General features: G+C 41.9%; 222 protein-coding genes and 1 tRNA gene (2 of these 223 running past the window's edge). 101 read left to right on the plus strand and 122 right to left on the minus strand.

From position 1 onward, the window contains the following. Positions 1-40, minus strand: partial view of a carbohydrate-binding family 9-like protein gene (locus Q3A68_RS08810; RefSeq protein ID WP_302900699.1) — the beginning only. 623 nt of this gene lie to the left of the window's left edge; only the first 40 of its 663 coding nucleotides appear in the window; it begins with the start codon at positions 38-40; the stop codon falls past the left edge of the window. 146 nt (positions 41-186) lie between these two features. Between Q3A68_RS08810 and Q3A68_RS08815 the strand changes: the two genes are divergently transcribed. From Q3A68_RS08815 to Q3A68_RS08825, 3 genes are all read left to right on the plus strand, one after another. Beyond that, positions 187-2013, plus strand: a complete 1827-nt coding sequence (locus tag Q3A68_RS08815) for a glycoside hydrolase family 35 protein (RefSeq protein WP_302900700.1) — start codon at positions 187-189, stop codon at positions 2011-2013. A gap of 32 nt (positions 2014-2045) precedes the next feature. After that, positions 2046-3389, plus strand: coding sequence for a Gfo/Idh/MocA family protein (locus Q3A68_RS08820; RefSeq protein WP_302900701.1), 1344 nt, complete (start codon positions 2046-2048; stop codon positions 3387-3389). A gap of 500 nt (positions 3390-3889) precedes the next feature. Further along, positions 3890-4114: a CDGSH iron-sulfur domain-containing protein gene (locus tag Q3A68_RS08825; protein ID WP_302900702.1), complete on the plus strand. Its 225-nt coding sequence runs from the start codon at positions 3890-3892 to the stop codon at positions 4112-4114. Positions 4115-4193: 79 nt separating this feature from the next. Here Q3A68_RS08825 and Q3A68_RS08830 read toward each other — a convergent pair whose 3' ends face one another. Together Q3A68_RS08830 and Q3A68_RS08835 are read right to left on the minus strand one after the other, a co-directional pair. After that, on the minus strand, positions 4194-5912 hold the full coding sequence (locus tag Q3A68_RS08830) for a GMC oxidoreductase (RefSeq protein WP_302900703.1): 1719 nt from the start codon (positions 5910-5912) through the stop codon (positions 4194-4196). 49 nt (positions 5913-5961) lie between these two features. Continuing rightward, positions 5962-6186 carry a VF530 family protein gene (locus Q3A68_RS08835; RefSeq protein ID WP_302900704.1) on the minus strand — a complete coding sequence of 75 codons (225 nt, stop codon included), beginning with the start codon at positions 6184-6186 and terminating at the stop codon, positions 5962-5964. Positions 6187-6322: 136 nt separating this feature from the next. Between Q3A68_RS08835 and Q3A68_RS08840 the strand changes: the two genes are divergently transcribed. The 5 genes from Q3A68_RS08840 (at position 6323) to Q3A68_RS08860 (ending at position 8471) form a co-directional block, all read left to right on the plus strand. Further along, positions 6323-6673: an ArsR/SmtB family transcription factor gene (locus tag Q3A68_RS08840; RefSeq protein ID WP_302900705.1), complete on the plus strand. Its 351-nt coding sequence runs from the start codon at positions 6323-6325 to the stop codon at positions 6671-6673. Then, positions 6670-7098, plus strand: coding sequence for an SRPBCC family protein (locus Q3A68_RS08845; RefSeq protein ID WP_302900706.1), 429 nt, complete (start codon positions 6670-6672; stop codon positions 7096-7098). The genes Q3A68_RS08840 and Q3A68_RS08845 overlap by 4 nt, the downstream gene beginning before the upstream one ends. Before the next feature lie 32 nt (positions 7099-7130). Then, entirely contained in the window at positions 7131-7571 is a 441-nt protein-coding gene (locus Q3A68_RS08850) for an SRPBCC family protein (RefSeq protein WP_302900707.1), read from the plus strand. Next, a complete protein-coding gene (locus Q3A68_RS08855; protein WP_302900708.1) occupies positions 7568-7975 on the plus strand; it encodes a VOC family protein in 408 nt (135 codons plus the stop codon). The genes Q3A68_RS08850 and Q3A68_RS08855 overlap by 4 nt, the downstream gene beginning before the upstream one ends. Positions 7976-8072: 97 nt before the next feature. After that, on the plus strand, positions 8073-8471 hold the full coding sequence (locus Q3A68_RS08860; protein WP_302900709.1) for a VOC family protein: 399 nt from the start codon (positions 8073-8075) through the stop codon (positions 8469-8471). On the opposite strand, the gene Q3A68_RS08865 is transcribed toward Q3A68_RS08860, so the two are convergent. Together Q3A68_RS08865 and Q3A68_RS08870 are read right to left on the minus strand one after the other, a co-directional pair. Then, on the minus strand, positions 8472-9233 hold the full coding sequence (locus Q3A68_RS08865; RefSeq protein WP_302900710.1) for a C40 family peptidase: 762 nt from the start codon (positions 9231-9233) through the stop codon (positions 8472-8474). Between the two features lie 121 nt (positions 9234-9354). Continuing rightward, the gene (locus Q3A68_RS08870) at positions 9355-9708 is read right to left on the minus strand and encodes a 4Fe-4S dicluster domain-containing protein (RefSeq protein WP_302900711.1); all 354 of its coding nucleotides are present in this window, start codon (positions 9706-9708) and stop codon (positions 9355-9357) included. A gap of 101 nt (positions 9709-9809) precedes the next feature. Here Q3A68_RS08870 and Q3A68_RS08875 point away from each other — a divergent pair, with 101 nt between their 5' ends. From Q3A68_RS08875 to dnaJ, 6 genes are all read left to right on the plus strand, one after another. Then, positions 9810-10835, plus strand: coding sequence for an acyl-CoA reductase (locus Q3A68_RS08875; RefSeq protein ID WP_302900712.1), 1026 nt, complete (start codon positions 9810-9812; stop codon positions 10833-10835). Positions 10836-10921: 86 nt separating this feature from the next. Further along, positions 10922-11125: a fructose-6-phosphate aldolase gene (locus tag Q3A68_RS08880; RefSeq protein ID WP_302900713.1), complete on the plus strand. Its 204-nt coding sequence runs from the start codon at positions 10922-10924 to the stop codon at positions 11123-11125. A gap of 1 nt (position 11126) precedes the next feature. Beyond that, complete coding sequence (locus Q3A68_RS08885) at positions 11127-11810, plus strand: cell division ATP-binding protein FtsE (protein ID WP_302900714.1); 684 nt, start codon at positions 11127-11129, stop codon at positions 11808-11810. An 18-nt stretch (positions 11811-11828) separates the two neighbouring features. After that, positions 11829-12083: a hypothetical protein gene (locus Q3A68_RS08890; RefSeq protein WP_302900715.1), complete on the plus strand. Its 255-nt coding sequence runs from the start codon at positions 11829-11831 to the stop codon at positions 12081-12083. A 340-nt stretch (positions 12084-12423) separates the two neighbouring features. Continuing rightward, complete coding sequence (locus Q3A68_RS08895; RefSeq protein ID WP_302900716.1) at positions 12424-12966, plus strand: nucleotide exchange factor GrpE; 543 nt, start codon at positions 12424-12426, stop codon at positions 12964-12966. Between the two features lie 93 nt (positions 12967-13059). Continuing rightward, complete coding sequence (gene dnaJ, locus Q3A68_RS08900; protein ID WP_302900717.1) at positions 13060-14220, plus strand: molecular chaperone DnaJ; 1161 nt, start codon at positions 13060-13062, stop codon at positions 14218-14220. A gap of 152 nt (positions 14221-14372) precedes the next feature. On the opposite strand, the gene Q3A68_RS08905 is transcribed toward dnaJ, so the two are convergent. Next, complete coding sequence (locus Q3A68_RS08905) at positions 14373-15371, minus strand: nucleoside hydrolase (protein WP_302900718.1); 999 nt, start codon at positions 15369-15371, stop codon at positions 14373-14375. A 126-nt stretch (positions 15372-15497) separates the two neighbouring features. Between Q3A68_RS08905 and Q3A68_RS08910 the strand changes: the two genes are divergently transcribed. The 4 genes from Q3A68_RS08910 (at position 15498) to Q3A68_RS08925 (ending at position 20719) form a co-directional block, all read left to right on the plus strand. Further along, positions 15498-16406, plus strand: coding sequence for an ABC transporter ATP-binding protein (locus Q3A68_RS08910; RefSeq protein ID WP_302900719.1), 909 nt, complete (start codon positions 15498-15500; stop codon positions 16404-16406). Between the two features lie 2 nt (positions 16407-16408). Continuing rightward, complete coding sequence (locus Q3A68_RS08915; RefSeq protein ID WP_302900720.1) at positions 16409-17641, plus strand: ABC transporter permease; 1233 nt, start codon at positions 16409-16411, stop codon at positions 17639-17641. 71 nt (positions 17642-17712) lie between these two features. Then, positions 17713-18627, plus strand: a complete 915-nt coding sequence (locus Q3A68_RS08920; RefSeq protein ID WP_302900721.1) for a Ppx/GppA phosphatase family protein — start codon at positions 17713-17715, stop codon at positions 18625-18627. A 94-nt stretch (positions 18628-18721) separates the two neighbouring features. Further along, on the plus strand, positions 18722-20719 hold the full coding sequence (locus Q3A68_RS08925; RefSeq protein WP_302900722.1) for a M1 family metallopeptidase: 1998 nt from the start codon (positions 18722-18724) through the stop codon (positions 20717-20719). A 91-nt stretch (positions 20720-20810) separates the two neighbouring features. Here Q3A68_RS08925 and Q3A68_RS08930 read toward each other — a convergent pair whose 3' ends face one another. From Q3A68_RS08930 to Q3A68_RS08970, 9 genes are all read right to left on the minus strand, one after another. After that, on the minus strand, positions 20811-21347 hold the full coding sequence (locus Q3A68_RS08930; protein ID WP_302900723.1) for a DUF4337 domain-containing protein: 537 nt from the start codon (positions 21345-21347) through the stop codon (positions 20811-20813). A gap of 52 nt (positions 21348-21399) precedes the next feature. After that, positions 21400-21969 carry a Maf family nucleotide pyrophosphatase gene (locus Q3A68_RS08935; RefSeq protein ID WP_302900724.1) on the minus strand — a complete coding sequence of 190 codons (570 nt, stop codon included), beginning with the start codon at positions 21967-21969 and terminating at the stop codon, positions 21400-21402. 33 nt (positions 21970-22002) lie between these two features. Next, positions 22003-22524, minus strand: a complete 522-nt coding sequence (locus tag Q3A68_RS08940; RefSeq protein ID WP_302900725.1) for a KdsC family phosphatase — start codon at positions 22522-22524, stop codon at positions 22003-22005. Positions 22525-22598: 74 nt separating this feature from the next. After that, the gene (iscX, locus tag Q3A68_RS08945) at positions 22599-22841 is read right to left on the minus strand and encodes a Fe-S cluster assembly protein IscX (RefSeq protein WP_302900726.1); all 243 of its coding nucleotides are present in this window, start codon (positions 22839-22841) and stop codon (positions 22599-22601) included. Positions 22842-22939: 98 nt separating this feature from the next. After that, positions 22940-23272, minus strand: coding sequence for a 2Fe-2S iron-sulfur cluster-binding protein (locus Q3A68_RS08950; RefSeq protein ID WP_302900727.1), 333 nt, complete (start codon positions 23270-23272; stop codon positions 22940-22942). A gap of 32 nt (positions 23273-23304) precedes the next feature. Further along, positions 23305-24075, minus strand: coding sequence for a Rossmann-like and DUF2520 domain-containing protein (locus Q3A68_RS08955; RefSeq protein WP_302900728.1), 771 nt, complete (start codon positions 24073-24075; stop codon positions 23305-23307). Positions 24076-24084: 9 nt separating this feature from the next. Then, the gene (locus Q3A68_RS08960; protein ID WP_302900729.1) at positions 24085-24807 is read right to left on the minus strand and encodes a phytanoyl-CoA dioxygenase family protein; all 723 of its coding nucleotides are present in this window, start codon (positions 24805-24807) and stop codon (positions 24085-24087) included. A 3-nt stretch (positions 24808-24810) separates the two neighbouring features. Then, positions 24811-27285: a cytochrome c biogenesis protein CcsA gene (gene ccsA, locus Q3A68_RS08965; protein WP_302900730.1), complete on the minus strand. Its 2475-nt coding sequence runs from the start codon at positions 27283-27285 to the stop codon at positions 24811-24813. Between the two features lie 9 nt (positions 27286-27294). After that, complete coding sequence (locus Q3A68_RS08970; protein WP_302900731.1) at positions 27295-27705, minus strand: cytochrome c maturation protein CcmE domain-containing protein; 411 nt, start codon at positions 27703-27705, stop codon at positions 27295-27297. Between the two features lie 172 nt (positions 27706-27877). Between Q3A68_RS08970 and Q3A68_RS08975 the strand changes: the two genes are divergently transcribed. Then, positions 27878-28330: a hypothetical protein gene (locus Q3A68_RS08975; protein ID WP_302900732.1), complete on the plus strand. Its 453-nt coding sequence runs from the start codon at positions 27878-27880 to the stop codon at positions 28328-28330. 83 nt (positions 28331-28413) lie between these two features. On the opposite strand, the gene Q3A68_RS08980 is transcribed toward Q3A68_RS08975, so the two are convergent. The 9 genes from Q3A68_RS08980 to Q3A68_RS09020 form a co-directional block, all read right to left on the minus strand. Next, positions 28414-29865, minus strand: coding sequence for a Glu/Leu/Phe/Val family dehydrogenase (locus Q3A68_RS08980; protein WP_302900733.1), 1452 nt, complete (start codon positions 29863-29865; stop codon positions 28414-28416). Between the two features lie 141 nt (positions 29866-30006). Next, complete coding sequence (locus Q3A68_RS08985; protein WP_302900734.1) at positions 30007-30216, minus strand: CcmD family protein; 210 nt, start codon at positions 30214-30216, stop codon at positions 30007-30009. 69 nt (positions 30217-30285) lie between these two features. After that, on the minus strand, positions 30286-30960 hold the full coding sequence (gene ccsA, locus Q3A68_RS08990) for a cytochrome c biogenesis protein CcsA (RefSeq protein WP_302900735.1): 675 nt from the start codon (positions 30958-30960) through the stop codon (positions 30286-30288). Positions 30961-31030: 70 nt separating this feature from the next. After that, the gene (locus Q3A68_RS08995; protein ID WP_302900736.1) at positions 31031-32224 is read right to left on the minus strand and encodes a carboxypeptidase-like regulatory domain-containing protein; all 1194 of its coding nucleotides are present in this window, start codon (positions 32222-32224) and stop codon (positions 31031-31033) included. 107 nt (positions 32225-32331) lie between these two features. Next, positions 32332-33705: a di-heme oxidoreductase family protein gene (locus Q3A68_RS09000; RefSeq protein ID WP_302900737.1), complete on the minus strand. Its 1374-nt coding sequence runs from the start codon at positions 33703-33705 to the stop codon at positions 32332-32334. Between the two features lie 13 nt (positions 33706-33718). Next, positions 33719-34804 carry an imelysin family protein gene (locus Q3A68_RS09005; protein WP_302900738.1) on the minus strand — a complete coding sequence of 362 codons (1086 nt, stop codon included), beginning with the start codon at positions 34802-34804 and terminating at the stop codon, positions 33719-33721. 8 nt (positions 34805-34812) lie between these two features. After that, a complete protein-coding gene (locus Q3A68_RS09010) occupies positions 34813-35238 on the minus strand; it encodes a QcrA and Rieske domain-containing protein (RefSeq protein WP_302900739.1) in 426 nt (141 codons plus the stop codon). Positions 35239-35243: 5 nt separating this feature from the next. Next, positions 35244-36467 carry a hypothetical protein gene (locus Q3A68_RS09015; protein WP_302900740.1) on the minus strand — a complete coding sequence of 408 codons (1224 nt, stop codon included), beginning with the start codon at positions 36465-36467 and terminating at the stop codon, positions 35244-35246. 160 nt (positions 36468-36627) lie between these two features. Beyond that, complete coding sequence (locus Q3A68_RS09020; protein ID WP_302900741.1) at positions 36628-37311, minus strand: heme exporter protein CcmB; 684 nt, start codon at positions 37309-37311, stop codon at positions 36628-36630. A gap of 125 nt (positions 37312-37436) precedes the next feature. Here Q3A68_RS09020 and Q3A68_RS09025 point away from each other — a divergent pair, with 125 nt between their 5' ends. After that, positions 37437-37919, plus strand: coding sequence for a methylated-DNA--[protein]-cysteine S-methyltransferase (locus tag Q3A68_RS09025; RefSeq protein ID WP_302900742.1), 483 nt, complete (start codon positions 37437-37439; stop codon positions 37917-37919). Positions 37920-37922: 3 nt separating this feature from the next. Here Q3A68_RS09025 and Q3A68_RS09030 read toward each other — a convergent pair whose 3' ends face one another. From Q3A68_RS09030 to Q3A68_RS09050, 5 genes are read right to left on the minus strand one after another with little or no spacing between them, the layout of a single operon-like run. Next, positions 37923-38753, minus strand: coding sequence for a CheR family methyltransferase (locus Q3A68_RS09030; protein WP_302900743.1), 831 nt, complete (start codon positions 38751-38753; stop codon positions 37923-37925). 44 nt (positions 38754-38797) lie between these two features. Then, entirely contained in the window at positions 38798-39232 is a 435-nt protein-coding gene (locus tag Q3A68_RS09035; RefSeq protein WP_302900744.1) for a hypothetical protein, read from the minus strand. A gap of 3 nt (positions 39233-39235) precedes the next feature. Then, positions 39236-39568 (minus strand): gliding motility protein GldC, encoded by a 333-nt coding sequence (gldC, locus tag Q3A68_RS09040; RefSeq protein WP_302900745.1) that lies wholly within the window; start codon positions 39566-39568, stop codon positions 39236-39238. A gap of 4 nt (positions 39569-39572) precedes the next feature. Further along, positions 39573-39839, minus strand: a complete 267-nt coding sequence (locus Q3A68_RS09045; protein ID WP_302900746.1) for a hypothetical protein — start codon at positions 39837-39839, stop codon at positions 39573-39575. 3 nt (positions 39840-39842) lie between these two features. Further along, positions 39843-41189, minus strand: a complete 1347-nt coding sequence (locus Q3A68_RS09050) for a DEAD/DEAH box helicase (RefSeq protein ID WP_302900747.1) — start codon at positions 41187-41189, stop codon at positions 39843-39845. A gap of 121 nt (positions 41190-41310) precedes the next feature. Here Q3A68_RS09050 and Q3A68_RS09055 point away from each other — a divergent pair, with 121 nt between their 5' ends. Continuing rightward, complete coding sequence (locus Q3A68_RS09055) at positions 41311-42648, plus strand: dihydroorotase (RefSeq protein WP_302900748.1); 1338 nt, start codon at positions 41311-41313, stop codon at positions 42646-42648. 33 nt (positions 42649-42681) lie between these two features. Here the strand turns inward: Q3A68_RS09055 and Q3A68_RS09060 are convergent, their stop codons facing one another. The 4 genes from Q3A68_RS09060 to Q3A68_RS09075 form a co-directional block, all read right to left on the minus strand. Next, positions 42682-43152: a GyrI-like domain-containing protein gene (locus Q3A68_RS09060; protein WP_302900749.1), complete on the minus strand. Its 471-nt coding sequence runs from the start codon at positions 43150-43152 to the stop codon at positions 42682-42684. Positions 43153-43221: 69 nt separating this feature from the next. Then, positions 43222-43656, minus strand: coding sequence for an SRPBCC family protein (locus tag Q3A68_RS09065; protein ID WP_302900750.1), 435 nt, complete (start codon positions 43654-43656; stop codon positions 43222-43224). Positions 43657-43660: 4 nt separating this feature from the next. Next, positions 43661-44116 (minus strand): EVE domain-containing protein, encoded by a 456-nt coding sequence (locus tag Q3A68_RS09070; protein WP_302900751.1) that lies wholly within the window; start codon positions 44114-44116, stop codon positions 43661-43663. Positions 44117-44174: 58 nt separating this feature from the next. Then, complete coding sequence (locus Q3A68_RS09075; protein WP_302900752.1) at positions 44175-45125, minus strand: helix-turn-helix transcriptional regulator; 951 nt, start codon at positions 45123-45125, stop codon at positions 44175-44177. Between the two features lie 54 nt (positions 45126-45179). Between Q3A68_RS09075 and Q3A68_RS09080 the strand changes: the two genes are divergently transcribed. From Q3A68_RS09080 to Q3A68_RS09100, 5 genes are all read left to right on the plus strand, one after another. Beyond that, the gene (locus Q3A68_RS09080) at positions 45180-45728 is read left to right on the plus strand and encodes an STM3941 family protein (RefSeq protein WP_302900753.1); all 549 of its coding nucleotides are present in this window, start codon (positions 45180-45182) and stop codon (positions 45726-45728) included. Positions 45729-45739: 11 nt separating this feature from the next. Further along, entirely contained in the window at positions 45740-45997 is a 258-nt protein-coding gene (locus Q3A68_RS09085) for a putative signal transducing protein (RefSeq protein ID WP_302900754.1), read from the plus strand. Between the two features lie 17 nt (positions 45998-46014). Beyond that, positions 46015-46431 carry a YciI family protein gene (locus Q3A68_RS09090; protein ID WP_302900755.1) on the plus strand — a complete coding sequence of 139 codons (417 nt, stop codon included), beginning with the start codon at positions 46015-46017 and terminating at the stop codon, positions 46429-46431. A 44-nt stretch (positions 46432-46475) separates the two neighbouring features. Continuing rightward, entirely contained in the window at positions 46476-47483 is a 1008-nt protein-coding gene (locus Q3A68_RS09095; RefSeq protein ID WP_302900756.1) for a glycosylasparaginase, read from the plus strand. A 75-nt stretch (positions 47484-47558) separates the two neighbouring features. Next, the gene (locus tag Q3A68_RS09100) at positions 47559-48305 is read left to right on the plus strand and encodes a copper homeostasis protein CutC (protein WP_302900757.1); all 747 of its coding nucleotides are present in this window, start codon (positions 47559-47561) and stop codon (positions 48303-48305) included. A 51-nt stretch (positions 48306-48356) separates the two neighbouring features. Here Q3A68_RS09100 and Q3A68_RS09105 read toward each other — a convergent pair whose 3' ends face one another. Further along, positions 48357-51218: a hypothetical protein gene (locus tag Q3A68_RS09105; protein ID WP_302900758.1), complete on the minus strand. Its 2862-nt coding sequence runs from the start codon at positions 51216-51218 to the stop codon at positions 48357-48359. A 167-nt stretch (positions 51219-51385) separates the two neighbouring features. Between Q3A68_RS09105 and hscA the strand changes: the two genes are divergently transcribed. Together hscA and Q3A68_RS09115 are read left to right on the plus strand one after the other, a co-directional pair. Beyond that, the gene (hscA, locus tag Q3A68_RS09110; RefSeq protein ID WP_302900759.1) at positions 51386-53242 is read left to right on the plus strand and encodes a Fe-S protein assembly chaperone HscA; all 1857 of its coding nucleotides are present in this window, start codon (positions 51386-51388) and stop codon (positions 53240-53242) included. Between the two features lie 50 nt (positions 53243-53292). After that, a complete protein-coding gene (locus Q3A68_RS09115) occupies positions 53293-54006 on the plus strand; it encodes a hypothetical protein (RefSeq protein ID WP_302900760.1) in 714 nt (237 codons plus the stop codon). Positions 54007-54035: 29 nt separating this feature from the next. On the opposite strand, the gene Q3A68_RS09120 is transcribed toward Q3A68_RS09115, so the two are convergent. Continuing rightward, positions 54036-54323, minus strand: coding sequence for a hypothetical protein (locus Q3A68_RS09120; RefSeq protein ID WP_302900761.1), 288 nt, complete (start codon positions 54321-54323; stop codon positions 54036-54038). 96 nt (positions 54324-54419) lie between these two features. On the opposite strand from Q3A68_RS09120, the gene Q3A68_RS09125 reads away from it, so the two are divergent. Next, positions 54420-55571, plus strand: coding sequence for a tetratricopeptide repeat protein (locus tag Q3A68_RS09125; RefSeq protein ID WP_302900762.1), 1152 nt, complete (start codon positions 54420-54422; stop codon positions 55569-55571). On the opposite strand, the gene Q3A68_RS09130 is transcribed toward Q3A68_RS09125, so the two are convergent. Both Q3A68_RS09130 and Q3A68_RS09135 read right to left on the minus strand, forming a co-directional pair. Beyond that, complete coding sequence (locus tag Q3A68_RS09130) at positions 55540-56157, minus strand: riboflavin synthase (RefSeq protein ID WP_302900763.1); 618 nt, start codon at positions 56155-56157, stop codon at positions 55540-55542. The genes Q3A68_RS09125 and Q3A68_RS09130 overlap by 32 nt on opposite strands. A gap of 57 nt (positions 56158-56214) precedes the next feature. After that, positions 56215-56712 carry an SRPBCC family protein gene (locus Q3A68_RS09135; RefSeq protein ID WP_302900764.1) on the minus strand — a complete coding sequence of 166 codons (498 nt, stop codon included), beginning with the start codon at positions 56710-56712 and terminating at the stop codon, positions 56215-56217. Positions 56713-56792: 80 nt separating this feature from the next. Here Q3A68_RS09135 and Q3A68_RS09140 point away from each other — a divergent pair, with 80 nt between their 5' ends. The 4 genes from Q3A68_RS09140 to Q3A68_RS09155 all read left to right on the plus strand — a co-directional run bounded on the left by Q3A68_RS09140 (position 56793) and on the right by Q3A68_RS09155 (position 58982). Beyond that, on the plus strand, positions 56793-57254 hold the full coding sequence (locus Q3A68_RS09140) for an NUDIX hydrolase (protein WP_302900765.1): 462 nt from the start codon (positions 56793-56795) through the stop codon (positions 57252-57254). 67 nt (positions 57255-57321) lie between these two features. Then, a complete protein-coding gene (locus Q3A68_RS09145) occupies positions 57322-57654 on the plus strand; it encodes an ArsR/SmtB family transcription factor (RefSeq protein ID WP_302900766.1) in 333 nt (110 codons plus the stop codon). Further along, a complete protein-coding gene (locus tag Q3A68_RS09150) occupies positions 57644-58108 on the plus strand; it encodes an SRPBCC family protein (protein ID WP_302900767.1) in 465 nt (154 codons plus the stop codon). The genes Q3A68_RS09145 and Q3A68_RS09150 overlap by 11 nt, the downstream gene beginning before the upstream one ends. A gap of 10 nt (positions 58109-58118) precedes the next feature. Next, positions 58119-58982, plus strand: a complete 864-nt coding sequence (locus tag Q3A68_RS09155) for an alpha/beta fold hydrolase (RefSeq protein ID WP_302900768.1) — start codon at positions 58119-58121, stop codon at positions 58980-58982. Positions 58983-59033: 51 nt separating this feature from the next. Here the strand turns inward: Q3A68_RS09155 and accC are convergent, their stop codons facing one another. Then, positions 59034-60518: an acetyl-CoA carboxylase biotin carboxylase subunit gene (gene accC, locus Q3A68_RS09160; RefSeq protein ID WP_302900769.1), complete on the minus strand. Its 1485-nt coding sequence runs from the start codon at positions 60516-60518 to the stop codon at positions 59034-59036. Between the two features lie 40 nt (positions 60519-60558). Further along, entirely contained in the window at positions 60559-61173 is a 615-nt protein-coding gene (locus tag Q3A68_RS09165) for a YdcF family protein (RefSeq protein ID WP_302900770.1), read from the minus strand. A gap of 228 nt (positions 61174-61401) precedes the next feature. On the opposite strand from Q3A68_RS09165, the gene Q3A68_RS09170 reads away from it, so the two are divergent. Further along, positions 61402-62583 carry a DUF5009 domain-containing protein gene (locus Q3A68_RS09170; RefSeq protein ID WP_302900771.1) on the plus strand — a complete coding sequence of 394 codons (1182 nt, stop codon included), beginning with the start codon at positions 61402-61404 and terminating at the stop codon, positions 62581-62583. 248 nt (positions 62584-62831) lie between these two features. On the opposite strand, the gene Q3A68_RS09175 is transcribed toward Q3A68_RS09170, so the two are convergent. From Q3A68_RS09175 to Q3A68_RS09185, 3 genes are all read right to left on the minus strand, one after another. Next, positions 62832-63344, minus strand: a complete 513-nt coding sequence (locus tag Q3A68_RS09175) for a GNAT family N-acetyltransferase (RefSeq protein WP_302900772.1) — start codon at positions 63342-63344, stop codon at positions 62832-62834. Between the two features lie 106 nt (positions 63345-63450). Beyond that, entirely contained in the window at positions 63451-63936 is a 486-nt protein-coding gene (locus Q3A68_RS09180) for a c-type cytochrome (RefSeq protein WP_302900773.1), read from the minus strand. A 69-nt stretch (positions 63937-64005) separates the two neighbouring features. Further along, positions 64006-64860, minus strand: coding sequence for an SDR family oxidoreductase (locus tag Q3A68_RS09185; protein WP_302900774.1), 855 nt, complete (start codon positions 64858-64860; stop codon positions 64006-64008). A gap of 137 nt (positions 64861-64997) precedes the next feature. Here Q3A68_RS09185 and Q3A68_RS09190 point away from each other — a divergent pair, with 137 nt between their 5' ends. The 3 genes from Q3A68_RS09190 to Q3A68_RS09200 all read left to right on the plus strand — a co-directional run bounded on the left by Q3A68_RS09190 (position 64998) and on the right by Q3A68_RS09200 (position 68482). Continuing rightward, positions 64998-65360, plus strand: a complete 363-nt coding sequence (locus tag Q3A68_RS09190; protein WP_302900775.1) for a BlaI/MecI/CopY family transcriptional regulator — start codon at positions 64998-65000, stop codon at positions 65358-65360. A gap of 5 nt (positions 65361-65365) precedes the next feature. After that, positions 65366-67240 (plus strand): M56 family metallopeptidase, encoded by a 1875-nt coding sequence (locus Q3A68_RS09195; protein WP_302900776.1) that lies wholly within the window; start codon positions 65366-65368, stop codon positions 67238-67240. 168 nt (positions 67241-67408) lie between these two features. Continuing rightward, complete coding sequence (locus Q3A68_RS09200) at positions 67409-68482, plus strand: PepSY-associated TM helix domain-containing protein (RefSeq protein ID WP_302900777.1); 1074 nt, start codon at positions 67409-67411, stop codon at positions 68480-68482. A 13-nt stretch (positions 68483-68495) separates the two neighbouring features. Here the strand turns inward: Q3A68_RS09200 and Q3A68_RS09205 are convergent, their stop codons facing one another. Beyond that, the gene (locus Q3A68_RS09205) at positions 68496-69581 is read right to left on the minus strand and encodes a DNA topoisomerase IB (protein ID WP_302900778.1); all 1086 of its coding nucleotides are present in this window, start codon (positions 69579-69581) and stop codon (positions 68496-68498) included. 78 nt (positions 69582-69659) lie between these two features. Here Q3A68_RS09205 and Q3A68_RS09210 point away from each other — a divergent pair, with 78 nt between their 5' ends. Together Q3A68_RS09210 and Q3A68_RS09215 are read left to right on the plus strand one after the other, a co-directional pair. Next, complete coding sequence (locus tag Q3A68_RS09210) at positions 69660-70097, plus strand: GNAT family N-acetyltransferase (RefSeq protein WP_302900779.1); 438 nt, start codon at positions 69660-69662, stop codon at positions 70095-70097. A 158-nt stretch (positions 70098-70255) separates the two neighbouring features. Beyond that, entirely contained in the window at positions 70256-71281 is a 1026-nt protein-coding gene (locus Q3A68_RS09215; protein WP_302900780.1) for an aldo/keto reductase, read from the plus strand. Positions 71282-71367: 86 nt separating this feature from the next. Here the strand turns inward: Q3A68_RS09215 and Q3A68_RS09220 are convergent, their stop codons facing one another. Then, positions 71368-72381 carry a threonine aldolase family protein gene (locus Q3A68_RS09220; RefSeq protein WP_302900781.1) on the minus strand — a complete coding sequence of 338 codons (1014 nt, stop codon included), beginning with the start codon at positions 72379-72381 and terminating at the stop codon, positions 71368-71370. A 41-nt stretch (positions 72382-72422) separates the two neighbouring features. Between Q3A68_RS09220 and Q3A68_RS09225 the strand changes: the two genes are divergently transcribed. Genes Q3A68_RS09225 through Q3A68_RS09235 form a run of 3 tightly spaced genes read left to right on the plus strand, consistent with a single transcriptional unit; the run spans position 72423 to position 74221 of the window. After that, positions 72423-73052: a hypothetical protein gene (locus tag Q3A68_RS09225; RefSeq protein ID WP_302900782.1), complete on the plus strand. Its 630-nt coding sequence runs from the start codon at positions 72423-72425 to the stop codon at positions 73050-73052. A 17-nt stretch (positions 73053-73069) separates the two neighbouring features. Further along, positions 73070-73777, plus strand: coding sequence for a hypothetical protein (locus Q3A68_RS09230; protein WP_302900783.1), 708 nt, complete (start codon positions 73070-73072; stop codon positions 73775-73777). A 45-nt stretch (positions 73778-73822) separates the two neighbouring features. Further along, positions 73823-74221 (plus strand): hypothetical protein, encoded by a 399-nt coding sequence (locus Q3A68_RS09235; RefSeq protein WP_302900784.1) that lies wholly within the window; start codon positions 73823-73825, stop codon positions 74219-74221. 65 nt (positions 74222-74286) lie between these two features. Here the strand turns inward: Q3A68_RS09235 and Q3A68_RS09240 are convergent, their stop codons facing one another. Continuing rightward, positions 74287-75489: a glycosyltransferase family 87 protein gene (locus Q3A68_RS09240; RefSeq protein ID WP_302900785.1), complete on the minus strand. Its 1203-nt coding sequence runs from the start codon at positions 75487-75489 to the stop codon at positions 74287-74289. Between the two features lie 108 nt (positions 75490-75597). Next, positions 75598-76812 (minus strand): BaiN/RdsA family NAD(P)/FAD-dependent oxidoreductase, encoded by a 1215-nt coding sequence (locus tag Q3A68_RS09245; RefSeq protein WP_302900786.1) that lies wholly within the window; start codon positions 76810-76812, stop codon positions 75598-75600. Here Q3A68_RS09245 and Q3A68_RS09250 point away from each other — a divergent pair. The 3 genes from Q3A68_RS09250 to Q3A68_RS09260 are packed head-to-tail and all read left to right on the plus strand — an operon-like array spanning position 76811 to position 78876. Continuing rightward, positions 76811-77434, plus strand: coding sequence for an NADH-quinone oxidoreductase subunit A (locus Q3A68_RS09250; RefSeq protein ID WP_302900787.1), 624 nt, complete (start codon positions 76811-76813; stop codon positions 77432-77434). The genes Q3A68_RS09245 and Q3A68_RS09250 overlap by 2 nt on opposite strands. Next, positions 77424-77933 carry an NADH-quinone oxidoreductase subunit B gene (locus Q3A68_RS09255; protein WP_302900788.1) on the plus strand — a complete coding sequence of 170 codons (510 nt, stop codon included), beginning with the start codon at positions 77424-77426 and terminating at the stop codon, positions 77931-77933. Before Q3A68_RS09250 ends, Q3A68_RS09255 begins: the two co-directional genes overlap by 11 nt. Positions 77934-77976: 43 nt before the next feature. Then, entirely contained in the window at positions 77977-78876 is a 900-nt protein-coding gene (locus Q3A68_RS09260; RefSeq protein ID WP_302900789.1) for an alpha/beta hydrolase, read from the plus strand. A 9-nt stretch (positions 78877-78885) separates the two neighbouring features. Here the strand turns inward: Q3A68_RS09260 and Q3A68_RS09265 are convergent, their stop codons facing one another. The 3 genes from Q3A68_RS09265 to Q3A68_RS09275 all read right to left on the minus strand — a co-directional run bounded on the left by Q3A68_RS09265 (position 78886) and on the right by Q3A68_RS09275 (position 81032). Then, complete coding sequence (locus tag Q3A68_RS09265) at positions 78886-79509, minus strand: hypothetical protein (protein WP_302900790.1); 624 nt, start codon at positions 79507-79509, stop codon at positions 78886-78888. Between the two features lie 280 nt (positions 79510-79789). Further along, on the minus strand, positions 79790-80341 hold the full coding sequence (locus tag Q3A68_RS09270) for a fasciclin domain-containing protein (protein ID WP_302900791.1): 552 nt from the start codon (positions 80339-80341) through the stop codon (positions 79790-79792). 253 nt (positions 80342-80594) lie between these two features. Next, complete coding sequence (locus Q3A68_RS09275) at positions 80595-81032, minus strand: hypothetical protein (protein WP_302900792.1); 438 nt, start codon at positions 81030-81032, stop codon at positions 80595-80597. Between the two features lie 127 nt (positions 81033-81159). On the opposite strand from Q3A68_RS09275, the gene Q3A68_RS09280 reads away from it, so the two are divergent. The 5 genes from Q3A68_RS09280 to purE all read left to right on the plus strand — a co-directional run bounded on the left by Q3A68_RS09280 (position 81160) and on the right by purE (position 84552). Continuing rightward, a complete protein-coding gene (locus Q3A68_RS09280) occupies positions 81160-81714 on the plus strand; it encodes a hypothetical protein (RefSeq protein ID WP_302900793.1) in 555 nt (184 codons plus the stop codon). An 88-nt stretch (positions 81715-81802) separates the two neighbouring features. Next, entirely contained in the window at positions 81803-82216 is a 414-nt protein-coding gene (locus Q3A68_RS09285) for a hypothetical protein (protein ID WP_302900794.1), read from the plus strand. 35 nt (positions 82217-82251) lie between these two features. After that, positions 82252-83391, plus strand: coding sequence for a 5-(carboxyamino)imidazole ribonucleotide synthase (locus Q3A68_RS09290; RefSeq protein WP_302900795.1), 1140 nt, complete (start codon positions 82252-82254; stop codon positions 83389-83391). 14 nt (positions 83392-83405) lie between these two features. Next, on the plus strand, positions 83406-84065 hold the full coding sequence (locus tag Q3A68_RS09295; RefSeq protein ID WP_302900796.1) for a hypothetical protein: 660 nt from the start codon (positions 83406-83408) through the stop codon (positions 84063-84065). Further along, positions 84058-84552 (plus strand): 5-(carboxyamino)imidazole ribonucleotide mutase, encoded by a 495-nt coding sequence (gene purE, locus Q3A68_RS09300; RefSeq protein ID WP_302900797.1) that lies wholly within the window; start codon positions 84058-84060, stop codon positions 84550-84552. Before Q3A68_RS09295 ends, purE begins: the two co-directional genes overlap by 8 nt. Before the next feature lie 88 nt (positions 84553-84640). On the opposite strand, the gene Q3A68_RS09305 is transcribed toward purE, so the two are convergent. Then, the gene (locus Q3A68_RS09305; RefSeq protein ID WP_302900798.1) at positions 84641-85204 is read right to left on the minus strand and encodes a YqgE/AlgH family protein; all 564 of its coding nucleotides are present in this window, start codon (positions 85202-85204) and stop codon (positions 84641-84643) included. A gap of 112 nt (positions 85205-85316) precedes the next feature. On the opposite strand from Q3A68_RS09305, the gene pdxH reads away from it, so the two are divergent. The 3 genes from pdxH (at position 85317) to Q3A68_RS09320 (ending at position 87707) form a co-directional block, all read left to right on the plus strand. After that, positions 85317-85964: a pyridoxamine 5'-phosphate oxidase gene (gene pdxH / locus Q3A68_RS09310; protein WP_302900799.1), complete on the plus strand. Its 648-nt coding sequence runs from the start codon at positions 85317-85319 to the stop codon at positions 85962-85964. Further along, complete coding sequence (locus Q3A68_RS09315) at positions 85961-86458, plus strand: NADH-quinone oxidoreductase subunit C (RefSeq protein ID WP_302900800.1); 498 nt, start codon at positions 85961-85963, stop codon at positions 86456-86458. Before pdxH ends, Q3A68_RS09315 begins: the two co-directional genes overlap by 4 nt. 85 nt (positions 86459-86543) lie before the next feature. Next, the gene (locus tag Q3A68_RS09320) at positions 86544-87707 is read left to right on the plus strand and encodes an NADH-quinone oxidoreductase subunit D (RefSeq protein WP_302900920.1); all 1164 of its coding nucleotides are present in this window, start codon (positions 86544-86546) and stop codon (positions 87705-87707) included. Between the two features lie 95 nt (positions 87708-87802). Here the strand turns inward: Q3A68_RS09320 and Q3A68_RS09325 are convergent, their stop codons facing one another. Both Q3A68_RS09325 and Q3A68_RS09330 read right to left on the minus strand, forming a co-directional pair. Then, the gene (locus tag Q3A68_RS09325; RefSeq protein ID WP_302900801.1) at positions 87803-88888 is read right to left on the minus strand and encodes a S1 family peptidase; all 1086 of its coding nucleotides are present in this window, start codon (positions 88886-88888) and stop codon (positions 87803-87805) included. Positions 88889-88900: 12 nt separating this feature from the next. Further along, positions 88901-89470 (minus strand): RNA polymerase sigma factor, encoded by a 570-nt coding sequence (locus tag Q3A68_RS09330; RefSeq protein ID WP_302900802.1) that lies wholly within the window; start codon positions 89468-89470, stop codon positions 88901-88903. 135 nt (positions 89471-89605) lie between these two features. Here Q3A68_RS09330 and Q3A68_RS09335 point away from each other — a divergent pair, with 135 nt between their 5' ends. From Q3A68_RS09335 to Q3A68_RS09350, 4 genes are all read left to right on the plus strand, one after another. Then, positions 89606-89800, plus strand: a complete 195-nt coding sequence (locus tag Q3A68_RS09335; RefSeq protein WP_302900803.1) for a hypothetical protein — start codon at positions 89606-89608, stop codon at positions 89798-89800. 128 nt (positions 89801-89928) lie between these two features. Then, on the plus strand, positions 89929-90135 hold the full coding sequence (locus tag Q3A68_RS09340) for a hypothetical protein (protein WP_302900804.1): 207 nt from the start codon (positions 89929-89931) through the stop codon (positions 90133-90135). Positions 90136-90313: 178 nt separating this feature from the next. Then, positions 90314-90514: a hypothetical protein gene (locus Q3A68_RS09345; protein ID WP_302900805.1), complete on the plus strand. Its 201-nt coding sequence runs from the start codon at positions 90314-90316 to the stop codon at positions 90512-90514. A gap of 82 nt (positions 90515-90596) precedes the next feature. After that, the gene (locus Q3A68_RS09350; RefSeq protein WP_302900806.1) at positions 90597-90899 is read left to right on the plus strand and encodes a hypothetical protein; all 303 of its coding nucleotides are present in this window, start codon (positions 90597-90599) and stop codon (positions 90897-90899) included. 57 nt (positions 90900-90956) lie between these two features. Here Q3A68_RS09350 and Q3A68_RS09355 read toward each other — a convergent pair whose 3' ends face one another. Continuing rightward, on the minus strand, positions 90957-91121 hold the full coding sequence (locus tag Q3A68_RS09355; RefSeq protein WP_302900807.1) for a phosphatidate cytidylyltransferase: 165 nt from the start codon (positions 91119-91121) through the stop codon (positions 90957-90959). Positions 91122-91272: 151 nt separating this feature from the next. Here Q3A68_RS09355 and Q3A68_RS09360 point away from each other — a divergent pair, with 151 nt between their 5' ends. From Q3A68_RS09360 to Q3A68_RS09380, 5 genes are all read left to right on the plus strand, one after another. After that, on the plus strand, positions 91273-92772 hold the full coding sequence (locus tag Q3A68_RS09360; protein WP_302900808.1) for an ATP-binding cassette domain-containing protein: 1500 nt from the start codon (positions 91273-91275) through the stop codon (positions 92770-92772). 115 nt (positions 92773-92887) lie between these two features. Beyond that, positions 92888-94012: a CofH family radical SAM protein gene (locus Q3A68_RS09365; RefSeq protein WP_302900809.1), complete on the plus strand. Its 1125-nt coding sequence runs from the start codon at positions 92888-92890 to the stop codon at positions 94010-94012. 434 nt (positions 94013-94446) lie between these two features. Then, complete coding sequence (scpB, locus tag Q3A68_RS09370) at positions 94447-95007, plus strand: SMC-Scp complex subunit ScpB (protein ID WP_302900810.1); 561 nt, start codon at positions 94447-94449, stop codon at positions 95005-95007. Positions 95008-95142: 135 nt separating this feature from the next. After that, on the plus strand, positions 95143-95343 hold the full coding sequence (locus Q3A68_RS09375) for a hypothetical protein (protein WP_302900811.1): 201 nt from the start codon (positions 95143-95145) through the stop codon (positions 95341-95343). A gap of 88 nt (positions 95344-95431) precedes the next feature. Next, positions 95432-96553: a GNAT family N-acetyltransferase gene (locus Q3A68_RS09380; protein WP_302900812.1), complete on the plus strand. Its 1122-nt coding sequence runs from the start codon at positions 95432-95434 to the stop codon at positions 96551-96553. Positions 96554-96583: 30 nt separating this feature from the next. Here Q3A68_RS09380 and Q3A68_RS09385 read toward each other — a convergent pair whose 3' ends face one another. The 3 genes from Q3A68_RS09385 to Q3A68_RS09395 form a co-directional block, all read right to left on the minus strand. Continuing rightward, positions 96584-96925 (minus strand): helix-turn-helix domain-containing protein, encoded by a 342-nt coding sequence (locus Q3A68_RS09385; protein WP_302900813.1) that lies wholly within the window; start codon positions 96923-96925, stop codon positions 96584-96586. Positions 96926-97000: 75 nt separating this feature from the next. Next, on the minus strand, positions 97001-98359 hold the full coding sequence (locus Q3A68_RS09390; RefSeq protein ID WP_302900814.1) for a UDP-N-acetylmuramate--L-alanine ligase: 1359 nt from the start codon (positions 98357-98359) through the stop codon (positions 97001-97003). Between the two features lie 101 nt (positions 98360-98460). Further along, positions 98461-99309 (minus strand): universal stress protein, encoded by an 849-nt coding sequence (locus Q3A68_RS09395; RefSeq protein ID WP_302900815.1) that lies wholly within the window; start codon positions 99307-99309, stop codon positions 98461-98463. Between the two features lie 248 nt (positions 99310-99557). Between Q3A68_RS09395 and Q3A68_RS09400 the strand changes: the two genes are divergently transcribed. Both Q3A68_RS09400 and Q3A68_RS09405 read left to right on the plus strand, forming a co-directional pair. Continuing rightward, on the plus strand, positions 99558-99965 hold the full coding sequence (locus Q3A68_RS09400; RefSeq protein ID WP_302900816.1) for an Rrf2 family transcriptional regulator: 408 nt from the start codon (positions 99558-99560) through the stop codon (positions 99963-99965). A 54-nt stretch (positions 99966-100019) separates the two neighbouring features. Further along, positions 100020-100664: an NAD(P)-dependent oxidoreductase gene (locus Q3A68_RS09405; protein WP_302900817.1), complete on the plus strand. Its 645-nt coding sequence runs from the start codon at positions 100020-100022 to the stop codon at positions 100662-100664. 43 nt (positions 100665-100707) lie between these two features. On the opposite strand, the gene prmA is transcribed toward Q3A68_RS09405, so the two are convergent. The 6 genes from prmA to Q3A68_RS09435 form a co-directional block, all read right to left on the minus strand. After that, complete coding sequence (gene prmA, locus Q3A68_RS09410) at positions 100708-101544, minus strand: 50S ribosomal protein L11 methyltransferase (protein WP_302900818.1); 837 nt, start codon at positions 101542-101544, stop codon at positions 100708-100710. 39 nt (positions 101545-101583) lie between these two features. Beyond that, positions 101584-102051, minus strand: a complete 468-nt coding sequence (locus Q3A68_RS09415; protein WP_302900819.1) for a hypothetical protein — start codon at positions 102049-102051, stop codon at positions 101584-101586. A gap of 81 nt (positions 102052-102132) precedes the next feature. Further along, a complete protein-coding gene (gene tpiA / locus Q3A68_RS09420; protein ID WP_302900820.1) occupies positions 102133-102897 on the minus strand; it encodes a triose-phosphate isomerase in 765 nt (254 codons plus the stop codon). 39 nt (positions 102898-102936) lie between these two features. Further along, positions 102937-104127 carry a GlmU family protein gene (locus tag Q3A68_RS09425; RefSeq protein WP_302900821.1) on the minus strand — a complete coding sequence of 397 codons (1191 nt, stop codon included), beginning with the start codon at positions 104125-104127 and terminating at the stop codon, positions 102937-102939. A gap of 68 nt (positions 104128-104195) precedes the next feature. Further along, on the minus strand, positions 104196-104444 hold the full coding sequence (locus Q3A68_RS09430) for a type B 50S ribosomal protein L31 (protein ID WP_302900822.1): 249 nt from the start codon (positions 104442-104444) through the stop codon (positions 104196-104198). 383 nt (positions 104445-104827) lie between these two features. Then, the gene (locus Q3A68_RS09435) at positions 104828-107278 is read right to left on the minus strand and encodes a TonB-dependent receptor (RefSeq protein WP_302900823.1); all 2451 of its coding nucleotides are present in this window, start codon (positions 107276-107278) and stop codon (positions 104828-104830) included. A 231-nt stretch (positions 107279-107509) separates the two neighbouring features. Here Q3A68_RS09435 and Q3A68_RS09440 point away from each other — a divergent pair, with 231 nt between their 5' ends. Both Q3A68_RS09440 and Q3A68_RS09445 read left to right on the plus strand, forming a co-directional pair. Then, positions 107510-108640 (plus strand): sensor histidine kinase, encoded by a 1131-nt coding sequence (locus Q3A68_RS09440; protein WP_302900824.1) that lies wholly within the window; start codon positions 107510-107512, stop codon positions 108638-108640. Next, positions 108641-109378: a LytR/AlgR family response regulator transcription factor gene (locus tag Q3A68_RS09445; protein ID WP_302900825.1), complete on the plus strand. Its 738-nt coding sequence runs from the start codon at positions 108641-108643 to the stop codon at positions 109376-109378. Here Q3A68_RS09445 and Q3A68_RS09450 read toward each other — a convergent pair whose 3' ends face one another. From Q3A68_RS09450 to Q3A68_RS09465, 4 genes are all read right to left on the minus strand, one after another. Continuing rightward, the gene (locus Q3A68_RS09450; RefSeq protein WP_302900826.1) at positions 109379-109870 is read right to left on the minus strand and encodes an isoprenylcysteine carboxyl methyltransferase family protein; all 492 of its coding nucleotides are present in this window, start codon (positions 109868-109870) and stop codon (positions 109379-109381) included. Between the two features lie 5 nt (positions 109871-109875). Continuing rightward, positions 109876-110934: a type III polyketide synthase gene (locus Q3A68_RS09455; protein ID WP_302900827.1), complete on the minus strand. Its 1059-nt coding sequence runs from the start codon at positions 110932-110934 to the stop codon at positions 109876-109878. A gap of 183 nt (positions 110935-111117) precedes the next feature. After that, the gene (locus Q3A68_RS09460) at positions 111118-112239 is read right to left on the minus strand and encodes an acyltransferase family protein (RefSeq protein ID WP_302900828.1); all 1122 of its coding nucleotides are present in this window, start codon (positions 112237-112239) and stop codon (positions 111118-111120) included. 174 nt (positions 112240-112413) lie between these two features. Beyond that, entirely contained in the window at positions 112414-112692 is a 279-nt protein-coding gene (locus Q3A68_RS09465) for a hypothetical protein (RefSeq protein WP_302900829.1), read from the minus strand. Between the two features lie 613 nt (positions 112693-113305). Between Q3A68_RS09465 and Q3A68_RS09470 the strand changes: the two genes are divergently transcribed. After that, positions 113306-113560 carry a hypothetical protein gene (locus Q3A68_RS09470; protein ID WP_302900830.1) on the plus strand — a complete coding sequence of 85 codons (255 nt, stop codon included), beginning with the start codon at positions 113306-113308 and terminating at the stop codon, positions 113558-113560. On the opposite strand, the gene Q3A68_RS09475 is transcribed toward Q3A68_RS09470, so the two are convergent. Further along, a complete protein-coding gene (locus tag Q3A68_RS09475; protein WP_302900831.1) occupies positions 113561-113881 on the minus strand; it encodes a hypothetical protein in 321 nt (106 codons plus the stop codon). A 150-nt stretch (positions 113882-114031) separates the two neighbouring features. Here Q3A68_RS09475 and Q3A68_RS09480 point away from each other — a divergent pair, with 150 nt between their 5' ends. Continuing rightward, positions 114032-114424, plus strand: coding sequence for a response regulator (locus tag Q3A68_RS09480; protein ID WP_302900832.1), 393 nt, complete (start codon positions 114032-114034; stop codon positions 114422-114424). Positions 114425-114513: 89 nt separating this feature from the next. Here Q3A68_RS09480 and Q3A68_RS09485 read toward each other — a convergent pair whose 3' ends face one another. The 4 genes from Q3A68_RS09485 to Q3A68_RS09500 all read right to left on the minus strand — a co-directional run bounded on the left by Q3A68_RS09485 (position 114514) and on the right by Q3A68_RS09500 (position 119294). After that, entirely contained in the window at positions 114514-115743 is a 1230-nt protein-coding gene (locus Q3A68_RS09485) for a DUF6786 family protein (RefSeq protein ID WP_302900833.1), read from the minus strand. Between the two features lie 5 nt (positions 115744-115748). Further along, positions 115749-116912 carry a glycoside hydrolase family 172 protein gene (locus Q3A68_RS09490; RefSeq protein ID WP_302900834.1) on the minus strand — a complete coding sequence of 388 codons (1164 nt, stop codon included), beginning with the start codon at positions 116910-116912 and terminating at the stop codon, positions 115749-115751. A gap of 13 nt (positions 116913-116925) precedes the next feature. Further along, positions 116926-117777, minus strand: a complete 852-nt coding sequence (locus Q3A68_RS09495) for a fumarylacetoacetate hydrolase family protein (protein ID WP_302900835.1) — start codon at positions 117775-117777, stop codon at positions 116926-116928. 86 nt (positions 117778-117863) lie between these two features. Further along, positions 117864-119294: a glucoamylase family protein gene (locus Q3A68_RS09500; RefSeq protein WP_302900836.1), complete on the minus strand. Its 1431-nt coding sequence runs from the start codon at positions 119292-119294 to the stop codon at positions 117864-117866. Between the two features lie 174 nt (positions 119295-119468). Between Q3A68_RS09500 and Q3A68_RS09505 the strand changes: the two genes are divergently transcribed. From Q3A68_RS09505 to Q3A68_RS09515, 3 genes are read left to right on the plus strand one after another with little or no spacing between them, the layout of a single operon-like run. Beyond that, positions 119469-120812 carry an ArnT family glycosyltransferase gene (locus tag Q3A68_RS09505; RefSeq protein ID WP_302900837.1) on the plus strand — a complete coding sequence of 448 codons (1344 nt, stop codon included), beginning with the start codon at positions 119469-119471 and terminating at the stop codon, positions 120810-120812. 54 nt (positions 120813-120866) lie between these two features. Continuing rightward, entirely contained in the window at positions 120867-121331 is a 465-nt protein-coding gene (locus tag Q3A68_RS09510; protein ID WP_302900838.1) for a hypothetical protein, read from the plus strand. Between the two features lie 20 nt (positions 121332-121351). Further along, on the plus strand, positions 121352-122527 hold the full coding sequence (locus Q3A68_RS09515) for a metallophosphoesterase (RefSeq protein ID WP_302900839.1): 1176 nt from the start codon (positions 121352-121354) through the stop codon (positions 122525-122527). A 4-nt stretch (positions 122528-122531) separates the two neighbouring features. On the opposite strand, the gene Q3A68_RS09520 is transcribed toward Q3A68_RS09515, so the two are convergent. The 11 genes from Q3A68_RS09520 to Q3A68_RS09570 all read right to left on the minus strand — a co-directional run bounded on the left by Q3A68_RS09520 (position 122532) and on the right by Q3A68_RS09570 (position 138097). Next, on the minus strand, positions 122532-123089 hold the full coding sequence (locus Q3A68_RS09520; protein ID WP_302900840.1) for a class I SAM-dependent methyltransferase: 558 nt from the start codon (positions 123087-123089) through the stop codon (positions 122532-122534). Between the two features lie 93 nt (positions 123090-123182). Continuing rightward, positions 123183-124361 (minus strand): immunoglobulin domain-containing protein, encoded by a 1179-nt coding sequence (locus Q3A68_RS09525; protein WP_302900841.1) that lies wholly within the window; start codon positions 124359-124361, stop codon positions 123183-123185. 62 nt (positions 124362-124423) lie between these two features. Next, positions 124424-125404: a PorP/SprF family type IX secretion system membrane protein gene (locus Q3A68_RS09530; RefSeq protein WP_302900842.1), complete on the minus strand. Its 981-nt coding sequence runs from the start codon at positions 125402-125404 to the stop codon at positions 124424-124426. After that, positions 125401-126297: a T9SS type B sorting domain-containing protein gene (locus Q3A68_RS09535; protein WP_302900843.1), complete on the minus strand. Its 897-nt coding sequence runs from the start codon at positions 126295-126297 to the stop codon at positions 125401-125403. The genes Q3A68_RS09530 and Q3A68_RS09535 overlap by 4 nt, the downstream gene beginning before the upstream one ends. Before the next feature lie 109 nt (positions 126298-126406). Further along, positions 126407-127102 carry a hypothetical protein gene (locus Q3A68_RS09540; RefSeq protein ID WP_302900844.1) on the minus strand — a complete coding sequence of 232 codons (696 nt, stop codon included), beginning with the start codon at positions 127100-127102 and terminating at the stop codon, positions 126407-126409. Between the two features lie 342 nt (positions 127103-127444). Continuing rightward, a complete protein-coding gene (locus tag Q3A68_RS09545; protein ID WP_302900845.1) occupies positions 127445-128317 on the minus strand; it encodes an inositol oxygenase family protein in 873 nt (290 codons plus the stop codon). A gap of 107 nt (positions 128318-128424) precedes the next feature. Continuing rightward, the gene (locus tag Q3A68_RS09550) at positions 128425-129972 is read right to left on the minus strand and encodes a glycoside hydrolase family 28 protein (RefSeq protein ID WP_302900846.1); all 1548 of its coding nucleotides are present in this window, start codon (positions 129970-129972) and stop codon (positions 128425-128427) included. Positions 129973-129982: 10 nt separating this feature from the next. Further along, complete coding sequence (locus tag Q3A68_RS09555) at positions 129983-131140, minus strand: acyltransferase family protein (protein WP_302900847.1); 1158 nt, start codon at positions 131138-131140, stop codon at positions 129983-129985. A gap of 9 nt (positions 131141-131149) precedes the next feature. After that, the gene (locus Q3A68_RS09560; RefSeq protein ID WP_302900848.1) at positions 131150-133375 is read right to left on the minus strand and encodes an alpha-N-acetylglucosaminidase; all 2226 of its coding nucleotides are present in this window, start codon (positions 133373-133375) and stop codon (positions 131150-131152) included. Between the two features lie 116 nt (positions 133376-133491). Further along, positions 133492-135084, minus strand: a complete 1593-nt coding sequence (locus tag Q3A68_RS09565) for a RagB/SusD family nutrient uptake outer membrane protein (protein WP_302900849.1) — start codon at positions 135082-135084, stop codon at positions 133492-133494. Between the two features lie 22 nt (positions 135085-135106). Beyond that, a complete protein-coding gene (locus Q3A68_RS09570) occupies positions 135107-138097 on the minus strand; it encodes a SusC/RagA family TonB-linked outer membrane protein (RefSeq protein ID WP_302900850.1) in 2991 nt (996 codons plus the stop codon). 314 nt (positions 138098-138411) lie between these two features. Here Q3A68_RS09570 and Q3A68_RS09575 point away from each other — a divergent pair, with 314 nt between their 5' ends. From Q3A68_RS09575 to Q3A68_RS09585, 3 genes are all read left to right on the plus strand, one after another. Then, positions 138412-139416, plus strand: coding sequence for a LacI family DNA-binding transcriptional regulator (locus Q3A68_RS09575; protein WP_302900851.1), 1005 nt, complete (start codon positions 138412-138414; stop codon positions 139414-139416). Between the two features lie 113 nt (positions 139417-139529). Beyond that, a complete protein-coding gene (locus Q3A68_RS09580; RefSeq protein ID WP_302900852.1) occupies positions 139530-140237 on the plus strand; it encodes an NUDIX hydrolase in 708 nt (235 codons plus the stop codon). Positions 140238-140338: 101 nt separating this feature from the next. Further along, complete coding sequence (locus Q3A68_RS09585) at positions 140339-140809, plus strand: hypothetical protein (RefSeq protein WP_302900853.1); 471 nt, start codon at positions 140339-140341, stop codon at positions 140807-140809. Positions 140810-140905: 96 nt separating this feature from the next. Here Q3A68_RS09585 and Q3A68_RS09590 read toward each other — a convergent pair whose 3' ends face one another. From Q3A68_RS09590 to Q3A68_RS09620, 7 genes are all read right to left on the minus strand, one after another. After that, on the minus strand, positions 140906-142726 hold the full coding sequence (locus Q3A68_RS09590; RefSeq protein WP_302900854.1) for a glycoside hydrolase family 35 protein: 1821 nt from the start codon (positions 142724-142726) through the stop codon (positions 140906-140908). Between the two features lie 54 nt (positions 142727-142780). After that, positions 142781-143941: a glycoside hydrolase family 43 protein gene (locus Q3A68_RS09595; protein ID WP_302900855.1), complete on the minus strand. Its 1161-nt coding sequence runs from the start codon at positions 143939-143941 to the stop codon at positions 142781-142783. Positions 143942-143964: 23 nt separating this feature from the next. Next, positions 143965-145296 carry a vanadium-dependent haloperoxidase gene (locus tag Q3A68_RS09600; protein ID WP_302900856.1) on the minus strand — a complete coding sequence of 444 codons (1332 nt, stop codon included), beginning with the start codon at positions 145294-145296 and terminating at the stop codon, positions 143965-143967. Between the two features lie 3 nt (positions 145297-145299). Further along, entirely contained in the window at positions 145300-148635 is a 3336-nt protein-coding gene (locus tag Q3A68_RS09605; protein ID WP_302900857.1) for a VCBS repeat-containing protein, read from the minus strand. A 101-nt stretch (positions 148636-148736) separates the two neighbouring features. After that, positions 148737-150596, minus strand: a complete 1860-nt coding sequence (locus Q3A68_RS09610; RefSeq protein ID WP_302900858.1) for a RagB/SusD family nutrient uptake outer membrane protein — start codon at positions 150594-150596, stop codon at positions 148737-148739. A 10-nt stretch (positions 150597-150606) separates the two neighbouring features. Then, entirely contained in the window at positions 150607-153939 is a 3333-nt protein-coding gene (locus Q3A68_RS09615) for a SusC/RagA family TonB-linked outer membrane protein (RefSeq protein WP_302900859.1), read from the minus strand. 472 nt (positions 153940-154411) lie between these two features. Then, positions 154412-158605: a hybrid sensor histidine kinase/response regulator transcription factor gene (locus tag Q3A68_RS09620; protein ID WP_302900860.1), complete on the minus strand. Its 4194-nt coding sequence runs from the start codon at positions 158603-158605 to the stop codon at positions 154412-154414. 321 nt (positions 158606-158926) lie between these two features. Between Q3A68_RS09620 and Q3A68_RS09625 the strand changes: the two genes are divergently transcribed. The 4 genes from Q3A68_RS09625 to Q3A68_RS09640 all read left to right on the plus strand — a co-directional run bounded on the left by Q3A68_RS09625 (position 158927) and on the right by Q3A68_RS09640 (position 160703). After that, positions 158927-159316, plus strand: a complete 390-nt coding sequence (locus tag Q3A68_RS09625; protein WP_302900861.1) for a VOC family protein — start codon at positions 158927-158929, stop codon at positions 159314-159316. A 16-nt stretch (positions 159317-159332) separates the two neighbouring features. Continuing rightward, positions 159333-159758, plus strand: a complete 426-nt coding sequence (locus Q3A68_RS09630) for a hypothetical protein (protein WP_302900862.1) — start codon at positions 159333-159335, stop codon at positions 159756-159758. A 115-nt stretch (positions 159759-159873) separates the two neighbouring features. After that, positions 159874-160326 (plus strand): helix-turn-helix domain-containing protein, encoded by a 453-nt coding sequence (locus Q3A68_RS09635; protein WP_302900863.1) that lies wholly within the window; start codon positions 159874-159876, stop codon positions 160324-160326. Positions 160327-160466: 140 nt separating this feature from the next. After that, entirely contained in the window at positions 160467-160703 is a 237-nt protein-coding gene (locus Q3A68_RS09640) for a hypothetical protein (protein WP_302900864.1), read from the plus strand. Positions 160704-161203: 500 nt separating this feature from the next. On the opposite strand, the gene Q3A68_RS09645 is transcribed toward Q3A68_RS09640, so the two are convergent. The 3 genes from Q3A68_RS09645 to Q3A68_RS09655 all read right to left on the minus strand — a co-directional run bounded on the left by Q3A68_RS09645 (position 161204) and on the right by Q3A68_RS09655 (position 163041). Then, positions 161204-161407 carry a YtxH domain-containing protein gene (locus Q3A68_RS09645; protein ID WP_302900865.1) on the minus strand — a complete coding sequence of 68 codons (204 nt, stop codon included), beginning with the start codon at positions 161405-161407 and terminating at the stop codon, positions 161204-161206. A gap of 179 nt (positions 161408-161586) precedes the next feature. Continuing rightward, positions 161587-162735: a glycoside hydrolase family 18 protein gene (locus Q3A68_RS09650; RefSeq protein ID WP_302900866.1), complete on the minus strand. Its 1149-nt coding sequence runs from the start codon at positions 162733-162735 to the stop codon at positions 161587-161589. Between the two features lie 232 nt (positions 162736-162967). Then, a tRNA-Arg gene (locus Q3A68_RS09655) sits at positions 162968-163041 on the minus strand. Between the two features lie 189 nt (positions 163042-163230). Here Q3A68_RS09655 and Q3A68_RS09660 point away from each other — a divergent pair. From Q3A68_RS09660 to Q3A68_RS09670, 3 genes are all read left to right on the plus strand, one after another. Continuing rightward, complete coding sequence (locus tag Q3A68_RS09660; RefSeq protein ID WP_302900867.1) at positions 163231-163764, plus strand: Crp/Fnr family transcriptional regulator; 534 nt, start codon at positions 163231-163233, stop codon at positions 163762-163764. A gap of 96 nt (positions 163765-163860) precedes the next feature. Continuing rightward, the gene (locus Q3A68_RS09665; RefSeq protein ID WP_302900868.1) at positions 163861-164346 is read left to right on the plus strand and encodes a DUF8737 domain-containing protein; all 486 of its coding nucleotides are present in this window, start codon (positions 163861-163863) and stop codon (positions 164344-164346) included. A gap of 281 nt (positions 164347-164627) precedes the next feature. Next, positions 164628-165488 carry an N-acetylglucosamine kinase gene (locus Q3A68_RS09670; protein ID WP_302900869.1) on the plus strand — a complete coding sequence of 287 codons (861 nt, stop codon included), beginning with the start codon at positions 164628-164630 and terminating at the stop codon, positions 165486-165488. An 83-nt stretch (positions 165489-165571) separates the two neighbouring features. Here Q3A68_RS09670 and Q3A68_RS09675 read toward each other — a convergent pair whose 3' ends face one another. Then, positions 165572-166282, minus strand: a complete 711-nt coding sequence (locus Q3A68_RS09675; protein WP_302900870.1) for an NUDIX hydrolase — start codon at positions 166280-166282, stop codon at positions 165572-165574. A 130-nt stretch (positions 166283-166412) separates the two neighbouring features. Between Q3A68_RS09675 and pfkA the strand changes: the two genes are divergently transcribed. Genes pfkA through gap form a run of 3 tightly spaced genes read left to right on the plus strand, consistent with a single transcriptional unit; the run spans position 166413 to position 169253 of the window. Then, positions 166413-167399: a 6-phosphofructokinase gene (pfkA, locus tag Q3A68_RS09680; protein WP_302900871.1), complete on the plus strand. Its 987-nt coding sequence runs from the start codon at positions 166413-166415 to the stop codon at positions 167397-167399. A 3-nt stretch (positions 167400-167402) separates the two neighbouring features. Then, on the plus strand, positions 167403-168251 hold the full coding sequence (locus tag Q3A68_RS09685; protein ID WP_302900872.1) for a hypothetical protein: 849 nt from the start codon (positions 167403-167405) through the stop codon (positions 168249-168251). A gap of 6 nt (positions 168252-168257) precedes the next feature. Then, positions 168258-169253, plus strand: coding sequence for a type I glyceraldehyde-3-phosphate dehydrogenase (gap, locus tag Q3A68_RS09690; RefSeq protein ID WP_302900873.1), 996 nt, complete (start codon positions 168258-168260; stop codon positions 169251-169253). A gap of 84 nt (positions 169254-169337) precedes the next feature. Here the strand turns inward: gap and Q3A68_RS09695 are convergent, their stop codons facing one another. Beyond that, entirely contained in the window at positions 169338-171749 is a 2412-nt protein-coding gene (locus Q3A68_RS09695; protein ID WP_302900874.1) for an ABC transporter permease, read from the minus strand. A gap of 215 nt (positions 171750-171964) precedes the next feature. Beyond that, positions 171965-173701 carry a glycoside hydrolase family 13 protein gene (locus tag Q3A68_RS09700; RefSeq protein ID WP_302900875.1) on the minus strand — a complete coding sequence of 579 codons (1737 nt, stop codon included), beginning with the start codon at positions 173699-173701 and terminating at the stop codon, positions 171965-171967. A gap of 185 nt (positions 173702-173886) precedes the next feature. Between Q3A68_RS09700 and Q3A68_RS09705 the strand changes: the two genes are divergently transcribed. Next, complete coding sequence (locus Q3A68_RS09705; RefSeq protein ID WP_302900876.1) at positions 173887-174243, plus strand: nuclear transport factor 2 family protein; 357 nt, start codon at positions 173887-173889, stop codon at positions 174241-174243. Between the two features lie 405 nt (positions 174244-174648). Here Q3A68_RS09705 and Q3A68_RS09710 read toward each other — a convergent pair whose 3' ends face one another. From Q3A68_RS09710 to Q3A68_RS09770, 13 genes are all read right to left on the minus strand, one after another. Next, positions 174649-175665 (minus strand): proline iminopeptidase-family hydrolase, encoded by a 1017-nt coding sequence (locus Q3A68_RS09710; RefSeq protein WP_302900877.1) that lies wholly within the window; start codon positions 175663-175665, stop codon positions 174649-174651. Positions 175666-175829: 164 nt separating this feature from the next. Continuing rightward, positions 175830-176021 carry a hypothetical protein gene (locus Q3A68_RS09715; RefSeq protein WP_302900878.1) on the minus strand — a complete coding sequence of 64 codons (192 nt, stop codon included), beginning with the start codon at positions 176019-176021 and terminating at the stop codon, positions 175830-175832. Positions 176022-176080: 59 nt separating this feature from the next. Further along, entirely contained in the window at positions 176081-178009 is a 1929-nt protein-coding gene (glgB, locus tag Q3A68_RS09720) for a 1,4-alpha-glucan branching protein GlgB (RefSeq protein WP_302900921.1), read from the minus strand. A 217-nt stretch (positions 178010-178226) separates the two neighbouring features. Then, the gene (locus Q3A68_RS09725) at positions 178227-179825 is read right to left on the minus strand and encodes a putative maltokinase (protein WP_302900879.1); all 1599 of its coding nucleotides are present in this window, start codon (positions 179823-179825) and stop codon (positions 178227-178229) included. A gap of 10 nt (positions 179826-179835) precedes the next feature. Then, positions 179836-181779: an alpha-1,4-glucan--maltose-1-phosphate maltosyltransferase gene (locus Q3A68_RS09730; RefSeq protein WP_302900880.1), complete on the minus strand. Its 1944-nt coding sequence runs from the start codon at positions 181777-181779 to the stop codon at positions 179836-179838. 116 nt (positions 181780-181895) lie between these two features. Beyond that, positions 181896-184352: a glycoside hydrolase family 31 protein gene (locus Q3A68_RS09735; protein WP_302900881.1), complete on the minus strand. Its 2457-nt coding sequence runs from the start codon at positions 184350-184352 to the stop codon at positions 181896-181898. 108 nt (positions 184353-184460) lie between these two features. Beyond that, positions 184461-185786 (minus strand): MFS transporter, encoded by a 1326-nt coding sequence (locus tag Q3A68_RS09740; protein ID WP_302900882.1) that lies wholly within the window; start codon positions 185784-185786, stop codon positions 184461-184463. A 52-nt stretch (positions 185787-185838) separates the two neighbouring features. Then, the gene (locus tag Q3A68_RS09745; RefSeq protein ID WP_302900883.1) at positions 185839-187572 is read right to left on the minus strand and encodes an alpha-amylase family protein; all 1734 of its coding nucleotides are present in this window, start codon (positions 187570-187572) and stop codon (positions 185839-185841) included. Beyond that, entirely contained in the window at positions 187562-189907 is a 2346-nt protein-coding gene (locus Q3A68_RS09750) for a glycoside hydrolase family 65 protein (protein WP_302900884.1), read from the minus strand. Before Q3A68_RS09750 ends, Q3A68_RS09745 begins: the two co-directional genes overlap by 11 nt. 43 nt (positions 189908-189950) lie before the next feature. Further along, positions 189951-190601 carry a beta-phosphoglucomutase gene (gene pgmB, locus Q3A68_RS09755; protein WP_302900885.1) on the minus strand — a complete coding sequence of 217 codons (651 nt, stop codon included), beginning with the start codon at positions 190599-190601 and terminating at the stop codon, positions 189951-189953. 52 nt (positions 190602-190653) lie between these two features. Beyond that, positions 190654-192516 (minus strand): glycoside hydrolase family 13 protein, encoded by a 1863-nt coding sequence (locus Q3A68_RS09760; protein WP_302900886.1) that lies wholly within the window; start codon positions 192514-192516, stop codon positions 190654-190656. 296 nt (positions 192517-192812) lie between these two features. Continuing rightward, positions 192813-193559, minus strand: coding sequence for an SDR family oxidoreductase (locus Q3A68_RS09765; protein ID WP_302900887.1), 747 nt, complete (start codon positions 193557-193559; stop codon positions 192813-192815). Between the two features lie 73 nt (positions 193560-193632). Then, complete coding sequence (locus Q3A68_RS09770) at positions 193633-194205, minus strand: Crp/Fnr family transcriptional regulator (protein WP_302900888.1); 573 nt, start codon at positions 194203-194205, stop codon at positions 193633-193635. 74 nt (positions 194206-194279) lie between these two features. Here Q3A68_RS09770 and Q3A68_RS09775 point away from each other — a divergent pair, with 74 nt between their 5' ends. After that, on the plus strand, positions 194280-194549 hold the full coding sequence (locus Q3A68_RS09775) for a VOC family protein (protein WP_302900889.1): 270 nt from the start codon (positions 194280-194282) through the stop codon (positions 194547-194549). Between the two features lie 138 nt (positions 194550-194687). Here the strand turns inward: Q3A68_RS09775 and Q3A68_RS09780 are convergent, their stop codons facing one another. Then, positions 194688-195668: a phytanoyl-CoA dioxygenase family protein gene (locus Q3A68_RS09780; protein WP_302900890.1), complete on the minus strand. Its 981-nt coding sequence runs from the start codon at positions 195666-195668 to the stop codon at positions 194688-194690. Positions 195669-195799: 131 nt separating this feature from the next. Between Q3A68_RS09780 and Q3A68_RS09785 the strand changes: the two genes are divergently transcribed. Both Q3A68_RS09785 and Q3A68_RS09790 read left to right on the plus strand, forming a co-directional pair. Further along, positions 195800-196651 carry a helix-turn-helix domain-containing protein gene (locus tag Q3A68_RS09785; RefSeq protein WP_302900891.1) on the plus strand — a complete coding sequence of 284 codons (852 nt, stop codon included), beginning with the start codon at positions 195800-195802 and terminating at the stop codon, positions 196649-196651. 88 nt (positions 196652-196739) lie between these two features. Then, a complete protein-coding gene (locus Q3A68_RS09790) occupies positions 196740-197342 on the plus strand; it encodes a hypothetical protein (protein ID WP_302900892.1) in 603 nt (200 codons plus the stop codon). 37 nt (positions 197343-197379) lie between these two features. Here the strand turns inward: Q3A68_RS09790 and Q3A68_RS09795 are convergent, their stop codons facing one another. Continuing rightward, a complete protein-coding gene (locus Q3A68_RS09795) occupies positions 197380-198087 on the minus strand; it encodes a DNA alkylation repair protein (RefSeq protein ID WP_302900893.1) in 708 nt (235 codons plus the stop codon). A gap of 115 nt (positions 198088-198202) precedes the next feature. On the opposite strand from Q3A68_RS09795, the gene Q3A68_RS09800 reads away from it, so the two are divergent. Both Q3A68_RS09800 and Q3A68_RS09805 read left to right on the plus strand, forming a co-directional pair. Next, positions 198203-200635, plus strand: coding sequence for a penicillin acylase family protein (locus Q3A68_RS09800; protein WP_302900894.1), 2433 nt, complete (start codon positions 198203-198205; stop codon positions 200633-200635). Between the two features lie 16 nt (positions 200636-200651). Beyond that, complete coding sequence (locus tag Q3A68_RS09805; protein WP_302900895.1) at positions 200652-201005, plus strand: hypothetical protein; 354 nt, start codon at positions 200652-200654, stop codon at positions 201003-201005. Between the two features lie 29 nt (positions 201006-201034). On the opposite strand, the gene Q3A68_RS09810 is transcribed toward Q3A68_RS09805, so the two are convergent. Together Q3A68_RS09810 and Q3A68_RS09815 are read right to left on the minus strand one after the other, a co-directional pair. Next, positions 201035-201712, minus strand: coding sequence for a lipid-binding SYLF domain-containing protein (locus Q3A68_RS09810; protein WP_302900896.1), 678 nt, complete (start codon positions 201710-201712; stop codon positions 201035-201037). A gap of 81 nt (positions 201713-201793) precedes the next feature. Next, a complete protein-coding gene (locus Q3A68_RS09815) occupies positions 201794-202273 on the minus strand; it encodes a DUF1203 domain-containing protein (RefSeq protein ID WP_302900897.1) in 480 nt (159 codons plus the stop codon). A gap of 163 nt (positions 202274-202436) precedes the next feature. On the opposite strand from Q3A68_RS09815, the gene Q3A68_RS09820 reads away from it, so the two are divergent. Further along, on the plus strand, positions 202437-203423 hold the full coding sequence (locus Q3A68_RS09820; protein ID WP_302900898.1) for a LuxE/PaaK family acyltransferase: 987 nt from the start codon (positions 202437-202439) through the stop codon (positions 203421-203423). A 98-nt stretch (positions 203424-203521) separates the two neighbouring features. Beyond that, positions 203522-204169, plus strand: a complete 648-nt coding sequence (locus tag Q3A68_RS09825) for a PH domain-containing protein (protein WP_302900899.1) — start codon at positions 203522-203524, stop codon at positions 204167-204169. A 3-nt stretch (positions 204170-204172) separates the two neighbouring features. Here Q3A68_RS09825 and Q3A68_RS09830 read toward each other — a convergent pair whose 3' ends face one another. Both Q3A68_RS09830 and tyrS read right to left on the minus strand, forming a co-directional pair. Continuing rightward, complete coding sequence (locus Q3A68_RS09830) at positions 204173-205636, minus strand: tetratricopeptide repeat protein (protein WP_302900900.1); 1464 nt, start codon at positions 205634-205636, stop codon at positions 204173-204175. A 142-nt stretch (positions 205637-205778) separates the two neighbouring features. After that, positions 205779-207062: a tyrosine--tRNA ligase gene (tyrS, locus tag Q3A68_RS09835; RefSeq protein ID WP_302900901.1), complete on the minus strand. Its 1284-nt coding sequence runs from the start codon at positions 207060-207062 to the stop codon at positions 205779-205781. Positions 207063-207203: 141 nt separating this feature from the next. Here tyrS and Q3A68_RS09840 point away from each other — a divergent pair, with 141 nt between their 5' ends. From Q3A68_RS09840 to Q3A68_RS09855, 4 genes are all read left to right on the plus strand, one after another. After that, positions 207204-207875 (plus strand): hypothetical protein, encoded by a 672-nt coding sequence (locus tag Q3A68_RS09840; protein WP_302900902.1) that lies wholly within the window; start codon positions 207204-207206, stop codon positions 207873-207875. A gap of 131 nt (positions 207876-208006) precedes the next feature. After that, positions 208007-209962 (plus strand): 30S ribosomal protein S1, encoded by a 1956-nt coding sequence (gene rpsA, locus Q3A68_RS09845; protein WP_302900903.1) that lies wholly within the window; start codon positions 208007-208009, stop codon positions 209960-209962. 88 nt (positions 209963-210050) lie between these two features. Next, complete coding sequence (locus Q3A68_RS09850; protein WP_302900904.1) at positions 210051-210356, plus strand: hypothetical protein; 306 nt, start codon at positions 210051-210053, stop codon at positions 210354-210356. A 30-nt stretch (positions 210357-210386) separates the two neighbouring features. Beyond that, positions 210387-210788, plus strand: a complete 402-nt coding sequence (locus Q3A68_RS09855) for an ACT domain-containing protein (protein ID WP_302900905.1) — start codon at positions 210387-210389, stop codon at positions 210786-210788. 16 nt (positions 210789-210804) lie between these two features. Here the strand turns inward: Q3A68_RS09855 and Q3A68_RS09860 are convergent, their stop codons facing one another. Next, positions 210805-212406 (minus strand): aminopeptidase P family protein, encoded by a 1602-nt coding sequence (locus tag Q3A68_RS09860; RefSeq protein ID WP_302900906.1) that lies wholly within the window; start codon positions 212404-212406, stop codon positions 210805-210807. 174 nt (positions 212407-212580) lie between these two features. Between Q3A68_RS09860 and pyrR the strand changes: the two genes are divergently transcribed. The 3 genes from pyrR to Q3A68_RS09875 are packed head-to-tail and all read left to right on the plus strand — an operon-like array spanning position 212581 to position 215578. After that, positions 212581-213132 carry a bifunctional pyr operon transcriptional regulator/uracil phosphoribosyltransferase PyrR gene (pyrR, locus tag Q3A68_RS09865; protein ID WP_302900907.1) on the plus strand — a complete coding sequence of 184 codons (552 nt, stop codon included), beginning with the start codon at positions 212581-212583 and terminating at the stop codon, positions 213130-213132. 40 nt (positions 213133-213172) lie between these two features. Beyond that, positions 213173-214096: an aspartate carbamoyltransferase catalytic subunit gene (locus tag Q3A68_RS09870; protein WP_302900908.1), complete on the plus strand. Its 924-nt coding sequence runs from the start codon at positions 213173-213175 to the stop codon at positions 214094-214096. A 54-nt stretch (positions 214097-214150) separates the two neighbouring features. After that, a complete protein-coding gene (locus Q3A68_RS09875; protein ID WP_302900909.1) occupies positions 214151-215578 on the plus strand; it encodes a serine hydrolase domain-containing protein in 1428 nt (475 codons plus the stop codon). 61 nt (positions 215579-215639) lie between these two features. On the opposite strand, the gene Q3A68_RS09880 is transcribed toward Q3A68_RS09875, so the two are convergent. Genes Q3A68_RS09880 through Q3A68_RS09890 form a run of 3 tightly spaced genes read right to left on the minus strand, consistent with a single transcriptional unit; the run spans position 215640 to position 221471 of the window. Then, positions 215640-216803 (minus strand): efflux RND transporter periplasmic adaptor subunit, encoded by a 1164-nt coding sequence (locus Q3A68_RS09880; protein WP_302900910.1) that lies wholly within the window; start codon positions 216801-216803, stop codon positions 215640-215642. Beyond that, positions 216784-220047: an efflux RND transporter permease subunit gene (locus Q3A68_RS09885; protein WP_302900911.1), complete on the minus strand. Its 3264-nt coding sequence runs from the start codon at positions 220045-220047 to the stop codon at positions 216784-216786. Before Q3A68_RS09885 ends, Q3A68_RS09880 begins: the two co-directional genes overlap by 20 nt. A gap of 20 nt (positions 220048-220067) precedes the next feature. Then, a complete protein-coding gene (locus tag Q3A68_RS09890) occupies positions 220068-221471 on the minus strand; it encodes a TolC family protein (protein ID WP_302900912.1) in 1404 nt (467 codons plus the stop codon). A gap of 91 nt (positions 221472-221562) precedes the next feature. Here Q3A68_RS09890 and Q3A68_RS09895 point away from each other — a divergent pair, with 91 nt between their 5' ends. Together Q3A68_RS09895 and Q3A68_RS09900 are read left to right on the plus strand one after the other, a co-directional pair. Beyond that, positions 221563-222564 carry a LysR family transcriptional regulator gene (locus tag Q3A68_RS09895; protein WP_302900913.1) on the plus strand — a complete coding sequence of 334 codons (1002 nt, stop codon included), beginning with the start codon at positions 221563-221565 and terminating at the stop codon, positions 222562-222564. Then, positions 222564-223778, plus strand: a complete 1215-nt coding sequence (locus tag Q3A68_RS09900; RefSeq protein ID WP_302900914.1) for a family 8 glycosyl hydrolase — start codon at positions 222564-222566, stop codon at positions 223776-223778. Before Q3A68_RS09895 ends, Q3A68_RS09900 begins: the two co-directional genes overlap by 1 nt. 40 nt (positions 223779-223818) lie before the next feature. Here the strand turns inward: Q3A68_RS09900 and Q3A68_RS09905 are convergent, their stop codons facing one another. The 4 genes from Q3A68_RS09905 to Q3A68_RS09920 all read right to left on the minus strand — a co-directional run. Further along, on the minus strand, positions 223819-225105 hold the full coding sequence (locus Q3A68_RS09905; protein WP_302900915.1) for a flavin monoamine oxidase family protein: 1287 nt from the start codon (positions 225103-225105) through the stop codon (positions 223819-223821). 103 nt (positions 225106-225208) lie between these two features. Next, entirely contained in the window at positions 225209-228001 is a 2793-nt protein-coding gene (locus tag Q3A68_RS09910; RefSeq protein WP_302900916.1) for a glycoside hydrolase family 2 protein, read from the minus strand. A gap of 100 nt (positions 228002-228101) precedes the next feature. After that, entirely contained in the window at positions 228102-229523 is a 1422-nt protein-coding gene (locus tag Q3A68_RS09915; protein ID WP_302900917.1) for an FG-GAP repeat domain-containing protein, read from the minus strand. A 294-nt stretch (positions 229524-229817) separates the two neighbouring features. Further along, positions 229818-230686: the 3' portion of an FG-GAP repeat domain-containing protein gene (locus tag Q3A68_RS09920; protein ID WP_302900918.1), read on the minus strand. 688 nt of this gene lie beyond the right edge of the window; only the last 869 of its 1557 coding nucleotides appear in the window; its start codon lies off the right edge, out of view; it ends in the stop codon at positions 229818-229820.

The following is a 230686-nucleotide window of genomic DNA, read 5'->3' on the forward strand; positions in this document are numbered from 1 at the left end:
CACCCGGCAGTCGTGTAATGTATAGACTATTTTCAACCATTGACTAAAACCGGGACAAAAATAACTTTGTAAAGTTATAAAATGTGTGCGCACACATAAATATATTTTCAATATTTTCGCTAGCGATAGTTCCGAACATTTAATAGGTCTGAACTGAACTTTTTTAAATTTATTTTATCCATCTCTATGAAAAAAATAAAAGGCTTATACCCGACCGTCCTTTTCATGCTTTTCTTATTGTTTACGGGCATTTCAGCATCGGCGCAGTCCCCGAAAAACACCTTTTCATTAAGTAAAACCGAATTTTTATTAAACGGGAAACCCTTTCAGATTATCAGTGGCGAAATGCACCCTGCCCGGATACCCAGAGTTTACTGGCGCAACCGCATCCAAATGGCCAGGGCAATGGGATGCAATACCATAGCAGCTTATGTGTTCTGGAACTATCACGAAAGCAAACCTGGCGTATTTGATTTTAAAACTGACAATCATGACATCGGTGAATTCATCAAAATTTGTCAGCAGGAAGGCATGTGGGTGATCCTTCGTCCCGGCCCTTATGTATGTGCCGAATGGGATTTTGGTGGTATACCGTCTTACTTGTTGAAGATCCCGGACATAAAAATCCGCTGCATGGATCCTCATTATATGGCCGCTGCCGAAAGGTATATGACGCATGTGGCCACCATTGCCAAGCCACTTCTGTGTACCAATGGCGGACCAATATTAATGGTGCAGGTTGAAAATGAATATGGCAGTTATGGCAATGACAAAACCTATATGGAAACTGTGCGCAAAATCTGGATCAATAACGGAATTAATGTACCGTTCTATACCGCCGATGGGCCAACAGCATTTATGCTGGAAGCCGGAAATGTGTATGGTGCAGTCATCGGCCTGGATAGCGGTAGCAGCGAAGCTGATTTTGATGAGGCCAAAAAACATAATCCCAATGTGCCGGCTTTTAGCAGCGAAACCTACCCGGGATGGTTAACTCACTGGGGCGAAAAATGGGCTAAGCCGGATACAGCAGATTTACTAAAAGAAGTTAAGTTCTTGTTAGACACCAAACGTTCTTTCAATCTGTATGTGGTTCACGGGGGCACAAACTTTGGCTTTACTGCCGGGGCAAACGCATTTACCGCCACCCAATTTCAACCGGATGTAACCAGCTATGATTATGATGCGCCGATTAATGAACAAGGACGACCGACGCCGAAGTATTTTGCTTTGCGCAGACTGATTTCAAAATATGTAAAATACAAAATACCAGAGGTGCCAAAGCCGGTAGAAACGATTGCTATTCCTGAGATAAAAATGCAGACTTACTCTACTGTTTGGGCAAATTTACCTATCCCGGTAAAATCGGCCCAGCCAAAGCCAATGGAGGCGTTGGATCAGTCATCAGGATATATTTTATACAAAACCAAGCTGATCGGCCACAAAAGTGGCAAACTGACCATCACCGAACCGCATGATTATGCCACCGTATTTCTGAATGGCAAATATGTGGGTAAGGTAGAACGCGACAGCGGCAAATGGAGTATCAATCTGCCTAAATCAGATGTAAAAGATCCTGTTCTGGAGATTTTTGTAGAGGCAATGGGCCATATCAACTTCGCACAGTATATGATCGACCGAAAAGGTATTACTGAACGGGTAACCTTAAACGGCATGACACTGATGGATTGGGATATTTACAAGCTGCCATTTGATAATCAATATATTTCAACTCTAAAACCGGCTTCTATTACCCCTGATAAGAACGGTGCATTTTTTAAAGGCAGCTTTACCCTGGATAAGACATCCGATACTTACATCGACCTGAGTAAATACAAGAAAGGTGCAATATGGGTAAATGGTCATAACCTGGGACGTTACTGGGATATTGGTCCGCAGAAAAGATTGTACTGCCCGGCCCCCTGGCTGAAGAAAGGAAAAAATGAAGTGCTGATATTCGACCTGCATCAAACCGAAGCAGCTTCCGTATCAGGCGAAAACACGTTAGAATAATCATTGAACAATTATTTACCAAACTATAAATTATGGATCGCAGAGATTTTATCAAACAAAGCGCATTAGCAACTGCCGGGCTAACCATACTTCCCGCAGGTTCACTTTTTGCTGACACTACCAAAGTACGATTAGGCTATATCGGCGTTGGGCTTCGAGGCAGGAATCATATCCAGGAAGGTTTACTAAGGGATGACGTCGAAATTGTTGCCATCTGTGATACACAGGAAAGCTCCTTACAATACTGCCGGGAGCAATTTAAAAAGGCAGGCAAAAAGTTACCTTCCGAATATACTGGGGGTTTGGATGCTTATAAAAAACTGCTGGACCGCAAAGATATCGATGCCGTGATCATCGCCACTCCCTGGCAGTTCCATCACTCACAGGCTATTGATGCTATGAAGGCCGGAAAATATGTTGGCTGCGAAGTAGTGGCAGGTTTATCTGTTGATGATCACTGGGACATTGTAAAAACCTCGGAACAGACCGGCGTACCTTATATGACCCTGGAGAATGTTTGCTACCGCCGCGATGTGCTGGCTGCATTAAATATGGTTCGCAAAGGATTATTTGGCGAAATCATCCACTTGCAGGGTGGTTATCAGCATAACCTGCGCGGGGTATTATTTAATGACGGCAAGCACTTTTATGGGCATGGCGTAGAGTACGGTCCGAATGCATTAAGCGAAGCTCAATGGCGCACACAGTTTAATATTGACCGCAATGCGGATATCTACCCTACCCACGGCGCCGGACCGCTAATGCATTACGCAAACATAAATTATGGTAACCGTTTTACCAATCTGGTTTCGTTCTCGTCAAAATCCAAAGGATTGAATACTTATATCGAAGAAACATCTCCTGGTCACCCAAATGCGAAGATCAATTTTAAAAACGGAGACGTTACTACCACGATGATCAATTGCGCAAATGGCGAAACCATTTTGCTGACCCATGACTGCCACTTACCCCGCCCTTATTCATTAGGATTCAGGGTGCAGGGTACCGAAGGCATCTGGATGGACCTCAATGAATCGGTTTATATCAATTATAAGAGCAAAGACGACGAATGGGATCCATCAAAGAAATGGTTTGAACAATACGACCACCCGCTTTGGGCAAAATATGCAGACAAAGCATCCGGCGCAGGTCACGGTGGGATGGATTATTTCGTATTCAACGCATTTGTAGAAGCAGTAAAAAGAAAAGGTCCTACTCCTATTGATGTATATGATTCGGTAACGATGAGCGTGATCACACCACTTTCTGAAAAATCGATAGCAACAGGCAATCAGCCTCAAGAATTCCCGGATTTTACCAAAGGAAAATGGAAAGACCGGAAATCGACTTTTGCATTGGACGATAGCGGGTTGTAGGTTATTCAAAAATCAAGAACTGTAGCCACTCCATAGGGTCAAATGTTGGTGAAAAAAATCATAGCGTAAATCAAGTGCCGTGGGTACGGAACAATATCGCATACCTACGGCATGCTAAATGGCTTGTCATTTATTATTTCCCAACATTTTGCACCGATGGTGCATTTATTCAATCAGTACCCACGTATAACCTTCAGCAGGGATTTTCAGCTTTAGTTTAACTTTGGAATTTTGATCCAATGTGTAAGTTTTCGGTGAATCTTTCTTCAGACTGATCTTTGTTACATGCTTTATACCTGTATAATAGAGCGGCAATTCGATTGTCCGCTCTTTTTCATGTTTAAGCGGATTATACAGCAAAGTCCAGCCGATAAAACCAGTATTACAAATAGCAGCTTTTCCATGATTTGATGTAGATATATATATTGATTTCAGCTCAAAATAAGAATTGATAATTTAATTTGAAGCGGATTGTTACTTTTGCGGCAAATAAAACCAACATGGCATCAACAAAACTTACCATAAACAGCAACGGATCAGTAAAAATTGACGGCGACTTTGAAATTGTTGACGCGCAAGGCAATCAATACGGCTTGCAGGGCCGCACTATCGTCTCTATCTGCCGCTGCGGATTATCCGCCAACAAGCCTTTCTGCGATGGTTCACACAAAGGCCATTTTGAGCACGACGCACAGGCATTTGATTTACCTCCGAAAAAGGTTTAGTTAAAGATTAGAGATTAGTTGATCAGAGATTAGATTTTCACCAAATGCAACTAATCTTTAATCTCTGATCAACTCATCTCTACCCAATATTCCCCTTCTTCAGTTCCTCCACAGCATGGTTAGCTGCACGGGCCGTTATGGCCATAAAGGTGAGCGAAGGATTTTGCGTACTTGTGGAAACCATACACGAGCCATCCGTAACAAACACATTCGGACAAGCATGCATCTGATTCCATTTATTCAATAAGGATGTTTTAGGATCTTTACCCATGCGCACTCCACCCATTTCGTGAATATCCAATCCCGGGGCCTGATTAGTGTCGTGTGTATGGATGTTTTTGCATCCGGCTATATTTAGCATTTCTGCCCCCTGTGCCATAAAATCCTTCATGCTTTTTAGATCGTTGTCATCATAAGCTACTGACGTTTTGAGTAATGGAATTCCCCAGGCGTCCTTCTCGTCCTTACTCAGGCTTACATGGTTGGTTTCTTTCGGAATGGTCTCGCCCTGCATTTGCATATATACTCCCCACGGACCAGCTTCCGATACTGCTTCTTTATAACCGCTGCCAATCTGCGGGCCGTCAGTTGAATGCCCCCATCCTGCACGCATTACCGAATAGAAGGTCATGTATCCGCGCAAAAAATCCATCTCCTGCTTATACACATTCCTAAAATTTGGCATCATAATGGCAGTTGGTCTGCGGCCATAATAGTAAGAATCAAGATAGCCATCCATTGAGGCTGTCAATGTTCCCCTGTAGTTATGAAAGGCAATAAATTTGCCCAACAAACCATTATCATTACCTAAACCATTGGGGAAACGCGATGAGGTCGAGTTCAACAGAACCAGGTTGGTATTCATGGTAGCCGCATTCACGAAGATGATCTTAGCATAATATTGGGTTGCTTCTTTGGTATGTGCATCAATCACACGCACGCCGGTTGCCTTGCCCTTCTTTTGATCATAAATAATAGAGTGCACAACTGAATCAGGCCTTAATGTCAGGTTACCTGTCTTTTCGGCCCAGGGAATTGTAGACGAATTCGAACTGAAATATCCGCCAAACGGACATCCTCTTTCGCATAAACTGCGCGCCTGGCATTGCCCGCGGCCTTGTTGTTGATGTATCTCATTGGGTTTGGTTAAATGTGCGCACCGGCCAATAATCACATTCCGGTCCTTATAATGAGCGTTAATTCGTTTGCTCATCACTTTTTCTACTTCGTTCATTTCCCATGCAGGCAGAAATTCGCCGTCGGGCAATGTTTCCAGTCCATCCTTGTTACCCGCTATCCCGGCGAAACGTTCGACATGACTATACCAGGGCGCAATATCTTGATAGCGGATAGGCCAATCCACGGCAAAACCATCACGCCCCGGCCCTTCAAAATCGTATTTGCTCCATCGCTGTGTTTGCCTTGCCCATAACAACGATTTACCACCCACCTGGTAACCCCGTATCCAATCAAAATGTTTATCCTGTACATAAGGGTGCTCCTTGTCCTTCACAAAAAAATGCTGACTTGTTTCGCTGAAAGCATAACATCTGGATACGATCGGATTTTCTTTAGTTACAGCCAGAGGCTCGTAAGTTCGGTGCGGAAAGTCCCAGGGATTTTTTGTTGCTGTCGGGTAATCCTTCAAGTGAACCACGTTCTTCCCACGTTCAAGAACCAGGGTTTTTAAACCATGATCGCAAAGCTCTTTAGCAGCCCATCCACCACTGATGCCCGAGCCTATTACAATAGCATCGAAGGTATTTTTTTCGATACCTTTTGAATTGATATTAGCCATAACTCCTTATAATTGGTGAGGACAATTTAGGCGTTTATAAAATAATATGCTAATCTAAGCGGCTGTTGATGTACAGCTCTTCTACCTTTTTGCGTGCCCAGGGAGTTTTACGAAGAAATTTTAAGCTGGAGCTGATGCTTGGGTTATCCAGGAAACAATTGATCCTGATACGGTAGCTCAATTCTGGCCAGCCATACTTGTCTACCAATGCATTTAGTATCATTTCCAGGGTTTTCCCGTGAAGGGGGTTATTTGCTTGCTGCTGATCACTCATAAATATTTTTTAAAATTATTGAATTCAAGCTGATCTTAGGGCACCATCACACCAATAAAATATTTAAATATTTTTTGCGTAACCAATCGGTTTCGCATATATTTGTAACCAATCGGTTACGAGTAGACAAATAATTATGAGACGAGATGTATTCCAGGCTATAGCAGACCCAACGCGGCGCGCTATCATCAATATGATCGCCAATCAACCCATGAATCTGAATGCGGTTGCCGAGCATTTTGATATCAGCCGGCCGGCTATTTCTAAACAAATTAAAATCTTAACCCAGTGCGGACTTGTTACTATAGAGCAACGGGGTCGCGAACGTTACTGCGAAGCAAAATTGCAGAAGTTAAATGAGGTTTCTGAATGGGTAGAGCAATACCGCACATTCTGGAATCAAAAACTCGATGCCCTGGAAGACTTCCTGGCAAAAGATATGCCTGACGAAACAAAAAACAAACCAATTAAACATAATAAACAATGAAAACTGAACCAGTTGTAATTGAGCGCACCTTAAACGCATCGGCGGACAGAGTTTGGAAAGCCCTAACTGACAAAGATCAGATGAAACAATGGTATTTGAATTTAGCAGAGTTTAAACCCGAGGTAGGATTTGAGTTTAGTTTTAAAGGAGGGCCTGAACAGCTTTTGCATCTATGTAAAATAACAAGGATGGAGTACGAAAGAGTATTACAATACACCTGGAGATTTGGGGGTTTCGAGGGAGACTCGTTGGTCACATTTGAATTGTTTCCGGAAGGGAGCAGTACAAAAGTCAGGCTTACCCACGAGGGGATTGAAACCTTCCCAGCTGATAAATTGGGTACAAAAGAAGAATTTGCTGAGGGCTGGGTGCATTTAGTGGAATCATCATTAAAAGGTTATTTAGAAAAACAGAAGCCGGAATAAAGAGATTTAACATTAATCAAACTGACAAATACATGAAAAACGAACCATTTGTTATTGAACGCATCCTAAACGCATCAGCAGACAGAGTCTGGAAAGCCATTACCGACAAAGATCAAATGAAAGAATGGTATTTTAATCTGGCCGAATTTGAACCGGAAGTAGGCTTTGAATTTACGTTTGAAGGCGGCAGCAAGGAGATGACCTACGTTCATTTATGTAAAATAACCAAGGTGGAACCAGGTAAGTTGCTGCAATACAGCTGGCGTTACCGTGATTACCCTGGCAATTCATTCGTAACATGGCAATTATTTCCCGAAGGTGATAAAACAAGATTGAAACTAACCCACAAAGGCTTAGAAACTTTCCCAACTGACAATAAAGACTTTGCAAGAAACAGTTTTGAAAAAGGCTGGACTTATATTATCGGCACTTCGATTGTTAACTATTTCGACAAACAAGCAGAAATATTATGAAAGTGATTGTAACAAGCATCCTGGTTGATGACCAGGATAAAGCACTAAAATTCTATACTGAAAAATTGGGGTTCGTTAAAAAAACTGAACTTCCCATGGGCGATGCAAAATGGCTGACTGTAATCTCTCCGGAAGGGAACATGGATGTTGAAATATTGCTGGAACCCAACTGGAACCCATCGATACAAATCGATGGTAAACCAGCCGCTGCAGAATACCAGAAAATATTGTTCAAAGCTAATATCCCAGCCACTGTTTTTGGAACCGACGACATCAGCAAAGAATATGAGCGGCTAAAAGCATTAGGGGTAAGATTCACTATGCGGCCAACACCTGCGGGAAAGGTTACAATAGCAGTATTTGACGATACCTGTGGAAATCTGATATCGATAGCGCAGCAATAAATGTCGTATCCAACCCCTTAATTTGCCGCGATTAAAACCTTAGGGATTGATTAAGTGTTTCTACTTTTACATTTTAAACCAATTAATCGACCCTTTTATGTTTATAGATAAAAAAGCATTTAGCAGTTTTTCGGTGAATGACATCGACAAGGCAAAAGAGTTCTATCAAGGCACTTTAGGCCTTAGTGCTAATACGGTAGAAATGGGCGGCGGTTTCAAAATGCTCGAATTGGATGTCACCGGTGGGACCAAGGTGATGATCTACCCAAAACCCAACCACATGCCTGCTACGTTTACTGTTTTAAATTTTCCGGTGGACAATCTTGAAAAAACTGTAGATGAATTAACTGCAAAAGGTGTAAAGTTTGAGCAATATGATATCGGCGATATGAAGACCGATAAAAAGGGTATTGTTCGCGGCGACGGTCGCGCACCAGATATTGCCTGGTTTACCGATCCGGCAGGCAATATTATTTCAGTTTTGAATAACCCGTGATCAATATAAGCGCTTTACGATACGCAGGTTGTGCGTGTAACGCTTTTGTTCTTCTGAATAAATACCCTGGCTATCTATCCGGTCTATCCTCACACGACCAGATGCATGAATGATCTGTTCATTATTCAGCATAATGCCTACGTGCGTAATTTTCCCATCAGCATTGTCAAAGAAGGCAAGATCTCCAAGCCTGGCCTCCGCCAAAAAGTCGACCGCTTTACCCTGCTCGGCCTGCATCCAGGCGTCTCTTTTCAGCTCATAACCACGTAGTTTGAATACTGCCTGTGTAAACCCTGAGCAATCTATACCGTAATGTGTACGTCCGCCCCATAAATAAGGCGTGTTGAGGAATGATTTTGCGACCATATCTAAAGTTGCAGTTTCACCAATCTCTCCTATTATTTCAAATTGCTCGTTATTGATCTGGCAGGTAGTGCCTTTCAGGAACACCAGTGAGCTGCCAATCGGTAAGTATAACACACTGTTATCAGGTTTTTTCCACGCTTGCGTTACGGCACGGTAAGTAATTGGGGCAGGGTTTTCTTTGAGGGTTTTATAGGCAATATGGCCCAGCATGGCAAATTGCAGGCGTCCGATCCAGCCTTCGTAATTGTCGTTGGTTGTAATAACCTTCACCCAACGTTCCGTCCACTCTAAAATTTCGAAAGTTTCGCCAAAAAGTACCTGGGAAACCATCTCGCTTTTATCGCTTGCTTCGGCTCTGAGGGGTATTACAGCTAAATTACAAATGCCATATTCCATTGTCAAAAATTAAGATTTAGGGTCAGGGAAATCTTACGCAACAATAGTTAAAATTTTCAGTAAAAAAATAGGGGAATGTATAAAATCACACATTCCCCTACCGTATTAACATTAAACAAATTTATTCGTTCATATGCAGCCATTCTTTTTTGGCCAAAAGCTCTTCTTTTGTTTCGCGAACATCTTCATCGTCCACGCAGCAGTCAACCGGGCATACAGCGGCACACTGTGGCTCGTCGTGAAAACCAACACATTCGGTGCACTTATCAGGCACAATGTAATATATATCATCAGACAATGCAGCCTGAGTTTCTTCAGCATTTAGTGTATTGCCATCGCCAAAATCAATCAATCCTTTCAAACCCGTACCGTCTGAGAATCTCCAGGCAGCGCCGGCATCATAAATTGCGTTGTTTGGGCATTCCGGTTCGCAAGCCCCACAGTTTATACACTCGTCGGTGATTTTAATCGCCATAGTTTCTTATATCTTATATTCTAAACTTACCTTTGCCTTGCTAAACAAGCACGCAAATATAACAAAAAAACAGTTTAGGGGTTTATGCCCCCACCATTTATATGTCAAAATTAAATAAAAACTACTTAATAGGTGTATTTTCTACGTTAGGCGCGAAATTAAGTTACCCGGACGAACAATTAAATTCTATAATAAAAGACGAATATCATTACAATGCCTGGTTTACTCCCAAGAGCGTAGAGCACGCGGTGAAATCCATAGGCAAGATGCTTAATAAGGAGGACCTGACCCAATGGCTTGATAAATACGATATTGACTACGAAAGACCGACTAAACAGGTTGGTTTGATCTTAGCCGGCAATATACCATTGGTGGGGTTTCATGATGTATTGTGTGTGCTGATCAGCGGCAATCACGCACTCATCAAAGCTTCGACACAAGATGCAAGACTGGTCAAATTTGTGTTGAATATGCTGGTGACGATAGCGCCTGAATTTCAATCGCGATACAGTTTTGTTGAACGATTGAAGAATTTTGATGCGGTGATTGCAACGGGCAGTAATAACACCTCCAGGTATTTTGAATTTTATTTCAGCAAGGTGCCGAACATTATCCGCAAAAACCGGAATAGTGTGGCCGTTTTGACCGGGAACGAAACAGCCGGGCAACTTTATAAATTGGGCCATGATATATTTGACTATTTCGGCTTAGGCTGCCGTAACGTATCCAAACTGCTGGTGCCTGAGGGTTATGATTTTACGCCATTTTTTGAAGCGATACAGCCACATGAAAATATTATCAACCACCATAAATACAACAATAATTACGATTATAACAAATCTATCTACCTGGTAAACAGAGACAAGCATCTGGACAATGGGTTTTTATTGGTGAAAGAAGATGAGCGCATGGTGTCGCCGCTGGCCGTGATATTTTATGAGCAATACAAAGACACTGCATCGGTTGAAGCCCTTCTTAAACGTGAAAGCGAAAATATTCAATGCATTGTCAGCACTGCCGATATCAAAGCGGCTAATCAGGTAGTCGGTTTCGGTGAAAGTCAGCAACCAGCTTTGTGGGATTATGCCGACGGCGCAGATACGATGGATTTCTTGACAAAGCTTTAAATAAACGATACCTTTGGTCGTAGGTCGATAGTCCATAGCTGTCGAAAAAACCGTTGACTATTGACCATGGTCTATTGACTAAAGAAATGTACATTATAAAAGTTAAAGGCGTTGCCAAAATACCCGATTATGTACAGCTTCGCGACGATCAGTTTACGCTGCTGGCTTATTTCAGGGTTGACAGGCCGGATAAGTCGCTGGATAAGGTGGGCTTAGGTAACAAGACAGATTATATCATGAATATTATTAAGGACCTGCCGTTTGGACAGATCTTAAAACTGGAACTATAAAATGATCGGAAACTCAATTATAAAGCTCAGTAACGTTGATATTTTTCAGCAAAAACACCTGGTACTTTCAAATGTGAATTTACATGTGGACAAAGGCGATTTCGTATGGCTTATTGGTCAGACAGGCTCCGGAAAAAGCAGCTTGCTCAAAGTTATTTATGGTGACTTGAATATTCCTGATGGCGAAGGTCATGCCTGTGGCTACGATCTGAGAAAACTAGCCTCAAAAGATGTTCCTTACCTACGCAGAAAACTGGGTATTGTATTCCAGGATTTTCAATTGCTGACCGATCGTTCTGTGGAAGACAATCTACGCTTTGTGATGCAGGCAACCGGCTGGAAGGACAAAAAACTGATTGCCGAACGTACACTGGATGTGCTGGAGAAAGTCGGTCTGCGCTCCAAACTTAAAAAAATGCCTCATGAGCTATCTGGCGGTGAGCAGCAGCGCGTGGTAATTGCCCGTGCCCTGATCAACGATCCGGAAATCATCCTTGCAGATGAGCCAACCGGTAACCTCGACCCGGATACATCTGAAGAAATTGTGTTGCTGTTAAAACAGATCAGCCAATCAGGTACTGCCATTCTGATAGCTACACATGACTATCACATCATACGCACTTTCCCTTCCCGTATCATTAAATGTGAGAATGGAAAAGTTCTGGAAGATGTTCAAATTGCATAATCAGTTTTTTATATCCGGATGAAACTGATAGAAATTGAAAACGCGTTCAAAATTTCTTATGGAGCCCCTTGCCCTATACTTTTGGCCGACGATCATCAGCTTCGCTTATTCTTTTATGGCGGTCCTTATAACAATGATCGAATAGAGGTGCGGTTCATTTCATCTCCCTTTTTCTCGTTTAGTCCTCCGAATGATGAGGCATTAAACGGGCATCCATATTATGAATTTGGCTTAGTTTCCTGCGGCTTTTTTGAGTTATTAGATTCTGATTAGTTTAGTAAGGTGGAGAGCTATGGCAGATTTCATCCTTATAACAATCCGAACTTTTATGATGGGTATCATCATTAGCTCATTACGTTTAAAGAACGTCTGTTTGAGTGTATCGCAAGAGAATATGAAGTTATAGTGCATAGAAATGAATCTTATAATGCAGCTGTGAGTGTTTTAAATGACATGTTTAACCATAAAATATAAAAAGACTGCCACTGCTTCTGCCACTGCAATTTTTAATGACAACATTTACCTCAAAAAACAAACAGTTCTGACACTCTGTCCTGAAATTACAAATGGCAGGAAAGTTGATTTGCAGAATTGAATCATGAATTTTAATGATATGCTAAAGAAGAAAAAGAACGAACACATAGAAGGTGAAGAGCATCTGAACGGGGTAATCGAGGAAGGAAATGCGACTGCCGAAACTGAGCCTACTCCCGAGGAATTGATCAAGCAGGAACTTTCGGTAGCCAACGACAGGTATCTGCGCCTATATGCCGAATTTGATAATTTTCGCCGTCGTACTGCCAAAGAACGGGAAGAAGCCAGAAAGTCAGAAGGCAAAGATCTAATTGTTGCCCTGTTACCTGTATTGGACGACTTTGATCGCGCCATCCGATCAATGGAGAACTTGACAGATGTTGCCGCCGTAAAAGAGGGCGTTGTACTGATACAGAATAAATTAAAAAACGTGCTTTCGCAAAAGGGATTGACAGAAATGCAGTCAATAGGCACCCCATTTGATCCGGAGATTCATGAAGCGATCACCAACATACCCGCTCCTTCAGATGATTTGAAGGGTAAAGTAGTTGATGAAATGGAAAAAGGCTATTATTTAAATGATAAAGTAGCCCGCTTCGCGAAAGTTATAGTTGGGAATTAATGATTGAATTAGTGAATTAGTGAATTAGCGATTTTGGAGTTCGCCTCTTTAAATCCTAATTCACTAATTCACTAATTCGCTAATTTAACATAGATGTCAAAAAGAGATTATTACGACGTTCTGGGTGTTGCTAAAGGTGCCGATGCTGAAGAGATCAAAAAGGCATACCGCAAAATGGCGATCAAATATCACCCTGATAAAAATCCGGGCGATAAGCAAGCCGAAGAAAACTTCAAAGAAGCGGCCGAAGCTTATGAGGTATTAAGCAACGCTGAAAAACGTCGCCGTTACGACCAGTTTGGCCATGCAGCGAATGCACAATCAGCCAATGGCGGAGGCTTTGGTGGCGGTGGCATGAATATGGAGGACATATTCAGCCAGTTTGGCGATATATTCGGTGGTGGAAGCCCGTTCGAAGGCTTTTTCGGAGGTGGTGGCAGACAAGGCGGTGGTCGCCGTGTGCAACGCGGCAGCAACCTGCGCATTAAAGTAAGATTGACGCTTGAAGAAATTGCCAACGGAGCTGAAAAGAAAATAAAAGTAAATAAACAGATCGTTTGTAAAACCTGTGAAGGAACCGGAGCTAAGGACCGTTCATCGGTACAAACCTGTAAAACCTGCGGTGGCCAGGGTGCTGTGCGCAGGGTAACTAACACCATTTTGGGTCAGATGCAAACGACCAGCACCTGTCCTACGTGTAACGGTGAGGGTACTACCATCACCTCGAAATGTACAGTTTGTCATGGTGACGGTGTTGTTCGCGGCGAAGAAACCATCAGCATCAACATACCTGCAGGTGTAAGCGAAGGTATGCAGCTGAGTATGGGCGGCAAAGGCAATGCAGCTCCACGTGGCGGCGTACCTGGCGATTTGATCATCCTGATAGAAGAAATACCGCACGAAACTTTAAAACGTGACGGCAACAACGTGATCTACGACCTGCATGTCAATTTTGTCGATGCAGCCTTAGGTACCAGCGTTGAAGTACCGACAATTGATGGTAAAGCGAAGATCAAGATCGATCCGGGAACTCAGGGTGGTAAAATATTGCGTCTGAAATCAAAGGGCGTTCCTGAAGTAAACTCCTACCATCGCGGCGACCAGTTGGTTCACATAAACATCTGGACACCAAAAGCATTAAGCCGTGAAGAGCGCGAATTGTTAGAAAAGCTACAGGATTCGCCGAACTTTAAGCCAAGTCCGGGTAAGAATGAAAAGAGTTTCTTTGAACGGATGAAGGAATATTTTGAATAAGTAGTCCGGAAGTCCGCGCAAGTCGGAAAATCCGAAAGAAATAGCAAAGCCCTGAATCACATTGGTTCCGGGCTTTTTGTTTATCCAGGGTGTCATGCAGAGGTTCTCAAAGCATGCTGGTAAGGGCCGTCTACACACGCACTTCGGGCGCCTCAGTGTGACACCACACCCGCCTTTTGTTTTTTAATGGGTTGATACTGTATCAACTCATTAATCAATTTTTCTACCTCTTTGTAATCCACCTTCTCCACCAGATAAGCTTGTCCATTGCCATTATCATCCCAGGTATTTTTTCCGTCGTCGGCAACGCTCATCCGGCCATGATGTAAATTGTAGTATGGTGAATAACCTTTTATGGCCACCAGCACAGCAGTTTCGTCCCAGCTTTTCCTACCCAGTGAGTCTTCTTTTGCCATCGGTATGGAGATGCGGAACACATCTTTTACAGGATCATTCTCGATAGCATCATTGTGTATCAACGGAACACCGACCAATACCTTCGCTCCTATCTCAAATCCACTTAAAATGATCTGCGTTGGCCAGTTGGTATATACGTCTTGCGAAGCCTTAGCATCCTTCATCACATTAAACTCATAGCCCGATGGGAATCGGCCTGCCATACAAACTAATAGCTTTACTTTATGGGCAACGAGTTCCTTGCCATTCAGTTTCGAGTATTCATCAGCACCCGTATTCAGCAAATTTGAAAGATTAGTCAGGAACCCCACGGTTACTATAGTCACACTATGATCCAGTTGTGAGGCCAATGCCTTTCTGTAAACCTGCACGGCATCAGGTACTTCATCATTGCTTTTTATTTTGTGCGGATATTTGGCTAATAAAGTATCGCTCCAGTGCTGCCAGTCACGCAAATCCAACCCATCTTTCGGGATGCCTATCGGAATATTAGGGCGCTTAAAATAGGTATTGAACACATTCATCACTCCTGCAACACCGTCATACCGGGTACTTGCTACCGTTGCCAGGATATGCGCCTCGTCCTTATCGGCTAATGCATGCAGTATAGCGATAGCACCGACATCATCGTAATCGGGCCCCATGTCGCTGTCAAAAATGACATTAACAGGCTTTTGCTGAGCGGAACAAACAGACGTTAAAAGAAGACACAGCAGTAAAAGTTTATATCTCATGTTCAGGCATTGGAGTATCAGCTAAATTATTACTTTTATCACAATTCCCCTGTTTTATCTTCGTGATAAATTAATACCGTAACAAAACCTACAGCGTTATATCTAATTACAAAAACTGATCCCTATATGCTAAGCATTCGACACATCGAAAAGCAATATGCGGGGCACAAAGCCCTCACCGATGTAAGTTTAGAAGTTGAAAGCGGCCAGATATTCGGTCTGCTTGGGCCAAACGGCGCCGGCAAAACTTCACTTATTCGTATTATTAATCAAATTACTGCACCAGACTCAGGCGAAATCTATTTTAACGGCGAAAAACTCAATCCGTCGCACATTGAGCGAATTGGCTATCTGCCCGAAGAGCGCGGCCTGTACAAAAAAATGGAAATCGGCGAACAGATGATCTACCTGGCCCGGCTGAAAGGCCTAACACGCGCTGAAGCTCAAAAACGGCTTAAATTCTGGTTTGAGAAACTGGGTATGGAAACCTGGTGGAAAAAGAAAATAGAGGAACTATCAAAAGGTATGCAGCAAAAAGCGCAATTCGTAGCCACTGTTCTACACGAGCCCGATCTGATTATCCTGGATGAACCTTTTAGCGGTTTCGACCCGGTAAATGCCGAATTGATCAAAGATGAGATACTTGAACTTAACAAAAAAGGCGCTACGATCTTATTCTCTACTCACCGTATGGAGTCCGTTGAGGAGCTTTGCGATGCTATCGCCCTTATTAATCTTTCGCGCAAAATACTGGATGGCAAAATGAAAGCGATCCGCAACTCGTATCGTAATGACACTTACCTGGTTGAATACAGCGGCGAAAAACTGAACTTCAACGGATCACAGCCATTCGAAGTGCTTGGCGAAAGCACCGATGACGACCGGTATATCGTTAAAATCAGTCCTAAAACTGGTAACACTGCTAACGAGATATTGCAATACTTGATCCCAAAAACCAGCATTCATATGCTGCAGGAAGTGATACCAAGCATGAATGAAATATTTATTGAACAAGTCAACAAAAAATCTGCCTGACCATGAATAAAATTCTATTAATTATACAGCGTGAGTACGTTACCAGGGTGAGGAAAAGATCGTTTATTATCGTAACACTGTTAGTCCCTACACTTTTAGCATCGTTGTTCGCGGTAATAGCTTACATCGCCAAAGACAAAGATCAAACCATGCATATGGTGAATGTGATTGACAATTCAGGTGATTTTATAAATAAGTTCCAGGACGGAAAATACATTAAATTCACCTATTCAAACCGGCCATTAGACGTTGAGAAAAAGAATTTAACTAACGACAATGACCTGATATTAAATATATCAAATAACAAAAAAGACAACGTAGAACTCTTTGCGAAAAAGAAAACCACCTTAACCTTATCAGATGACATACAGCGGCAAATGAATGACATAGCCGCCGGAGCCAGTTTGGTAAAAGCCGGAATTGATACCGCTAAACTGCACCAGGTAAAAAGTAACATCGTGATAAAAGCGAGTGAGTTGACCGCAACGGGAGAGCAAAATGCGAATTTAGGCCCTGCTTATGCGTTGAGTTTTACCGGCGCTATACTGATCTACATGTCTCTGTTTATTTATGGCGCACAAGTGATGCGTGGCGTAATAGAGGAAAAAACCAGCCGCATTGTTGAAGTAATCGTGTCTTCTGTAAAGCCATTCCAATTAATGGCCGGGAAGATCATCGGTGTAGGTTTAGTGGGATTAACTCAATTTGTTATATGGATAGGTTTATCCACTGCCATAAGTTATTACCTTGGGATTAAATCAAGTGGTGCCAGCGGACAGTTAATGACATTCATTCATAGTCTTGGCGCAAATGCCGGTTATGAATTAAGTTGTTTCATTTTTTACTGGATCTCTGGTTTCTTACTTTATAGCGCGCTTTTTGCCGCCGTTGGTTCGGCTGTTGATAGCGAAACCGAAACGCAGCAATTTATGTTCCCGATCACCTTGCCGTTGCTATTTACTTACATATTGTGTGTCAGCTATCTGTTTACCGTTCCTGATAGTCCGCTGGCGGTCTGGTTGTCTATTATTCCGTTCACAGCTCCAGTAGCCATGATGATGCGCTTGCCTTTTAGCCCGGCACCCTGGCAATTGGCTACATCTATGGTGCTGATGGTTGCAGGGTTCTTATTCACAACCTATGTTGCAGCACGAATTTACCGTGTAGGAATTTTGATGTATGGCAAGAAGACCAGCTTTAAGGAGCTAGCTAAATGGTTCTTCTATAAAGAGTAGTTTTATCAACATAAATGCATAAAGATCCCCTGAGTTGCCAAACAATTTAGGGGATTATTTATTTTAGAGGCATGGATAAACGCTTCGCTGTGATGGACCTTGGCACCAACACCTTTCACCTTCTGATTGCCGAGGGCGATATCGATAATTTTCGCGAAATAGTGCATGAACACATCGCCGTAAAACTGGGCGAGGGTGGTATTAATAAAGGCATGATACTTCCGGTGCCTTTTGAACGTGGCATAACCACCATGAAGCAATTTAGAGAACAAATAGCAAACAATAACACACAGAATATCAAAGCAATAGCTACATCTGCGTTACGTAATGCTTCGAATGGAAAGGAGTTTATTGAACGGGTTAAAACTGAAGCTGGAATTGATATCGAAATTGTAAACGGAGACCGCGAAGCATCTTTTATTTACTCAGGAGTGAAGGCAAGTGGACTGTTATCAGATCATAACTCTTTGATTATGGATATTGGCGGTGGCAGCGTAGAATTCATTATTGGGAATCAATCCGGACTCATCTGGAAGCAAAGTTTTGAGATAGGAGCAGCACGTTTAATGGAGCGCTTTCATCATACCGATCCTATACCATCGGTGTCTATTGAGGCATTGAATCTGTATCTCGATCATACTTTAACAGATCTGTTTAAAGCCGTCGAACAAATCCCTGTTCATGATCTGATCGGCTCGTCAGGTGCATTTGAGACCTTTGCTGAACTAATAGATAACTCATTTGACTTGAAGAAAACTAAAATCTATCATTTTGAAAATGGAGATCTGACCAGAATAACCGATCATATTGTACACTCCACACATGCCGAACGGGAAGCCAATAAAGCTATCATAGCTGTACGGGTGGATATGATTGTAGTGGCATCGCTCATTACCCGCTATATAATGCAAAAATTGAATCTTAACGAGGTAGCCCTTTGCACTTACTCTTTGAAAGAGGGGGTATTAGCGGAGATGATGGGTTAATGTTTCTGTTCCATAAAATCTAATGAAAATATAAGCCGCATTTTTTACTGGTGTATAGCATCCTTTGTATATTGCAGTCTCATAACTGAACTCCATGAAATTAAAGTTTATACCTTTTTGCCTTTCCTTATTGATCTCCGTTTCTGTTCTGGCACAAAAAAAACACCGGCCCGCAACTGTTGATACTTTAATATCCAATTATAATCCGGCCGATCTGTTTTCACCAGCATTTTATCCTGAAAGAGGGAATGAAAGACACAGCGCAAACGGTGACCCAGGACCAAAGTACTGGCAAAACCATGTAAACTATAAACTAAAAGCCAGTATTGATACCAATACCAAAGTATTGAGCGGAACCGAGGAAATCGACTATACTAATAATAGCCCGGATGCCCTGCAGTTTTTATGGCTTCAGCTGGATCAGAATACCTACAAAAAAACAGCACGATCAAACTTTCAGACCAATACCACGCCTGAGATAAACAATCATACCGAAGGCTACCAGATCGAATCAGTTTATATTGGAAATGGCAAGCAAACCCAAAAAGCAAATTTTATTATTTCGGATACGCGGATGCAGATCCGTTTGCCAAAAGCGTTGGCGCCAAATGGCACACACATCAAGCTATATATCAGATATCAATATACTATTCCGACTACATTTGGCAATAGAACTGATTACAATCAAACTAAGAACGGAAAGATATATGAAATAGCCCAATGGTTCCCGCGCATGTGTGTTTATGATGATAGCGAAGGATGGGATACCCTGCCATTTATGGGCGCAGGTGAGTTTTACCTGGAGTATGGTGATATCGATTACGAAGTAACTGTTCCGTGGGATATGATCGTGGCCGGTTCAGGTGAATTACTGAACCCAACTCAGGTGCTTACCCCTACCCAGATCAGCCGCTTGGCTGCTGCTCACAATAGTGACAAAACCATTATGATACGCGATGTTAACGAGGTAAACCTCCCTTCAACACGTCCGGTGCATAGTGGTCTGCTTACGTGGCATTTCAGGATGAATAATACCCGCGATGTAGCTTTCGGTGCGTCCAAAGCCTATGTTTGGGATGCTGCAAGGATTAACCTTCCAGGCGGTAAAAAATCGCTAGCAATGTCTGTTTATCCCGTTGAAAGCGCAGGTAATAACGCCTGGGGCAGGGCAACCGAATACCTGAAAAAATCAACAGAATATTTTTCTGAAAAATGGTTTCCGTACCCATATCCTGTGGCCGTCAATGAAGCCGGAACAGCAGGCGGTATGGAGTATCCGGGAATTGTATTTGATGGCATCACCGACACCGGCAAGGTGCTCTATTTTGTGACAGCACACGAGATCGGCCACAATTGGTTCCCGATGATTGTTGGGTCGAACGAACGCCGTTACGCCTTTATGGATGAAGGCTTTAATACTTTTATAGATATTTATGCGCATGAGGCCTTTAATAATGGTGAATTTGGCAAAAAAAGAGACGGTGAATATGCTCCAGGCGGCGGAAACCCTGCCGATGAGATCATTCCAACTATTCTCGATCCCGAAGCGCCAACAATCATGACCGCAGCAGATGCTGTTCCTGAGAAATACCGTCACCCTATTGAATATTTCAAACCGGCGCTAGGTTTAGTATTACTGCGCGAGCAGATATTGGGTAATGACCGCTTTGATTACGCTTTCAGAAATTATATTCACAAATGGGCCTTTAAACATCCGCAGCCTGACGACTTTTTCAGATCGATGGATAACGGAGGAGGTGAAGACTTATCATGGTTCTGGAAAGGCTGGTTCTACAATAATCTGCCTCTTGATTTAGAACTGGTTGGTGCCGAGTATGTAAAGAATGACCCAAAACAAGGCCTACAAGTTACTGTCATGAACCTGGAAGCTATGGCAATGCCATTTACAGTGGAAGTAACCATGAAGGACGGCAGCAGACAACGCATTCAGATCCCGGTTGAGGCCTGGTTACAGAATAAAATGATCACGTTTACTGTACCCACTACAAAGGAAGTAAATCGCGTGGTAGTTGATCCGGATAGTGCACTGCCTGATATTAACAGGGGAAATAACGGGTTTGTGTTTAGGTAGGATTGTCTGAACTATGATTTGAATGATTTGAATGATTCAAACGATTAATTATAGTGAGTCAAAAAACAGTTAAATCATCGTTTAGACAAAATCACAACAACCCAAGTATAAACTGCGCTATACCCGCCGCAAATAATATTAAACTTACATACCAAAGCGGCTTCTTCTTCGCTAAAAGTGATATAGCCGATATCGAAATAGCTATCTGGAAAAAAGTAACGGCCCTGGCGAGGGTCATATCTTTTTCCAGGTGCACTTTTGATTCCTTTTCAAGGTCAAGTGCTTTTTCCTGTATCTTCTCCTGATCTTTCTTCAGCTTCTCTTTTCTTGCCGCGTTTGATTGCGTACTATCAGCTGCAGCTTTAGAAAAATTGATTTTAGTTACGGCATCAGCAACTTCGGCTTTGATGCCTTTGGCGTTATAGTACGACCATTGATCTGACGCCTTTATCTGAGTGATCAGGGCTTCATTAGACTGATGACCCGCCATTAAGCTGCTTAATGCAGCAAAAGCGGCCATAAAAGCTGTAGATATGGCCACGTACATGGACCATTTATCATGGCTCTCATGTGCAGCTTCGTGAATATGTTCGTGCAGGTGTTCGGTGGGTACTTCCGGATCTTCCATTTTAACGGGGCTTATTAAACTCTGATAAAATTAATGACAAATCCGGAGTTTTCTATACCAATCTGATCAATTGCTGATATAATTTTTCTGTGGGCAGCCCTACCACGTTGGTATAGGAGCCATTGATTCTGTCAATACCGGTTAAGCCTATCCACTCCTGTATGCCATAGGCTCCGGCCTTATCCAAAGGCTCGTATTTTTCCACATAAAAGCTGATCTCATCAGCAGTCAGCTTACGGAAAAACACCTCGGATACATCGTGGAACAGGTTATATTGGTGCTTATAAAGAATACACACACCTGTGATTACCTGGTGCACTTTGCCGGATAGCATGGCCAGCATTTGCTTAGCATGTTCTTTAGACTCGGGTTTACCAAGTATATGCCCATCGATACTTACAATCGTATCGGCTGTAAGTACGATCTCGTCATTAATGGACTCGTCAAAGGCTTTGGCTTTCTTTTCGGCTATATAAACTGCTATTTCCTGTGGCGAAAGGTGCGCAGGATACGACTCATCCACATCCTTCAATACGATACGGAAATCAACATCCATCAACCGCAACAGTTCCTGCCTGCGCGGGGATTTAGAAGCTAAGATGATCTTTGGTAAACTTTTCAACGGTCAATCGTAATTCTAAAATCGTAATTCAAATCACCAGCTATAAGCTTCTTCGCTCATCCACTTGCCCTGTACTTTCAGTACCTTTTCTATTACATCACGTACAGCGCCTCTACCACCCGGATTAGGCGATACATACACACTAATAGCTTTTATTTCTTCGGCCGCATCAGCAGGGCAAACCGCCAAACCGGCCATTCTCATCACCTCCAGGTCGGGAATATCGTCTCCCATAAACAACACGCTTGCAGGCAGCACATGCTTGCTTTCAAGATATAGCCTGAAATTCTCCGATTTGGTATGAGCACCGATATACACATCTTTTACACCCAGACTATTTAAACGATGAATGGATATCTTCGACCTGCTGCCCGATATCGCGCAAACATTATAGCCGCACTTTACCGCCAGTTGAATGGCATAACCATCTTTAATATTGAACTGACGTGCCTGCTCGCCATTCTCCATCACATAAACGGAGCCATCGGTCAGCACACCGTCCACATCAAAAATGAACGTAGTAATATCTTTTAACTTATGTAAGAATGATTCCACCTGTTAGTTTGTCATTGGTCATTCGTCATTAGTCATTGGTGTTGCCAACTGCTAACTAATAACTGCAAACTGATTTACTGATTATCTCTCCACTCGTATACCCATGCAGACTGGATCTGCTCGAGGTGCCCTTCGTTCGATTCTTCGCGTTTACCAACAAAATTGGGCAGACTCAACACCCAGTCCAGCAGTTCGGTAAAGCGTATGCGGTATATTTTGGATTCATCAAAGTCATCGCCGAACTTTTCGTAAAGCTCAATAGCGATGTCTTCATAATCGTTCCAATTAATAGGTAAGGCAAATTTGTTGTCGCTCATCTTTTATGTTTTACGTTGTACGTGATACGTAATACGTTTTTATTTTTCTATTCAATTCAAAACACGTACAACGTTAAACGTAATACGCATAACCTTTCTCAGTGACCCAGGAAATTCGATTGATCCGGCAGGGTAACCTCGATATCACCATCCTGAACTACACATTGGCAGCCCAAGCGGGAATTGATGCGTGGGCTAACAGCGCGGTCAATAAAATCCTCTTCCTTATCTGATATTTCCTGGATATTATCCATTCCTTTGTTCACATAAATATGGCAGGTGCTGCATCCGCAAACGCCACCGCAGTTGTGCTGCAGTTCGATTCCGTTCTCGAGGCAAACATCCAATACTGACTCACCTTCGGCAATGGGCAACTCAACCGGTTCATGCCCTTTTTCCTCAAAGCTGATCTTAACTTTATAGATATTCATTTAGGGCAAAAGTAACAAAATTTAACTATGCCCTAACTCCGATTCTCCATTTTGATAATACCCTGACTTAACAGCTCATATATCGCCTGTAAATCAGGATTTTCCTGCAATTGCTCCAGATGCGAGGCCATTGTTTTCTCATCATTCCGCACTGCCGGACCGGTTTGTACACTAGCAGGAAAAAGTTCCTGTACTTTTTCTGCGGTTTCTAGAATCAAAGGTCGAAGCAAGTCGAACGGCAATTGCTTTTTTGTCAGTAACTGTTGTGAAACATAATACAGGTAATTCGGAAAGTTACAAGCAAAAACTGCAGCCAGGTGCAAAGTCTTGCGTTGATCGGAATTAACCCGGTAAACATTCTGTGAAACCGTATAAGCCAGTTCGTTAAGTAATGAGGTGATCGTTTCATCAGAACCCTCAATACAAAGCGGAACTGTAATAAAATTCAGTTCCCGGGTTTTACTAAAAGTTTGCAAAGGATAAAACACGCCAGCGTTCTGTGTATGCTTTTGTAGTGTTTGCAGACTTGTTGCCCCTGAAGTATGTACGATCAGCTTATTATATTTAGCCAATTCGGCAGCGATTGGTTCAATCGCATCATCTTTTACAGCAATCACAAACAGGTCAGTTGCCGGGTTAATCTGCTTTAAATCATCGATCGCCTCTGCCTTTACATGATAAGCCAGCAACGAAGCGTTCTGCATATCGCGGCTATACACCTGTACAATCGGGTGTCCGGCATTTTTAAAAGCCGTCGCCAGGTGTGTGGCTACATTTCCCGAACCAATGATGGTGATACGCATGGCTCAAATTTAATTGATAATGCTTAATTCCGACCAACTAATCTCGCCCGACAATTCAGCACGACTAAATTCAATATGCATTACCCGGCGTTTTTGTTCATTCACTGTCCGGTCGGATGCATGCATGAGTAACGGACGCATAATCATAACCCCGCCCCGTTTTACATTGCAGACGGCTTCATTTTCAATCGACCAATCGATGTTTTCGGGCCGATAGATACTTTTTAGATGTGAGCCCGGTAAGACTTTCAAGGCACCGTTATCCTCATTGGTATCATCTAAATGAATACGGATGGTAAAATTATCTTCTAAAATTTCTATGGGTGGCTGCACTGCAAATTGATTGTGCTTGCTTGTCCATGAGGTATAACCAGGCAAATCGACTTTCTTATCGACAGAAATTGTCAAATCCTGGTGCCAGGTTACAAACCAGTTAGATCGTTCAGGCTTATCGAAATAGATAGATTTAACTACGAAATAACCGCTGCCAAAGATATTTTCAATCAACTGTTCTAATTTGCCGTTGAAAATAATCGGTTTAACATCCGCAACTTCTTTTAGGAATTGCCTTATTGCAAACAGATCAGCATTTTTCCGAAATGTCTGGTTCGATTTATCCACTTGATCAATGATGCTGATGAGGTCTACGACCTCTTCATCTGTATAAATATTATCAATAACAGTAAATCCATTTGTGTAGACTTCCTGCTGATAATAACCGTAATCGATCATTGATTAAACCGTCTTCAATTCCTTATTCCTTCTGAAGATAGCCATCAAAAAGCCGATCACCATAATCACTGTACCCGACCAGAAGAAATTGATATACGGGAACCTTACAGCTTTCATAACGATATAAGGCCTCTTGTTTTCGGGCTGCTGGTAAACCATTATGGTTTCTTTTGCCGATTGAGGGTCGATTTTTGAGAAGCGCAGTTTCAGACCTGCATCATCTACCTTACGTGAGAAATCAAACACACTGCCGTTTTTTATCATGTATACAGGCTCGGCTGTATAAGTTTTCCCATGAGAGGTTATTTCCAGTATCGCGCCAACTGCGATATCCTTATTGGTTAACGGGATGTTTTCTACATGCGCCGTTTTGTCCAGACTTTTTAATACGATGTAACCCTCGCGGAAACGGATGGTATCACCTACGCTTATTTCATGGCTTATTGGTGCATCGTAGTTTTTATCGTCGTCCGCTTCACTGTGTGCTGCTGTATCAGTTTCCATGCCCGAGTTTAAAGGTGCCATGGTAACGTGCGTATAAAGGTCGTTCAGCAAGTAATGTTTAGTATCCGGTGATGAAACCAAACCCATTTTTGGATTGAACTGCGAATTAGGCTTTAGCAAAAATTCAGCTTTAACCTTGCCATTGGCATCCATCAGCTTATAATCAACCTTAAAGTAATGGTTAGGCATCGAAAGGGAATCGCCCATATAAGTCACCACATAATCGCCCATTTTAACCGGCTGATTTTTGATCAGCATAATGTTCTCCTTCGGGTCGTTACGTTTGGCAAACTCGGCGGAATATTGTTCGCCGGTATCATTAACAGAAACTACTTTGCGGGTTCCGGCAGCAATTACGGCTCCTACCAAAATCAATCCAAAACCGATATGCGCAACAGCGGATCCGGCTAGTTTGATCTTTCCTTTGATTGCATCCGACAATACCTTTCCGTTTGACAGCACGCTAAATATTGCACCCAGCATAATCAGCGAGAACACAATACGCAAGTTATAAATGCCGGTAACGTATACGATGAGCACAGTAATAAGCAGCGCGCATACAAAGTAAACTCCTGTGGTAATAAAGAAGCGGTTAGTCTCCGTCTTCTTATATTTCATGAACTGCGCAAAGCCCATCAACAGGGTGACTACCACACCAAAACCAGCCTGGAACACATTGTATAGCGTAACCGGGTTATTTGGCGGCGCAATGTTCGTTTTGAACATAGCGTTCCAAACTGGGATAGAAGTCACCACAACCAATTGCAGACATGACAGTGCCATAAACACCGCACCTACAAACATCCAGAACTCGCGCGAATAAGTCTCTTCTTCTTTTTTAGTGATAGGTAATTCCTTCCAGCGAATAACCAACAGCAAGATAGATACCGCAGCAAAAATTATTACATCTACTACTAAATGCCAGAACATCCCAAGATCCGTAAAAGCGTGCACCGAAGTATCACCCAAAATACCGCTTCTGGTTAAGAATGATGCATACAATACCAGCACAAAGCTGATTAGTACAAGAAAAGTAGCTGTAAAATAAGAATGTCCGGTATTTTTATAAACGATCATTACGTGAACCGCTCCTATCAAAGTTAGCCACGGAATAAGCGCCGCATTTTCAACCGGATCCCATGCCCAGAAACCATCAAAATTCAGCGAGTCATAAGCCCAGAACGAACCCATGATAATACCTGTCCCTAATACCATCACAGCAAACAGGGAATAGGAAATAGCAGGCTGAACCCACTCCTTATATCTCTTTTGCCACAAACCGGCAATCGCGTAAGCAAAAGGCACCACCATCGAGGCAAAACCCAGGAATAAAGTCGGCGGGTGGATCACCATCCAGTAATTTTGCAACAAGGGATTAAGGCCATTACCATCGGTAATATAACTAAGATAGTTTTGATAAAGATCAGGGCGTTGGGCAAATATTGGAGCCGACGACTTCAGGTCGATCGCATCGCGCAGCAAAATAAAAGGTGAACTGCCTATACGGGCGCCAAATATTTCGATACCGATCAGCATGGATGAGAGTAGCACCTGCGATAATGACACAACAGTCATTACAGGTTTTTCCCACGATTTTGCTCTCCAGATCAGGATGTTGCCTAATACCGCTTGCCAGAATCCCCATAACCAGAAACTCCCCTCCTGGCCTTCCCAATAGCTGGAAATAATATAGTAAACAGGCAGACTCTTCGACGAGTGCTCCCAGGCATAATGATACTCAAACAGGTGGGTATAAATAATATAGAAAAGGCAAACGCCGATACCTACTACCGAAAGCGTATTAATATAAAAACCGATACGGGCAATGCGCTTCCATGAGTTATCCAGCGGATCTTTATTTGTAGTCGCAAAATAATAGCTGATGGTTGATAACAGGGCTGCCCCGAATGCAAGAATAACAAAAAGCTGGCCCAGATGACCGGGTAAAAGGTGTTCGCCTTTAAAAGTATCCATTAAAAATGATTATATGTCGGCCTTTTTAGCGCTGGCCTCTGTAATTTCAACCTTGTCCTGAGTATATTTTGAAGGGCATTTCATCTGGATGTGTGATGCGTGGAATTCGTTGCCCCTCATTTCGCCCACTAATACAATTTGTTCAGAACGCTCAAAGTCCTGCGGTTTGGTGCCGGGGAAAACTACCTTGCATTCCTCACCCTTTTTGTCTTTCATGTAAAATGAAAAGTAGTTGGCGTCTTTTTTAGCGTCGTAATAAAGCTCTTTTTGTTTATCCAGGAAACCGATCACATGCAATTCACCACTGGTGTTTTTTGCATCGCTAAAAGAGCCGTAAGTGCTTGAGCTACCGTAAAAACCAATAATTATAGCAATGGCAATGGCGATGACCAATAAACCTATAATCGAACTTTTCTTCATTAGTGGATTTCCTTCTATTATTCAGGACTACAAAAATAAGAAACGTCTGTTGAATAATGATTATTGCAAGTCATTAATATTATTTAGAATCATTCTTAAAAAGTCGAGAGCACGAAGTCAGAAGTCAGAAAGATTAAAATGTTTAATTTAGCTGTGCCGTAAACTTTCAATTATGTCTTTAAAATATTCCCTTTTCATAATATTATGTGTCGCATACTTTAAAGTAAAAGCTCAAACTCTGTTAAATGCTGATTTAGTCCAAATAAAAAAAGAAGTCTATTCACAAAAAGGTGGAGCCGAAAAGGCTGTTGTTAGAAAAAATGGAGAAACAGGCAGCTATTATAAAAAAGTGACGTTCTACTATCCTACTCCGATGGAGGGAAATCCGTGTATATTTCGAACTACATTCTATTTAACATCTAAGAACAAATGCCTTAAATATGTTAATGAATATTGGGGAGACGAACTTCCTATTCAGAAAATAAATGAGCTTACCAAATTCTATCCAGATTTGAAGAAAATTAACAACTTGAAATGGATCGATAGTAAAAACAGGACAGAAATAAACCTCATTCAGGATAAGCAGATATCTGCTGCATATTCTTTGGAAATTAAATCCTTTTGAATATTTAGAACAAAAAGCCCATCTGCTTTGCAGATGGGCTGTAAATAAATTCCAATCTCATATTTCTGACTTCCAGCTTCAAATCACGGCCAAACACCCAGATTTTGGTACGATACAGCGATCTTGTTGATTGCGCCGACAAATGCTGAGGTACGCAAGGTATCGATCTTCGGTGTATTTACATAAGTCTCCCTGATCTCATGATATGAACGGATCATAGTATCTTCCAAACCAGAATTAACCAGCTCCAACTCTGATGCACCTTTTACTATGGTGGCGCGTTGTAATGGAGTGAGTGCAACACCGGTTAAGCCTTCAACCATATTCACCAGGTTGGTGTTGGCAGTTTCTTCAAAGCGACGGTTCATACGGCCGAATGCTACGTGCGACAAGTTCTTTAACCACTCGAAATAAGATACAGTTACACCACCCGCGTTACAATACATGTCGGGGATAATAATGCCGCCATTTTGATAGAAGATGGTCTCCGCTTCCGGAGATACCGGACCGTTTGCACCTTCAGCAATAATCTTAGCCTTTATGTTCTTTACGTTGGCAATCGTAATCTGGTTTTCTAAAGCAGCAGGCACCAGTATGTCGCATTCTTGTTCCAGTCCGTGGTGCGAATTCTTAAATTCTTTTTTGGCTCCTGCGTAACCCAATATAGATCCGGTCGCTTTGCGGTGCTGGAACACTGCTTCAATATCCAATCCATCGGAATTGTAAATAGCACCTTCAAATTCGCACAGACCGACAATTAGTGCACCGTACTCCTGAAGGAACTTTGCAGAATGGTAACCTACATTACCTAACCCCTGTACAATAACCCTTTTACCTGCGATACCCGGTGTTAAGCCCAGCTTTTTCATATCCTCGACTATATTCACGCATTCGCGCACGGCAAAAGCCACACCGCGACCGGTTGCTTCACGGCGCCCCTGGATACCCTGGAGGGCAATTGGTTTACCCGTAACACATCCCATGGCGTCTAACTGACCTGGGTTCATCGTGGCATAGGTATCAGCTATCCAGCTCATCTCGCGCTCACCTGAACCATAATCAGGTGCAGGTACGTCGATGCTTGGACCTATAAAATTCTTTTTGATCAACTCAACTGTATAACGACGAGTAATATTTTCCAGTTCCTGAACGGTGTAGTTTTTAGGGTTGATCTTGATACCACCTTTTGCACCCCCAAATGGCACGTTTACAATAGCACATTTGTAGGTCATCAGGGCAGCCAGCGCCATTACCTCATCTTCGTTTACCATTTCGCTGTAACGGATACCACCTTTGGTTGGTGATTGATGCTGAGAGTGCTCAACACGCCACGCATCAATCACTTCAAAACCATTGCCTTTGCGGATAGGAAAGCGAAAACGATAAACACTGTTACATGATTTTATCTGGTCAAGCAAGCCTTCGTTGTGTTTGGTAAACTGTGCTGCATGATCAAAGTTCTTACATACGTCGCCGAAGAAATTAGTTTCGTGAGTGGCGATCAGATTGTTATTTGCTGTAATTTGGAGTTCCATAATTATTATTTCCTCAAAAAAGTGCACAAATTTGGCACAAAAATTATCAATATTGCAAATACAAAATTCTTAGTGTCTTAACAACACCACAAAAGAGAACGCTTAAATCTATGTTTAAATAACATAGGTTTAGATTTTGAACTAATTTCCTTTTTCGATTTTTTTTAATCTTCTATCGATGGAGAACAGATAAATGGCCAAACCGATGAAAACAATGCAGATAACGCCAATCACGACGTAGATCTTACCCGAGCTGCGCATCGTATCGGCCATCTCAACATTTGATGGTTGTTGAGCATAGGTGAAGATATTGCAAAGGATCAGGCTGAGTAAAGCAAAAAATCTTTTCATTAAGGTAAATCAGTTTTAAAATAGCCTCACACAACCCTGTCTAAAGGAGAGAGTTAATTGAGGTAAATATCAATCTATACTATTTCTTTTATATTCAATTAAACGGATGCGGTAACGGATAGTTGCGATCCATATCGCCAATAAACTCCATCCCGCCATCGCCGGATAAAAAGCTATCCTCATCCCGTTATCCAGATCATATTTACCGAAAGCCGGATTGCCGCCATTTCCAGGGTGCAATGAATCAGTCATTCTTGGTAATACAAATATCAGCACTACCATGATAGGAAATGCAAAAATATTGTAGATAGCCGATATTTTACCACGCTTTTGTTCTTCGTCAATTGAATTACGCAATACCAGATAGGCGCAATACAAAAGGAATGCGATAGCCGCACTGTTTTGCTTGGGGTCTCCGCTCCAAAACTCACCCCAGGTGTATTTGGCCCACAACATTCCGCTAACCAAACCCAGTGCATAAAATAGCAACCCGGTGTTGACACACTCAACCGAAGCCAGATCATACTCCTCTTTCCCGGTATTGAGATACATAACGCTAAAAACAACCGAGATCACAAATACCGAAAGCATACCCATCCACATGGGTACATGGAAGTACAGGTTACGTATAGTTTCGTGTAGAATAGCCAGCCGTGGAACAGGTAAAAGAAGACCGGTGATGAGCGTTGAAAAGATCAACAAAACAGCCAGCGCTTTCCACCACGTTTGATAAATAAACTTCATATTGAATTGCGCAACAAATGTACGGTGTTAGGGTGAAAGCTGAAAGAATAAAGGTGAAAGGTTTTAATGTTCACTTATCTGTTTCTGGCGAGTAATCATAAGGTAGCAATTCAGCGAGTTTAGATTTTGACCAGGTGCCTTCATTTAGCGGCGCCCCGTTGAACACTACCCCATTCATATCAAATATGGCGTAAGGTTCAAATAATGTCAATACGCTGATTTCGTAGTTCGGCATATCTAATGGGCGATAAAGATCTTTGAAATCTTGTTCTTCGCGTCGTTTAGTATAGATCACGTACAGGCAATCAGTAAAGCTGATCACAAACAAGCCGGGCTTATCTGTCTTGGCAAATATCTGGTAGGACTCCAATGGAACAGGGCTTAATCGTTCGTGAAAATACTTCGACAAGTTTTCTTTCCCTACCCAATAATTAAACGAATCCCTGCTTGGGTGAATATCACGGAAATATTTAATTTTCTGGAGTATCAACCCTTCCTGCGGGCGCTCAGGGTTCAATTCGCGGTGAAGCCTTCTAATCATAAAGCCTTGCTGTGCAAGTGTGCCGGTGTATAACGATTTATAAAAATCGCGCGATGAACCGTAATAAGTTTCCTGGCGTTTTAGCTTCCATGCTTTCTTTTGCTCAGCACTTCCGGGCAGTTCTTCAAAAACCGCTTTTCCCTGCCATGATATTATGCCGGTGATACCATTATTTGAGAAGGTATCGATCAGGAATTTCACACGGTAGCCCAGAGCCTTATTATCCACTATAAAAAAATCGTCAGACCACCCCTCTAATGTATGCCTGCGCGAACTGTTGACCAGATTGACTACATGCGGGTTCTCTACAATGCAGCTTTTCGCATTTTCTGTTGTGCCGATAAATGCCTTTTTAAATTCCTCGTAATTCTTCTTCCAGTTGGCATTGGTTGTGATCACTACGCCACGCAACTGGTTTACTTTTGTGCCTAAAGGGATATCAATATTGATCGGTTCATTACCCACTAATATGGTTTTGCTAAAATCCTGGTAACCAATGGAAGAAGCAATCAGGTCATATTGCCCGGGCTTAACCCCTACCAATTTAAAAGAGCCGTCTTCTTCAGTTACTGTTCCATAAGATGAGTTGCTCAGAAAAACACTTACCTTACCGATACCCGTGTGGGATTCGGTGGTTACAACTTTACCCGAGATGGTAATGGTTTGTGAAAAGGCTATAAAAGGACAAAAAAGCAGTAGTAGAATAAGGCTCCTGAAGTGCATTTCGCAATAATTACCCTAATTAGTTTAATATGCTAATTAAGGCAATTATTATGAATTATTTATGAAAAGGGCCCTATTGTAACAGGATTTTAACCCGGCTCTAATATTTAAAGTGAGTTCAGGAACTTCAAAACGGCATTCCTGTCACTTTTTGACAGATGCGAAAAATAAGCCTTCGATGCTGCGGCTTCACCATCATGCCACATGATCGCTTCTACTATAGTACGCGCCCGTCCGTCGTGCAAATAGTAACCCGGATTGTTCACAACCTGGAATAGTCCCAATCCCCACAAAGGAGCTGTGCGCCATGACTGCCCATCTGCTTTAAAGTCCGGACGGTTGTCCGCTAAACCTACGCCCATGTTATGTACCAGCATATCAGTATAAGGATGAATTACCTGGTTTGATACTGCCGGGAAGGCCACATTCACTCCGGTGGTTAAGGTTTGTTTATGACAAGTGGCGCATTTAGCCAGTATAAATAGCTGCTCTCCTCGTTTAATTGTCGCATCACTTGTGTTGCGACGCGCAGGAACCGATAGCGTTTGCGCATAAAACTTCACCGCATTCAATGTAGTATCCGGCAATTCCGCGTCATCATGCAAATTATCGTATTGACTTTGTCCATAGCTGCTTTCCAAAGGAAGCACGCTGCTGGTTAATCCCATGTCCTGGTTAAAAGCTGTCGCTACCTGTGTGATGATGGACGCCGTATTGGCCTTCCAGCCAAAACGTCCCAGTTGCATTTTCTTTGTGGTAACATCATATACATAATTAGCTCTTCCGGCAATACCATCGCCGTTCGCATCGTTCGGATCAGCATTGGCTATAATCTCGCTTTCAGGAACAGCTTCGAGTAATCCCAACCCTATCATCGGAGGAGCTAAACGCGGTGAAAGCAAATAAGTTCCCGCAATCGGTGCATATAGGTTAGTCAATGTATAAGTTGGCGCTCTCAAGTCATAAGTTTCACCATCATCAAAAGAATAGGTCTGATAGGTATAATTGATATTAACTTTCGCTTCTGGCTGTAATCCGTACGCTGCTTTGTCCTGCACCTGTAAACCGTAACCAGGTACGGCAACCGGACCACCATTAACATCGGCGCCAGGTAAACTTATGCGCATCAGCAGTGATGACTGTGCATCGCCGGCTGTTGGTAAACCGATACCATCATTATGGTGACACGAAACGCAGGATGTATTATTGAAAATAGGCCCCAATCCGCTGTGTATTGGCGCTGGTGCCGTAACAAAGGACTGGCTGAATATTTTATCCCCCAGCTCATGCACGTATTCGTCATAAGAACTCAGCTTTGCAAATGAGTTTCCAAAAGCTTTTGACGTGGCATCAAATACAGTTGTGCTTCCACCAGAAAGCTGATTATCGTATTGATAGGCAGGAAATTGAGCCGATTTCTGGCATTTTACCAATGCAAATACTACCAACGTTAACAGACCTATTATTTGTATTTTTTTCACCGATATTGATTAATTAGTCTTTAATGTTTGTTTGTACAAAATTTTCCAAATCTCCCTCTAACGTTGCCTGAAGCGTTTTAATAGCATTCTGTACACTTTTTATCTGGTTTTGCTGCGTGTAAATCGCTTTCTCGTAAGTGGTGGTAATGGCACTGAATGAGGCAATAGCCGTATTAATCTGTGATTGTATCTTGAGATCGAGCGATGCATTTTTTGATGCAACCAATTCACGCAGGCTATGGCCAGCCGCTGCTCCCGGATACTGGCATTTATAAGCATTCAATACACCTGTAATATTGTTTTTGAAATCGGTTACTGAATTGTGAGAGAATTGTGATTCGTCTAGTGTCGAATCCTGTGCTGTAAGCGGTGTTTGCATCTTTTCATTGGCAACCTCGTTGCAGATATCAGCCATGGAACCAACCAGAGCAAGAAAGACTGCCTGACGACTAGTAAAAGTGACACTGCCTTTGCCTGCAGCAACCACTTGTGCTGTATAATTACCAGATGCCGGGTCCCAGCTATTACGCAATTGGGTTGTCGTATTCAAAAGACTCTCCCCTAACGATGCCAGGTACACTTTGTCGCGAGCAGAAACGTTAGCCGCCTTTTGTGTGCCGCCAACCCCAAAAATAACATACTCGATAGCGTGAAAACCTTTTAAAGTTGTGCCCAATTGGTCGATGTCTGCCACGGTCAAATTGCTATTGCTGGCAAGTACTGCATCGAGATCAGTTTTGTTTACCGGCCAGTCGTCCATAGTTGGATCGTAGTTAAAATCTTCTACCGGGCCGAATAGAAACCCTTCGCATGATTCCCACGCGGCGCGGGTATTTTTCCAGGCGACACGCACAGCCTCCAGGTTAGCATCAGTCGGACTGGCATTAAAAGTGGTGATGGCGCTGTTCATCACCTGCGCTTTGGCTTGTATATCCTGGTAATTTGGATTGGCCAGGTTAGCTGCAAAATCAGTCAGGACATGCTGTTCTAAAGTAGCCTGAGTGCTGGAATTATCGCCATTATTGCCTGTATTGTTTTTTTTGCAACCGGCAATAGCCAGCCCTATCACACTAAGTGTGATTAAAAATTTACTTCTCATAGTACATGTTAACTTAGATGGATGATGATTTGATCTGCTATAATTTCAGTCGGATATTTTTTTAATGAGCGCTCTGCAGGCCCCTGCGTAACCTGTCCCTGTTTATCAAAAGAGCTACCGTGCAGGTTGCACCTGAATCCGTTGCCTGTAGCAACTAATTGATTATCGGCATGCGTACATCTGAGTAGCAAAGCCGCATAAGAACCATCCTTTTCTTTTCGCAAGCCAATATTATAAAGCATGTCTTTGGGTTGTATAACCAGGAAATCGCTTTGCGCAAATAATGATACCGGTACTGATACCTTGTTATTACCTATTGTTGTTTTATAAACCGGCAATGTTGCACATGATGATAATGCACTTGCTGCTACCAAGCCTGCGCCTACTGCCAGGCACATGGTACACGATTGTTTAACAAAGCTTCTTCTATCCATAGCTTTTAAAATGAAAATGCGACTCCCAGATTAACCAGGTTATAATTTTGCTGATAAGGTTGTGCGACCGGATTAGGGTTGATGATCAGGTCGGGATTCTGACTACCAGTATGCGCAATACGTACATCGCCCTTAATAGCTACATTGCGTATAGGCAAATAACTTAAACCTGCTACTACATAGTTTTGATTCAGTGTACCATCTGTAACTCCGTTTAAAGGAATGCTGGCATTCATATTCAATTTCTCGTCACGTACAAAAACGATCAGTTGTTTATTTTTTGCCGAACCGCTTAAATGCATCAAGTCATAACCTACTTCAGCATAAGCGCCATATTCTGTTTTTGGTGTGTTGTTAGCATAAGCACGGTTAATCTTGTCTGCATCCGGTATAGAAATGACGGCCCCCAATACCTTCACCGAAAAACCATTGTTTACATATTGCAAATCTGCTTCACCCATAGCAACCGGTGTGCCCAAGACGCCGGAGTGCAACCCAAGGCTATCCGCCTTACGTTTGCTCACTCCTACCGTTCCGCCATAGTAACCGGAAACTTGGGCTTTGAAATCGCCCTGATAAAATTGCAGCGCTGCAGTAAGCGCCAGATTATTTCCAGTAGCATTACGGCCTTCAAAACGACCCTCGCGGATACCCGACCCATGCTCAAACATCTCCGAGCTGAGGCCGCTAACCAGTCCTACCGAGTAATTAACGGGAAGACTATTGAGACTTCCAAATAAACCCACACCCAGTTCTCTCCAGGTTGACGGGATAATGAAAGTTTCTACATAGTTACGCTCATTACCGTTGAAGGTGTTTGGCAAGTGATTTTCATTCAGTATACCAATCCGTGGTAAAAACAAACCAGCAACAATGTATTGATTGGCATTTAAATTAAATTTCAGATAAGCTTGCTCAACAGCGACTTCACCACCTGATTCGCCACCTGACACTTTAGCATCCTCTACCTCCAGTTCTGAAAAGAAAGAGATTTTATCTGTGAACTTATGTCCGGTAAAAAGCACGAAACGTTCCAGGTTAATATTTGCTGTTTGGGTCCTTGAATTGCGTTGATAAAAGGCATTGCCATATCCGCCAATAGTGGTGGAACTTTTGGATATATTATTATTTAACGAATCCTCTGAAGTGACGTTGGGTTTTTGCTGGGCAAATAATTTTGCAGAAAGAAGACTTAAAATTAAAAGTAATGTAAACGTATATTTTTTCATTAGTTCATTTGTTGTACGCTGCAAAAATGCACCTTATTTAGACTTAATCCAAATAAAGATTAAAATAATTCTAAATAGAGGAAATTGACTGGATTAAGTAGTTGATTATGTGAATGGTTGCGTAGATAGGCCCCCCCTATGACCAATGACTAAGAACCACTCAATCCCGCCACAAGTAAGGAAAGAGCAGCAATGAAGTAGCAATAACGATGACATTTATAGCGCCCAATACGCCCATATTACTATAGCTCAGGCTGCGGTCTAAGCCATCCATTGCATTTTTGCTCAGGTGGATTAATTGAAGGATAACCGGAATGATGATAGGAAAACTTAAAATGGCCATTAGCGTACCGTTATTCCCTGCTTTGGAGGCAATAGCGGATATCATGGTAAAGACAGTTGAAAAACTGATACTTCCAATCAATACGGATAAGAAATAAAAAAGAGGATCGCCAATGGTATTGGTAAAAAAAACCATATAAACCACCAATGCTAAAATGCTGAGCAGCGACATTAGCAGGATGTTATAAATGGTTTTGGAAAGAATAATGGCTTGCGGACTGGCGATGGTATAATAATAAAGCAGGCGGCTTTTGCTTTCCTGTATAAAACTTTTGGCAATGGCATTTACCGAAGCAAAAAGCATGATGATCCAGAATAATACATTCCAAACAATAGGATATCCCTGGCTGCCCTGAAAACCACCACTCAAATGAAATGATATATAGCAAACAAATACCGTCGACACCACATAAAGCAAAACCCCATTGAAGGCATATTTAGAGCGCCACTCCAGCAGTATTTCTTTTTTTATCAGATGAAGGGTCTGGTCGAACAGTTCCATTTTGTGCAAAGATAGATTTTGTAGTCGGAAAAGTCAGAAAGTCCGTAAGTCGGCAAGATTTTATGTTTACATACTTTCAGACTTGCCGACTTCCCGCCTTGCGGACTTAACACTATCTTTACCTTATGCCAATTACCTACTATAGCTCTCCTGTCGGGATGATCCGCATAACTGAAGATGAAGGCTATGTCACCTCTGTACACTTTATGGATGAGCCTGTTGAACCGGATGAACCTTCTGCACCGGCATTAAAAATGGCGGTAGAACAATTGGATGAATACTTCGCAGGTAAAAGAAAAGTGTTTGATTTTCCCTTTCGCCAGGCAGGCTCTGATTTTCAACAGGAGGTCTGGCAATGCCTGCTAACTATTGGCTACGGTAAAACCATCAGTTATTTGCAACAGTCGAAGTTAATGAAGAACCCATTGGCTATTCGTGCTATCGCATCCGCAAACGGAAAAAATCATATGGCTATTGTTGTGCCCTGTCATAGAGTGATAGGCTCAGATGGCGGCCTTACGGGATATGCGGGCGGCATGTGGCGAAAAAAATGGTTATTGGAGCATGAGGCGTGTGTAATGGGTTCGGGGCAGACCTCGTTGTTTTAATATTTATCCCCCGACCTTCTGATAAATATTCTCCTTCTGACTAACTACCTTGAATTTATTTTTGTACTCAGGAAACCTGATCGTCTCCTTACTTCCCAGGCACAAGAATCCATTGGGGCATAGACTTTTATAAAACAACCCTAATATTTTCTCCTGCAACGCTGCATCAAAGTAAATAAATACATTGCGGCAGCTTATGATCTGGAATTCATTAAATACATCGTTCGTTACCAGGTTATGGCTTGAGAAAAGGATATTTTGCTTCAATTCCTTTTTTATGCTGGCCACATCATTCATCACATTAAAGTAATCGGTCAATGATCCCGGGAGTTCGCACAACTTATAATTCTCTGCATAACTTTTTATTTTACGCATACTATAAACGCCTCTTTGCGCCTCTTCAATCATAGCCGTGTTGATGTCAGTTCCATAAATAAAAGGCTCGGAATTCAATTTGGATTGATTGAGCAATATGGACAGTGAATAAACTTCCTCTCCGGATGAACAGCCGGCGCTCCATACCCTAACAGCCTTGAATTGGGATAGATGGGGGACAACAAAGGTATTCAATGTCCTAAAAAAGGATGGATCGCGGAACATCTCGGTAACATTTACCGTCACTTCATTTAAAAACCAGCGAAAGAAATCTGCATTATTTGCTAGTGAGTCCTTCAGTTCTGTAAAACCGACTCTCTTTAAAGTAGTGATCCGCGACAGCCTGCGCCTAAGTGATGCCTTTGAGTAATTCGAAAAATCGAACCCGTGCTTTTCCTTTACAAGTTCAATGAGTTCGTGAAGTTCAGAATCTGTCAGTGCGCCTGGTAAAGTAGTCATAGCTCAAAATCCTGGTTACATAGATAACTTTACCGTTGCTTGTTTTATTGGCTGTCGCTCTGCGGTTGATCAGGCATTTTATACCTGGATTTATCGCCTAAAGCACCTGCCAACGATAATACAGGTCCCGCAACCAACAACCACCATCCCCATTTAAATTTGATCTTGCTTGCCAAAAACCGTGATACAGCATGGAAGGGTATAAAAGTAAACGAAGTATGAATCTTCAAAAGCGCTAGTATATAAAACAGGAACACCAATATAGCCGACAGCCATGCGGCCATACGTGCAACGCTGGCTTGCATAAATACCACTCCTATTATGCCCACCACGGCTATCAGCAATACGACGATTCCATAAGGTTTGTTGGCATCATACATATTCCACGTGGTTATGCCGAATGGCCTGAACAGCGGGCAATAAGTGGCTGCAATGAGCATAACAAAGCCGGCAAAAGCCAGGAATGATCTGAGCTTCATAGTTTATTTTTGAGAGATTTCCATTTTATCGGCAAAGTGGGCACAGTAATCGCGAAGGTCTTCAACGATATTCTTTTCGCCGGTAGCGCGCAAAAAGCTGTCGCCCATTGTTTGAAGCGTTTCGTAGAAAAAACGTTTCATTTCATCAACGGGCATGTCCTTAGTCCAAAGATCGATGCGAAGCGTATTTTTATAATTATGATCCCAAAGCGACAGCATAATCGATTTTACAGGAAGTGCTTCCTTGTTTTGAGCATCGGTTGATTCCCAGGTGATATTCTCAGGAACGTTGTTATCGTCAAGGTCTATGGTAAGTTTTATTTCAGCTTTCTTCATTTTGTTATTTAACCAGTAAAAATATAATAGTCGCCAAAGTTATAAAGCTTATCTCTACTATCCATAAACTTTTGGTTTTGGGGAAAAAATTACGGAGCATCAGGTCAAGAAATGACACTACAAAAGCAAAAAGCAGAAATATAAGGGTGATGGTGCCGCTCCAATGCTCGTATTTACTACCCGTTATTTTGGCGCCATAGATGAATACATATCCCGCCAGGAGCAAAAAAAAGGCGGTTGCAAAATTTAAAGGTGTTATTCTGAATTTCATGAATTAACGTTTCTTTCTGAATGGTTTCTTAGCCCGATCCTTAGCAGCTTTTGAGTTCGGATTAGCTTTTGCCTTGGCAGCATCGAATTTTTTGCGCTGATTAAGCGTCTTCTTTTCATGGAACGCGCCTTTAAACTCCGGATCCTCTTTTCGTTTTTGCTCGTCGATTTCCCGCGCTTGCTCCTGCCGCTCTTCAAATGCCGTTTGTTCAATAAACACATCCACAGGGACATCAAAAACGGGAATAGTTTGCCTGATCAGCTTTTCTATTTTATGGAGGTAATACTCCTCGGCCGGCGTACAAAAGGTAATGGCCTCGCCTAACTGTAAGGCTCTTCCTGTACGGCCAATACGGTGTACGTAATCCTCAGTCACAAACGGCACGTCAAAATTAATTACGTGGCTCACATCGTTCACATCAATTCCCCGCGCCGCCACGTCCGTTGATACCAATATCTTCACCTCGTCATTCTTGAAAGCATTCATGGAGTTGATGCGGGTATTCTGCCCTTTATTGGCATGCAATACCCTTACCTCCTGCTCGTTGTATTTTCTTATCAGGAATTTATAAACATCTTCGGCTACGGTGCGTGTTTTGCAAAATAGCATCAGCTTTTTGATCTCATCCGTATTATCCAGCAAATATTTCAGCAGGTTGATCTTGGTTTTAACATTGGGCACATAATACACCCGCTGCTCAACGGTCTGGGCCGGAGTAGCCTGCGGGGTAACTTCAATTACAGTCGGAAATTCCAAAAAATTTGCCGACAACTGATGTATCTTATCCGACATGGTTGCCGAGAAAAGCAGGTTCTGCCGTTTGCGTGGCACCACCTCCAGTATCCGGTTGATCTGCGGCATAAAACCCATATCCATCATCTTGTCGGCTTCGTCCAGCACCAGCACCTGCAATTGTTTCATCACCAGGTGGCCAGCCAGATAGATATCCATAAACCTACCGGGCGTAGCTACGATAATATCGACACCCTTGCTTACTTGTTCGATCTGTGTTTTAGGGCCAAGTCCGCCATAAAGCGTAACCACACGCAAATCGGTATATTTGGCATAGGCTTTTATATTCTCCTCTATTTGCATGGCCAACTCGCGCGTCGGAGCTACGATTAATGCTCTTGGGTTTTCACCCTGGGCGTATTTCAATCGCATGATGATGGGCAGAACATAAGCCGCTGTTTTCCCGGTGCCCGTTTGGGCAATGCCCATCACATCCTGTCCGTTCAGAATCGGCGGAATGGCTTTTTGCTGTATAGGCGTAGGCTCGGTATATCCTGCATCGTCAATAGCATTTAGTAATTGGCGATTAAATTTAAAATCCTCGAAAGTTGCGCCCATCCGGCAAAGATAAGTTTTAAGTCGGGAAGTCAGAAAGTCGGGAAGACAGGAAGATAAGCAATGCGTTTAAAAAGCTAACTTTGTAAAATCTAAAATCGTAATTCTAAAATCTAAAGTCAAAATGTCTTCTATCCTCATTAAATCAGCCACTATAGTCAACGAAAACAAACAATATGTTAGCGATCTTTTAGTAAAGGATGGATTAATTGAGCGGATAGACAAAAACATAGATGTCAATGCCGATCAGACTATTAACGCCGAAGGCTTGCATTTATTCCCAGGTTGTATCGACGACCAGGTGCACTTTCGTGAGCCGGGGTTAACGCATAAAGCGGATATTCATTCCGAATCAAGAGCAGCGGTAGCCGGAGGCATAACCAGTTTTATGGAAATGCCCAACACGGTGCCTAATACATTAACCCAGGAGTTACTTCAACAAAAATATGATATAGCTTCGCGCAACTCTCTGGCTAACTATTCATTCTTCATGGGTGCATCCAACGATAATATCGAGCAAGTGCTTAAAACGAATATCCAAAATGTGTGCGGCGTAAAAGTGTTCATGGGATCATCAACCGGGAACATGCTGGTGGATAATCCTACGACGCTGGAGAACATTTTCTCCAGTTCAGCTATGCTGGTGGCTGTGCACTGCGAGGACGAGGCAACCATCAAAGCTAACCTTTCTCATTATAAAGAATTGCTAGGCGATGATATCCCGGTAAGATTGCATCCTAAAATCCGCAGCGAAGAGGCTTGTTATTTATCCTCTTCGATGGCTGTTGAACTGGCGAGGAAACACAATACCCGCCTGCATATTCTGCATATCTCGACAGAAAAAGAAACGCATCTTTTCAGGAACGATATCCCTCTCAATGACAAACGCATCACTGCCGAGGCATGTGTGCATCATTTGTGGTTCAGCGATAAGGACTACGAAACAAAAGGCAACTTCATCAAATGGAACCCCGCAGTAAAAACTGAGGCCGATCGTGATGGTATTTTAAAGGCAGTATTGGATGGGAGAATAGATGTGATCGCAACCGACCATGCACCGCATACATTGGAAGAAAAATCACAGCCTTACCTACAAGCTCCTTCCGGGGGACCGTTAGTGCAACATGCCCTGCCGGCTATCTTGGAATTATATCATCATGGCAAGATCAGCCTGGAACAGGTTGCCGAAAAGATGGCACACAATGTGGCCATCTGTTTTCAGATCGATAAACGCGGTTATGTTCGCGAAGGGTATTGGGCCGACCTGGTATTGGTTGATTTGAATAACCCATGGAACGTCAACAAATCCAATATCTTATATAAATGTGGCTGGAGCCCGTTCGAGGGAAGCATCTTCCGCTCCAAAATAATGCATACGCTGGTATCAGGCAATTTAGCTTACAGCAACGGAAGTATTATTGAAGGTAAAACGGGTACTCGACTGAATTTTAATAGGATGTAACTAACAAATACTTGAAATAAAGAAATTTCTGCATCAAATAAATCCTACATATATCTCCGCTTTTGTAGCTCCAAAACTTTCTGCTCCGGCTTTATACAAATCATAATCTGCTATGTAGTTCCGCGCTGAACAATCCTGCCATATTTGTCGCCAGGCATTAGCCACGCATTCGGGAAATAGCCCTGATGGTTTATAAACACGATAGCTCCCCTTCGGTATTAATGCGGTAAAAAAACCTCCCGAATCATCCGGACTGGCAACGCAACAACCTAACACCGCTGTGTACCAACCCGTATGGTCGTTCTCATAATCGGTATACACGCAATAAATATCATCAGATAGCCGGGCAACAATTTGTCCGGCTATACTCTCACTCATAAATTTTGCCCACAGATTTCCTATGTCAGTCATAGCACGATCATCCTGGTTGGTAGTGCGTACAGCTACGCCAGCGACGAAGATTCCAGAGCTATTTATTTCCTCAAAAGGCAGGTTTTGGCTCATAACTAATCGTTATATCTAAATATAAATAATTTTTAATCAGATTTTTACAAAATCTATATCAATTAAAACTTAAACCTCACCGCTTTCCACCATCTCCTTCATTTTTCCAAAGACCCATTGCCAGTTTTGCTCAGAATGATTTTTAGCTTCTTCATTTTTAATATTTTCCTGGGTGATACTTAATGTGGTTTTACCACCTTGCTCTTTCAGATCATAGGTAATATCCTGGTAGTTTTCCGGCTTATCTTCGGTGCCAGACATCGTGCTCCAGTAATTATACTTTACAGACCTACCCGGATTAATATCCAGTACCTCACCTTTGTCACGATAGCTCTTGCCTTCCCACTCCCCTTCCCAGATAATGGGGCTGCCTTTTTTCCAGTCGGTTTTCACATTGGTGCCGAAGAAGTACTTTTTTACGATCTCCGGATTGGTCAGCGCCTCCCAAACTTTTGTTGCCGGCGCGTTAACATCAATAGATGTTGTCAAACTTAAGTTTCCCATGGTTTTATGAATTGGTTGTTAATGATTTATGTTGACTATCTAACATTCTCGAACGGATCAACTCGAAATCAGTTTTTCCTATCTCAAAAAAGCCGAAACGGAAGTGATATCCCCAGGCTCTTTTGTCTTTTATAAACTCCATTTGAGGAATCAGGGGAATAAATGGTGTTTCCCTGCAACGATAATACTGAACGTCTCTCCGGTAGGGAATAAAGTTTTCAGACATCTTATGCTGATAAACTTCGTTCCCACTTACTTGTCCTATCGCGGTAAAAGCCTGCAGCTTTTCATCGCCCTCATAGGTCACTTTAGGCGAATAGAATATTACCCAGTCATTTACATGGAGTTTTTTTAATGCGCCGGGCTTTCCATGATTAGCCTGCATAAATCCGCCGGCTACACCACGTTTGATATGATCTTTGGATACAACCGTTATCCAGTATCTTTCCTTGTTTTCCATGATACAAAGAAAGAACTGCAAAATGACAGCCCTATGTCAGCAGGGTTTTGGATATTGATCAGCTATTACGTTGCATGATCACTTCTGACAACTCTCTTATTTTCGTCTTTAGCTCGCAAGGGCTGACGATCTCTGCCATATCGCCATACATCATTATCCATCGCACAAAACCTTCGATAAAGCCAGTGAGGAAGGTCATTTCTACCATGCAGTCAACCTCTTTTTCAGATACGAAGCCGTTGTAATACTTCTGCTCATTCAGATATTGAACGATCTTCTTTTCGACCCTTATGGTTACTGCCTGTAAATTCTTTTCCTTTGCAGACTCCTGGATATATTCACTCAAATTGGGGTGTTGGGTTCTGAAACGCTCGCCTGTAAGCGATATATTCGAGATGCGATCGAGCCTGAAATCGCGGTAATCCTCACGCAGACGGCACCAGGCAATCAGGTGCCAGTAATTATCAAGGTAAAACACGCCAACCGGTTCAATACACCGTTCGCTTTTTTGCTGGTTATGTGCTGCAAAATAATGGATGGATAACACCTGCCGCTCGCCTATTCCCTTTAGGATGATCTGCAAAGGGTTCAGGTCCAGCTTGGAGCCGGGAGCCACACGCCTGCTTTTCAAAACCTCGATATGGCCATCGATATTTTCAAGAAAGTCTTTTTCAGCCATACGTAACACAGAACGTATCTTAAACATAGCAGACTTATAATTTTCGTCAGAAGATGGATCGGTCAGCTTCTCCATCAGTTTTTCAGCCGTAAGGAATGCGGTTGCCTCCTCGCGCGTAAACATTACCGGTGGTAAACGATAGCCATCCATAATGGAATAACCGATACCTGCTTCGCCAATCAGGGGTATCCCTGCTTCCTCCAAAGTCTTAATATCACGATAAACAGTGCGCAAACTGATATTGAAACGTTCAGCAATATCGCCGGCTTTAACAACACGGCGCGATTGCAGGTGGATCAGAATGGCAGATATACGGTCGATGCGGTTCATAATTATTCAAATTAACCAAAACAAATTCTCATTTTTGGAGGAGAAGTAAACTTTATGATTAAGGTCGATCAGATTGAAATACCACTGAGCAAAAATAAACTGGCCCTGCTATTAATCGGATCAACAGCCTTCGTTTTAGCGGGAATATGGTTTATAACGAATCCCAAAAGCTTAAGTACAGAATATAATCATAAAAGCCCAGAATTAGTTTTTGCCTTTGGGGTCGCGTCAATTCTGTTTTTTGGGTTATGTGCATTCTTGATTTTGAGGAAGATGTTTGATAATAAACCAGGGCTTATTATTAACGATTCGGGTATAAATGATAATTCAAGTGGCACTTCCGTTGGTTTCATTCCATGGAAAGATATTGAAGCTGTAAGAAAATCCGTAGTTGTCAATCAGAGTATGATCATGGTTGTAGTTAATAATCCTGAAGAATATATAAATAAGCAAACCCGCTTGATCACAAAAAAAGCGATGCAAATAAACTACAAGAGCTTTGGCTCTCCGATCTTTATTTCTGCTAATGGCCTTAAATGCGATTTCAATGAACTTTATGACAGCATCAACAGTAGGTTTCATACTCAAAATGCAAAGAAATAATTTGAATGCATATGCAAAAAGATGATGAAATAGTAACTTTTAGGACCTATTATAATATTATGGAAGCCGAGATCATCCGCGCCAAACTTGAAGCGAATGGTATACCGTCTTTGATATCAGATGAGAGCCTGGGCGTATTATACCCTGTTTATAACCAGGGTGGAGGCGGCATCAAACTGAAAGTGTTTGTAAAAGACCTAGAAAAAGCCGGGGAAATTTTGTCTGAAGAAAACCCTTTGTCCGACGAGGATATCAATACAGAATCATAAACCTTAAATCACTAATCATGAAAAAGATCTTTCTTTTAACAGTTCTTTTGTTTACTGGTGCAATTTCATTTGCTCAGGAAAAGGCAAAACCCCAATATCTTATGGTCGTTCGGTTTAAAACTAATTTTAAGCCGTCATCTAATGAAGAGATCCAGAATAATATCAAAAAATGGCAGGAGTATATGGGTAACCTGGCACAATCCGGCGATCTGGTAGCCGGCTACCGCCCTACTAATGAAGGCGCTACCATCTCAGGAAAAGAAAAATCAATCAAACCAATCCCTTATGTTGCTAATGATGACCTGGTCAGCTCAGTGTTGATCATTAAAGCTGACAATTTAGACGCTGCCAAAGCCATTGCCAATAAGTGTCCGGTCTTTGAATTAGGCGGAAGTGTAGAGGTAAGAGCGATGATGAATGTAGCCGGGCAGTAAGCACTGCACAGATAAAACTCATCCAAACTTTCTATATTAGCGACATGTTTAACCGTCGCAAATTTATCCAGTTATCGGCTGTGGGCGCTTCGCTTACAGCATTGTCCAAATCAGCAGTTGCTAAAACACTAATTTCTCCTCCCGCTTCAACGCCCCCCATCGTCATATCTACATGGGATTTTGGTATTCCAGCTAACAAAGAGGCCTGGAAGGTGCTCGAAAAAGGCGGAAGGGCGTTAGATGCTGTCGAAGCCGGTGTACGCGTTCCCGAAGCAGATATGAACAACCATACTGTTGGCCGGGCTGGTTATCCTGACCGCGATGGTCATGTTACACTGGATGCCTGTATTATGGACGAGTTCGGCAATTGCGGATCAGTAGCGGCTATTGAAAATATTGCTCATCCTATTTCAGTAGCGCGTTTGGTAATGGAAAAGACCCCTCATGTAATGCTGGTAGGCGACGGCGCCAGACAGTTTGCTTTAGAGCATGGTTTTAAACGTGAAAAGTTATTAACCGCTGAATCGGAAAAAGCGTGGAAAGAATGGTTGAAAACAGCCAAGTACAGCCCAGTGATGAATATTGAGAATAAACAGCACGCACCCGGCAATAAATACAACCATGACACTATTGGCATGCTTGCTATCGATGCTAAAGGAAATATATCCGGCGCCTGTACAACAAGTGGTATGGCATTCAAGCTTCATGGCCGTGTAGGCGATAGCCCAATCATCGGTGCCGGTCTTTATGTGGACAACGAAGTAGGCGGTGCTACCTCAACCGGTGTTGGCGAAGAAGTGATCCGCAATGTAGGCAGCTTTCTCGTTGTTGAACTAATGCGCCAGGGGTTGTCTCCGGAAGATGCTTGCAAGGAAGCGGTTAACCGTATCATCAAAAAGAAACCTGAAACCGCTAAAAATATTCAGGTAGGTTTCCTCGCCATCAACAAAAAAGGCGAATACGGCGCTTATGCAATTCAACAGGGCTTCTCTTTTGCAGTATGCAATGCAGATAAGCAGGATTTGCTGATCAAAGGGAAAAGCTTCTATTAGAACACGAATAAGTAGATTTTTTATAATATACTTGATTCATCCTTTTAAATCCATTAAATCCCAAAATCGTGTTATATGATCAATCTCGAAGTTTGTGCCAACACCCTCACCTCTGCCCTTTCGGCGCAGGAAGGCGGCGCTATACGTGTTGAGTTATGTGATAACCTGGGCGAGGGTGGCACCACTCCCTCCTACGGTCAGATCAAACTGGCACGCCAGTTACTGCATATTAAATTATATGTTTTGGTCCGTCCGCGTGAAGGTGATTTCCTATATACCGATACCGAATTTGAAATCATGAAAACCGATGTACAGAACTGCATCGACATAGGCTGCGATGGCGTTGTGATCGGTATTCTGAATCCGGATGGCAGTATCGATACCAAACGTTGCGCTGAGCTGGTAAAAATGGCGACAGACAAAGGTCTCGGTGTTACCTTCCACCGTGCATTTGATATGTGCAATGATATGGATAAGGCGCTTGAAGAGATCATCGCGATGGGTTGCGAGCGTATTCTTACCTCAGGCGGTAGAAGCACAGCCATTGAAGGTGCCCATATAATTGCTCATCTGATAGAAAAGGCAGCAGGTCGTATCATCATTATGCCGGGCAGCGGGGTAAGTGAAAGCACCGTTGCCGATCTTGTACATTACACAAAAGCTACAGAGATACACTCGTCGGCCAGAGGACCTGTAAAAAGCCAAATGCAATACCATAATGACCATATTATCCTAAGCCGTGAACATCTGGATGAATCCAGTATTTTGATGACGAATGCGAATAAGGTGCGGGAGATCATAAAGCTGGCAAATGGCATATAACTATTGAACTAGTGATTTATTGAATAAAAAAATCATTCAATAAATCACTCATTAAAAAAACGTCACAGGTAAGATCACCTCAAAACGATTACGCCCTGTATAGCCGAAGATGTCCGGGTCTAACAAATAGCTGTACCGGAAACCAAATGAAATAGATACCTGGTTGAACCATTGGGTATCAAAAAAGATAGCTGCGCCCGTCGAGCTGAAATTCTTAAACTTACTGCCATCAAGATAGGAATCCGAGGCCCGGGTATAGTCATAAAACAGATCGCCCCGTAAACGCAGTAGATAAATCGTATTGCCTATCCCGGCATCCGGGTAAGCTATTGGCAAATGATAATCGGCGCCGAGTTTGTCCATTTTATGCAGGTTTTCGGCAAAGTATCCTCTCGAGAACGGGAAGTTATTGGAAAAGCTGATGCCGTTATTACCGTCCTTCTGCTGGTATGCGGCATTGATCACAAGGTTGTGGTTTACAGATAATCCGGGAAAGAACAAATTAACATCTGCCAAAAACTGGTCGTTTGTAAAGCTGCTGATAGCTGATTTGTAGGAAAGGGTCAAACTCTGTCCCAAACGCGGGTAAATATTCTGCCTGGCCCGCTGAATATGGTTGCTGAAACTGACATAATTGCTCACATACAAATAGCGGCGCGAAGGTAAAATCGTGTTGTATGGCGCCTGAAAATTATTCTGGGTATAATACAGAGAACTACCCACATCCAGCCCGGTGATATTTTTACCCCGGCTAAAGTTTAACGGCACTTCAAGTCCGCCATGCAGATCGGTCTCGTTCCAGTAAACATTGCTACCTTTATACAGCCCACGGCGATCGATAGTATAATCCGCACCAGCTATCAGGTACGGAAATAATGCACCGTATACCGCATCAAATCCAAATTCCTTGTACTGTTCATCGCGGTTGTATGTAAATGCCAGTTGCGACTGGAAAGTATTCAACACATTCTCACCTACGATGGCTATTTGGTAATCAGGGTCGCTCAGGTTGGGGATAATACTGTGAAAATTAAACAGATGATAAGCTTTGGGATACTTAGTCACCGCTAGGGGTTCTGGTTTTATAGAATTTAACAGACCTGATGCCGGATTTTTCTCCAAGGCAGTAATGCCCATATCTGATAAACTGCCGGGAATAGCCGGCCCAACTTCTTCCCATTTTAAATCTTTTTTATCCAGCTCACTGAGCTGGTAACCTACAGCAGTAAACCCCACCCAAGCAAATTTCTTATCAGATGCTGCAGGCTGATAAATGCCAATATAGCCAGGCTGTTGATCATTTTCCAACTCAAACAGCTTGCCTGAATTGATGTGTAAGGCATACAAACGATCATTTATACCCGATGTGGCAGTGAAATAAACACCATCATTCTTAACATTAATAAATCCTATAGGCTGATACGAAAATGGCAGCAGGTAGCGCGTTTTTTCGGCAGTTATATCGATCAATGCGAGCGACATCTTGCCCTCCTGATTGCGGACAGCCGCTATAAGCTTATCCTTGCCATAATATTTTGGATAGGTATAAAATAGCTTCTCTGGGTTACCGAAGGCTTTGATGAATTTTCCATTTGCTGAATTGATAAGATGAATAGTACTTTTCCCTGATGGATTTACCTGTACAGCAACAATGGTTTTCCCGTCGGGGCTGAATGACGGCGAAAAATATTTGGTGCTGTGACTGATTCGCCTTTCCTTGCCGGTATTTACATCCAGCACCACCAACTCACTGAAATCACGGTAGGTCCACCGGATATCCGGGCGATAAGTAGCATACACTACTTTTCCATCATTATAAGCAAAGTAATTATCCAGCGAAATGCTCCGGACACTGATATTTTTTTCCGTATTCCCGCTTTTTATGACAAACACCGGCAAATGGTTATAGGTGCTCTTGATATAAATGAGCGTCGTATCATTTATATATGCCGGGTATTCCTCGTCGGCAACAAAATGTTGAGATTTTACAACAGAATTTGCAGACAATGGCTTTAAGTCGCTACTAAACTGTTTTTTGAAAAAATCAAAACCGTCCTGCCTGAACTGGCTAAAATCTTCGCCAGAATATTTTTTTACGGCCCTTTGCAATGGCGAAAAGCCTCCGCGATAAGCTGCCGCATTATGTGTTACATTTTTCCAGAAGGTGTCGCCATATTTCTCACGCCCATAGGCAACAAACATATAGCCAGTTGGGTACCAGTCAGGCGTATAGTCCAGATAGGAGCCATTGCGCAGTTTCATGTAGCTGTAATTCTTCCCACCGGCCCATATAGCACGGTAACCATTAAAAAAATAGGGCAATCGCCCCCTGCCCTGGTTGCTTACCAAAGTTTCGTTGAACACGGCGTCTCCCTCAAAAAACCAGTTGGGAACAGCCAGATCATTGGCCAATGCCTGCCCACCTTCACCAAAAAGGATGCGCATTACTTTTGACGCCCCCACATTAAAATTGTTGTACTGTTGCACATGCCTGAACTCATGTATCGCCAACTGCTTCGGCCAGGGCAAGCTGCCGATATCAAAGCTATTTTGTTCAGGTGTCAGGAAAAACTCACTACGGAAAGGCGCGAGCCCCACATAAGCATTAGCTATAGTCGTTTGATTTTGCTGTACTATACTGATTTGTTTTTGTTTATAACCGATAGTAGGCTGAATCGTACTGTTCATCTGCTGAACAATATTGGCCACCTCCATAGCTGCTGAATCCAGTCCCCGTGGATAAATCACCTTGGCTGATTTGGTGTTTACCTGGTTCCATTGAATCGATGGCGGATTCCCTCCGAATTGCTGAGCCCTTGTTATAGTTGCACTAACAGTCGCCAGTAGCAGCAAAAAGAAAAGCTTATATCTGGATTTAAGTGTAAAGCTACGGTGCCGGGGCGAAATGAACATTAAAGTGAATTAAGAATTTTGGCTGAACGTGAATTATCTTATACAGGCAATTCGCGAAAATAACGCAAAAGTGGTCAGCTTAGTTTATATCAAATTGAAAAATAGATATTCAAAAGACACACCGTTATCCAAAACTAGCTACATTTGCCGATTGTTATTGAACTACCATGGCTAAAATTTCCATCAACCTGGCAACAGGCTCTCTGCAAAAGGAAGATATTATTGTAGGTATCGACCTTGGTACCACCAACTCTCTTGTAGCATTTATCGATCCGGATAAAAACCCGAAAGTGATCAATGATACAGGTAAGGGCGTATTGGTGCCGTCGGTGGTGCATTTCGGTCCTGCAGATGAGATAACAGTTGGTAACGAAGCCAAAAATTATCTGATCACTGATCCGCAGAATACCGTTTTCTCAGTAAAAAGGTTATTGGGCCGCTCTTATCACGATATTGAAAACTATAAGGATTTCTTCTCCTATAAAGTAATAGATGACAACACAGAGAGCCTGGTAAAGATCAAGGTTGGCGACCGTTTCTATACCCCTATCGAACTTTCTGGTTTGATATTAAAAGAATTAAAGGAACGTGCCGAGCATGCCCTGAAAACCCCGGTTAACCGCGCTGTAATAACCGTACCCGCTTATTTTAATGATTCGCAACGTCAGGCTACCCGCGATGCGGGTAAACTGGCGGGACTGGATGTACTCCGCATCGTCAACGAGCCAACTGCTGCGAGTTTAGCCTATGGCATCGGTCTAAATCCTAAAGAAACAAAAACTATAGCGGTTTATGACCTCGGCGGCGGAACGTTTGATGTTTCGATATTGCAGATACAAAACGGCATTTTCGAAGTATTATCGACCAATGGAGATACCTTCCTGGGTGGCGATGATTTTGACCGGGCTATCGTAGATTACTGGGTTGAAAACAATAAGCTGAATAAAACTGATTTAGCCAATAACCGGGAACTAATACAGCAATTACGTCTTAAAGCCGAGGAAGCAAAAAAAGCATTTGCTCATCAAAGCATCTTCAATGAAAAAATCGGAGATATCTGGTGCACTATCGACCGAAATACCTTTGAGCAACTGATTCTGCCTAAAGTGCAACAAACCATCCAGTGCTGTCACAATGCTTTAAAGGATGCCGGCCTGGATATCGGCGATATCAATGAAGTAGTAATGGTAGGCGGTTCAACCCGCACGGCGTTGGTGAAGAAAATGGTATCCGATTTCTTCGCCAGACCGGTTCATGATGACCTGAACCCTGATGAAGTGGTTGCTTTAGGTGCGGCTATTCAGGCTGATATTTTAGCCGGCAACCGTAAAGATATTTTATTGTTAGACGTTACCCCGCTATCATTAGGGATTGAAACCATGGGCGGATTGATGGATGTGATCATCCCGCGTAACTCAAAAGTACCTACCAAAGCAGGGCGGCAATATACTACCTCAATTGACGGGCAGGTAAATATGAAGATCGCCGTTTACCAGGGCGAACGTGATCTGATCAAAGAAAACCGTAAACTGGCCGAGTTCGATCTGAAAGGAATTCCCGCGATGCCGGCCGGTCTGCCAAAAGTGGACATCAACTTTTTGCTGAACGCCGATGGCATTTTAAAAATACAGGCTATAGAGCTCCGGTCAGGTGTAAAACAGGAAGTGGAAGTGAAACCAACCTACGGCATTACCGATGACCAGGTGGAACAAATGCTATTGGACAGCATTACCCACGCCAAAGACGATGTGGCACAACGCATGCTAATCGAAGCCCGCACCGAAGGCGAACAAATGGTTTATACCGTAGAGCGTTTCCTGGATAAAAATGCCGATTATGTATCCATTGCCGAAATCGGCGAAACGCAAAAACTTGTTAACGAACTAAAAGATGCGCTTACCAGTGGCGATAAAGACCTTATCCTTAAAAAGGTTGACGCCCTGAACGAATATACACGACCATTTGCTGAACGCTTGATGGATCAGGCTATTAGCTCCGCCATGAAGGGTAAAAGCATTGAGTAATTGAAATAAAGATTTGGTTTGCTTATATTTGGGTGAACTAAATCTTTATCATGAAAAGTACATTTAAAGCCCCCCACATTCTTTCCATAAGTTTATTATTTGTTTTAAGTCTTCCATCTTTCGCACAACCACGCGGAATGACCATGAACCAGGTTTATAGTCAGTTGAATAAACAGTATATGAATCAGCGGTTCCAGATGCAAATGCAAATGCAAGCGATGATGACTGCGAATTGGAGAACATATGCAGGCAAGGGTGCTAATTACCAGGTTACATTTAAAGACAGTTCAGTAAAACAAGTTGTTTCATTTATGTATATAGACACAACTTCGCACAAAAATTTTTTATTGTTTGTAGATAAAAAATATCCAAAATCAGATAGCGCACACCGGTTTCAAAGGATTTATTCTGATCAAACATTATATATTTCTACCGTTATAAATAGTTCATCAGGCCAGGAATCATATGGTATGCCTAAGGATAGTTGCTGGATGTTTAAAGTGATCGATGGATCGTTGACAGTTTACGCCAAGAGTTTAAATTATCTCACCGAAAGAGGTGGCTTGCTCAATGAAATAAATTTTGAGCCTTCAGCTATTGTTGGTATTCAATTAAACGATGGCCCTATTGAAAAGTACAATAAGGACAACCTAATTAAAATGGTTGGGCAAAACACTGATGCACTGGAAGCAATCGAAAAGGGAAAATACTATAAAGCAATTAAGAAATATAACCACGATGCTGAAAGGAGCACCAAAAAATAAGTCCCCGTTCCCGGGGACTATCTTTTTCTTTACTTGTTGAGGGCTTCCTGCTCCTTCAATGCAGTAATGTTGTTCTGACTGTTAAACTGGTCGGTTTTCTGCGCAAAATCCTCCAAAATTCCAGCTATCGTATCCAGGTTATCAGATACACGCTGATGCATATCTGGCAGGTCTTTTTCCAGGCGCTTATCACCCAGGTCAATGTTATCCACTTCTATTTTGGTTAACTTTTGTATAATGGCCTGCTGACTGTTTTTCAGATCCTCCAATTCATGGACAATCTTTTCCATCAACTCAAACTTTCTAATCTTATCCATAACTTAAATCAATTGTTGTTTAGCTAATAACCGTAAAAACCTTCATTTTGTTTAATCTTCTTGCATTTTCAATTTTAAACTAATAATTTAGTTTATATGAAACCCTCTTTCTTACTCTTTATACTTATACTCGGAGCCAGACCATCCTTCGCCCAACAGAATAACAAATCCGGCGATGCCTTACTACTAGAATACTACCAGAACCAGCATTTCGCAGATGCTTTGGATTACCTGCGAAAAACTTATCCAGAACCTGTTACTGATAGTAAAATACTTTCCGGTTTGGCTTATACCTCGCAAATGGCGGGCAAACTGGGCGATGCAGAAGGTTATTACCTACGCATTTATCAAAAGGATTCAAGCAGCGTTTCTCTTCAGTACAATTTGGGCAACCTTTATTTACGGAGAGGCAACAACGGAAAGGCATTGATCTACTTTAAGCAGATATTGCTAAAAGACAGCACCAACTTCAATGTGTATAAGCAATTGGCGACTATATCATATAATACCGGCGATCTTAAAGCAGACAGCAGCTATCTGCAGAAAGCAAATCAGATTAACCCTATCGATCCGGATGTGGCAGCTGATCTGGCAACGATCTTTATCAATCAAAAGTCATATCCAAAAGCCGATACTATTGTTTCGAAAGCCCTTAACGCAGATACATCCAATCTACTATTGCTTCATCAGGAGGCAATTATCAGCTACCATATGGAGAAATTTCAACAGACCATTACGCTATGTCAGCAATTAATTGCCGGAGGATTTGTATCCGGCGATGTGATCAATATGCTGGGGATATCTTATTTTACGGTGAAACGATACAATAAATGCATTTCTGCATTTGAAATATTGGAGACTAACAAAACAGCGAGCGAAACTTCCTACTATTATACTGCCATGAGCTACAAGGCTCTGCATAATCAGGATACAGCAATTGTTTATTTAAATAAAGCGATCAAAAAGGCCATCTCATCAAATGTCGATTCTTATTACAGCGAAATGGGCGATTCATACGAGAAGATTCATAAACTAAACAAGGCGGTAAATGCCTATCAGAAAAGCTTGTTGTATGATAGCAAACCGATGATCATTTATTATGTATTAGCTAATCTATATGATTCGGAGCTGAAGAATAAAACCATTGCCGTAAAATATTACCGAAAATACGTTAAGACAAACCCTCCGCAAGTGCAAAGTGTTTACTTAACTTATGCTAAATCGCGTTTAAAGAAGTTGTCGCATTAGTATTCGTACCCATCAGCCGGGCTACATACTTACCAATAATGTCGAACTCGAGGTTAACTACCGAGCCGACGTTTACCTGCTGCAGGTTGGTATGCTCAAAAGTATAAGGGATGATAGCCACGGAAAAGCTGTTCTTTTTAGAGTTAACCACTGTAAGACTAATTCCATTTACACAGATGGAGCCTTTTTCTACGGTTACATTACCTACTGCCGGGTCATATTCAAAAGTATACTCCCAACTGCCGTGCATCTCTTTAAACTCAGTACAAATTGCGGTTTGATCCACGTGCCCCTGTACGATATGGCCATCTAACCGACCATTCATTTGCATGCAGCGTTCCAGGTTTATCAGGTCCCCAACCTTAAGGTGGCCAATATTTGATTTTTGAAGGGTTTCATCGATAGCCGTAACCGTATGCTTACCGTCAGACAAAGTAACCACAGTGAGACATACGCCATTATGCGCAACCGATTGGTCTATCTTTAACTCTGCTGCTATAGGTGATGACACCGTTATGTGCAGGTTACCCTGCTCCTGCCGCAGTTCGGTTACTTCTCCTAATGTTTCAATGATACCGGTAAACATATGTTGCTATATTTTCGACGACGAATTTACGACGCAATAAAAATTATATTGTCTGTTTTATTTAAAATTACTGCCTATGTCCAGGCGTTTATTACGCAGATCTATTCCGCCTTCTACTATCGATTTCAGGTTAGCCAAATAGAACGTCCACCCTACCTGGCATTGAACCAGCAAATTTTTAAGCGGATCGTTTTCCTGCGGAATGTTTTCCTGCGTCAGTTCCAAAATGGTAAGACCGTTCCTGCTCTCTAGAGAAATACTTACGATTGAGCCGCCACTGAAGGTAAACTTCAAAAAATCGATGCTGTTTACTTCCAGCACCTCACCTTTTTCAACCGTGCTGTCATCAAACCCATGCCAGTACCATTCATATACATCTTCTTTTGATATAGATTCATGCGGTTCGCGCAATCTGCCGGCTATTGCATAAAAATTGGCCTTGCGCAAAAACCAGCTCTCCAGTCCCTGGGGTGTTGTCCACGCCTGGTAAATGGTGCGTACATCTGTATTAAAATCTGCTTTGATTGTGAATCGGGTCCAGCTATTATCGGCCATAATCGTTTTTCGGTTTGATAGTGAACAAAAATAATAATTTAACTTTTGGCTTTTGTTAACTTGCTTTAAATCTATTTTCCATGGCTAAACAAAGTGCCGGGATATTGCTTTACCGCTTTATCAATAATCAGCTTCAGGTATTCCTGGTTCATCCTGGTGGACCATTTTATAAAAATAAAGACGATGGCAGTTGGTCAATCCCCAAAGGCGAATTTGCTGATGATGAAAATCCTTTAGATGCAGCCAAACGGGAATTTCTGGAAGAGACAGGTCAAATCATACATGGCAATTTTACAGCGCTTACACCGATTCGGCAAAAGGGCGGCAAAACCGTCCATGCATGGGCTATTGAAGGAGATGTAGATCATAAAACCATGGTGAGCAATACTTTTGAAATCGAATGGCCTCCCCGCTCGGGTAAAAAACAAACCTTTCCTGAAATTGATAAAGCAGCCTGGTTTGATACCGGATTAGCTAAAATAAAGATCAATGCTGCCCAAAGTGAGCTAATAAATGAATTAGCGTTGAAAATCAATCTGTAAATTTTTTCTAAAATAAAATTGCGCAAGTAAATACTTGCATTTATATTTACAATCAAATACTTGCACAATGATAGCGCGAAGAGATGTGTACCAGGCCATAGCCGACCCAACCCGAAGGGCAATTATCAATATGATTGCCGACCAGCCCCACAATGTAAATTCGATTGCGGAGAAATTTGATGTCAGCAGGCAGGCCATATCACTTCATGTGAAAATACTGATGGATTGCGGCTTGATCACTGTTCAACAACGCGGACGCGACCGGTTTTGCGAGGCGAAGCTGGATCAGCTAAGCGAAGTATCCGCATGGATTGACCAGTATCGCAAGCATTGGGAAAGCAAACTGGATGCTTTGGAAAAATACCTTGAAGTGCTTAAAAAAGAAAGATATGGAAAGTAACACAAATGATCGGGAGCTGATTATTACAAGAACATTAAATGCTCCGGTAGAACTGGTTTGGGAAGCATGGACCAAACCCGAACACATTGCCAACTGGTGGGGACCGGATGGATTTACTAACACGATCTCTAAAATGGACATTCGTTCTGGCGGCGAGTGGGATCTGGTGATGCATGGCCCCGATGGCACCGATTATAAAAACAAAAGCATATTCAGGGAAGTGATCCCGCTGAAAATGCTGGTATATGAGCATATTACCGGCCCGCATTTTGTTGCCACTATTATTTTTGAACAGCAAGACGAGCAGACACATTTAAAATGGCATATGCTTTTCGATACAAGGGAACAATTGATCCAGGTGGTAAAAACATTCAAGGCCGATGAAGGCTTAAAACAGAATGTCGAAAAGCTCGTCGTTTACCTAAAAGGAATGGGCATTCAAAACATATATTAAAGCGGGCTTTATGCACCGGTCAATCATCAAACACGTGCTGTTTGTATTTGTACTCAGTGTATCAGCTGTTACCTCAAAAGCCCAAAAAGCAAAACCTATGGAAAACTTAAAAGCATCCGGATATGCCCCGGTAAACGGCATCAACATGTATCACGAAATTCATGGCGAAGGAACTATACCTTTGGTGCTGCTCCATGGTGGCGGCGCAACCATTGAGGTGACATACGCCCAAATATTACCCATACTTTCAAAAAGCAATAAAGTAATAGCGGTTGAGCTGCAAGCTCATGGCCGCACAAGCGACCGGAATGCATCCGAATCATTCGAGCAGGATGCCGACGATGTAGCGGCCTTGCTAAAATATCTAAAAATAGATAAGGCCAACATCCTGGGTTTTAGCAATGGTGGTACTACCACCTTGCAGATCGCCATCAGGCACCCCGAAGTGGTGAATAAAATTATCGACGTTGCCGGTGCTTACCAGCGGGAAGGGTTTTTCCCCGGGTTTTTTGATGGTTTTGAAGGTGTTACTATTGATATGATGCCAACACCACTTAAAACGGCCTTTTTAAAGGTAACACCCGACAATGACAAATTGCTGAACATGTTTCACAAAGATGTGGAACGAATGAAAAACTTTAAAGACATCCCTGATGAGTCTATTCGCGGCATAAAAGTGCCGGCGCTTATCATTACAGGCAGCCAGGATGTAATGCCGGTAGAACACGCCGTAAAGTTATCGCACATGATTCCTGGAGCACAACTAGCGGTATTACCAGGCACACATGGTGCCTGCCTTGGCGAGGTAACTGCAAAGCCAGGCAAACAACCTGAGGCGACGGCGATATTGGTTCAGGAATTTTTGGATGAATAGTGCTCTGATTGGTATTTGCAGAGACGCAATGCATCGCGTCTCTAGGGTATATCATAGTTCCCGTCTGTTTTTTACCCAATCCGACACACCATTATTTATTGCCTGCGAAGACGTACTTCCAGTTTTCCTCCCCAGTAATTTCTCCATCACCACAGCAGCAATTAGCGCTTCATCTTCTGATCCAGCGTGCAACACCTCAGGAGTAAAATATTTCTTCACAAAATGGGTGTCAAAATTACCTGAGGTGAAAGCCTCGTGCTGCATCACAAACTTTCCGAAACCGAGCGTTGTGGTAATGCCGGTAATATCGTACTCATCAATAGCCCGGATCATCCGTTCAATAGCTTCCTGCCTGTCTTTACCGTAAGTTATCAATTTGGCGATCATCGGATCGTAATAGATCGGTATCTCCATTCCCTGCTCAAATCCATCATCAACACGTACGCCGGGACCTTTTGGCGTCACATAAGTCTGTAGTGTCCCGATATCCGGCAGGAAATTATTTTCAGGATCTTCGGCATATACGCGTAACTCTATAGCGTGTCCATTAATTTCCAGGTCCTCCTGTTTAAAACTGATCGGTAAGCCCTGGGCAATATTAATCTGTTCTTTTACCAGATCGACGCCGGTGATGAGTTCCGAAACCGGGTGCTCCACCTGCAGGCGGGTGTTCATCTCGAGGAAATAGAAATTAAGCTGGTCGTCCATAATGAACTCCACAGTACCAGCTCCGGTATAATTAACTGACCTTGCTACATCCACCGCGCAGCGCCCCATTTCCTCGCGTATTTCAGCCGTAAGTACTGATGAGGGCGCTTCCTCCACTACCTTCTGGTGACGGCGCTGCACCGAGCAGTCGCGCTCAAATAAATGAACGATATTACCATGTGTATCTCCTAAAATCTGTATCTCGATATGTCTCGGCGAGGATACATACCGCTCGATAAATACGGAGCCATCACCAAAGGCCGAAGTCGCTTCGGATACTGCCAGGTGCATTTGTTCCTCAAAATCTTCTACTTTGTCTACTATACGCATCCCCTTACCCCCACCGCCTGCTGCGGCTTTTATCAGTATAGGAAAACCCACTTCAACAGCCCGGCTTTTTGCTTCGGCAATATCAGAGATAGCCTCTTCAGTTCCCGGCACCATCGGGATGTTATATTTCAAAGCTGCTGCCTTGGCCGACAGCTTATTACCCATTACCTCCATCGCTTCGGGTGAGGGGCCGATCAGGATCAGACCTGCCTCTCTTACCATTCGTGCAAAAGCTGCATTTTCAGAAAGAAATCCATAGCCGGGATGTATTGCCTCTGCACCCGTTTTGCGGCAGGCATCGATAATCTTTTCGCCAACAAGGTAAGATTTACTGGAAGGCGCTTCACCTATGAAAACAGCCTCATCGGCATAGCGAACATGTAAGGCATTTCGGTCGGCAGCAGAATATACAGCCACCGTTTTTATTCCCATCTCGCGGGCCGAACGCATTACTCTTAACGCGATCTCGCCGCGATTGGCTACCAGGATTTTCTTCATCCTAACAAATGTATAAGATTTGTGCTGATTTAAAACAAGACTATTTGAGATGAGCCACGATCACACCTACCAGCTCTTTCAGGTAAACAGGCCATCCCGACAATACACCGGCATCCGGAACGAGAGACCCCAAAAAGCCAAATTTCTGATTACCCGTTATTGTCCCGCTTGGTTGTGCAATAACTTGTAATCCTTCTTTTTTGAAAATGTATTGTGCGCGTCGCATGTGCCAGGCTGAAGTGACAAGCAAATAAGGGGGCGGCAAATGTTTTTGCAGTAATAGCTTTCTTGAAAAGGCCGCGTTCTCGAAGGTGTTTCGCGATTCCTGTTCGTTCAATATGGCGCTATCCGGCAGGTTAAACTCTTTCAATACACTCTTCGCCCAGGCTGCTTCCCTGAAACTACTGGCTTGCAGATTACCGTTACCACTACTTATCAGGATGTGCGACGCTTTGTTTTGTTCTTTTAGCTGCAAACCTTGTAGAAAACGATCGGAATATCCATTAAACACCCCGTTACCATTCTTGTCCTCACCAGCAAATCCCCCCAAAACGATCACCGCGCTGTATTCTTTTCCTTTGACCAAAGTTTCAGGATACACATCCCAATTTTTTGCAAACAGATACAGCAACAACGGATTACTAAAAATGATCAATAAAGTGATGGCTGTTATAAAACATCTTTTCTTTCGGTTCGGTCGCTTGCTAAAGAGAGCCACCAGCAAAAAGACCATAATCCAATTGAGTGGAAATAATATAAAGAGCAGAACCTTTGATAATATGAAGTACATGACGATGGCAAATGTATTATTATCACCAAAATATTACAGTGAATACGATGCATTTTTATCATCTTTAATCGACCCTAAAACTATATTACGATTATGACCGAATCGATTGTCTTTAAAGAGGCCCCAAAGCGCCTGTTGTCTATTGATGCTGTAAGGGCATTAACCATGTTGTTGATGATATTTGTCAATGACCTGAGTGGCGTTAAAGGCATTCCCGAATGGATAGATCACGCCAAACGAACAGAAGATGCGATGGGTTTTGCCGATACCATTTTCCCTACGTTCCTGTTTATCGTCGGCTTATCTATCCCCCTGGCGCTGGACCGTAAATTACAAAAAGGGGACTCCTCCAAATCTGTCCTGTTTTCTATTATATCGCGATCGTTTGCATTAATTGTGATGGGCTTTTTCCATGTGAACCTGGAAGAATATGGCAAAGCATCTATTCTGTCTGAAGGTTTATGGGAAATACTGATAACCGTTGCTTTCTTTTTGATATGGCTTGATTACCCCGCTACCATTAACCATGTAAAAAAATACTTCCTGATAGGTGGAGGATGGCTCGTTTTACTTTTAATGGCGTTTCTGTATGTTGGCCGCGAAGGTAACAGCATGGAGCCACATTGGTGGGGTATCTTAGGGCTTATCGGTTGGGGATATTTGGTTTGCGCGCTGATCTATTTTTTCGCAAAGGGCAAAATGTCAATCCTTATCATTGCCTTTCTGATATTTGCAGCGATTAATATATTGGATCACGGTAAATGGCTGCGTATGCATTTGTGGGTAATTCACGATGGAGCTACCGAATTTTCCATCATGGCAGGTACTATTGTCTCATTGTGGTATGCCCGGATGGTGAAGAAAGGGTTCCATGCAGGTTTATGGCTATGGATGTTCGTAGCCGGATGCGCATCAATTGCCGTCGGATTCCTGGCGCGCCCTTATACTGATGGCATATCAAAAATCCGCGCTACTCCGGCATGGATACTGATCTGTATCGGCATATCCATTTTAGTTTTCGAGTTGATGATCTATTTGGTGGATTTTAAGGGCAAAAAAAACTGGTTTAAACTAATTTGGCCGGCAGGAACAGCTACGTTAACTTGTTATCTTATCCCCTATTTGCAAGTTGGTTTTTATAAATTGGTTGGTTTCCGTTATCCGCAAGCCCTTAATTACGGTTGGGGTGGTTTCTTCCGGTCGTGGGCGGTGGCTTTTATTGTGGTAATTATTGGTGGATTTTTGGAGAGGAAAAAATTGAAGTTAAAGGTATAATAATAACATCTTTAAACAAAAAAATCCCTGCCCGCACACAGACGGGCAAGGGATTTTTGTGATTGGGTAAAGAACATATCTATTATTAATCTTACCTATAACAGATCGCGTACTTCTACGTCATACTTGCATCTAAAGTTTTCCTTTCAGGTCCAAAAAACACTGTTTTTCATGTCATTAAGGCCACTTTTGCTTTAGTTAATTAACGTAAAAGTCTAAGATACAATGAATAAGTTGGCTTATTTTTTTTAATCTAAACTTAAAATTAGCTCCATGAATTTTAAGTCGAGCCAGCGCCCGAATTTAAAACCAACCTCTTTGAAGTGCGCCACCTCAATAAAGCCAAACGATTGATGCAGGTGATAGCTCACCTGATTCTCCCCATCTATTCCGGCTATCATGGCATGCAGTTTCATTTCACGAGCACGATCAATTAAAGGCCGTATAAGCAACTTGCTTAACCCTTTGCCGCGATGATTTATATGCACATAAACCGAATGCTCCACAGTATATCGGTAACATGGCCATGCCCTAAAATGAGCGAAAGTACCAAAGCCTGCTATTGTCCCATTTATTTCAGCAACAAAAACAGGGAAACCGTTACTGATCCTGTCATTATACCAAGTCAAGCGCATATCCAGCGTATGAGGCTCTTCGCTATAAACTGCGGTCGTATTAATAATAGCATGATTATAAATTTCCAGAATGCCCGGAAGGTCATCTACAGTAGCATCCCGAATAATAAATGATTGATCAGTCATGCAATAAAAATACAGCTAACAGCGATAAAAAAGAAAACGCTCCCGGAAAAGGAGCGTCTGTATTTTAGAAAAATCGTAAATCTAAATTGGTAAATCTGAAATCAAATTATTGTCCCGGAGGAGGCGGCGGAGGTGAACCGGCACCGCCCGGAGGAGGGCCGCCCGGACCACGTTGTCTTTCAGGGATTTTTATTTCGGGATGTGCTGTACCATGGTGGCAGGTATAACAGTTTACGCTGCTTTCCATCACCATGCCTAATGAATCTTTTTCCGCTTTGAAGAACTTCTTATTGAGTTTGGACGTCATTTTGAACATATGACGTGCTGTTTCCTTTTCAGGTTTTGCATCACTGGCAAAATCCATTTTATTAGTTTGCGCATTACGCACATGACAAAAATTACAATGGACACCTAATGACTCTGCCCACATATCCATTATATGGTCAAGATCTTTAAAGGGAATATTTTTGGGTAATACCTTCAGGTTTTGCAGTTTAGGCGGAGGACCCTGTTGCGGCATAGAGGCAGCTATGCCCAATGCCATTGCGCCAAACAGTCCGGCGGTAATGGCTAATTTTTTGCTGATTATCATAAGGTGTTGAATTTGGACTAATATATAAATACCTGACAAAAAAATGACAATGTAATAGAAAAAATACGTTTAAACAGTTGGTTTGTTTTTGGTGCCGGTTAATTTATCACTTATCTCCCATAAACGTTGTCGCGCAGCTACATCATCAGCCATTGGAGCAGGTTTATCGACCTTACATTTTTTAAAGTAAAGACCACTTTTTGATTCCAGTCTTAGTTCGGTAGCGAGGTAAATGGTAGTCTCAGCGCCTTTCTCAGGCGTTATCATAAATAGTTTTAAAAGACCTACAAATAGCTTTGCAAAACCTTTAACGCCATCCCAGATATGGGTATTCACCACACCGGGATGCAAAGCGTAGGATACAATGCCATCCTGCTTATACTTTTCGGCCAGCGATTTGGTGAAGTAGATATTGTAGAGTTTGCTTACCCCATAAGCTTTTAATGCCTTGTAAGGTATTACCTCCCATTTCAGGTCATCAAAATTGGGTTTTGCCGAGCGGTGCGCTTCGGAGCTCACATTGATAATTCTTGCTTGTCCCTTTTTTAGCAAAGGCATCAGGCTTTCGGTCAACAGGAAATGTCCTAAATGATTTACTGCAAAGGTCATCTCAAAACCGTCTTTAGTGAATTGCTTTTCCACAAAAGCACTTCCTGCATTATTGATCAGGATATTGATACCGAATAATTTGCCTGTCAGCTCTGCAGCTGCATTACGCACACTTTGCAGATCAGCCATATCGCATTCCACTACATAAATATTCTTATTGCCGCCTGCTGCAATTATCTCCTGTTTTACCTGCTCCCCTTTTGCGGTGTTACGTACCAGCATATAAATGGCATGACCTTTTTTAGCCAACTCCAATGCAGTTACCTTACCAATACCTGATGTAGCTCCGGTGATTACTGTGGTGATTGCAGCCATATTTCTTACATTTTACTGCAAGGTAATATACTACAACTATACTTTGCCCTATAAGAAGGGTTTAATTTGTTAAAAAATGTAAAATAATTTGGATAATTACGAAAAGTTCGTAGATTTACGAAACAATCGTAATTGATATGGAAAAATTAACCAAACAGGAAGAAGAAGCTATGCAGGCTGTATGGCAATGCGGCTCAGGATCAGTAAAGGATTTTCTTGATGCAATCCAGGAACCACAGCCCCCCTACACTACACTTGCATCTACCATAAAGAACCTGGAGCGTAAAGGTTTTGTTAAAAGCGAAAAAGTAGGTAATACCTATCGCTATGTTCCGGCTATTAAAGAAGAGGAATATAAAAAGCGTTTCATGAACGGCTTTGTGAGCGATTACTTCCAGAATTCATACAAGGACCTGGTCACCTTTTTCGCAAACGAGAAAAAGATCAGCGCCAGCGACCTGAAAGAGATCATCAACCTGATTGAAAACAATAAAAAATAACAGCCATGCCAGCATTATTTCTGTTTCTGTTTAAAGTAAATATGGCCCTGCTGCTGTTCTGCGGCGGCTATTATCTGGTGCTGCGTCACCTTACTTTTTATACCCTAAACCGGATATACCTAGTAACGGCCATTATTTTTTCGACCCTTTACCCGAAAATAAACCTGTCTGATTTTGTTCAGCGCCACCAGCAACTGACTGAACCGGTACCAACCGTCATACTTAATTGGGAAACCCCGGCTAAAAACCTGGTAAAACCGCTGTATCAGCCTGATTATTGGCAATGGGTCGAGGTGATCTTCTGGGCAGGAGTTGCTCTGTTTGCCGCGCGTATGGTGATGCAATTGTTTTCGCTGTTGCGGTTGTACCGCCGTTCGCAGCCCGGGCAGATCGACGAGCATAAAGTCCGTTTGCTGAAAGATGATATCGGTCCGTTCTCATTCTGGCGCAGCGTTTATGTCAATCCTACCAAACTATCTCCGGCTGAATTGAAAAATGTACTGCAGCACGAACAAATACACGTAAGCCAGTGGCACACACTCGATTTGCTGCTCGCCGAACTGAGCACTATTTTCTACTGGTTCAATCCGGGTGTATGGCTGATGAAAAAGGCTGTTCGCGAAAATCTTGAATTTATTACTGATCGAAAAATACTACAAAAGGGTGCAGACAGCAAGGAATACCAATACAGTTTGGTAAGCGTAAGTCTTGCTGCTATGCCCAACACTATTGTTAATCATTTTAATATCTCAACCATTAAAAAACGCATCATTATGATGAACGCAAAAAAATCATCGGGTTATAACATTACCCGGTATGTACTCCTTGTACCCGCAGTTGTTGTTTTACTGCTCACTTTCAGTCTGTCAAAAGCCGAAGTTACTAAACATACGTTTAAAACTATCGCCACGGCTATAAGCCATGTTGCTATTGTTGGTAACAGGGAAAATCCCATAAAAAAATCATCTACTACCATTAAAGCAACCAAGCCCGCTTTAGCCAAAGCTCTTGTTAAAAAAGCAAATATCAATGCTGACACTATTTATTCAGGCAAGGCAAAAAATGGCAGAAAATCATTCATGGTAATGTCCGATGCCAAAGCTGATTCCGTCAACTATGTGTTAAACGGTAAAAAATCAAGTAAAGAAGAAGTAAAGGCGATTGATCCAGAACGCATAAAAAGCGTTGAGCTGCTGAATGCAAAAACCGCAAAAGAATTTTATCCCGAACTGGATAACAACAGACAGGTAATGTTTGTAACCACCGAAGATTCAGAAGCCGGCAAAAAGTTGAAAGAAAAAATTGACAAAACTGTGGGCGATGGCACACTGGCTGGGGCCCATAACATGTCAATAAACGGCTCTCCGGATATAGCGACAGGTAGCTCTGTTGGTACCACAATGAGTTATACCGTTGCCAGATCTTCTGATAATGCAACAGAAGTTGAAGAAGAAACCAACAGCAGCAAAACTATAAATGCGGTAGTTGTAACAGGCGTTTCCCCAGCGGTAAAGGCCAAAACGATGACCGCTGTGAAAAATCACGTTTATGTTACTGCCAAACCAAGTACCGACGTTTTAATAACTTCAAACGATGCTCCTAATGTTGTTACCGTACAAGGTTTCGATAAAAAGGGGAATCCTGATGGCAAACCGAAAAAAATATACGTGAGTAAATTCAACACAAATAATGATCAACTGACCATTGACGGTGAGGGGCAACCTTTGTTTATTATCAACGGGAAAGAAGCCAAGAGCATTAAAAACATTTCCGCTGTTGATATACAATCCATTTCCGTACTAAAAGACGGAACAGCAGAAAAGAAATATGGCGAAAAAGGCAAGAACGGTGTAATTGAGATAACGACTAAGAAGAAGTAGTTATCGGTTGATTGAGTTGGATTAAGTTAAGTGGCTGGTAAACTCAAAACTTATTCAACTTAATCAACCACCTAGCTCAATCAACCTAATAATAGATCAGTTAATAGTTACCCTCGTTCCCTGTTTACACAGGGATGAGGGTCCTTGTGTCTGTCTCAACTAAATATTATGCACAAATTTGTTTTTAAACTGCATTTATACGCATCGTTAATATTATGCCCATTAATATTAGTGTTTGCCATCACAGGGTGCTTTATGGCTTTTGAGCCCGAAATTGATCATTGGGTTCACAGGAAACTCTCATACGTGGAACCTAGAAGAAAAGCCCTTTCTATTGCCGATATTGCTAATACTCTTAATAAAGAATATCCACATGATACAATTGTCGGGTATCACTTATCAACTTTCCCGGGCATTTCTTATCAGGTTTATACCAATATTCAAACCATTTATATAAATCAATACAATGGAAAAGTTTTAGGAACGATGGCAGGGCCTGATTTCTGGCAAAAGGCTCAAAATATTATTCATCAGCTTCATTTGCGATTAGCATTTCGGGACAACCACGATACAGGTAAACTAATAATGAGCTGGACCGGGGTGGTGCTACTTATCATTTTACCATCAGGTTTATTTTTATGGTGGAAGCAAAAGCGCGTATCAATTAGAGCAAGCGGCCAGTCCCGGCAAAAATGGTTTGATCTTCATAGCATGATCGGTATATTTTCTTTCGTTTTTATTATGATATCCGTTATAACCGGTGTGATTATTGGATTTGAAAATAAAACCACGCCTTTATTAAACAGAATTACCTCGAGCAAATCAATTGAAAGACCGGAATTTAAAATTGTACCGCAAACTAATGTGAAACAAATATCGCCTGATCGCGCATTGCAACTTGCCCGTTTAACATTGCCGGGTGCCAGCCCGTTCGATATTAATATACCAGGGCAAACTGAAGCATATTCTATCCGTTGCAGATATCCAGAGGACCTTACCCCCGGAGGTAGAAGTATGGTTATGATTGATCCCTATTCGACTAAGGTTCTTTTTATAGAAAGTTCAAGAACAGCACCAACAGGCACGCGCATTAAAATTGCCAACAGGGCGATACATACAGGAGATATTTTCGGAGTCCCATCTAAGATTTTGGGATTGTTGGTTTGTCTGGCGCTTTGCAGCCAAATTGTGAGTGGCGCTAGAATGTGGTGGCTCAGAAAAATAAAAAAAGCGATAAAATAAATGGTTAAAAACATCAACTCGCTTCGGCGAGTTTTTCGTTTTCTAAAATTTCTATCAGCGCTTTCTCTGCCAGGTTGAGTTCTGCTGTATTTACGTCATTGCTCCTGTCCAATTTCGAGATATATTTAAAAATCGTTCCCTCCTCGTAGCTTTTAATCACCGTAGGATGCACATAGTATTTTTTACAAACTGCACGAGTATTTCCCAGGTTGATTGCTACCTCATCCAGCACACTTACGATCTTCCTTTTGCATTCCGTAATGGTATCAAACCCGCCTGCTTTCTTTATGGCATATAAAGCGCTTACGCTGCCCGCCCAGGTGCGAAAATCTTTAGCTGTAAAATCCTCTCCGGTGATATCTTTCAAATAATGGTTCACATCTTCGGAACCGATGGAACGCTTATTGCCTTCATTATCAAAATATTGAAAGAGCTCTTTTCCGGGTATATCGCGGCATTGTCTTATAAGCCTGGCTAGTTTTCTACTATGCAGAGCTATCTTTTGATAAACTCCCTTTTTGCCTTTAAACTCAAAATCGATTTTTGCTCCTTCGATTCTAACGTGTTTGTTCATCAATGTAGTTAAGCCAAATGAACCATAGAGTTTTTTATACGACTCGTTCCCTACTCTGATACTGGTTAATTCCATAATGCGTATCACCAAGGCCACAACCTTATCATGATCAAGGTTTTGACGGGCAAGGTCTTTATCCACCTGTTGACGGATGGTGGGCAGGTATTCCGCGAATAACCGCAAGTGATAGTATTTGGATTGATTGCGCAGTTTATTCCATTCAGGGTGATAGCGGTATTGCTTGCGCCCTGCTGCGTCTGTCCCGGTAAACTGCAAATGCCCGTTATTATAAGGAGATATCCACACGTTGGTATAGGCCGGAGGAATAACAAGGCTATTAAAGCGATGTATCAAATCTTTATCCTTAACCAACTTACCATCAGCATCATAAAAAGCAAATCCTTTTCCAGATTTCCTTCGGGTGTATCCCGGCATCGAGTCGGCAACATATCGCAGCCCGGCAGCTTTGGCCGTGATCTTTGGATCGCGCCCTATCTTTTCCAGCTTCTTTAAAATTCGGTTCATTGATATTACAACACGACTATTAAACTTTAAGTTTTGGCGCCATCACTGTACCGGCATATTATAGTATATTTGAGAAGCATGCAATTAATACCCATTCAGGAACACCTGGAAGAAAACCCGGAATTTACCGCCCACCCTGATTGCCAGGAAAGCATTTATATGTGTATTGATTTTTATAAAAAGGTTGGTTATAATCCCCCATGGATATGCTACTATGTACAAATGGGCGGCGACCTGGTTGCCGCAGCGGCCTTTAAAGGTCAGCCGGTAAACAACAAGGTAGAAATTGCCTACGGAACTTTCCCGCAATATCAAAAGCAGGGTATTGGCACAAAAATAGCACAGATGCTTGTGCAGCTTTCCGTTCAAACTGATCCTGCCGTCCGTATCACCGCGCAAACATTAAAAGAGGAAAACTACTCCGTCCGCATACTCCGTAAAAACAACTTCAAACTGATAGGCACCGCTATTGATGAAGAAGAGGGCGAGGTTTGGGAATGGGAGTACGTGGTTTAGTGACTAGTTAATCAGTTAACCGGTTATCAGTGCCTTGACTTATTTCTTCCTGATAACTGATTAATCCATCACTGGTTAACTAACACACAACTTTACGCTCCTCTGACTGTTGAATTCCCACAAAAAACTCAATTTTACTGCAAATCAATCCAACACTTATGAAATACAACTTTTTAGGAAACACCGGTCTGGTGGTGTCTGAACTTTGTTTTGGTACAATGACCTTTGGCGGCAGCGGCGGCATTTGGGAAAATATCGGCAAACTTCAGCAGGATGGCGTTAATGAACTAATGAGGACAGTAGTTGATTCGGGCATTAATTTTATCGATACAGCCAACGTTTATTCTTTTGGCCAATCAGAACAATTATTGGGACAATCCATCATTGATCTGGGGCTTAATCGTAATGAACTGGTAATAGCTACCAAAGTACGTGGTCGTATGGGCGAAGGTAAGAATTATGTGGGCCTGTCACGTTACCATATTTTCCAATCGGTAGATGAGAGCTTACAGCGCCTGCAAATGGATCATATCGATATTCTGTACGTACACGGCGTCGACCCAAAAACTCCTGTTGAAGAAACTATGAGGGCTTTAAATGATATCGTTCTCACAGGCAAAGTGCGCTATATTGCTGTTTGCAACTGGCCCGCATGGATGGTAATGAAAGCTTTAGGCATAGCCGATAAGCATGGCTGGAACAAGTTTGTAGGTCTGCAATATTATTATTCATTATCTGGCCGTGATATTGAGCGCGAGGTTATGCCGTTAGCTTTGGATCAGAATTTAGGCGTAATGCCATGGAGCCCACTGGCAGGGGGTTTTTTATCCGGAAAATATACCCGCAATAACGAAAAAGCAGGCGACTCACGCCGGGACGTTTTCGACTTCCCTCCGGTGAATAAAGAAAGAGCCTATGATATTATTGATGTGATTACCGAAGTAGGTAAACAATATGACGTTTCGGCTGCGCAGGTAGCCTTGGCCTGGGTGCGCCTACAGAAAGGTATCACCAGCACCATTATCGGAGCAAAAAACCCGAACCAGTTGCTGGACAATGTGAAGTCGACTGAGCTGGTACTATCAGAAAATGACCTGAAGCGGATCAACGAAGTTAGCGCCCTTCCGAAGGAATATCCGGGCTGGATGGTAGAAAGACAATCGGCAGACAGGGAGTTGAAGTAGTCCGAAAGTCGGGAGACAGCAAGTCTGAAAGAAGGTAAACTACTATATTTTTCTTTTGGACTTGCCGACTTATACGGACTTACGGACTAAAGCTCTTTCAGAGCTTTAACAACATATTCCACCTGATCCGGGTGAATATCCAAGTGCGTCACAAAACGGATCCGATGGGTATCGGTGCTATTGGCTTTAATGCCTTTATTTGATAACTTCTTTAAAACCACTTCTGCAGGTTCAATTGTATCAAACAGCACGATATTGGTATCCACAGGCAATACATTTTTCACCCAACTACATTGCACCAATTGTTCAGCAAGTACACGGGCGTGGGCATGATCTATATTCATCCGCCCTATGTGATGATCTAATGCATAAATACCTGCTGCGGCTAAAAAGCCGGCCTGGCGCATTCCTCCTCCCAAAACCTTACGCACCCGGCGCGCATATTTTATAGTCGCTTTATCAGCCAACAAAACTGATCCCACGGGAGCGCCTAATCCTTTAGAAATGCATATTGAAATACCGTCAAAATATTTTCCATAATCAACAGCTTTATCACCTGTGTGAGTTAAAGCATTAAAGATGCGCGCGCCATCGAGGTGCAGTTTCAAACCTTTATCCTTACACAACTCTGCAATCGGCTTAATATCCGCGATTGTATAACAACTGCCCCCGCCTTTATTCACGGTGTTCTCCAATACAATCAAACTGGTGCGGGGATAGTGTACATTTTCAGCACTATTAATCTCCGGCCCTATCATTTCAGCAGTGATCCTGCCACGATCGCCATTTAATAGACGTGTTGACACAGCCGAGTTAAATGCAATGCCTCCACCTTCATAACGGTACACGTGCGAGGTTTGGTCGGCAATAAGTTCGTCCATTGGTTGGGTAAAACATTTGATAGCGATCTGGTTGGTCATTGTTCCTGACGGACAAAACAATCCTGCTTCCATCCCGAACATTTTTGCAGCTTTTTCTTCCAGAGCATTCACGGTCTCATCTTCACCAAAAACATCGTCCCCTACTTCAGCATGCCACATGGCTTCGAGCATGCCCGCGGTTGGTTTTGTAACAGTATCGCTTCTTAGGTCAACAATCATTGTATTATGAATATATTTATACGCTCAAATATCTAAATCTTATGCGTACAATTTTATTCTTTTTGACGATTCAGTTTTTAGTTTTACTTAATGCTGCAACGGCCCAGCAAAAAACACAGAGAGCATGGCAAACAGGTTGTTATTATGATTTGAAAGGAAATAAGTTTATTGGATGGGTCACCAGGGAACAAGACGTAGAGTATTATTTTCAGGAAGTACAAAATGCTATCTTCTTTAAAACTGTAGAAAATAGCAGGGGACGTAAAATACCGGCGGATAGTATGCAAGCTTATGTTGCCATGGTCGATAGTTTTGTAGTTATCCATGCGTTTGGCATGAAAAGAAGGCCATTTATACGAGTAATTGTAGATGGTACTGTCAAGTTATATGAATCAAAGTTTAATGAACAACCGCTTTTACAATCCATGCAATCAAATGGCATGATGGTCACGACTGGCGCAGGTAAACCATACGAAAAGACCGTATATTATTATGGAACCAACCCTAATGATATTACTCAACTTAAGAGATCGAACTTTTTAAAGGAGATGACCGAAATATTTTCATCGGAGCCAGCGTTACTTGATGAAATAAAGTACCAGGAATATAAATATGATGATATGGATGCTATATTAAGTCATTATTTTTGGTATAAACGCCACGAAAAGTGACCAGAAAACTGTAGAGGATGACACGATATAAATTGACTGGATTGGCTTGTTGCTTATTATTATTCATAACAGTAGATGTTAAAGCCCAAAAATGGCAGCCCGGCTCGTTTACCGATATCAAAGGCAATAAGGTAACAGGACTGATCCGCGAGAACCCTACCAGTAAAGGTCCGATTAAAGACGAAGGCTACATTGAATTTAAGGACGACAGTAAAGCCAACCCCTACAAACTCAGCGCCAGCGATCTGAAATCGTTCATGATAGGTCGCGATAGTTTTGTTGTAGCGCACGCCCCCGGTAATTCAAACTGGAGTAAAAAGGAACTTGACTTTGTGCAGGTAGCGTTGGACGAAGAAACCAAATTGTATGCAGCTGATGTGGCTACAGGCGGTGGTGGTACCGGCAAACGCGGCGTTTCTGTTTCGCCGGAGTTTGGCGGAGGTATTGGCACCGGGGGTTATGGAGGTTTTGGCGGAGGAGTAGGTATCAACCTCGGTGGTGGTGGCGGCGGAAAAGGTAAGGTAATAGCAACTTATTACTATGGCACCAATACGGCCACCATGCAGCAATTGACACCGATGAACTTTAAAGATGTAATGAGCGACATTATGGGCGACGAGCCCGATGTGGTAGATAAGATACAATCAGGCCAGTTTAATATTAATAATATTGGTAAACTGATCGATTACTTTAAGCAGGTGAAGGCTGCGCATAAGCAGCAGTGATTTTAACTATTCAGGTAAATGTAAATCCAAACTAACTAGAAAATAATGAAATACGTTGGCTTTATCACAAGATTTGATCCACGAAGACCTGGTGCTAAGGATTTACCTGACATGCTTCAAGAACAAAATGAGGATGACGGCTTGCGAAACGTTATAATCGATTATTTATCCGCGGGACATTTCCTATTTGGTTGGATGTCTTTTCTTCGTGAAGAGGATGGCACTCCAATAGGTAATAACGACTTTTTTTCGGATGGCGTTTATGTATGGCCACTTTATTACCTATATTATCTGAAAAAGCATCCGAATTTAGAGATAGATGAAGAATTTATAGATCACGTTAGAAACAATAATTTCATCATTCCAAAAGTATCCAAGGAGAGTTTGCTTGCTTTGGAAAAACAGTACGATCTAGATGGTATTAGCTTCAATTCAAATAAATAATTTACCAAGCGCAAACTGCTGCCGCGAGCTTTCAGCTCGTATTGAGCATTGTTAAAGCTCCCAGCTTATGGCCTAGCATACGCATTCGATAATACTAACTGCTCCTCCTTTAAAGATTCCTTGGAAATAAAATCCTTAAACAACAACTCCCACGATATCATCACCCAAACAACAATACAAGGCCAGGCTTTTATAGAGTATTTAGCAATAATATCCTGTCGTATGGGTTTGGGCATAGCATCGGTAAGACCAAGGCCGGTTACTACGAGCAATAATACGATCAGTATGATGTTGGTTGTAGTAAAAGGCTTTTGCTGAATCAGCATCCACAGCATGCACCCGGCTACGGCAATGATGAAGGTTGGGTGCTCGGCGCCAGTACTGAAGATCACTACCATAATAAGAGAGGTGGCCAGTATCTGTAACCTGAATTTGTAAGATTGAAACTGTTTAAACCGCAGCAAAGGCAAAACGAAAATAACAGCACCTGCTATAAGAAATGGCAGGTTAGGCACATGCACATTACCCGTTAATCGCCTTACAACCCCCATTATGCACATATCTTGTGAGGTATTCAACCCCGTATTCATGGCGTTTTTGATGCTAAGCGCTTCCATCCATTGATGATAGGATTGTATTACAAACGAAGGACCTGACACGATCATCGGTGCGAAGAACAACACTACTGCCCAAATAAAAGTCCATATCACAAACCGCTCTTTATGTTTTGAAAACAGGAAAAACGCCAGTCCGACAACCGGGTATAGTTTCACCAAAGTACCCGCGACGATCAGCAGCGTTGCCCATCGTTCCTTCTCCTTCTCTACGAGTATAAAACTGATGACGATCACCGCGGTAATCATCGGGTTGAACTGCATATAAAATATCGAATTGGCGAACTCTATGGCGCACAATAGCAGCATGATAGTTTTACGCTTGTTATTTAACGGCAACATACTTACGGCGAGGATCACGGCTAAGGCGTTCCCGACTTCCCACAGGAAAAAACCCACAAACTCGGGCGGAATAGCAAACGGGGCAACAAACAGGGTGAATAAAGGCCCGTAATAATAGATATCGCCATATTCTTTGGGATAAGCTGCATACAAATTCAGGTGTGCACGGGCATGATACCACGAGTCACGGAAGATGAGGTAATTATTATCGATATGCCTGAAATATTTGAGCTGCCAGGTAAAAACAGCCACCGCCACATATAAAATGCAAGTCCATTGATAGCCTGTTAACCCAAGGAATTTTTTTGTCATAGATCAAGGTAAGTTCAAAAGTACTTTTTGTAGGTGAAAACTGAAAGCGAAAGGTTTTAACTAAACAGCGATGCTTTTTGCTTTGGCCCTTCTGCTTTAACCTTTGAGCTACATATTCTGTGCTATAACAAATCCACTCGCCCAGGCCCATTGAAAATTATAGCCGCCAAGCCAGCCGGTTACATCCACACATTCGCCACCGAAAAATAAACCTGGAACTTTCTTTGCTTCTAATGTCTTGGATGATAGTTCGTCAGTTGATACACCGCCGCGCATTACTTCGGCTTTATCATAGCCTTTGTCCCCTGCCGGTTTTACTTTGAATTCGTGTACCAATACGGATATATTTTCCAGGTCAGCATTACTTAATGAAGCCAGGTTTTTATCAACCGGCAGCTTGTCACTTATTGCCTCAGCAAATTTTCTCGTAAATAAATTAGAAAGGTAAGCCAGCAGCATTTTTTTGCCATTTGCTTCCCGTTCCTGTTGTATCAGTTCAATAATATTCTGATGCGGCAACAGGTCGATGTATATCCATTCTCCCGGTCGCCAATAAGAGGATATTTGAAGTATGGCCGGACCGCTCAATCCCCAATGGGTAAACAAAATATTTTCCTCAAAGCTTATCTTATCGTTCCAAACCCGGCAAAACAAGCTATTGCCTGATAGTTGGGCATACCAGTCCTGGTCTTTCCCGGTTATCGTGAGTGGCACAAGCGCTGGGGCCGTTTCAGCTATTTTCAACCCGAATTTCCGGGCAGTTTTCAACCCTAAATCAGTAGCACCCATTTTAGGGATCGGCAATCCCCCGGCAGCCATAACTACTTTTGGAACTGACAGTTTCTGTTCATTTCCATTTCTTATGATATGGACTACAAAGTCGTTTTTAACCTTTTCAACACCTACAACCTCGGTATCACACCATATCTCCTGCTTAAAATCGTCGCAAAGATTGGTAAACACACTTACTACATCCTTTGCCTTATCACTTACCGGAAAGAGCTGCCCCAAAGTTTTCTCCTTACCAATAATACCATAAGTCTCAAAGAAACTAACCGTATCATCAACCGTCCACTGCGCAAAAGCCGACTTGCAGAAATGTTCGTTTTGCGATATAAATTGCTGTGGCGACGAATACAGGTTGGTGTAGTTACACCGTCCGCCACCGCTGATCAGTATTTTGGCACCCGGGCGATCATTCTTCTCCAGTACCAAAACACGCTTGCCCAGGTAGCCTGCCTGCACGGCACACATCAGTCCGCATGCACCGGCACCTATTATTATTGCGTCAAAGTCTGTTTGTTTTCGTAAATTTGTAGTCATGCAAGGGGTTTCGCAAATATCAGAATTTGGCAAGATACTCATCTTTCTAATTATAGGAATTTTGATGGTGTCAGTAGCATTTTTTGTATCACGCATGATCGCCCCTAAAAACCCTACCCCCGAAAAGCTAACCTCCTACGAATGCGGCGAAGAAACCGTCGGCAGTGCATGGGTTCCGTTTAATTCGAGATTTTATGTTATCGCACTGATCTTCTTGCTGTTCGATGTGGAAATGATCTTCATTTTACCCTGGGCGACGGTATTCGGTAGCCACGAAGCAGCAAAAATTGATTCCCGCTGGGGTTGGCTGTCACTGACAGAAATGTTCATATTTTTGGGCATACTGATATTAGGCCTGGTATATGTTTGGGTAAAAGGCGACCTTGACTGGATAAAACCAAAACCCATAAAACCTGTTGTAGATACACAGGTACCCGTTTCATTATATGAGAAACTAAATAAGAAGCAAAGTGCCTATACGGTAAAGGGATTTACTCTTGAAGCCGTTACACCTCCACCCACCCCGACTGCAACTGCTACTACCACTACTACTGAGAACCCACAGCCTATAAGAAAACCGATGTTTAAACCAACTTTTAAAAAGCCCGGTAATGAATCCTGAAAATATGAATGAAAGCGGCGGTGTGGTAGTGACCAAAATGAACGACCTGCTCAATTGGGCGCGGTTGTCATCTTTGTGGCCATTGAGTTTCGGTATTGCCTGCTGCGCCATAGAAATGATGGGGTCCTTCGCCTCCACATACGACATGGACCGTTTTGGCGTATTCCCTCGTCCTTCAGCCCGTCAGGCTGATGTAATCATCATAGCAGGCACAGTAACCTTTAAGATGGCTGAACGCATTAAACGCTTATACGAGCAAATGCCTGAGCCTAAATATGTAATATCGATGGGGTCTTGCTCCAACTGTGGCGGCCCGTACTGGCAACATGGCTACCATGTAGTAAAAGGCGTCGACAGGGTAATACCTGTTGATGTATACGTACAAGGCTGCCCTCCCCGTCCTGAAGCCTTGATAGGCGCGATTATCGAGCTCCAGAAGAAAATAGAAGGCGAAAGTCTTTTCGGTAAAGCTAAAGCAGCAGGTACTCCAGTTGCTTAAATAAGCTGATATGTCTATCTTCATCGGATTATCCATGTTACCTATGAAAAGGATTTTGTTTTTTATCAGCTTAGCTTTTATATCCTTAAAAATTTCAGCTCAAAATTTCAACCCTGTAAGAGATGTTTTCCCTGCTGGCACTGTGCATTACGACAATATCCCTTATGCCAATGACACCCTGAAAAAGCATATGTTGGATGTTTACGTACCGCCAACCGGAAAAAACAGTTACCCGGTGGTGGTCTGGATACATGGTGGTGCATGGATGTCCAACGACAAATATGCCGACATGGGTTACATGAAAAATACCCTCAAAGAATTTATTGAAAAAGGCTATGCCGTGGCCTCAATTGATTACAGGTGGAGTACTATGGCCATTTTCCCTGCGCAAATACAAGACTGCAACCAGGCATTAGAGTTTCTTTACCAGAACGCGGACAAATATCAATTGGATAAAAACCGCATTGCGTTAATTGGCTTTTCCGCCGGAGGACACCTGGCGAATCTGGTTGGGCTATCGAACAATAATACCGTTAAAGACTTTTATTCGGATGGCAAAAAGCCGCATTTCAAGGTAAAAGTTGTGTTGGATTTCTATGGCCCGATTGATCTGTTGACACTCAAGGGCCATGATTCAAATGATCCACGCAGCCCAATCACTCTGTTACTCGGCGGAATGGTTGCAGATAATGAACTCAAAGCAAAAAAAGCGAGTCCGGTTACCTATCTTGACAAGAACGACCCTCCATTTCTGATTGTCCAGGGTGAAAAAGACGAATCAGTTAATCCGGATCAGGCGATTTCGTTAAGTGAAAAGCTAAAAGCTGTAGGCGTAAAAAACGATCTGATCATTGTACCAAACGCACCTCACTACGGCGTTATGTTTGATGCTGAGAATATAAGACAGAAAATCTTCGAATACCTCGGCGAGTACCTGAAGTAATAGAGAAACTTACAACCAGGAAGATTTGCGGGCCCTGATTGGCTGTTTAATAATCTCCTTGAGCAAGGTCTGCAAAACGACCGCATTCCAATGGATGGAGAAAACACAGCATTTAGAAAGCGCCAGATCTTCAACGTGATGAATCACGAAATGGGTTTGATAACTACTTACAGCTATTTCGTTCCAATTCAGGCTATTATCATCCCAACTTATACCATCGGAATTAAAAGTAACTCCTGACAATTCAAAAGTCTGCCTGATATTGAACAACTCCATATAAAAGCTTAATTGGCTTTCCATATAAAAGTCCCAGAAGTAATCCAGCGACTCGGCCCAAACTTGATAATATGCTTCCCGCTTAAAGCCATAATAGCTATTCAGTTTTAGGCGATATATCTTATTCTGATAATCTTTTACCTCGATAAAATATCTCCGGCAAAAGGTCATATCAAAAATGTGCATATCCTTAATGCCGAACCTAAAACCAGCTATATCTTCACATGGAATAAACAGATCGCCATCAATGCTTAATGGCTTCTCGATACTTAAGCCCGACTCAGCAAATACAATCTTTCTCACTATCTTTTTTGAGATTAGTGCAGGTATTTCGATGATATTAAGCGGATGGGCCATTATGTTTTAAAAATAAAAAAAACATTCCCTAATTATCAAGTATTTAGACAACTCTTTTTAAAATAAAACGAAAAGCAAAAATACTGTCTCTGTAACCGACTATAGGGCACTAAATAGACCTACAAGAAACTTACGTTCAGTGAAGTAACTTGCTTATATAACGCTCAGAAATCGGCAATAGTTTTTGGTGTACAAAAGTATTTTTTGATCCATTGAAAAAGAAAAAGCCCGGACATTTTACATCCGGGCTGTATACAGAAGAAATTTTGATTACTATGGTTTATTTGCCAACCAGCACGCCATTCAAACCATGGATTACTCCGTTTGATGCCGCAAGGTCAAATGACGTAACTAACGCTGTGTTACCAGCGGCGTCTGCTAATTGCAGTTTGCCGTTAGCAACAGATAGTGTCAAATCCTGTCCGTCAAGAGTTTTTAAAGTGGCTTTACCTTTACCGGTAGTAAGTGCTTTTATTACGTCAGCCTTCATCAGCTTGCCGCTTATAATATGTCCTTTTACTACAGCAGCCAGCTTTGCTGGATCTTTCATCAAGGCATCCAGCTGTGCTGAAGGAATCTTTCCAAATGCTTCATTTGTCGGTGCAAAAATGGTATATGGGCCAGCCCCTTCCAATGTTTCGGTCAAACCAGCTGCACGTAAGGCTAGTGAGAATGCAGTATAATTATCAGATGAAGTAGCAGAAGCAACTACATCGCCCCCACCTGCGGGTGCAGCAGTAGCCGGAGCAGCGGGTGCAGCTTGTGCGAATGATTGATTTGCAAATACGCTAAATGTTAAAAATGCAGCAACAATTAAAATAGGTTTTTTCATGTTCAGTTATGTTCGTTAATAGTTTGTAATTCTAACCATTTATTTTTCTCAAACGAATAATCGTTCAAAAAATTCTATACCAGCTTAACTTTTGAAAGTTTAAAATAGTTTGAGAAAAATAAAAAACATTAGTTTAAAAACCATATTCAGCTAAATGTAAATTATATGTTACATGTCAAACCTACACATAATACAAAAGGTGCTAGCATGCAAGCACCTTTATTTAATTATTCAGCGTGTACGTTCTCTATTCTTAATTTTTCTCTTCAAACTTATCTATCGGGAGTTGTATTTTATCATCAGGCTCTTCCTTGCTTTCGGCCCATAGGGTAATCTTCCCCTCTTTACCTTCTATCGTTACTGTATAATCACGTGATTGGCCATCATCGCGGCTAAGGGTAATATTAAGCAAGGTTTTTCCTGTTTTAAAAGGGGTCTGCCAATTGCAGATGTTTGAGTTTATTTTACCTGTCATTTTCTCCTCTTCTCCATTGTCTTTCGTAACTGAAACCCAAATATCTGTTTTATTAAATTCAACTGTAGTTTTCTCGTCTTCAGCATGTTTTAGTTGACCGGATGCATCCAGATGTTCAGTTTTTGCGGAGACAAGGCTTACTTTTTTGTCGCATTGCGCCAAGCTCATAGTACTGCCGGCTACCAACAGGAATAGAGCAATAAGGATCGTTTTCATGGTTTTTTGATTTAATTATTTTGAATTAACTCAAATATATATGTTTTATATAGTATTATGCAATACATAGTTCTATAAAAATCCGCTTATATATGTAATTATCTGATTATAAGATAAATAATTTTAAATGAACAAATTTATTACAGAAAATGGCTTGATTTATCACTGCTATTTTGTCTACCTTCATGGAAATTTGGCCTCAATGGCAAGACGCCCCAAAAGTAAATGCGTTATTATCTTACAAACTTGCTTGCTAACAGGCACATTGGATGCTTTGGCTGCTATACTGATCAGTTATAAAATTCCTCCGGCTATTATATTCAAGTTTATAGCAAGCGGCTGGTTTGGCAGGCAAGCTATGTCGGGTGGCACATATATGATTGTTTTCGGCTTGATTTTTCATTATCTGATTGCTGCATTCTTTACCGTTATTTTGTTTTTGCTGTACCCGCGGGTAGTAAAAATCCTAAAAAGCCGATATTTGGTTGGTATAGTTTATGGTCTTGCAATATGGGGCATCATGAATTATGTGGTCCTGCCGATGACTAACATCCCAAAAAGCCATGGGCATCTCGAATTAATCAGTTTACTTAAAGGAATTGTTGCTTTGATCGTATGCATTGGTCTGCCGGTAGCACTCATTGCAGACAACGAAATGACAAAGAACCCTCAACCAGTGTAACGAGCACTGTTATTAATCACTTGTGACATTGCATTAAGACCGATAAGGAATAATTGCCTTAATTTTGCAACATATATATGCTATATCTATGAAAGGACTACCGCTGATTTTACTGAAAACCATCATAATTGCAATTCTTATTTCCATCGCAGTTAACTGCATTTATTATGCTATCCTGACCCGCTCCGCTGAACATGATTATGGCCACGCCGTATCATTAATTATGGAGAGCACATTCTTTGTGGGAATTATCATCGCGGTTATGTCGCTGCCAATGTTATTTCTATATTATCCCAATTACTGGAATAGCACGATCAGTAGATTATTACTCTATTTTGAAGGATCGATACTGTTTATCATAGCAGTTTTCTTCGTAGCGACTAACCCTCTAACCAAAACATCTTATTTGCTGACTGGTACAGTGTTCTTTTTCACCAACTGCATTTTTTACTACAGGCTAACCAGGAAGAAACAAGCTTCGGCAATCAGGACAAGAGAATAAGGTTTAAAAAAATTTAGGTAAACTTGCATCAATAAATGAAAGCATTTTACGGAGACCTCAAACTCGGAATTTTAGGCGGCGGACAACTTGGACGCATGCTGATTCAACAAGCCATCAACTATAACGTAACGGTAAAAGTGCTCGACCCAGACCGTGAAGCACCATGCAAAAAGCTATGCGACGAATTTGTAGTCGGCTCGTTGGGCGATTACGAGACGGTATATAAATTCGGCAAAAAGGTGGATATGCTGACCATCGAGATTGAGAAGGTAAACGTAGATGCGCTGGAACAACTGGCAAAAGAGGGCGTACTGGTTTATCCGCAGCCGCGCATTATCCGCCTCATCCAGGATAAAGGCTTGCAGAAACAGTTTTTTAAAGAAAACGATATACCTACAGCTGAGTTCCAGATCATTTCATCGCCAGAGCAATTAAACAACAGTCATATCCCGTTCCCATATATCCAAAAGCTACGCCGCGACGGCTACGATGGTAAAGGCGTTTATAGAGTTGTTGATGAATCCTATCTTCCAAATGCGTTTAAAGAACCAAGCCTGATTGAGCGCTTGGTTGATTTTGAAAAGGAAATAGCAGTAATAGTTGCCCGGAACGAGGATGGCGAAATAAAAGCTTTCCCAATGGTGGAAATGGAATTTAATCCACAGGCCAACCTGGTAGAATTTCTGATCGCCCCTTCTACCCTTCCGTTTGAGGTGCATCAGGAAGCCGAGCGTATTGCCAAACGTGTGGCTGAATGCCTGAATATAGTTGGTTTGCTGGCAGTAGAAATGTTCCTTGACAGAAATGGGAAAATACTGGTAAATGAGCTGGCGCCACGACCGCATAACAGCGGTCATCAAACCATCGAAGGAAATGTGGTCTCGCAATTCGAGCAGCATTTACGTGCCATATTCAATCAACCCTTAGGAGATACTGCCTGTCTTAATAATGCCATCATGATCAATGTATTAGGTGAGGCAGGCTATGAAGGACCGGCGATATACAAGGGTATTGAAGATGTGTTAAAATGCCCGGGTGTTTATATACATTTATATGGAAAAGCCTTAACCAAACCTTTTCGTAAAATGGGCCACGTTACAATAGTGGATATTGACAGGGATAAAGCCATTGAAAAGGCAAGGTTTGTGCAGAAGACTTTGAAAGTGATAAGCTGAGCACTTATGCATCAATGAAAAAAAGCATACTAGTCTTACTGGTCTCAATTTTCACACTAACGGTTTATGGCCAGCATAAACCTAACTATGTCCAAAACATTGCAAACGAGGCTATCGTTTCGTTTCCCGATACACCCAGGATCACAACACACCTAACTAGTGTCGCCTACGAAGTTGCTTACCATGACGTCATTTATTCAGCAAGCAGTTATGGCGTCGAAGAGGGCTCCGTTGACTTTTTGTACAGAAACTTTGCTAGCTCATTATACAGGGAATCAATAGCAAATTTTCTTAAAACCATTCATGGTAAATTAATTTACAAAAAAGAAATAACCGTAGACGGGGTTAAAGGTGTGGAATTTGAGTGTCATAGCACCCAGGATACTGTTGGATATTACCTTTATTACCGCACTTTTTATTATAATAAAAAGTTGATTAGCGAGGGGATGTGGTTTAGCCAACCTGTTCAAAGGAATGATGAGCGTTTAAATTCCTTTTTTAGTACCTTTAAATTTACAGGCCGGGCAAAGCACAATTCGGTTTGGAGCGACAAAACCCTGGTCATTAAAGGTGTTAAATACGCGTTTGTAATTATTTTAATAATAACCCTTATTATCGGATCGATCATATTTATTGCCAGACGATCCTCAAAAAAGTCAATCAAGAATGAATAACCAACCTAAAATAGGCATCATCATGGGTAGCAAATCTGACCTTAACGTGATGCAGGACGCAGCCGATGTTTTAAAAGAATTAGGTGTCCCTTACGAGATCACCGTAGTATCAGCCCACCGCACACCCGAACGCATGTTTAGCTACGCCAAATCAGCTGCTGATCGCGGTTTGAAGGTCATTATAGCCGGAGCCGGTGGTGCCGCACATTTGCCGGGCATGGTCGCTTCGTTAACTCACCTGCCTGTAATTGGCGTCCCTGTAAAGTCAAGCAATTCCATCGATGGCTGGGATTCTATCCTATCCATTCTGCAAATGCCTAATGGCATTCCTGTGGCAACAGTAGCCCTCAATGCCGCTAAAAATGCCGGTATTCTGGCAGCCCAGATCGTATCAACAGCAGACGAGTATATTGTAAAAAACCTGATCGATTACAAAGAAAATCTCAAGAAAAAAGTAGAGGAATCGGCAAGGGAGATGGAGGGATAGTCAGGAAGTCGGCAAGTCAGCATAAGTCCGTAAGATCTTTTATGGTTGCCGATAATTTCTTTCCGACTTACTGTCTTCCGGACTCGAATCAATTCATATCCGGATTCTCGGGAAAATTGGCGATGTGGGCATAGCGCTGTCCCATACTTATAATTACCTGCCGCCAGATGTTCTGATCATCATGAGAGAATATAATGTCGGGCGTAAATTTATCGGTCACTATCCAGGTATCCTCGGCAATCTCGTCATCAAGCTGGCCGGGTGTCCAGCCCGAATAGCCGGTAAAAAACCGTATTTCGCTATCGGTTAATTGATAATTGGTTACCAGGGTTTTTACGGTATCAAAGTTACCACCCCAATAGATACCATTTGCTATTTCGATACCGTCTTCGATTTTTTCCGGGCAGCGGTGAATAAAGTGCAATGTATCCTCCCCCACAGGTCCACCAATATAAACAGGCATTTCTGAGTAAGGCAGCTCGGGCAAAAGATCACCAAGCATGTATTCACTCTGATGATTCAACACAAACCCCATAGAACCCGTACTTCCGTATTCCGTTAGCAGTATTACCGACCGCTTAAAATTGGGGTCGATCATAAAGGGTTCAGATATCAGTAAACGTCCCGACTCAGGTGAAATAGTACTTAGCATAAACAATTAATATATAATTAGGGGTAACATATAAACGTAAAACTAGATGCATTTGTTAAATTAAAAAATACCTAGTTAATATACGGTACAATTAATTTGTAAGTTTGCAATAATGAACCCAAAAGATATAAAAGATATACGAAGCGAATACCTTTCGGCCTCTTTATCTGAAAAAGATACGAATTCTGATCCAATAAAACAATTCGAAAAGTGGTTTAACGAAGCTTTGAAGGCGGAAGTTGCCGAACCAACGGCAATGACGCTGGCGACTGCAACTTCCGATGGCCGGCCATCTGCAAGAATTGTATTATTAAAAGGTTTTGATGATAACGGCTTTGTTTTTTACACTAATTACCTTAGCCGCAAAGGAAAAGAAATTGCAAAAAATCCGCTGGGGTCACTCCTTTTCTATTGGATTAGTCTGGAACGACAAGTACGCATTGAAGGCACAATCGAAAAAATCAGTAAAGAGGAATCTGACGAATATTTTCATAGCCGTCCGCGTGCCAGTCAGTTAGGCGCTATTGCTTCGCCACAAAGCCAGGAGATCGGCGATCGCGAAATTTTGGAAAGTAAATTCAATGAGGCAGAAACACAATACGCAGATAAAGAGATACCAAAACCATCTTACTGGGGTGGATATATTTTGAAGCCAAGACTGATCGAGTTCTGGCAGGGAAGAAGCAGCAGGCTGCATGACCGTATCCTCTACAAAAAAATTGATAACAAAACCTGGAAGAAAGTACGCCTGGCACCATGAACCTCGAAGAGATCAAATCCATTCTTATTCAGAAATTCGGTGAAAATATTATTGTTGGTGAAGAAACAACAGGTTTGCAGCCTGCTCTGTTAATCGATCCAGACCGAATAGCCGGTGTATGCCTGGAGTTGCGCGATAATCCACAAACTTATTTTGATTTTCTTTCCTGTCTCAGCGGAGTCGATTATGGTGTCGAAGAAAATCGGTTCGGAGTAGTTTATCACCTGGCATCTATACCCTATCAAACTCAACTGACTTTAAAAATCAGCAAAGAAAATAACCGGGATTTGGATAATTTGCCATCTTTTCCAACTATCTCATCTGTTTACCGCTCAGCCGACTGGCATGAGCGTGAAGCATTTGATATGGAAGGGATATTCTTTGAAGGCCACCCTGATCTGCGGCGTATCCTTATGCCAGACGACTGGGAAGGGTACCCTTTAAGAAAAGACTATAAAACAGCGGAATATTATAAAGGAATAAAAATAGATTGATCGCACTTTGAACATCACAAACTCAAAATACGAAGAAGCATTAGAACGCTACAACAAGAAGATTACGGAGGCCTCCGCTCAGGAAATGGTGCTGAATATGGGTCCGCAGCATCCGTCAACACATGGTGTTTTGCGGCTGGAGCTGATCACTGATGGCGAAATTGTAAAGGAAGTAATCCCCCACATGGGTTATCTGCACCGTTGTTTTGAGAAGCACGCTGAGTCGTTAACCTACCAGCAGACTATACCTTTCACTGACCGCATGGATTACCTCGCATCCATGAACAACAGTCATATCTGGACGATGGGCGTTGAACGGATGATGGGCATCGATAAAGATATTCCAAAACGTATTGAATATATCCGTGTACTGGTTTGCGAACTCAACCGTATTGCTTCCCACCTCATTGCTATCGGGACCTACGGCATTGATATTGGTGCCTTTACTCCTTTCTTATGGTGTTTCAGGGACAGAGAGCATATTATGGGCATGCTGGAATGGGCTTCAGGCTCACGAATGCTCTATAATTATATATGGGTGGGTGGTTTGTTTTATGATCTTCCTGTTGGTTTCGAGGAGCGTTGTCGTGAATTTGTGGATTACTTCAAACCAAAATTAACCGAGCTTAATGATCTATTGACCAACAACCAGATATTCATCAGTCGTACTGCAAATGTGGGCGTGTTACCCATGGATGTGGCTATCAACTATGGCTGTTCAGGACCCATGCTGCGTGGTTCGGGTTTAAAATGGGATCTGCGTCGCATTGACGGGTATTCCGTTTATCCTGAATTGGAGTTTGAAGTTCCGGTAGGCGCAGGCGAAATGGGCACTGTGGGGGACTGCTGGGATCGTTATAAAGTGCGTGTGGATGAAGTGGCACAATCGCTTAGAATTGTTGAGCAATGCCTTGACCGCCTACAAAAAGAATTAAAACGCACTCCCGATTTTGATCCGCGGGCTAAAATGCCGAGAAAGTTGGTACCTAAGCCCCAAGATTTTTATATAAGAGGTGAAGGTGCCAAGGGCGAGCTGGGTTTTTACTTTATTCATCAAAAAGTAAAAGCAATAGATAAAACCGGTAATATAAGATATGATGATACGGAAATTCCACTCCGTGTAAAATCCCGCGGACCGAGCTTCTGCAACTTGTCAGTGCTACCAGCCATCGCGAAAGATGTTATGATAGCCGACCTGATCGCCATTATCGGTTCAATAGATTTCGTATTAGGCGAAGTAGATCGTTGATGTGAAGGTTATTTGATTTGATAATTTGAAAATGACTTGCATAAAAAATGCCCTGTAAAAGAGCATTTTCACTATTAAATATTTTAATTTTCAAATTAATATACTTTCACCATAAACACATATGGCTTAATCTTTTTAACCTGTTGCTGACGGGTAAGATTAGCTAAAGTGTTCTCTGTGTTTAAAACAGGAATTTTGGTCAGCGAATCTTCCGGGATGTTTTTAATCGCATTCAATAAGTAACCCGATTTAAGTGCAAAATGCACCCCTTCCAAACGGGTTTCTTTAGCCTTTACTATACCTATCACATTTCCTTTGCTATCCAGCAATGGGCCGCCACTATTTCCCGGGTTGATCGGAACCGATATTTCATAATCCAGCGTATCACCGTTCAAACCGTTCGCTGAAGTTAGCCTGCCATCGCCATACACAGGAGAATCCTGTGGAAAGCCAAAGGTGAACACATTTTCAGCTAAATCACTCTCTGAACGTTTAAAGGTATAAGGGACTTGTCCCAGGTTTTTGAACGAACTGTCAACCACCTTTAAGATAGATACATCACTTTGCGGATCATTATAAATTACTTTTACTTTATATGATCTTCCGGCAACATCCTGAACGTATACAGAATCGGCCCCGCTGATTACGTGATAACTTGTTGCAATCAGTCCATTCGAAGTAATTGCAAATCCGGTACCACGGTATTTATCTGACGGCAATGGCCTTTGAGCCGACTTGATATCATTAATGGATTTGATGATCTTTTTGTTTGAGTTATTCAGGATATCAACCTTCCGCCCCAACTCAGTATACGAATTATTGTTATTTAAATAGCCGGAAAAAAACAGGGTAGCTAATACCGCAATAATAGCGATAGAAGCAGCCACCGATATTTTTGAATGATGGTGCCTCCACAATTGCACTATCCACGACGGATGAGCGGTTACCTCGTCGGCTATTGCATGTACGTCTATCTCCTGATGGATGGCATTCAAACGTTTTTCAAGCGCTACCCGCTCACCATATTGCCTTAACAACGCAGTGAATTGCTGGTGTTCAACAACACGGCTGTCAATTTCAGCGTTCTCACGGCGAAGTTGCTCAAACGCATTACGCTCTTCGGCGGTCATCTCGCCATTGAGGTAGCGTTCAATTGCTTCTATAAGTTGCTCGTCTCTCATTTCTTTGCTCCTTTATTTCTGCTGAAAAAATAACTTCTTCAGCCTTTGCAGGCATTTATATTTCTGTGTTTTGGCATTATCCGCATTGGTATAACCAAAACTCTCACAGATCTCCTGCATCGATCTGTTGTGGATATAAAAATCCTCTATGATAGTTTTGCAAGGTTCGCCCAGCAGCTGCAGGGCACTTTGCATTTTAGTAAACTGAATATCCCGTTCTCCCTGCTCTTCTACTTCACTCTCTACGGGCAAGTGCTCATGAAAATCATGAATATCGCCACCGTATCGGTTCATCTGGCTCAGTCTTTTTAACCAAAGCCGCCTGCAAACCGAATAAATAAATGTCTTTAGCTTGCTGTTAAGCTCAAAATCACCTTTTTTTACTTTATTATAAAGAACAATGATCGCCTCCTGGTATATATCCTTCGCGTCGTCCGGCGTTCCGTTGTTATTTAGTATCAGCTGCATCACCATCGGAAAATAGGCTACATACAGCCTTCTTATCGCATTTTCCGAGTTATTTAGGATCCCAAAAACAATCTCGCTGTCGGTTGGTATTGAACTCTTTGATTCTGTATTCACTATTAATACTATTTAAGCGAAATTGTAACCCATTAATTGCAAATTATTTAAAAACAAATTTAAAAGTATTGCCGTTATCTGCTTGTGCTCAACATACCATTTTTAATTCAATCCATTAAATAATTCATCATCAACATGAAAAACATTAGTAAATTAACTTTAGCCGTCCTGATTACCGGTTCATTTGCCGCTTGTAAAGGCACCCATTCAACCAGCACTACCGATACCACCAAGGTAGTCGATTCAACTAAAACAACCGTGGTTGATACAACCAAAAAAGCTCCGATGACAACAGATACAACTAAAAAGGATACGACCAAAAAGCCGTAATGTTTGAGCTATTAATTCTGTTCGATCGTAAAAGGTAACCCGTTTCTGGGCTGCCTTTTTTTATATTTTTTTGCCGGGTTACCTTTCCTGATTTTGCTGTATCAATGCAAAACTTTAAACATTAAATCATGAAAACATCATTAAAAATCGGGGTACTGGCAGTGGCATTTATGTTCTCAATTTCCTCATGTTCATCATGCGTGAGTAAAAACAAAAGCGGCTCGGAAGAAAAAATAGACACTCCTAAAACGACAATCGATACGACCCAAAAAACAATAGATACAACCGGCAGAGCCGGGAGAGAACCGGTAAAGAAAGATAGTTTGAAAAAATAGCAACCAATTTAAATACGTGTTATAGTTTGGGGGTGGTTCCACAGCAGCGGGCTGCCCCTTTTTATTGTTACCCCGGATATTTTATCAATCTGACAAATAATTTAATATTTTTTTAAAAAATGTAGGGTTACCTTTTCTGATTTGCTGTATTAATGCTAAACATTAAACAAACTTTAACATGAAAAATTCGTTCAAAATTGGTTTCTTAGCTCTTGCTATCGCTGTTTCTGCTGCTGCTTGCAAAGGTAGCTCATCTGCTTCATCTGCTGACTCAGCTAAAGCTGATACTGCAAAACCTGCTGCTGTAGATACTGCTAAAAAAGACACTACTAAAGCTGCTGTTGACACTGCAAAAAAAGACACTACTAAAAAGAAATAATTTCTGAACAGTACTAATTCATTTTAGTTTCTGTACTGATTATTAGTTTTTTATACTTTTTTTGAAGGTAATCTATAATTTTTTGAAAATTACGGGTTACCTTTTTTCATTTATGGTATTAATAGGCAAAACTATTAATCACTTATTTAAAAAAACTAAAATGAAAAATTCATTCAAAATCGGTTTCTTAGCTTTAGCTATCGCTGTTTCTGCTGCTGCTTGTAAAGGTAAAGGTGGTTCAGGATCTGCTGACTCTGCTAAGATGGCTGACTCAGCGAAAATGGCTGACTCAGCGAAAATGGCTACAGACACTGCTAAAAAAGACACTAGCAAAATGAAAATGTCTGCTGACACCACTAAAAAAGACACTACTAAAAAGAAATAATCCTTTTTAGTTTGAAAAAGAAAGCGCTCCCGGGTTTGCCAGGGGGCGCTTTTGTTTTTACTTCCTGGTGAACAAAGAGATAATCCAGATAATGATGATCACGACCACCAGTATCGCGATCACCCCAACTGCCACCCCCGCTTTAAATATGCCCGTAATAACCGAGCAGCTGCTTAGGGCAAATAATACCATTGTCAGCAGCAATAAGTTTAGCTTTTTCATAGATAGATTTGTTCTGATAATTACAAATGAAGTTGCTTTAAAGTTTGGTTAGACTGGTGATATCCATTTTATTGGTTTGAATCTTTATAGCTACCACCACTAATACAATCCACAAACAAAATCCCTAAATTGCCCCCGCATATTACCATCAATGAATACTGCTTTACTATCCGTTAATCATGCTTCCCTTAAACTGGGTAATACGTTGGTTTTTTCAGATCTGAACTTTATTATAAATCGTGGCGAGCATTGGGCGGTCGTTGGTGAAAGCGGATCTGGTAAAAGCGCATTATTACAAACCATTGCGGGCAAGCTCCATATTTCTGCGGGCGATATCCAATATAATTTTCATGAAGATTATTTGAAGGAGCATCGTTCCGGCCAGGCACACCTTACATTTCATAAACTAATAGGCTTTGTTGAACAACGACACCATTTCCGAAACTTGTCAAACATCAGCGATTTTTATTATCAGCAGCGTTATAACTCATCTGATTCGGAAGACGCTTTGACAGTTGAGGAATACCTGGGTGCAATCAAACATTACTCAGAGACTATCGGCTATTGGGATTTGCCAAGAGTATTGCAAAGGCTTAATTTGAATGCTTTAAGATCCAAGCAACTGATCAAATTATCTAACGGCGAAACCAAACGCCTTTTGATCGCGGCAGCGTTGATAAAAAACCCGTTGATATTGCTGTTAGATAATCCATTAACAGGGCTCGATGTACAGACCCGTGCAGAGTTTAATCAGATCATTGCTGCTATTATTTCATCAGGGATATCAGTCATTATGGCGACATCGCCTTTTGAGATCCCGGACGCTATAACCCATGTAGCTGTACTTAAAGATGGGCTTATAAACCAACAAGTACCAGCAAAAGAGTTTGATGCATCTTGCTTTGCTCAGGTCGACAAGGGCAAACTGGATTTGGAAGAATTATCGGCGCTCTTAAATATGACCACTATCCCATCCTACGAATGGATAGTGAGAATGAACAACATCAACATTACCTATAGCGAAAAGGAAATTCTGAAAAATATAGACTGGCAGATCAAACAAGGAGACCGATGGGCGTTATTAGGACCAAACGGTGCTGGCAAATCCACCTTGTTGAGTCTGGTTAATGCGGATAACCCGCAAGCGTATGCCAACGATATTATTCTTTTCGACCGCAAACGCGGCACAGGTGAAAGCATCTGGGATATTAAAAGTAAAACCGGTTTTATATCACCTGAACTATACCAATATTTCCCCACAGATAACAGTTGCCTGCAGGTGATCGAATCGGGTTTTTATGATACGATGGGATTATTTCGTCCGAGCGATCCGAAAAAATCGGCAATTGCTTTGCGATGGATGAAAGCTTTGGAGATCGACCGTTATGCTCGGGTGTTATTGAAAAACATTCCCGCAAGTGTCCAAAGGCTATGCTTACTGGCTCGTGCACTCATTAAAAATCCAACGCTGTTGATATTCGACGAGCCCTGCCAGGGAATGGACCTGCACCAGCAATTGCATTTTAAAATGCTGGTTGATACTATTTGCGAACTGAGTAATGTCACGCTGATCTACGTAACCCATTACCAAAACGAAATACCGGATAGTGTGGATAAGGTGCTGCGATTGGATAAGGGAAAAGTAGTTTGAATACGATCATAGGATTGATAAGATTATCATGATTTTGCAACAAGATCATCCTGTCAATCGCTTAATCTGTTTAATCGTATTCACCTTTCCCCTCCTACTTTGTATCTTTGCTACCATGAATACAGCCGATCTGCTGCAACGCGCGTCGAATTTTGATTTCCTAAGTATTGAGGAAGGCGTTCATTTATATCATCATGCTCCAACTTCTGAGCTGATGTTTGTGGCTAACGAACTGCGTAAAAAGCAGGTTCCGCATGGTAAAGTTACCTGGCAGATAGACCGGAATGTGAACACCACCAATGTTTGCATCGCCAACTGCAAGTTTTGCAATTTCTTCCGTCGTCCAGGGCATGAGGATAGCTATATCACAGATATAGAAACCTATAAAATAAAGATCGAGGAAACTTTCCGTTATGGAGGCGATCAGCTGTTACTTCAGGGAGGACATCACCCTGATCTTGGATTAAAATTCTATGCTGGTCTGTTCAGGCAGCTAAAAGAATTATATCCCACCTTAAAATTACATTCATTAGGTCCGCCGGAGATTGCTCATGTGGCAAAGCTGGAGAATATGAACCATATTGATGTACTCAGTGAACTAAAAGCAGCCGGTCTCGATTCGCTGCCCGGTGCTGGTGCAGAGATATTGAATGACCGTGTGCGTCGCTTAATTTCCAAAGGCAAATGTGGTGGTAAAGAATGGCTGGATGTGATGCGTGCCGCCCATAAGATCAACCTGCCAACTTCGGCTACCATGATGTTCGGTCATATTGAAACTATCGAAGAACGGTTTGAACACCTGGCTTGGATACGCGAAGTCCAGGCTGAAAAACCTGAGGGTCATTACGGGTTTATTGCCTTTATACCGTGGCCATTCCAGGATGATGGTACTTTATTGCGTAAAGTTCGCGGCATAACCAGCAATGTCTCGGGTGATGAATATATCCGCATGATTGCACTAAGCCGCATCATGCTACCGAATGTCAAAAATATACAGGCATCGTGGCTTACAGTAGGTAAACAAGTGGCCCAGATATGCCTCCATGCCGGTGCCAACGACTTTGGCTCCATCATGATCGAGGAAAACGTAGTATCCGCTGCAGGTGCACCACATCGTTTTACGGCCAAAGGCATTCAGGATTCTATCAGAGAAGCAGGTTTCGTGCCGCAATTGCGTACCCAAAAATATGAGTGGCGTGAAATCCCCGCGCAAATAGAAGAACAGGTTATTAACTATTAATTACGAACAGAGCCGGGAGTCAAGAATCAAGAGACAGAAAAGGCCCAGCTTTTCACTGACAAAATACTAGTCTTGGATCTTGTATCTTAGTTCTTGAGTCTAAAAAGAAAGGCCGGTTACTCTCGCAGTTTCCGGCCTCTACATCTACCTATGAAAAACAGCCCTTTGTGGGGGTCGCATAATATAAGCCAAATCTTGTGCCACATTTTAGTAAGTCTGCTTTTTGCTATAAAATAAGTTAACCATTACTTTATTTATTAATTGACTGTGGAATTAATTTCCACCACGTATTGCATTTTTTTCCTCAATGTTTGCTTTTCCATCAAAAATTTTCCCCAATTGTGAAAATCTATCCGGAATAAGTTTATGAGGCATTAACTATCTGCACTAAACATATCTTTTTGCATATTTGAATTTTAAAGAGTAACTAATAAATGGAGAATCCCGAACTATATATCGAAGCACTCATTTTTTCTTCTGAACAAAGTATCCGGCTTGAAGAGATTATGTACTGCCTTCAATCAGCATTTGAGCGTGATTTTTCCAAAGAAGAGGTTATACTGAACCTGGATAAAATTATAAAGAAATACCAGGACGATAATTTCGCAATCGAATTGGTTCATATCTCGAATGGATACCAATTCCTCACCAAAAAGCAATATCACCCCGTTATCAGCTTGTTGCAATTACAGCGTTCAAAAAAGAAGCTGAGCCCGGCTGCATTAGAAACTCTGGCTATCATTGCCTACAAGCAATCGGTAACCAAACTGGAGATAGAACAGATACGCGGAGTTAACAGCGAATACTCTATTCAAAAGTTGTTGGAAAAGGAATTGATTACCATAGTTGGGAAGTCTGATACCGTCGGCAGGCCTATTTTATATAGCACAAGTCAACAATTTATGGATTACTTTGGTATAAATGACCTGAACGAATTACCTCAAATAAAAGAGTTTACAGATAGCTCCACTTCAATAGGCGAACAAATAGAATAATTTTTAAATGTATTTTCTTTGAAAATGATTTTAATTATTTTTGAGATAGCAATTGCAGCAGCCAAAATTGATGGCAATTGCATTTGAATTGATTTAAATTTTTCTTGATTAATATTTTTTAAACAGATCGTCGCAATGGGAACGCCAAAAAAACCAGTTAAAAAAACGACCGCTCCGAAAAGCCCGGCCGCTAAGAAACCGGATGGCAAGTCATCTGATTTGCCTGCGAAAAAAAGGATTATAGATGATGATGACGATGAAGATTTTGATATGCCTCTTGACGACCTTGGAAGATATGAATCTTTTGAGGGGTACGATGAAGACGACGATTATTAATAATTAATAGCTATTTTTGAGCATATTAAATTGAGAGCATTCAGAATTAATCTGGATGCTTTTTTATATGCATATTTCATCGGCCAGCATGAAAATTATTGAGGTTAAGACAAAAACAGATAAAAAAGCATTTTTAGACGTAGCCCGGATAATTTACAAAGATGATAAAAACTGGATATGTCCCCTGGATAATGATATAGAAGCAGTATTTGACCCGGAGAAAAACCCTTTCTTTAAGCATGGCCAATGCACGCGCTGGATCCTGACGGATGACAATGGCCATCTGATCGGGCGCGTTGCAGCATTCATTAACGAAAAAAAAGCATATAACTACGAGCAGCCCACAGGCGGCATGGGCTTTTTTGAGTCTATTAATAATGAGAACGCTGCATTCCTGCTATTTGACACCGCAAAGGATTGGCTTAAAGCGCGCGGCATGAAAGCTATGGACGGCCCCATCAATTTTGGTGAAAACGATAATTTTTGGGGATTGCTTGCCGACGGCTTTGTACCTCCCTCTTATGGAATGAATTATAACCCGCAGTATTATCTTAGTTTCTTTGAAAAATATGGTTTTAAAACTCAATATGAGCAGATTACTAACCATGTAGATGCCCACAAACCTTTTCCTGAAAGATTTACAAAAATCGCCGAATGGGTGGCCCAAAAGCCTGGTTATGAATTCAAACACCTGAAAGCATCGCAAATAGAAAAGTTTGCGGAAGACTTTATGGAAATCTATAACGATGGCTGGAAAGACTTTGAAAATTTTGTGCCGATCGTCAAAGCGACCATACTGGAAAGTTTCAGGAAGATGAAACCTTTGATGGATGAAAATCTGATCTGGTTTGCTTACGTAAACGGAGAACCAGCTTCATTTGTGGTGATCTTACCTGACGCCAACCAGATGATCAAAGGATTGAATGGCAAGCTTAACCTTTTAGGGAAACTCAAATTTCTGTACAATAAATGGAAGGGAGTAAAAAGAATGCGGGCTATTGTAATGGGTACCAAGCAAAAGTACCAGAAGCATGGTTTGGAGTCGGGTTTGTTTATTAAATTGAAAGAATATGTACTGCCTTTGAAGCAATATGATGAACTGGAGTTATCATGGGTAGGTGATTTTAACGACAAAATGATAGCCCTCCACCATAGTATGGGTGGCGTATTTGGGAAGAAACATTTAACGATGCGGTATATTTTTGGTTAGGCCAGGCAAGTAGGGTTAAGCTGCTGCAACTTATGCAGTAGCTTTTGAATGCCTTAACTCTTCAAATAATTCAATTACTTTCTTTTGCAAGTCGATAACTTCTGAATCTCGATCCATCAATTTTTTATTAACTACTTCCAACTCATTAATAAATTTCTGATCGTGCTCTTCGTCATTAAAGGTAAGCAATTGCACCACAGTCATGTCAAACAAGATCGCAATTTGCTCCAGGCGGGACAAATTGATATCAGTTATGCCTGTTTCTATTTTAGAAAAAGCAGGAATTGAAATGTCAAGCTTTTTAGCTACATCTTCCTGACTCCAGCCCTTCTGGTGGCGGAGTAATCTGATCTTTTTTCCGAGTGCTTTCATGTTTTTTTGTTTCTTTAGATAAGGTTTTTCTCAGTAGTTAATAAAGTTACAATAAAAAAATTAATATTAAGCTTATTATTTATAATATTTTTTTGACAATTTCTGCAAATCAATTCCGCCAAAATTTCCCGAGCTCATCATAAGCAGGTTGGTGTTGTCTATTTCAATGTTTTCGAGGTATTCCTCTAATACCGATGGATCATTATAAAACATTAAATCATTTCTTGAGAACGCATCTTTCACTGTTTCAGCCGGATATGGCTCCATCTTTTTCTGCTCAAACGTCTTTTTATCGATAAAAACAATCACCACATCGGCCTGATCCATCGCATGAGCATACTCATTGAGGAAATCTTTATTCAAACTGCTGAAAGTATGAAGCTCGATACAAGCGACTAATCTTCTGTCAGGAAATTGAGAACGCACCGCATGAATAGTAGCTTTTAGCTTGGAAGGTGAGTGTGCGAAGTCCTTAAAAAAGCTCGAACTTTCGTTTTTACCCATTAGCTCAAGCCTGCGTGCTGCACCTTTGAAAGTAGTAATTTGAGTATAAAAATCTTCTGAATTTATACCCAGGCTCCCACATACCAACCTGGCAGCTTCAATATTCAACAGATTATGCTCACCAAAAACCAGCAAAGGATATTCCTTCTTATTATTTATAATATTTGTAATACCATTTTTAATATTATAATCCGGCAAATGATAAGGTATTTTTTCTACTTTGGATTGATCCTTTTTAACCAGGTCATTTAAAACCTCATCTGTTTCGCTGTATATCAGTTTCCCGTTAGGCTGTATGGTTTCGATAAAAACCCGGAATTGATCTACATAATTCTCAAACGTCGGGAATACATTAATATGATCCCAGGCAATGCCGCTGATCACGCCAATATTGGCCTTATACAAGTGAAATTTAGGCTTTCTGTCGATTGCAGAGGATAAATACTCATCTCCCTCAATTACAATTACCTGCGCTTCATTAGTCAGCTTTACCATGGTGTCGAACCCCTCTAACTGGGCACCAACCAAGTAATCAAACTCTTTGCCGGAGTTCTTCAATACATGTAAAATCATGGAGGTGATGGTAGTTTTACCATGGCTTCCCCCAATTACTACCCGCAGTTTATTTTTTGAGTGCTCATAAATATACTCCGGGTATGAATATATTTTCAACCCCAGTTCCTGTGCCTTTTGCAGTTCCGGGTTGTCGGCACGGGCATGCATGCCCAATATAATGGCGTCGATATCCGTTGTGATTTTCCCCGGAAACCATCCATTATCCTCGGGCAAAAGTCCATACCTTGAAAGTCGCGAAACAGATGGTTCGAAAAGCACATCGTCTGAACCGGTTACTTTAAACCCTTTTTTGTGCAAAGCAATGGCCATATTATGCATGGCACTGCCACCTATGGCTATGAAATGGATCCGCATTAAAAAATATAACTGTTAAGAAAGATTTGACAAATAAACGTAAAATGCTCTTTTCTTTAAAATATATATTTTTTAAGGTTGTGTGGATAACTAAAATCCTATTATTTTAATAATAATACGGGCACAGCACAATGCACCGTTAGCTGCTGAGATACGCTGCCATGTAATAAAGACTGAAAAAAGCTGTATTTGTGCGGCAATGCGATCACCATTTGCGCGTGATGACCTTTAGCGAAGCTCAGAATACCATTAAGGACATCGCTTTCATTATTATAGTAGTAGCGGGGATGGTATTCCTGCAACATTTTATGGAGTACGGTTTCTTCTGCCAATTGTTCCGGATCCGTGTTTTTGTGTTTAGCCGCTTTATCAATATTTACAACCTCCAGTTCAACCTCATGCCTCTGTAAAAGTCTTTTCAAAGGTTCCAGTGGAACAGCATCTTTTACTTTATTAAAATCGCAGGCCATAACTACACGCTTGATCTTTTCATAATGGCAAAGCGGGGGAACTACAATAACAGGCACAGGACTCAGTTTAGCTATATTAATCACATTGCTCCCAATATGACTACTATGAATATTGTCGCTCCCGTTACTCCCCAATATGACTATATCAGCATGAAACTGGTCAATTGTTTCAATAATGGCCCGTACCAACGGTGAGCGGTTGATGCGAATGTGAACAGTAACACCATCACGTACCTGTTTATGTATCCGGTCACGAAGATTTTCCAATTTCTTTGTCCTTTCAATCACCTGTTCTTCTATCTCCTCCTCGCTCGGGATAAGCATATCCGGCGTGGGCAACACACTTTCGTAAACGGACACATGGTAGGAATGCAGCAGGTAAACATCCTTCACATCTGTTTGATTGGTTAATAATGCTGTAAACTCTGCAGCATGAACCGATGTTTCGGAGAAATCAATTGGAACTATATAGGTTTTCATGAGAATAAAATTTAGATCACTCCATTTTGGTCTAAAAGTAAAATGATGTCAAATTTATCAGGTCAGGGTTTATAATTGCCAGTTGCAACACATATTATTTATGTTCATTAATACATGCATTTCACTTTAAGAAATATACAAAATTTCCCTCAATTGTCGAGCTAATGTCAAAACAAATATTTCGGCATAAAGTGTTTTTGTTGTTCTATAAAGAACACCTACCTTTACTGTAATATTTATTATTACAGATGAACGGACGATTTCCTATTGCATTGCATATCCTGACGTTGCTTAGCAAGACGGAGGAGGAATTAATGTCATCTGATTACATTGCGGGAAGTATAAACATCAACCCTGCACTGGCTCGTAAAGAGATCAGCAACCTGCGCAACCTGGGTTTGATTAGCAGCAAGGAAGGGAAAAGCGGGGGCTACACTTTGGCTAAAGCGGCTGAACAAATAACACTTGCTGATGTATATCAGGCTGTAATGAGTCAGCCGGTGCTGGGTGTAGCTAAAAACACACCTAATCCCGACTGCCCCGTAGGCAAACAGATCAATAAAAAGATCGATGAGCTCTATACTGACCTTGATAAAATTTTACTAAAAAAACTGGGTAGTATTACGATTGAAGATTTCGCCAATCAATTCGATTAATTTTTTTTAATATAAACTGTAACATAATTAATTACAATTAAACAAAACCATCATATGAAAATAGCACTTATCGGAGCCACTGGATTTGTAGGCTCAGCCGTATTGAACGAAGCATTGAACCGCGGGCATGAAGTAACAGCCATTGCCCGTGATACCAGCAAAATAACTGCAAAGAACGACAACCTCACCGTAGTAACGGCCGACGTGTATAACATCGACGCACTGGCAAAAGTACTTGCTGGCCATGATGCCGTTGTGAACACTTTTAATGCTGGCTGGACTAACCCTAATTTATACAATGATTTTATCAAGGGATCAGAATCCATCCAACAGGCTGTAAAAATTTCAGGTGTTAAACGCTTGCTTGTAGTAGGTGGTGCAGGCAGTTTAGAAATTGCACCTGGAGTTCAACTGGTAGATACCCCCCAGTTCCCGGCAGAATGGAAAAGCGGAGCTACTGCTGCACGAGATTACCTGAATATTATTAAAAAAGAAAACGACCTGGATTGGACTTTCCTTAGCCCTGCTATACACCTGCATCCGGGTGAGCGTACCGGAGTATTTCGGTTAGGCACCGATCAACCCGTGTTTAACGATAAAAATCAGGCTGAAATTTCTGTGGAAGATATGGCTGTGGCTATTATTGATGAACTGGAGCAAAACCAGTTTATTAAAAAGCGTTTTACACTGGGATATTAATTAAAGAGATGTAGAGATGCGATAAATCGTGTCTCTACGTCTATTATTTTTCAAATCGGGTAGCCACCCAATCTTTGGTTTTTTTATGACTTGTGTAGGTCATTCCATGTTTGGCAGCTTCTTCTTTTATAATATCCAGATCAGGAGATTGATAAAAACCGCTGAAATAGATCTCTCCTCCGCTTTTTAAAACTTCGCCATATCGCGCCATTTGATCAAGGAGAATGTTACGATTGATGTTGGCTAGTATAATATCGAACTGCGCATCAGGTATTGCCTCTTTCGAGCCGCAGATCGCTTTAATGTTGACGATATGATTCAATGCGGAGTTCTCGATCGTGCTTTCATAGCAAACAGGGTCATAATCAATAGCAATGATATTCTTTGCACCAAGTTTGCTTGCCAGGATAGCTAAAATGCCCGTTCCGCAGCCCATGTCCAGTACATCTTTTCCAGCAAAATCAGTATCCAGCATCAGGTCCATCATCATTGAGGTTGTCTGGTGATGCCCGGTACCAAATGCCATTTTAGGGTCGATCACGATTTCCATCGGAAACTCGGCTTTGGGCTGGTGAAAAGTCGCCCTCACATACACCTTATCCCTGATCTGTATTGGCTCAAAGTTGCTTTCCCATACTTCGTTCCAGTTTTTTTGCTGAATAATGTTTACCTCATAACTAAAGCTGAAAATTTCATGGTAAGGCGCGAGATTTTTCTCTAACGCCTCCATATCCAAATCAGCTTCAGGAATATACGCCTTGAAACCATTTTCTACTTCCTCAAAAGTATCAAATCCAATACTAGCAAGCGCATCTATAAGCAGATCCTGCTGGTAACCCTCTGCTGGGTTGGTGGTAAAAAGCAATTCGTAATAATCCATTTTTTTTAGATATCAGATTTGAGACGCAAGATAGGAGGCTTACTCCGCCGGTTGTTCTGCTTCTTCGGTTATTTGCTCCGACTTTTTGGTTAGGAAATATAATACAACCAGGTTTACGGCCCAATATACCAGCTGCACACCGGTCATAAATATGCAAACTTTGATGACATGCCACCGGCTTGATTGCCTGTCCCAGATACAATAGCTGATAAATGCTGCAAAAAGTAAACATATCAGGCAGAGTATCAACACTGAAATAAACTTACCTCTAGTAGATTTGAGAAATACTCTGTTCCACACCGGCACAACGATCAAGTGCTGGGTAAGAACCGCTACCACAAATAACAAAGGCATAAAGTACCTGAAGTAAGCCATAAAGCTCTCTATGGTTCCTTCCCCCAACTCATCTATCCGAAGGGTAAAATAAACCGAGCTAAAGCGCACGGCCAGAAAATACGCTCCGAAACCAATAAAAGGCGGTAAAAGTACTTTTAGCAGGTTCCTCATGATTTAGATATGAGATTTGAGATAGGAGATTTGAGATTTTAACCTGTGATCATTGGGTCTCATATCTCATATCTCACATCTTTAATTAAACGTTTTCGCTATATCGATAAAATCACGCGATTTTAAGGATGCACCGCCGATCAATCCGCCATCAATATCTGGCTGACCAAACAGATCGCCCGCATTTTTAGCGTTACAGCTGCCACCATATAAAATAGTCGTACTATCGGCCAATTCTTGTCCATATTTTTTAGCGATTTCCTTGCGGATAAAAACATGTATCTCCTGTGCCTGAGCTGATGTGGCGGTTACGCCTGTACCAATGGCCCATACAGGTTCGTAGGCCAATACTACCTGACCAAACTGTTCTTCACTTAAATGAAAAACACCTTCTTCCAACTGCGTTTTGATCACATCAAAATGCACATTGGTTTCGCGCTCCTGTAAGGTTTCGCCAATGCAGAAGATCGGTTTTAAGCCATTGGCCAAAGCCGTATCGGTCTTCTTAGCCAGCAATTCGTTAGTCTCTCCAAAATATTGGCGACGCTCTGAGTGGCCCAAAATCACATATTCAGCGCCGGTTGAATGGATCATTTTAGCAGATGTCTCGCCGGTATAAGCGCCTGATTCGGCCTGATGAGCATTTTGAGCACCTACAGAAACTTTAATATTACCTTTTGCCAATTGTACCAGGCTATGCAGGTGAATAAACGGGCTGCATACCACAATGTGCTGTTTACCGGTTACCTCGTCGTGTGCCATGTTTACGACTTCTGAAAACAAAGACAAACCTTGCTCATAGTCCATGTTCATTTTCCAGTTCCCGGCGACAATTTTTTTTCTCATGATTAATTTATATTGATTGTTTTAGTGTGTTGTTGTTAATTAAAGTCCGATGTGCCTGTATTCATTAGTAAGTTCAAAAACCGTCTTCAAAATATTCCGCTCTACATCATCAAATTTACGGTGATCACGGCGGGCAAATACCTTTTCCATTGTTTCAAAAGCTTTTTTTGGGCTGTAGGTTTCAAATCCATGCGGCCCTCCCCATGAAAAGTCCGGAACGAAATTACGTGGGAAGCCTGCTCCGAAAACATTGGCGCTCACACCTACTACTGTTCCTGTATTAAACATGGTGTTAATAGCGCATTTGGAATGATCAGCCATAACCAGTCCGCAAAACTGCAAGCCTGTAGCACGAAACCGCTGCGAGGTATAATCCCAAAGCTTTACTTCGGCATAATTATTCTTCAGGTTCGAGTTATTGCTGTCAGCGCCGATATTGCACCACTCTCCCATTACTGAGTTCCCCAGGTAGCCTTCGTGTCCTTTGGATGAATAACCCCAAATCACAGAATTATTGATCTCACCACCAACGCGGCAATATGGGCCAACTGTAGTGCCTCCGTATATATTCGTTCCCATCTTCACCTGTGAGTTATTACACAAGGCGAACGAACCGCGAATGTGCGTTCCTTCCCAAACCTCCGTAGTCTTAGCCAGGTAGATTGGCCCGTTAGTAGTATTAAAAGATGAACATTCGGCAACTGCACCTTCTTCAGCAAAAAAATCATTACCAATAATGGTATTGGTTGAACTGATAGCAGCACTGCTGCGACCCTTGGTAAGCAACTGGAAATCCTTTTTCAGCTCGGTATCATTGTTCCTGAAAATATCTTCAGGGTATTTGATTACTATAGGTGAACCGTTGTAATCTATTGTTCGGTCAAATTGGGCTTTGTCGTCGAAAGTTTTCGCAGCACTTTCTGAGAGCCTAACCGCTATTAGTCGCCCGTCAAGTTTTAACGCTTCTCCGGTTTTTAATTTATTGATAGCCTCCAGCAACTGCTCATCAGGACAAACGGCACCGTGAATAAATAAATTTTCAGATTGAATGTCAATCGGGAACTTGACGCTTAAATAAGACTGGGTATGATAGGAGAAATCTTGTTTCAGGTATTTCGCCCACTTTTCGGCGATCGTCAGGATGCCCAAGCGCAGATCGGCCACGGGGCGGGTATATGTTAAAGGCAGTAATGTTTGGTATGCATTACCATCAAATAAAATAATTGCCATGGCGCAAAAATAAAAAAAGTCCCCCGATGTACCGGGAGACCTGTAAATAATTTATCACGAAGCTAAAATTACTTTTTAGCGTAACGGGTACGGAATTTATCGATACGTCCTGCTGTATCTACCAGTTTCATTTTACCGGTATAGAACGGGTGAGATGTATGAGAAATTTCTAATTTCACCAGTGGATATTCGTTGCCATCTTCCCATTTTACTGTTTCGCGGGTATCGATGCATGATTTTGTTAAGAAAGAATAGTCGTTTGACATATCTTTAAAAACAACTAATCTATAGTTTTTTGGATGCAAATCTTTTTTCATCGTTTATGGTTCTCCTAAAAGAGGTGCAAATATATCATTATTAATCAAAACTAAAAAGCAAAAAATAAAAAAGGTCTTTTATCCTCCTCCGGCTCCCCTGAGATCAGGGAAGAAGATATCTATTCTGCTAAATTTTCATTCAATCATAATCTAATAATTCTCTCTCTAAACTTAGGGAGAGTTATCCGGCGAAGCGTCGACAGAGTGGGTAAAATACGGCTGAAAAAATATTTTAAAATATTTTCAAAAAAGTATAACCTTCTGTAAAACGCCTGCGTATAACTACGTGGTTAATAAATAAAAGATTAAATATTTTTAATTGGTTTGAAGAATGGTTAAAATCCCCGGTAGTGAATGGCCGGGGATTTTTATTTTATCTATACCTATAACCTGCTCCGTTCCTCCCCTGCTCCGCTGTCTCTTTTCTGCTGATTTTTGTTCCCTGTTGAGCCAAACGGACGATAATAAGTAAGCTTGATAATAGGCGTAATTCGCGATTCTCCATAATAAATTACATGTACTTTGCTGTTAAAGGCATCCGTAGTAAGCATACCTAAGTCGCTTTTATAACTCCCCGATCTGAAGACATCCGTAACCGACAGCTTCAAACTGCCATTGCCAAGCTGTTTCTTTACACCCAGGTTAACTACAGCATTACCGTAAGCCCGCCAATTGGCGTCATAAGTTGGCGAATAGTGATAGCCGGATAACTCGGCGGAAAGCCCATGCTGAAATTTAAAGTTCTCGCTGAAATTAAATGAGCCGGCCAGAAAAGTCTTCTCAAAATGCTGGGGAGTGAATGATATCTTGTATTGTCTCAGTCCCCCGGTAAGAGTATAATTCATGTCCCACCAATCGCTGATTTTGACCGGTATGGTTGCCTGCAGGGTAATTGAATTCCGCCAATCCGCATTTTCAGGCCGCAGATAAACCACTCCTTTTACCGGCCCGGTTGTAACCTGGGTTCCCAAAATAGGATCATCATCGCGGCTGAACAATAAGGAAAACAGGTAGTCATGATAATTATAGCCTAATTTAAGGTTACGCGTTATGGCAGGCTTCAACAGAGGGTTTCCTGTAAAAACCGATACTGGGTCGTTATAGCTGACGTAGGATGTGAGGTCGTTGTACGACGGTCTTGTGATGCGTTCCGTATAAGACAGATTCCATGATGAATTATTGTTTATTTTTCGGGTAAAGAACACCGAGGGAAAAAGCCGGCCCAGTTTGCGATCCACCCTGTAGTTGGTATCCGCTGATCTATCCGTATAATTATGTGAATACTCATAACGGGCACCTGCAACAAGACTTGTGACCGAGTCAAGCTGTATATTGAAAGTGAGATAACCTGCATCTATCGTCTCATAGGTGATAAAGTTATTGGCTGACCCTACAGTGTTTGGTACCCAAATGCCGTTTTCAAAATCCTCAATACCGGAGCGGGCAGTGGTGCGGCTGTAAGTAGCTTTGGCACCGGCCTCCAGCTTTATTTTCTTATTCAGTTGCTTGGAATAATCCAGCTTGCCGATCAGCACTTTTATCACCGTGTTGCCAAAATCACGTTGCATGGGCGAAAAAAGGCTGTCGGCGTTGCCCGCCGGATTACCCTGGTTATCCGTAAATGTACTTTGCGAATTGTACAGTGACCGCGTATGGTAATACAGATAATCCAAATCAGCTCGAATGGTCTGCTTCCCTGCCAGGGTTTTGTCGAGGTACAAATTGGCAATTCCATTACCGAGATGGCTGGAATTATTAAAAAACGAATTATAAGTAAGCGTCGCATCCGAAGATTGATAATAGCCGTAATTATGAGGGAGGTTAGTGTTGCCACCACCCCAATAATTAAGGCTGGCGCCGATGGTTGTTACAGTGTCAAGCTTTATATCCGCACCCAATGTACCATCATTATAATTAGAAATTGGTTTGCTGATGCCTGTATAACTAAAATCCGTTTGCCCACCTACCAACTGATCATACTCGGAGCCGGTTGCATTGAGATGTCCGTAGTCATGATCGTGCCAGTAAGAGTAAGACCCATATAGGTTGACCTTACCTGTATTGTGATTAATATTAAGCCCTGCAGAAGCCTTTTGATACATACCATAACCAGCGGTCAGCGTTACAGAGCCATTTGATCCGCGCTTTTTGTTTTTTTTTGTCACGATATTAATGATACCTGCATTACCTTCAGCGTCGTAGTTAGCCGGTGGCGTATTCATCAATTCTATTTGAGCGATATTATCTGCGCTCATCCCGCTTAATAAAGTGATCAACTGATCCATCGACATACGCATAAGCCGACCATCCAGCATCACCATTACTCCTGTTTTTCCGTTGAGTGAGATAGTATTGTTATGCTGATCGAGGATGACACCCGGCGACCGCTGCAGCACATCCAGTACCGAGCTACCCTGCGTCATGATGCTGTTTTGCACATTCACCGTCACGCCCTGGGCTGTTTGCTGTACCTGTGGTTTGTCAGCTTTGATTACTACTTCGCCTAATTGCTTACTGGTACTCTTTAGTACGATTGCACCCAAATCTTTTTGGCTGCTATCTGCGCTTAATTCAAAGCTTTCAGAATTATAAGTTTGATAACCTATCACACTGATCCGCATGAGGTATTTACCACCAGGGACATCCGTGATTTGAAATATACCCTTATCGTTGGTTAATGCCGATTTCACTATGGTACTATCGGCAGTTTGCATCAATGCAGCTGTCGCAAAGGGCACAGCCTGGTTATTTTGATCGGTCAATTTTCCCGTCACCTGTCCAAATACGGTTTGGAAAGTGATTGATAGCAACAGACAAAGCGTTAATTGTTTCATGTGATCCTTTGGTTTTACCCAAAGGAACACGCGTTCGCTGTTCGCTCAAAAATGGATTGACGAAGTGTTACACATAATTGATTAAACGCAGAAAGTGTTCAAAAACGAGGATAAATCAGTATTAGAATACCTTATCGGCAACTTGTCCTTTCGCAAATGCATTTGGTCAATTATTTCAACCCTTTCAGATAGCGCATTTTATTAATATCATCAATAGCCTTACCTTTAGCTATGCCTGATTTGAAGCCGAAACAACATTGGTTTATCCGATACAAATTGTACCACATCCCTTTTTGGATGTTGTATAACTACGTATTTTGGGCGCTGTATACCGGAAGCGCGTATGAGGCTGCCCATGAAATGTATTTTTCTGCCTTATGGGTTAAAGCCTTCTTCTATACGATTTTTCCGGCCTTCGCGGTATATTTTAATTTGTATTTTCTCATCCCACGGTACCTGCAAAAGGGGCAATATGGCTTGTACATCTTTTTCCTGGCATTAATTATCATTGCTTCTTCATTTCTAATCGTGCCGGGGTATTTCGTTAGTGCCTGGCTCGCAGGCAGTAATGCCAAAAAATATTTTGGCATTACAAGCGACTGGAGCGGTTTCTATAATGCAGCCAAGACAGAGCCTTTAAAATCGACAATAGCCGCAATCACATTGGGCATGAGCATAAAGCTCACCAAAAATTGGATAGAAACCCAAAGGCGTCAGCAGGCGCTGGAAAAGGAAAAACTGGAGACTGAGCTTAAGTTTTTGAAATACCAGTTCAACCCGCATTTTTTGTTCAATAGTATTAATTCGATTTTTTTCCTGATCCATAAGAATCCGGATATGGCGTCGGCTTCACTGGCAAAGTTTTCCGAGCTATTGCGTCACCAGCTTTATGAGTGTAACGATGAACAAATTCCCTTAAGCAAAGAAGTAACTTACCTCGAGAATTTTATCGAACTGGAAAAACTTCGTCAGAGTCCCAGCCTACAGGTTAATGTCAATATAGATGAAGGTTATTCATCCGGTACAGGTATCGCCCCTTTTATTTTGATGACTTTTGTTGAGAATGCCTTTAAGCATGTGTCCAAGCATAAAACCAAATCAAACTGGATCAATATTGATCTGGTGTTAGCAGGTACCCAGCTTAGTTTTACAGTGAGCAACAGTGCTGCAAAAAACGAATCGCGTGATGTGGTCAACTATGGCGGCATCGGTTTAAAAAATGTACAGCGCAGGCTCGATCTTGTTTATCCCGGTCAATATCAACTAGATATCCAGGACAACCAAGACGCTTTTTTAGTTAAGCTGGATCTGCAATTGTCCGCAATCACCATCAACCCATCTGTACAACTTATAACCGAATAAATGATCAACTGTGTAATAATTGATGATGAACCATTAGCGAGAGAGGGCCTTGCTAATTATGTGCGTGAAGTTGATTTTCTGAACCTTGGCGGCATAGGGGAAAACCCGCTTGAATTATTGCATCTGATCGATCAGCAGAAAGTCGACCTGATATTTTTGGACATCCAGATGCCCAAAATGAATGGAATCGAGTTCCTGAAGATAATGCAGAAGCCTCCTATGGTGGTCATCACTACTGCCTACCCTTCTTATGCCTTGGAAGGGTTTCAATTGAATGTATTGGATTACCTGCTTAAACCCATCACGTTTGAACGATTTTTCAAGGCCGTGGCCAAAGCGCGGGATTACCATAAGCTATTAAACGGTGATCATGCCAAGCAAAATGAAGATTACTTTTTCATCAAATGCGGCAACAAATACGAAAAGATTCCCTTTGAAGATATCCTGTATGTGGAAGGGATGCAGAACTATGTAAACATCTATACAGATAAAGGCAAATTCGTTACCATGCTGTCGCTCAAAAGTTTAGAGGAAAATCTTGACGGGCGGTCATTCATCCGGGTGCATAAGTCGTACATCGTAGCCATCAACAAAATAAACGGTATCGAGGGTAACGAGATTTTTATACAAAGTAATCGCATTCCTATCAGCCGGAATTACAGGCAAGGGGTACTTGAAAAAGTGGTATCCAAGCGGCTTTGGGATGGGATGTCAAAGAAACTGTGGGATAAGAAATAACTAATCAGCCCAAACCTTATTTTCCACCTTTATCCGCACTGAAAGCATAATTGCATTTAGTACACTGAAAATTATGGCAGTATAATAAAGGTGAAATACCAAAGGGATAATTGCTATCTCGAGAACAACATCAACATAATTGGGATGCTTAAATAATTTATAAGGCCCCCTGCGCACAGCTACTGCGCCGGGTATCCGGTAAATACGGGTATTCCAGTACAGTCCTAAAGAACTCAATACCCAATATTTGAAGGCAAGCAGCAATACAAAAAGCAACAGAAAAATATAACTCACCGGCTGTCCACCGGTCAAATAATATTCTGCGATGAGCGACAAGATAAATAAGGTATGCAACGCAACTATGTAAGGATAATGCTCCCGGCCATACTCAATAGCTCCCTGCGACAATAACCATTTCTCGTTCCGTTTAGAAATATAAAGCTCTGTGAAGCGCTGTGTAATAAGGAAAACGATGAAGATAATAAATAGCATATTAATTACTTATTCCTCATTTTTAAAAGAACCATTTCACTCGAAAAGCCCGGCCCCATGGCCATCATCAGGCCATAGCCATCTTCAAAACCTTCGTTCATAAATTTCTCCAGCACATACAGTACCGTAACGCTAGACATATTGCCATAATTGTTCATTACCGAACGTGTCTTTTGAAGAAAATCACCTTCAACGCCCAATGCATCTGCGTAGGCATCCAGCACTTTCTTGCCGCCGGGATGAAAAATGAAATTTTTAATATCACTAAGCTTTAGTCCCTGCCCGGTCAGGAAATTATCAATATCTTCCCTGACATGCTGATTAATGAACGTCGGGATATCTTTTGAGAACAATACTTTAAAACCGGTATCTCTAAAATCCCAGCCCATTACCTCCAGCGAATCGTAATACAGCTTACTGCTTGATGCCTGGTAGCTTACTTTTTTATTGTCAGGATGATTATCGCCTTTGACAATACAGGCTGCTATTCCGTCTGAAAACAGGCTTGATCCGATGAAATTACTCTTGCTGTAATCATTGGTGAGCAGTGTTAATGAGCACAATTCAACAGCGACTAATAAAACTACAGCATCAGGATTTGCTTTTGCCAGGGCGTTTGCCTTAGCCATACCAGAAACACCTCCCCCGCAACCTAAACCAAAGATCGGCATGCGATTAATATGCGGGTTCAATCTCATATGATTAATAATCAGTGCATCCATGCTTGGGGTTGCCAGTCCGGTAGTCGAGACAAATAAAATATCCGTAATATCCAACTTGTCGATATTTGCCGATTTGATACAATCCTCAATTGCCTTTACTGACCATATTAATGCCTTTTCAAGATATTCACCGTTGCGTTCCTCAAAAGTATTAGGACTAGTATAGTAGGTAAGTGGCTCGCAAAAATTGCGCGTTACTATTTCTGTATTGTCAAATGCCTGAATGAGCCTGTCTACCTGCGGAAAGTTTTTTGCAAACATGGCTCTGGCCTGTTCTTTGGCCTCCTGCTGGGCAATGCGATGAGGAAGGTCTATTTTAGATACTGATGCTATAAAGGGCATATTTTAAGATTATTCTATAATATATAAATGAATGGGAACCACTTTAGTTTTTATTTAAAACCTGTACGCCCTTAGCTAAACTACGTTTTCTAATTCATCTTGGTTGCCCGCATAAAAAAAGCCGCCAATTTATGGCGACTTCCGTGAGATTGAGATTTAGTTGATTTTAGTAGAAGATCTTATTTATACTCTGATGTATATTTTCTTTTTGTCTAAAACATAGCCTACCAGCCAGCAAACCAGCATAAAACTAATCGCAAATAACAACGAGCCTATTTTGCCGGGCGCAATTGCCTGAAAAGCTGAAGTCCACATAGCAGGCAATACTTTGCCTCCTACTGAAATCCATGCCAGCATAATGAGCAGTATTTCAGAAAGTACGTATATAGGCAATGGATTTTTCCCTACAACCGTAAAGAAATTTGCCCAGTTACCTTTATTCCAGCTCTTTACTTCTAAAGCATACAACAGGAATGATATAATAACCAGATCAAGGCCCGTAGTTACGAATACAAATGAACTGGTCCATAGTTTTTTGTTCATCGGAAATGCCGGATCCCAGCAAATAGCGATGAATATAAACAAACAACCGGTGAGTAAAAGCTTTGATATCGTCTCGTAACCCTTGCCTTTTTCCTGAATAAACTTACCAGCATAATAACCAATAATTACATTCACAATAGCCGGTAGGGTACTTAAAAAGCCTTCCGGTTCAAATGCTATGCCTTCTCCATGATACATGTGAGCATCGCCTAATATCCATTTATCTAAATAAAATCCTGCATTCCCGGTCATTGTCAGTTGCGCGCCCTGATCGCCAAAAACAAGCAGTATTATCCAATAACCCAGTAATAACAATCCGGATAAAACATAAACTGTACGCGTTGATAAGTAATGAATCATCAGCGAAGCAAAGCAATAGCATAAAGCTATACGCTGCAATACCCCAACGATACGTGTATGCGATATTGGGGCCAACGACCATTGGCCATGATCTATCTTGAAAAATGGGAACCAATACATCAGGTAGCCTATCATGAAGATCAGGAAAGTTCTTTTGAAGATCTTCAACAGTACCGCAGAATTATCCATTTGTTGAAACTTCTTCATTGTAAAGCTCATCGCATTACCTACAGCAAAAAGGAAGGAAGGGAAAACCAGGTCAGTTGGTGTAAAGCCGTTCCATTTAGCATGGTTGAGTGGCCAAAAGGCTTCGCCCCCTGGGTTATTGACAATAATCATGAAACAAATAGTCAAACCACGGAATACATCCAGGGACAAAAATCTAGGAGAAGTTTCGGCCATAATTTTAGATCGATTGAATTGGAAAGCCCAATGTAACAATAACAATCTAAATTTTAAAGGAAATGTTAAATAGATTATGAAACTTTTTAAAAAAAATTGAAAAGTATTTACCCCGTAATAATATAGCGAGTGGAATAAGACGAGAAACGATTGCCCGGGATCATAAACAAGTGTTTAATCCAAATATCCCGCAAGCTCGGGCTCATTATACTCCCTTATAAATTCTACAATCCGGTGTACATTTTCATCGGCCAGAATATCCTCACTATTCCATTCACATTCAACCGACTCACCATCAACCCGTATCTCGCCTATAGTTGTACCCCGGTCGATTAAAATATATCGCCCGGTAGCAAACAGGTCACCTCCGGCAATTTCTTCATAAACGGGCTCAATTGTAATCAGGCACTCTCCCGTGCTTGTATGCAGCTGATAATTTACAGGATTTACCATAACCTATATTTTCACATTTAAGACGTTGCATAACGCGTTTTGTTTCATAAAATCCAATTTCTAACCGCCCTTTAATGTCATATAAAGGAACGCACCCTGGAATTTAAGAATCAAGTAGTCAAACTAAATTTTTTGAAGGCTTAAGCACCGAAAAACGAACGATCAAAGATACTTTTATCCGAAGGTAGGGTCGGATATAGCGCAATCGTTATTTTCACCCACAGTTAACACATATCTAACATAATACTTTAGCTGCACATTTCAAAGTATTTCCTGCAATAAATTATTAAGATAAGTTACTAATTCACAGCACGCTAAAATGGGTTTTTACCAGCTTGGGTCTGCCTTTTATCGGATCATTTCTAAACCTGTAAAAATCCTGTATCCGCAAAGCGTGAGTCAGGGTAAAAAAATTCACAATCTTTACTTTAAATAATCTTTATATCTCCACTTATTAACAGTTAATTATGAGTTTAACGAAAGAATTATCCGAATTACATTAAATTAGTTGGCAATGAAACAAAATGGTACATTTTTTGACAAGTGTTAGCAATACATATATCAGCAGATGCTATCGTCCAACTTTTACTTAGTACAAACAGAGAGCGGTGACATGATCAGGGATGTCAAATCCATGCTAACCATCAGCGTCCATCACTTAAATAAGGATTCATTTCAGCCAAATCCATCAGAACTACAATTCTACAGCCGTTATCCGGGCGATTTATTAGCATTTGAAACCGTGAATATTAAGGATTACCTGCGACCAATGGTCGCATCTGCGCTTTTGTGGTATGCTCAATACATCGGCTATCCCGAGATGAACATCAGTAGCGAAGATCCACGCCCGTCACTCAAAGCGGGTTGATCAAAGCATTAGCAGATATTTCTCAAATTGGGGAATAAAATCATCAAACAATTCACATCCACTTGCTTTTTCGTATTCGCTTTTTGTGAAAGTGTAAATAATATAACCATTTTTTACACATTCCATTTGATACTCCCACTCGTCGATTTTCCAAGCAATAGCCAGGCTACCTGATTTTGTAGGCTTAAAGCTTAAATTCTGCTCTAAATTAATATCCTCTATGTAATTAAGCACCTTTTCGGCATTATAGCGGGCTAGATCATTTGGTTTGGGATGATATGGATTGCGCAAATTCAGCACCGATATTAAATGTGGATGCATGTGTCAAATTAATTAGGTTGCAGGCATTTTATACGGAGACGCGGTAAATAGGTTCAAATTTTCTTAATGGTACATCATTTGCATATAAGTTAAAAGCACAGCAGTATAAAGCTGAAATGTGTTTACTTGAGACCTATAAAAAATATCACCATGTGTAAACTTGTACTAATTGATGACAATCCTATTGATCATTATATCATGCGGACCATGCTTTACAATAATGAAGCATGCAAACAAGCCACTTACACTTTTGATGGCAGTATGATATTGGAGTATATAGAAGAGAACAGATCAGCGACAGAGAAACTGCCTGATGTGATCTTTCTTGATCTGACCATGCCCGACTTTAGCGGGTGGGAGTTCCTGGACAGATTTGAGCAAATAAAGAATAGTTTTAAGAAAAACATTGAGGTATATGTGATGACTTCCTCAGTCAGAGAATCGGACAAAGAGCGGTCAAGCAAATACAAATGCGTTAATTCTTTTATCAGTAAGCCGCTATCAAAACAAACGCTTAACTATATCTGCGAGCACAGCGTTTGATAACCACGAATCAGTTTTGATTTTTCATTCATAGTTTTTTAAATCAGTACGCGCCGGGCTTTTTCCGGCGCTGCTATTTAAAACCGGTTTTATTTGAAAGCAGACTGGATATCCGCTAAAGAAACACCTAACATTCTCGAGGCAATGGCATTCAATCCCGCTGCATCTCCCGTAAAATGGAAAATATAATGCTGATGAGTCAGTTTTTCATCAGGTTTTAAAAAAGCACCTGGCGATACGCTTTCCAACTCATAAAATGGCCCTAACTGATTACCGCTAGCCAAAGGGCCATCGTTATAAGCATTCACAGCATCGCCAACTAATGGATCTTTGTCTGTTTTCCATTCCTGGTTAAGGTAAGTGGCTTTTTTATCTACATCAAACAACACAATGGTCAGTACATTATTAATTGCATCGTAACTTCCGGCGATAGCGAGAGTCCTTGCAGCAGTCATGCCTAATTTCCCTCTCGATTTGCCATCGGCCTTAAAAAACAAATGAGCTTTCTTTGTGGTTACCCGGTCTGCCGGAATTTGCCCAAAGTAATCTGTTGTAGCTACTTTGCCACCTGCCTTTTCATCATAAGGAATAATGACAGTAGCCTTCGGTGATGGAGCAAACATATCCAGGTTCCATAAACAAGGCGCGCCCGTTTGTTTTGTCCATTCATCCTTACCAGTATTAGTGATGCTATTATCCGTTTTGATGCCGACTACCTTAATTGCACTATCCAAATGCATCTTTAGGATGTTACCGATGTCATTCCTTTCCAATATGCTAATCTTACGGTCGACTCTCAAATCCAACTGCGTTCCTTTATAGTTCACCAGGCTCATATTTTTTGTAAGAAATAGTTGATGATCGCTCACTCCCACGGTCTTCCAGCTCTCGCGGTCAAAAGGTGCTGGCGTAACCCAATTGTCGAACACCATTTTGGCGTCCTTTTTAAAGAATAAGGCAAACTTCCCCCCTTCCGGGCCAAGCCAAAGCCGGTCTTCCCCGCCATAAGCATTCATGTGCGGATCAACCGGAGCGTCGAATGCTTTATAATTGATCCAGCCAAAACTTTTGCCGGTATCACCCTCCGCAGTCGAAGTAAATACTTTACCCTGGTATTTCGCTGAAATGGCCACTGCCGCTGCGCCGCTGCTGTCACGTAACACAATAACATTGTCTTTTTTTCGAAGGAAATCAAGGTCATAGCCAAATGTTCCCTTTTGAGGAGCCACGGCAGTATTAAAGCTGTTGTTCTTTTTGCCATGGCATGAGCATAGCAATATAGTAACGACAGATAATGTAAGGATAGGGTTCGGTTTCATAAATTTTAGTTTACTTCCAGTTGATCTTTAGCAGGTAACTTGGGGAAGGGGTTATGTGGTTCGGTTTGATACCAAAATACTGTAGATGCGATATCATCCTGCAATGGCATATACCGGCCATCATTGTGCCAACCCAAATCCTGAATGGTTACTTTCAAATCTTTATCGAAACGGATCGGGTCCATAATATGCCAGCGATATAAACCGAAACGTTGTGCAATCTCATAATGGCCGTCTCCTCGTATTACTTGCGGTAAACCGGTATATGGGCCGCTGAACTCCGTGTATTCGCTCTTCTCAACACCTGCTTTATTCTTCTTTTGCGTATCAAAATCATAAGCTCCGCAAAAATAATCCTCTGTACCGGTGCCATTGATAGTTGGGAACTCGGTGTCTCCATCCATGAAGAATTTGATCTCTCCTTCGCCCCACCAGCCATTCTTGTTTGAGCCATAAGCCATATAGGTACCCACGTACTGACCTTTACCCCTGATGCTGTCCACTAGTACATAATCTTTTTTAAGCGGCAATGGGTTCACCCTGCGGAACTGCGCATGTAGGTAACCAGCATCTTTGGGCACTTCGGTCAGGGTATAGTCTACCTGGTAATAGAGCACCATATCATGATCATCAATGTTTTCCATGGTAATGCGGCATTTCTTACGGAAAGGCATTGGCCAGTAGCAGTTTAAACCACTGCCCGGATTTGCCACCACTGCCAGCGATGTGACTGGAGCAAATTTACCCCATCCCAAACAAAAAAAGTCGCCTACGGGTACTTCGATGGATGGTGTAGTTTCTTCGTCCCAGTAAAAACGGAATATAGAGTAACGCCAGTTACCGGTTGGGGTCATCCAGATATGCTGGACTGCACCGGGACCGTCAATTTCTGCTATTGTATAAACCGTATGTTTTTTGATCACAACACTTGGGCTCACTTTCCATTTTTGACCCAGCTCCCGCGAGGGGCCTGCCCCTGTACCTGTGGTGGCCATTCCGCCTTTACCTTTTTCGCCATTAAAATTTTCAGGACTGATGGAACGTGTTTTCGCATCCGACGTACGATAAAGATTGCTTAGATTGACATCAAGGCCATTAAACTTTTGTTGCGCATCTGCCGAAAACACAACCAAACCAAACATCAAAAAGCCAAGTAGCTGTTTTTTCATTGTGATCAAATAATTATAATGGTTTAAAACTTACAATATTTACTAAAGTGCCAATATGATCGATGCTGATAGACACTACGTCATTCTCCTGCAGGGTAAAATCGTTGGAAGGCACCAGGCAGGTGCCAGTCATCAGGAAGCTTCCATTGGGGAAGTCGCATTCACGGTATAAATAGCCTGCTAATTCAGGGAAAGTTCTCTTCATCCTACCGATAGCGGTCTCATCACAATAGACTTCACTACCATTTCGGCTGATATTCATTTTGATAGTCGTATCTAACGATACGGGCTGCTCCGGAACATACAGACAAGGTCCTAGTGCAGCACTGCGTTCATATATTTTTGCCTGAGGCAGATAAAGCGCATTTTCGCCTTCAATACTGCGCGAGCTCATATCATTACCAACGGTATAGCCTTGTATATTTCCTTTTGAGTTGATGAACAGCGTCATTTCAGGTTCAGGCACATTCCATGAAGAATCCCTTCTGATATAAACTCGCTGATTATGCCCTGCCACCCGGTGCGGCATTGACTTAAAGAAAAGCTCTGGTCTTTCAGCAGCATAAACCTTGTCATAAAGATCGGCAGCACCCGAATCTGCAGATTCTTCCATCCGCGCTTCACGGCTCCTCAGGTAGGTAACGCCTGCTGCCCAAACCTCCTGCCTGCCGATGGGTGGTAACAAACTCTCGTTGATATGAGCAGAAGCCATCGCTTCAGTAAGCACGGGCAACTCAGGGACTATCTCTTTTAAATGGTTATACAACCCATCCCGGTTAATGAGCGAATCCCAATCGTTTTGTATCAGGTAATTGGCATTGTTATGCTGCAAAATAATCCCGGCAGAGAGCTTGTAAAGTTTCATCAGGTAATAATTGGAAATACAATATACAAGCTTTCCGAAATGTTATGAAAGACTTTTTCAAATCTTCAGCAAATCGTTACAAACAGCTATTGCTTTATCCATTTACTGTTAAACCCTAATCTCTTCAAACCATTCTGCACATCAGGATTATTCATAAACAATTTCCATATCAGCCCGGTGCGGTAGTTTTCGATCATTACCACAATTGGCCCCTGGTCAATCGCCAAATGGGTTTTGGCATACCAGTTATGCGATTCACTGAAGCCATCGGCAAAGCCGTACGGCCCCCATATTTTATCGCCCATGTCATAATAAAAATGTTTTAATGCCTGCATTGAATATTCAGGAGTATATGGAAAAGAGGATAATGCCGCTGTTGGCTGTATTACCCCGCGGTCATCTTCCGGACAGTGGGCAACATAGCCTTTCCAACTGTCGCCGGCTGTTAAGCCCCAGCAGTTGGCACCGTATCCTTTAAAGTGTTTAGGGTTGTCGATACAATAAGCCCGGTTGATCAGTGTATGATTTTTTGTCTGAACAGCATAATCGATATCATGATCGTCAGCCAAACCATTCGGATCAATGCCCAAATAGGTATACTGTTCAAAAAACAGCGGCCCACCACCGTTATAGTTACCCAAAGGGAGAACATAATTGTAGTAGGTTTTACCATTCTTCCAGCCCGAGCCTTTTACCCAGCTATTTTCATAGAGTTCTTTTGATATCGGGTGACCAGGTGAGGCAGCAGCAATTATATAAGTAATCAATGCCTCGTCATAACCAAACACCGGGAAGTTCATATCAAAATCGTTATAAGGGCTCCAGTGCCAGTATAGATGTTGATTGCCTCCATTGCTGTGCCAGTTCCAATCGGCTGCATACCACATTTGTTGAACCCGCTTCTGAAAATATCTTTCGGGCAGGCTGTTTCCTTTAAAGTATTCTTTTGCCGTCAGCAAGCCCATCATCAGATAGGATGTTTCGACAATATCAGCGCCGTCATCTATTCGGCCAAATGGAATGGTTTTACCTGTTTTGCCATTCATAAAATGCGGGTAAATGCCGTGATAACAATCTGCTTTGATCAGAAAGTCAACAATTTTTATCAGGCGTTTTAAAGCCGTATCGCGGCCTATCCATCCACGGTTTACTGCAACCACAGTCGAGAGAATTCCCATGCCTGTACCACCAATAGCACAAGCCTCCGGTCCGAAGGTAGATTTGCTCAGGTTCGGTTCGTTATCTGCTTCATTAATGTAATCCCAATAATATTCAGCTTTTACCGTATTGTCGCGTTCGCGTGCCAGGCCGCTTACCGGATGAGCAAAGTCCCAGAAATAGCGAAATGTTTGTCGCTGCACAATATCCAGCAATGCTGAATCGCTGATGTTTTTCACCACACCGACTGGGGTAATGTCAACGGGTCCGGCTGTTTTAATGGCAGTATGTTTCTTTTGTGCGAATGCAGCAACAACAAAAGCAATTAAGACAAAAGCAAGAATAAAGCTCTTTTTCATTTATAATTTGATAGAAATGACGGAATAAAGGCAAGGCTGCCTATTGGTTTATGGTACTAAGGTAGTACAATTATTTGTTCGGGGTAAAGTTAAAACAGGGTTTAATACTTATGCATCTATCAAAGCGGTTACTACAAATTACTTAAATATCCATTATCTTTAAACTTCTAAACTATGAAGCTGACGCGCAACCCTTATTTCATTTTTTTGCCATTCCTTGTTTTGTATGTCGTTGTTATCTTTATCAATAAGTGGCCAACGCTATATGGAGATGAGATTCGTTACGCTGATTTTGCCTGGCATCTGCTGCATGGTTACTATTCACCACCAAAACCACATATTGATTTATGGAACGGTCCCGGATATCCATTAACCATTGTACCGTTCATGTGGCTCAGGATCCATTCACTCACGATCACGTTAATGAATGCGGTGTACCAGTATTTTGCTTTGGTTTTTCTGTATAAGGCGCTCAAGCTGGTTACCAATCATAAAATGGCCCTATTGTTTACTTTACCGCTTGCCATTTATCCCAATGCGCTTTCGATACTACCCATTATGTATACCGAGGCATTTACCTGCTTGCTGGTTTCATCATTTATTTATTCGCTGACGTTATGTTACACACGCGGCAGCATTAAATATGGCATCATCGCAGGTTTGATATTAGGCTATCTCACATTAACTAAGATCGTCTTCGGTTATGTTCTGCTAGTCGGTCTTGTTATTTGCCTTATTTTATTATTCTTTAAAAAGAACCGGCCATATCATTTATTGTCAGTAAAAGTTTTGCTCGTAGCTTTTGCCGTAACCATGCCTTATCTGTTCTATACTTATCACATGACAGGCAAAATTTTTTATTGGGGGAATTCAGGCGGGATGAGTTTGTACTGGATGAGTTCGCCCTATAATAATGAATATGGTGACTGGAAATTACCCGAACTCAGCAATAACCAATACCCGATGCTATTCAAGTCGCCTGAAGGAGCTGTGATGCTGAAGAAAAATCATTTTAAAGAGATAAAATTTATTCTAAAACATGAAGGGGTTGAGCAAGACGCTCTTTTTAAGCAGGCAGCGATCAGGAATATTGAAAATCATCCATTTAAATTTATAGTAAACTATTATTACAACTGCTCGCGCATGCTGTTTAATTTCCCTTATAGCTATTCGTACCAGGATGGCACTATTGTCGGGAACATCATTCGCGGATCGTTACTTTTGTGGTCATCGCTTATTGGCGTTGCCATTACTTTATTAAACTGGAAAAGGATAATCTATCCGGTGAAATTCCTGCTGTTGCTTACCGGCATTTATTTAGGCTTAAGTGGTGCTTTGAGTGCCTATCCCCGCCAACTGGATGTAATGGTACCGGTGTTGTTGTTCTGGCTGGGTACTTTAGCCTTTCATTTGAAAAAACCATCTATCCGGTTCGCAGAGGATGAAATTGCAGAAGAAATCAGTCTGTCTGATCTGAAAGACGTCGGCATAAATCAAGCCGAAAATACCACTGCATAAAAATTTCAAAAAATATTTAAAATGTTTTTGGAGTTGATTCGTCTAACTGCTTAGATGTATTTTTTTCTATTGGCTTTACACTCTCTCGTTCGCTGGCTTGTACTTATCAGCTTGCTTTATTCTATATTCATAGCTTATCGTGGCTGGTTACTCAAAAAACCATTTACCAAAGCTGATGGAATAATCCGGTCAGTCGCTACAACAATAGCACATACCCAGTTAGTTATCGGCGTATGGCTATATTGTATTAGTCCGGTGGTCAGTTATTTCCTGCATAATTCCAGTACAGCAGTACGTGAGCGGCAAATACGCTTTTTCGGAATGGAACACATCACGATGATGGTAATTGCCATTTCGGTACTTACCATCGGCTCAGCAAAGGCTAAACGTAAAACTACTGACCAGCAGAAATTCAAAACGATGGCCATATGGTTTACAGTTGCTTTGGTGATCATTCTGTCGTCTGTCCCGTGGTCATTTTCACCGCTGACCGCTCGCCCAAACTTCAGGCCTTTTTAACTTAATTTATTCAAACAAAAATGAGCGCACGAATTCCATTGATATTATTACTACTGGTTACTGCCGATATCTATTTTTACCAGGCAGTTGAAACGTTGACTAACAACTCTTTTATTTTATCTGGCTATTGGCTGCTTGATCTGTTCTTAATGGTCGGACTCCTATTCGCCTTTACTCAACGTAAGTCAATGCCTAAGCTGGCACCTATATTGATGACTATGCTCCTTCTAACACTGGTGCCCAAGCTATTCGGCATGCCGGTTTTAGCATTGGAGGACTTCACAAGGATTTTTCGCGGCTTTCCACTCAGAAACCCTTTAGTTAGTGAGTTGGCCTTGGTTATAGCAGCTATTCCGTTTATAGGTTTGCTTTATGGTTTGACACGTGGACGCCATAATTACCGGGTACATAAGGAGACCTTATATTTCAATGACCTACCTGAGGCATTTGATGGGTTTACTATTACGCAGTTATCGGATATTCACTCCGGTAGCTTCACCAGCGAAAAAGGGGTTGCGAAAGGTATCAAATTGGTAAATCAGCAAAATAGCGATCTGATTTTGTTCACAGGCGATTTGGTAAACAACCTGGCATCTGAAATGGACCGCTGGGTGCCTTTCTTCTCTAAACTTAAAGCGCCATACGGCAAGTTTTCGGTGTTAGGTAACCATGATTATGGCGATTATGTAAAATGGGAAAGCAAGCAGCACCAACAAGCTAATTTAAACCAGTTAAAAAATGTGCATAGAGAGATAGGATTTAACCTGCTATTGAATGAAGCTGTTCCGGTAAAGAAAGCGGATGAATCAGTAGCGTTGATTGGCGTAGAGAACTGGGGTAAAGGAGGCTTTCATAAATATGGTGACCTGGACAAGGCTACACGCCATGTTCCGGATGGTGCGTTTAAAATATTAATGTCGCACGACCCATCTCACTGGGACGCCGTAACGCTGGATCACGATCAGCATATTCACCTTACGCTTTCAGGGCATACCCATGGCATGCAGTTCGGTATCGAATTGTTTGGCTGGAAATGGAGCCCGATCAAATATGTTTACAAACAATGGGCAGGTTTGTATAAAAAGAGTGGGAAATACCTGTACGTAAACCGGGGTTTTGGTTTCCTAGGATTAAAAGGCCGTGTAGGCATCTGGCCGGAAATAACTGTACTGACACTGAAGAAAGCTATTGCCTGATAGATTATCGGTAGATGAATATGGTAAAATCGGCCTCGTCGTAGTCTATTTTAAGTACTACGTTTGGACTCAGCATTTTGCAAAAAGAAAGTATGTCATCTGGATCGTAAGCAACTAAAGTACCGTCAACAGGCATATGTCGCAGTAGATTAAAACCCAAACCCATACCGCAATGGCTATAAAGTTTTTTAATCGCTGAATAAATAAAACCATTGATAGAGCTACCATAGTTTAGCGAACCGCTGGCTAGTACATAATCGCACAATGGGAGATCGGCATGTAAAAAATTGTGGGCAATAAAGGTGGTATCCGGCAAATGCCCATATTGCAGTATAGCTTTATCCACTAATTCTGTTATTTGTTCTACGCCATGGTAATGGGTCATTAAGGGATAGCGCTCTTTCAGGAAGGGGTACAAATCGGCATAACCACAACCAGCATCCATTATCGTTCTCCCATTCAGGTCGGCAATGTCTGCCAATGCCTCAAACCGCACTTGCTGATCGTGTTTATTTCGCCAGCCTAAAGCAAAACTGCTTTCGGCGCCATGGACGGCAATCATAGCGCGGTGATAATGAAATATCCGTGAAGAATCGTCAAGAGAACCCACAGACCGAAGATAATCAGAAATCTGCTTACTAATAAAACCAGTTATTTATTGCGACACCACACTTGGCGTAGGTGGCAGCGGCGAAACCGTTACCGGTATTGCAGTCTCCGGACTTTGACATCCGCCCAACGTGGTTGATACATAATAAGTGGTGCTGCTTGTCAAAACAGGTGTTGTAATGCTTGAGGAAGTACAGTTACATACCAGGTTATGATTGACATCATACCAGTGATATGGCCCACCGGGGGCGATTGCGTTAAGGGTAGCTGTATTTCCTGTGCAAATGGTTACCGGAGGGGCGGTAGGCGCTACAGGAGTGGTTACCGTCATGTTTATTGACTGGCTCATCGCCCCACAGCCGGCGGCGGCAGACTGATCGGACTGATCGTTTATCGAAACGCTATATGTGCCAGCCGTGCTGACCGAGATGGATGGCGTGGTCGCTCCATTGCTCCATAAATAACTGTATGCCGGCTTACCTCCGCTCGGTGTTGCGGTTAATGTAACTGAACCACCCGAGCAAATGGTAGGGTTAGAGGAAGCCAGTGATACAGTAAGCGGAGCGTAAGTATAAACTCTTACCGTATCACTTTTGGTGAGCGTACTGCACGGTGATTGTTCAATTCCTGTAACCTGATAATCGATATAAGCCGGTGAGCTTGCCCCTGGGGTTACATTCACGGTTGAAACACCTGATGTCTGGCTCAGGTAGGAGTTATAAGCGCCCTGTGTGCCGGGGTAAATCGATGTCCAGGTAATGGTTGACGTCTGCAATCCGGTAACGCTCATCGAGCCTGTACATCCCTGTCTTAAATTCATATCAGGAGAAGTGGAAATACCGGTTGTTGTTGTGAATGTAATATCAATTGCATTATTACCCGGTTTGCAAAAAGTTATGATAACAGAACTTTTTCCCGATATACACGCGGATTGATTAACATTATATGGGCCGGCACAATCCAGATAATACTTATCTGACGCAGCGAACTGGCCGGATGTGATAGCCAATACATCTGTCTGCGGATTGATCAGTACTTTATAACTTATACAGTTGGTTCCACCGCAACAGTTTCCGCTCCGGCTACTCCCCGGCTGAGTGTATGTGGTATCAGCATGACCAGATAGATCCACAACAATAGGTACGGAACATTGTGCAAATCCCTTATCGGTCAGAACAACGAATAGAATAAACAGCAAGCCTATTCTGGCATAATTATTATACATAATCAGCCTGGCCGGTAATGAAATTAAAAACCGAAATATTTGATTTATGCTATGGCTTGATTTTAGTAATAACATTTTTCATTTATTGATTTCAACTTGCCTTCTTTTAGAAATATGCCTATCGAAATTTCATGTGAACCATAATTATAATTGGCGAGCGGTGTTAAAGAATAATCAAAAGAGTAGCCAACCCGCAACTTCTCATTAACAAAAAATTGTACCATTCCCACCAGCGCATTTGATTTTTGAAGATTGCTTTGCAGATTAGGTTTTTTGTATAACGGAACAGCTGTACGATATGTTCCCCCTACCCAAACACGTTCGCTCAAAAGCATAAAAGTATTCAAATCCAAACTAGTCGGGCCACCCCTGTCATCTTTCAGCATAATTGATGGCCTCAGCATAATATCGTCATTGACTGGCATATAAAAGCCCGTGGTAAAATAAAAATGCGGAATCGGAACGGGCACACTGACGGTTTTATCCACGGAGCTTTTCGCCAGCCAGCTTGATAAAAGATTATCTACTGAAGCGCCGATAAAAAACTTATTATCAGTGTACAAAACCCCAAGTCTTGCGTCGGGAAGAATAGCGCCCTGGTATCCTGCGGGTATATCAGCATCACCATTTTGGGCAGCGTTTAATTTTGAGCCATCGATACCCGCCTGCGAAATACCGGCACCGATACCAAAGGCCAGGCGGCTTTTCCCGTCCTCGTCCATTTGAAGGCGGTAGGCGTAATTAGCATACACAGATGTCGCACTTTGGGCCCCAATCCTGTCATTTGCAACAAGAAGGCCGAGTCCTACTTTAGTATCATTTACCGAACCATCTACCGACACAGAAAAACTTTGAGGCGCACCCTCAAAACCCGTCCATTGCGACCGGTAAAACGAGTACAAATAAATATCCTGCTTATAGCCCGCATAAGCCGGATTGATAAATAAGCCATTGAACATGTATTGGCTATATTGCGCATCCTGCTGGGCAAATGCAGTTAACCCGGCAAACAGAAAAAATGCTATGACACAAATCCTTTTCATTGTTTTTTTCTTAGCAGGGTTAAATAACCATGATAATCTTCCCAAATCTCTGCTGCACTTTTCACTTTCAAAACATAGAAATAGGTACCTTCACTTAAGCCGGTCCCGGGCCATTCATTGTGATAGTTTTTCTCCTGGAAAACGCTATTGCCCCACCTGTTAAAAATTACAAGCTCGTTTTCGGGGTATTTATTCAGGTCCTTGATAATAAATGTGTCGTTAAATCCATCACCGTTAGGAGTAAACACATTTGGTATCTCAAGTCCTAATATGTTTTTTGTATCAGATGAAACGTTATCAGCCAGGTTTGCATCGTCTTGTTTTGACGAAACGGAAACGGTGTTGGTAAGACGGCCATGATTAAGCGCCCGCGCCAAATAAGTAAGTTCAGCAGAGCCATTTATGGCTAATTCGCCAACTGACCATGTCAACGTGCGGCTCGTGGGATCATAATTTGCCGAGCCTGATGATACGTTATTAACTGACAAATATTCCAATTTCTCAGGCAAAGTATCCTTTGCCACAACATTGGTAGCAACCAGGGGCCCTTTATTCCTTACATTCAATGTGTATTCAAAAGGCTCGTTCTCTCTCACCTGCTTATTTTCGGAGCGTTTAGCAATACCTACGTCTACCAAATTGTCGATCACTTTAACCTCGACCGCAGCGGAAGCATCCGAAGCACAGCCTTCCTGGTTAAAGGCCACAACGGTATAAACACCCGACACCGACACTGTTAAACTATTTGTAGTAGCTCCACCGACAATCTGGCCGTCTTTATACCACTGATAGGATACCGCATTTTGTGTATTCACACGCAGTTTAACGGATTGCCCCTTATAAATAGTTATTACCGCATTACCTTCGCCATATGCTTTGGAACGGGATGCCATGACCAACCCTATAACAAATAGTATTATAAGAAACTTAAAAAAGTACTTTATACAGTCCTTTTTCATACGTATCTATTCAGGTCATCCAACAACTTTAGTTGTCAGCTGCCTAGTTCCATTGTATAGTAGGTGTAGCAGGTATTGGGTTCACAGTTATTGTCTGTGTAGCCGTTACGGTACAAGTCGCTGGACTAAATGTCGATGAATAAGAAACATCAACAGTATAAGTGACAGAGCCTGCCGCTGTTTCAGTTCCCGTATAGGTACTTAAAGTAGCACCAGGTAAAGCTACCCCATTCCTTTTCCATTGATAAGTATAACTGTAATTGGCATCATTTACCGGGGTTGCCGTCAGAGTAATTGAAGTCGGGTTACTTGCCGTGCTCGCACAGACAGCAGTAGGACCGGCGATTACCGGGGTTATTGGCGGCAGTACAAATACATTGTACGGTGTTGACATATCAGACAAACAACCAGTGGCATTTTCTGTCACAAGGGCATAAGTATAGTAACCGGAACCCGCGGCAGTAGCCGGAGATGCAGTTTCTGTATAAGTGTTGCTGGCGCTTGACTGCACTAACACCATAGTGCCCGATGAATTCTTTTTATACCACAGGTACTGTGTGGCAACAGTTGAACTTTTGAGTAATATCTGGCCGCCACTACAAACATACTGTTGTATGTTTCCTGACGGAACCGATGGATCGCTGGGTCCTGAAAATGGCGCCTGCGCAGATGCGGCAATTGAAATGCAAGAAATCAGAACTGTAAAGAGTGCTTTAATAAGCTTTGAGCTGGTTTTCATTTTATTGTGATGGGGGTTAATCTCCCCTTTTTACGAAATCCACACTCAATAGTTTATTTTCATTTACATAAAATTAAGTTTATTAACCTTTGGATAATTAATTGTACAACAGCGGAATATGAAACATACTTAAATATGTGTAACATAATAGTTACAAAAAAATAATCCTTAAATAATATTCACAACAATATCCTGTGTAAGAAATACAAGGCAGAAATGGGCATTTCAAGGGAAAATTCGAAAGCCAGCCGTTTACATCTGTCTGTGGGTATTATCAAACAAACAGCCCTTTATGATATATAAAGAGCTGTTAAAAGTTTATAAAACACACTTAATGATACTTTATAACTTTACAGTTTCGGGGAGATATTTAGCAATCAGATCCTCATAATAAGGTCTTAATTCAGAAACAACCGGTGTAACCGGGCTTTTTGAATACAGATCATAAGGGTTAAACTTCTCCACCCATTGAAACATCTGCTGATCATGGTCATTCAGCAAATGATCATAAGCCTTTTCCCGGTGTTGCGAATAAAATGAATGGTAGCGGATCATATAAAGAGCAGGCTCAGGCAAATAATCTTTTGTCAACTGATATAAATACTCATCGTGCCCCCACGATATCTGCACATTATCCATTCCGCAATGGGGCGAATAAACGCCATATTTAGTATTGTAGCGTTCATCGTAAGTGTCCGGGTTGTCGGCAAAAAACTCAGGATAAACAATCTTGTCCGAAAATTTGCATCCTACCGGGAAGGTGTCGCCTACTACATTCCATTGAGGTTCGCCAAACAGGCAGAGCACTTTACCTAAATCATGGATAAATCCAGTCAACACAAACCAATCCGGATGCCCGTCGGCACGTATAGCTTCGGCAGTCTGCAGCAAATGTTGCAACTGGTCGAGCTGCAGATCAGGATCTGATTCATCTATCAAAGTATTGAGGTACTCCATAGCGGCCCACCACGGCATTTCTTTTTGCTCAAACTTCAGGAAACGCTCCTTCTTAGCAAGCACGTTTTCATAAGTTTGATATTTATGATTTAAACGATAAAACTCACGCACGGTATCAACCTCCGGGTTATCGTAGTTCCTGAATTCTTCTTTCGCTTTAGCTATATTGCCAGGTTCAGGATATCGTTTAAGTACATCTTCTTCCCACTCGTCGAGGCTCGACAAAGGGAACATTTCCTTCTTGGTTAATTTTTCCATAATTTGATTATAGTTGATGTAATATATTTAGTTAAACACCTTTATATAAATTTGTTAGCTTAAATTTCCGATTTATTTACGTAATCGTTTTCGTTAAAAGCTCTTTCTTACTTCACTTCAATATTTTTATTCCGATCACCAGGTATCCGTATACCTTTCAAATACGATTGACTCACCTTATTCAATAATATAACAGGCAGTGATGTTGTCATGGGAATATTTACATCATTCAAGCTCAGTCCGCCCACATCGTCGGCTATAAACGCCGGCCTGTAATCTTTCCCATTACAAGTTAGCACTATGTTCCTGATTTTAATACCATCAGCATGCCTGATGTAAAATCCCCAGGCCGGCAGTTCGCCAAACATCGAAAACTCGGGATAGTTCTTAATCTGCTCCGGTACTTTATTCAAACTATCCTTGCTTACATATGCAATTTCCTTTTGAGCGTCGCCGGAGTAATTGATTTTAATGTTTTCAAGAGTAACATCTTCTACCCTGCCTGATGGTATGCCTACTATGGATGATGGAAAAACGTTATGCGGATCGCGTACTGCGGGGCCTTCCATCTGGTAGCCTGCATCGGGCTTACCTGCCGGCACATCAACAGCTACATTGCTGATGTGGATCCCACGCACTTTGCCTACCGGCGCTTTTTGGTTGCGATGACCAAGCCTGATAAAAATGGCATTCCCTGTATTGGTAGCTTTAATGTTATCGACATTAATATCCTCCAGGGTGCCGCCATCAACGGATTCCAGCGCAATGGCTGAGCGGAACGTATCATAAACAATGATATTTTTTACTGTGATATTCTTAAATCCACCATGTGAGGCTGTTCCGAATTTGATCGCACTGGCACTTGATCTCACTTTACAATCGGCCACGTAAACATTTTCACAAACCTCTTGAGAATTCTCAGATTTCAGACAAATTCCGTCATCAGCTGCATTAAAAAAACTATTAGTAAGTCTTGCATTTTTGCAATCTACTATATCAATGCCGTCATTGTTCCAAAATGTTACGCTCTCAACCGTTATATGATCTACAATCAGGTTCGAACAACTTTTATAGTTCTGTACCCAGCACAGACCGTTTTTAATGGTAATATCCTTAATCCTGACGTCATCACAGTTTTTGAATTCGATTAATTTGGGGCGATTATCTTCTTCAGGTCGTACCTGGTGCCATGGATTCTCTGTTTTCCATTCCGTATCACGTAAAGTTCCGGCATTTAGCCTGACATAAATATCTTTTAGCAATGCATCTCCCTGTCCGTCAATTGTACCCTGTCCGGTTATGGCAATATGATGCTGATGATTAGAAACGATTAACGCAGATGCCTTGCCATCACCATAATCCGCCCTGACGGGGCTTCCCAGAAGAAAAGCATCTTTATCCAGGTGTAGTTCAACATTTGATTTAATATTGATGACGCCGCTAACAAACTTACCAGCAGGAATAAGCACTATGCCTCCTCCTTGTACTGAGGCTTCATCAATCATTTTTTGGATAACAGTTGTATTATTGGTTTTGCCATCGGCAACTGCACCGTAGCGCATAATATTGTAGACCTTTATTTGTGCTGATGCCCCTATGGTAGCACAACCCAGTAGTGAAGCAGTAATGAATAATTTTATTTGTGAGCGTTTCATTGATGATGATTCATATTTTAAAAAACAACTTGTTACGGTACAAAAACCATAGCAGTATGAGTTGAACAAGGGTGACGCTTATTGCGGTGTATACTGCTTGCCAAGCTACCGGTGTCAGATGGATCAACCCGCCGAAAAGATATGCGGCCGTATGCCCAAAATTAACCAGTCCTTCAGAACATAAATAGATCAGGATAGAGTTAGTACCAATCCACACAAAAGGTATCGACCATTTTTTTACCCCGGCTACATCAATAAGCAAATAGAAAACAGCCAGAAATTGCAAACTCCAGCCCCCCACATATAAAACAAATGAGCTTGACCATAAGCGTTTATTGATCGGGAACTCCAGGTTCCAGATACTACCCAGTAGGATAAGTATGAGTCCTGCTGCAAAAAGCATCAAACCTTTCTTAAGCATCGTCCATTTAGGGGAATGCCATCTTAAAAAGCTCCCGGTAAGCACGCCAAGCAACGCCGTACTTATAGCAGGAATGGTAGATAAAATACCTTCAGGATCGTGTATTTTATCATGTAATCTGCCTGGTATTAACAGCGTATCAATGTATGACTCAAGGGAGCCCTGCATGGTCAACACACCTGCTCCATATCCTGGCACAGGGATAAACATCATCGCGGCCCAATATCCGGCCAAAAAACCAGCAAACCACAGTATTTGCCCACGAAGGCCGCAATTTAAATAAACAATTCCTGCAAAAAACCACGCCAGACCTATGCGCCCGAGTACACTGGCAAATCGTGTATTCTCATAACCATTGAATTTTAAAGCACCGTTTACCATCATACCTAATAAAATGAGTATGACAGCGCGCTTCAACATCGACAGATAAATATCTCTTTTTGTTTTACCTGAAAGCTGCCAGGCCTCCTGAACGCCGGCCTTGGCCACTTTGCTTCCCACAGAATAGGGCATCGAAACGCCCGCTATAAAAAGAAAAAGCGGGAATATCATATCGTAAAATGTGATGCCGTTCCACACGGTATGATGCAGTTGACCAGAAAGCCATAGCAACAGCGGCCACTGGGTAACTTTTGCAAGAGTATGGACAATCTGCTCGCCGCTCATGATCCAGAACATATCAAATCCCCGAAGCGCATCGAGCGACAAAAGCCGGCCTGGTTTGTATGAAGTGAGTTGTTCTGTCATTTAATTCGTTTAGTTTTCATAGGCAGCACCTATTACCGTGCGGTATTTTTTATAAATAGCCTGGCATTCGGGAATGCTATTACCAACCGTAATAACAGGATAATTTTTATGACCATTTACCCATTCCCATTCCCAATGCCTGATCGTATTGTCAAATGCTTTCACATCGACTTCCTTCCCCGCTTTCATCGCTCCCCTCACGTCAACAAAAAACTTTTCCCATCGAACCTTATAAAAATCATTCAATAAACCACTCCACTGCCTGCACGAATACTCATGCAACGGGCTGTTCTCATCGCCCCATAAGGTGATCAGATCGCGGGCATTGCGTTCATAAATATCTTGTTCGTCTTTATTAATGCCCTGTTTGCGTGCATCTGCAATCCACGTCCCTAATAAGAAGTCCTTACGGGTAGCTAGTAGTCTATCCATATCACTTATTAAATCAAGAAACTGGCCGCTGTATTTATTAAAGGCTGCTATATTTTTTTGCCGGTAGGCATCAACCCACCTCTTTTGCAATGGCAAGGCATAATTAGCCAATGCTTGCCTGGTAACATCCACCAGGTCGTATCTAAAACCATCGCTATTTTTACTTAATGGAATAGCGCTGATCATAGCATCCCACGCAGGCAGGAAATCTCTCGGCTTATAATTAAAAGTAGTATGCGTCCAAACAGTGTTGGAATCTAATGTAGGCCGGCCGGTAACGATCGACTCAGATCCATCTCTTATGATCGATCCGCCGCTGTAAACTGTTTTCCGCAATACGTTCCAAGCTTCTGTGGTATATTTATTAATAGTACCATAGCGGTTCAACTGGTATTGTTTTATCCAGTCATCCAAATTAATGGGCTCGGTTTGCCAAGTGTTTGCTGTCATCAACTCATAAAGTACCGGATTTTGCTCAATGGCTTCCATAGTAAGGCCTATGCCTTCCATTTTTTTTGAGGCCGGATCTTTCAGCGCATTTGCAGGACCATCCGCCACACCGTTCATTCGACCAAACATCACGATATTACCGCCAAAATTGTGCAGCATGTTCCATATCCAGGGTTTGCCGTAGAAGGCCTCTGTTCGTTTCCAAACGGGCTGTATTTCAGCAGCCAGATCAAGTACGATCATACGATCATCGGGCACCGCATTCAACAGTGCTTTTACCTGTGGCTGTTTCCAGAATTTGCGGTCGCTATAAAAAAGCCAGCCCTGCATCACCCAGATTCCCTTTTTATCGGCAATATTTATAGCTTGGTATACACGATTGCCTAAAGCCGATAAGTAAGTGGTGTCGTCTGTCGGCGGCTCATTCTCGTTGAACGTATCTGCAGAGTACAAATGATCTGTTCCGTATAATTTTGTCTGCTCTTCAATAAACTTTTGGCCTATTTTGGCGAACATGGGATCTTCTGTATCTAACAGATAAGTATCATTAAAACCATTGTGCCAATTGGTCTTTTTCAGTTTTGAATCAGGAAAATATTTTGAAAACGATGCAGGCACATGCCCTGTAAATGATTGCAGGATAGGCCTCATGCCCAGTTCTCTTTGGCGCTTCAATATTTTTTGCTGCAAATCGCGATGACTCTCCATCCAGTTTAGGGGCAATGGGCCGCCCCATCCATCCAAGTTGCCCATCCAAAACCAGGCAAAATACGCCGGGCCGCAGAAGAAACTTTTCAGATCTTCGTCGCTAAAGCCCATGTTTTTATAAACCTTGTACCAGGTATATTCCTGTCCGGTAAGTGCAAGCGGCATATTAATGCCATGCATGGCCATCCAGTCAATTTCTTTTTGCCAGCGGTCCCAACCCCACCAGCTCATGCTGTAATTGTAAGTACAATAATTCAGATAATAGCGATACGTGTAGGGCGTTGCCTTATGAATCTTCCGGGTTACAACCGGTAATTTTTGGGGTAATTTCAGGTTGGTACCGTTCCATGTCACCTGGCAATGGCAATATTGATTCAGATAATAATACAGGGCCGAAGCTATGGCAACACCGTTGTTACCCCGCAAAATGATCTTACTGCCCCTGCTTTCAACTTCAAATGCGTCTTTACCATCTGTATGAAGCTGTTCAATTGCGAAAGCGGCCGCATGCTGTGGAATTATCCTTTTTATAAGCGCATAAGAAGCTTCCTTGTTTACCTGGGCATATAATGGGTTGATCGTTAACATCGCACATGACAACATCAAACCAAACAGGAAACAACGGGATAGCACAGTTTTTTTCATAAGATCAAGTTACGAACCATGCAGGACATCTGCACATTTATCCGGCTAAATAAGAAATAGAATGTGGGCCGAAGCCCACACTCTCACCTAACTTATCTCAACCTACTATTAACTTTCTAATATCCGGGGTTTTGAATCAGCTTACTGTTCAACTGCAATTCAGGCGTTGGTATCGGGAATATACGTTTGTTGGGGTCGGCATCTGTTTTTATGCCCCATGGCTTCTCGTATTGCCCGAACCTTATCAAGTCATTCCTGCGCCAGCCTTCATCAGCAAATTCACGTGCACGTTCCGCTAACAGAGCATTCAGATCAACTGAGCTAAAGGCTGCCGCCTGAGCTCTTGCCCGCACCTGGTTTACTAATGATAGAGGAGAATCACCATTGGTGGCATTAGCGCCACGTAATATTGCTTCAGCTTTTTCCAGCAAAATATCAGCATACCTGAAAAGAGCCACATCATTGCTCTGGTTACGGGTCGGTGCCTGGCTGTCCGGGTAGTACTTATTGTTCCGGTACCCCTCTTCATTGGCTAATTCGTCGTTACCAATATCAAAAGTCGAAGGATTTCTCCAAACAATGTTTGGAGTAAATTCCAATTGATGATGTACTGTATCACTTGGATTTGGTCCACTATAGCTAGCATCAAGGCCTACTTTTGTCGTAATGATAATAATTGGCGCTCCATTAAAATCATACTGTTTGCCTGTAAGGTATTGTCCGTTACGAATATCGTTAGGATCATTAAAGTTAGCGTAGTATGATGGATAAGTGTAAACCGGCCCATCAGGATTATATGGCATATTATATTTCGTCTTCAAAGCTGGGTGTAATGTCCAACGGGCGTAGTACATACCTTGTGCATAAACCCCATCATAAGGAATGGCATAAATAAAGTCCTTTATTTGGGGACCGTTATTAGGTTTAAACATACCCAGGTAATCAGCGTCAAGTTTATATACGTTTGCCGAGATTATATTGTCACACATGGTCACGCAATCCTGGTACCTTGCAGTTCCGGTATAATACTCCGCATTAAGATACATTTTGGCTAAAATGGCGTAAGCCAGGTATTTGGTTGGCCTGCCGTAAGTTGTTGCATCTACAGTACTGCTTAAATTTGGAATTTGCGCCAGCAGTTCACTTTCAATAAAAGCAAATACTTTTGCCCTTGGTTGTGTACCCATACCGGTGGTATCGCCAAACTTGGTAATAATTGGCACATTAGCGAAGTTGTCCATCATAAAATAATAACACATTGCCCGCATAGCTTTTATTTCAGCTATCGTTTGAGTTTTGCTTGAACTTTCGGGAGCTGAGTTGAACAACGACAAAACCTGGTTACAAGTGCTGATAGTACCAAATCCCCACTGCCACATAGTCTCAAGATTTCCGTTGTCGCCAGTGTAAGTATGAAGGTTCAAAGTAGAATAGTTACCACCATCAAACCAATTTCCTCCACGTGCCACTAAAACCTCCATATCAGTACTTAAATTTTCGACTAACCACCACTGCCTGCCCGGTGCACCTCTAAACGATGTGTAAATAGGCCCGGTAGCTGCCACAAATTGCGCCGCAGTTGTTGGGAAATTCGCGGGAGTAAGTGCCGAGGTTGGCTTTACATCTAACTTGGTACAGCCCGACAAACAGACGGTGACTGTACAAACGGCTAAAATGCCGGTATATAAATTTCTTTTAAAACGATTCATCTTTTTTGATCTTAAAGTTTAATTATAAATCCACTTGTATGCCACCAAGGAATGTGCGGGTTTTTGGATAGTAGTTATTCATATCCACACCAATAAACTGTCCGCTTTGCTGGTTATTAAGGGTCAGATTTAATTCAGGATCTACACCCTTGTACTTGGTTATGATAAACAGGTTGCTACCTGTAACATATAAACGCACAGCATGAATGTAGTTGCCGTTAACTTTAAACCTATAGGATAATGTCGCATTGCTCAACCTGATAAATGCACCGCTTTCAAGATAGCGGGTCGAGTATAGGTTGGCATTTACATCACTTATCGGCTCACTTAAAGTCATTACCGGTACGTTATGGGTCGAAGCTGAATAAGGGGTGTTAAAATCAGCCAGAGAAGCATCCATTATTTTGTTTCCTCCCTGCCCGCGGAAGAAGAAGTTAAAGGAGAAATTTTTGTAAGTCAAAGTGTTACCCCAACCGAAAATATATCTTGGTTGTGCGTCTCCTGCATAGGTGCGGTCGGCGCTTGTAGGAGTTGTAGTTGGCTGGCCATTGGCACCCAGGTATGTTGAAACGCCATTGGTCCTACCCAGGTATTTAAGCGTATAAAATTCTCCAAGAGGATAACCCGCTTCTGTAATAGAAACTGTAGTACCACTTTGTCCCGGTCCTTCAGGGTCACCAGCATATATTTTGGACAAATCTTTACCCAACGAGGTGATCTTGTTTTTGTTAAATGATATGTTTCCGTAGCTTTCCCATGTAAAGTCTTTCGTTTTAACAGGTGTACCGCTCAGGCTGACCTCGACACCTTTGTTATCCATGCTGCCCACATTTTCATACTCATATGGAAACAAATGTGTCGCGCTTGAAACTGGTACCAATGATATCATATCGGTTGTTTTTTTGTCGTATATGTCAACTGATCCGCTTAATCTGCCTTTGAGTATAGTAAAATCGATACCAGCGTTTGTTGTGGCAGTTGACTCCCATTTCAAATCAGGATTATCGTTTTGGGTAGGTCCGATAGCGTTTATCCAGTTATTATTATAATAAAAAGTACCGCTCGACCCATATAAAATCAATGGTGTATATGCATCAAATCCTAGCGAGTTACCTGTTTTACCATAGCCGACACGTATTTTCAGGTCATTTAACCAATCTTGCGACTTCATAAACGACTCATCGCTAATTCTCCACGCAGCTGAAGCTGCAGGGAAATATCCCCAGCGATTATTTTTACCGAAAGCATTTGAACCATCGCGACGAAGTGAGGCTTGTAGAATGTACTTACCATCATAGCTATAATTTAATCTGCCATAGAAGGAAATGAGCCTCAAGGTCTCATCATAATAGGTCTGATAATTAGGTAAATTATTTTGCCCCAGTTTTAAGTTATAATAACTTGTTGCATCCGAAACAAAATTTTCGTTACTCACGCCAAACCCGTTACCAGTTTCGCTGTTGTCGTACGAATAACCCACCAGGGCTTTTAGATTGTGCTTTGCCCAGGTATGCTCATAATTTAGATAATTTTCAAACAGTTTCTTGGTTTCCTCATTCTGTGAGCGGGTAGCTACACCATTTTGGCCAATAGCCAGCTCTGAAAAAGAGTTTAGATAACTATTGTTTGTATAGTTTTTATCCTGATATGCCAGGTTCAGATTGTAAGTAAATCCAAAAGGCAATTTTAATTCGGCCTTGGCATTTGCCAAAAGCAGGTTGTCTTTTGCCTTGTATTTATTGGTTTCCAATAGGCCCAATGGGTTGAAACCCAACACCAGTGTCGGATCATTATAGAAAGTACCGTCTGCATTATAGACTGCCCTGGTTGGCAGATATTGAACTGCTGCTCTGAACACGTTAGGGTTAGCACCATTGGCCTGATTATACTGTTGGTCATTTACAGTCAAGTCTCTATTAGTTATTGAATTACTCAATGAAAAATCTAGCTTTAACCTGTCGTCCAATGCTTTTTGTGATACGTTGATCTTGCCAATAAACCTGTCCATCCCGCTGGTTTTTAATATGCCCTGATCCTGCAGATAGTTTATGTTTGCGCTATACGCAGTTTTGTCGGTGCCCCCGCCAAACGACAGATTGTGATTTTGCGAAAATCCGCTGCTACGTTCAATTTGTTGTTCCCAGTTGGTTGTACCGTTGTCATTAGCGGGAGTTAAACTTTGGTTATTGGCAGCCAGGTAAGCTTTTAACTGTGCTGCGGTTGCCACTTTAAACTGCCTGGCTATCTTTTCGTCTGCAGCATAGGCGTCATACGTCATCCTAAACTGGCCTGCTTTAGCTTTTTTGGTTGTAACAATGATTACGCCGTTAGTAGCGCGACTACCATAAATTGCTGCTGCTGATGCATCTTTCAATACATCAATTGAAAGAATGTCAGAAGGAGCCACCAGGTTAAAATCTGCGTCTGGCACGCCGTCTATAACATAAAACGGAGCGGATGCTGCACCTGCACGGAATGATGAGGGCCCTCTCAATGTAACTGTTGCGGTACCGTTAGGGTTACCATCATTAGTAATGTTAAGGCCGGCCACCTTACCTTCCAAAAGGTCGGCAGGGTTGGCAACAACGCCCTGGTTAAAGTTTTCGGCCTTAACTGTCGAAATAGCGCTGGTCAACTGGCCCTTCGTACTGGTGCCATAACCTATTACCACCACCTCATTCATGGCTTTTGCTGTTTCACTGAGGGTAATTGTTAATGAGGCTTCATCACCTACTGTCTTCTCCATAGCCTGGTAGCCTATAAAACTGAATCTTAAAACCGCGCCTTTGGCAGCATTAATAGAGAATGCACCGCTGGCCGAGGTAGCAGTTGAATTGCTTGTTCCTTTAACCTGTACAGTAACACCGGGCAGTGGTGAGCCCGAGGCATCCTTAACAATACCTTTGACAGCAATGGTTTGCGCCCACAAACTGCTAAAGGTAAAGGTGAACAATACAAGCAAAATACTACACAAGTATCTTGTCTTGAATAGTTTGGGTCTAATTGTCATCATAGCTTTCTTAATTAGTTTGGTTGTTGATTTTTGATTTGTAAACTTTTATTAATTGGTAAAAATTCATTAAATTTAAATAACAGGGTATAATTGTATTTTGAACAATTATCTGTTCAAAAACATTGCTTCAATAAGCTTTACAATTTTATTGGTTTATAGAAAGCGTATATTAACGCCAGCTAAATGTTATATTGTAGACCTAAATTGATTTATTTTTCAATTGCTTTTATTGATTTACAAGTATTTATTTACGTAAACGTTTACGAATAAAGGTTTATTGAACACTTATTTGTTAGTTGAGGACGATCAGAATTATGGGAGAAATTAATATAAAAAGGCTAGCCAGTGAGCTGAATTTATCGGCGGCGACAGTTTCCAGAGCGCTGAGGGACAGCCATGAAATCAGTGCCGAAACTAAGGCCAGGGTGATGGAAATGGCAAAAAAACTAAACTACGAACCCAACCCTTTTGCCAGTAGTTTAAGAAGACAACAAAGTAAAACTATAGCTGTAATTGTACCGGAAGTTGCTAATAATTTTTTCTCGCTGGCGATAAAAGCGATTGAAGAAGTGGCAAGGGCAAAGGATTATCATGTATTGATCTACCAAACACATGAGAGTGGTGAAATTGAAGCATCTTTTATGACTAGTCTTTTAAGCGGCCGGGTTGATGGCGTACTTATTTCGCCGGCAAGCCATGTTGCAAATAAAGAATATTTCCAGAAAGTGAGCGAGAAAATGCCAATGGTTTTTTTCGACCGCGATCATGCCGATATTGAAGGGGTAAAAATAACTACCGATGATTACGACAGCGCTTATAATGCTACTCAGCACCTGGTAGACGCCGGTTGTAAAACCATCGGATACCTGGCAGCATTGGAAACACTTACCACCGGAAAGAAAAGGTTGCAAGGGTACCAGGATGCATTGAAAAACAACAATCTTAAGTGTCAGCCTGACCTGATTGTGAGTAATTGCGAAAATAATGAACCTTGTCATTCCAAAATCAAAGATTTTATTAGCCAACAAAAGCCCGATGGGATAATATCCTCTATAGAAGAGCTGGCCATCCCTTGCTACTATGCCTGCAAAGAGTTACATCTGAATATCCCGAAAGACTTAAAACTGATCACTTTCTCCAATCTTTCTCATGCTGAGTTGCTCAATCCGCCACTCTCTACCATTAATCAGCCAGCTTTTGAAATAGGTAACGAAGCCGCAACTATACTATTCAAGATGTTCAGCAAACGCTGGTATGACCCCAACATTACCATAAGCCTCAAGTCGAATATTATCAAGAGAGAATCAACACGATCTTAATTGATATAAAAATAATACAAAAAATAAACGTTAAATAAACACTAAATATGCTTAAACTTGTATTAATTTAACCAGGCAAACTGTTTTTTGGTAATAGTAGCTGAACCTTTAATATGCAAAAATATTCTAAACAAACCCGCTTACTCTTAGCTGTAGACTGTATCATTTTTGGTTTTGATGGCGATGAGCTAAAGGTTCTGTTGATAAAACGCGGGTTCAACCCGGAAAAAGGCAATTGGAGCCTGATGGGAGGCTTTGTGCAAGCTACTGAAAGTATCGACCAGGCAGCAAACCGGATTTTAAAAGAATTAACAGGCATTGAAGGGGTTTACCTGGAGCAGCTTTACACTTTCGCCGATCCAGACCGCGACCCGACAGAAAGGACTGCGTCTGTTTGTCATTTTGCACTGGTTGATATTCATAAATACGAGGCGCAGCTAAGTAATGATTACCGGGCAGAGTGGTTCCCGTTAAAACGTTTTCCTAAACTGATTTTTGACCATCAGGAAATGGTTGAAATGGCAAAAAAACGGATACGGTACAAAGCCGCCTTCCATCCTATCTTGTTTGAATTACTTCCGGATAAATTTACGCTGCCCCAACTACAGAATCTTTATGAGAGCGTCTACAGTACTTCTATTGACAAAAGAAATTTCAGCAAACGGGTATTAGCAACCGGCTTATTGATCAAGCTTACGGAAAAAGATAAAACCAGTTCAAAACGTGGCGCTTTCTTTTATCGGTTAAACACACAAAACTATTATGCCAAGTTCCAGGCCTTCTTGAACTTTATTCCAAATCCTGACACTTTGAGGTATTAAACGCCAATTATAAACGAATTTATCAGGTATTTGACCGAACAATTGGCCCCATTGACCGGAAAGCTATAGGGGCTCAAAACAATTGCTGTTAACTTGGCAGCATGATCAATACAATTACATTATTACTGTTTTTCCTGACAGTTTCGTTGAGTATGGGTGGCGGCCTTTATGAAATATTAGTAATATACCCTAACTGGAAACACGATGTGGATCCGCGGACATTGCGCGCTAAACTTGAATCATCCGGACAAATACTTGCTGCTAAACGGTTCTGGCCACTGGTATCGCCTGCACAGGGCTTGTTATCTATCATAAACATCATACTTGCATGGAGGTATACCGGTGACGCACATACTTACTGGCTGGCTGCTGCAATTGCGGTATTCATTACGCGCGTCATCACTTTCAGTTATTTTATACCTGTTATGATCCGCAAAATCATGCAGCCTGAGCAAGTTGAAACTGGTCGCCTGCAAGCCATTGTAAAGCAATGGACAGCCTTAAGCCCGCTGCGTTTGCTTCCAGAATTATTTGCATGGTATATGTTGGCTATCGCTTTAATGCATATTTGAGTTACCAGCTTATAAAAAAATAATGGCTGCTGAACGGGCGTTCAGACAGCCACTTTATAAACCAATTATTAGAGGGGCTTGTGGATATGTTTTATGTCAATGCAATTCGTTTAGAATTGGCTTGCTGATTGTTTTCAATGTTGTTTGTTCTGATTTAAGAAGTTCCAATACCACTACTTCATTATTAGTCTTTTTAAGCCATTCTGCCGGTAAGTAAATGGTTTGCTGAGGGCCTATAGACCAGTATCTGCCTAAATTATGCCCGTTAACCCAAACTATACCTTTACCCCAACTACGCATATCCAGGTAGGTATCGGCAACCTTCTTAAGATCAAATGACCCTTTTTTGATTGCCGGGGAACCTGCATTTATTTTACCCGATTTGAAAGCAAGATCTTTCACTGAACTAAATGGCAAACTATACATTTTCCAGTTTTTTAGTTCTCTTCCTGCGAGCAATACTTTATCTGTAATACCTTTTTTATTTTTCAATAAATAGGGTCCAAAGTTTATTCTGCCCAGGTTCTCAACCAAAATTTCCAGCTTCACTTTTCCTTTTGGCAAATCCACCTGCAAGCTATCTTGTTTAAGCCGCCTGTCTAAAACTCCAGCTTTTTTCCCATTTATGTAGATGATACCATAATCTCTTAGTTCTTTAATTTTCAACGTGCCTGATACGCCACCATCAACTATAGTGCGGTATAATAGAAAGCCATAAGCCTGGTTTAGATCTTCAAAAGTGAGCGGCTCCGGATTCAATTTAGGTGCGGGTAAAATATCGAACAGGCTGGTGGCTTGTTTTAATTGAACGTCTGGGATAACAATAACTGGTTTTGATTTGGGCACGGACGGCAATACCTGTCCTGCAGCCAAATGTTTTTGTATAACCGAACGGAATTTCATGAATTTATCGGTTGCATTCCCGGCTTCATCCAGTGGCGCATCGTAATCATAGCTGCTGATCTGAGGTTCATATGGATCTCGATCGTTATAATTTGCACCATTCATAAAACCTCGCGTAGTACCACCGTGAAACATATACATGTTAATTGAAATGCCTGCCGCCAATACCGAATCCAGTCTGTTAACATACTGCTCAGCAGGCACGGTATGGTGTTTCGTACCCCACCAATCGAACCATGCCGGATACCACTCGGCAATATAAAATGGTCCTGTACCGTTATGATTTTCCTTTATCAGCGCTTTAACTTCTGCTGGATTATCAATACCGTTTATGGCAGGAAGTAAACCGGGCAAGTGACCGTCTTTTATAGCAGGTTTAGGATCGCAGGTATACAGAAGCCCATCAAAACCTGCCTCAATAAACATTTGCTTGTTTATAGCCAGGTATTCTTTATCATTTGAATAGGAACCATACTCGTTCTCAATCTGCACCATCAAAATATTACCACCATGATTTATTTGCAACGGCGCGAGTTGCTTTCCAACCGCATTAATATATTTCCTATATTCTTCCAGGTATTTAGGGTCTTTGCTTCGCACAACAAGGCCCTCCTCTTTTTCCAACCAATACGGGTATCCTCCAAACTCCCATTCGGCACACACATACGGGCTCGGGCGAAGAATCACCCACAAGCCTTCTTCTTTTGCAATCTTTACAAATTCGGCAACATCATTATTGCCGGAAAAATCAAATTTCCCCTTCTGCGGTTCGTGCAAATTCCAGAAAACATAGGTGCCAATTGTATTCAATCCCATCGCTTTCGCCATCTTCATGCGCTGTCGCCATGCTTCGCGTGGTATCCGTGGATAGTGCATTTCACCGGAGATCATTTGCAATGGTTTGCCATCCAACAAAAAGGCATCGTCACCCAATTTAAAGGTATGCGACTGAGCAATTGTATAATTGACACTTAAAAAAATAATTACAAAAAAGAGGAGGGTTTTTAATTTCATTTTCAGCATTTTAAAGCGTTGTTATAGTGTAAGTCGGGGTATTGTGATTAATAGTTAAGGTGAATTATGTGGTTGTTGATCAAACAGGTTCAGGTTCCATTTATCGAGCCAATTGATCCGGATTTCGTCCCCTTTAAAAGTGATTGGCAGCCATAAATATCTTCCATCAATTGCATTTTCAGGTTTCCACAGATCGGCCATAAAAATGAAAGCATCCTTTTTCCCTTCAACAGGCAGAACATAGGTGCTTTGCCCTTTGAAAGTTAATTCTGAACCGGGTCCCTGGCAGGGGTTCCCGTGAAACGTCCATGGTCCCCATATGCTATTCGCGGTAAACCAACGGGCCGCATTAGGCGCCCATCCTGTACAACCCGAACCTAACATATAATACTTTCCGTCTCTTTTAAATAAGGCCTGTGCTTCTGTTTGATGACCAATATAAACCCGTACAAATTTGCCAGTATAGCCTGTATACTCATCATTAAGTTCTGCTATTTGCAAGGTGTAGTTCTCTTCGGATGAAAACACATGATAAGCTTTCCCGTCATCATCTACAAAAACTGTCATATCACGTATCATTTGTCCGGAAGATACATCACGGCAAAAAAACTTATTGGCATTAGTGACGGTATCACTGCAATTAGCCTTATCGTTTTCAGGTGTACCCGCTGGGTAGAATGGCATTTTACCCGAATTCGCCCTGAAGCTTTTTAAATACTGATATGGCCCGGTTACGCTGCTGCTTGTTGCAATACCAGCCAAGGCAGAGCCATATCCCTTTCCCAAAAGCTCGAGGTGAAACCACATCACGTATTGTTTAGTCCGGCTATTGTAAACAACCTTTGGCCTTTCAATAATGCTCCCGCGGGCAATGTCGCTTTTGGGGTCATCGCTTACCTTTAAAGCTATTCCTTCATCCTTCCAGTGATATAAGTCTTTTGACGAATAACAATGTATACCCACCTGGGCCGAGTTGCCTTTTTTCCCTTCAATTTTGTGTTCGCCAAACCAGTAGTAAGCACCATTTTGGAATAATATCCCCCCACCATGCGCATTGATATGCACGCCATTATTGTCCGGCCAAATAGCTCCGGGATAAAAATTTGCATCTGCAGGACCTGTAGTTTGTCCTTCGGCGTTAAAGACAGTTAGTAATAAAGCTACCATCAGTGATACAACCGGAAGTAATTTTTCTACTATTCTTTTTTTGAACAATTTGTTTGCGTATTGAAAGTATCTTATTTATGTCCTTTAACTTTATTTACTACCCACTCTCCTACTTGAGTACCCTGTTTCATACCACTATTAATAGCATCTTCAAAATGGATACCGCCCCAAAAGCGTGACATTCCCGCTTCTGCTGCTGCCTGTTTAAATGAAGTAAAACTTCTGGGAGGCAGTCCGTATTTTTCTTCCACATTGTCTGTATAATGCAAATTGTCGCCGAAATAACTCGTCAGGATAACTGCTGATGTAGAAGAAATGCAAGAGTGCCCGCTTAAATATTCGGGGAATGGTGGCGTTTGTAATAACGGTCTCCAGTTTGGGTCAATATATTTGCGGATAGCTGTTTCGGGTCTGATACGATTACTTCTATACTTTTCGTCCCAGCAACACATAAAACTATCCATTAATCCCATAGATACGACAGTGTGAATTTCCATTGCTTTGGAAAAGCCTGTTTTTGTCTGTTTACAAACTATACCTGTAATCCCAAGCCAGTGTGCGCCTGGTGAAATTTTCTTCAAGCCGATGAGCATGTGACCGTTGTCCTGTACCGCAAAAGGATTGCAGTCCCAAAAAGCAGCTATGGTGCGGTGTTCCGGCGTTAGCTCACTTCCACCTAACTTGTAGCATCTTAGCATATATTTATAAAACTCGGATCGCTTATCGGTTGAAAATTGTATTGGCCGCGATACCTTAAATTGCGAAGCGGAATCAAGAGTAAATGGGCGAATGGTATTAAAGTAAGGTTCTACAGGCGCCATATAGGCAGGTGGCGTCGGATACCAGGTGCTATCTTTCCCAAGCGGCGTATACCTGGTGTAGTTACTAATACGATTGTACCTGTCCTTTTTGGCATAAGCCAGTATTTTTTTACTGATCGCCTGTGCATAGTGTTTTGAGCTATCAATAACCTCGTCGGTAAAACCAATTTTCCGGCATGAGTCAAGGAAAGTCTGCTCATACGTAACCATTAGGCTGCTACCTGATGGCTGCATCTTTCCGGCGGTTTCCATCATGGCGATCAATGCACTCAGCTGATAATTGTATCCATTAGCAAATGATGGCTTTTTGATATCAGGATATTCATTTAATATCCCATGCATACTCTTTTCCGTCTTGTCGTTCTCAGATACTATTTCGTAACCTGCCAAACAGGTGTAGGAAAAGAAACGGGCAGCAAGCGGAGGGTTAGTGATATCGTGGATCATGATCACTGACATCTGATTCACCACTTTTGAGATGTCACTACTTGTTAGAACGGGCTGAGTTTGGTTTTTCCTGCAGCTATTACTTAGGACGGTTGCAGTAAACAAAACAATTAATAATAAAGCCTTCTTTCTCATATCTTAATTCTCCTTATAGGCTTTTATTCCCTGTTGGTTAATACCGAATAGCAATGTTTTATTAATTTCTAAAACGCTTCTCACATCGCCCCATAAATGGAAGCCCGACTTTAGCTGAGGGACATAAGTAAAATGTCCTTTACCATCACCTTTTAACAAAATACCATAGTTTGCATCTGATTTTCCTAAGCGCAACCTTGCCCTGTTAATATTACCGCATAATAGTATATCCTTATTGCCATCATGATCATAATCTAATGTAGTAATAGTGAATACAGGTGAAGATTGGACCTCTAATGGCAATGCTGTTGAATGCAATTTGCCTTTAGCATCACTTAAATAATAGCTTGTAGAAAGATTGTTGGCTTTTAAGTGGCCCGCTCCCTGGAACTCCAAAGTGGTAAAAATATCAGCAAGCGATGCATCCGCGTAGCTCTTATAATCCGGGAACCGGGAACGCATCACACTCATCTGTTCCAATAGCTCATCGCGCGAAACATAAGGGTAACTTTTGCCCTGGATGTAAAAGCACAGAATAGGATCAACCGCTCCATTGTCGTCAAAATCCTTATAATACATTTCGGCAGGTTCGGCAGCGCTAACTTTACATTGCGTGTTTAATCCTTCATTGCCTATAATTAAGTCTGGGTGTCCGTCATGATTAAAATCATCAACCAGTATTTTGTTCCACCAGCCATTTGTCGGCCCTTCAAAATAGGTACTGGAATTGTCTATTAGTTTGCCATTATTGTTGATCATTACCGTGACCGGCATCCACTCACCCACTAAAATAAGGTCAGGTTTTTTATCGCCATTCATATCTACCCAGGCGGCATCGGTAACCATACCAATATGCTGTAATGAAGGCGATACCTGCTTAGTTTGATCAGTAAAATGGCCTTTACCATCATTTATGAGCACATAACTGGTTGGCATTTCCGGATATCGTCCCGGTATTACCCTTCCGCCTACAAACAAATCCGGATGGCCGTCACCATTAATGTCTGCTACCCTTACACAACTTTTACTGCTGCGCATTTTAGACAAAGCACCATTGGATTTGGTGAAATTGCCTTTGCCATCGTTCAAATAAAGGCGATCTTGCAGTAAAGGGTCATCCGGTGCAAAATTATCATAGCCTCCGGAACATACATATAAATCGGGTTTACCGTCACCATTGGCATCAAAAAACACTGCATCGGCATCGCTGCTCTTTTTATCAGCTTCAAATGAAGGTTCTGATTTTGCTATAAAGCCGCCACCTGGCTGTTGAATATATATGGCACCTGGTTTACCATTACCACCACCTACATATACATCCTCCAGGCCATCGTCATTGATATCTCCTTTTATCATGCAAGGACCGGAAAACGATAATGGATTTACCAACAACGGTTGCCGTTTAAAATCATTAAGGTTACTCTTTTCCTGCGTATTCACTACAGGTGATTTAACTTCAGTAAATATGGACTGTGGAATTTTAGAAGGTTGAAAATTGCCGTTGGCATCTTTCTCATTCAATGTAAGTTGCTGATCAACCTTAACATTTTTTAGGATTTGCTCCTTACCCTGCTGCCACACCACTCGTAAAGAATCTATTCTGGTATCCTTTCCTAATCCAAAATGCAATATCGGCGATACGCTTGATTGAAAGCCACGGCTTGGCATTTGCTCCAGGTATTGCTTTTTATCTTTTACATAAATGGTAACTTTTGCGCCTACACCTTGAGTATTTTTGCCGGCACCATCCAGCTTAAGCTGCAAATAATGGTTATCTAATTGCTTGTTGGCTTCGTTTTGATAGATGAATGCCGGTTGATTAATGTTATTAACCACCAGGTCCAAATCACCATCATTATCCAAATCAACGTATGCTGCACCATTACTGTTAGATGATTGGGAGATACCCCAGGCGGTACTGGTATTTGTAAAGGTAAGGTTGCCATTATTCTTGAACAAATAGCTCTTTACCTGCGACGACGGCATCTTTTGTACCAGGTTATAGATGTCCTGACGCATCAATCGCCTGTCTTTTAAGTAATCGCCCATGTATTTTACAAAGTCCATATTGGTAAAATCGCGGGTATAACCGTTGGTTACAAACAAGTCTTTCCAGCCATCATTATCGTAGTCAGCAAACAAAGGCGCCCAGCTCCAATCGGTATTTGAAATTCCGGATAGCTGGCCAATTTCGCTGTATGTTCCATTTCCATTATTTATTTGCAGCATATTGCGCATATATTGATAATAGAAACCTGTGCGAAGTGTCAGGTCAAATTTTTCATAGTTATCGGGCGCAAATAATAATTTTTGGCGGTGATTATCTTCCGGAAGCATATCCAGGGTAAAAATATCAGGCAAGCCATCATTATTTATATCCGATATATTATTCCCCATCGAGAATTGTGAGGTATGCCCGACAGAAGATTGTAGTTTGTTAGTGAATGTACCGTCTCCGTTATTGATGTACAGAAAGTCGGGGATTGTATAGTCGTTCGATATATAGATGTCCGGCCAGCCATCACCGTTCACATCATCTATTGCTGCTCCCAAGCCATAAGTAAGGTCCGAACTGCTTATACCGGCTTCAGCTGTTACATTCTTAAAAACTCCGTTATCGTTTCTGTATAATCTCACACCGTTTAAGGAGTTTTGCCTCTTCAGAGCTTCTGCTGTGTTCACCTCATCCAAAACGGGCAACTGAATAGGGCTGTGATTCAATAAAAACATGTCCAGATCGCCATCTCTGTCATAGTCAAAGAAAACGGCCTGGGTACTGTAGCCTTCGTCAGCTAACCCATATTGTTGTGCCTGATCAATAAAATGCGGAACACCATCCTTATCATTTCCCTGGTTGATAAATAACTGGTTCTGGCGTTTCTCAGCCCTTACATTTCCAGAATAGCATACATAAATATCCAGTTTACCATCGCCATTTACATCTGCCATTGTAACCCCGGTTTTCCAGGGGCCGGGTCTGCCTGCAACACCAGCAATAGCTGTAACCTCATCAAACTGCATGTGTCCTTTATTCAGGTACAGTTTATTGTCAGTCATGTTACCTGTAAAATACAGATCAGGCAAGCCATCACCATTTAGGTCGCCAGTGGCTACGCCTCCCCCATTATAAAAATATTCATACATCAAAACGTTGGTATTTAAACCCTCAGCCAATGTATTGCTAAAATCCACATGAGTTTGTTCGGGTGATAATAAAGTAAATAAAGGACTACCGCCTGTATCTCCGGCCTCTTTATCTCCAGACTTCCGGCCACAACCTGCTAATGCTAACCCTCCGATAAAAAGTAACCGGTAAGATAATTTGATGTACGTATTCACAAAAGTTTAAACTTAAATTAATGGATTAAATATAAAAGAATGCCGGGTATTTAACCCCGGCATTCTTCACATTAAATATATAGATTTTTATAACCCATTAATTAATAACCAGGGTTTTGAACCAATTTTTTATTCTTGTTCATTTCGTCCCTGCTGATTGGCGGGAAGTAGACCTTATCGGCCCAGGCACGGTTTTCAACGCCCGGATCGATTTCCTGCACTGTATAGGTATAGTTATAATTAGTAGTATTATACCTGTAAATAGGCACCGTTGCACCTGGTTTAAGTGTGCCGGTGATCTTAATAATTTTAACTTTATTACCCAATGTTGTTGGTGCTATCATCCAGCGGCGGGCGTCGAAGAAGCGTTGCTCTTCAAACAGCATTTCTTTGTTACGCTCACGTCTGTACCGGTTTACCAGTGCAGCACCGCCGGTTTCGGTAACCGCCGGCAAGCCACAACGGAAACGTATTTTATTCAACCAGGTGATAGCGTCTGCGTTATCCCCTAATTCGAGACATGCCTCAATGTAATTAAACACCACTTCGGTATATCTGATTTGCGGTGAAGGTACTTCTGAACGGGTATTCTGATCCATAATAGCAGGGTTAGGATCCATAAATTTCCTGATAGCATAACCGGTGCGGGTTCCGTTCCAGTTTTCAATAGGCCCATTCCTGGTATCCAAGCCAAAGTAAGGTTGAGGGCTTGAAGCGCTACCAATTTGATAGGTTCCCATTTGGATCTCATTATAAGGGTCGATACCTGCACCATCCGCTGTACGTGGTTTCCAAGGTGCACCATCATATAAGATTGACGCATAGAACCTCGGATCACGGTTTGCATAGGGTGCCGCTTTATCCGCCGCATTATTCCAGTCAAAGTCACGCCAAGTCCCTGTTGTTCCATCTAATGTTTCATAATCGTCTACCAGGTTTTGGGTTGGCTCACTTGATGTCCAGCCGTGGTAACCATTGGTACAGTTGTTACGGCCATACCATGCTCCCCACTCGTCCTTGGCGTTGCTGAAATATCTTGCAAAAATAATCTCAGCTTCACCGCCATTTCTTGACAAGTAAGAGTTTTGGTAGTTAGTAAAACCATCAGCCGCACTTGCCGGAGCAGATAAATTAAGCATATAACCATATTTGCCCATATCTAAAAAGGCCTTTGCCGCGTCTTGTACTTTTTTCCAGCGACCGTCATGATCACTGGTGGTATAACCTAATAATTCAGGATGAGCATAACTGGTAACAGTGCTGATTGCTTTTAGGTTAGTAGGATCATGCAGGGCGCTCGCAGCATAGGTTAAAACTCTTACTTCAAGCGCCTTCGCAGCGTCAGCTGTAGCACGCCCTTTATCCATAGTTTTATTGCTTAACAAACTGGCCGCCTGATCCAGATCACTTAATATAAAATTCACGCAGTCTTCATAGCTGCTCCTTGCGATACTAAAGTCAGTCGCAGTTGCGCTGTAGGAGGATTTTACAAGGGGAACACCGCCATAAAAACGCAGCAACTGATTGTAGAAATAGGCGCGCATAAAATAGGCTTCGCCTTTTAACCTGTTTACCAGTGCTGAATCAAGCGACGACTTGGAAAGTTGCTCCAGTGAGATATTAGCAGACCTTATCCGGGCGTACATTGCATTCCATTCGTACCTGTCTTGTAACCCACTCAGATGGTCAGGGCTTACGTTGCCTTCCATAATGTCCTGCTTTCCGAAATTGTAAAGGGCATTATCGGTAAGGCAATCGTTATTCATTTGGTCCAATAACCCGGTACTCAGTCCGTTATATAATTCCGTCACAAAGGCCGTAGAAAGGTTAGGATCCGACCAGGTGGCCTCAGCCGATGCCTGGTTTAACGGCTTCGTACTCAGGAAGTCTTTCTTACACGAGGCAAGCAGCACGCCTGAGACGATTACTATTGCTGAAATATTTCTTAAATATGTTTTCATATCGTTCAAATTAGAATTTTACACTTGCTCCCAAATTGATAACTCTTGCCTGCGGATAATAATGCCCATCTGAACTGGTGGATTCCGGGTCATAAATTTTTTGCTTAGCAAGTGTGAACACGTTCAGGCCGTTTGCATAGAACCGCAAATTGTTTATACCTACTTTGCTGGTGAGTGAAACCGGCAGGGTATAACCCAACTCAATGTTTTTAAGGCGTACATAGTTCATATTGAGCAGCCAATAAGTGTTTCCTTGTACAAGGTTTCCGTTAGAGTCATAGTATCCGCCAGAAAAGAACTGGTTATTTCTGTCAACTGTACGTGGGTCTTTGGTGCTATGATTGTCCACGGTCCAGCGATGATCATAACTCCATTGCAGGAAGTTGCCAATCGTTCCTGATTCTGTTTGCAGTGTAATTTTTGCGCCGGTTGCACCCTGCAATAACACGGTTAAATCGAAGCCCTTATATTGCACCCCAAAATTTAAACCTCCCTGAAAAGTCGGGGTATGGCTGGCATCCAATCTCACCTGATCATAACCATCAATTTTACCATCAGGCACTTTTTGACCGTTATCGCTGCCTATATCCTTAAATTTCATGTCGCCCACCCGGATAGTACTTGCGCCTACACCGCTATAAGCTCCAGGATGAGCTTGGTTGAACGCATCAACTTCGGCTTGTGTAGAAAATATGCCATCATAAACGTAATAAAGCTGGGAACCAATAGGATGACCAATTGACGTTTGGTATGATGGAAATCCGGGAGGTTCATCCCAGATATTGATCCGGTTTTTAATATAAGAACCGTTAATGCCTACGTTATATCTAACTTCGCCAATTCTGTCATGCCAGTTAAATTGGAACTCTACCCCCTTATTGGTTACCTTTCCGTAGTTTTTCGGTGGTAATAGTGGTCCAGGAATACCGGTTGCAGGTACTGAAGCGGTAGGTGCCCATAAGATATTGGTACGTACGTTATAAAACGCTTCCAAAACGAAATCCAATTTGCCGTTCAGGATCGTTCCTTCCAGGGCTGCATCGCTGTTGTTGGCAGTTTCCCAGGTAAAGCTCGGGTTTGGAGCTGTACCTTCCGTTAACGTTTGAGTCGGAGCACCGTTGATAATATAGGTATTAGTGTTATATAGTGGAAGATACGCGTATTCTGCCAAATCATTGGAGTGAGGTCTATTTACCTGGTCGTTACCCATTTGCCCCCATGAACCGCGAAGTTTTAAGTTTTGAAAGAACTTGATATTATCTTTAAAGAAATTTTCTTCTGAAATTCTCCAGCCTGCTGATATACCGGGGAAGAAGCCGAAGCGGTGAGTTGTAGGGAACATATAAGAACCGTCTGCCCGCCATAAAAATTCAGCCAGGTATTTTTCCTTGTAGTTATATCCTACGCGGCCAAAGTAATTTAAACGGGCCCTCTCCCAGGCTGAACCGCTATTGCCTATCTCGGTGTTACCACCCCATGAAAGCTGGTCTATAGCGGTTGAAGCAAAATACTTGCGTGACGCATCAAAGTAGCTTTGATTTGATTTTTCCTTTTGTACACCGGCAAGGAAAGTAACGTTATGGCCTCCAAAGCTATGATCATAGCTTATTATACCTTCGAGCATCGTACTTAACTGATCCTCATCGCTTTGAAAAAGGTGCGCCTGGGCCGGGCCACGGGCTACCTTGGTAAGTACAGGGTTTGTGGTTGATTGACCATCCCAGCTATATACATACCATGGCGTTTGCCAGCTTTTTTCTTCCCTTATGTATTTATCAATAGCAACGTTTCCCGTAACCTTTAATCCAGGTACATATGGAACATCGATTACAATTTTACCATTAGTTTGAACAACATACCTGGTGTCTTTGTCATATCCGGTTGCATTCGTAGTGATCAACACCGGTTGCTGGCCATTTTCGATATCTGGTCCTGGTAACCCGTTTGGCCAGTAAGCTGGCCTGTATGGATAACCACGCGTTAACATCCTGAAAATGTCGCCGGCACTTTCACCAGCAGGGAAAAAGCGGTTTTCCTGGCGGCCAGATACGCCAACACTAGTGTTAACATACTTATTAACTTTTGCATCTACATTTAAGCGCAGATCGTACTGTTTATAACCGGTCGCAGAATTCTTATAATAAGCGTCCTGATTTTCGTAACCTATGGAAGTCAGATACTTTATATTTTCTGAACCACCCGACAATTGTACGTTCTGGCGAGTTTGCGGCGACCAGTCCTTCAGCGTCGCTTTAAACCAATCGGTGTTAGGGTGTCCCCATGGATCAGAATGGTCAGCAAATTTTTGAAAGTCAGTAGGCGAGAATGTTGCCGTTGTGGTAGCGTTGTTATCCGGGCGGGTAAAGCTTCCTGTGGTTTGAAATGCCTTCCACGCGTCTGGCCAATATTGTGACGGTAAGTTATATAAATCTATTTCATCTACCATGGTAGCATATTCTGTAGAATTAGCCATTTTAGGAATCACCGTAGGTTGCGCCCATCCATGATTATAGTTGTAAGAAAGGTCGGGTTTACCCAGTTTACCGTGTTTGGTGGTAATCAGGATAACGCCATTGGCAGCCCGGGCTCCATAAATAGCTGCTGATGCATCCTTCAACACCGTCATGCTTTCAATATCGGCAGGATTAATACGGTCGATATTTGTTTGCCCTGCGGGAGCCGGAACACCGTCGATAACGATCAGCGGAGAGTTGTTGCCCAGCGTATTAATACCGCGCACACTGATGGTTGAACCATCGTAACCAGGCTCGCCGCTTGCATTGGTTGCGATAACCCCCGGCATACGTCCGGCTATGGAATTTGAAAGGTTGACTGCCGGTGATTTTACCAGATCCTCGCCTTTAACAGATGTAACAGATCCGGTAACGGTTACTTTCTTTTGTACACCGTAACCTACTACCACCACCTCGTTAAGTCCTTTATTCGCTGATTGAAGTTTAATATTAAGAGTAGTTTTGCCGGCTATTGGTACCTCTACCGTGGTGTAGCCAATAAATGATACGACCAGTGTGCCGTCTTCCGGCGCATTGAGTGTAAAATTTCCGTTTATATCAGTCACTGTCCCGGCTGCTGTACCTTTTAGTTTTACAGATACGCCAATAAGCGATTCCCCGGTTGTCTGATCAGTTACTTTTCCTGTGATTTTAATTTGAGCTAATAACTTGTTTAACGCTGCTCGGTGCGGTGTGGCAAACTTTGTATTGGAAACATCTGCAGTAGCTGCTGAAGACATACTGACAAATAGCAAAGCAATCAATACCTGGCTTAGTGCTATTTTTGAGACATTTGACAAGTTTACAGTTCTATGTAAATTGTATTCCATGTTTAATTGGTTAAGTTGATTTAAATTTTAAACGCACACTCTCAAAGTGGGATGGTTTACCGGAGCTCAATTATTCTATAATTGCAACTCCTGAATTAGGGTCTGTCTGGCTTTTGTTTATTTCATAATCATCATTTAGGTTTAACTTTAATTACAATTGGTTAGGGATTATAAAAATTGGTAGTCTAACAAATCTGAAGGCATTGTCGCTATCAATCTTAGTCTCAAAAACACCCCTTTAATTTTGAAAACAGCGCCAACTATAAATCACTTATCGTTGATGCTTTTTTTCATTTAAAAGCGTTTTCTTGCAACTAAGAAATTAAATGTTATCACTACAGTTATAATTGATTGCACTAAAGTGAGCATAATTGAGGTGATTCATAGGGGGTAAATTCTTAAAACTTGAGGGGGTAATTGGTAATAAGCGGATAATTTATTAATTAATATATATCTAAAATTAACCCTGACATTAACTATTGCCCATTTTTAACTTTACAGCATTTTTTGTGATACTTGACTGAAAAGGCACGCGAAATTTTTTAATGTATTCAGATGGGTTCAGCCCGAAGAGCCTGCTAAATTGTTCCCTAAAGTACTTCAGGTCGTTAATACCAACCTTGTAAGCAGCCTCTGCAACTGTGCAATCGGTGTTAAGAAACATTTCCGCAGCTTTTCTCAAACGTATAAACCGTATAAATCCATTGGTGGATTGCCCGGAAATTGACCTGATTTTTTTATAAAGATTAGACTGGCTCATACCAATCTCATCAGCCAGAGCTTTGGTACAAAAATCATTGTCTGTTAAATGCTCTTCGACAATTTTCATACATTCCGCCAGGAACTCCTTATAGTCAGGCGATATCTTAAGGTCATTTGACTTTAGGGTGATCTCGTTATAAAAATATTTTTGGAGAGTATTTTTACTTTTTAATATGCCTGTGACTCTCGCAACGAGTAATTCCTTTTCAAAGGGTTTACTTATATAGTCATCCGCGCCACCCTCGATGCCTTTTAATTTAATTTCGGGCGATGTGCTGGCGGTTAATAACACAACAGGTATATGACTCAAAGAAGGCTCTTCTTTTACCCTGCTACAAAGCTCGATACCGCTTAAACCTTGCATCATAACATCGCTGATAATAATATCAGGCAATATCTGATAAACCAGATTTAAGGCGTCTGCACCATTTTCGGCTTCAAATACCTCAAAATCATTACTGAAAATTTGTTTTAGATACTGCCTGATCTGTGCATTATCATCAGCAATAACCATAGACCTGGATTCAAAGTTGAGCGGATCTGTTTTTTTATGACTCTGGGATTGTAATTCGATCCCTGCTTTTGATACCGGTACCTCTTCTTCGCAATGTTCAATCAGTTCGTCCAGAAAAGCAGAAGTTTCGGCAACGTCCTCAAAAATCAAGTTAGGGCTTAAATGCTCCTTCCCTTTCAGCAAGCAAATCTTGAAAGTGGTTCCTTTTCCTTTTGAGCTTTGGTAACTGATATTTCCTTTATGATCTTCAATAAATCTTTTTACCAGGTAAAGCCCAATACCAAATCCACTTGCCGGCGGCAATGCATTGTGCAACTGGTAAAACTTATCAAATAACTGATCTCCAACATACTCATCTATTCCGCACCCATTATCTTTGACCTCTATATTTACAAAAGCGTCTGTTTCTGAAATACTGCAAACTATTGTTCCATAATTGGGGGTAAATTTTAAGGCATTAGAAATCAAATTAAATAATGCGATCTCTATCTTTTCACGGTCTGCAAATAATTCTATGGAATCTGTTTCACAAACAAATTCAAACTGTATACTCTTGCTTTTTGCCTGATGGCTGAAACATAAAAAGACCTCTTTAGACAAGTTCACGATATCCAGTTTTACTATCTTGAGCTTATCTGACTCGCTATCAGCCTTTCTAAATAATAATAGTTGATCAACAAGACTTAATAAACGACGCGCATTACGGTAAACAATATTAAGATTACTTGTATCATTTACCCTTTCTCCCTGACTAAATAGTAGTTCCTTAACTGGATTTATAATCAACGTAAGCGGCGTCCTGAATTCGTGAGAAATGTTGGTAAAAAATGAAAGCTTCCGTTCATTAAGTTCTTTCTCCTTCTCTGCAGACATCTGCGCAATTTTTATCTCGTACTTTAACTTAGCCTGGTTGCTACGATAAAGCATGTAATAATAGATAAGCGTTACAGTTATAGCGAAATAGCTCAGAAGAGCCCACCATGTTTTATACCAGGGTGGAAGAATTCTTATCTGTAAAGCGGCGTAATCTTCAAACCATAAACCATCCTGGTTGGCAGTTTTTACCTTGAACGTATATTCACCTGCCGGAAGGTAACGGTAAGTAACTGATTTTTGATTTTTTACGTAGTTCCAATTTTTGTCCAACCCCTCCAGCTTGTATGCGAATTCACATTTTTGTGCATATGCATAGTTTAAAGCTACATATTGTATGGAGAAAACCGATTGGTTAGGTTGCAAAGTTATTTGGGTGGATTCATTTATTACTTTACTTAAGATATTATCTTTTTGGCCCACTTCAACTTTTTTACCAAATAACTGCAAACCTGTAATCAGGATTTTTGGCCTAAAGGTGTTTTGTTTTACCTCTGCAGGGAAAAAAATATTATAGCCTTCTGTTCCGCCAAAAATCATAAACTTCCTTTTGCTGCAATACATGGATGACCGGGGATTAAACTGCCCTCCCTGCAACCCGTCTGAAGTGTCATAATTAGTGATACTGTTTGTGCTCACCCCTACTCTCGATAGCCCTTTATTTGTGCTTATCCAGATATCTCCGGAGTCATCTTTTTCTATTGCATTTATAGTATTGTCAGCCAACCCATCAATTTCTGTATACTGTTTAAAACTTTTATTTCTGATGTCATAAATTACAAGGCCGTTCCCTTCTGTACCTATCAAAAGCTTATCATTCTTATCTAAATACAATGAGTATATAACCTGGCTGGATAGAAATTTTTCAATTTGTGATTGATTGAAATAATCGACAAACTTATTTTGATCTCTTATAAAATACTTAAGACCAGAGGCATATGTTCCAACAAACAAGTTGCCGTGTTTATCTTCAGCGAGCGCCCGGATATTGTTTGAGGCGATCGTGCTGTTTTGCGGGTTATAATTAACGAATTTATCTTTCCCTGCTGGCAGCATACTTAGCCCCCCTCCGTTTGTGCCAACCCATAAATTATTTTTTGAGTCTTGCAGTATTACGCGAACATCATTTAAACCTATGCTCGAGGGGTCATCAGCCCTATGGGTGAAATTAGTGAAAGAGTCTGCCCCTTTATTATAGCGGAAAAGCCCCTGCGAATATGAACCAAACCACAACGTGTTTGAATGGTCTTTGTAAGCACTAATTATGGCATTATCTGTTAATGAACCGCTCCTTCCGTCTGCCCTGTAATATCTTACTACCTCTCCATTCAGTTTCTTCTTATATATCCCGTCGCCATCGGTACCCAGCCACAAATAGCCTTCCGCATCCATGCACATACCGTAATACCTTAAGAAGCTCGATCCGTAACTATCTACCAGCTTATTTTGAAATTTGTTGAATTTTTCAGGAATACTACTGAGCATATAAATGCCGTCGCCATATGTTCCGGCCCATATGTTTTTGTCCTTATCCTGAAATAAAGTTTGAACTGATCTGGCTGTTATGCTGTAGTTATCTTCTGATTTTACCGGATTAATTACCACATCTTTATAATCCGACTTTTCGGCTTTGGCAAGATCAATGTTATACAATCCTCCGTCCTGTAAGCCAATCAGCAGATTTTTATTATCATCCTCAAGAAGTGAAGAAAAATAGTTGCTTCTTAGCTTATACTTTGAGCCTAAGAAAACATGGAATTTATTTTCAGCTCTTCTGTAAAGGAATAGTCCCTTACTGGCTGCTACCCAGATATCATGATTATGGTCTTCATAAATGGCATTAATTCTGCCAGGGGGAATCACGTTTAACGGGACTTGCGCATTTAAGCTTTTTAAAATCACCCCGTCTTTGATACTAAAAACGTTTAGGCCGCCATCAAGCGTGCCTACCCATAATAACCCATAAGTATCTTCGACAACATTAACGACTACTGTACCGGATAAAGCCGGCAATCTGTGTTTGTTATAGATTTTGTAGTGCCCGTTTTTCTCATCATAATAAGAAAACCCCGAACCGCCGCATGAAAACCACAACTGATTTTTAGTATTTTCAAAGATGCTGGTAACATAGTTTAGATTAGCCGACTGATTACCAGTAGGGTTAAATTTAGAAAACCGCTCTGTTTTGGTGTCAAATTTATATATCCCTCTTCTTGAGGATATCCATATCTCGCCATGGGCATCCTTGAATATATTTTGAACATAATTACTCGGTAAACTGTATGGATTGTTGGGTTCAGATTTGAACACTTTGAAATTGGTGCCATCAAACCGGTTTAAACCGTCATCCGTGGCAAACCACATAAAGCCTTTATTGTCCTGGGCTATGCTATTTATTATACCAAATGAAAGACCATCTTTCAATGAGTACTTCATCACTTTTTTTGTAAACAAGCCTTGTGCATGTGTACAAAAACAAACAATTAGCCCTAACAGGATAAGTATAAGTCTTCTCATGAAATGCCAGTTAATAGGTATAATTTGGTTCCCGGCCCTTTGTAACAAACAGAATACAAAAGGCTATTTCTCAAATGTAGTTTTTTTAATTAAAAAAGAAATGTAAAACTGACAAATAATAATATTTTTATTATTTCATCAAGTTTATATCTCATACAATAATTTAAATCGCAACTTTTTTCAGCAAAAATTTAAAAATTTCCAATTTAATCTTTGTCACTTATAATGTTCGTGTACTCCGAACACTTTAAAAAAACAAGAAAAATTGCCGATATTAGTTCGAGTTGTCAGAAGCACCAGCATAGCCAGGCAAAATAAATCATGACCAACCTCACCTATATTTCGCCGTTTTTTATCGTTAAGAGTTTAAAGAATTCTGTTGCGTTCTATGTAGATAAACTTGGGTTTGAAGTAAGGTTTATAGGCCCGGATGACGATCCGTTTTTTGCGATCGTTGGGCGCGATAATATTTCCATTATGCTTAAGGGGAGTGCGGAGGATAAAAACCCTGTTCCCAATTATACTCATTACGACTGGGCACGCTGGGATGCCTATATCTCAACTAAAGATCCTGACGGCTTGTTCGAAGAATACCAGTTGAAAGGCGTTACTTTTCATCAAAATCTCAGAGATGACGACGACGGTTTGCGCGGTTTTGAGGTGATTGATTCGGATGGATATATCTTGTTTTTTGGAAGACCTAAATCGTAACATCAAAACTATTAAAATGAGAGGCCCCAATTATACAACAGCGCGTTACACAACGGCAATTGAGGTTGCGAAATCACCGGATGAGGTCTTTAATCATATTATCAACGACGTTCCCAAATTCTGGCCGGAAGAATTTAAAGGAAGAAGCTCCGAATTGAATGATGAGTTTATATTTACGTCAGAGGGCGGGCATTATTCAAAAAATAAAGTGGTTGAATTAATACCGAATAAAAAAGTAGTTTGGCTGGTAACCGAGAGCACCCGCGAAACAGATAACTTTGACTGGACCGGGACAAAAATGGTCTTTGAACTAAGCCCTAATGTCAGCCATACCCTGCTTGAATTTACTTATGACGGGATTATTCTTGAAGGTGAATATGACAGATTGGTACAGATATGTGATATGGTGATTAAAGAAATGCTTTATAATTTTATGAAATAATAAAGGCAAATATTAAATAACCTGTCTAAGGTTGCGCAACTTCTGACAAATCAAGAGCTTCAAATTACCGGCAAGTATATTAACACTTTTTGATGTAAAACAATTATGACGTTTAATGCCAGAAATAAGCCTCAGATGGCTTTTTCTCAGAATTTCCTCTTATATTGATCGCGAATCTACCTCCTATATATTGCAAACTTCTAAAAGTAACATCAATCTAACAACCGGCTTTTTAATACGAAAATTCCGGATCAGTAAAGGCTGGGACCAGGCGCTCATGGCTACAAAACTGGATATTACGCGCGGTTCGTACTCGAAAATAGAAGCTGGTCTCACCGATGTCAATTTATCACGGTTAGAACAGATCGCCTTTATCCTGGATGTCAAATTGATACAGCTTCTGTCATTCGATCCGGAGCAGGAAGTTCGGGACGCTTCACGGTATTTGTCGGTACTAGCTCAAATCAGGGAGAAAGACCGATGTATAGAATTGTTATTGCACCAAATCGTGGAGCTTGCTCACCAATTGAAATTTGGCAGGGAGAGCAAAGGCAATAGTAATAGATGATATGTCCTTGCTAAATCAAACCGACCTAGCCCGGCATATTTTCACTGTTTGTAAGAATTGTTAAGGAAAGTTAATTTTTTTAACTGGTGACAATACTGGCTGCATTTGGCCGTCTTTACCTATATTAAGCTACCAACACTATGAAATATAAAATAAAATTACCGGACGGTACCGCACAATTTATTCAAATAACCAGTGCCTATTTCAAATCATGGCATGTTTGGATGGTAAAGTTTGACGACGGAAGAACAGCTATGCTTTTTAAAATAGGGGGCGAATGGATGCAAAGAACAGAGGATTTCCTTGAGTTTCCAGTTCTGAAGGAACTCGGCTCATTTATTGATAAAATAATAATAAAAAGAAAAATAGCCTTTTAACGGGTAAGCGGCTCTATGACAACTAAAACAAAAGCCTTAAGTCAAAAACCTTAAGGTTTTTTTTTTGGCCACACCTCACAGGTCTTCTGAAAAAACCTGTATCGGTTAAATCATGCTGATAAAGTATCCCTTTGTTGTATTTCCCTGTGAAGCTCTGACATTTTATCATACAACCTGGAGATTGATGCTAAAACCCCCAGCTGTTTCACCAGTCCGTTTTCGTAACTGTATCGTTGCGTAAGCAACTTCTTGATCCGGGATTCAATACGAGTAGATTCATTCCTTAACACTGATATCCGTTTCATAATGCAGATTAGTCAAATTTGAATGACCTTGATGCCTGATTAAACGTATTTGCCACAACAAGGTTACGACAATTAAAACATAACCTTTTGATATTCAATTATTATAAAATTTTAACTAAAGACATGTAACCCTCCAAGCAAAAAGCCTCAAGACATCCGGCTTAAGGCTTTTTGACTTTAAAGTTTTGTGTTCCTTTAGGATTTGTGGCTACGCTGCCTGATCTGATCAGTAACCTGATCAATGGTTTGTGTAGCGTATTGCTTGCCTTTTTCCATCCATTCAGGGGCTTTGTTGGTCAGCTCATCCAAAATTGAAGTGCCATCTTCTCTTTTGCGTACAAGATAGGCAACGCCCGCAGCCAGGGCTGTGCCTGCTAATATTAAGGGTAAAAGTTTCATAATTTTAAGTTTTGATATAAGGAAGAACGCCGTAACAGCTAAATTGTTGTAAATCATTGCATGTATGGTTACCAATTTATTTACAAAAATCGCAATTGATGATTACCAAATCTTGCCGCTAGTATCAAAAGAGACAGCAATCTGATAATGAGCAGTTAAGAGCGTGGGTATTTCGGAATTTAAAAAGTCAGATCCTTGTCTATCTCTTTTAGCAAATATTCCTTCCTATCCGAGGAATACTCCCAAAACATGACACCGGCTAAACCATTCTTTTTAACGTATTTGCACTTATTCTTAACTGACCATTCATCATCGAAAGTGATAAACTGGCGAAGGTCGGCATTGTATAAGTAAGGGGCATAGGCATCTTTATCGCGATAATATTTGTAGCCTTTTTTGTTGATCAGGCTATCCCTGATAAATGTATACCCGCCGCCTACACCACGAACACGTATCGAAGCAGTTTTGGCGCCGAGAACCATTATTTGTGAATCAGCGGCCGCCAGCGTGTGCCCATAAAAGGCAACGCCTACCACAAGTTTATCCGCAGGGACGCCCGCTGCCATAAAATCGTGCACGGCCATATCAGCAGAGCAAAGTGTTTTATAACTTTTTGATGCATATAGATTGGTATGATGCAATACAATATGCAGGCTGTCCTGGGCAAAATCATAGGTCATAAGGCTCACATAGTCCAGGTATTTGGAAGCTTCACCCATTTCCGTCAGCTTCAGGAAACGCGTAAACCCACCTGCGGCAGTGGTGAGCAACTTCTTGCCGCCTGCTTCTTTTTCAAGGGTATCCAAATCAAGTCGCAGCTTCTGGAACATAAGCGTGAAATTATGTTTATCCTCGGGCCTGTAAATATTACCCGCCCCAATATCGTTAGGGTACTCCCAGTCGATATCCACGCCATCAAAGTGATATTTTTTTACTATTGCAACGGCACTTGCTGCAAAAGCTTCCCGGCTGGTATCGGTTAGTACAGCATCCGAAAAATTGCGGCTTCCACCCCAGCCGCCTATCGAGATAAGCAATTTGAGGTTAGGGTTGATCTTTTTAAGTTTTAACAAGTTTCGAAAATTCACCGTATCCGTCTTTTCGTGTTCAAGATAGGCCCGATTATTTTTAATAACTACAAATGCATAATTAATATGGGTGAGCTTCTTTGCGTCTACCATAGCTGTATCATATAAGCCACGGTAACCACCAACATAGCCTATGATGACATGTTTTTTGTTCTCTGACGATTGAGCGGATACAGATATTGATATAAATAACGCAAGCACTAACGACAACGTGCCCGATAAGCGGGATAGGATTCTCATAGTAGCGAATATAAACATTTCATTAAAGCGATCTGCAGTACTCTCAATCGCAATGTAGAAATTTGTCAGTTTTTATACAACAGATTAGATATACACCAAACAATACGCAATCAAAGATTTGAAGACTTGAATCGCAAAAAATGAAGCGAAGTTTTCCATTTTTTGATTAACCGCAAATTGACAGAAAATAAAAAAGGGATAAACGACATATTTTCTCGCCTATCCCAAGAGGTGATCCCGTTTGGATTCGAACCAAAGACCGACAGATTAGAAATCTGTTGCTCTATCCAGCTGAGCTACGGGACCATCTGCGATTTTTTCGCGGTGCAAATATGCAAAAATCTACACAAAATTGAAATATTAAGTTGCATTCATATTATAAATTGCTTCTCTGTAAGACTTTTGTAACTTAGAATAAATACACTTTTACTCCCTGCATTCTTCGGACCTATGAACAAGCAACCTCTTATAGATTTTTTTCAGAAAAACTCCCAAATGTCGTTAGAAACAATTCTAAATATTACTGGCTATTATGAAGAGAGGGAGTTTTCAAAAAATGAATTCTTTCTAAAAGAAGGTAAAGTATGCGACTTTCTCTATTTAACACAGGGGCTTATGAGAGCCTATACTTTTGATTTGGAAGGCAACGAGGTGACAACAAATTTATTTGCAAAGAACCGCCAGATTTATGATCATGCTTCTTTTTTCCTTCAAACTGCCTCGGAGGAAAATATTCAGGCCGTTACCAATTGTCTGGGCTATTCTATTACTTTCGAAAAAATGAACACTCTTTTTCATTCCATACCCGAATTTAGAGAATATGGCCGGCGGATGTTAATTAAGGAACTTGTTTCATACAAAAAGCGTACGCTTGCCATGATCAACAAAACTGCAGAGCAACGCTATGAAGATTTGATAAAAGACGACAAGGAGGTTTTTCAATTTGTTCAGTTAAAGCACATTGCCTCTTATCTTGGAGTTACCAATTCATCGCTAAGCAGAATCAGGCGGGAATTTTCCAAACACTAACCCGATTTTATTTGCCAAATGACAATTTGGTTTTTGTCATTTGGCAACTGTCTATTTTGCTTTCCCTGTTTCCTTTGTACAATAAACATGTCAATTATGGAAGCAACAATTTTGTTTGGAATCAGCATTTTAATGAGCCTTATTGTATGGAATAAAATAAGTAAAAAATACTTTTGGCTTCAGTTTAAAGACCTGGAGCTTAAAAAAGCAATTCTGCCAATTCTATTTTTACACTCTTTTCGCTTTGCAGGCCTGTCCTTTCTTGTGCCAGGTGTAGTTAATGCAGGACTTAATCCTGCATGGGCGATACCCGCCGCATTTGGCGATTTTATAGCGGCTGTACTGGCCTTTATCACTCTAGCCTTCACAACCAACACATCGTTTCGGCCTTTCTTATGGGTGTTCAACATTTTAGGATTTGCTGACCTATTGATAGCATTTGTTGACGGTCCGAGGTATAACATCCTTCCGTTTTTAGGTCCAGCCTATTATATTGTTGTCATTTATGTACCGATACTTTTGCTGACACACCTAATGGTTTTCAGGCTGCTGCTAAAAAATAAAGCAGTGCAATCTCACTAACTAACCGGAATAGGAAAAATGGATCCAAAGCTTCAAGTCGAAACACTTGGGGCTTTTATTTTTCCAATCAACGATCATTACGAACGTTGCCAATACCATTAAAATCGCTTTAGTCGCTCAAAATTTTTCGCATAATTAATGCTTTGAAATAGTGCTTTTTATATTCAAAAACAGTATATTAGTATACTTTGCTCCGATTTTTTACATTTTAAAAATACAAAGTGTTTTATTTACAATTAGTAAATCATACTTTTAACCAATTTTTTAGATAAACTTAATTTATGATCATAATTGCTGACGGTGGCTCTACCAAAACCAATTGGTGTCTGGTTACCGAAGAGGGTAAAAAAGTGTATTTTAACACAGAGGGTTATAACCCCTATTTTTCAAGTACTGCTTACATTGTGCAATCGCTGATGGAGAACTTACCGTCAGACCTTGAGAAGAGTGAAATTACTGAAGTAAATTATTACGGCGCCGGATGCTCAACTGACGATATGCGTAAGATCGTTGCCGATGCCATGCAGGCTGTGTTCACCAAAGCGAAGATTTACATAGGTCACGATTTGCTTGCAGCTGCAAGGGCTCTGCTGGGCAATAGCGAGGGGTTTGCTGCTATTTTAGGTACCGGCACCAATACTTGTATCTACAATGGTAAAGAGGTAGTTCATAACATCGATTCAGGAGCTTATATTTTGGGCGACGAGGGCAGTGGTTGCTACATTGGCAAAAAACTGCTTGTTGACTACCTGAGAGGTTATATGCCTGAACCAGTGAGGAAACTTTTCTGGGATACTTACAAACTAACCCCGGATGATGTAAACGAACAGGTTTACACGCAGCCCCGCGCCAACCGATTTTGTGCAAGCTTCAGCAAATTTGTCTATGACAATAATGTTCATATCGAATATTCCAGGAACCTGGTGCGCACCTCATTTGAGGACTTTTTCCGCAATCTTGTAACCCATTATCCAGATTATCAAAAGTATACCTTCAACTGCATTGGCTCGGTAGGTTACAATTTCCGTAACGTACTTGAAGAGGTGGCTGCTGAAAATGGCATGGTAGTAGGTAATATTATCCGCTCGCCTATAGATAACCTGGTGAAATATCACCTGGAACTGGCTCCGACTCAATTATAAAAATCGGCCTCTCATATACAACAAAAAAGCGTTCTGATTATCAGAACGCTTTTTTTATTTAGGTCTGTCTTAGACTGAAAACATCACCCCACCTTGCCTTTATTCTCCAGGTTCAGTTCACTTTGAAATATCTTGGTGTATTTCCTTCTGTCGAATTTATAAAGTTTAGCTGCGCGGTACGATACCCCCTTTTGCTTTTCGTCAAGCTCTTTCAAAAAGCCATAGCTCAGCATTTTCTTTCTGAAGTTCCGCTTATCCAGTTTCTTATTCAAAACCGCTTCGTATAACGATTGCAGTTGCGTAAGCGTAAATTTCTCGGGCAATAACTCAAAAGCAATGGGCTGATAATTGAGCCTGCGGCGAAGTTTATTAAAACCTGTTTTAAATATTTCGCTATGGTCAAACGCCAGTTTTGGCAACTCATTTACCGGGTGCCAGAAAGCCTTCCTGGCGTATTGTGTAACCGGCCTGAGGTCTTTTTGCCCGTTTATTCGGATCAGCGCATAATAGGCAACTGTGATTACGCGGCCCTGCGGGTGACGGTTTACCTCGCCAAAAGTATGAAATTGCTGCATATGCAGGTCGCGCAAACCTGTCAGTTCATAAAGGATACGTTCAGCAGCATCGTCAATACTTTCATCCTGCTCAACTATATATCCCGGCAAAGCGAGCCAGTCTTTATATGGCTCTTCGTTCCTCTCTATCAATAATATCTTTAACTCTCCGGCTTCAAAGCCAAAAATCACACAGTCTATAGAGAAAACTGAATTAAATGTAGGTAACTTTACTTCCAAAAACTTTGAATTTATAGGTTTACGCTCTAAAGATATGTTGTAAATCTCCGAATATAAAAAAAATAAAATAAAATTCAATGGTGTAATTTACACACACTATATTCGTACCGAAAAAAACAGTCAGGTAAAGATGCAGAAAATATCAAAACTCGGTGTTTTGACTTCCGGGGGTGATGCTCCGGGGATGAACCCTTGTATAAGAGCGGTAGTTCGTACCGGTATATACAACGGCTTGGAAGTGGTTGGGATACGCAAAGGTTATCAGGGACTTATCGAAGATGACATGTATGACATGAATCCACGCTCGGTAAGCAATATATTAAATTTAGGCGGCACTATTCTGAAAACGGCCCGCTGTCTACCATTCCGTACCGACGAAGGTATGGAAGCCGCTTACCAAAATTTAAAAAAGCGCGGCATTAATGCCCTTGTGGTAATTGGTGGTGATGGCACTTTCACTGGTGCATTACGTTTCTCAAAAAAATATCCGGATATACAGGTTATGGGCGTACCAGGCACCATAGATAACGACCTGTACGGATCAACTTATACTTTAGGCTTCGATACAGCAACCAATACAGTTGTTGAAGCTATTGACAAAATTCGTGATACCGCCGATGCACACGACCGCTTATTCTTTATCGAAGTAATGGGCCGTGATAGCGGTGCCATTGCTTTACGTGCAGGTGTTTGTTGTGGGGCCGAGGCTATTTTATTACCTGAAAAAACCACGGCGATAGATGATTTGATCGAGAACCTGAAAAGCGGGCAGCATAACAAAAAATCATCCAGTATTGTAATTGTTGCCGAAGGTGATAAGAATGGCGGAGTATATGATATAGCCCGCCGAGTTCAGCAGGAAATCAAATTCTACGATATTAAGGTTACTATTTTAGGGCACTTGCAACGCGGCGGAAGTCCGTCGGCATTTGACCGGGTTTTGGGCAGCCGTTTAGGCTATGCTGCAGTAAAGGCTTTGCTTCGCGGGGAGTCAAGGAAAATGGTTGGCTTACAAGCTAATTATATCAAAATAACCGACATTGAAGAAGCGTTGACACAACACGAGTTTAAACTGGAGGAGGATTTGATGGAGATGGCAGACATATTAGCTATCTAAAAGATGATCGCAGTTGTATATAGTGGGTCGAATTATGCCGAATGGCGCCTTGCCGAAAAGGAAAGGACGGTAGCGTCTTTCAAAACCGGCGGTCTTAACCCCTATTTCAATGATGAGAAACAGATCATCCAACTGCTCAACAAAAACATCAACCTGATCCATCATGCCGAAGAAATAAAACGCGTTTATTTTTTTGGCGCAGGATCATTCTCCAGCGAACTTAAGGCCGTAGTACATAACGCGCTATCTACCTTTTTCAAGTTTGCCAAAGTAACGGTTGACCATGATATTGATGCGGCTGCCATAGCTTGTTGTAAAAACAAACCAGGCATTGTATGTATTTGCGGCAGTGGATCAAATGCAGCGTGGTACGATGGTCGTAAAGTAAAGCCGAACAATTACGGTTTGGGTTATATCCTGGCTGACGAGGGCTCAGGAAACTGGCTTGGAAGGCAGTTGTTAAGAGCATTTATGAACGAAACCCTGCCTGCAAACATCCGCAAGAAGTTTGAACAGAAATACGACCTGGACCGCCGCACATTGCTGGAAAAGGTATACCGCCAAAAGCAGCCTGCCGTATTTTTAAGCTCATTTGCAGATTTTTATCTTGAACATAAAACAGATCATTATCTTAAAAACGTCATAATAAACGGCTTTAATAAGCTAATTAATACTTATTTATTACCTTTACACAGCCAGCACCCAGAGGGACAACTGCATTTTGTTGGCTCAGTAGCTGCAAACTTTCAGGAATACCTGTATGAAGCAGCCGCCCAATCAAACCTTACCATAACAAGTATTATTAAAGAACCTATAAATAATTTATTAACGTATTATTCCAATAAAAATTAAAAAATCATGAAAATAGGAATTAACGGTTTCGGCCGTATTGGACGCCTGGCTTTTAGAGCTGCAATTGAAAGACCTGATGTAGAAGTTGTTGGTATCAACGACCTTGTTGAGCCTGATTACATGGCTTACATGTTGAAATACGACTCTACTCACGGACCATTCAAAGGCACTATTGCTGTTGAAGGCGGACATTTGGTTGTAAACGGTAAAACTATTCGCGTAACTGCTGAAAAAGACCCTGCTAACCTGAAATGGAACGAAGTTGGCGCTGAAGTTGTAATTGAATCAACCGGCTTGTTCCTTACCCAGGAAACTGCACAAAAACATATTGATGCAGGTGCTAAAAAAGTTGTAATGAGCGCCCCTGCAAAAGACGACACTCCTACTTTCGTTATGGGTGTTAACCACAAACAATTAAAAGCTGATCAGCATATCGTATCAAATGCTTCATGTACAACCAACTGTTTAGCTCCCCTTGCTAAAGTATTGAATGATAAATTCGGTATTGAAGAAGGTTTAATGAGCACTATCCACGCGGTAACTGCTACTCAGAAAACTGTTGACGGTCCATCTGCAAAAGATTGGAGAGGTGGTCGTGGTGCTTACCAGAACATCATCCCTTCATCAACCGGCGCTGCTAAGGCCGTAGGTTTGGTTTTACCTGAATTGAAAGGTAAATTAACAGGTATGTCGTTCCGTGTACCGGTTGCCGACGTTTCTGTGGTTGACTTAACTGCCCGCTTAAAAACTCCGGCTACTTATGAGGAGATCAAAAAAGCAATGAAAGAAGCTTCAGAAGGTGAACTGAAAGGTATCTTAGGTTACACTGAAGACGAAGTTGTTTCTGAAGACTTTAAAGGTGATGCTCGTACATCAATTTTTGATGCTAAAGCCGGCATCGCGTTGAACAATAACTTTGTTAAAGTAGTATCATGGTATGATAACGAATGGGGATACTCAAACAAACTGATCGACCTTGTTCAGGAACTTGGTAAACTGTAATTGAGAGTTTATTCCTTATAAAGAAAAACCCCGTCAGGATATCCCGACGGGGTTTTTAATTGTTAATTATTAAGACATAGGTAATTATTCCGTTTTCAAACTCCTCACCGGGTTCATCAGCGCCGCTTTTAAGCTTAAGTAAGATACGGTGCTGAATGCAATAAGTACTACGGTTATAAATGGTATAATAAAGAACAGCACATTGATATCGATCCGGAACGCATAAGTTTGCAGCCATTTATGAATAGCATACCAGGCTAACGGTACGGAGACGACAAACGCTATGACAATTAATACCGCAAAATCGCGGTAAAGCAATTGCAAAATATTATTTACTGTCGCCCCTAATACCTTGCGTATTCCTATCTCTTTAGTCCTTTGCACAATAGTATAGGATACCAAGCCAAGTAAGCCCAGGCAGGCTATCAAAATACCTATCCCTGTAAATACTGCAAATACCTGCCCGAATTGCTTATCAGCATGATATTGCTCGTTGAAATGGCTATCCAGAAAATAATAATCAAACTGATCTTCCGGGAAAAACTGTTTCCAATTGGCGCGTAATCCCTCGATAGTTTGCTGTATGTTCGCTGTACCGACTTTGACTGATATGTTACCTCCTACATCAGGTATGCAGCGGAAGATAATCGCATCATAGGCGTCACGAAGGGATTGCTGGTGATAATTATCCACCACACCAACTATAGTATAAATTTTACCCCAAAAGTCTATTCGCTTATCTAATGCGTCGGCAGCTTTGCTAAAGCCCATTAGCCCTGCTGCATTTTTACTTAAAACTACCGAGGCGGTATCTGTAGGGTACGATTTTGATATTTTTCTTCCTGCCAATAGTTTAAAGTCGAAAGCATCAAGGTAATCATAGTCCCCACCCACTATTCTATATTGCTTTGCGGTAGATTCAGCAGCACCATGCAATTTTATACCACCAGCATTCCATGGAATAGGCTCTCCGGGTACAACAGTTGAAGCGGTGACGCTTTTAACATTGGCCAGCTTCAGGTTTTCTTCCTTAAAGGCCTTCATTGTCTTAAAAAATGAGTCAACCTTTGCCAGCGGACCTTTAATCACAACTGTCTGATCAATATTGATACCCAGGTTTTGCTTCTGCATATATTCAATCTGCCTGAAAACAGTCAGTGAGCCGATCAAAAGAAATATCGATGCAGCAAACTGAAATACCACCATCCCCTTTCGTAAAATAATGCCACGCGGAGAAGCCGACAGTTTGCCTTTCATCACCTCAACGGGCCGGAAAGAGGATAGAACAATAGCAGGATAAAACCCGGAGAAGAATGTACCTACAAAGAACATGGCTATCACACTTAACCAAAATGACAGATGCCCAAACAGACTAAAACTGATATTTGTCCCCGACAGGCTAGCGAATATTGGCAGGAATATGCCTATCAGTATAAAAGCCAATGTCAGTGCCATCAGGTTGAGTAAACCTGCTTCAAACATAAATTGAGTGATCAGCTGCCCTTTATCCGATCCTAATGTTTTACGAACCCCAACTTCTTTAGCACGGCCTATACCACGCGCGGTAGCCAGGTTGATATAATTGATCCACGCAATAACGATCACGAATATAGCTACGCCTAGCAGCAGGTAAACGGAATTACCATCAGAGTTAGGTTGCAACTCAAACATACGATTAGAGTATAGATGGATGCTTTGTGCAGGCTGCAAGGTATAAATAGCAGTGGCGCCTGAACTTTTAAATTGTTCATAGGCCTTCTTTACAATAGGAATAAATTTGGTTTCTAGTTTTCTGGGATCGACACCTTTGCGCAGCAAAAGATAGGTAGTGCAACCGTCATTATACCATCTACTATCAATATCAGGTGCATAATTTTTTACAAGGGTGGTATATGACTGCAGGAAATCCAGCTTCATGTGGGTGTTGGCAGGCATATCTTTCATTACGCCGGTGATCTTGATCGGCTTATCATTATTCATTACCAGGGTTTGCCCCATAGGATCGGCATTATGAAAAAGCTTATTGGCAATGGTTTCAGAAATAACTACCGTATTAGGCTCTTTAAGTGCGGTCTTGGGATCTCCGCTTAGTAAAGGATAGCTAAAAATGTTAAAGAACGATCCGCTTACAAAATAATCGGACTGATCTTTTATAACTATCTTTTGATTTTTGTAATTCACCAGCACCTGCCCTGCGGGCACCATTTTTACGAAATCTTCTATATCAGGCAATTGCGATTTAAACTCGCTTCCGGGAGCGAATGCCCCACCAGCCCAGCGGGTGCTCAGTTTACCATTGTCGTACCTATCCTGGTTAATGCGGTATATCCTGTCGCCTTTGGCATGAAACTTATCAAAACTCAGCTCAAAGGTTACATATTGCAACAATAGCAGACAAGCGGCCATACCAATAGCCAGTCCGAAAATATTGATAAACGAAAAGCCCTTGTTTTTGCTAAGATTCCTAAAAGCAATCAGCAGGTAATTTTTGATCATGATCCGCGCGGTTTAATTCAAATAACCCTGCCAAGAGCATGCCTGTTTTACATCTTCCTAAATATCAAATAATTAACAATATCAACAAGCTCTTAGCCTGTTCGGAAATGATACAACTATCGTACGCTTGTGAACGATCATTGACCCGTCCGGATATAGCTATACAGCATTGACCCGTCCTAGCTATACATCAGGTCTTGTACGTTTTTTGGTTATCATTCCAACTGATATACCACCGCCTCAAAAGGCTTTAACTTCCCATCAGTGGTTGGTTCGGTATAATTATCGATGAGTACTTTAGCTTTTGATAAATCAAGACCTGAATTGGCCGTCCTAGCCTCGCTTCTGAAATTAAGAAGGATCAGGAACTTCCGGCTATCTAATTCACGTGTGTAGGCATACACATCCGGGTTTGACTTATCCACCAAAGTATATTTCCCGTATACCAGCACCGGGTTATCTTTTCTCAGCTTCACAATCCGTCTGAAATAATTTAATGGCGAATTTGGGTCTTTATCCTGGATAGCTTCATTAATGGTTTTATAGTTGTTGTTCACTTTTATCCATGGAGTGCCAATAGTGAACCCTGCATTTGCATTGCTGTTCCATTGAAAAGGAGTACGTCCATTATCGCGCGAACTAAAGGCGGTTTGTTTCATAAACTCCGCCATATTGGCGCCTATATTCTTTTGATGCTGATATTCATTCAGCGTAGCTTTATCCCGGTAGTCTTTTATATCTGTAAAGCCCGCATTGGTCATGCCCAATTCGTCGCCGTTATAATAGTACGGTGTTCCGCGCATGGTCATGATAAAAGTGGTCAGCATTTTGGATGACACTTCCCTGAATTTCGGATCGTCATTTCCAAAACGGCTTACTAAGCGGGCCTGATCATGATTAGCAAGGAAAATAGATAACCACCCTTTTTGGGCAAAAACACTGTCCCACTTACTGAATACCTCTTTAAAGTGCAACACGCTGTACCCTTCTGGTTTGGCAATATCAACACCTTCAAAGGCATAAGCCATGTTCAATTCATTACGATCGGCATCTACCAGTTCATGCGCATCCTTGAATGAATTACCCGCTCCTTCGGCCACACTCATCACATCGTATTTGCTTAGCACCTCTTTATTCATTTCCTTCAGGTATTCATGCAACCCCGGCTGCATGGCATAATACTTTGTAAACTCCTTTTCATATCCCTGTGGCAGCACTGGGAAAGTAGTATCCTTCGCCGCAAACTGAAAGGCATCTAATCTGAAACCATCGATACCCTTATCAACCCAGAACTTCATGATATCAAACACTTCCTGGCGAACTTTGGGATTTTCCCAGTTCAAATCAGGTTGCTTGCGCGAGAAATAATGCAGATAGTAAGCATTGGTGGTTGAATCATACATCCAGGCGTCATGGTTTACATCGAAAAGACTATAGCGTGGTGAGGGTTTGCCCTTATCGGCATTCCACCAATGGTAATAATTACGATAAGGGCTGTTGCGTGAACTACGGCTTTGTTTGAACCATTCGTGTTCATCGCTGCTATGGTTTACGACAAGATCCATTACCAGTTTTATACCGCGTTCATGCATTCCTTTCAGCATCGCGTCAAAATCGGCCATGGTACCAAAATCTTTCATAATGTTGCGGTAATCGCTTACATCATAGCCATTATCATCGTTGGGCGAGCTATAAATCGGGTTGAGCCAAACTACATTTACCCCAAGACTTTGGATATAATCCAATTTGGATATAATCCCTTTCAGGTCGCCGATGCCATCCCCATCACTATCCATAAAACTACGCGGATAGATCTGGTACACTACGGCCTCTTTCCACCATTTGCGGTCAGTCATATCTTTAGTTTGATCGTTTTTCGGAGCACGGCAGCTAAGTCCGGAAACAAGCAATATACCTGCGATAATCACGCCGGATAATGTAATTTTTTTCATTATCATTTTGCGAAAAGAATTTATAATTGGGTCGATTTACAGTATCAAGTAAGCTAATAAATTTATATCTTTATATATAAAAAAAGAACTCAAATAACACATTTCCACATTTTTTGAGTTAGATATAAAATAGGGCTAATATAATTGTCAGTTCACTGCCAATAACAACTAAAAACCATTTAGCCATGATGACGACCACAGCTTCCGCAAAATATACCGTCATGTCATTTCTCAAGTCCCTGAACGAAGAGGAATTTGACAACGCAAGAAAATATGCCGACGAAGACCTGAAATTTGAGGGTGTGCTGGGCTCACGTAATGGAGCCGATGCTTATTTCGAGGATATGAAGAAGATGAAGTTTAAATACCATCTTTTAAAAACTTTTGCCGACGGCACCGATGTTTGCGTACTGTACGATATTGACATGGGGGGAATAACCGTATTCTGCTGTGGCTGGTACCAGGTCGAACATCATAAAATCACATCAATAAAGGTAGTTTTTGATCCAAGGCCTTTGCTGCATCATCAGAATGGGAATTGATAGTGTTCACGTTCACAACGATGTGAATGCCTGTGAACATTTTATTAATAACTGACAATCAACAAATTAAATTTTTACTTATGGTGACAAAATGCTGTCAGTAAGCTGAAAGCATTTACCATATCCACCACGAGTTGTAAACTAGGGGAGCGGATAATTTTATTTCAAATTGATGTAATTGATTTCCAAATTAATACAGCTCCAAATAAAATTGCCATTATCGCTCCCCCGTACAATCCGATATCATGTCCATAGGGACTCTTATATCCCTTTCTGGTTTCTTTTAAACTGTATGAAAATAACCAAATTCCGAAAATAATTATAAAACAACCTAATAAAAGGCCACCTATTTTATCTATAATCATTATTTCTTCTTCACGCTGTTTATGACCTCATAATATAACTTCACTTCCCCGCATCCACATCCTTTATAAACTTAACCACCCCATCCATAAACACCTTCTGGTCATCCCACATCGCCAGGTGACTGCCGTTGGGGCAATACAGGCTTTTACCGTTTTTCACCTGCTTGCTCATCCATTCCATGTATTTGGGGTCCATGGTATCGTATTTGGCGCCTACCATCAGGGTTGGTACGGTAATTTCTTTTAACCGGTTGCTGATATCCCAGTGCAGTAGTCTGCCTCCTACTTTAAACTCGCTTGGGCCCTGCATCATTACATAAATCTGTTCATTCACATGGTTAATCGCGCGCATTGCCGGATCAGGCCATTCCGGCAAACGGCACAGGTGTTTGCAGTAATATTCGTTCCATACCAGTCTTTGATAGGTAGTGTCTTTAAACATGCCTTTAGCCTCATAATTTTGCAAGGAGTCAACCAATGATTTCCGCATCTGACTTCTCAGCACAGCATTATATTTCTCATAAGCGGGGATGCTAGCCATCATATTGCAAACGATCAGCCCTTTCAGGTTTTTCTGATACTTTAAAGCATATTCCATTCCCAAAATACCACCCCATGAATTCCCTAACAGATAAAAATTACTGCTATCCAGGTTCAGCGCCTTCCGCACCTGCTCCACTTCTTCCACAAAACGCGGTGTTGTCCACAAACTGCTGTCTTTAGGCTGATCGCTGTAGAATGAGCCCAACTGGTCGTACTCGATCATCTCAAAGCCTTCTTTCGGGAAAAAGCTTTCGAAACACTCCATATATTCATGCGTCATAGCCGGACCGCCGTGCAGCAACAAAACTTTGATTCGCGGATTATTACCAAAGCGCTTTGTCCACACCCTGAACTTGCCGACAGGTGTCTGGATGTTAACCATTTTGATGCCCGCTACCTGCACACCGGAATCAATGGGCGCGAAATATTCAGCTACGGTTGGACTTCCGCTTTGCTGTTTGCAGGACGAAAAATAAATGAATGCTAAGATTGAGAGGAAGAGTAACTTTTTCATGATAAAGGCTGATAAGTGATGAAAGTAAATCTAAGAAGCTATCTAAATTTAAAATAATATTTTTTAAACTTTCAAAAAGGGTGTCACACTGAGGCGCTCGAAGTGCAGTGTGTAAAGGCTTTCGCCCGCTATGCTTCGAGTGCCTCAGCATGCCCCCCGATTAATTACATCAAATCCTTATCTTCCTTTTCGCGGCGTACTTTATAGGCCATGTAAAAGAATACCAATACCAGCAACACATTAAAAACCGTATCGAAGGTCCCTATATTGGGATACTCAGTTACAAGCAAGTAAATCAGGATCAGTAAACCCAATATCCCGCCGGCAAGGAATAAATAGAAAAACTTATCGCTCATATACCGCCAAATTAATATATGCCGTCATTGCGAGGAACGAAGCAATGACGCCTTTTATGTTATTTTGCCCTTTTTAATACCGTTGCACCCAATGGCGGCAGATCGATCTGAACTGAATGATCCTTACCATGCCAATGTTCAGCTTCGGCCTTCACAGCTTTGCCATTCAACATACCACTGCCCCAGTATTTTTTATCGTCAGAGTTGAATATTTCTTTCCAGTTGCCCGCCTCAGGAACGCCTACACGGAAGCCATGATGCGGCGCTGGTGTCAAATTCAGTACGATCACCAGGTCATTCTTTGGATCAAGCCCTTTGCGGCTATAGATCAATACCGAATCATTAGCATTGCCACCGTCTATCCATTCAAAACCAGCACCTTCAAAACTCTTTTCGTATAGTGCAGGCTCGCTTCTGTACAGGTGGTTCAACGCTTTTATAGTGTCCTGTATCCCCCGGTGATTTGGATATTCCAGCACATACCACTCCAGCGACTGGCTAAAGTTCCATTCCGATCCCTGTCCAAATTCAGCGCCCATAAATAACAGCTTGCTGCCCGGATGGGTGAACATATAACTGTACATTAAACGCAGGTTGGCAAATTTCTGCCACTCATCACCCGGCATTTTATTCAGCATCGAACCTTTGCCGTATACCACCTCATCATGCGAGAAAGGCAGCATGAAGTTTTCAGTAAAAGCATAGATCAAACTAAAGGTAATCTGGTTATGATGATACCTGCGGTAAAGCGGATCGGTTTGGAAATACTTGATTGTATCGTGCATCCAGCCCATCATCCATTTCATACCAAAACCTAAACCGCCAGCAAAAACCGGGCGACTTACGCCTGTGAATGACGTCGATTCTTCAGCAATCGTCTGCGTATCAGGAAAATGACTATAGCATGCTTCATTAAACTCTTTCAGGAACGATATTGCTTCCAGGTTCTCATTGCCGCCGTATTGATTAGCCTCCCATTCGCCGTGATTACGTGAATAATCGAGGTAGAGCATTGAGGCAACAGCATCCACACGCAAACCATCCACATGATAGCGATCCAGCCAAAACAATGCATTACTAATAAGGAACGCACGAACCTCATTACGACCGTAATTGAAAATGTATGATTTCCAATCCGGATGAAACCCTTTGCGCGGATCAGCATGCTCGTACAAATGCGTACCATCAAAACGATATAAAGCGTGGATATCACCCGGAAAATGCGACGGTACCCAATCCAGTATCACGCCTATGCCTTCATTATGGAAAGCCTCTATCAGCTTCATCAATTGTTTTGGCGTACCATAACGGCTCGATGCTGCATAATATCCACTTACCTGGTAGCCCCAACTTGGATAATAAGGGTGCTCTGCCAATGGCATAAATTCGACGTGAGTAAAGCCCATGTCTTTCACATAAGGCACCATTTTGTCTATCAGTTGCTCATAAGAGTAAAACGCATCCGGACTCTCGTAGCTGCGTGCCCATGAGCCCAAATGCACTTCGTAGACCGAATAAGGGCTATCCAATGCGTTATTTTTGTGGCGATCCTTCATCCATTTGGTATCTTTCCACTCATAATAAGTGTCGGCCACAATGGATGCTGTGCGCGGTGGTTCTTCCCAGCGTAATGCAAACGGATCGGATTTTTCTAGTTCCTCACCCGAAGAGGCTTTTATAAAATATTTATAAGTTTCACCATCGCCTACATTCGGAATAAAACCTTCCCAAATACCCGACGAATCCCAGCGGACAAACAACTGGTGCGCGCCTTTATCCCAGTAATTGAAATTACCGATGACAGACACGTACTGCGCATTGGGTGCCCATACCGAAAAATAAGTTCCAATAACACCATTGACTTCCATTACATGCGAGCCAAATTTCTCATATAACTTATAATGTTTACCCGATCTGAACAGGCTGACATCGAATTCGGTAAACCGGCTGTACGACTGTACAGCATTAGGCAGTGATTGTGCAGGCATAGATTGTTTAGTTGTTGATTTTGTAGTTCCGGTTTTTGCAACCGGGGCAGCTTTAGCCTTTGTAGCAGGCTTTTCGGCTGGTTTCTTTACTGTTTTTGTTTCAGCAACAACCGTTTTCTTAGCAGCGGTTGTGGCTTTCTTCGCAACTGCCTTTTTAACAGGAGCTTCTTTGCCGGTATCATTTGTCTTTTTAGCCATATATTTGTGCCTGCAGGCGTTAACTGTTAAATTTCTCTATTTCCAATAATACTTGCTGAATACCCTTAAGCGGTATCTTTACCCAATCCGGCCGGCCGTTCAGTTCATAGCCCAACTCGTAGACTGCTTTTTCCAGCAAATGAAGTTGCAACAAAAAGTTCATTTCGGTGCGGTTACCAAATATAGCAGATATATCGCCCATTGTATGCAAATAAGCATCGACATATGCATCGGTGATGAGTTTATACCAACGGTCTGCGGATTTGTGTAATCGCAGCGGATCAACACCTTTGGTCTCATTGCTAAAATACAATTTGGCGCAAACCGCGTAGTGAAAAGATCGTATCATACCCGCAACATCCTTTAGCGGCGAATGTTTTATTTTACGGTCAGTTATTGAACTTTCAGGCTCTCCTTCAAAATCGATGATCAGGTAATCTATTCCAGTATAGAGCACCTGGCCCAAATGGTAGTCGCCATGGATACGTATGCGCTGCGATTTAAGGTCGCCTCCTGCTATCTTATCAAAAAAATGTCTTATTATTTTTTCGCTTTTGATAAATTCATCAGCCAATGTTTTGGCATTTTTATCCAATCTGGCGTAATTCTCTTTCAATAGGTTAATGCGTTTGTGCACTAGTTTATTCAGATGTTCCTGAAGCCATTTCACATATGGATCGTCAAACTTTTCCGGCTTAAAATCCTTGTTCTTTTTATCTGATAATAAAGCCAGATGCATTTCGGCAGTGCGCTTCCCCAACAACTCTACCTTCTCAAAAACCTGGTCTTGTATACCGAATATCTTATCCACAAACATGAACAGGAAGTTGTTCAGGTCATCCCCTGTTGACACCCAGCTGTCAGATTTACTGGCGACCTTCTGCATCATCAACCCAAGCGTAATTGGCGGTGTATCTGGTCGCTCGTAGATCAGGCTACTGCAAAAGGTGGGTATATTTTTAAAGCCGCCTGTTTCTGTTAAAAACTGGAGCATCTCCACCTCAGGGTTAATTTCGTTAAAAAGTTTCCTGTAAAATTTGAAGAAATATTTATTACCGAATATGAGCGAAGAATTACTTTGCTCCAGATCGGGGATAACGCATAAATAACACATATCCTCATCGGTCGCGGCAAGGCCTTTGCCTTTATGATAGGCCAAATGACCGCCATCTTGTTTTACGATAGCATTGTTCCAGATACTTCTGAACAACTCAGACTGAAAACGAAAATCATAAATCGCATCTATCAGCCAGCCGGATTTCCCATCGACAATCGCTTTTACAATATATGCTTTAGGATTGATTTGCTCAATTAAATCATAATCATCAGCCACAAACGAAACAGGGATGCCATATTTTTCCTCGTCGCCATAGGTATAGCCGACATGGATAATAACAAGATAAGCAGTTCCACCCTCTATGGGCATATCCAGCATTTGCTGAATCCTGAGGAACTTGATCATACGCGCCTTACCTGCAAACCAGCGGGATTTGCGCATGTATTCGTAAAGCACATTTTCTTCCAGCCAGGAAATGGATTTCTTATCGAGGGCGAATTGTGTCCAGGGCTTTTTCAGCGTCACCGAGTTGATTTTCTCTATCACATCTACATTGCCCATATTAATAAATTTACACTTCTATTCTGAATAAATGAACAGGTAAATCCCAGACCTCCAGCTGCACATAGTTCCATTCCTGGTTCCATGTATAAGTATTACCGGTCATCACATCAAATACCTGGTATTCATCTCCGGGATGTAATCCCAGCTCGTATAATGGCACCTGCACATGCCCGAATTGTTTGTTATGCGGGTCTAACTTTACAATACACAATATATGATTATCGCCGGTCTTCTTATGATAGGCCAGCATGTGGTCGTTATCTATCGAACACCATTTAATATTGTTGGTACTTTGTAATGCAGGATTTACTTTTCTCGCTGCATTTACTTTGGTGATCACTTCTGTTAGTCTGTTACGTTTACCCCAATCCCAATGGCGCACCTCGTATTTTTCCGAATTCAGATATTCTTCCTTACCGGGATATGGATCGTGGTATAATAGTTCATAAACCGGTCCGAATATGCCGTAGTTGGATGACAACGTCGCCGCCATAAACAAGCGGATGATGAAACTATTCTCATTGCCATCCTGTAGGTAGTATGGGTTGATGTCGTGCGTATTCGGCCAAAAGTTAGGGCGGTAATAATCCTTCATTTCCGACTGAGTGAGCTCGTTGATATATTCAACGATCTCGTGCTTTTGCGTACGCCAAACGAAGTAGGTATATGATTGCGTGTAGCCTCGTTTAGCAAGCTCTTTCATTACTTTAGGCTTGGTAAAAGCCTCGGAAAGAAAAATGGTACCCGGATAGTTCTTTTGCACCTCGGCAATGCACCATTCCCAGAAATTGAAAGATTTAGTATGCGGGTTATCCACTCTGAAAATACGGATGCCCTGTTCGCACCAATATTCCAAAATGTTTTTCAGTTCATTCCATAGGTTTTGCCAGTCCTCATTTTCGAAATTGATCGGTAATATGTCCTGGTATTTTTTAGGCGGATTTTCCGCGTATTGCACCGTACCATCGGGTCGCCATTTAAACCAGGCAGGGTGTTGCTTTACATAAGGATGATCCGGCGAACATTGTATGGCAAAATCCATTGCCACCTCCATCCCATGAGACGCTGCTTCTTTTATCAAATGTTTAAAATCTTCTAAGGAGCCTAGCTTCTTGAGAATATCTTTATGCCCGCCCTCTTTTGAGCCAATTGCATAAGGCACGCCCTCGTCTTTTGGCGAAGCGTTGATTGTATTATTTTTCCCTTTCCTAAAAGTTTTTCCTATCGGGTGTATAGGTGGAAAATACAATACATCAAAGCCCATCTCAGCAATCCTGGGCAACAATAGCTCACAATCTTTGAAAGTGCCGTGTTTATTTGGAACCGGTGATGCCGAGCGTGGGAAGAAACAATACCAGCTACTAAAGCCTGCTTTATCTCGGTCGACATATACCCTCAGATCACGCTCATAAATAGTAGCATTTGCCAGATCAGGATACAGGTTGATAAAAAAGTGTATGTCCTTACCTAATACCGCGTTTATCGCCAGGTCATATTGTTTATCGTCACGAAGTATACTGATCAGTTTTGTAATTTGCTTCTGATCGGCAATACTTGCGTGCGGCAGCATCTCTTCCAGAAAATTGGCGCCGATCAGCAATTCAACACCCATGTGCTGGGCATCCTGGTATTTTTTCAGAAAACCTTCGTGCCAGGTCAGCGCATGATCAACCCAACCTGTAACTTTATAATGATAAAAACCTGTTTGCGAAAGATAAAATACTCCCTGCCAGCGGTCATTCCACGTAGGATGCATTGAGGTATGTGACCATTTCTTTTCACCCTCGTGTTTGTAGAGTATCCTTCCTCGCACGTGGTCATGCCCATCGGTAAAAATATCTGCTTCTACTGTCAGTATATCGCCTTTTACCTTTTTAATGTAATACCGGCCTGCATCAATCTCAGGTGTTACATGCTCAACAACAACTCTTTGCAAGCCTTGTTTAATCATTTAGGAAGAAGTTAGGTCTGGTTAAAATTGGTTGTTGGTATAAATTTACCATATAATTACCCGAAGTGCAAATAAATGGGCTTTTAATCGGCACTCCGGGCAATACTTTATGCTTTTTAACTGATAACCAGCTGCGTAAAGTTTTTCCTCAACTTCAATTGGATGGATTTATCGGCTGAGATGACAAAATCCTTCACATCGTTGTTATCGGCGATCACACGTGTTGGCTTAAATGGAAGGCCAACAATATTCAGGTGATAATTTTCGTAGCGTGGGGTATACAAGCCTTCCATACTTTGCTGTATGGTCATCTTATTTTCCTTGCCTCTAACCACAAATTTCTTTTCAAGGTAAATATCCTGCTCGTATGCAAATGTTTCGCCGTAATCTTCAAAAATGAACGAGTTCACTTCTGTATCGGTGAAATAAACATTCATTTTCACTTCGTCTATTTCCTTTTCCCCTACGTATTGCATTACCGGATATTCAGGAATAACCGAACCTGCTTTTACAAAAACCGGGATAGTATCTAACGGCGTAAGCACTACTATTTCTTTGCCGCCTTCAATTAATTCGTGGCTCCAGAAATCATACCATTTGCCTTTTGGCAGGTATACTTTACGGGTCTTTTGTCCTGGTTCTAAAACCGGGCATATCAACATCTTATCACCATAAGTAAATTCATCCTGACGGTATTGATTACCTTCCTCGTGCTGTTCCTGCAATACCACCGGCCTAATGATCGGAAAACCATAACGATGATGTTCCCAGAATGCTGAATAAAAGTACGGCAACAAGCGGTATCGCAGCTCGATGAATTTACGGTTGATAGCAGTATATGGCTCACCGAAGCTCCATGGCTCGCGCTCCTTGGTATCGCCAGCCGAGTGTGCGCGCATAAACGGCGCGAATGTTCCTGCCTGTATCCAGCGGGTAAACAACTCGCCATCAGGCTCTCCGCTGAAACCACCAATATCTGTGCCGCAGAATGAGATCCCAGACACCGATAGGCGTTGTATCTGGATGTTGCCCAGTTTTAAATGCTCCCACGAAGCCACATTATCCCCTGTCCATACAGACGAATATCGTTGCACACCAGAATAGCCGGCCCGGGTAATAGTAAACGGACGTTTATTCTTCATCAGTTTACGCAAACCTTCATAAGTTGCACGCACCATTTGCATACCGTAAACATTGTGTGCTTTACGGTGCGATCCACGATGACCATCATATTGATGGCGTACATCGTCAGGGAAGGTGCCATTTCCGAATACTGCCGGCTCGTTCATGTCGTTCCAAACACCAGCTACGCCCAATTGCACCAGTTCATCAAACAATCCGCCCCACCATTCTCTTACTTCCGGATTGGTAAAATCGGGGAATTGGCAACGTCCCGGCCATACATGGCCCTCCATAAAATAATCGTCGCAACGGCGACAGAAATATTTTTTTTCTTTACCCTCTTTAAATACTGAATAATTATCATCCACACGTATACCTGGGTCAATGATCACGACTGTCTTAAAACCCTGGTCTGCTAACTCTTTGATCATTTTCTTAGGGTCAGGGAAATATTTACGATTCCAGGTAAAGCAACGGTAGCCATCCATATAGTCGATATCGAGATAGATACCGTCGCAAGGTATTTTTTGCTCACGAAAGGTTTTGGTTACCATCCGCACTTTTGACTCCGGATAATAGCTCCAGCGGCATTGGTGATAGCCCAATGCCCACATTGGAGGCATCGGATGGGTGCCGGTAATTACATGATAACGTTTCACCACATCCATCATGTGCGGACCGTGGATATAGTAATATTGTAATTCACCACCTTCAGCCCAGAAACTTGTTTTGGTAGGATCTTCTGCGCCGAAGTCAAATTCGGCTCTAAAGGTATTATCGAAAAATATACCGTGCGCTATTCCTTTGTTCAAACTGATATAGAAAGGGATAGCCCGATACAAAGGATCCTGGTTCCATGCAAATGAATAAGCGTCTGTGTTCCAATTCTTTAACCTTTTTCCTCTCAAGTTAAGCTCTGTAGCCTTATCACCTAATCCGAAGAAACTTTCTTCAGGCTGACATTCCTTGGTACAGTACACATAGTAACCGCCAAACTTGATGTTTTCCTCCCAGTGCATTTGTACCGCATCCGAACTGGTTACATGATTTTGATTATCTGAAAACGATATAAAAAAGTCCTTTTTACGAACGTGGCAGTTTACGATATTGGTATAAACAATGTATTCAGTTTCCTCTTCACGCAATCCAAATAGGGATACTTTATTCTCTAATTTTGGTACAGCGTATGAAAACTCATCTAGAAAAACACTATGCGGGGCTAATCTTACTCTTATTATTTCATCGGTAACTACGGTAACTTCCACTTTGGCGTCACCATCAGTAAAGAAAAATTTATTCCCTTTTTGAACAGCACCGGTAGGGGCGCCAAGGTATTTTTTTACAATCGGCTTAAGCCCGGTAACCGGGTTATTTACGTGGTGAAACTCTTCCTCATCCTCAACCAGTTTTTGGGGTAGTAATTCTGGATTTACTGTATTCTTATTTTCCATTAAATATTAAAACGTATCTTCAATTGCCTTGTACATCTATTACGCAATATAATAATTGACGCTTACAAATAAAGCACTAAAGTTTAATTTAAGTGTTGATATAACAAATTATTCTTCATCCTCATTTACCCGCAGGGCCAATAACGCTGCCAAAATCATCATACAACCGCCTATTTCGACTGCCAGCAACCGGTTGTTATTTAGCAGGTGCGCCATGATCCAGCCAAAGAATAACGATGCAATGATCTCGGGCAGTACAATAAAAAAGTTAAAAATCCCCATATAAATACCCACTTTGTCCTCCGGCAAACAACCGCCAAGCATCGCATAAGGCATTGACAAAATGCTGGCCCATGCTATACCCACCCCCGTCATTGACACAAAAAGCATATTAGGTGTGTGAATAAACGCCACAGATATCAAGCCGGCAGCACCGCATAGCAGGCAAAGCATGTGGGTATATTTCCGGCCTATTTTCGCCGCTATCAATGGTAAAAAGAAGGCGAATACAAAGGTCACCACGTTATAATAGCCCAACGTTAGTCCGGCAAATTCAATTCCTTTGGTGTATAGATCATCTTTCTCGCTTAGGGCACCAAACACATTACGGGCAACGGCCGGCGAATAATAAAACCACATTAAAAACAGTCCGGGCCATGTAAAAAACTGCATAATGGCAAGCTTGCGCATCCTGTTGGGCATGGTACGGATAGCATGGAAAATTTCACCCGCACCGCCACCAAAGCCTTTTTTTTCTTCTCGTTTTTTCTGACGTTCTGTGATATCCGTTGGCGGATATTCGGTACTGGTGATTATCGTATACAACACAGCAGTAATAAAGGCGAATGCTCCGATGTAAAATGAATATCTTACCGTTGCCGGGATACTCGAGCCATCTACCAATTTGTTAGAAATGTGGAACCAGTTAGCCATCATCCATGGTAAGATCGACGCCACTACTGATCCTAAGCCGATAAATACACTCTGCATAGAGAATCCCTGAGTCCGCTGATCGTCAGGCAATTTATCAGTAATAAATGCCCGGAACGGCTCCATACTCACGTTAATAGAGGTGTCCAGTATCCAAAGAGTACCCGCTGCCATCCATAATGCAGATGACTGGGGCATTAAAAAGAGGCAAATGGTACTCAAAATTGCTCCCACCAAAAAGTATGGCCGCCTGCGCCCCAGTGTTTTATGCCAGGTATGATCGCTGAAATAACCAATAATTGGCTGAACAATAAGTCCCGTTAAAGGTGCTGCAAGAAATAGAAATGGAATTTTATCGGGTTTGGCGCCCAAATATTCATAAATGGCGCTCATATTGGCCATTTGCAGCGCCCAGCCAAATTGAATGCCCAAAAAACCAAAGCTCATGTTCCATATCTGCCAAAAGCTTAGCCTCGGTTTATGGGTCATACTTACTGTCGTCATAATTGGTGATCGGTTTATATTGGTTGATAGTTGATTGGTTCATTTGTCTGAATCAGAACTGCAGTAACATCCCGCTCATAGCAGGCAGGTTTATTCCCACTCCTTCGGCGACGTTATCTGATGTAAACTTTAACCTGCTTAATAAATCTGTAAACTCGCCTTTTCCGCTTATTTGCAGCTTGCCAATCAGGTCGGCAGGAAGCTGTATTTGAATCTTGCGTTCGTCACGGTTAAAATTGGTTATCACTAATATACGTTGTTTATCTGTATATCGAAGGAAGATGTACAATCTCTGATCAAAACCCGGCTGATGCTCATTAGCCACCATCAGTTCCCAAAACTCGCCTGTATGCAAAGCCTCATTATCGCGCACCACATTCAGCAGTTTGCTGTAAAATTCCCTCAATCTTTTCTGGCTGCCCGATAACTGCCCACCGTCCCATTTACCATTATTCAGCCATTTTTGATGCTCAGGCACGCCCCAATAATCGAAAATACTGGTGCGGCCATCATGGCCGCTAAAACCTTCTGCAGTCAACGCCGGCTCCCCTACCTCCTGGCCGAAATAGATCATTACCGGACCACGATGTAATGTAGCCGTTATGATCATTCCAGGAACAGCCAACCAGGGATCGATTGCAAAATCAGGCGATGTAATACGTTGCTCATCATGGTTTTCCATGAAACGAAGCATATGAGCATCGATATTTTTGCAGTCGTTATTCCAAACAGAATTAATTTCCCAGGTTGATGCCCCGTATTCATTGCGGGTCAGTCGTTTGATCGAATCGTAAAGGCCTACCTTATCATATAAATAATCGAACTTCCCGGTGTAGATATAGTCATGATATTTACCGCGATCGTAAGCCTCACCGATGAAAATCAATTCGGGATAATCCATTTTTAGTTTAGGGATGATCCATCCCCAGAACTCAAAAGGAACCATTTCTACCATATCGCAGCGAAAACCGTCGATACGTTTTGCCGCCCAGAATTTTAGAATATCCAGCATTTTATTCCACAGCGGCGGAACAGGATCAAAATGTTTTTGCCAGCCGTTTTGATAATCAACACCATAGTTCAGCTTCACCGTCTCGAACCAGTCATTGATAGAAGGCCATGCACTGAAAACATCATTACCGGTCGCTTTGGCGGGATTTTCATCAAACCCGCCATCTTTTAACGGACTGCTAAATCCGTCGCCTCCCGGATTATATCCTTGCGGAACAACAAATGCCTGTCCTGGCGTATAATAAAAATCATTCTTTGGGTCGAATGCTTTGCTTTTATCATCATCCTGCCCAAAATCCCGAACCTGTACAGGCTTCGCATCCGAGGCATAAGTGCGTGCTACATGGTTTGGCACAAAATCCATGATCACTTTTAAGCCGTTCTGATGTGTTCTGTTAATTAGTGCCTCATACTCAGCCATCCTTTTCGGCACATCAACCGCCAGATCAGGATCGACATCATAATAATCCTTCACGGCATAAGGCGATCCGGCCCGGCCTTTTACCACATCCGGATCATCTGGTTTGATACCGAATTTTGAATAATCTGTCATGGTGGCATGCTCAATTACCCCGGTATACCACACATGAGTAAAGCCCATCTTTTTTATTTCCTTAAGGGCTTTATCATTTATATCATCGAACTTACCAACACCATTTTCTTCTATAGAACCATAGAATTTGTTGGTCTGATTGGCATTCCCAAATAGACGTGGCAGGAGTTGATAAATGGTGAGTTTATTGTCTGATAATGACCCTGTCATATTACTTTTCATTATTTCGGAATAATGGCGGCGGCGGTGTAAGGGTCACTTCGACAGCGGGAACCTCCACTGAGGTCCCAGCTTTTAATTCAGATTCATGACCGCGTATAAGCAAATTCATATCCGGCCCAGATAAGCTCTCTACTTTGATCTTGTTTTTCGCCACAGTGACTTTTATAGAAGTCCCCCTAAACCCTACATTGAATGAGAACGATTGCCATTTCTCCGGCAAAAATGGATCGAACGACAACTTTCCATCTCTTACGCGCATACCCCCAAAACCTTCTACTACTGATATCCACGTACCGGCCATCGAAGTGATATGGCAACCATCTTCTGTATCATTATTATAATCATCCAGATCAAGGCGTGAGGTACGCAGATAAAATTCATAAGCACGTGCTTCATCGCCCAACTTGGCGGCAATCACCGCATGCACACAAGGCGATAAAGATGATTCATGGACCGTGCGCGGTTCATAAAAATCATAATTCCGGCGGATGGTGTCGATGTCATAGTTCTCTTCAAAAAAGTAGAGTCCCTGCAATACGTCCGCCTGCTTGATATAGCAGGAGCGCAATATCCTGTCCCAGCTCCATTTTTGATTAAGCGGACGCTCGCTTGCAGGCAGGTCTTTTACCAATATTTGCTCTTTATCCAAGTAACCGTCCTGCTGAAGGAATATTCCAAATTTGTCGTCGCAGCCATAGTACATTTTTTCGATGACCTCCCGGAATTTTGCTTCTTCTTTTGGTTTATCGAAATTGATTTTCGCTACCAACGCGTCAAATTTCGGTTTATCTAATGCCTCCACTTTTTCAGCAACCTCCAATGTATATTTCATACACCAGGTGGCAATAGTGCTGGTATACCAGTTATTGTTGACGTTATTTTCGTACTCATTCGGGCCAGTAACGCCCAGCATTACGTACTGCTTTTTATCCTGCGACCAGTTCACCCGCTGCGCCCAGAATCTTGCTATCGCGATCAGTACTTCCAGGCCGTGATCCACAAGGTATTGTTCATCACCCGTGTAACGCACGTAGTTAAAAATAGCATGAGCTATTGCACCATTACGGTGGATCTCCTCAAACGTGATCTCCCACTCGTTATGACATTCAGTGCCATCCATCGTCACCATTGGATAAAGTGCTGCGCCATCTTTAAAGCCCAGCAGTTTGGCATTATCAATAGCTTTGCCCAATTGTTTGTATCGATACAATAGCAGATTGCGGGTCACTTTCGGATCTGCAGTAGCGAGGTAGAATGGCACGCAATACGCCTCAGTATCCCAATAGGTTGAACCGCCATATTTCTCACCAGTAAAACCTTTCGGACCAATGTTCAATCGGTCATCCTCGCCGGTATACGTTTGGTTCAACTGAAAAATATTAAAGCGTATACCCTGTTGCGCCGATGCATCCCCTTCGATAATAATATCGTTATGCTGCCACTTTTTGTCCCATGCGGCAGCTTGTTCTGCCAGCATTTTTTCAAAGCCTTTTGCACTGATTCCTTTTAAGGTATTTTCCAATTCGGCCACTAAATTATTTGCCGGGTAATTTTGTGAAGAAAGGTTGGCAGCGTACTTGGTCAAAGTGATCGCCTGTCCTTGAGCTGCTTGTAATTTGATCTCAGACGCTACGTATTTTTCCTTTTCAATGCTATGGACTGATCCATTTTGAAAAATGGTAAATTTCTGCCCGGTTGCTACTTCAAAGCCTGTTTTTTTTGTACGTAATTGAACATAGCCCCCGTCATTCCAGCTTCCTTTGGTTACTTCATCCCAGAATTTTTCATCATAGTTGGAGTCCTTGTTTTTGATGTCGCCATCAATAAATGGTGTAACGGTAAGCGGCCCGCTGAAATTTACCGGCGTAATGGCATAGCGGATAACGCCAGTCTCATCATCGGCCATGCTGCAAAAACGAATAGCTTCAACCTCTACTTCTTTACCTTTAGCAGTTTCAGCGCGGAATGTTCTTTTCAGATAACCTTCCTTCATATTCAGCTCACGCCTGAAATTACTTACCTTGCATTTCGCCAGGTCCAATTGTTCTCCGTCAATAACCACATCTATCCCGATCCAATTAGCGGCGTTCAATACCTTGGCGAAATATTCCGGGTAACCGTTTTTCCACCAGCCCACACGGGTTTTGTCGGGATAATATACCCCTGCAACATAGTTACCCTGCAGTGTTTCGCCACTGTAGGCTTCCTCAAAATTTGCCCGCTGCCCCATTCTGCCGTTTCCCAGACTAAAAAGGCTCTCGGATATTAAATTATATTTCGGCTCAAATCCCTCTTCTATAATCTTCCACTCGTCAACTTTGATATAGTTTTTCATTTGTATGGTGTATGCTTCAAATTATTGTCGCAATGACATAGTTTTATAACTCTTTTAATTTTACCAGTGTCATTTTATCCAAACCACTTATCACTAAATCAGCTTCGGTAAGCACCTGTGGCGAACCGATCCCAACAGCCTTCATACCGCCGTTATGCGCTGCTTCAACGCCGGCTATGGCATCTTCAAAGACGACGCAATTTTCAGCAGGTATACCCAATTCTTCAGCTCCTTTTAGAAACACTTCCGGGTCGGGTTTGGGTTTACTCACTTTATTACCATCGATCACGACATTGAAGAAGTGTGCGATACCTACTTTTTCCAATATGGTCGCTGAGTTTTTGCTGGCTGAACCTAAAGCGGTCTTCAACCCGGCATCGATGCAAGCTTGCAGAAACTCCTTTGCACCGGGCAATATCTCATCTGGTGTCATTTTATTGATCATTTCCACATACCAGGTATTTTTCCGTGTTGCCAGTTCTTCTTTTTCGGCATCAGTCTTAGTTACTCCTCCCCACTGAAGGACCAGGTCGAGCGAGCGCATACGGCTCACCCCTTTCAGGTTTTCGTTTTGCTCTTCGGTTATATCAAAACCGAGCTCATTTGCCAGTCGTTTCCAGGCCTTGTAATGGTAAACCGCTGTGTCGACGATCACCCCGTCAAGGTCAAAAATGCATGCTTTTATAGTTGTCATTTGTCTTAAGACGACCCGCAGATTAAGAGTCTGTTGGTCTGGGTTATTGGTATTAATGTGTATTGTTGGGTAATAATTCCAGCACCAAAGTAGCCTTAGCCGGAATAGTTAATTTGGATATTTCCGTCACCTGGTCGGTAATCACATTCCGGGCTTTTAATGTCCCGTTTATGCGTTCAACATAGCGTCCGGTTGAAATCGTTTGCTCTTTATCGCGACTGTTATAAACTATCATTACCGTTTTCAGGTCATCATACCTGAAGTACAAATAAACGCCATCCTCAGGGATATACTGCATTAATTTTCCGGTTTGAAGGGCGGTAGTATTCTTACGGTAATTGGCCAGTGTGCGTACATAATTAAAGGCATCATTTTCCTTTTCATTCCGACCTTCGGCTTTGAATTTATTTATTTTATCATCCGCCCATCCTCCCGGAAAATCCTCGCGCACCAGGCCATCAGGGTCAGAAAAGTTTTTCATTAGTATCTCGTCACCATAATACATCTGCGGAACGCCCCGCAGGGTAAGTAACATCGCCATTCCCGATTTGTACTTGGTTATATCCTCACCTACCACCGAAAAGAAACGGCTCATATCGTGATTATCAAGGAAGATGGTATTCTTAGTAGGGTCCTTGTACAAAAAGTCCTGCGCCAGAACCGAGTACAAGCGGTTCACCCCATCCGTCCAGCCTTCTTTACCGTTCAGGGCTTCATAAATTGCTTCCTTTAGTACGCCGTCAGTTACTCCGGGCAAGTGGGTGTCCAGTCCACGGTTTACGGTATTGCCTTCAGAAAAAAATGCCTGGTTAGGCACCGACCACACCAGCGTCTCACCAAAAATGGACAGGTTCGGGAACTGCTTTCTAACTTCCTTAGCCCACTCAGCCATAAATTGCGGATCGTTATAGGGATAGGTGTCCAATCTAAACCCATCCGCCCCTGAATACTCTACCCACCAGATATGATTTTGGGTAAGGAAACGTTGTACGAACGGATTATTTTCGTTCATATCGGCCATCCGGCGGTCAAACCACCCATCCAGCATTTGTTTGCGATCTGACTCGGAGGCATGCGGGTCCATTACCGCCTGATCGCGGAAGTTGGATTTGGTAAATTCCGGCCAGCGGTGCACCCAATCGCGCATTGGCATATCGTGAATCGTGTAACCCTCAGTCCCGGCGTGATTATGCACCAGGTCCATGATCACTTTTAACCCCATCTTATGGCATTTCTCTACAAACTCCTTATATAATTCATTTGTACCATAACGCGGATCGATTTTGTAATGATCTGTTACCGCATAACCGTGATAAGATGCTTTAGGCTCATCGTTCTCAACAACGGGCGTCAGCCAGATAGCCGTAACACCCAAATCTTTCAGGTAATCGAGATGATTGATGATGCCCTGTATATCTCCCCCGTGACGGCTAAACATCGAATCGCGGCGGATGCCTTTTTCGCGCATATTAGGAAACGAATCGGTGCTTGGGTCGCCATTCGAGAAACGGTCGGGCATAATCAGGTAAATCAGGTCCTGGTTTGTGACACCCTGCGCACGAGCTTTAGAATGATCACGTTTTTTTAATTCGTATTGGTAAGTTAAAGTCTTTGCTTTTGCTCTGGTGAAATTTATCGGGAACGTTCCCGGAGATGCGGAAGAAGAAATATGCAGGTCGATGAACAAATAATTTGGATTGTCAACTTTGTGCACCTCAACCAATTTTACGCCGCGGTAATGTAGTTCAACATTTCTGTGAGCAATGTCTTTACCATGTACGATCAACTGTAGATTAGGATTGCTCATCCCCGTCCACCAGAACATCGGTTCAACACGTTCCAGGGCGGGTACTTGGGCAGAGGCGTGGTGGATCATATAGATACAACAAATTGTAAGAAACAATGATTTTCTCATAATCAGGTTCTTTAAAATAACAAGGTACAAGACACCTGGTTACTGCGTCCCAAATTTAATATAATTTGGATTGCCTGCCGGAAAAAGTGAAAATGATTGGAAATGAAAAGCGACAGGGTTAAAACCTATCGCTTCCAAAAGATTAATAACAATTCCCACCTCGGGGAGGAGTGCGGTTGAATTGTGTATTGGTGGAGGGGGGCTATTGGTGATTGCATCGCTGCATAAACCTCTACCTCTCCTTCCCCAAGGAAGGAATCGCACTTGTCAGAGCACTTTTATTTTTCAGGAATTATTTACACCAGCACATTACCTCCATCCACCACAATCACCTGGCCAGTAGTGTAATTTCCTTTCATCAGAAAAATATAAGCTTCAGCAATATCTTCTGCCTCTCCAACTCTGCCAGTCAATAGTTTGCTTCCAACTTCATTGTACATGGCTTCACGGTCAGCCTCCGGAATATTGTTCCACAGATCGGTTTTCACCATACCCGCGCAGACAGCATTTACGCGTATTGGCGCCAGGTCGATGGCTAAACCTTTGGTAAGCGATTCAACGGCCCCTGCTATGCTCGCAGCTACCGACCAGCCTTTCCAAGGGCGGATGCCTACAATACCATTAGTCAAAATAATGGAACCTCCTTTGCGGATATACGGACTCCCATATTTGACCGCCATCAAAGCTCCCCAGTAGCGCACATTAAAAAATTTACGGGAATCAGCGATGTTTGCATCGGCCAAATTACCGATCTGCAAAGTCTCCCCTGCTGAAAAGATCAGGTGATCAAACTCACCAATTTTCTTAAATAATTCGTCTACCCCTTGCTCGTCGGTTATATCCACAACATAGCCCTCAGTTCCATCAGGTAATGCCCTCAATGCTTTATCTACGCTGCTTTGCCTGCTGGATACTACAACCAAACCCGCATTATCGGCTGCTGCGGCTTTCGCGGTAGCCAATCCAAAGCCTGAGGTTCCGCCTATTAATACTACCCGTTTACCATTTAAACTACTTTTTACAAATGTTTCTTTGTCTTCCATGATTTGTTATTTTATTGATCAACAAAGGTCCTCAACACAAACGAGGGCCCATTTAACAAATGGTAAAAAGGAACTAGCGCATATTTTTTCTGATGCGGCTTAGGGATTGCTGGGTGATGCCCAGGTAAGAAGCAATATCACTCAATGATACACGCAAAGCAATATCGGGTTGGCGCATCAGGAAATGACGATATCGGGTAGCCGCGTCTTCTCCTAAATATGAATTGCGCACATTTATTTTTTCCAGTAAGGATTGAGTGGTGATTCCGGTGATCAATTCTTTCAGGTACGGCAGCTTCTCATACAGATTGTACAACTTTTGTTTTTTTAGCACCACTAATTCTGCCTCACAGGCAGCTTCTATTCCTTCAAGCGACGGGATATTGTTATTAAAGCTATTCAGGATGCTGCAAAACTGGTTTTCTTTAAGGAAAAAGTAGGTCATCCTATTTCCCTTATCATTTTGGGCGACAATACGCAGCACGCCCTTGCATATAAAAAACATTTCGCGACAAATATGCCCTTCTTCAAACAAGACTTCGTCTTCGGCGACTTTGCGGAAACTTAACTCGCTTTCGATAATTTCGGCATCAGCTTGGGGAATGTTTTTAAACAAACGTAGAAAATTGATAAGAGAATCGATCATGCGATAAAGCTATAGATAATCCGGGTAAAACAGCTTTTCATTTTTACCTTCGTAAACCAATTCTATAAATCATCATGAAAGCGATCTCTATTATCTCTATTCCGGTTACTGACCAGGAAGCGGCAAAACAGTTTTATTTAAAACTTGGCTTTAATTTACTGGTTGAAGCACCTTTTGAAACACAAAAATGGGTTCAAATGGCACTACCAGGACAGGAAGCTGTTTCTATCACCCTGGTCACCTGGTTTCCCGAACTAAAACCGGGCAGCATTCAGGGTTTCGTTATTCATATAGACGATATGGATGAGGAAATAAAAGCGCTAAATGCGAGGGTATCAAAGTAGGTAAGGTTGACGAAACACCATGGGGTAAATTTGCAACCGTAATAGATCCGGATGGTAACTCATGGAGTTTGCACCAGGAATGATTTAAGAACATCTGGTAGAGACGCAATATATTGCATCTCTACCATAAATCTTTTCCTACCACCTGTCAAGCCCCAGCAATTTTCTACCCAGCGGGCTCAATTCAGCCACCGGGTTTTTCTTTTCACGTTCCAGCGGGTCGCCGGGAAAAGCATAACCCTGCATGGCTTCACGGCTTTGCCAGCTGTTAATGCGCCATTGGCGTAACTCTTCGTTATCTTCCTGCGCAGGCATCATGGCAATGTACTGTGCTATACGCACTTTATTGCCGCTGGTATTTGCACGTATGCCATGTGGCTCCAAACTATTGAATATCAGCAAATCACCTGCTTCCAGTTTCACTTTCACAATTTCAAATCCTGTGGTATCGGGTTTATAGTGATCTCGGTCGTCAGGTTGAGTCAGTTTCCAGGTATCATACGTACGGTATAATTCAGGGATACACTGAAAGCCCCCCATATTTTCATCAGTCTGATCTGCCAAAGCCAGTACGCCCTGCACATTTTGTGGCCTGGTTTCCGGGTCATAATCCCAATGAATAAAGCCTTTATATTCAAAGCCCGGCCTTAACGGGAAGTTCAGGTTAGCGCGGTCGATGGTTACCCAAAGCTTGTCAGTACCCCAAACATCCGCAAATGCATCATGCACTTTTGGGTATTGGCGGTTATCCCACATATATTGGTGGTTGTATATTTCAACCATGCCCGTATTGTTCAACTCTGTCATCTGCATTTGAGCGTTCGGGCGTTTGTACCAGGTTTCTATATCGTTGGGATCTTTATCTTCATATTTCCATAGGTAAGCGGCCAATCGTTCCGCTTGCTCTCTGGGCACAGCATTTTTTATGACAACATAACCGTTCTCGATCCAAAATTTCCAGTCGTCTTCGCTTAGCACACGCAACGGTTTGCCATTGCTGCGATCATTCAGTTTCAGTTGGCTTGATTTTGCGGTTGACGGGTTGCCTGGTATTTCTTTATGGGCATTTTCTGGGTTCATGGTTGGCGTCATGGTAGCAGCCATTGTCTTATTTTCCATTTTCTGTTTATCTCTTGGTTTACAAATCAAAAGTAGCGCGATCATAAAGGGCTTTTATCCTTTACAATAACCAATATTTGCTCTGTATTAACATAATTGATAATTTTATATTAAATAAACAGGCAATACAAATGAATGAGATACAACTCGAGAAGGTTGAATTTGAACCAGGAAAATCGTTTAAGCTATTTTCGCCACGTTTACGCAACACGTTTCTTTGGCATTACCATCCAGAAATCGAATTGGTTTATGTAGAGGCAGATGCCGGTATCAGGCACGTGGGCTCGCATATCTCGGGTTATACCCAAAGCGATCTTGTGTTCATCGGGAGTAATATTCCGCATCTTAATTTTGATTATCGCCTGCGCAGCGATTACCACCAGGTAGTGATACAATTGCGCGAAGATTTCCTGGGATCAGCCATCAGCCTGGCACCCGAATTTTCAACCATCCAACAGTTATTTAAAAAAGCTGCGTCAGGTGTTGCCTTTGGCGCCGATACCAAGGCTTTAGTAGTAGATAGACTGAAGATGCTTCAACAACTTAACTCATTTCAGCAACTGATAGAGCTTATCGGGATATTCCAGGTTTTAGCCAATGCCAAAGATTTTGAACTATTAAATGACGACGAGCTGAGCATCCAGTTCTTTTTGAAAGATAAGATCAGGATGGGCGCCATCTATGAATATATTGATGCTAATTACAACCGCAAACCTGATGTGAATATAGTAGCTGAGAAAGTGCATTTAACTACTCCTGCATTTTGCCGTTATTTCAAAAGGCAAACTAATATGACCTTTACCGATTTTGTCAATCAATATCGCATAGACATGGCCAAAAATCAGCTGATGCAGGACAAGAATATTACAGAAACATGCTATGCAGTGGGCTTTGAGAGCCTTTCGTACTTTAATAAGCTCTTTAACAGGATTGTAGGCCAAAACCCTTCAGATTTCAAAAAAAGCTGGATTTCAAGACATTAATAAAATTTATATAACTCTTTTCAAATCAGCTGCGTATAAAACCTTGTCGGAAGCGAAATCACGCCTCCGGCAATTTTAGTCAGCGAAAATGAAAAAATTAATTTACCTCCTTGTTATTGTATCAGTGGCCTGGACATCTTGTCAAAAAGATGTATCTGTTGCCCCTGAAGCAAATACACCAACCAGCACTACTGCTGTTACCCCAACCACAGGCTCATTAACGCCAGGCAATACGTCAGTTACTGATACTATTTTAAATGTTACAGGCTTCATAAAGCTTGAACTTAAAAAAGACACCGTTAATAAAACTAATATCGTCATATACTTTACTCCTCAGGCAAAAGCGAGTTATGTACCCAGCGAGGATGCGATTTATTTCCAGGGCTTTGGTCAGGAAACCCTCACAAGCCTATCTAGCAATGGAGTAAAACTATCTGTAAATGAACTCCCTCTAAAACAACTGGGGGATTGCATTAAGTTATATGTTTATGGCAAATCAAGTGCCGTATACAAATTAAGCTTAATTCAAAGCGATTCAATCCCCGCAAAATACCATGTATGGTTGTTGGATGGGTTAAAGAAGGATTCACTTGATTTATCAGTACATTGCGGTTACAACTTCGATATTGCTACTTCTGATACCACTACTTTTGGAAGCAACCGGTTTCAGGTAAAAGTTCGTCCGCAATAAACAAGTACAATTTTAATTAAACATAAAAAAGGCCGTGTTAACACTTCACGGTCTTTTTCTTTTTACCGATCGCATTTTTATTCTTTGCTTTCAAAATATACTCAGCAGCATCCGGCACTTTACAGGATGTTCCCTCCTTCTCTACCATTACAGCACCGATATTTTTTGCTGTCGCAATAGCTTCTTCTGACAATTCAGCAACATACGTTCCTACAGCGATCAAAAATCCATTCATGGTTGACCGTACCCGGTTTGCAGACGAATGAATGGTTTTAGCCACTCTCGCCAAAAGGCGTCTTAATTCGGATATATCCAATTGATTATCGGGCTTAAATGACACCAGGTTACTTAATGTCGACCATCCCGCTGCGGCAATGTATTCCTCGGGTGAATCGATCCATTCCAAAGCCAGTTCAAAACCGTGTTTATTGCCGGTAGCCACCCAGGGCACTGTATATTCACTTATATTGTTTGAGACAGCCTGGGTAGCCCAGGTCTGCAAGTCAGATTTGGTCATTTTATCATCGTCAGCAATAAGGCCGGCCAGGTACATAGCATCGGCATTACCGGTTGCGTACAGATCTTTGGCTAACTGGTAATCCATCTTCACTTTTTTCTGTATTGGCTTCATGTACTCTATTTTTACCCCGAAAAAAGGTTCTTTCACGCCATGTTTCAGTAATATTTTTTTGATGCTGTCGCTGCCATGAGCTTTCAAGTCATCCATTATTTCCTGTACTGTCATATACTTGATGTGATGAAGTGTCACGTAAATTTAGAAAAACACAATCCAAAATTCTTATTAGCTTAAATATTAAATCAGGTCTTTTATTTATCTTAGTCAAGGCTAATCCAACCTGATGAAACTCTTTAAAGCCTTATTTTCCATAGCTATTACAGTATTATTGATCTGGGCATTGCAAACAAAATTTGGCGATGTGCCTCCAGTTGGTGAATTTCTGAACCCGGTTTCCGGTTTCTGGCAAAATGCCGAAAGCAAAAACCTCAAGTCCGAAGAAAATCTGCACCTGGTGGGCTTGCAGGGGAAAGTAACCATCCGTTTCGACGAACACAGGATACCGCACATCTTTGCGGAGAACGATCATGATCTGTATTATGCCCAAGGTTATCTTACGGCGCGCGACCGTCTCTGGCAAATGGATATTCAAACCCGTAGCGCAGCAGGCCGCCTTTCTGAAATTGCAGGACCGAAGGCTCTTGATGTTGATCGTTATCACCGCCACATGGGTATGACCTATGGTGCCGAAAACACCTTAAAAGGCATAATGAAAGATCCGGTAATGAAAGGCGTGATAGATGCATACACCGAGGGTGTGAACAGTTATATCCACCATCTCAACAAACGCGATTATCCAATTGAGTTTAAACTCCTCGGTTATGCACCTGAGGAATGGAAGCCTATCAATTGTGCTTACCTGCTCAAACTCATGTCGGAGACACTGGCAGGTGGTTCAGACCAGTTTGCGATGACTAATGATCTAAAACGGTTTGGCGCAAAGGATGTAAACGATCTGTTTCCCGATTACCCGTTTCATGAAGATCCGATCATACCTGTTGGTACGCAATGGAACTTTAAGCCTTTGCCTGTTCCAAAGCCATCCAAAGATTTTATCGCTTTGATGACTGACACTATTAAACCCAAAGAACGCGTACCTGGCATCGGCAGCAATAACTGGGCAATCGCGGGCAATAAATCGGCTTCCGGTTATCCGATACTTGCTAACGACCCGCATTTGAATTTAACGTTCCCGTCCATCTGGTACCAATTGCAGATGACATCTCCTACCGTAAATGTTTATGGCGTTTCGTTGCCCGGCGCACCTTGCATTGTAATTGGTTATAACCAAAAGATCAGCTGGGGTGTAACTAATGTAGACGCTGCCGTACTGGACTGGTACCAGATAAAATTTAAGGACAACAGTAAAAATGAATACTGGTATAACAATAGGTGGAATAAAACCAGTAAGCGTGTTGAAGTGATTAATATAAGAGGGCAACAACCTATCTATGATACAGTAATTTACACGCACCATGGCCCGGTGGTATATGATAATGTTTCGCAGAAACCGAAAGACGCTCATAACAATATTCCGGTTGGCGATGCCTTACGCTGGATAGCTCATGACGAGTCAAATGAGTTTCTGACCTTTTATCTGCTCAACCGTGGGAAAAATTATGACGATTACCGCAAAGCATTGACTTATTATACTGCCCCCGCGCAGAACTTCATTTTTGCAAGCAATGATAAAGACATTGCCATCACCCCCAACGGCAAAATGCCGCTTAAATATAAAGACCAGGGTAAATTCATTATGGACGGCAGCGACCCGGCAAACGACTGGCAAGGTTGGATACCATACGACCAAAACCCGACAGTAAAAAACCCACCCAGGGGCTTTGTTAGTTCAGCAAACCAGTCTTCAACTGATCAGACTTATCCCTACTATATCAACTGGCGCTTTGAGCTTTATGACCGGGGCAAACGCATCAACGACAGGTTGAAGGCAATGCAAAACGCCACAATTGATAGTATACGTTTGATGCAGATGGACAATTACAGCATGCGTGCACAGGATATATTACCTACCATGCTTCGTTATATCGATACCTCAAAACTGCATGCTAATCAGCTTAAAGTCTTTCAAATAGTAAAAAAATGGGACAAACACTTTGCTGCTAACTCAATAGGCGCTTCCATTTTTAATGCCTGGTGGTTAAAACTTAACGATGTGATTTGGGACGAATTTAGAGATGATAAAATGTTGCTGAATGTACCGTCATTTGACCGGACTGAAAAACTGTTGCTGACCGAGCCAAACTCTAAATGGTTCGATATAAAAAGCACTCCTGTTAAAGAAACCTGTGCGGACGTTGCAATGCAATCTTTTGTTGCAATAGCAGATCAACTTCTGAAAAGTTATGGTGAGCCTGGCGAAAAATGGCAATGGGGTAATGTAAAGGATACGCATATAAATCATCTGGCAAATTTACCCGGATTTGGAACGGGCCATTTTTATGCAAGTGGCACTGGCGCAGTGATCAATGCTTTGCGAGGGGGCAATGGCCCGTCCTGGCGCATGGTGGTACAGATGGGTCCCCAGGTAAAAGGGTTTGGCGTATTTCCGGGCGGGGAGTCGGGAAACCCGGGCAGCTTTTATTATGAAGATATGTTCACGACCTGGAGGGACGGCAAACTAAATGAATTGTTGTTTTTACAGTCTGCGGATGAACAATCAGACAGGATAAAATCAACCTTGATATTGAACAAATAAATTAAGTACAGGCTATATGTTATTCCTCATCATCCTCATACTATCCTTCATTAGCAGTTACCTATTGCCCTGGTGGGCGGCTGCCTTGATTGCATTTTTGGCTGCACTGTTCATCGGCAAAACCTCAGGTAAAGCCTTTTGGTCAGGTTTTGGGGCAATATTCATTTTGTGGGTGATACTCGCTCTTATAAAGAGCATCCCAAATGATAATATACTTGCCAGTCGCGTGATCCAGCTATTCCCTTTACCTCATCAGTGGGTGTTACTGTTACTGATCACCGCCCTTATTGGCGGATTGGTCGGTGGTATGGCTGCCTTATCAGGAATTTTGACTAAAAAAGCTATTTTTAAAGTAAAAAGCCCGGCATAACCGGGCTCCCTTCTCGTTAAATTTGGTTTTTATAAACTAGCGAGTGTTTCCTTCAAATGCTTCACAGCAATAGTGTTGCTCCTGGTAGTTTCAAAGATATCATGCGCACTCATGCCTTCGCCATAGTAGTTATGGTTGGCGTCTTTATCAATAGACAAGCTTGTACCATTGATGGTAATACCAGCAAATAATCCGCGGCTGCGCGAATAAGAATAAACTTCTGCCTCAAACTTATAATCGGTGTTGGCTGACGCTGAACGACCGACCGGGCCTGCAGAAGCAGCCAGATCGCCACCAATAGTGACATCGCCATTCTTAACTTTGGTCAATGCGCCTTTATGTTTAAAAACCATTACCAGGTCAACAGATTGAACACCAATCTGAGCACCGATGCTACCGCCTGTTATAGTAACAAACACAGGATCGCTCCATCTACCATCGGGCATTTTTACAATGGCTATACCTTTACCGCGCCTGGCACCAACAATTAAACCTGCATTAATAGTTTTGGGGATAATTACAACCCCTTCATATTGTGATATTAATTTATGAGGGATACCCTCTTTCATAGCACCAAAATCCTTCAGGACATTGGATGCGCTGTGTAATCGTTCTGTTTCCTTATCACCATCTACTGATATTGCGGAGGTCATTACAATAATGAAGCTTAGCAAAACAGGAACAATTAAAAAATTTAACTTTTTCATAGGTGTGATTATTTAATAGTATTATAATATTATCAAACCTTGAAAAACAGCTTCTTGTTTCACTTAGCCCCCAGCCATCAATCAGATAGGTTCAATTTTGCAGATAAAACAGCAAGCCTGCGAGTTGCGTGCATGCAAATAGGCCACGTCAGGATTGGTATTAAATATATCAGTTATCATTTCGTCAACATCAGCATCGCCAACCATCCTGGTTAATACCATCATTTGCTGGCTGCTATAGCCTATTAATGTAAGCGGGAAGCTCTTGCGGTTAGCTTTGATTTCGGGCGGGAAACGATAAATATCCGAGTATTCCTCTACATCATCGGCATTAATAAACACAGGCCCAGGTTGATTGTAGACGTTGTCTACCTCAAACGGTGTGTGCATAAATAACAAACGTCTGTCTACGCCTTTCTCAAATGGTTTTAATGATACACGGCATGGCCCGGCGCCTGTTGCTGTTTGTTCGATCACTTCATGGTCAAAATCGTCTTTCCGTGTTTCACGAATGTGCTGCACATAGTTTTTCGATAGCGGTACAATTTTAAAATTGCTCATAATATTTATGTTTTGATACCCAAAGTTCCCGCTATCAGCACGCTTTTAAAACCCGGAACTTGCGGACTTGATGTGCGGATGTGCAGACGAGAAAATGCTTTTGTCTTCAATAATCTACACATTCTCGCATCTGCACATCTGCACATTCCCCTATCTTTGCACGATGACAGCCCCGGATAAGCAGCAAATATTTTCAATTAGCAACGAACAACAATTTGCAGAATGCGCCTTGCAGGTATTCCGTTTTCAGGCACAGCGCTGCGAAGTTTACCGGGAATTTATCACCAATCTGAAGGTGGATATTGACTCGGTTGATAATATTGAAAAGATCCCTTTCCTGCCTATCAGCTTTTTTAAATCGCATGGGGTAGTAAGCAGCGGGGATAAGGTTCAGGTTACCTTTACCAGTTCAGGGACCACGGGTATGATCAATAGCCGGCATCTGGTGACCGACGTGAGCTGGTACGAAGAAAGTTTCCGCCGTGCATTCGATCAGTTTTACGGCGATATTCGGGATTACTGTATTCTGGCGTTATTACCTTCCTATCTGGAACGTGAGGGATCATCGCTGATCTATATGGCTGAGGATTTGGTAAAAAGATCACAAAACCCGGATAGTGGCTTTTATCTATACAATCATCATGACCTTTTCGCCCAATTAGAAAAACAGCAGAAGTCAAAAAAACCTACCTTATTGATCGGTGTTACCTTTGCGTTACTCGATTTTGCAGAACAGAGCCCGATTGATTTCCCAGAACTGATCGTAATGGAAACCGGTGGTATGAAAGGACGCCGTAAGGAAATGATCCGCGAGGAATTGCATCAAACACTTTGCAAAGGCTTTGGCGTCAGTGGCATCCATTCCGAATATGGGATGACGGAGTTATTATCCCAGGGTTATTCTAACGGTAACGGCATATTTAATTGTCCGCCTTGGATGAGGGTTATTACCCGCGATACGAACGACCCGATAACTATACTGGATAATGAAAAAACCGGCGGCATCAATGTGATTGACCTGGCTAATATCAATTCCTGCTCTTTTATTGCTACGCAGGATCTTGGAAAGGTTTACAAAGACGGATCATTTCAGGTCCTGGGTCGTTTTGACAATTCTGATATAAGAGGCTGCAATCTTCTCATCGCATAAGGGTGATAATAATTTGAAACAATTCGCGCTTATATAAACTTAACTTGTAACTAACAGATATTTATTATTTTTGGCGTGCATCAATAAAAAGTATAAAGATGATCGAGAAATTTTTGAACGACCAGCAAGACCCGAAAGCAGTAGAGAAAGTTTATACCCGGCTGGTTGACCTGCTGACTACAGGTGAAGAAATTATTTATATAGCTACTCAAAAGAAACCTTTAGTAAATATACTACCCGATTGTGTAGCACTGACCAACAAACGCGTGTTGTTTTTCACTCCGGCAAACCTGGGTCTATCCATAAAATTCATCGATTTTGTTTGGAAAGATATTGTTGATGTGCTGATAAAAGAAGAAATCATCGGTGCGATTTTTACTGTAAAAACTACCAATGGCGCCGAAATGGGTGTGGATTACCTGCCTAAGGTTCAGGCACGTAAGCTATATCAGTACGCTCAGCAACGCAAAGAAGAAGAGCGCGAAGCACGCCGCCTGCGCGATCTGGAAGAAAAACGCGCTGAATCAGGCTCGATCAACTTTGCCGAACACGCAAATGCGCAGTCCCAACCAGCTCCCCCCAGCCCTGCACCAGAGCCTGCTGTTGCTGCACCTCCTGTACACGAAGTTCCAAAACAGGATGAGCTGACTGAAAAATTAAAAAAATTAAGAACGTTGTTTGAGAATGGATTGATCTCGCAGGAAGAATATAATGCTAAGAAACTGGAACTGCTAAGCGATTTGTAATCGTCAATTATTCAACTTGTTCGAAATATTTTTTATTGCATTGTCAAGGTTAGTAAGCTCAGTTTGCAAATATTGCTCTGCCTCGACAAAGTTCTCGTATTTATTATCTCCCTGATTTATCATTTGCATAATACCCATTAAATTGGATGAATGCCTTCGGACTTCGTGCGAATTAATAAAGGCTATTTCATTTTTTTTTGATTCAAACAGCAGCTTTTCATAGTATTTTTTCCGGTGCACATTGTAATAAAGCAATGCGCCAAATACGATCAATAAACCCGCTATGCTTATGATAAAAATGAGCCATAGTCGCTCCCGTTTGAATGTTTCCGTCCTAAGTGCATAAGAGTTTTGAACCTGATCTATGCTTATTTGCGATGAAATCGAACCTACATTAATCAGCCGCTTCAATTGTTCCAGAGACTGCAACAGGGCCATTTTATAAGCAAGTTCTGCTCCGTTTGGATTACCTTTTCCATCCTCAATATCACCCAATAACTTGTACAGGTAAAGATTTAACTCCGCGTGGTTCTTACCCCTGCTATTACCAATTAATCTTTGAACAACTGATTTTGCAGAATCCAGCTGCCCCGATTCAAAATAAGCATCCGCCAGGCAATTTTCATCAATAATATCAAAGTGGTAGGCGGCGTCTGCCCGCAAAGCGGTGATTGTTGAGATCACTTCGGGATATTTTTTCCTGAGCATATCCACATAATAGTCAGTTCTTTTTTGAAAGGTGTATAGCCCAACGCTCCCCTCTTTTGCTTCATGTAAAATCCTGTTATATTTTTTTAGCGAATCAAGATCTTTAAGCTGATAATAAACCTCTGCTTTGTTATTGATAACACTGTGTTCCATCCGTTGAATGTTGACCCGGTTTGAAGTGATCAATGATTGCGCTTCATTGAGGTAAAACAAGGCAGGATTAAACATTTTATTTCTGTAATAGATATCTGAAAGGTTAATATCTATTACTATTTGAAGGTAAGCATCATTAACAATAGTGGCCTCTTTCTTAGCTGCTCTAAAATCAGATATAGCTTGTATTTCATCCCCCTGCTCGTTTTCTATAAAGGCCATGTGGGTAAAACAGGCATACAATAAATAATGATCTTCATTCTGATCGGCTTTTTGTATTGCTTTAAGAAAAGTGTTTTGAGCATCGGAATAGTTCTTTTCTCTATATTGACATATTCCATCTATAAAAAGGATCAAACCTTCACTGTCCGGCTCATGGGTGGCCTGTAATATTTGCGTCGTCTGCGTCTTTGCCTGCGCCAGGTCTTTAAGAGGCATGTCTCCAAAGGCAAAACGAAGGTAAAGTATAAGGTTACGCTTCTTTACAGATGCATCCTTATTCTTTAGTATAGATGTAAGGCTGTCGTTTTTGATGGTTGCCTGAGCAGCAAATGCACCTCCCAAAAACAAAAAAATGAAGATGCCAACCAATCGCACTTTAATCATAGGTTAATGTTATTACTTTTTAAAGTAAACTAAAGAAAATCAGTCTAAAAACTTCGTTATCAGCAAAAAATTGTTCACGAAAATAATAAAGGCAGAAGACTTATTATCCTCTGCCTTATACTTTATGTTAAAAGTGTTTCGTCTAAGCTGCTATGATCAGAAAGTAATTTTTCTTACCCTTTTGCGCTACAATAAACTTTCCGGCTATCAAATGACTGGCATTGTAAATATCATCCGGAGAGCCAACTTTAGTCTTATTAACAGCCACTCCGCCTCCCTGTATCATCTTTTTTGCTTCGCCTTTTGATGGGAAAACGCCCGTTTTAGCACCAAGCAGTTCTACTACGTTGATGCCCTCATTTAATTCGCTCAAAGCAATGGTAAAATTCGGTACACCTTCAAACAACCCTAATACCTCATCTTCCGTGAGTTCGTTCAAAAACTCTATGCTGATATTTCCAAATAGGAATTCAGATGACTGAATTGCTTTTTCATATTCTCTTTCACCGTGGGTACGGGTAGTAATATCCTTCGCTAAAGCCTTTTGCAATGCCCGTTGATGCGGTGCAACATCATGTTCAGCTTCTATAGCTTCAATGGTTTCCTTATCGAATAAGGTAAATATCCGGATATATGCCTTTGCATCCTCGTCTGTCGTATTCAACCAGAATTGATAAAACTTATAAGGTGACGTTTTAGCCGGGTCGAGCCAAATGTTTCCCCCTTCGGTTTTACCGAATTTTGTGCCATCTGATTTCTTGATTAATTGCGTAGTTAGCGCATAAGCTTCACCCCCATCTTTACGACGAATCAATTCAGTACCGGTAACGATATTTCCCCACTGATCGGAGCCTCCCATCTGCAGTGCGCAGTTATGATGCTTCCACAGGTAGTAAAAATCGTACCCCTGAACAAGCTGGTAAGTAAATTCGGTAAACGACATACCGGTATCGCCGCTGATGCGGTTCTTCACCGAATCTTTGGCCATCATATAATTTACTGTGATATGCTTACCTACGTCACGTATAAAATTCAGGAAGGTGTAGTTTTTAAACCAGTCGTAGTTATTTACCATCTGAGCACTATTGGTGCCGCAATCAAAATCAAGAAATTTTTCTAACTGCTTTTGTATGCCCGCCAGGTTGTGCTGCAAAACATCTTCGGATAACAAATTACGCTCGGCAGATTTGCCCGACGGATCGCCCACCATACCTGTGGCGCCTCCAACCAGGGCAAAGGGCTTATGGCCAGCCCGCTGAAAATGGATCAGCGTCATGATCTGGGCCAGGCTACCTACATGCAGCGAATCAGCGGTCGGGTCAAAACCAATATAGCCTGCCACTATATCCTTATTCAGTAATTCTTCAGTTCCGGGCATTATATCATGCAGCATGCCGCGCCAGCGTAGTTCTTCAACAAAATTCATTGTATTCGTGTTATCCTGATAGTTATCGGGACTGCAAAGATAGCAGAATAGCCGAAAATCTCTTTTTTACGTTTACCTTAAACAATAGTCGAAAAATTTGCTTATTTTAAGCAGACTTAATTCGCCGGAAAGTGAATATTTATGAATTTTCTATCGCACTTCTACTTCGACAGGGACACCACCAACTGTTACCATACGCTAGGTACGGTACTGCCTGATTTATTGAAAAATGCCGATAAGAGTATCATCATCCACCCCGAAAAACTTCGTCACCCCGACAAAAATATCAACGACATTATTTTAGGCTGGCGAAAGCACCTGGAGGTAGATAAATTTTTTCATTCTTCTGGTTTTTTCATCGCACGCTCCCATGCCTTAAAGAATCTGCTGGCGCCAGCGATAGTGGGTTCGCCTGTAAAGCCGTTTTTCCTGGGGCACATCGCTTTGGAGATCATACTGGATAACCTGCTGATCACCACAGGGAAAATTTCTACAGATGATTTTTATACCCATTTAGACTCCTGCGATACCGGAGTTATTAAAGAGTTCCTCAACTTTTCAAGCCTGAGCGATACCGACCGTTTCTTTAAATTCTTTGAGGAGTTTAAAAGGAGCCGATACCTGGAAACTTATGCTCAAAATAACCAGGTGACCTATGCACTTAAGCGCATTTGTATGCGGGTTTGGAAAGACCCGTTCACAAAGGAACAAGAAGAACGGATGACAGCATTGATAACTGCATATCGTAATGCCATGCTGGTGGATTTCATAGATATTTTTAATCATATATCGGAGTTGCTACCGCGCAACTAATACCCGAGGTACAAAAAGCCAACAAAAGCGCCTAAAAGCCAGCGTTTAAGAGTAAAATATTTTTTTATTACTCAAAAATATATCCGTACCTTTGCAGTCCCAATTGTATTGGGAAAAGGAGAAAATTTATTTTGGCAAAAAAACAAGAAGCAGAAAAAGAATTAAAAGCTAAGGAAGCTGAACTAGATGCAGTTACAGCAACCAAAGAAAAAGAAAACATTGAATCAGAAGCTGATTCATTATCGATCGAAGAGATCAAATCAAAAATCACATCATCAAACGAAGATTTCGATTGGGATGCTGACGACAAAAAATTTGGCAATTACAACGATGCCGAGCGTGAAAAATTAGAAAAATTGTATGATGGCACTTTCAGTTCTATCAACAAAGGCGAAATTATCACCGGTACAGTTGTAAATGTTAACAGCAAAGATGTGGTATTGAACATCGGCTTTAAATCTGATGGTTTGGTATCATTATCAGAATTCCGTGATACACCTGATCTGAAAATCGGTGACACTGTTGAAGTTTTTGTTGAATCGCAGGAAGATGCTAACGGCCAGTTGGTACTTTCACGCAAACGTGCAAAAACACAGAAATCATGGGAAAGAATTAATTCCGCATTGGATAATGACGAGATCATCACCGGCTTTGTTAAGAGCAGAACTAAAGGTGGCTTGATCGTAGATATAATGGGCGTTGAAGCCTTCTTACCAGGCTCACAGATCGACATTAAACCAATCAGGGATTATGACGTGTATGTGGGCAAAACAATGGAATTCAAAGTTGTTAAGATCAACCACGAGTTTAAAAACGTAGTGGTATCGCACAAAGTGCTGATCGAAGACGATCTGGAAAACCAAAAAACTGAAATTGTGGCCAAACTTGAAAAAGGCCAGGTACTGGAAGGTACCGTTAAAAACATTACTGACTTCGGTGTATTCATCGACTTGGGTGGTGTTGACGGCTTACTGCACATTACCGATATTTCATGGGGCCGTATCGAGCATCCGAGAGAAGTATTATCGCTTGACCAGAAGATCAATGTGGTGGTGCTTGACTTTGATGACGAGAAAAAACGTATTGCCCTTGGCTTGAAACAATTGACCCCGCACCCTTGGCAGTCGCTTGACGAAAACATCGTTGTAGGTTCAAAAGTTAAAGGCAAAATTGTTACCGTTGCTGATTACGGCGCATTCTTAGAGATCATCCCTGGTGTTGAGGGTTTGATCCACGTATCAGAAATGTCATGGTCACAAAACCTGCGCAACCCTCAGGAATTCCTGAAAGTGGGCGACGAGGTTGAAGCTCAGGTATTGACTTTAGACCGCGACGAGCGCAAAATGTCATTAGGCATTAAACAATTAACGCCTGATCCATGGCAGCATGCTGCGGAGAAATATGCTATCGGCACTCAGCACGTTGCAACCGTTAAGAACATGACCAATTTCGGCGTGTTTGTTGAACTGGAAGACGGCATCGACGGCTTGATCCACATCTCTGACCTTTCATGGTCTAAGAAAGTTAACCACCCTAACGAATTCACTAAAGTTGGTGAAAAACTGAATGTGGTTGTATTGGAACTGGATGTTGAGAACCGCAAGCTGAGCTTAGGTCACAAACAGCTGGAAGAAAACCCTTGGGATACTTTCGAAACTATCTTCACTATTGATTCAATACATGAAGGTACCGTATTGAAAGTAACCGACAAAGGTGCTATCGTTGCTTTACCTTATGGTGTTGAAGGCTTCGCTCCTATCAAACACACCGTTAGGGAAGATGGCAAGAGCTTAAAAGCTGATGATGTTGCTGAATTCAAGATCATTGAATTTAACAAAGAGAACAAACGTATCGTTATTTCACACTCACGTATCTGGGAAGAGCAACGCGCTGAAGCCCGTGTACAGGAATTCGAAAGCCGCAAGAAAGAAGCTAAAGCAGCTACTAACGCAGTGAAGAAAGTGAAAGATTCGGTTGAAAAATCAACTTTAGGCGATCTGAGCGTATTGGCTCAGCTAAAAGAACAGATGGAAGGTGCTGAAAGCAAAGCTAAAAAGGCCAAGAAATCTGAAGAGGAAGCAAAATAAGCTTAAATAAATTAAATCCTTTAAGCCCTGTTCGCTATGGCGAGCGGGGCTTTTTTGTTTAGCATACCGATATTATTACATTTACCACATGAAGAACCCAACTCCTGAAGAACGCAATCCAAAGACTTTCGCTTTTATGGTTGTCGTCGCTCTTATCATAACCATATTGATGCGTGGCGTAAATACCCGTTTTGATGTACCCCATGTCCTTTATGTGGCAATAGCAATTATTAGCGGACTGGTAAGTATCATCAGTTATATTGGTTTTATCTACTCCAAAATGTTTAAACCGACCGGGGGAAAATTATTCGCCGATATGCTGATCATTATTGTTTTGGGGGTAATCGTTTATTTCACCGTAACGTTTTGTGTTAGTGTTCTGGCTAATTTATAAGGCCGCTGCACTATTATAATATTTGTTCAAATGAGTGGCGAAACTGACATCCATTCTTTGTTAAAAAACATGACACCTGTACTAAATGAGGGTGAATATGTTTTTTGTGCGCTCTCTTCCATGGGTAGCCTTAATCCTGACAACATCATAGGCACATTCAAAGAAGAAGAAGGGTGGACTGTTATCCTTAATAAGACATTAGCTGATAAGCTGAGTTATGAATATTCGTATGTCGCTTCATGGATAACTCTTACTATTCACTCCGCACTTGATGCAGTTGGTCTTACTGCTGCATTTTCAAAAGCCCTCGCCGAAGCATCCATCAGTTGCAACGTAGTGGCTGCCTATTATCATGATCATATTTTTGTTGCTCAACAGGACGCTGCCAAAGCAATGAAAGTACTCAGACAATTATCCGAAGATAATCGCTGAGCATTGTTAAGAAAGCCTACTTCAACGGCGGAAACTTAGCCAGATCAAAAATACTTCTATCGGCAACCATCTTTTCTACGTCCTGCCATTTGCGCGGTGCATCAATAGATAACAAAGTACATTTATCTTTTCCTATCACTACGTCATCTTCGATACGCACACCAATATCCCACCACTTTTTATCGCATTTGCTACCTGCCGGGATATAGATACCCGGTTCAACTGTAATGATCATATTTTCTTTTAATGGCTTTCCATATTCTCCCTTGTCATGCACATCCAGGCCCATATGATGAGAAACACCGTGTGGATAGTAAGTTCTTACATCCTCAGCTTTACTGATAATACCCAGCTTTATTAAACCGTTAGCCAATATCTCTTCTGTTTTATCCTCCAATTGGCTATATGGCACACCATCCTTACAAAGTTTAAATACCTCCTCCTGCGCATCATAAACCAATTGATAAATAGCCTTTTGTTCCTCGGTAAACTTACCATTTGCCGGCACAGTGCGCGTTACGTCAGCTGAATAGCCATGATACTCAGCAGCTACATCCATCAGCACCAGCTGATTATTCACCTCTGTTACATTGTTTTCCTCGTAATGCAGTATACAACCATTGGCCCCGGCACCCACAATCGGCGGATAGCCTTCATCTTCTGCACCATACTTTTTATGTACGTATTCGAAGATGCCCTGCAACTCCCGTTCAGACATACCCGGTTTTATTGCACGCATTACTTCAGCATGAGCAATACTGGATATTTCTACTGCCTTTTTCACCAATTCTACTTCCTCGGGTTGCTTCACGCCACGCAGGGCGTTCATCTCATCTGCATAGGCAGCTAACCCGCCAAACCGGGCATTATATTTCGATTTAAGTTCGGCGAGACTAATCGAGTCTGGCTTGTTAATAAAAGGACCAAGAAATTCATTGTCCTTATATTCCGGCTGCTCAAATTTCCCCTTGAAATAAGTCATAATGCGACCAATATTTCCAGGATTACCGCGTTGTGCAATCATACTAACAACCTCCTGCACGTCCTTATCCATTTCCGGTACATTAACCTTATTTCTGAAAGCGTTATACAGGCCTTTCATATTTCCTTCATCCTCCGGAATGCCGTCATACAAAACCGTGCTGAATTTTTTCAGATCGACAGGCGAATTAGCAAACTCCTCGCTATTATAAACCTTGCTAAAGCCAAGTTTACTCTTTACCCCCTCTACTCCCAGTCTCCTGCCGGTCCATTGTTCCCGCTGCGGGTCGCGACTCTGAACAAAAAAGAGTTCATTATAATCACCGTCCTGCCCATGCTGAGTGTCCTTGAAAATCAGCAAAACAGCGCTGGTCTCTTTATATCCCGAGAAATAATACAAGTCAGGATTAGGGTGATAAGCATAGTTAACATCCCGCGAAAAAACACGCTCCGGGTAGGCGAATATAACCGTCACCGAATTATCAGGCATCAGTTTCCTGAGCGCGTCACGCCTGCCGGCATGAAATTCTTTTGTAAGATAATCCTTCGGCAGACTCGCTGATATCGTTTGGGAAAAGCTGCGAATTGAAACCACACAAGTAAGTGCAGCAACAAATATGGTTTTATAAATTTTCATGATATGCGGATAAGTACAGCAATTTAGTGATTATATAAATCATATCCTTTCAGTATTAATAAAAGGTGAATTTGCCATATGCACTACGCACCCGATAACTAATCACTGGTTAACCGGTCACTATATTGCCAACTAATCGCCAAAATTCTTACCTTTGCCCAAATCCAACCAAAGATGCAAAACCCTATTCTGCTCGACGGTCAGAAATTTCAGATTACTATACAACGTTTATGTCGTCAGTTAATTGAAAACCACGACGATTTTTCCAATTCCGTATTAATAGGCATACAACCGAGGGGCATTTATTTGGCCAAACGTGTAGCCGAAGAACTGCGAAAAATACTACCGGGAAGGACCATTTTACAGGGCGACCTGGATATTACATTCTATCGTGACGACTTCCGCCGCCGCGAATCGCAACTAGTACCCAATCAAACCAAGATAGATTTTATCATTGAAGGTAAAAAAGTGATCATGATGGACGACGTGCTCTGGACCGGCCGCACTATCCGCGCCGCAATGGATGGCATGCTCTATTTCGGCAGACCAGAGAAGGTAGAGTTACTGGTACTGGTTGACCGCCGTTACTCACGTCATTTGCCAGTAGCCGCCGATTACGTAGGCATTGAGGTGGACTCTATCGCATCACAAAAAGTGGTGGTAAGCTGGAAGGAAAGCGACGGAGAAGACAAAGTTGTTCTGTTATCAGAATCAAATAAAGAATAAAAACAAATTCGAAATTGGACATTCGAAATTCGATATAAAAATGGGACTCAGCACAAGGCACTTATTAGGCATAAAAGATTTAAACAGGGCAGACATTGAACTCATATTTGAAACCGCCGATGGCTTTAAATCTGTTTTGAACCGACCGATCAAAAAAGTTCCCTCCCTGCGCGATGTTACCATTGCCAATATTTTCTTTGAAAACTCTACCCGCACCCGTCTTTCATTTGAACTGGCCGAAAAAAGGTTATCTGCTGATGTCGTAAACTTTGCGGCCTCATCCTCATCTGTAAGCAAGGGCGAAACGCTGATCGATACCGTAAACAACATCCTGGCGATGAAAGTGGATATGGTGGTAATGCGTCACCCGTACGCTGGTGCCGGTATCTTCCTGTCGAAACACGTTAAAGCCCAGATAGTAAATGCAGGCGATGGCGCTCATGAGCATCCGACCCAGGCCTTGCTGGATGCTTTTTCTATCCGCGAAAGATATGGTAATGTGGAAGGTAAAAAAGTAGCTATTATAGGCGATATACTCCACTCACGTGTGGCGCTTTCAAACATCCTTTGCCTAAAACAATTAGGCGCTGAAGTAATGGTTTGTGGACCTACTACTCTGATCCCTAAATATATCGGCGCATTAGGCGTAAAGGTTGAACATGATCTTATAAAAGCCCTAAACTGGTGCGATGTAGCTAATATGCTGCGCATACAATTAGAGCGCCAGGATATTAAATACTTCCCATCATTGCGGGAATACAGCATGCTGTACGGTTTAAATAAGCAAATACTGGACTCGTTAGATAAAAAAATCACCATTATGCACCCGGGGCCAATCAACCGTGGAGTAGAAATTACGAGTGATGTGGCCGATAGCAAGCAATCCATCATCCTGGACCAGGTTGAGAACGGTGTTGCAATCCGCATGGCTGTGCTTTATTTGCTTGCCGGACAAACACAATAATTATCCACATATCATGTTCAATTGTTTTTCGGTTATAAATAATTGAAAGCATTGATGAAAGCCTTCTTCAAGCAACTCTTCATAGTAGCATTTTGCCTGTTTTCTGTGGCCGCAAATGCTCAAAGCATACAGCAGCGCAAAAATGATTCTGTATTTACACTGGTTTACAAATACTTTAATGAGCGACAGGCTGAGTCAATCTATAGCTTGGCTGGAGAACTATTCAAAAAGCAATTAAGCGCCGAAACATTCAAGCGTATTGCCGACCAGCAGCTTTTTCCGCTTGGGCCAATCAGGCAATCTTCATTAATCAGTTTTCAAAATAATAAGCTCAGCACCTATAAACTGGAGTTTGATTCAGGGGTTTTACAATTGCTGATGACCCTGGACAAAGACGATAAGCTCGAACTGTTCCTGTTTAAACCATACAAAGAAGCGGTGGCTGATAAACTCAACCCGGTACCGACATCAAACCTGATGCGAACACTGACTGATAAAAAAGTAGATTCGGCCGCCAGAAGTTATATCCAAAAAGCGAATACTGTTGGTTTAAGCATTGGGATTATTAAAAATGGTGTTATTCATACTTACAATTATGGCGAAACTGCTACCGGCAATGGAAAACTACCCGATGCGAACTCCATTTACGAGATCGGCTCTATCACCAAAACATTTACGGCTACGTTACTGGCTTATTATGCTAATGAAGGCAAAGTAAAGCTGGCAGCCCCTATTATCAAATACCTGCCTGATTCAGTTGCCTCCAATAAAGCGCTACAGGGGATTACACTTGAAATGCTAAGCAATCATACATCCGGCTTGCCACGCTTGCCTGATAACTTCGAATTCCATTCAAGTGATCCGTATGATCCTTATAAAGATTACAACAGACAGCATCTTTACGAATATTTGAAGTCCTGCAAACTGAACAGCAAACCTGGCGAAACTTATGCTTATTCAAATCTTGCAGTTGGTCTGTTAGGCACAATATTAGAGCAGGTGAGCGGAGAAACATTTGAAGAGATGGTTAAGGAGGTCATTTGCACACCGCTGGTCATGCAAAGTACGGCACAACATCTCAGCTACAATCAAAAACAGCATTTTGTAACCGTTTATAACGAAGATGGCAAGGCAACATCCCCATGGAGCTTTAACACGCTTGCACCGTGCGGAGCATTAAGGTCAACAGTTAATGATTTGTTATTGTATGTGAAGGCCAATATGACCAAAAGCGATACCAGGTTATCCAAAGCATTTGATCTTGCCCACCAGGTAACCTTTAACAAGGATGCCAAACTCGGGTTAGCATGGCATATCATTGTTGCTAATGGTGTTGAATATTATTTCCATGATGGCGGGACTTACGGCTGCAACAGCTTCATGGCATTTAATATAGAAAAAGGATTAGCGGTGGTTGTCTTATCTAATTCTGCGATCAACACAAGTGATTTAGGTATAAATTTGATTAAGAAATTCCAATAAAAAACGCCGCTATAAAATTATAACGACGTTTCCTAATCTCCAATCATTAATCTCTAAGTCTCTATTTCTCTGTTAATTCCGCGGCTTTTTTACCGGGGTCAGTCTTTACCGGTGAACCATTTCTGATCTCCTCAGATGCTTTCTCCACCAGTTCATCGCCAGGATGAATATCGCCATGTATCGCTATTTTATTATCGCTTTCCAGGCCTTTGCGTACATCAACCCATTCGGCACGATTATTAACAACCCTGATCACAAATACTTTTTCAGTAGATGTTACCACAGCGGTCTTAGGAACAATCAAAGCGTCGTCCCTTGAAGGCAGAGGAACATTTACATCGGCATACATATTAGGCAACAATTTGTTGTCTTTATTTAAAACATCTATTTCCAGGCGCTCAGAACGCAACTTCTGATCCAGTGCTCCGGCAAGACGTTTCACCTGACCAGTGAATTTTTCACCTTGCAACGCTTTTACAGAAAATGATACTTCGGTCTTATCATTCAAACCGTTGGTATAATTTTCAGGTACAGATATTACTAAACGTAAACGCTTATGATCCTGAATAACAAATAAAGGTTGACTTGAACCGCCACCCGCAGGACCAACATAAGTACCCAGGTTGATATTACGAACTGTAATAACCCCATCAAAAGGTGCACGTATCTGTAAGTAATCCAGGTTAGCTATTATTACCCTATAAGCTGATTTTGCCGCTTCAACATTGGCTGAATCTGAGCGCATTTTAGCTTGTGCCTGCTCAAGATCATTCAGAGATACAGTACCAGGTGTTTTACTTGTGTGGTATAACCTGTCATAAGTAGCCTTGCTTGCAAAAAGTATAGCCTTGTTTTGTTGTATTCTTGATTTAGCTTCTTCCAGCTGTGAGTTGATTTCAGGTGCCTCTAAAGTAGCCAATAACTGCCCTTTGTGAACCTGAGAGCCTATGTCAACCAGTAATGTCTTTACATAGCTGTTGATCTTGGCGTACAGATCTACCTGTAAAAAAGGCTGCAACTCGCCCGGCACCGTAATGCTTGAACTTAGCTTACCTTTTGCAGCGGAGATCAGCGCCACAGTGGGTGTATCCAATGCATTCTCTGCTTCCACAGTCTGTTGCTGCTCGTCCTTTTCTTTTTTGTTCGGGCCGCAGGAGCTCAGCAGGCCCACACCTGCTACCAGGCAGGCAAGAATAATAAGTGATTTATTTTTTAGGGTTTTCATGATGATGCAAAGGGACATAGAATTTACTTTCTTTATCTTCAGGGTCTAATGATACAGATTCGGTAGAGGTATTGCCCTGTACCCAGGCAAAAACCAGCGGCAGTACGATCAGCGCGGCAAATGTCGAAGCCAGCAGACCGCCAATTACGGCGCGGCCCAACGGAGAGGTCTGGTCACCGCCTTCGCCTAAACCCGATGCCATCGGAAGCATACCCACCACCATCGCCAAACTGGTCATTAAAATTGGCCTGATACGCAAAGCTACAGCTTCACGCGCCGATTTTAATGCATCGCCGTTATGTTTGCGCAACTCTTCGGCATTGGTAACCAATAGGACAGCATTAGAAATAGACACCCCTACCGACATAATCATCCCCATGTATGATTGCAGGTTCAACGTAGCACCAGTTATCATTACCAGGAACAATGCGCCCCCCAATACCGCCGGAACCGTACACAATACCACCAGCGATACTTTGAACGACTGAAAGTTAGCCGCAAGCATCAGGAATATAACCAGAATAGCTACCAACAAACCAGATTGCAAACTATCTAATGTTTCAGTCAGCGTTTGGGCCATGCCACGCAGCTCAACTGTTAAGCCACGGGGTGGTTTTCCCAAACCTTCTAATGCTTTGTGCACGTCATTGGTTGCAGTACCTAAATCTTTTTTGTTGATATTGGCCGTTACAGAAAGTGTCGGCACAGCGCCGATATCGTCATTTTCACCATTGGTCGTATCTATCTTCACCTCGGCCACATCGCCTAACACTGGTCTGGGCTGATTAGCAACTACCGGTATTTCGCGAATATCATTCAGGCTTGACATTTTATATTCCGGCACCTCTACCTGTACAAGGTAACTCAATCCTGCTTTCTCGTCTATCCAGTTATTCTTCTCTGTAAAGCGGGATGATGAAGTAGAAGCCGTTAGCGTCCGGGATATATCATTAATACTAACTCCTAATTCAGCTGCTCGTACGCGATCGATATTAATACTTATAGCTGGGTATTTAAATGACTGCGCTATCTGTATATCACGCAGGTATGGAACAGCCTTTAACTGTTTAATCACTTTATAAGCATACTCCTGGTTCTGCTTTTTATTCTTTCCAGTCAGTGATACTTCAATTGGTGTTGGTGATCCCTGGCTCAGAATTTTATCGGTCAATTCAATTGGCTCGAAAGAAATTTTTACATTCGGCAGCGCCTTTTTCATGGTATCCCTGATGCGTTCCTTTAAATCATCCAGGTTCACCTTATAATTCTCGTTCAGGCTCACCTGCATTACTGCTTCCTGCGGACCAGCCATAAACAGGTAGATCGGGTTGGTTGAAAATGACGAAGGGTGCGAACCCACCATGCTCGATGATATGGCTAAATTATTTTTTCCTACCAGTTTTTCCAGTATGTGCAGTGTTTCCAGCGTTGTAGCTTCAGTACGCTCCAGCCTGGTACCGTCCGGACCGCGTAAGCGCATCTGGAAAGCGCCGGAGTTTACTTTGGGCAATACATCGCGGCCAATAACACTAAACAATATACCTGCAAAACCCAATGCAGTGACTACATAGAATATTACTACCAATTTTTTGTTAGGCATCAGGAATTTGTCCATCCATTCCATGTACCACTCACGAAACCGTTCAAAGCGGCTAACTTTACCGTCGCCATGATGTTCTATTGTCATCTTAATGGCTTCCTCTTTCAGTTGCCATTGATCCTGCTCGTCCTGCTCATCGTGTTTTGCTGCATAGTTTTTGTCCTCATGCTCATTTTTCATCAGCCAATTGGCCATGATGGGCACAAAGGTTTGTGCCAATACATATGACGTGATCATAGAAAAAGCGATAGCCATTGACAGCGGCAGGAACAACGCACCAGGTATACCTTTCATGGTAATCGCCGGGGCAAACACCGCCAGTATACAAAAAAGGATCAGCAATTTTGGGAAAGCGATTTCCTTGCAGGCATCCCATATGGCCAACGCCTTGGGTTTGCCCATATCAAAGTGCTGGTGAATATTTTCTATTGTCACCGTCGACTCGTCAACCAAAATACCGATGGCAAGCGACAGGCCACTCAGCGTCATTATATTGATGGTTTGATGAAAAAGCGACAGGAAGAATATACCCGATATCACACAGGTAGGTATCGTAAGGATTACGATTAAAGCACCGCGCCTGTCACCTAAAAACAGCAATACCATTAAACCTGTTAGAATTGCACCGATAGCGCCTTCCTCAGCCAAACTCTTTACTGCGTTGATTACATAAACCGATTGGTCGAACACGAATGAGAGCTTCACATCAGGCGGCAGCAATGCCTGGAATTTTGGGATCGCCTTTTTAAGGTTTTGCACCACTTCCCATGTAGACGCATCAGCCGATTTGGTAATAGGCAGATAAACTGAACGTTTACCATTGATAAGGGTATAACCGTTGGTGATATCGGCACCGTCTTCCACAGTAGCTACATCCCGCATAAATACGGTCTGCACGCCATTCTTTATCAGCGGGATGTCCCCAAATTGAGGTACTTTTTTAATGGTGGTATTTGATGGCGCCAGGTAGTTAAAATCACCTACACGCACGTTACCCGCCGGCGTATTCTGATTATTGTCGCGCAAAGCCTGTACGATCTGATCAGGTGTCAGATTGTGAGCACGAAGTAATGCAGGATCGATTTTAATAACCACTGTACGTTGGTTACCCCCAAATGGTGCCGGCGCAACCAATCCGGGAATGGAGGTAAACGACGACCGAACATAAACCAGCGCATAATCGAGCAACTCATTATTACTTCGGGTAGGGCTGCTCAATACCAATTGTCCTACGGGAAGTGTCGAGGCATCAAACCGGAGTATAAATGGCGGCTGCGATCCCTGCGGGAAGGCCGACTGCGCCCTGTTGGTATAGGCCGTCACCTCCGCGGCGGCTTGGGCCATATTAGTGCCCTCATAAAACGTAACTTTTATCAGGGTTAATCCCTGTATATTTTTTGTTTCGATGCTTTTAACACCGGAAACGAACAACAGCAGGTTCACATATTGTTTACCGAAATATGCCTCCATCTGGTCGGGAGTAAAACCGCCATAAGGGTGAGACACATAGATCACCGGCAGATTAAGATCGGGGAAGATATCGATCTTGATGGTGCGGACCGCATTGATCCCGAAAAAGAATAGGCCCGCAACGATCACCAATATGGTTATCGGTTTTTGCAGTGCGCCTTTAATCATTCCCATTATTTGTGTTTTGTTTTAGATTAAAAATTATTGATGAATAACCCGAAATCGCCCGTAGCCGCTGCCTTATATAATAATGCCTGCCATACGTTGTTATAAGCAATGTCCTTATCTACTTCAGCACGGTTCAGCGTATACAGCGCCTGTGTGAAATCGACAATATTGGCCAGACCATTCTGATATAAAGTATATTTCTGAACATAAGCATCACTGGCTGCTTTTACTTCGACAGGCACCTCATGGTAATTCTTCAATGCATTGGATATCCGGGTGTCGGCAAGTATCTGCTGGTCGCGCAATTGCTGGCTGACCAGGTTATATTCATTCTGATATTGTTCTGAAATAAACTTCTGCGATTGAATATTATAATGTATCCTAAACGGATTGGTGATGTTCCAGACGAAACCTATGCCGAAAAGATAATTGTATCTTGTCGGATCGACCCCACTGCCATAGCTACTGGTATAAGCGGTTTGATCAGAGCCATACGTTGAGCTAAACCCTGATCCCCTACCCTGGTATACACCAAAAAAACTGAAGGTAGGATAGGCAAATGTTTTGAGATATTTTGCCTGCTCGTCGCTTACTCCAATACGGTCACGATAATATTTTAATATCGGATGGTTGTCCAGGTTAATTGCCGATTGCTGATCAACATTGTTAGGCGCTTTGGTTAGGAACACGCTATCCAATACAAAATTCTGAGGCGTTATACCCAAATAATTTGATAACTGGCTGCTTTGATCCTGAACGGTTTGCTGTGCATTGGTTAACGCGATGCGTGCATTTGAAACTTCAGCATTTGCTAACGCTGAATCCACCCCGGGATTTAGTCCATTCTTCACCCTTGCCACAACTACCTTTTGCAGGTCGAGGCTACGGCCCAGGTTATCCTGCTGAGCCTTTGCCAATTGCTGTGCAGCTAACAGGTTAAGATAAGCAGTAGCTACTCGGACTTGATGCTGAAATTGTTCCTGCGCAAGATCGTTCTCGTTCAACCCGACAACAGATTTTTGTACTTTAACTTTTTCCCTTGCACGCCCGAATGCGAAAAAATCCCAGTTTACGTTAGCAAGATAAAGGGCGCCGAACGCTGCATTCCAGTTTTGATGTGACAAAGCCGGGCCTGAGGAGGCAACGCTTAAACCGCGATAACCATACAAAGGACCGTTTTGCCCGTTGATTGTTCCGTAATCCTGCTGTGCCGATAAGTTCACATCGGGCAAGTATTCGGATTTTGTTTCTTTCAAATACGCTTTTGCAGCGTTCAGTTGGCTGGCTTTAGCTTTGATGGAGGCATAGTTGCTGAGCGCCAATTGCTCCGCATCCTTCATCGTTAACACTTTTTCCTGACCGTGTGCCTGGATGATGCTAAAAAAGCCCAGAAAAACATAGAGGAAATGCTTAAAAGGCGTGTTGACCATAGACGTGTAAATTTGACACGACAAAATTAGATATTATGTCCTATATGAAAAAAATGAATTAATTTTGTTACAATCATTAAAAATACTAATAATGAACATCGCATTGCATCATTTTCGGTTAGTTGATACGATTTCGAAGGAGGGAACACTAACCAAAGCCGCTAAAACACTGCACCTTACGCAATCCGCATTGAGTCATCAGCTAAGGGAATTGGAACGTGAACTCGATGTACAAATATTCGACCGGCAAGGGAAAAGGTTACATTTATCTGACCAGGGATATCGTTTTCTGCGGACGTCCGAAAAAATATTAGCTGAAATTAAATCGCTTGAGGAGGATATTACCAACTATAAAATGGGCCGCACAGGCAAGCTCTCTATCAGCATGCAATGTTATACCGCTTACCACTGGCTACCGGGCATCATTAAATATTATAAAAAGCGCTGGCCGGATATCAATATTCAAATATTGTCTGAGGCCACCCGTCGCCCATTAGAATATTTAATGAATGGTGATCTGGACATTGGTATCATCCGTACACAAATGGTAAATACACGCATTCGTTACGAACCTATTTTTGAAGATCAATTGATGGCCGTGGTTGCCAAAGATCACCCTTTGGCAAAAAAAGATGTGATAGAGATATGTGATTTTCAGGACCAGGAGTTGATTCTCCCTCTATACGACCCATCATACCAGGATACCCCGGTAATTGAATCATTGATCGAAGCGCAGCATGTAAAACCCAAAACCCTGCACCGCATACATTATACAGATGCAACCATCGAGATGGTAAATGCTGGATTGGGAATTACTGTAATGGCCGACTGGATTGTTGAGCCCTACCTGAAGGACAGGAATATCGTAGTAAAGCCATTGCATCACAGTATAGCCAAACGTGCATGGTTTGCGGCAACATGTAAACAAACACCGGCTATTCAAAATTTTCTGGAATGTTTAAAGATGTATTTTGCAGGTGTTGATCTGAACACAGACGAACCGATGTTACAGGGATATCCCGGAACAATGCAGGCGGCTGCTCCTCTTGCGAAATACAGCACAATGCAGGATATTAAGAATTATCAATACTGATGCATTTCAAGTATATCTGGACTATTATCTTTCTATGTCTAAGTATAGATCTGTATTGCCAGGTTCCAAACAGACCCTTTCCGCAACACACAACTTATACAAAAGGCAGCATCAAGCCCAACCATATTTCGCAGGAACACCTGGATAAGCTAACGTTGAGCTTTTATGAACAGTGGAAGGATCGATATATCAGGGCGGGTTGTCATCCGCGCGAATATTTTGTTTGGTTTGAGCGTAAAGGTGACAAGCAATGCGTGTCCGAAGGCCAGGGTTATGGTATGATCATTACTGTTTTGATGGCCGGGGCGGATCGATCGGCAAAAACAACTTATAATGGCCTCTATCAATATTATAAAAACCATCCGGCAAACCACTCCAATCTGATGGCCTGGGCCCAAACCAAAGGCTGCCACGACCTGGATAAGAGCACAGCCACTGATGGCGACATGGATATCGCCTATTCCCTCCTAATGGCCGACAAACAATGGGGTAGCACAGGCAAAATCAATTATCTGAAGGAAGCACAGAAAATGATCGCATCTATTATGCATTATGAGATTAATCCACACACCTACTCTATTTTAATAAGTGATGCAATAGAATACGACAGCAAAGATTATTACGATACCCGTACATCGGATTTTATGCCTGCAAACTTTAAGGCTTTTGAAAATGCTACGCACGATGTAAGGTGGAAGAAAGTAATAGACAATAGCTATAAGCTGTTCAGCTATATGCAGGATACGTACAGTCCGGATGCTGGATTGGTGCCTGACTTTATTCGTCACATCAATAAAAAAGCGGCACCTGCTCAACCAAATTATTTGGAATCCCCTTATGATGGTACTTACAATTATAATGCCTGTCGTGTCCCATGGCGCATAGCAACAGATTATCTTCTTACAGGCGAGAAACGTGCAAAGAAATTCAATAACCGGATTAATAAATGGATACGCGAAACCACCCAAAATAAACCAGATAACCTCTCAGCAGGATATACCCTCGCAGGTAATGACATCAAACACCGCTATTTTGAAGCTCTAAGTTTTATCGGCCCGTTTGCCGTTTCTTCTATGACCGATAAGAAAAATCAGCAATGGCTAAACGATACCTGGGATTACCTTGTGAATTTCAAACTGAAGGATTACGATTATTATGATAACAGCATCAAGCTATTAAATATGATCATCCTATCGGGAAATTACTGGCAGTAAACTTCAAGCTAAAAGGCCAAAGCGGAAAGCTATTATTAACTTAATCAATCAACTTTTTAGCTGTTTCCAATCCACTGGTCAGCGCTGCTTCCACCGTACCCATCGCGGGGCCATCGTACAGATATTCTCCGGCAAAATAGATGGTATGATCTATCGGTGTGTTTAATACTTTCCGGGCTTCAGCTGACTCCAATGTATCATAAGCATAGGAGCCTAAAGTAAAAGGATCGGTTGTCCAGTTAACTACGTGCGAGGCTACCAGGTTATTTTTTAATTTATTTAACTCGATGTTAAATATATTGGATAAAGACTGCAACGCTTCTTTCAATAACTCACCACTACTCATATCCTTCTTCTTCGCAGCCGGAGGACCACCCAGCCAACCGGTAAGTAAAGTTGAAGACAACGGACGTTGTGTCCACCAGGTCGGTATCGCCTCTGCTGATAGGATAAAGCCCATATCACTCAAATCGACGCGGGTTACCGATTGATCTTCCCAGAAAGCTGTTTTGAATTGTAGTAATACCTTCACTACCGCTCCAAAACCTATCCGGCTGATAGCTTGCCAACACATGCTAACAGAAGGGCTGACCGTTATCGCTGCTGTTTCTGACGCGTCGGCCTTTAAAACGCCTAATGGCAGGGCGATGATCAGCTGTTTTGCTTTAAAACTTTCTTTATTAGATGTAATCACTTCCACCTGCCCATGTGTCCAATGAATCTGTTTGGCTATGGTAGTCAAATAAAATCGAACTCCATTTTGTTCACTTGTATTAACCAGGTAATTAATCATTCGCCCATAACCGTCCTTTACTCTGTGCTGTGTATCATCGTCCTCGCTTTGCCACTCTCTTCTCAAGGCGAATGCACTAGCGTTAAATGGATCAGCGGTATCATATCCTGAAACAAAACGGGTTACCCATGCTCTTAAGTTTGTATATTTTTCATCACCAAACTCTTGCAGCAAAAAATCACCGATATTAATATCCTTTTGAAGCTTATTGAGCTTCGCCATTAATAAATCCCAATGCTCAAATTGTTCAGCATTCTTTGAAAACTTACCATCACGACTGTGCCACATCTCACCCGATGCAGGTATTAAATCGATATTCGCCTCCTTAAGCAGCTGCATCGTTACAGGCAAATCACCATGAACAAACTCAGCACCCAACTCGGTATGCAGGTCATCATTTAAAGTATACATTCGCCCACCCAAGCGCTCACGCGCTTCCAATATCGCCACCTGCTTTCCGGCTTTGGATAACGCATAAGCAGCCATTAAACCTGCTGCACCGGCGCCTATAATAATTACATCTGTGTTTTTCATAATCGATGACGCAAATTAAAAGGATTTTGTCACAACAATAGTCACAAAAAGCAAAAGCCTCCCGTTACCGGAAGGCTATGCTATAGAAGTGATTGTTGAGTGCTTATCTATTACTTACAGCTAATTTGATAGTTTGTTTTTCAACATTCCATCCCTCCAGCAAAACAGTGGGTTCCACACCGCCCAATTTGGCAACAGGTGCACTAACTGAAACGGTAATACTTTCTTTCGGAGCCAGCGTAAAATAATTACCCGTCCAATAACTTGGCATTACTTCTTCTCCATTCTTTATCAGTTGAGGTCGAACAAAGAATGCCAGCTTTCCGGAGCTATTTGTAAACTGTAATGTCCATTTATTTTCGCTTCTGCCTTTTTCTGCCTTCAACACCCTGGTCTCAACTTGGGTGTTCCGCATACTATTCAGGGCCCTAAAATTATTCCCAGACGATAACCAGTAAACATTATGAGAAACTACCTTACCTGTGCCGTTTTTCAGGTTCATTACCAAAAAGCATGCTTCTTTTATGTCCTTCAATATTTCTTTTAGTTTGATTGCTTCCTGTACACCTTCGCCAGCCAGTCCCAAGTGTTCTCCATGAGCCGATTTTAGCAATTTACTATCGACATTATAAATAGCGACCTCAGCACTCAGACTTCCAGTAGCATGATGCACACGGTTGATTACCGCCGCTGTTGAGTCATCCTGGTTAAACTGGATATGTACAGGTTCACAAGCGTTCTGCATTGCATAATAACCTGCGTTTGGCTCCAGGTACCAGTCATATATTTGCCAAACCACACTTGGCAATGCAGCATTCAGCTTCCAGAGCATCACACCACCCGTTTCCGTTAGTTTGTGACCAGCTGCTTCAAAAATTCCCTGGTAGCCCACATAGTTCATTAGCTGCATCTTGTCTGAGAAGTTCACCATAGTGGTTGGCGTACCATAGCGTTTTGCCATCTCTTCATAATATTTATCATACATAGCAGCACCTGTTGCTGCATCATGATATCCCCAGCTATTGTTAAGCGGGAAAGGTAGTTTTGGATCCCAGGTCAGATTGGTGATCGTTTTGGCCAGTGTAGTATATGGCGGCTGTGATGGCAGGCCTGTTTCATCCTTAAATACCCAATCGTGTGCATCGTCAGCCAGCTTATAATATACTTTAGGATCTTTCCAGGCGTAAGGGCCACCGCTGTATACGCCCGAAGGCATATCATCCGGATAAGAACCTTTCCATCCTTCCGGCAACTTGGCAAAGCCTGATGAGCTTGGTATAAATGGCCTTGTACCGTCCATCGCTATAATGTTATCGCGCATCGCATCGTACAGCTCTTTACGGGCATGCCCCTCGTTTCCACCAGTCCAGACTAATAAACTTGGGTGGTTTCGGATGCGATAAATAGTACTTTTTACATTTTCTATAAACACGTTTCCCTCCAGCGGCCAGTCGGGCGAACCTTTGAACTCGCCCTGTGTATCACCCGTCACCCAAAAATCCGACCACACCATCATTCCGTACTTGTCGCAAGCGTTCCAAAAGGCATCAGGTGGAGTTACGCCTCCACCCCAGATACGCACCAGGTTCACATTAGCATTGCGGCATAAATGGATCTCATAATCATAACGGGCAGAATCGCGGTTTACCATCATGTCAGGTACCCAGGCTCCTCCATTCAAATGCACCCTTTTGCCATTTACAAAAAACTCACGGCGCACAAAACCATTTGCTGTCTTCGTCGCTTTTGAGCTAACCGTTCTTGCACCAAACAAGAAAGTAGTATCATCCTGTATACCCGACGCATCACTGTATTGTAAACGAATACGGTACAAGTTAGGGGCTCCATAACCATTTGGCCACCATAAATGTGGTTGATGAATAGTTAACTGGCTTATCTTATCCGCATTCAAGCTTACTTCTGTTGTTGAATTTGATTTTACTTTTTCCTCCTGAGAGAATTGTACATGTGCACCAACAAAATTTTCCGGCTTAATGCTAACCGTCAGTTTACCGGTCTTTGAGGAGTTTGTATTATTAGATAAAGTGAGGTTCAAGGATAGTTTTGCCGTATTCGTATCAGTTAGATTGGTTACCAGTTTGGGCCGACCGATAGTTACTGCTCCCGTAGTGCGTAAATAAACGGGCTGCCATATTCCCATATTCCGGTCACGTACCGGTGGCATCCAGTCCCAGCCTACTGAACATAACATGGTGACATTTTTACCAATATCACCTGTAGGGCCCCCATTTTCATAAAATGGACCGAGAGCTTGTAACTGTTCTTTGGCAGGATAACCGGGATAATCAAGCGGGTATATTTTTACTGCAAGACCATTTTCAGCACCTGCAATAATTTCTTTGCTCACATCCAGATTATGTTCGGCAAACATCCCTGCCATTTGGGTCGAATCGGCAATTGGCTTACCATTCACCCAAACTGCAGCACGATAGTTTATGCCCTTGAAAATCAGCTGAAATCTTCGCCCTTTATCCGCAGCTGGTACTTTAAAGGTAGTCCGGTACCAGTATGGCCGCTTCCAGGGGTTTGGGGTATTAGGCAAAAAGCTATATTGCTCAAGATTATATTCTTTATTAAATTGATCAGAAGCATCCGGTATCAACATATTATTTAATCCCTGGTATGGGTCCGGATAGATATGATTAGCCACAAGCCCGGTCAACACTGTCGACGGTACGCTAACCGGAAACCAGTAAATACCCGAATGATAATTGGGTTCAGACAGCTCCTTGCCATTCTCTTTTATAAGTGTCGACGATTGAAGATCAAAATTGATTAGTTTAACCTGCTTAATCGCTCCATTTTGCGCGAATAAGGCTGCGGGAAAGAGAAAACAAAGCAGCAGAAAAACTGATGAGTAAAAGAGCCTTTTCATTCCTACAAATAGCGTTCGTAAAACTACTTAACAATACCGCGAAGGTGTTGCACTAATTTAGCTTTTTATCATATTATTTTTAATGAGATGGCCCTTTATATTATTTCTTAGGAGAATTATTCTTTAAAACAATCACAGGCAAATGCTGATCCCATTGAGGTTTAAAACCCTTTTGATTCACCAGGCCCCTTCCACGTGTTGAAAAATTACCAAGAATGATATCCTGGTTACCATCCCCGTCAATATCCCCTATTTCCATCGTCAACCAGCGGCCATACTGATCAATTGGTATTTCATGAGCCGTAAACTGATTAGCCCTTGTTTGTTCAAGATAAGTGAAGCCTGCCGCCGGGTGAAACTTAAAATCAGCAAAAAATGCTATAGTTGCAATATCCAGGTCGCCATCATGATCAAAATCGGCAGCAATGGCCTTGGTACAGCCGTCGATATGATAAAAGTAAGTTTGCTTAAATTTCCAGTCACCCCGATTTGTAAAAATATAAACGCCGTGATATGGCTTCAGCACCTTCGAAAAATCGCTGTTATCTCCGCAAGTGTATAATATATCAGGTTTGCCATCATGATTAAAATCAACCAGCTGAAAACTACTTGAACCATACACAGCAGGAAAGTGCAGCAGGTTTTTCGTAATAAAACCACCCTTGTGGTCATTCAGGAACATCCATATCCCTTCATCGGCTTGTGCAAACAAACACATCACATCGGGCCAGCCATCATTGTCAAAATCACCGGTGGCTAATTGCTCGCCGCCCGGTACCTCTCTTATAACTGTTTTCTTAAAAGAATGATCGGGCCTTTGTTGCAATAAGAACAGCCCGCCGCGTTCGTGCCCAAACCCGCACACCACATAATCTGTTAAACCATCTTTATTAAAATCAGCAGCAACTGTTTGTACGGCCCTGGGAAGGCTATCCGCAAATATCTTCTGCTCTTTATTTTTAGCATTCAGGCTGACCTGTACCACTTGTCCTTTTTCAATATCCAGCGGTGGCAGCACCCCAATGCAGGTTAATATGGCATTATTGGTATTCGCCGGAAAGATGGATCCTGTAACTGATGAAGGCATCTTCCGGATCAACTTAGACTTTAGGTCTTTATCCCATTGATAAAAGCCACCGGCCGCATCGCCGCTGTAGAACTGGTGATCGCTATGATCGAATGCCAAAAGGGTGGTCATTGCAACCAGTGCTTTTGGGTCTTCCACGGGTTTAACCAAACTAAATAATGACCAATCCTTTAATGCGGGAGTAGCAGGTTTAGGAATAACTAAGTTAACCGGTGCGCTCTTTTGATAATAGGATACAATTTTCTGCCATTCTACAATATTCAACACTGATTTACGATCGGCAAAGTATTGCCCCATGTAATTGTTTATATACAGTCGCTTTGCCATAGCCGGCAAAACACCTCTTACCCAGCTGGCGCTGTCAATTAGCGAAGGATCGGGTAACTGATGACAGCTAACACAGTATTTCTTCGCCAGTTCTTTACCGTCAGCCATATCCTGTCTGAGTCTGCTTTCGGGTGTATTTTCATTACAACTATAAGCAATAAAAATTAGCGTCGTGACAGCACATACGATTAGAACACAAACCTGAATTGAAGAAAGTCTAAATTTTGTGAACATTTAGTTTAAGTCCTTGTGATGGCTGCGCAGACATAGCTATGTGTTTAAACGGCGCTGCTGCTTTGCTATTTTGCCTGCACATTGTAATAATCCCGATACGTAAAAACATATTCAGCATAATCCATTGATTATCCTCACATACACTTTTTAATTAAGAATTTTTATATTCTATTTTTTATGATTCTCCAATATTATTATTGGTAGCTTCATATTCCAGTAAGGTTTAAGGTTTGGGCCTACCACCAATCCCGTTGCATAATTCCCCAATACGATATCAGGCCTTCCGTTCGGCTTACTAATAGTATCTATGCCTAGCCATCTGCCATATTTGTTTACGGGTATTGCATGTGGTTTAAAACTCATTGCTTTATCCTGTTCAAAATAAATAAACCCTTCATTCGGTTTATGGGCCAGATCAGCAAACAAAGCTGTTGTTGCAATATCAATATCACCATCACCATCAAAATCCGTCGCAATAGCTTTTGTACAGCCATTTATTGGGTAAAAGTAGCTTTGTTTAAAATTCCAATCACCCTGATTTATAAAAATATATAACCCGTGATAAGGCTTGAAAACGCGTGAATCGTGAAAGTTATAACCACAAGTATAAATCAGGTCCAGCTTGCCATCGTGGTTCATATCAACCAACTGAAAGCTGGTTGATCCGTATACAGGTGGAAAATGAAGCAGATTTTTTTCTGTAAACCCGCCTTTCCGATCATTCAGGAATAACCACAGGCCTTCATCGCCTGTTCCAAATAATATCATTAAATCAGGCCAACCGTCGTTATTAAAATCGCCCACCCTCGCCTGTACAGAGCCTGCTTTTTTGATTATCGTGCTTTGTGTATATGAATGATCTGATTTTTGGCTCAGCAGGTAAACTCCCCCCGATTTATTCCCCTGGGCACAAATTACCAAATCAGTTTGACCATCTTTATTAAAGTCTCCCTCCACTGTTTGCACCGGGCGGTAAACTTCACTGGCTATTACTTTTGGCGCTGTAATTTCGGTTTTATCATTAAGGGGCACACTTA

Source organism: Mucilaginibacter tolerans (assembly GCF_030519375.1).
In the GTDB taxonomy this organism is placed as follows: domain Bacteria; phylum Bacteroidota; class Bacteroidia; order Sphingobacteriales; family Sphingobacteriaceae; genus Mucilaginibacter.

Coding starts and splice junctions, on each gene's coding strand:
- Q3A68_RS09535 (WP_302900843.1), bottom strand. CDS start 126,297: ATGGCATCCCGTTCCAAAGCATATGGCGAAGGTAATGCGGTAATAACT.
- Q3A68_RS08845 (WP_302900706.1), top strand. CDS start 6,670: ATGAAAACTGAACCAGTTGTAATTGAGCGCACCTTAAACGCATCGGCG.
- Q3A68_RS09840 (WP_302900902.1), top strand. CDS start 207,204: ATGAATTTTCTATCGCACTTCTACTTCGACAGGGACACCACCAACTGT.
- Q3A68_RS09775 (WP_302900889.1), top strand. CDS start 194,280: ATGAAAGCGATCTCTATTATCTCTATTCCGGTTACTGACCAGGAAGCG.
- Q3A68_RS09335 (WP_302900803.1), top strand. CDS start 89,606: ATGAAAAACATTAGTAAATTAACTTTAGCCGTCCTGATTACCGGTTCA.
- Q3A68_RS09020 (WP_302900741.1), bottom strand. CDS start 37,311: ATGGAACTGTTCGACCAGACCCTTCATCTGATAAAAAAAGAAATACTG.
- Q3A68_RS08855 (WP_302900708.1), top strand. CDS start 7,568: ATGAAAGTGATTGTAACAAGCATCCTGGTTGATGACCAGGATAAAGCA.
- Q3A68_RS09270 (WP_302900791.1), bottom strand. CDS start 80,341: ATGAAAAAACCTATTTTAATTGTTGCTGCATTTTTAACATTTAGCGTA.
- Q3A68_RS09735 (WP_302900881.1), bottom strand. CDS start 184,352: ATGGAAAATAAGAATACAGTAAATCCAGAATTACTACCCCAAAAACTG.
- Q3A68_RS09290 (WP_302900795.1), top strand. CDS start 82,252: ATGAAAGCATTTTACGGAGACCTCAAACTCGGAATTTTAGGCGGCGGA.
- Q3A68_RS08890 (WP_302900715.1), top strand. CDS start 11,829: ATGAAACTGATAGAAATTGAAAACGCGTTCAAAATTTCTTATGGAGCC.
- Q3A68_RS09590 (WP_302900854.1), bottom strand. CDS start 142,726: ATGAAATTAAAAACCCTCCTCTTTTTTGTAATTATTTTTTTAAGTGTC.
- Q3A68_RS08865 (WP_302900710.1), bottom strand. CDS start 9,233: ATGGAATATGGCATTTGTAATTTAGCTGTAATACCCCTCAGAGCCGAA.
- Q3A68_RS09445 (WP_302900825.1), top strand. CDS start 108,641: ATGATCAACTGTGTAATAATTGATGATGAACCATTAGCGAGAGAGGGC.
- Q3A68_RS09140 (WP_302900765.1), top strand. CDS start 56,793: ATGGCTAAACAAAGTGCCGGGATATTGCTTTACCGCTTTATCAATAAT.
- Q3A68_RS09705 (WP_302900876.1), top strand. CDS start 173,887: ATGATGACGACCACAGCTTCCGCAAAATATACCGTCATGTCATTTCTC.
- Q3A68_RS09660 (WP_302900867.1), top strand. CDS start 163,231: ATGTCGTTAGAAACAATTCTAAATATTACTGGCTATTATGAAGAGAGG.
- Q3A68_RS09030 (WP_302900743.1), bottom strand. CDS start 38,753: ATGACTACTTTACCAGGCGCACTGACAGATTCTGAACTTCACGAACTC.
- Q3A68_RS09005 (WP_302900738.1), bottom strand. CDS start 34,804: ATGAGAAGTAAATTTTTAATCACACTTAGTGTGATAGGGCTGGCTATT.
- Q3A68_RS09575 (WP_302900851.1), top strand. CDS start 138,412: ATGGGAGAAATTAATATAAAAAGGCTAGCCAGTGAGCTGAATTTATCG.
- Q3A68_RS09115 (WP_302900760.1), top strand. CDS start 53,293: ATGAAAAGTACATTTAAAGCCCCCCACATTCTTTCCATAAGTTTATTA.
- Q3A68_RS09860 (WP_302900906.1), bottom strand. CDS start 212,406: ATGAAAATTTATAAAACCATATTTGTTGCTGCACTTACTTGTGTGGTT.
- iscX (WP_302900726.1), bottom strand. CDS start 22,841: ATGAGCGACAACAAATTTGCCTTACCTATTAATTGGAACGATTATGAA.
- ccsA (WP_302900735.1), bottom strand. CDS start 30,960: ATGAAGTTTATTTATCAAACGTGGTGGAAAGCGCTGGCTGTTTTGTTG.
- Q3A68_RS09725 (WP_302900879.1), bottom strand. CDS start 179,825: ATGGGCAATGTAGATGTGATAGAGAAAATCAACTCGGTGACGCTGAAA.
- Q3A68_RS09870 (WP_302900908.1), top strand. CDS start 213,173: ATGGGACTCAGCACAAGGCACTTATTAGGCATAAAAGATTTAAACAGG.
- Q3A68_RS08915 (WP_302900720.1), top strand. CDS start 16,409: ATGAATAAAATTCTATTAATTATACAGCGTGAGTACGTTACCAGGGTG.
- Q3A68_RS09345 (WP_302900805.1), top strand. CDS start 90,314: ATGAAAAATTCGTTCAAAATTGGTTTCTTAGCTCTTGCTATCGCTGTT.
- Q3A68_RS09340 (WP_302900804.1), top strand. CDS start 89,929: ATGAAAACATCATTAAAAATCGGGGTACTGGCAGTGGCATTTATGTTC.
- pdxH (WP_302900799.1), top strand. CDS start 85,317: ATGAACCCAAAAGATATAAAAGATATACGAAGCGAATACCTTTCGGCC.
- Q3A68_RS08980 (WP_302900733.1), bottom strand. CDS start 29,865: ATGGAACTCCAAATTACAGCAAATAACAATCTGATCGCCACTCACGAA.
- Q3A68_RS09055 (WP_302900748.1), top strand. CDS start 41,311: ATGTCTTCTATCCTCATTAAATCAGCCACTATAGTCAACGAAAACAAA.
- Q3A68_RS09710 (WP_302900877.1), bottom strand. CDS start 175,665: ATGAAAAAGTTACTCTTCCTCTCAATCTTAGCATTCATTTATTTTTCG.
- Q3A68_RS09805 (WP_302900895.1), top strand. CDS start 200,652: ATGTTATTCCTCATCATCCTCATACTATCCTTCATTAGCAGTTACCTA.
- Q3A68_RS09730 (WP_302900880.1), bottom strand. CDS start 181,779: ATGATTAAACAAGGCTTGCAAAGAGTTGTTGTTGAGCATGTAACACCT.
- Q3A68_RS09880 (WP_302900910.1), bottom strand. CDS start 216,803: ATGAAAACCCTAAAAAATAAATCACTTATTATTCTTGCCTGCCTGGTA.
- Q3A68_RS09085 (WP_302900754.1), top strand. CDS start 45,740: ATGCAAAAAGATGATGAAATAGTAACTTTTAGGACCTATTATAATATT.
- Q3A68_RS09490 (WP_302900834.1), bottom strand. CDS start 116,912: ATGAAAAAACAGCTACTTGGCTTTTTGATGTTTGGTTTGGTTGTGTTT.
- Q3A68_RS09645 (WP_302900865.1), bottom strand. CDS start 161,407: ATGAAACTTTTACCCTTAATATTAGCAGGCACAGCCCTGGCTGCGGGC.
- Q3A68_RS09620 (WP_302900860.1), bottom strand. CDS start 158,605: ATGAGAAGACTTATACTTATCCTGTTAGGGCTAATTGTTTGTTTTTGT.
- Q3A68_RS09500 (WP_302900836.1), bottom strand. CDS start 119,294: ATGAAAAAGAGCTTTATTCTTGCTTTTGTCTTAATTGCTTTTGTTGTT.
- Q3A68_RS09760 (WP_302900886.1), bottom strand. CDS start 192,516: ATGAGAAAATCATTGTTTCTTACAATTTGTTGTATCTATATGATCCAC.
- accC (WP_302900769.1), bottom strand. CDS start 60,518: ATGAAGAAAATCCTGGTAGCCAATCGCGGCGAGATCGCGTTAAGAGTA.
- Q3A68_RS09485 (WP_302900833.1), bottom strand. CDS start 115,743: ATGAAACCGAACCCTATCCTTACATTATCTGTCGTTACTATATTGCTA.
- Q3A68_RS09260 (WP_302900789.1), top strand. CDS start 77,977: ATGAAAAGGATTTTGTTTTTTATCAGCTTAGCTTTTATATCCTTAAAA.
- Q3A68_RS08850 (WP_302900707.1), top strand. CDS start 7,131: ATGAAAAACGAACCATTTGTTATTGAACGCATCCTAAACGCATCAGCA.
- Q3A68_RS09830 (WP_302900900.1), bottom strand. CDS start 205,636: ATGATTAAAGTGCGATTGGTTGGCATCTTCATTTTTTTGTTTTTGGGA.
- Q3A68_RS09650 (WP_302900866.1), bottom strand. CDS start 162,735: ATGAGAATCCTATCCCGCTTATCGGGCACGTTGTCGTTAGTGCTTGCG.
- Q3A68_RS08880 (WP_302900713.1), top strand. CDS start 10,922: ATGTACATTATAAAAGTTAAAGGCGTTGCCAAAATACCCGATTATGTA.
- Q3A68_RS09315 (WP_302900800.1), top strand. CDS start 85,961: ATGAACCTCGAAGAGATCAAATCCATTCTTATTCAGAAATTCGGTGAA.
- Q3A68_RS09545 (WP_302900845.1), bottom strand. CDS start 128,317: ATGGAAAAATTAACCAAGAAGGAAATGTTCCCTTTGTCGAGCCTCGAC.
- Q3A68_RS09175 (WP_302900772.1), bottom strand. CDS start 63,344: ATGACTGATCAATCATTTATTATTCGGGATGCTACTGTAGATGACCTT.
- Q3A68_RS09360 (WP_302900808.1), top strand. CDS start 91,273: ATGAATACTGCTTTACTATCCGTTAATCATGCTTCCCTTAAACTGGGT.
- Q3A68_RS09385 (WP_302900813.1), bottom strand. CDS start 96,925: ATGAAAGCACTCGGAAAAAAGATCAGATTACTCCGCCACCAGAAGGGC.
- Q3A68_RS09555 (WP_302900847.1), bottom strand. CDS start 131,140: ATGACAGAACAACTCACTTCATACAAACCAGGCCGGCTTTTGTCGCTC.
- dnaJ (WP_302900717.1), top strand. CDS start 13,060: ATGTCAAAAAGAGATTATTACGACGTTCTGGGTGTTGCTAAAGGTGCC.
- Q3A68_RS09785 (WP_302900891.1), top strand. CDS start 195,800: ATGAATGAGATACAACTCGAGAAGGTTGAATTTGAACCAGGAAAATCG.
- Q3A68_RS09825 (WP_302900899.1), top strand. CDS start 203,522: ATGATCGAGAAATTTTTGAACGACCAGCAAGACCCGAAAGCAGTAGAG.
- Q3A68_RS09435 (WP_302900823.1), bottom strand. CDS start 107,278: ATGAAACAATTAACGCTTTGTCTGTTGCTATCAATCACTTTCCAAACC.
- Q3A68_RS09715 (WP_302900878.1), bottom strand. CDS start 176,021: ATGAGCGATAAGTTTTTCTATTTATTCCTTGCCGGCGGGATATTGGGT.
- Q3A68_RS09900 (WP_302900914.1), top strand. CDS start 222,564: ATGCATTTCAAGTATATCTGGACTATTATCTTTCTATGTCTAAGTATA.
- Q3A68_RS09740 (WP_302900882.1), bottom strand. CDS start 185,786: ATGACGACAGTAAGTATGACCCATAAACCGAGGCTAAGCTTTTGGCAG.
- Q3A68_RS09070 (WP_302900751.1), bottom strand. CDS start 44,116: ATGGAAAACAAGGAAAGATACTGGATAACGGTTGTATCCAAAGATCAT.
- Q3A68_RS09145 (WP_302900766.1), top strand. CDS start 57,322: ATGATAGCGCGAAGAGATGTGTACCAGGCCATAGCCGACCCAACCCGA.
- Q3A68_RS08910 (WP_302900719.1), top strand. CDS start 15,498: ATGCTAAGCATTCGACACATCGAAAAGCAATATGCGGGGCACAAAGCC.
- Q3A68_RS09685 (WP_302900872.1), top strand. CDS start 167,403: ATGATCGCAGTTGTATATAGTGGGTCGAATTATGCCGAATGGCGCCTT.
- Q3A68_RS09795 (WP_302900893.1), bottom strand. CDS start 198,087: ATGACAGTACAGGAAATAATGGATGACTTGAAAGCTCATGGCAGCGAC.
- Q3A68_RS09105 (WP_302900758.1), bottom strand. CDS start 51,218: ATGTTCATTTCGCCCCGGCACCGTAGCTTTACACTTAAATCCAGATAT.
- Q3A68_RS09230 (WP_302900783.1), top strand. CDS start 73,070: ATGACACGATATAAATTGACTGGATTGGCTTGTTGCTTATTATTATTC.
- Q3A68_RS09390 (WP_302900814.1), bottom strand. CDS start 98,359: ATGCGGATCCATTTCATAGCCATAGGTGGCAGTGCCATGCATAATATG.
- Q3A68_RS09700 (WP_302900875.1), bottom strand. CDS start 173,701: ATGAAAAAAATTACATTATCCGGCGTGATTATCGCAGGTATATTGCTT.
- Q3A68_RS08835 (WP_302900704.1), bottom strand. CDS start 6,186: ATGAGTGATCAGCAGCAAGCAAATAACCCCCTTCACGGGAAAACCCTG.
- Q3A68_RS09810 (WP_302900896.1), bottom strand. CDS start 201,712: ATGAAAAAGTTAAATTTTTTAATTGTTCCTGTTTTGCTAAGCTTCATT.
- tyrS (WP_302900901.1), bottom strand. CDS start 207,062: ATGAATTTTGTTGAAGAACTACGCTGGCGCGGCATGCTGCATGATATA.
- Q3A68_RS08950 (WP_302900727.1), bottom strand. CDS start 23,272: ATGAATATCTATAAAGTTAAGATCAGCTTTGAGGAAAAAGGGCATGAA.
- Q3A68_RS08985 (WP_302900734.1), bottom strand. CDS start 30,216: ATGAAAAGATTTTTTGCTTTACTCAGCCTGATCCTTTGCAATATCTTC.
- Q3A68_RS09210 (WP_302900779.1), top strand. CDS start 69,660: ATGCAATTAATACCCATTCAGGAACACCTGGAAGAAAACCCGGAATTT.
- Q3A68_RS09415 (WP_302900819.1), bottom strand. CDS start 102,051: ATGAGGAACCTGCTAAAAGTACTTTTACCGCCTTTTATTGGTTTCGGA.
- Q3A68_RS09850 (WP_302900904.1), top strand. CDS start 210,051: ATGAAGAACCCAACTCCTGAAGAACGCAATCCAAAGACTTTCGCTTTT.
- Q3A68_RS09130 (WP_302900763.1), bottom strand. CDS start 56,157: ATGTTTACCGGTATCATTGAAACATTAGGAGAAGTAACCGAACTGCGG.
- Q3A68_RS09075 (WP_302900752.1), bottom strand. CDS start 45,125: ATGAACCGCATCGACCGTATATCTGCCATTCTGATCCACCTGCAATCG.
- Q3A68_RS09560 (WP_302900848.1), bottom strand. CDS start 133,375: ATGAAAAAAACTGTGCTATCCCGTTGTTTCCTGTTTGGTTTGATGTTG.
- Q3A68_RS09630 (WP_302900862.1), top strand. CDS start 159,333: ATGAGAGGCCCCAATTATACAACAGCGCGTTACACAACGGCAATTGAG.
- Q3A68_RS09125 (WP_302900762.1), top strand. CDS start 54,420: ATGAAACCCTCTTTCTTACTCTTTATACTTATACTCGGAGCCAGACCA.
- purE (WP_302900797.1), top strand. CDS start 84,058: ATGAATAACCAACCTAAAATAGGCATCATCATGGGTAGCAAATCTGAC.
- Q3A68_RS08875 (WP_302900712.1), top strand. CDS start 9,810: ATGTCAAAATTAAATAAAAACTACTTAATAGGTGTATTTTCTACGTTA.
- Q3A68_RS09885 (WP_302900911.1), bottom strand. CDS start 220,047: ATGGGAATGATTAAAGGCGCACTGCAAAAACCGATAACCATATTGGTG.
- gldC (WP_302900745.1), bottom strand. CDS start 39,568: ATGAAGAAAGCTGAAATAAAACTTACCATAGACCTTGACGATAACAAC.
- scpB (WP_302900810.1), top strand. CDS start 94,447: ATGGAGAATCCCGAACTATATATCGAAGCACTCATTTTTTCTTCTGAA.
- Q3A68_RS09495 (WP_302900835.1), bottom strand. CDS start 117,777: ATGAAACTTTACAAGCTCTCTGCCGGGATTATTTTGCAGCATAACAAT.
- Q3A68_RS09375 (WP_302900811.1), top strand. CDS start 95,143: ATGGGAACGCCAAAAAAACCAGTTAAAAAAACGACCGCTCCGAAAAGC.
- Q3A68_RS09515 (WP_302900839.1), top strand. CDS start 121,352: ATGAGCGCACGAATTCCATTGATATTATTACTACTGGTTACTGCCGAT.
- Q3A68_RS08920 (WP_302900721.1), top strand. CDS start 17,713: ATGGATAAACGCTTCGCTGTGATGGACCTTGGCACCAACACCTTTCAC.
- Q3A68_RS08895 (WP_302900716.1), top strand. CDS start 12,424: ATGCTAAAGAAGAAAAAGAACGAACACATAGAAGGTGAAGAGCATCTG.
- Q3A68_RS09530 (WP_302900842.1), bottom strand. CDS start 125,404: ATGAAAAGGATTTGTGTCATAGCATTTTTTCTGTTTGCCGGGTTAACT.
- Q3A68_RS09765 (WP_302900887.1), bottom strand. CDS start 193,559: ATGGAAGACAAAGAAACATTTGTAAAAAGTAGTTTAAATGGTAAACGG.
- Q3A68_RS08825 (WP_302900702.1), top strand. CDS start 3,890: ATGGCATCAACAAAACTTACCATAAACAGCAACGGATCAGTAAAAATT.
- Q3A68_RS09905 (WP_302900915.1), bottom strand. CDS start 225,105: ATGAAAAACACAGATGTAATTATTATAGGCGCCGGTGCAGCAGGTTTA.
- Q3A68_RS09640 (WP_302900864.1), top strand. CDS start 160,467: ATGAAATATAAAATAAAATTACCGGACGGTACCGCACAATTTATTCAA.
- Q3A68_RS09215 (WP_302900780.1), top strand. CDS start 70,256: ATGAAATACAACTTTTTAGGAAACACCGGTCTGGTGGTGTCTGAACTT.
- Q3A68_RS09305 (WP_302900798.1), bottom strand. CDS start 85,204: ATGCTAAGTACTATTTCACCTGAGTCGGGACGTTTACTGATATCTGAA.
- Q3A68_RS09325 (WP_302900801.1), bottom strand. CDS start 88,888: ATGAGAGACGAGCAACTTATAGAAGCAATTGAACGCTACCTCAATGGC.
- Q3A68_RS09610 (WP_302900858.1), bottom strand. CDS start 150,596: ATGAAAACATATTTAAGAAATATTTCAGCAATAGTAATCGTCTCAGGC.
- pgmB (WP_302900885.1), bottom strand. CDS start 190,601: ATGACAACTATAAAAGCATGCATTTTTGACCTTGACGGGGTGATCGTC.
- Q3A68_RS09135 (WP_302900764.1), bottom strand. CDS start 56,712: ATGGCCGATAATAGCTGGACCCGATTCACAATCAAAGCAGATTTTAAT.
- Q3A68_RS09600 (WP_302900856.1), bottom strand. CDS start 145,296: ATGAGAAAGAAGGCTTTATTATTAATTGTTTTGTTTACTGCAACCGTC.
- Q3A68_RS09510 (WP_302900838.1), top strand. CDS start 120,867: ATGTATTTTTTTCTATTGGCTTTACACTCTCTCGTTCGCTGGCTTGTA.
- Q3A68_RS09665 (WP_302900868.1), top strand. CDS start 163,861: ATGGAAGCAACAATTTTGTTTGGAATCAGCATTTTAATGAGCCTTATT.
- Q3A68_RS09695 (WP_302900874.1), bottom strand. CDS start 171,749: ATGATCAAAAATTACCTGCTGATTGCTTTTAGGAATCTTAGCAAAAAC.
- Q3A68_RS09090 (WP_302900755.1), top strand. CDS start 46,015: ATGAAAAAGATCTTTCTTTTAACAGTTCTTTTGTTTACTGGTGCAATT.
- Q3A68_RS09430 (WP_302900822.1), bottom strand. CDS start 104,444: ATGAAAAAAGATTTGCATCCAAAAAACTATAGATTAGTTGTTTTTAAA.
- Q3A68_RS09235 (WP_302900784.1), top strand. CDS start 73,823: ATGAAATACGTTGGCTTTATCACAAGATTTGATCCACGAAGACCTGGT.
- Q3A68_RS08870 (WP_302900711.1), bottom strand. CDS start 9,708: ATGGCGATTAAAATCACCGACGAGTGTATAAACTGTGGGGCTTGCGAA.
- Q3A68_RS09580 (WP_302900852.1), top strand. CDS start 139,530: ATGCAAAAATATTCTAAACAAACCCGCTTACTCTTAGCTGTAGACTGT.
- Q3A68_RS09025 (WP_302900742.1), top strand. CDS start 37,437: ATGCCAATTACCTACTATAGCTCTCCTGTCGGGATGATCCGCATAACT.
- Q3A68_RS09150 (WP_302900767.1), top strand. CDS start 57,644: ATGGAAAGTAACACAAATGATCGGGAGCTGATTATTACAAGAACATTA.
- Q3A68_RS09265 (WP_302900790.1), bottom strand. CDS start 79,509: ATGGCCCATCCGCTTAATATCATCGAAATACCTGCACTAATCTCAAAA.
- Q3A68_RS08830 (WP_302900703.1), bottom strand. CDS start 5,912: ATGGCTAATATCAATTCAAAAGGTATCGAAAAAAATACCTTCGATGCT.
- Q3A68_RS09565 (WP_302900849.1), bottom strand. CDS start 135,084: ATGAATCGTTTTAAAAGAAATTTATATACCGGCATTTTAGCCGTTTGT.
- Q3A68_RS08975 (WP_302900732.1), top strand. CDS start 27,878: ATGTCTTTAAAATATTCCCTTTTCATAATATTATGTGTCGCATACTTT.
- Q3A68_RS09475 (WP_302900831.1), bottom strand. CDS start 113,881: ATGCATCCACATTTAATATCGGTGCTGAATTTGCGCAATCCATATCAT.
- Q3A68_RS09855 (WP_302900905.1), top strand. CDS start 210,387: ATGAGTGGCGAAACTGACATCCATTCTTTGTTAAAAAACATGACACCT.
- Q3A68_RS09045 (WP_302900746.1), bottom strand. CDS start 39,839: ATGAAATTCAGAATAACACCTTTAAATTTTGCAACCGCCTTTTTTTTG.
- Q3A68_RS09275 (WP_302900792.1), bottom strand. CDS start 81,032: ATGAAAACGATCCTTATTGCTCTATTCCTGTTGGTAGCCGGCAGTACT.
- Q3A68_RS09365 (WP_302900809.1), top strand. CDS start 92,888: ATGAATACAGCCGATCTGCTGCAACGCGCGTCGAATTTTGATTTCCTA.
- Q3A68_RS09190 (WP_302900775.1), top strand. CDS start 64,998: ATGGAAAAATTAACCAAACAGGAAGAAGAAGCTATGCAGGCTGTATGG.
- Q3A68_RS09060 (WP_302900749.1), bottom strand. CDS start 43,152: ATGAGCCAAAACCTGCCTTTTGAGGAAATAAATAGCTCTGGAATCTTC.
- Q3A68_RS09050 (WP_302900747.1), bottom strand. CDS start 41,189: ATGGGCGCAACTTTCGAGGATTTTAAATTTAATCGCCAATTACTAAAT.
- Q3A68_RS09440 (WP_302900824.1), top strand. CDS start 107,510: ATGCCTGATTTGAAGCCGAAACAACATTGGTTTATCCGATACAAATTG.
- Q3A68_RS08885 (WP_302900714.1), top strand. CDS start 11,127: ATGATCGGAAACTCAATTATAAAGCTCAGTAACGTTGATATTTTTCAG.
- Q3A68_RS09225 (WP_302900782.1), top strand. CDS start 72,423: ATGCGTACAATTTTATTCTTTTTGACGATTCAGTTTTTAGTTTTACTT.
- Q3A68_RS09220 (WP_302900781.1), bottom strand. CDS start 72,381: ATGATTGTTGACCTAAGAAGCGATACTGTTACAAAACCAACCGCGGGC.
- Q3A68_RS09080 (WP_302900753.1), top strand. CDS start 45,180: ATGATTAAGGTCGATCAGATTGAAATACCACTGAGCAAAAATAAACTG.
- Q3A68_RS08930 (WP_302900723.1), bottom strand. CDS start 21,347: ATGGAAGATCCGGAAGTACCCACCGAACACCTGCACGAACATATTCAC.
- Q3A68_RS09460 (WP_302900828.1), bottom strand. CDS start 112,239: ATGGCCGAAACTTCTCCTAGATTTTTGTCCCTGGATGTATTCCGTGGT.
- Q3A68_RS09200 (WP_302900777.1), top strand. CDS start 67,409: ATGCACAAATTTGTTTTTAAACTGCATTTATACGCATCGTTAATATTA.
- Q3A68_RS09585 (WP_302900853.1), top strand. CDS start 140,339: ATGATCAATACAATTACATTATTACTGTTTTTCCTGACAGTTTCGTTG.
- Q3A68_RS08820 (WP_302900701.1), top strand. CDS start 2,046: ATGGATCGCAGAGATTTTATCAAACAAAGCGCATTAGCAACTGCCGGG.
- Q3A68_RS09065 (WP_302900750.1), bottom strand. CDS start 43,656: ATGGGAAACTTAAGTTTGACAACATCTATTGATGTTAACGCGCCGGCA.
- Q3A68_RS09820 (WP_302900898.1), top strand. CDS start 202,437: ATGACAGCCCCGGATAAGCAGCAAATATTTTCAATTAGCAACGAACAA.
- Q3A68_RS09280 (WP_302900793.1), top strand. CDS start 81,160: ATGAACAAATTTATTACAGAAAATGGCTTGATTTATCACTGCTATTTT.
- Q3A68_RS09295 (WP_302900796.1), top strand. CDS start 83,406: ATGAAAAAAAGCATACTAGTCTTACTGGTCTCAATTTTCACACTAACG.
- Q3A68_RS09180 (WP_302900773.1), bottom strand. CDS start 63,936: ATGATAATCAGCAAAAAATTAGCCATTACCGCCGGACTGTTTGGCGCA.
- Q3A68_RS08905 (WP_302900718.1), bottom strand. CDS start 15,371: ATGAGATATAAACTTTTACTGCTGTGTCTTCTTTTAACGTCTGTTTGT.
- Q3A68_RS09520 (WP_302900840.1), bottom strand. CDS start 123,089: ATGATTGCCGTCCATGGCGCCGAAAGCAGTTTTGCTTTAGGCTGGCGA.
- Q3A68_RS09395 (WP_302900815.1), bottom strand. CDS start 99,309: ATGAAAACCTATATAGTTCCAATTGATTTCTCCGAAACATCGGTTCAT.
- Q3A68_RS09895 (WP_302900913.1), top strand. CDS start 221,563: ATGAACATCGCATTGCATCATTTTCGGTTAGTTGATACGATTTCGAAG.
- Q3A68_RS09015 (WP_302900740.1), bottom strand. CDS start 36,467: ATGAAAAAATATACGTTTACATTACTTTTAATTTTAAGTCTTCTTTCT.
- ccsA (WP_302900730.1), bottom strand. CDS start 27,285: ATGGATACTTTTAAAGGCGAACACCTTTTACCCGGTCATCTGGGCCAG.
- Q3A68_RS09890 (WP_302900912.1), bottom strand. CDS start 221,471: ATGGTCAACACGCCTTTTAAGCATTTCCTCTATGTTTTTCTGGGCTTT.
- Q3A68_RS09425 (WP_302900821.1), bottom strand. CDS start 104,127: ATGGCAATTATTTTATTTGATGGTAATGCATACCAAACATTACTGCCT.
- Q3A68_RS09195 (WP_302900776.1), top strand. CDS start 65,366: ATGCCAGCATTATTTCTGTTTCTGTTTAAAGTAAATATGGCCCTGCTG.
- gap (WP_302900873.1), top strand. CDS start 168,258: ATGAAAATAGGAATTAACGGTTTCGGCCGTATTGGACGCCTGGCTTTT.
- Q3A68_RS09790 (WP_302900892.1), top strand. CDS start 196,740: ATGAAAAAATTAATTTACCTCCTTGTTATTGTATCAGTGGCCTGGACA.
- Q3A68_RS09250 (WP_302900787.1), top strand. CDS start 76,811: ATGCAAGGGGTTTCGCAAATATCAGAATTTGGCAAGATACTCATCTTT.
- pyrR (WP_302900907.1), top strand. CDS start 212,581: ATGCAAAACCCTATTCTGCTCGACGGTCAGAAATTTCAGATTACTATA.
- Q3A68_RS09100 (WP_302900757.1), top strand. CDS start 47,559: ATGATCAATCTCGAAGTTTGTGCCAACACCCTCACCTCTGCCCTTTCG.
- Q3A68_RS08970 (WP_302900731.1), bottom strand. CDS start 27,705: ATGAAGAAAAGTTCGATTATAGGTTTATTGGTCATCGCCATTGCCATT.
- Q3A68_RS09750 (WP_302900884.1), bottom strand. CDS start 189,907: ATGAAAAACTATATCAAAGTTGACGAGTGGAAGATTATAGAAGAGGGA.
- Q3A68_RS09205 (WP_302900778.1), bottom strand. CDS start 69,581: ATGAACCGAATTTTAAAGAAGCTGGAAAAGATAGGGCGCGATCCAAAG.
- Q3A68_RS09255 (WP_302900788.1), top strand. CDS start 77,424: ATGAATCCTGAAAATATGAATGAAAGCGGCGGTGTGGTAGTGACCAAA.
- tpiA (WP_302900820.1), bottom strand. CDS start 102,897: ATGAGAAAAAAAATTGTCGCCGGGAACTGGAAAATGAACATGGACTAT.
- Q3A68_RS08925 (WP_302900722.1), top strand. CDS start 18,722: ATGAAATTAAAGTTTATACCTTTTTGCCTTTCCTTATTGATCTCCGTT.
- Q3A68_RS09450 (WP_302900826.1), bottom strand. CDS start 109,870: ATGCTATTTATTATCTTCATCGTTTTCCTTATTACACAGCGCTTCACA.
- Q3A68_RS09170 (WP_302900771.1), top strand. CDS start 61,402: ATGACCGAATCGATTGTCTTTAAAGAGGCCCCAAAGCGCCTGTTGTCT.
- Q3A68_RS09875 (WP_302900909.1), top strand. CDS start 214,151: ATGAAAGCCTTCTTCAAGCAACTCTTCATAGTAGCATTTTGCCTGTTT.
- Q3A68_RS09505 (WP_302900837.1), top strand. CDS start 119,469: ATGAAGCTGACGCGCAACCCTTATTTCATTTTTTTGCCATTCCTTGTT.
- Q3A68_RS09240 (WP_302900785.1), bottom strand. CDS start 75,489: ATGACAAAAAAATTCCTTGGGTTAACAGGCTATCAATGGACTTGCATT.
- Q3A68_RS08960 (WP_302900729.1), bottom strand. CDS start 24,807: ATGATCGATTACGGTTATTATCAGCAGGAAGTCTACACAAATGGATTT.
- pfkA (WP_302900871.1), top strand. CDS start 166,413: ATGCAGAAAATATCAAAACTCGGTGTTTTGACTTCCGGGGGTGATGCT.
- Q3A68_RS09480 (WP_302900832.1), top strand. CDS start 114,032: ATGTGTAAACTTGTACTAATTGATGACAATCCTATTGATCATTATATC.
- Q3A68_RS09320 (WP_302900920.1), top strand. CDS start 86,544: ATGGTGCTGAATATGGGTCCGCAGCATCCGTCAACACATGGTGTTTTG.
- Q3A68_RS09245 (WP_302900786.1), bottom strand. CDS start 76,812: ATGACTACAAATTTACGAAAACAAACAGACTTTGACGCAATAATAATA.
- Q3A68_RS09670 (WP_302900869.1), top strand. CDS start 164,628: ATGATCATAATTGCTGACGGTGGCTCTACCAAAACCAATTGGTGTCTG.
- Q3A68_RS09615 (WP_302900859.1), bottom strand. CDS start 153,939: ATGGAATACAATTTACATAGAACTGTAAACTTGTCAAATGTCTCAAAA.
- Q3A68_RS09815 (WP_302900897.1), bottom strand. CDS start 202,273: ATGAGCAATTTTAAAATTGTACCGCTATCGAAAAACTATGTGCAGCAC.
- Q3A68_RS09400 (WP_302900816.1), top strand. CDS start 99,558: ATGAACGGACGATTTCCTATTGCATTGCATATCCTGACGTTGCTTAGC.
- Q3A68_RS08815 (WP_302900700.1), top strand. CDS start 187: ATGAAAAAAATAAAAGGCTTATACCCGACCGTCCTTTTCATGCTTTTC.
- Q3A68_RS09010 (WP_302900739.1), bottom strand. CDS start 35,238: ATGGATAGAAGAAGCTTTGTTAAACAATCGTGTACCATGTGCCTGGCA.
- Q3A68_RS09405 (WP_302900817.1), top strand. CDS start 100,020: ATGAAAATAGCACTTATCGGAGCCACTGGATTTGTAGGCTCAGCCGTA.
- Q3A68_RS08860 (WP_302900709.1), top strand. CDS start 8,073: ATGTTTATAGATAAAAAAGCATTTAGCAGTTTTTCGGTGAATGACATC.
- Q3A68_RS09185 (WP_302900774.1), bottom strand. CDS start 64,860: ATGGCTGCAATCACCACAGTAATCACCGGAGCTACATCAGGTATTGGT.
- Q3A68_RS08840 (WP_302900705.1), top strand. CDS start 6,323: ATGAGACGAGATGTATTCCAGGCTATAGCAGACCCAACGCGGCGCGCT.
- Q3A68_RS09800 (WP_302900894.1), top strand. CDS start 198,203: ATGAAACTCTTTAAAGCCTTATTTTCCATAGCTATTACAGTATTATTG.
- Q3A68_RS09625 (WP_302900861.1), top strand. CDS start 158,927: ATGACCAACCTCACCTATATTTCGCCGTTTTTTATCGTTAAGAGTTTA.
- Q3A68_RS09380 (WP_302900812.1), top strand. CDS start 95,432: ATGAAAATTATTGAGGTTAAGACAAAAACAGATAAAAAAGCATTTTTA.
- Q3A68_RS09155 (WP_302900768.1), top strand. CDS start 58,119: ATGCACCGGTCAATCATCAAACACGTGCTGTTTGTATTTGTACTCAGT.
- Q3A68_RS09095 (WP_302900756.1), top strand. CDS start 46,476: ATGTTTAACCGTCGCAAATTTATCCAGTTATCGGCTGTGGGCGCTTCG.
- Q3A68_RS09570 (WP_302900850.1), bottom strand. CDS start 138,097: ATGATGACAATTAGACCCAAACTATTCAAGACAAGATACTTGTGTAGT.
- Q3A68_RS09455 (WP_302900827.1), bottom strand. CDS start 110,934: ATGCCCTTTATAGCATCAGTATCTAAAATAGACCTTCCTCATCGCATT.
- Q3A68_RS09910 (WP_302900916.1), bottom strand. CDS start 228,001: ATGAAAAGGCTCTTTTACTCATCAGTTTTTCTGCTGCTTTGTTTTCTC.
- Q3A68_RS09540 (WP_302900844.1), bottom strand. CDS start 127,102: ATGAAAACCAGCTCAAAGCTTATTAAAGCACTCTTTACAGTTCTGATT.
- Q3A68_RS09525 (WP_302900841.1), bottom strand. CDS start 124,361: ATGTATAATAATTATGCCAGAATAGGCTTGCTGTTTATTCTATTCGTT.
- Q3A68_RS09355 (WP_302900807.1), bottom strand. CDS start 91,121: ATGAAAAAGCTAAACTTATTGCTGCTGACAATGGTATTATTTGCCCTA.
- prmA (WP_302900818.1), bottom strand. CDS start 101,544: ATGGATTATTACGAATTGCTTTTTACCACCAACCCAGCAGAGGGTTAC.
- Q3A68_RS09635 (WP_302900863.1), top strand. CDS start 159,874: ATGCCAGAAATAAGCCTCAGATGGCTTTTTCTCAGAATTTCCTCTTAT.
- glgB (WP_302900921.1), bottom strand. CDS start 178,009: ATGCCTGCACAATCACTGCCTAATGCTGTACAGTCGTACAGCCGGTTT.
- Q3A68_RS09035 (WP_302900744.1), bottom strand. CDS start 39,232: ATGAAGCTCAGATCATTCCTGGCTTTTGCCGGCTTTGTTATGCTCATT.
- Q3A68_RS09770 (WP_302900888.1), bottom strand. CDS start 194,205: ATGATCGATTCTCTTATCAATTTTCTACGTTTGTTTAAAAACATTCCC.
- Q3A68_RS09780 (WP_302900890.1), bottom strand. CDS start 195,668: ATGGAAAATAAGACAATGGCTGCTACCATGACGCCAACCATGAACCCA.
- Q3A68_RS08955 (WP_302900728.1), bottom strand. CDS start 24,075: ATGCGTATCACCATCATTGGTTCGGGAAATGTAGCCACACACCTGGCG.
- Q3A68_RS09745 (WP_302900883.1), bottom strand. CDS start 187,572: ATGAAAAGTAATATGACAGGGTCATTATCAGACAATAAACTCACCATT.
- Q3A68_RS09470 (WP_302900830.1), top strand. CDS start 113,306: ATGATCAGGGATGTCAAATCCATGCTAACCATCAGCGTCCATCACTTA.
- hscA (WP_302900759.1), top strand. CDS start 51,386: ATGGCTAAAATTTCCATCAACCTGGCAACAGGCTCTCTGCAAAAGGAA.
- Q3A68_RS09465 (WP_302900829.1), bottom strand. CDS start 112,692: ATGGTAAATCCTGTAAATTATCAGCTGCATACAAGCACGGGAGAGTGC.
- Q3A68_RS09915 (WP_302900917.1), bottom strand. CDS start 229,523: ATGGCTGACGGTAAAGAACTGGCGAAGAAATACTGTGTTAGCTGTCAT.
- Q3A68_RS09285 (WP_302900794.1), top strand. CDS start 81,803: ATGAAAGGACTACCGCTGATTTTACTGAAAACCATCATAATTGCAATT.
- Q3A68_RS09120 (WP_302900761.1), bottom strand. CDS start 54,323: ATGGATAAGATTAGAAAGTTTGAGTTGATGGAAAAGATTGTCCATGAA.
- Q3A68_RS09550 (WP_302900846.1), bottom strand. CDS start 129,972: ATGAAACGCTCACAAATAAAATTATTCATTACTGCTTCACTACTGGGT.
- Q3A68_RS08995 (WP_302900736.1), bottom strand. CDS start 32,224: ATGCACTTCAGGAGCCTTATTCTACTACTGCTTTTTTGTCCTTTTATA.